This window comes from Rhizobium leguminosarum, assembly GCF_001679785.1.
Lineage (GTDB): Bacteria > Pseudomonadota > Alphaproteobacteria > Rhizobiales > Rhizobiaceae > Rhizobium > Rhizobium leguminosarum_R.
In genome coordinates this window covers 1,063,737-1,290,771 of sequence record NZ_CP016286.1, presented here as the reverse complement: position 1 = coordinate 1,290,771, position 227,035 = coordinate 1,063,737, and the positions used below count along the sequence as shown (strand labels likewise).

At 60.7% G+C, this 227,035-nt stretch carries 218 protein-coding genes, 8 tRNA genes and 10 pseudogenes (1 of these 236 running past the window's edge); 86 read left to right on the top strand and 150 right to left on the bottom strand.

The annotated features are described in order from the left end of the window. The 10 genes and pseudogenes from BA011_RS06590 to BA011_RS06545 all read left to right on the top strand — a co-directional run. On the top strand, window positions 1-840 hold the 3' portion of the coding sequence (locus BA011_RS06590; protein ID WP_065279839.1) for a CHAD domain-containing protein. The gene continues 621 nt to the left of window position 1, outside the view; only the last 840 of its 1,461 coding nucleotides appear in the window; its start codon lies beyond the left edge, outside the window; it ends in the stop codon at window positions 838-840. A gap of 83 nt (window positions 841-923) precedes the next feature. Continuing rightward, window positions 924-1,379 carry an NUDIX hydrolase gene (locus tag BA011_RS06585; RefSeq protein ID WP_065279838.1) on the top strand — a complete coding sequence of 152 codons (456 nt, stop codon included), beginning with the start codon at window positions 924-926 and terminating at the stop codon, window positions 1,377-1,379. Window positions 1,380-1,553: 174 nt separating this feature from the next. Further along, window positions 1,554-1,823 (top strand): annotated as a pseudogene (locus BA011_RS06580) (YqaA family protein); the annotation flags it as partial. 112 nt (window positions 1,824-1,935) lie between these two features. Then, on the top strand, window positions 1,936-2,628 hold the full coding sequence (locus BA011_RS46305; RefSeq protein WP_335727673.1) for an ABC transporter permease: 693 nt from the start codon (window positions 1,936-1,938) through the stop codon (window positions 2,626-2,628). Window positions 2,629-2,876: 248 nt separating this feature from the next. Then, complete coding sequence (locus BA011_RS06570; RefSeq protein WP_065282433.1) at window positions 2,877-3,647, top strand: SDR family NAD(P)-dependent oxidoreductase; 771 nt, start codon at window positions 2,877-2,879, stop codon at window positions 3,645-3,647. A 63-nt stretch (window positions 3,648-3,710) separates the two neighbouring features. Next, window positions 3,711-4,505 (top strand): ion channel, encoded by a 795-nt coding sequence (locus tag BA011_RS06565; protein WP_065279837.1) that lies wholly within the window; start codon window positions 3,711-3,713, stop codon window positions 4,503-4,505. A gap of 150 nt (window positions 4,506-4,655) precedes the next feature. Further along, window positions 4,656-5,447, top strand: coding sequence for an SDR family NAD(P)-dependent oxidoreductase (locus BA011_RS06560; protein ID WP_065279836.1), 792 nt, complete (start codon window positions 4,656-4,658; stop codon window positions 5,445-5,447). 358 nt (window positions 5,448-5,805) lie between these two features. Beyond that, window positions 5,806-6,294 carry a cupin gene (locus BA011_RS41190; protein WP_151343395.1) on the top strand — a complete coding sequence of 163 codons (489 nt, stop codon included), beginning with the start codon at window positions 5,806-5,808 and terminating at the stop codon, window positions 6,292-6,294. 209 nt (window positions 6,295-6,503) lie between these two features. Further along, entirely contained in the window at window positions 6,504-7,439 is a 936-nt protein-coding gene (locus tag BA011_RS06550) for an MBL fold metallo-hydrolase (protein ID WP_065279835.1), read from the top strand. 225 nt (window positions 7,440-7,664) lie between these two features. Beyond that, on the top strand, window positions 7,665-8,627 hold the full coding sequence (locus BA011_RS06545) for an AEC family transporter (protein WP_065279834.1): 963 nt from the start codon (window positions 7,665-7,667) through the stop codon (window positions 8,625-8,627). On the opposite strand, the gene BA011_RS06540 is transcribed toward BA011_RS06545, so the two are convergent. From BA011_RS06540 to cysG, 5 genes are read right to left on the bottom strand one after another with little or no spacing between them, the layout of a single operon-like run. After that, window positions 8,595-9,806, bottom strand: a complete 1,212-nt coding sequence (locus BA011_RS06540) for a UbiH/UbiF family hydroxylase (RefSeq protein WP_065279833.1) — start codon at window positions 9,804-9,806, stop codon at window positions 8,595-8,597. The two genes, BA011_RS06545 and BA011_RS06540, sit on opposite strands and share 33 nt — an antisense overlap. Before the next feature lie 38 nt (window positions 9,807-9,844). Beyond that, on the bottom strand, window positions 9,845-10,357 hold the full coding sequence (locus BA011_RS06535; protein WP_065282432.1) for a DUF934 domain-containing protein: 513 nt from the start codon (window positions 10,355-10,357) through the stop codon (window positions 9,845-9,847). Between the two features lie 10 nt (window positions 10,358-10,367). Then, on the bottom strand, window positions 10,368-12,038 hold the full coding sequence (locus tag BA011_RS06530; RefSeq protein WP_065279832.1) for a nitrite/sulfite reductase: 1,671 nt from the start codon (window positions 12,036-12,038) through the stop codon (window positions 10,368-10,370). A gap of 8 nt (window positions 12,039-12,046) precedes the next feature. Beyond that, a complete protein-coding gene (locus BA011_RS06525; protein WP_011651871.1) occupies window positions 12,047-12,361 on the bottom strand; it encodes a DUF2849 domain-containing protein in 315 nt (104 codons plus the stop codon). Window positions 12,362-12,363: 2 nt separating this feature from the next. Next, window positions 12,364-13,800 carry a siroheme synthase CysG gene (gene cysG, locus BA011_RS06520; RefSeq protein WP_065282431.1) on the bottom strand — a complete coding sequence of 479 codons (1,437 nt, stop codon included), beginning with the start codon at window positions 13,798-13,800 and terminating at the stop codon, window positions 12,364-12,366. Window positions 13,801-14,069: 269 nt separating this feature from the next. On the opposite strand from cysG, the gene BA011_RS06515 reads away from it, so the two are divergent. Then, window positions 14,070-14,657 (top strand): deaminase, encoded by a 588-nt coding sequence (locus BA011_RS06515; protein ID WP_065279831.1) that lies wholly within the window; start codon window positions 14,070-14,072, stop codon window positions 14,655-14,657. A gap of 64 nt (window positions 14,658-14,721) precedes the next feature. Continuing rightward, window positions 14,722-15,567 carry a nucleoside triphosphate pyrophosphohydrolase gene (gene mazG, locus BA011_RS06510; protein ID WP_017960318.1) on the top strand — a complete coding sequence of 282 codons (846 nt, stop codon included), beginning with the start codon at window positions 14,722-14,724 and terminating at the stop codon, window positions 15,565-15,567. 47 nt (window positions 15,568-15,614) lie between these two features. Here the strand turns inward: mazG and hflX are convergent, their stop codons facing one another. From hflX to dusB, 9 genes are all read right to left on the bottom strand, one after another. Next, complete coding sequence (gene hflX / locus BA011_RS06505; protein WP_017960317.1) at window positions 15,615-16,940, bottom strand: GTPase HflX; 1,326 nt, start codon at window positions 16,938-16,940, stop codon at window positions 15,615-15,617. Window positions 16,941-17,017: 77 nt separating this feature from the next. Next, complete coding sequence (gene hfq, locus BA011_RS06500) at window positions 17,018-17,260, bottom strand: RNA chaperone Hfq (protein WP_003539403.1); 243 nt, start codon at window positions 17,258-17,260, stop codon at window positions 17,018-17,020. A 112-nt stretch (window positions 17,261-17,372) separates the two neighbouring features. Then, the gene (locus BA011_RS06495) at window positions 17,373-18,236 is read right to left on the bottom strand and encodes a D-amino-acid transaminase (RefSeq protein ID WP_065279830.1); all 864 of its coding nucleotides are present in this window, start codon (window positions 18,234-18,236) and stop codon (window positions 17,373-17,375) included. Window positions 18,237-18,301: 65 nt separating this feature from the next. Further along, a complete protein-coding gene (locus tag BA011_RS06490; RefSeq protein ID WP_017960314.1) occupies window positions 18,302-19,666 on the bottom strand; it encodes a sigma-54-dependent transcriptional regulator in 1,365 nt (454 codons plus the stop codon). After that, window positions 19,656-21,926, bottom strand: a complete 2,271-nt coding sequence (locus BA011_RS06485; protein ID WP_065279829.1) for a sensor histidine kinase NtrY-like — start codon at window positions 21,924-21,926, stop codon at window positions 19,656-19,658. Before BA011_RS06485 ends, BA011_RS06490 begins: the two co-directional genes overlap by 11 nt. Window positions 21,927-22,156: 230 nt before the next feature. Further along, window positions 22,157-23,146: a potassium channel beta subunit family protein gene (locus BA011_RS06480; RefSeq protein WP_065279828.1), complete on the bottom strand. Its 990-nt coding sequence runs from the start codon at window positions 23,144-23,146 to the stop codon at window positions 22,157-22,159. A 609-nt stretch (window positions 23,147-23,755) separates the two neighbouring features. Next, window positions 23,756-25,207 (bottom strand): nitrogen regulation protein NR(I), encoded by a 1,452-nt coding sequence (gene ntrC, locus BA011_RS06475; protein WP_017960308.1) that lies wholly within the window; start codon window positions 25,205-25,207, stop codon window positions 23,756-23,758. Next, on the bottom strand, window positions 25,204-26,358 hold the full coding sequence (locus BA011_RS06470; RefSeq protein WP_027665947.1) for a two-component system sensor histidine kinase NtrB: 1,155 nt from the start codon (window positions 26,356-26,358) through the stop codon (window positions 25,204-25,206). Before BA011_RS06470 ends, ntrC begins: the two co-directional genes overlap by 4 nt. Further along, entirely contained in the window at window positions 26,355-27,371 is a 1,017-nt protein-coding gene (dusB, locus tag BA011_RS06465; RefSeq protein WP_186806512.1) for a tRNA dihydrouridine synthase DusB, read from the bottom strand. The genes BA011_RS06470 and dusB overlap by 4 nt, the downstream gene beginning before the upstream one ends. Window positions 27,372-27,516: 145 nt before the next feature. Between dusB and BA011_RS06460 the strand changes: the two genes are divergently transcribed. After that, the gene (locus tag BA011_RS06460) at window positions 27,517-28,734 is read left to right on the top strand and encodes a bifunctional 2-C-methyl-D-erythritol 4-phosphate cytidylyltransferase/2-C-methyl-D-erythritol 2,4-cyclodiphosphate synthase (protein WP_065279826.1); all 1,218 of its coding nucleotides are present in this window, start codon (window positions 27,517-27,519) and stop codon (window positions 28,732-28,734) included. After that, window positions 28,731-29,234 carry a CinA family protein gene (locus BA011_RS06455; RefSeq protein ID WP_186806511.1) on the top strand — a complete coding sequence of 168 codons (504 nt, stop codon included), beginning with the start codon at window positions 28,731-28,733 and terminating at the stop codon, window positions 29,232-29,234. Before BA011_RS06460 ends, BA011_RS06455 begins: the two co-directional genes overlap by 4 nt. An 11-nt stretch (window positions 29,235-29,245) precedes the next feature. On the opposite strand, the gene BA011_RS06450 is transcribed toward BA011_RS06455, so the two are convergent. Next, window positions 29,246-29,701: a type II toxin-antitoxin system RatA family toxin gene (locus BA011_RS06450; protein WP_017993995.1), complete on the bottom strand. Its 456-nt coding sequence runs from the start codon at window positions 29,699-29,701 to the stop codon at window positions 29,246-29,248. A 9-nt stretch (window positions 29,702-29,710) separates the two neighbouring features. Further along, window positions 29,711-29,811, bottom strand: a pseudogene (locus BA011_RS44970) (AAA family ATPase); the annotation flags it as partial. A 240-nt stretch (window positions 29,812-30,051) separates the two neighbouring features. Here BA011_RS44970 and BA011_RS06445 point away from each other — a divergent pair. Continuing rightward, a complete protein-coding gene (locus BA011_RS06445; protein ID WP_237352591.1) occupies window positions 30,052-30,726 on the top strand; it encodes a class I SAM-dependent methyltransferase in 675 nt (224 codons plus the stop codon). A 361-nt stretch (window positions 30,727-31,087) separates the two neighbouring features. Here BA011_RS06445 and lipA read toward each other — a convergent pair whose 3' ends face one another. From lipA to BA011_RS06380, 13 genes are all read right to left on the bottom strand, one after another. Beyond that, on the bottom strand, window positions 31,088-32,059 hold the full coding sequence (gene lipA, locus BA011_RS06440; protein ID WP_003559117.1) for a lipoyl synthase: 972 nt from the start codon (window positions 32,057-32,059) through the stop codon (window positions 31,088-31,090). A 48-nt stretch (window positions 32,060-32,107) separates the two neighbouring features. Then, window positions 32,108-32,356, bottom strand: a complete 249-nt coding sequence (locus tag BA011_RS06435) for a GlsB/YeaQ/YmgE family stress response membrane protein (protein ID WP_065279824.1) — start codon at window positions 32,354-32,356, stop codon at window positions 32,108-32,110. A gap of 37 nt (window positions 32,357-32,393) precedes the next feature. Beyond that, complete coding sequence (locus BA011_RS06430) at window positions 32,394-32,648, bottom strand: GlsB/YeaQ/YmgE family stress response membrane protein (protein ID WP_017960300.1); 255 nt, start codon at window positions 32,646-32,648, stop codon at window positions 32,394-32,396. A 78-nt stretch (window positions 32,649-32,726) separates the two neighbouring features. Next, window positions 32,727-34,175 (bottom strand): dihydrolipoyl dehydrogenase, encoded by a 1,449-nt coding sequence (lpdA, locus tag BA011_RS06425; RefSeq protein ID WP_065279823.1) that lies wholly within the window; start codon window positions 34,173-34,175, stop codon window positions 32,727-32,729. 16 nt (window positions 34,176-34,191) lie between these two features. Next, window positions 34,192-34,773 (bottom strand): GNAT family N-acetyltransferase, encoded by a 582-nt coding sequence (locus BA011_RS06420; protein ID WP_065279822.1) that lies wholly within the window; start codon window positions 34,771-34,773, stop codon window positions 34,192-34,194. A gap of 2 nt (window positions 34,774-34,775) precedes the next feature. Then, complete coding sequence (locus BA011_RS06415) at window positions 34,776-35,417, bottom strand: SGNH/GDSL hydrolase family protein (RefSeq protein ID WP_065279821.1); 642 nt, start codon at window positions 35,415-35,417, stop codon at window positions 34,776-34,778. A gap of 18 nt (window positions 35,418-35,435) precedes the next feature. Next, on the bottom strand, window positions 35,436-36,800 hold the full coding sequence (locus BA011_RS06410) for a pyruvate dehydrogenase complex dihydrolipoamide acetyltransferase (RefSeq protein ID WP_065279820.1): 1,365 nt from the start codon (window positions 36,798-36,800) through the stop codon (window positions 35,436-35,438). 15 nt (window positions 36,801-36,815) lie between these two features. Next, a complete protein-coding gene (locus tag BA011_RS06405; RefSeq protein WP_065279819.1) occupies window positions 36,816-38,201 on the bottom strand; it encodes a pyruvate dehydrogenase complex E1 component subunit beta in 1,386 nt (461 codons plus the stop codon). 15 nt (window positions 38,202-38,216) lie between these two features. Further along, a complete protein-coding gene (gene pdhA / locus BA011_RS06400) occupies window positions 38,217-39,263 on the bottom strand; it encodes a pyruvate dehydrogenase (acetyl-transferring) E1 component subunit alpha (RefSeq protein WP_065279818.1) in 1,047 nt (348 codons plus the stop codon). A 145-nt stretch (window positions 39,264-39,408) separates the two neighbouring features. Next, a complete protein-coding gene (locus tag BA011_RS06395) occupies window positions 39,409-39,729 on the bottom strand; it encodes an FtsB family cell division protein (RefSeq protein WP_017960293.1) in 321 nt (106 codons plus the stop codon). A gap of 137 nt (window positions 39,730-39,866) precedes the next feature. Next, on the bottom strand, window positions 39,867-41,141 hold the full coding sequence (gene eno / locus BA011_RS06390) for a phosphopyruvate hydratase (protein ID WP_065279817.1): 1,275 nt from the start codon (window positions 41,139-41,141) through the stop codon (window positions 39,867-39,869). A 137-nt stretch (window positions 41,142-41,278) separates the two neighbouring features. Beyond that, the gene (gene kdsA, locus BA011_RS06385; RefSeq protein WP_065279816.1) at window positions 41,279-42,124 is read right to left on the bottom strand and encodes a 3-deoxy-8-phosphooctulonate synthase; all 846 of its coding nucleotides are present in this window, start codon (window positions 42,122-42,124) and stop codon (window positions 41,279-41,281) included. Next, a complete protein-coding gene (locus tag BA011_RS06380; protein ID WP_065279815.1) occupies window positions 42,121-43,017 on the bottom strand; it encodes a VOC family protein in 897 nt (298 codons plus the stop codon). Before BA011_RS06380 ends, kdsA begins: the two co-directional genes overlap by 4 nt. A 195-nt stretch (window positions 43,018-43,212) precedes the next feature. On the opposite strand from BA011_RS06380, the gene lexA reads away from it, so the two are divergent. Beyond that, window positions 43,213-43,932 (top strand): transcriptional repressor LexA, encoded by a 720-nt coding sequence (gene lexA, locus BA011_RS06375; protein WP_003539306.1) that lies wholly within the window; start codon window positions 43,213-43,215, stop codon window positions 43,930-43,932. Here the strand turns inward: lexA and BA011_RS06370 are convergent. Then, complete coding sequence (locus BA011_RS06370; RefSeq protein WP_065279814.1) at window positions 43,913-46,345, bottom strand: ComEC/Rec2 family competence protein; 2,433 nt, start codon at window positions 46,343-46,345, stop codon at window positions 43,913-43,915. The genes lexA and BA011_RS06370 overlap by 20 nt on opposite strands. 290 nt (window positions 46,346-46,635) lie before the next feature. Between BA011_RS06370 and gltA the strand changes: the two genes are divergently transcribed. Beyond that, a complete protein-coding gene (gltA, locus tag BA011_RS06365) occupies window positions 46,636-47,925 on the top strand; it encodes a citrate synthase (RefSeq protein ID WP_003539304.1) in 1,290 nt (429 codons plus the stop codon). Window positions 47,926-47,957: 32 nt separating this feature from the next. Here the strand turns inward: gltA and lpxB are convergent, their stop codons facing one another. From lpxB to BA011_RS06270, 19 genes are all read right to left on the bottom strand, one after another. Then, on the bottom strand, window positions 47,958-49,136 hold the full coding sequence (gene lpxB, locus BA011_RS06360; RefSeq protein WP_065279813.1) for a lipid-A-disaccharide synthase: 1,179 nt from the start codon (window positions 49,134-49,136) through the stop codon (window positions 47,958-47,960). Next, a complete protein-coding gene (locus BA011_RS06355) occupies window positions 49,133-50,014 on the bottom strand; it encodes an LpxI family protein (RefSeq protein WP_065279812.1) in 882 nt (293 codons plus the stop codon). Before BA011_RS06355 ends, lpxB begins: the two co-directional genes overlap by 4 nt. Before the next feature lie 3 nt (window positions 50,015-50,017). After that, window positions 50,018-50,836: an acyl-ACP--UDP-N-acetylglucosamine O-acyltransferase gene (gene lpxA / locus BA011_RS06350; RefSeq protein ID WP_065279811.1), complete on the bottom strand. Its 819-nt coding sequence runs from the start codon at window positions 50,834-50,836 to the stop codon at window positions 50,018-50,020. After that, on the bottom strand, window positions 50,833-51,300 hold the full coding sequence (fabZ, locus tag BA011_RS06345) for a 3-hydroxyacyl-ACP dehydratase FabZ (protein WP_003539296.1): 468 nt from the start codon (window positions 51,298-51,300) through the stop codon (window positions 50,833-50,835). The genes lpxA and fabZ overlap by 4 nt, the downstream gene beginning before the upstream one ends. Then, entirely contained in the window at window positions 51,293-52,357 is a 1,065-nt protein-coding gene (gene lpxD, locus BA011_RS06340; protein WP_065279810.1) for a UDP-3-O-(3-hydroxymyristoyl)glucosamine N-acyltransferase, read from the bottom strand. Before lpxD ends, fabZ begins: the two co-directional genes overlap by 8 nt. A 50-nt stretch (window positions 52,358-52,407) precedes the next feature. Next, the gene (gene bamA / locus BA011_RS06335) at window positions 52,408-54,741 is read right to left on the bottom strand and encodes an outer membrane protein assembly factor BamA (RefSeq protein ID WP_065282429.1); all 2,334 of its coding nucleotides are present in this window, start codon (window positions 54,739-54,741) and stop codon (window positions 52,408-52,410) included. 199 nt (window positions 54,742-54,940) lie between these two features. Next, window positions 54,941-56,074 carry an RIP metalloprotease RseP gene (gene rseP, locus BA011_RS06330; protein WP_003539293.1) on the bottom strand — a complete coding sequence of 378 codons (1,134 nt, stop codon included), beginning with the start codon at window positions 56,072-56,074 and terminating at the stop codon, window positions 54,941-54,943. 28 nt (window positions 56,075-56,102) lie between these two features. Continuing rightward, complete coding sequence (locus tag BA011_RS06325) at window positions 56,103-56,933, bottom strand: phosphatidate cytidylyltransferase (protein WP_065279809.1); 831 nt, start codon at window positions 56,931-56,933, stop codon at window positions 56,103-56,105. Then, window positions 56,933-57,676 carry an isoprenyl transferase gene (locus BA011_RS06320; RefSeq protein ID WP_017960280.1) on the bottom strand — a complete coding sequence of 248 codons (744 nt, stop codon included), beginning with the start codon at window positions 57,674-57,676 and terminating at the stop codon, window positions 56,933-56,935. Before BA011_RS06320 ends, BA011_RS06325 begins: the two co-directional genes overlap by 1 nt. A 37-nt stretch (window positions 57,677-57,713) precedes the next feature. Then, on the bottom strand, window positions 57,714-58,274 hold the full coding sequence (frr, locus tag BA011_RS06315; RefSeq protein ID WP_018241888.1) for a ribosome recycling factor: 561 nt from the start codon (window positions 58,272-58,274) through the stop codon (window positions 57,714-57,716). A 166-nt stretch (window positions 58,275-58,440) separates the two neighbouring features. After that, on the bottom strand, window positions 58,441-59,163 hold the full coding sequence (gene pyrH, locus BA011_RS06310) for a UMP kinase (RefSeq protein WP_003539289.1): 723 nt from the start codon (window positions 59,161-59,163) through the stop codon (window positions 58,441-58,443). 96 nt (window positions 59,164-59,259) lie between these two features. Then, on the bottom strand, window positions 59,260-60,186 hold the full coding sequence (tsf, locus tag BA011_RS06305) for a translation elongation factor Ts (RefSeq protein WP_065279808.1): 927 nt from the start codon (window positions 60,184-60,186) through the stop codon (window positions 59,260-59,262). A 240-nt stretch (window positions 60,187-60,426) separates the two neighbouring features. Next, entirely contained in the window at window positions 60,427-61,194 is a 768-nt protein-coding gene (gene rpsB / locus BA011_RS06300) for a 30S ribosomal protein S2 (RefSeq protein ID WP_003539287.1), read from the bottom strand. 181 nt (window positions 61,195-61,375) lie between these two features. Then, window positions 61,376-62,482: a substrate-binding domain-containing protein gene (locus BA011_RS06295; RefSeq protein WP_065279807.1), complete on the bottom strand. Its 1,107-nt coding sequence runs from the start codon at window positions 62,480-62,482 to the stop codon at window positions 61,376-61,378. Continuing rightward, on the bottom strand, window positions 62,482-63,099 hold the full coding sequence (locus BA011_RS06290; protein WP_065279806.1) for a 5-bromo-4-chloroindolyl phosphate hydrolysis family protein: 618 nt from the start codon (window positions 63,097-63,099) through the stop codon (window positions 62,482-62,484). The genes BA011_RS06295 and BA011_RS06290 overlap by 1 nt, the downstream gene beginning before the upstream one ends. Before the next feature lie 7 nt (window positions 63,100-63,106). Beyond that, the gene (locus BA011_RS06285) at window positions 63,107-64,675 is read right to left on the bottom strand and encodes a substrate-binding domain-containing protein (protein ID WP_065282428.1); all 1,569 of its coding nucleotides are present in this window, start codon (window positions 64,673-64,675) and stop codon (window positions 63,107-63,109) included. A 14-nt stretch (window positions 64,676-64,689) separates the two neighbouring features. Next, the gene (locus tag BA011_RS06280) at window positions 64,690-65,766 is read right to left on the bottom strand and encodes a toxic anion resistance protein (protein ID WP_065279805.1); all 1,077 of its coding nucleotides are present in this window, start codon (window positions 65,764-65,766) and stop codon (window positions 64,690-64,692) included. Window positions 65,767-65,957: 191 nt separating this feature from the next. Continuing rightward, a complete protein-coding gene (locus tag BA011_RS06275) occupies window positions 65,958-66,794 on the bottom strand; it encodes a cell envelope integrity EipB family protein (protein WP_065279804.1) in 837 nt (278 codons plus the stop codon). A 97-nt stretch (window positions 66,795-66,891) separates the two neighbouring features. After that, window positions 66,892-67,728: a cell envelope integrity EipB family protein gene (locus BA011_RS06270; RefSeq protein WP_065279804.1), complete on the bottom strand. Its 837-nt coding sequence runs from the start codon at window positions 67,726-67,728 to the stop codon at window positions 66,892-66,894. Between the two features lie 134 nt (window positions 67,729-67,862). Between BA011_RS06270 and BA011_RS06265 the strand changes: the two genes are divergently transcribed. The 7 genes and pseudogenes from BA011_RS06265 (at window position 67,863) to BA011_RS06235 (ending at window position 72,220) form a co-directional block, all read left to right on the top strand. Further along, a complete protein-coding gene (locus tag BA011_RS06265; RefSeq protein WP_065279803.1) occupies window positions 67,863-68,333 on the top strand; it encodes a RidA family protein in 471 nt (156 codons plus the stop codon). Further along, window positions 68,330-69,049 (top strand): glycerophosphodiester phosphodiesterase, encoded by a 720-nt coding sequence (locus BA011_RS06260; RefSeq protein ID WP_065279802.1) that lies wholly within the window; start codon window positions 68,330-68,332, stop codon window positions 69,047-69,049. The genes BA011_RS06265 and BA011_RS06260 overlap by 4 nt, the downstream gene beginning before the upstream one ends. Before the next feature lie 180 nt (window positions 69,050-69,229). Beyond that, window positions 69,230-70,420, top strand: coding sequence for a GNAT family N-acetyltransferase (locus BA011_RS06255; protein WP_065279801.1), 1,191 nt, complete (start codon window positions 69,230-69,232; stop codon window positions 70,418-70,420). Window positions 70,421-70,577: 157 nt separating this feature from the next. Further along, entirely contained in the window at window positions 70,578-71,009 is a 432-nt protein-coding gene (locus BA011_RS06250) for an HIT family protein (protein WP_065279800.1), read from the top strand. A 168-nt stretch (window positions 71,010-71,177) separates the two neighbouring features. Next, complete coding sequence (locus BA011_RS06245) at window positions 71,178-71,417, top strand: hypothetical protein (RefSeq protein WP_205931710.1); 240 nt, start codon at window positions 71,178-71,180, stop codon at window positions 71,415-71,417. Next, window positions 71,417-71,852: pseudogene (locus BA011_RS06240) on the top strand (PIN domain-containing protein). Before BA011_RS06245 ends, BA011_RS06240 begins: the two are co-directional and overlap by 1 nt. Before the next feature lie 77 nt (window positions 71,853-71,929). Then, window positions 71,930-72,220 (top strand): Dabb family protein, encoded by a 291-nt coding sequence (locus BA011_RS06235; RefSeq protein ID WP_065279799.1) that lies wholly within the window; start codon window positions 71,930-71,932, stop codon window positions 72,218-72,220. A 71-nt stretch (window positions 72,221-72,291) separates the two neighbouring features. On the opposite strand, the gene clpA is transcribed toward BA011_RS06235, so the two are convergent. From clpA to BA011_RS06205, 6 genes are all read right to left on the bottom strand, one after another. Beyond that, window positions 72,292-74,784, bottom strand: coding sequence for an ATP-dependent Clp protease ATP-binding subunit ClpA (clpA, locus tag BA011_RS06230; protein ID WP_065279798.1), 2,493 nt, complete (start codon window positions 74,782-74,784; stop codon window positions 72,292-72,294). Window positions 74,785-74,794: 10 nt separating this feature from the next. After that, window positions 74,795-75,145 carry an ATP-dependent Clp protease adapter ClpS gene (gene clpS / locus BA011_RS06225; protein ID WP_017988219.1) on the bottom strand — a complete coding sequence of 117 codons (351 nt, stop codon included), beginning with the start codon at window positions 75,143-75,145 and terminating at the stop codon, window positions 74,795-74,797. Between the two features lie 276 nt (window positions 75,146-75,421). Beyond that, window positions 75,422-75,793, bottom strand: coding sequence for a phasin family protein (locus BA011_RS06220; protein WP_065279797.1), 372 nt, complete (start codon window positions 75,791-75,793; stop codon window positions 75,422-75,424). A 273-nt stretch (window positions 75,794-76,066) separates the two neighbouring features. Beyond that, a complete protein-coding gene (locus BA011_RS06215; protein ID WP_003539277.1) occupies window positions 76,067-76,270 on the bottom strand; it encodes a DUF3126 family protein in 204 nt (67 codons plus the stop codon). A gap of 140 nt (window positions 76,271-76,410) precedes the next feature. Next, window positions 76,411-77,244 (bottom strand): serine O-acetyltransferase, encoded by an 834-nt coding sequence (gene cysE, locus BA011_RS06210; RefSeq protein ID WP_003539276.1) that lies wholly within the window; start codon window positions 77,242-77,244, stop codon window positions 76,411-76,413. A 128-nt stretch (window positions 77,245-77,372) separates the two neighbouring features. Then, on the bottom strand, window positions 77,373-78,158 hold the full coding sequence (locus BA011_RS06205) for an alpha/beta fold hydrolase (protein ID WP_027665982.1): 786 nt from the start codon (window positions 78,156-78,158) through the stop codon (window positions 77,373-77,375). A 158-nt stretch (window positions 78,159-78,316) separates the two neighbouring features. Between BA011_RS06205 and BA011_RS06200 the strand changes: the two genes are divergently transcribed. Both BA011_RS06200 and BA011_RS06195 read left to right on the top strand, forming a co-directional pair. Beyond that, a complete protein-coding gene (locus tag BA011_RS06200) occupies window positions 78,317-78,562 on the top strand; it encodes a zinc-finger domain-containing protein (protein WP_018241878.1) in 246 nt (81 codons plus the stop codon). Window positions 78,563-78,589: 27 nt separating this feature from the next. Beyond that, window positions 78,590-79,744 (top strand): FAD-dependent monooxygenase, encoded by a 1,155-nt coding sequence (locus BA011_RS06195; RefSeq protein ID WP_065279796.1) that lies wholly within the window; start codon window positions 78,590-78,592, stop codon window positions 79,742-79,744. Window positions 79,745-79,775: 31 nt separating this feature from the next. Here BA011_RS06195 and BA011_RS06190 read toward each other — a convergent pair whose 3' ends face one another. Then, complete coding sequence (locus BA011_RS06190; RefSeq protein ID WP_065279795.1) at window positions 79,776-80,966, bottom strand: cystathionine beta-lyase; 1,191 nt, start codon at window positions 80,964-80,966, stop codon at window positions 79,776-79,778. Between the two features lie 361 nt (window positions 80,967-81,327). Here BA011_RS06190 and BA011_RS06185 point away from each other — a divergent pair, with 361 nt between their 5' ends. From BA011_RS06185 to BA011_RS06170, 4 genes are all read left to right on the top strand, one after another. Then, window positions 81,328-82,353, top strand: a complete 1,026-nt coding sequence (locus BA011_RS06185) for an amino acid ABC transporter substrate-binding protein (RefSeq protein ID WP_017960259.1) — start codon at window positions 81,328-81,330, stop codon at window positions 82,351-82,353. A 103-nt stretch (window positions 82,354-82,456) separates the two neighbouring features. Next, window positions 82,457-83,659: an amino acid ABC transporter permease gene (locus BA011_RS06180; protein WP_027665985.1), complete on the top strand. Its 1,203-nt coding sequence runs from the start codon at window positions 82,457-82,459 to the stop codon at window positions 83,657-83,659. A 1-nt stretch (window position 83,660) separates the two neighbouring features. Continuing rightward, window positions 83,661-84,815, top strand: coding sequence for an amino acid ABC transporter permease (locus tag BA011_RS06175; RefSeq protein WP_065279794.1), 1,155 nt, complete (start codon window positions 83,661-83,663; stop codon window positions 84,813-84,815). 35 nt (window positions 84,816-84,850) lie between these two features. After that, window positions 84,851-85,624 (top strand): amino acid ABC transporter ATP-binding protein, encoded by a 774-nt coding sequence (locus tag BA011_RS06170; protein WP_012757299.1) that lies wholly within the window; start codon window positions 84,851-84,853, stop codon window positions 85,622-85,624. 58 nt (window positions 85,625-85,682) lie between these two features. Here BA011_RS06170 and BA011_RS06165 read toward each other — a convergent pair whose 3' ends face one another. Next, window positions 85,683-86,321 (bottom strand): hypothetical protein, encoded by a 639-nt coding sequence (locus BA011_RS06165; protein WP_065282427.1) that lies wholly within the window; start codon window positions 86,319-86,321, stop codon window positions 85,683-85,685. A gap of 469 nt (window positions 86,322-86,790) precedes the next feature. On the opposite strand from BA011_RS06165, the gene BA011_RS06160 reads away from it, so the two are divergent. Together BA011_RS06160 and BA011_RS41170 are read left to right on the top strand one after the other, a co-directional pair. Beyond that, window positions 86,791-87,240, top strand: coding sequence for a DUF3597 domain-containing protein (locus BA011_RS06160; protein WP_065279793.1), 450 nt, complete (start codon window positions 86,791-86,793; stop codon window positions 87,238-87,240). A gap of 160 nt (window positions 87,241-87,400) precedes the next feature. After that, complete coding sequence (locus tag BA011_RS41170) at window positions 87,401-87,712, top strand: hypothetical protein (RefSeq protein ID WP_027665990.1); 312 nt, start codon at window positions 87,401-87,403, stop codon at window positions 87,710-87,712. A 124-nt stretch (window positions 87,713-87,836) separates the two neighbouring features. On the opposite strand, the gene BA011_RS06155 is transcribed toward BA011_RS41170, so the two are convergent. Together BA011_RS06155 and BA011_RS44165 are read right to left on the bottom strand one after the other, a co-directional pair. Then, the gene (locus tag BA011_RS06155; RefSeq protein WP_065279792.1) at window positions 87,837-88,016 is read right to left on the bottom strand and encodes a hypothetical protein; all 180 of its coding nucleotides are present in this window, start codon (window positions 88,014-88,016) and stop codon (window positions 87,837-87,839) included. Window positions 88,017-88,180: 164 nt separating this feature from the next. Next, window positions 88,181-88,384 carry a hypothetical protein gene (locus BA011_RS44165; RefSeq protein ID WP_186806510.1) on the bottom strand — a complete coding sequence of 68 codons (204 nt, stop codon included), beginning with the start codon at window positions 88,382-88,384 and terminating at the stop codon, window positions 88,181-88,183. 41 nt (window positions 88,385-88,425) lie between these two features. Between BA011_RS44165 and BA011_RS06150 the strand changes: the two genes are divergently transcribed. Continuing rightward, window positions 88,426-88,716, top strand: coding sequence for a DUF982 domain-containing protein (locus BA011_RS06150; protein ID WP_011651794.1), 291 nt, complete (start codon window positions 88,426-88,428; stop codon window positions 88,714-88,716). A gap of 285 nt (window positions 88,717-89,001) precedes the next feature. Here BA011_RS06150 and BA011_RS06140 read toward each other — a convergent pair whose 3' ends face one another. The 4 genes from BA011_RS06140 to BA011_RS06120 all read right to left on the bottom strand — a co-directional run bounded on the left by BA011_RS06140 (window position 89,002) and on the right by BA011_RS06120 (window position 91,956). Further along, on the bottom strand, window positions 89,002-89,841 hold the full coding sequence (locus BA011_RS06140; RefSeq protein WP_065279790.1) for an isocitrate lyase/PEP mutase family protein: 840 nt from the start codon (window positions 89,839-89,841) through the stop codon (window positions 89,002-89,004). A 531-nt stretch (window positions 89,842-90,372) separates the two neighbouring features. Beyond that, window positions 90,373-90,741, bottom strand: coding sequence for a hypothetical protein (locus BA011_RS06135; RefSeq protein ID WP_065279789.1), 369 nt, complete (start codon window positions 90,739-90,741; stop codon window positions 90,373-90,375). Window positions 90,742-91,516: 775 nt separating this feature from the next. Further along, a tRNA-Arg gene (locus BA011_RS06125) sits at window positions 91,517-91,593 on the bottom strand. A 57-nt stretch (window positions 91,594-91,650) separates the two neighbouring features. Continuing rightward, on the bottom strand, window positions 91,651-91,956 hold the full coding sequence (locus BA011_RS06120; protein WP_065279787.1) for an ETC complex I subunit: 306 nt from the start codon (window positions 91,954-91,956) through the stop codon (window positions 91,651-91,653). 641 nt (window positions 91,957-92,597) lie between these two features. Here BA011_RS06120 and BA011_RS06115 point away from each other — a divergent pair. Continuing rightward, a tRNA-Pro gene (locus BA011_RS06115) sits at window positions 92,598-92,674 on the top strand. A 62-nt stretch (window positions 92,675-92,736) separates the two neighbouring features. Here BA011_RS06115 and BA011_RS06110 read toward each other — a convergent pair. Beyond that, window positions 92,737-93,225 (bottom strand): DUF192 domain-containing protein, encoded by a 489-nt coding sequence (locus tag BA011_RS06110; RefSeq protein ID WP_065279786.1) that lies wholly within the window; start codon window positions 93,223-93,225, stop codon window positions 92,737-92,739. A 2-nt stretch (window positions 93,226-93,227) separates the two neighbouring features. Beyond that, window positions 93,228-93,806, bottom strand: coding sequence for a cold-shock protein (locus BA011_RS06105; RefSeq protein WP_012757289.1), 579 nt, complete (start codon window positions 93,804-93,806; stop codon window positions 93,228-93,230). Window positions 93,807-94,001: 195 nt separating this feature from the next. On the opposite strand from BA011_RS06105, the gene gloA reads away from it, so the two are divergent. From gloA to BA011_RS06080, 5 genes are all read left to right on the top strand, one after another. Next, complete coding sequence (gene gloA / locus BA011_RS06100) at window positions 94,002-94,442, top strand: lactoylglutathione lyase (protein WP_065279785.1); 441 nt, start codon at window positions 94,002-94,004, stop codon at window positions 94,440-94,442. A 173-nt stretch (window positions 94,443-94,615) separates the two neighbouring features. Continuing rightward, on the top strand, window positions 94,616-95,674 hold the full coding sequence (locus tag BA011_RS06095) for a YcbK family protein (protein WP_420493428.1): 1,059 nt from the start codon (window positions 94,616-94,618) through the stop codon (window positions 95,672-95,674). Window positions 95,675-95,871: 197 nt separating this feature from the next. Continuing rightward, window positions 95,872-95,946, top strand: a tRNA-Glu gene (locus BA011_RS06090). 74 nt (window positions 95,947-96,020) lie between these two features. Further along, window positions 96,021-96,095, top strand: a tRNA-Glu gene (locus tag BA011_RS06085). A gap of 245 nt (window positions 96,096-96,340) precedes the next feature. Further along, window positions 96,341-96,415, top strand: a tRNA-Glu gene (locus tag BA011_RS06080). Window positions 96,416-96,463: 48 nt separating this feature from the next. On the opposite strand, the gene recJ is transcribed toward BA011_RS06080, so the two are convergent. The 5 genes from recJ to BA011_RS06055 all read right to left on the bottom strand — a co-directional run bounded on the left by recJ (window position 96,464) and on the right by BA011_RS06055 (window position 102,006). Beyond that, on the bottom strand, window positions 96,464-98,266 hold the full coding sequence (gene recJ, locus BA011_RS06075) for a single-stranded-DNA-specific exonuclease RecJ (protein ID WP_065279783.1): 1,803 nt from the start codon (window positions 98,264-98,266) through the stop codon (window positions 96,464-96,466). An 80-nt stretch (window positions 98,267-98,346) separates the two neighbouring features. After that, a complete protein-coding gene (locus tag BA011_RS06070) occupies window positions 98,347-98,616 on the bottom strand; it encodes a hypothetical protein (protein ID WP_420493423.1) in 270 nt (89 codons plus the stop codon). A gap of 150 nt (window positions 98,617-98,766) precedes the next feature. Next, window positions 98,767-100,092 (bottom strand): homoserine dehydrogenase, encoded by a 1,326-nt coding sequence (locus BA011_RS06065; RefSeq protein ID WP_065279782.1) that lies wholly within the window; start codon window positions 100,090-100,092, stop codon window positions 98,767-98,769. 61 nt (window positions 100,093-100,153) lie between these two features. Beyond that, a complete protein-coding gene (locus BA011_RS06060) occupies window positions 100,154-101,371 on the bottom strand; it encodes an LL-diaminopimelate aminotransferase (protein ID WP_018445590.1) in 1,218 nt (405 codons plus the stop codon). A 221-nt stretch (window positions 101,372-101,592) separates the two neighbouring features. After that, window positions 101,593-102,006 (bottom strand): SHOCT domain-containing protein, encoded by a 414-nt coding sequence (locus BA011_RS06055; RefSeq protein ID WP_065279781.1) that lies wholly within the window; start codon window positions 102,004-102,006, stop codon window positions 101,593-101,595. Between the two features lie 150 nt (window positions 102,007-102,156). Between BA011_RS06055 and BA011_RS06050 the strand changes: the two genes are divergently transcribed. Further along, a complete protein-coding gene (locus BA011_RS06050) occupies window positions 102,157-104,010 on the top strand; it encodes a PHA/PHB synthase family protein (protein WP_237352661.1) in 1,854 nt (617 codons plus the stop codon). Between the two features lie 207 nt (window positions 104,011-104,217). Then, on the top strand, window positions 104,218-105,558 hold the full coding sequence (locus BA011_RS06045; RefSeq protein ID WP_065279779.1) for a DUF2778 domain-containing protein: 1,341 nt from the start codon (window positions 104,218-104,220) through the stop codon (window positions 105,556-105,558). A gap of 37 nt (window positions 105,559-105,595) precedes the next feature. Here the strand turns inward: BA011_RS06045 and BA011_RS06040 are convergent, their stop codons facing one another. After that, on the bottom strand, window positions 105,596-106,753 hold the full coding sequence (locus tag BA011_RS06040) for a pyridoxal phosphate-dependent aminotransferase (protein ID WP_065279778.1): 1,158 nt from the start codon (window positions 106,751-106,753) through the stop codon (window positions 105,596-105,598). Between the two features lie 211 nt (window positions 106,754-106,964). Between BA011_RS06040 and BA011_RS06035 the strand changes: the two genes are divergently transcribed. From BA011_RS06035 to aat, 5 genes are all read left to right on the top strand, one after another. Beyond that, entirely contained in the window at window positions 106,965-107,723 is a 759-nt protein-coding gene (locus BA011_RS06035) for a DsbA family protein (protein WP_065279777.1), read from the top strand. 160 nt (window positions 107,724-107,883) lie between these two features. Continuing rightward, window positions 107,884-108,321, top strand: coding sequence for a type II 3-dehydroquinate dehydratase (gene aroQ / locus BA011_RS06030; protein WP_065279776.1), 438 nt, complete (start codon window positions 107,884-107,886; stop codon window positions 108,319-108,321). A 20-nt stretch (window positions 108,322-108,341) separates the two neighbouring features. Beyond that, window positions 108,342-108,812, top strand: a complete 471-nt coding sequence (gene accB, locus BA011_RS06025) for an acetyl-CoA carboxylase biotin carboxyl carrier protein (protein ID WP_065279775.1) — start codon at window positions 108,342-108,344, stop codon at window positions 108,810-108,812. A gap of 4 nt (window positions 108,813-108,816) precedes the next feature. Continuing rightward, a complete protein-coding gene (gene accC / locus BA011_RS06020) occupies window positions 108,817-110,172 on the top strand; it encodes an acetyl-CoA carboxylase biotin carboxylase subunit (protein ID WP_017960235.1) in 1,356 nt (451 codons plus the stop codon). A 7-nt stretch (window positions 110,173-110,179) separates the two neighbouring features. Continuing rightward, window positions 110,180-110,794, top strand: a complete 615-nt coding sequence (gene aat / locus BA011_RS06015; RefSeq protein WP_065279774.1) for a leucyl/phenylalanyl-tRNA--protein transferase — start codon at window positions 110,180-110,182, stop codon at window positions 110,792-110,794. 112 nt (window positions 110,795-110,906) lie between these two features. Here the strand turns inward: aat and BA011_RS06010 are convergent, their stop codons facing one another. The 3 genes from BA011_RS06010 to BA011_RS06000 form a co-directional block, all read right to left on the bottom strand. Continuing rightward, on the bottom strand, window positions 110,907-111,341 hold the full coding sequence (locus BA011_RS06010; RefSeq protein WP_065279773.1) for a DUF2155 domain-containing protein: 435 nt from the start codon (window positions 111,339-111,341) through the stop codon (window positions 110,907-110,909). A gap of 115 nt (window positions 111,342-111,456) precedes the next feature. Then, window positions 111,457-111,855: an NADH:ubiquinone oxidoreductase subunit NDUFA12 gene (locus tag BA011_RS06005; protein WP_065279772.1), complete on the bottom strand. Its 399-nt coding sequence runs from the start codon at window positions 111,853-111,855 to the stop codon at window positions 111,457-111,459. 103 nt (window positions 111,856-111,958) lie between these two features. After that, the gene (locus BA011_RS06000) at window positions 111,959-112,423 is read right to left on the bottom strand and encodes a GNAT family N-acetyltransferase (RefSeq protein WP_065279771.1); all 465 of its coding nucleotides are present in this window, start codon (window positions 112,421-112,423) and stop codon (window positions 111,959-111,961) included. Between the two features lie 58 nt (window positions 112,424-112,481). On the opposite strand from BA011_RS06000, the gene BA011_RS05995 reads away from it, so the two are divergent. After that, a complete protein-coding gene (locus tag BA011_RS05995; protein ID WP_065279770.1) occupies window positions 112,482-113,081 on the top strand; it encodes a hypothetical protein in 600 nt (199 codons plus the stop codon). Here the strand turns inward: BA011_RS05995 and BA011_RS05990 are convergent. Next, window positions 113,078-113,578 (bottom strand): GNAT family N-acetyltransferase, encoded by a 501-nt coding sequence (locus BA011_RS05990; RefSeq protein ID WP_065279769.1) that lies wholly within the window; start codon window positions 113,576-113,578, stop codon window positions 113,078-113,080. The two genes, BA011_RS05995 and BA011_RS05990, sit on opposite strands and share 4 nt — an antisense overlap. A 2-nt stretch (window positions 113,579-113,580) precedes the next feature. After that, window positions 113,581-115,083 (bottom strand): Asp-tRNA(Asn)/Glu-tRNA(Gln) amidotransferase subunit GatB, encoded by a 1,503-nt coding sequence (gene gatB, locus BA011_RS05985; protein WP_065279768.1) that lies wholly within the window; start codon window positions 115,081-115,083, stop codon window positions 113,581-113,583. Window positions 115,084-115,211: 128 nt separating this feature from the next. Here gatB and BA011_RS05980 point away from each other — a divergent pair. Beyond that, window positions 115,212-115,334: pseudogene (locus BA011_RS05980) on the top strand (DUF1294 domain-containing protein); the annotation flags it as partial. Here BA011_RS05980 and BA011_RS46500 read toward each other — a convergent pair. From BA011_RS46500 to BA011_RS05955, 6 genes are all read right to left on the bottom strand, one after another. Then, complete coding sequence (locus tag BA011_RS46500) at window positions 115,280-115,480, bottom strand: transcriptional repressor TraM (protein ID WP_420493427.1); 201 nt, start codon at window positions 115,478-115,480, stop codon at window positions 115,280-115,282. The pseudogene BA011_RS05980 and the gene BA011_RS46500 sit on opposite strands and share 55 nt — an antisense overlap. A 190-nt stretch (window positions 115,481-115,670) precedes the next feature. Continuing rightward, window positions 115,671-117,305, bottom strand: a complete 1,635-nt coding sequence (locus BA011_RS05975; protein WP_065279766.1) for an FGGY-family carbohydrate kinase — start codon at window positions 117,303-117,305, stop codon at window positions 115,671-115,673. A gap of 52 nt (window positions 117,306-117,357) precedes the next feature. Continuing rightward, on the bottom strand, window positions 117,358-118,086 hold the full coding sequence (locus BA011_RS05970) for an SDR family oxidoreductase (RefSeq protein ID WP_065279765.1): 729 nt from the start codon (window positions 118,084-118,086) through the stop codon (window positions 117,358-117,360). A gap of 21 nt (window positions 118,087-118,107) precedes the next feature. Further along, window positions 118,108-119,358 (bottom strand): sugar ABC transporter permease, encoded by a 1,251-nt coding sequence (locus tag BA011_RS05965; RefSeq protein ID WP_065279764.1) that lies wholly within the window; start codon window positions 119,356-119,358, stop codon window positions 118,108-118,110. Beyond that, on the bottom strand, window positions 119,355-120,173 hold the full coding sequence (locus BA011_RS05960) for an ATP-binding cassette domain-containing protein (RefSeq protein ID WP_151343394.1): 819 nt from the start codon (window positions 120,171-120,173) through the stop codon (window positions 119,355-119,357). The genes BA011_RS05965 and BA011_RS05960 overlap by 4 nt, the downstream gene beginning before the upstream one ends. 75 nt (window positions 120,174-120,248) lie before the next feature. Next, window positions 120,249-121,295 carry a sugar ABC transporter substrate-binding protein gene (locus BA011_RS05955; RefSeq protein ID WP_065279763.1) on the bottom strand — a complete coding sequence of 349 codons (1,047 nt, stop codon included), beginning with the start codon at window positions 121,293-121,295 and terminating at the stop codon, window positions 120,249-120,251. Between the two features lie 283 nt (window positions 121,296-121,578). Here BA011_RS05955 and BA011_RS05950 point away from each other — a divergent pair, with 283 nt between their 5' ends. Next, window positions 121,579-122,625: a LacI family DNA-binding transcriptional regulator gene (locus tag BA011_RS05950; protein ID WP_065279762.1), complete on the top strand. Its 1,047-nt coding sequence runs from the start codon at window positions 121,579-121,581 to the stop codon at window positions 122,623-122,625. Between the two features lie 371 nt (window positions 122,626-122,996). Here BA011_RS05950 and BA011_RS05945 read toward each other — a convergent pair whose 3' ends face one another. The 10 genes from BA011_RS05945 to BA011_RS05900 form a co-directional block, all read right to left on the bottom strand. Beyond that, entirely contained in the window at window positions 122,997-124,037 is a 1,041-nt protein-coding gene (locus BA011_RS05945; RefSeq protein WP_065279761.1) for a glycerol-3-phosphate dehydrogenase, read from the bottom strand. 45 nt (window positions 124,038-124,082) lie between these two features. Then, the gene (locus tag BA011_RS05940; RefSeq protein WP_065279760.1) at window positions 124,083-126,131 is read right to left on the bottom strand and encodes a bifunctional aldolase/short-chain dehydrogenase; all 2,049 of its coding nucleotides are present in this window, start codon (window positions 126,129-126,131) and stop codon (window positions 124,083-124,085) included. A 68-nt stretch (window positions 126,132-126,199) separates the two neighbouring features. Further along, entirely contained in the window at window positions 126,200-127,264 is a 1,065-nt protein-coding gene (locus BA011_RS05935) for an ABC transporter ATP-binding protein (protein WP_065279759.1), read from the bottom strand. Between the two features lie 58 nt (window positions 127,265-127,322). After that, window positions 127,323-128,048, bottom strand: coding sequence for an SDR family oxidoreductase (locus BA011_RS05930; protein ID WP_065279758.1), 726 nt, complete (start codon window positions 128,046-128,048; stop codon window positions 127,323-127,325). Window positions 128,049-128,131: 83 nt separating this feature from the next. After that, window positions 128,132-129,631, bottom strand: coding sequence for an ABC transporter substrate-binding protein (locus tag BA011_RS05925; protein ID WP_065279757.1), 1,500 nt, complete (start codon window positions 129,629-129,631; stop codon window positions 128,132-128,134). 72 nt (window positions 129,632-129,703) lie between these two features. Continuing rightward, window positions 129,704-130,567: a carbohydrate ABC transporter permease gene (locus BA011_RS05920; RefSeq protein ID WP_237352589.1), complete on the bottom strand. Its 864-nt coding sequence runs from the start codon at window positions 130,565-130,567 to the stop codon at window positions 129,704-129,706. Between the two features lie 19 nt (window positions 130,568-130,586). Then, complete coding sequence (locus BA011_RS05915) at window positions 130,587-131,474, bottom strand: carbohydrate ABC transporter permease (protein WP_065279756.1); 888 nt, start codon at window positions 131,472-131,474, stop codon at window positions 130,587-130,589. A 165-nt stretch (window positions 131,475-131,639) separates the two neighbouring features. Continuing rightward, the gene (gene glpD, locus BA011_RS05910; protein ID WP_065279755.1) at window positions 131,640-133,187 is read right to left on the bottom strand and encodes a glycerol-3-phosphate dehydrogenase; all 1,548 of its coding nucleotides are present in this window, start codon (window positions 133,185-133,187) and stop codon (window positions 131,640-131,642) included. Further along, window positions 133,184-133,996, bottom strand: coding sequence for an HAD-IIB family hydrolase (locus tag BA011_RS05905; RefSeq protein ID WP_065279754.1), 813 nt, complete (start codon window positions 133,994-133,996; stop codon window positions 133,184-133,186). Before BA011_RS05905 ends, glpD begins: the two co-directional genes overlap by 4 nt. Window positions 133,997-134,000: 4 nt before the next feature. Beyond that, the gene (locus BA011_RS05900; protein ID WP_065279753.1) at window positions 134,001-135,356 is read right to left on the bottom strand and encodes a sn-glycerol-1-phosphate dehydrogenase; all 1,356 of its coding nucleotides are present in this window, start codon (window positions 135,354-135,356) and stop codon (window positions 134,001-134,003) included. A gap of 135 nt (window positions 135,357-135,491) precedes the next feature. Here BA011_RS05900 and BA011_RS05895 point away from each other — a divergent pair, with 135 nt between their 5' ends. The 3 genes and pseudogenes from BA011_RS05895 to BA011_RS05885 all read left to right on the top strand — a co-directional run bounded on the left by BA011_RS05895 (window position 135,492) and on the right by BA011_RS05885 (window position 138,651). Continuing rightward, complete coding sequence (locus BA011_RS05895; protein ID WP_065279752.1) at window positions 135,492-136,448, top strand: sugar-binding transcriptional regulator; 957 nt, start codon at window positions 135,492-135,494, stop codon at window positions 136,446-136,448. A gap of 104 nt (window positions 136,449-136,552) precedes the next feature. After that, window positions 136,553-138,040, top strand: coding sequence for a xylulokinase (locus BA011_RS05890; RefSeq protein ID WP_065279751.1), 1,488 nt, complete (start codon window positions 136,553-136,555; stop codon window positions 138,038-138,040). 150 nt (window positions 138,041-138,190) lie between these two features. Further along, a pseudogene (locus BA011_RS05885) lies at window positions 138,191-138,651 on the top strand (RpiB/LacA/LacB family sugar-phosphate isomerase). Between the two features lie 48 nt (window positions 138,652-138,699). Here BA011_RS05885 and BA011_RS05880 read toward each other — a convergent pair. Next, a complete protein-coding gene (locus BA011_RS05880; protein ID WP_065279750.1) occupies window positions 138,700-139,149 on the bottom strand; it encodes a winged helix-turn-helix transcriptional regulator in 450 nt (149 codons plus the stop codon). Between the two features lie 421 nt (window positions 139,150-139,570). After that, window positions 139,571-141,094, bottom strand: a complete 1,524-nt coding sequence (locus BA011_RS05875) for an ISNCY family transposase (RefSeq protein ID WP_065279116.1) — start codon at window positions 141,092-141,094, stop codon at window positions 139,571-139,573. Window positions 141,095-141,207: 113 nt separating this feature from the next. On the opposite strand from BA011_RS05875, the pseudogene BA011_RS05870 reads away from it, so the two are divergent. Continuing rightward, window positions 141,208-141,948, top strand: a pseudogene (locus tag BA011_RS05870) (oxidoreductase); the annotation flags it as partial. 191 nt (window positions 141,949-142,139) lie between these two features. On the opposite strand, the gene BA011_RS05865 reads toward BA011_RS05870, so the two are convergent. Beyond that, window positions 142,140-143,474 (bottom strand): ISNCY family transposase, encoded by a 1,335-nt coding sequence (locus BA011_RS05865; protein ID WP_065279157.1) that lies wholly within the window; start codon window positions 143,472-143,474, stop codon window positions 142,140-142,142. 113 nt (window positions 143,475-143,587) lie between these two features. Between BA011_RS05865 and BA011_RS05860 the strand changes: the two genes are divergently transcribed. Further along, window positions 143,588-143,860 (top strand): DUF1294 domain-containing protein, encoded by a 273-nt coding sequence (locus BA011_RS05860; RefSeq protein WP_237352587.1) that lies wholly within the window; start codon window positions 143,588-143,590, stop codon window positions 143,858-143,860. 4 nt (window positions 143,861-143,864) lie between these two features. Here BA011_RS05860 and BA011_RS05855 read toward each other — a convergent pair whose 3' ends face one another. Next, window positions 143,865-144,374 (bottom strand): GNAT family N-acetyltransferase, encoded by a 510-nt coding sequence (locus BA011_RS05855; protein WP_065279748.1) that lies wholly within the window; start codon window positions 144,372-144,374, stop codon window positions 143,865-143,867. A 311-nt stretch (window positions 144,375-144,685) separates the two neighbouring features. Here BA011_RS05855 and BA011_RS05850 point away from each other — a divergent pair, with 311 nt between their 5' ends. Beyond that, window positions 144,686-144,943, top strand: coding sequence for a YjhX family toxin (locus tag BA011_RS05850; RefSeq protein WP_065279747.1), 258 nt, complete (start codon window positions 144,686-144,688; stop codon window positions 144,941-144,943). Window positions 144,944-144,984: 41 nt separating this feature from the next. On the opposite strand, the gene BA011_RS05845 is transcribed toward BA011_RS05850, so the two are convergent. The 4 genes from BA011_RS05845 to BA011_RS05830 all read right to left on the bottom strand — a co-directional run bounded on the left by BA011_RS05845 (window position 144,985) and on the right by BA011_RS05830 (window position 147,967). Next, on the bottom strand, window positions 144,985-145,260 hold the full coding sequence (locus BA011_RS05845; protein WP_065279746.1) for a hypothetical protein: 276 nt from the start codon (window positions 145,258-145,260) through the stop codon (window positions 144,985-144,987). A gap of 107 nt (window positions 145,261-145,367) precedes the next feature. Continuing rightward, window positions 145,368-146,849, bottom strand: coding sequence for an Asp-tRNA(Asn)/Glu-tRNA(Gln) amidotransferase subunit GatA (gene gatA / locus BA011_RS05840; protein WP_065279745.1), 1,482 nt, complete (start codon window positions 146,847-146,849; stop codon window positions 145,368-145,370). Between the two features lie 56 nt (window positions 146,850-146,905). Then, on the bottom strand, window positions 146,906-147,193 hold the full coding sequence (gatC, locus tag BA011_RS05835) for an Asp-tRNA(Asn)/Glu-tRNA(Gln) amidotransferase subunit GatC (protein ID WP_003539052.1): 288 nt from the start codon (window positions 147,191-147,193) through the stop codon (window positions 146,906-146,908). Window positions 147,194-147,262: 69 nt separating this feature from the next. After that, window positions 147,263-147,967, bottom strand: coding sequence for a metal-dependent hydrolase (locus BA011_RS05830; RefSeq protein WP_065279744.1), 705 nt, complete (start codon window positions 147,965-147,967; stop codon window positions 147,263-147,265). Window positions 147,968-148,146: 179 nt separating this feature from the next. On the opposite strand from BA011_RS05830, the gene ruvX reads away from it, so the two are divergent. Beyond that, window positions 148,147-148,641 (top strand): Holliday junction resolvase RuvX, encoded by a 495-nt coding sequence (ruvX, locus tag BA011_RS05825; protein ID WP_065279743.1) that lies wholly within the window; start codon window positions 148,147-148,149, stop codon window positions 148,639-148,641. Here the strand turns inward: ruvX and BA011_RS05820 are convergent. From BA011_RS05820 to BA011_RS05810, 3 genes are all read right to left on the bottom strand, one after another. Beyond that, entirely contained in the window at window positions 148,578-148,910 is a 333-nt protein-coding gene (locus tag BA011_RS05820) for a DUF6105 family protein (protein WP_017991219.1), read from the bottom strand. The two genes, ruvX and BA011_RS05820, sit on opposite strands and share 64 nt — an antisense overlap. Further along, window positions 148,907-149,089, bottom strand: a complete 183-nt coding sequence (locus BA011_RS05815; RefSeq protein ID WP_131709012.1) for a hypothetical protein — start codon at window positions 149,087-149,089, stop codon at window positions 148,907-148,909. Before BA011_RS05815 ends, BA011_RS05820 begins: the two co-directional genes overlap by 4 nt. Before the next feature lie 120 nt (window positions 149,090-149,209). Next, a complete protein-coding gene (locus BA011_RS05810; protein WP_065279742.1) occupies window positions 149,210-149,869 on the bottom strand; it encodes a TetR/AcrR family transcriptional regulator in 660 nt (219 codons plus the stop codon). Window positions 149,870-150,117: 248 nt separating this feature from the next. Here BA011_RS05810 and map point away from each other — a divergent pair, with 248 nt between their 5' ends. From map to BA011_RS05780, 6 genes are all read left to right on the top strand, one after another. Beyond that, the gene (map, locus tag BA011_RS05805; protein WP_017960220.1) at window positions 150,118-150,954 is read left to right on the top strand and encodes a type I methionyl aminopeptidase; all 837 of its coding nucleotides are present in this window, start codon (window positions 150,118-150,120) and stop codon (window positions 150,952-150,954) included. 7 nt (window positions 150,955-150,961) lie between these two features. Next, complete coding sequence (gene radC / locus BA011_RS05800) at window positions 150,962-151,789, top strand: RadC family protein (protein ID WP_065279741.1); 828 nt, start codon at window positions 150,962-150,964, stop codon at window positions 151,787-151,789. A gap of 175 nt (window positions 151,790-151,964) precedes the next feature. After that, on the top strand, window positions 151,965-153,152 hold the full coding sequence (locus BA011_RS05795) for an alpha-hydroxy acid oxidase (protein ID WP_065279740.1): 1,188 nt from the start codon (window positions 151,965-151,967) through the stop codon (window positions 153,150-153,152). Window positions 153,153-153,370: 218 nt separating this feature from the next. Beyond that, a complete protein-coding gene (sthA, locus tag BA011_RS05790) occupies window positions 153,371-154,777 on the top strand; it encodes a Si-specific NAD(P)(+) transhydrogenase (protein ID WP_026157329.1) in 1,407 nt (468 codons plus the stop codon). 64 nt (window positions 154,778-154,841) lie between these two features. Beyond that, window positions 154,842-155,645 carry an endonuclease/exonuclease/phosphatase family protein gene (locus tag BA011_RS05785; RefSeq protein WP_065279739.1) on the top strand — a complete coding sequence of 268 codons (804 nt, stop codon included), beginning with the start codon at window positions 154,842-154,844 and terminating at the stop codon, window positions 155,643-155,645. Between the two features lie 158 nt (window positions 155,646-155,803). After that, a complete protein-coding gene (locus BA011_RS05780) occupies window positions 155,804-157,573 on the top strand; it encodes a B12-binding domain-containing radical SAM protein (protein WP_065279738.1) in 1,770 nt (589 codons plus the stop codon). Window positions 157,574-157,708: 135 nt separating this feature from the next. Here the strand turns inward: BA011_RS05780 and BA011_RS05775 are convergent, their stop codons facing one another. The 5 genes and pseudogenes from BA011_RS05775 to BA011_RS05755 form a co-directional block, all read right to left on the bottom strand. Continuing rightward, the gene (locus BA011_RS05775) at window positions 157,709-158,131 is read right to left on the bottom strand and encodes a nuclear transport factor 2 family protein (protein ID WP_065279737.1); all 423 of its coding nucleotides are present in this window, start codon (window positions 158,129-158,131) and stop codon (window positions 157,709-157,711) included. A gap of 175 nt (window positions 158,132-158,306) precedes the next feature. Continuing rightward, window positions 158,307-159,791: a trigger factor gene (gene tig / locus BA011_RS05770; protein WP_065279736.1), complete on the bottom strand. Its 1,485-nt coding sequence runs from the start codon at window positions 159,789-159,791 to the stop codon at window positions 158,307-158,309. 200 nt (window positions 159,792-159,991) lie between these two features. After that, window positions 159,992-160,076 (bottom strand) — tRNA-Leu (locus BA011_RS05765). Between the two features lie 153 nt (window positions 160,077-160,229). Then, entirely contained in the window at window positions 160,230-160,820 is a 591-nt protein-coding gene (locus BA011_RS05760) for a GDYXXLXY domain-containing protein (protein ID WP_065279735.1), read from the bottom strand. Continuing rightward, window positions 160,817-161,919, bottom strand: a pseudogene (locus tag BA011_RS05755) (DUF2157 domain-containing protein). The gene BA011_RS05760 and the pseudogene BA011_RS05755 overlap by 4 nt, the downstream one beginning before the upstream one ends. 872 nt (window positions 161,920-162,791) lie before the next feature. Between BA011_RS05755 and BA011_RS05750 the strand changes: the two are divergent. The 4 genes from BA011_RS05750 to trmFO all read left to right on the top strand — a co-directional run bounded on the left by BA011_RS05750 (window position 162,792) and on the right by trmFO (window position 164,903). Further along, window positions 162,792-162,938 carry a DUF1127 domain-containing protein gene (locus BA011_RS05750; RefSeq protein WP_003539019.1) on the top strand — a complete coding sequence of 49 codons (147 nt, stop codon included), beginning with the start codon at window positions 162,792-162,794 and terminating at the stop codon, window positions 162,936-162,938. Between the two features lie 41 nt (window positions 162,939-162,979). Next, complete coding sequence (locus BA011_RS41130) at window positions 162,980-163,222, top strand: hypothetical protein (RefSeq protein WP_151343391.1); 243 nt, start codon at window positions 162,980-162,982, stop codon at window positions 163,220-163,222. Window positions 163,223-163,232: 10 nt separating this feature from the next. Then, window positions 163,233-163,376 (top strand): DUF1127 domain-containing protein, encoded by a 144-nt coding sequence (locus BA011_RS05745; protein WP_003539017.1) that lies wholly within the window; start codon window positions 163,233-163,235, stop codon window positions 163,374-163,376. A 93-nt stretch (window positions 163,377-163,469) separates the two neighbouring features. Next, a complete protein-coding gene (gene trmFO / locus BA011_RS05740; protein ID WP_065279734.1) occupies window positions 163,470-164,903 on the top strand; it encodes a methylenetetrahydrofolate--tRNA-(uracil(54)-C(5))-methyltransferase (FADH(2)-oxidizing) TrmFO in 1,434 nt (477 codons plus the stop codon). An 88-nt stretch (window positions 164,904-164,991) separates the two neighbouring features. On the opposite strand, the gene BA011_RS05735 is transcribed toward trmFO, so the two are convergent. From BA011_RS05735 to yajC, 5 genes are all read right to left on the bottom strand, one after another. Continuing rightward, on the bottom strand, window positions 164,992-165,459 hold the full coding sequence (locus BA011_RS05735; protein ID WP_065279733.1) for a hypothetical protein: 468 nt from the start codon (window positions 165,457-165,459) through the stop codon (window positions 164,992-164,994). A gap of 71 nt (window positions 165,460-165,530) precedes the next feature. Beyond that, the gene (locus tag BA011_RS05730; RefSeq protein WP_065279732.1) at window positions 165,531-166,388 is read right to left on the bottom strand and encodes a phytoene/squalene synthase family protein; all 858 of its coding nucleotides are present in this window, start codon (window positions 166,386-166,388) and stop codon (window positions 165,531-165,533) included. Window positions 166,389-166,390: 2 nt separating this feature from the next. Then, the gene (locus tag BA011_RS05725) at window positions 166,391-166,777 is read right to left on the bottom strand and encodes an Mth938-like domain-containing protein (protein WP_065279731.1); all 387 of its coding nucleotides are present in this window, start codon (window positions 166,775-166,777) and stop codon (window positions 166,391-166,393) included. A gap of 4 nt (window positions 166,778-166,781) precedes the next feature. Then, window positions 166,782-169,322 carry a protein translocase subunit SecDF gene (gene secDF / locus BA011_RS05720; protein ID WP_065279730.1) on the bottom strand — a complete coding sequence of 847 codons (2,541 nt, stop codon included), beginning with the start codon at window positions 169,320-169,322 and terminating at the stop codon, window positions 166,782-166,784. Window positions 169,323-169,368: 46 nt separating this feature from the next. Next, a complete protein-coding gene (gene yajC, locus BA011_RS05715; RefSeq protein WP_003539006.1) occupies window positions 169,369-169,716 on the bottom strand; it encodes a preprotein translocase subunit YajC in 348 nt (115 codons plus the stop codon). A 310-nt stretch (window positions 169,717-170,026) separates the two neighbouring features. On the opposite strand from yajC, the gene BA011_RS05710 reads away from it, so the two are divergent. After that, the gene (locus tag BA011_RS05710; RefSeq protein ID WP_065279729.1) at window positions 170,027-170,899 is read left to right on the top strand and encodes an ATP-binding protein; all 873 of its coding nucleotides are present in this window, start codon (window positions 170,027-170,029) and stop codon (window positions 170,897-170,899) included. A gap of 142 nt (window positions 170,900-171,041) precedes the next feature. Here the strand turns inward: BA011_RS05710 and BA011_RS05705 are convergent, their stop codons facing one another. The 13 genes from BA011_RS05705 to BA011_RS05645 all read right to left on the bottom strand — a co-directional run bounded on the left by BA011_RS05705 (window position 171,042) and on the right by BA011_RS05645 (window position 186,589). After that, window positions 171,042-172,643: a peptidoglycan DD-metalloendopeptidase family protein gene (locus tag BA011_RS05705; protein WP_065279728.1), complete on the bottom strand. Its 1,602-nt coding sequence runs from the start codon at window positions 172,641-172,643 to the stop codon at window positions 171,042-171,044. 138 nt (window positions 172,644-172,781) lie between these two features. Continuing rightward, window positions 172,782-173,435, bottom strand: a complete 654-nt coding sequence (locus tag BA011_RS05700; RefSeq protein ID WP_065279727.1) for a protein-L-isoaspartate(D-aspartate) O-methyltransferase — start codon at window positions 173,433-173,435, stop codon at window positions 172,782-172,784. Beyond that, on the bottom strand, window positions 173,432-174,205 hold the full coding sequence (gene surE, locus BA011_RS05695; protein ID WP_017991200.1) for a 5'/3'-nucleotidase SurE: 774 nt from the start codon (window positions 174,203-174,205) through the stop codon (window positions 173,432-173,434). Before surE ends, BA011_RS05700 begins: the two co-directional genes overlap by 4 nt. Window positions 174,206-174,209: 4 nt before the next feature. Next, window positions 174,210-175,493 carry a serine--tRNA ligase gene (serS, locus tag BA011_RS05690; protein ID WP_065279726.1) on the bottom strand — a complete coding sequence of 428 codons (1,284 nt, stop codon included), beginning with the start codon at window positions 175,491-175,493 and terminating at the stop codon, window positions 174,210-174,212. A 201-nt stretch (window positions 175,494-175,694) separates the two neighbouring features. Continuing rightward, window positions 175,695-176,522 (bottom strand): twin-arginine translocase subunit TatC, encoded by an 828-nt coding sequence (gene tatC, locus BA011_RS05685; RefSeq protein WP_027666038.1) that lies wholly within the window; start codon window positions 176,520-176,522, stop codon window positions 175,695-175,697. Continuing rightward, the gene (gene tatB / locus BA011_RS05680) at window positions 176,519-177,130 is read right to left on the bottom strand and encodes a Sec-independent protein translocase protein TatB (protein WP_065279725.1); all 612 of its coding nucleotides are present in this window, start codon (window positions 177,128-177,130) and stop codon (window positions 176,519-176,521) included. The genes tatC and tatB overlap by 4 nt, the downstream gene beginning before the upstream one ends. A gap of 51 nt (window positions 177,131-177,181) precedes the next feature. Beyond that, the gene (locus BA011_RS05675) at window positions 177,182-177,373 is read right to left on the bottom strand and encodes a twin-arginine translocase TatA/TatE family subunit (RefSeq protein ID WP_003538990.1); all 192 of its coding nucleotides are present in this window, start codon (window positions 177,371-177,373) and stop codon (window positions 177,182-177,184) included. A 183-nt stretch (window positions 177,374-177,556) separates the two neighbouring features. Next, window positions 177,557-178,273, bottom strand: coding sequence for an SMC-Scp complex subunit ScpB (gene scpB, locus BA011_RS05670; protein WP_065279724.1), 717 nt, complete (start codon window positions 178,271-178,273; stop codon window positions 177,557-177,559). Further along, window positions 178,270-179,127, bottom strand: coding sequence for a segregation and condensation protein A (locus BA011_RS05665; RefSeq protein ID WP_065279723.1), 858 nt, complete (start codon window positions 179,125-179,127; stop codon window positions 178,270-178,272). The genes scpB and BA011_RS05665 overlap by 4 nt, the downstream gene beginning before the upstream one ends. An 18-nt stretch (window positions 179,128-179,145) precedes the next feature. After that, a complete protein-coding gene (gene nagZ / locus BA011_RS05660) occupies window positions 179,146-180,159 on the bottom strand; it encodes a beta-N-acetylhexosaminidase (protein ID WP_065279722.1) in 1,014 nt (337 codons plus the stop codon). Window positions 180,160-180,270: 111 nt separating this feature from the next. Next, window positions 180,271-183,486 carry an SPOR domain-containing protein gene (locus BA011_RS05655; protein WP_237352586.1) on the bottom strand — a complete coding sequence of 1,072 codons (3,216 nt, stop codon included), beginning with the start codon at window positions 183,484-183,486 and terminating at the stop codon, window positions 180,271-180,273. Between the two features lie 62 nt (window positions 183,487-183,548). Then, window positions 183,549-185,306 (bottom strand): arginine--tRNA ligase, encoded by a 1,758-nt coding sequence (argS, locus tag BA011_RS05650; RefSeq protein ID WP_065279720.1) that lies wholly within the window; start codon window positions 185,304-185,306, stop codon window positions 183,549-183,551. A 65-nt stretch (window positions 185,307-185,371) separates the two neighbouring features. Next, window positions 185,372-186,589 (bottom strand): deoxyguanosinetriphosphate triphosphohydrolase, encoded by a 1,218-nt coding sequence (locus BA011_RS05645; protein WP_065279719.1) that lies wholly within the window; start codon window positions 186,587-186,589, stop codon window positions 185,372-185,374. Between the two features lie 222 nt (window positions 186,590-186,811). Here BA011_RS05645 and erpA point away from each other — a divergent pair, with 222 nt between their 5' ends. Both erpA and xth read left to right on the top strand, forming a co-directional pair. Beyond that, on the top strand, window positions 186,812-187,144 hold the full coding sequence (gene erpA / locus BA011_RS05640; RefSeq protein WP_017960192.1) for an iron-sulfur cluster insertion protein ErpA: 333 nt from the start codon (window positions 186,812-186,814) through the stop codon (window positions 187,142-187,144). 122 nt (window positions 187,145-187,266) lie between these two features. After that, window positions 187,267-188,058 (top strand): exodeoxyribonuclease III, encoded by a 792-nt coding sequence (xth, locus tag BA011_RS05635; RefSeq protein ID WP_065279718.1) that lies wholly within the window; start codon window positions 187,267-187,269, stop codon window positions 188,056-188,058. An 11-nt stretch (window positions 188,059-188,069) separates the two neighbouring features. Here xth and exoR read toward each other — a convergent pair whose 3' ends face one another. From exoR to BA011_RS05605, 6 genes are all read right to left on the bottom strand, one after another. Further along, complete coding sequence (gene exoR / locus BA011_RS05630) at window positions 188,070-188,867, bottom strand: exopolysaccharide production regulator ExoR (protein WP_065279717.1); 798 nt, start codon at window positions 188,865-188,867, stop codon at window positions 188,070-188,072. Between the two features lie 19 nt (window positions 188,868-188,886). Further along, window positions 188,887-189,357 carry a hypothetical protein gene (locus tag BA011_RS05625; protein ID WP_065279716.1) on the bottom strand — a complete coding sequence of 157 codons (471 nt, stop codon included), beginning with the start codon at window positions 189,355-189,357 and terminating at the stop codon, window positions 188,887-188,889. Between the two features lie 228 nt (window positions 189,358-189,585). Further along, a complete protein-coding gene (locus BA011_RS05620; RefSeq protein WP_065279715.1) occupies window positions 189,586-190,866 on the bottom strand; it encodes an OmpP1/FadL family transporter in 1,281 nt (426 codons plus the stop codon). A gap of 398 nt (window positions 190,867-191,264) precedes the next feature. Further along, the gene (locus tag BA011_RS05615; protein WP_065279714.1) at window positions 191,265-194,108 is read right to left on the bottom strand and encodes a valine--tRNA ligase; all 2,844 of its coding nucleotides are present in this window, start codon (window positions 194,106-194,108) and stop codon (window positions 191,265-191,267) included. A 115-nt stretch (window positions 194,109-194,223) separates the two neighbouring features. Continuing rightward, a complete protein-coding gene (locus tag BA011_RS05610) occupies window positions 194,224-195,093 on the bottom strand; it encodes a PopZ family protein (protein ID WP_065279713.1) in 870 nt (289 codons plus the stop codon). 333 nt (window positions 195,094-195,426) lie between these two features. After that, a complete protein-coding gene (locus BA011_RS05605) occupies window positions 195,427-196,092 on the bottom strand; it encodes a protein-L-isoaspartate O-methyltransferase family protein (RefSeq protein WP_186806509.1) in 666 nt (221 codons plus the stop codon). Between the two features lie 486 nt (window positions 196,093-196,578). Between BA011_RS05605 and BA011_RS46300 the strand changes: the two are divergent. Further along, window positions 196,579-196,880: pseudogene (locus BA011_RS46300) on the top strand (hypothetical protein). A 71-nt stretch (window positions 196,881-196,951) separates the two neighbouring features. On the opposite strand, the gene BA011_RS05595 reads toward BA011_RS46300, so the two are convergent. Beyond that, a tRNA-Cys gene (locus BA011_RS05595) sits at window positions 196,952-197,025 on the bottom strand. A 306-nt stretch (window positions 197,026-197,331) separates the two neighbouring features. Between BA011_RS05595 and BA011_RS05590 the strand changes: the two genes are divergently transcribed. Beyond that, window positions 197,332-197,652, top strand: coding sequence for a hypothetical protein (locus BA011_RS05590; RefSeq protein WP_027666051.1), 321 nt, complete (start codon window positions 197,332-197,334; stop codon window positions 197,650-197,652). Here the strand turns inward: BA011_RS05590 and BA011_RS05585 are convergent. Continuing rightward, a pseudogene (locus BA011_RS05585) lies at window positions 197,649-198,342 on the bottom strand (ATP-dependent DNA ligase); the annotation flags it as partial. The gene BA011_RS05590 and the pseudogene BA011_RS05585 sit on opposite strands and share 4 nt — an antisense overlap. Window positions 198,343-198,777: 435 nt before the next feature. On the opposite strand from BA011_RS05585, the gene BA011_RS05575 reads away from it, so the two are divergent. Next, the gene (locus BA011_RS05575; RefSeq protein ID WP_017960183.1) at window positions 198,778-199,116 is read left to right on the top strand and encodes a KTSC domain-containing protein; all 339 of its coding nucleotides are present in this window, start codon (window positions 198,778-198,780) and stop codon (window positions 199,114-199,116) included. On the opposite strand, the gene BA011_RS05570 is transcribed toward BA011_RS05575, so the two are convergent. Together BA011_RS05570 and BA011_RS05565 are read right to left on the bottom strand one after the other, a co-directional pair. Then, window positions 199,113-199,454, bottom strand: a complete 342-nt coding sequence (locus tag BA011_RS05570; protein ID WP_017960182.1) for a hypothetical protein — start codon at window positions 199,452-199,454, stop codon at window positions 199,113-199,115. The genes BA011_RS05575 and BA011_RS05570 overlap by 4 nt on opposite strands. 102 nt (window positions 199,455-199,556) lie before the next feature. After that, complete coding sequence (locus tag BA011_RS05565) at window positions 199,557-199,874, bottom strand: hypothetical protein (RefSeq protein ID WP_065279711.1); 318 nt, start codon at window positions 199,872-199,874, stop codon at window positions 199,557-199,559. Between the two features lie 117 nt (window positions 199,875-199,991). On the opposite strand from BA011_RS05565, the gene BA011_RS05560 reads away from it, so the two are divergent. Next, window positions 199,992-200,066, top strand: a tRNA-Asn gene (locus BA011_RS05560). A gap of 455 nt (window positions 200,067-200,521) precedes the next feature. On the opposite strand, the gene BA011_RS41120 is transcribed toward BA011_RS05560, so the two are convergent. Both BA011_RS41120 and BA011_RS05555 read right to left on the bottom strand, forming a co-directional pair. Further along, window positions 200,522-200,836 carry a hypothetical protein gene (locus BA011_RS41120; protein ID WP_151343389.1) on the bottom strand — a complete coding sequence of 105 codons (315 nt, stop codon included), beginning with the start codon at window positions 200,834-200,836 and terminating at the stop codon, window positions 200,522-200,524. Window positions 200,837-200,967: 131 nt separating this feature from the next. Next, entirely contained in the window at window positions 200,968-201,918 is a 951-nt protein-coding gene (locus BA011_RS05555) for an IS481 family transposase (RefSeq protein ID WP_072637808.1), read from the bottom strand. Between the two features lie 105 nt (window positions 201,919-202,023). Here BA011_RS05555 and BA011_RS46295 point away from each other — a divergent pair, with 105 nt between their 5' ends. After that, window positions 202,024-202,224 (top strand): hypothetical protein, encoded by a 201-nt coding sequence (locus BA011_RS46295; protein WP_065279709.1) that lies wholly within the window; start codon window positions 202,024-202,026, stop codon window positions 202,222-202,224. Window positions 202,225-202,421: 197 nt separating this feature from the next. Continuing rightward, the gene (locus BA011_RS46075) at window positions 202,422-202,556 is read left to right on the top strand and encodes a hypothetical protein (RefSeq protein WP_257785307.1); all 135 of its coding nucleotides are present in this window, start codon (window positions 202,422-202,424) and stop codon (window positions 202,554-202,556) included. Between the two features lie 72 nt (window positions 202,557-202,628). On the opposite strand, the gene BA011_RS44960 is transcribed toward BA011_RS46075, so the two are convergent. Next, a complete protein-coding gene (locus BA011_RS44960) occupies window positions 202,629-202,808 on the bottom strand; it encodes a hypothetical protein (RefSeq protein WP_017993757.1) in 180 nt (59 codons plus the stop codon). Between the two features lie 74 nt (window positions 202,809-202,882). Continuing rightward, window positions 202,883-203,059: a hypothetical protein gene (locus tag BA011_RS44155; RefSeq protein ID WP_186806507.1), complete on the bottom strand. Its 177-nt coding sequence runs from the start codon at window positions 203,057-203,059 to the stop codon at window positions 202,883-202,885. A gap of 85 nt (window positions 203,060-203,144) precedes the next feature. Here BA011_RS44155 and BA011_RS05545 point away from each other — a divergent pair, with 85 nt between their 5' ends. The 3 genes from BA011_RS05545 (at window position 203,145) to BA011_RS05535 (ending at window position 206,929) form a co-directional block, all read left to right on the top strand. Next, a complete protein-coding gene (locus BA011_RS05545) occupies window positions 203,145-204,044 on the top strand; it encodes a hypothetical protein (protein ID WP_065279708.1) in 900 nt (299 codons plus the stop codon). 204 nt (window positions 204,045-204,248) lie between these two features. Continuing rightward, window positions 204,249-206,366 (top strand): catalase, encoded by a 2,118-nt coding sequence (locus BA011_RS05540; RefSeq protein ID WP_065279707.1) that lies wholly within the window; start codon window positions 204,249-204,251, stop codon window positions 206,364-206,366. Window positions 206,367-206,515: 149 nt separating this feature from the next. Further along, entirely contained in the window at window positions 206,516-206,929 is a 414-nt protein-coding gene (locus BA011_RS05535; protein WP_065279706.1) for a low affinity iron permease family protein, read from the top strand. On the opposite strand, the gene BA011_RS05530 is transcribed toward BA011_RS05535, so the two are convergent. Continuing rightward, window positions 206,926-207,333 carry a low affinity iron permease family protein gene (locus BA011_RS05530; RefSeq protein ID WP_065279705.1) on the bottom strand — a complete coding sequence of 136 codons (408 nt, stop codon included), beginning with the start codon at window positions 207,331-207,333 and terminating at the stop codon, window positions 206,926-206,928. The genes BA011_RS05535 and BA011_RS05530 overlap by 4 nt on opposite strands. A 221-nt stretch (window positions 207,334-207,554) precedes the next feature. Here BA011_RS05530 and BA011_RS05525 point away from each other — a divergent pair. Beyond that, window positions 207,555-208,645, top strand: a pseudogene (locus BA011_RS05525) (alpha/beta hydrolase family esterase). 44 nt (window positions 208,646-208,689) lie between these two features. Here the strand turns inward: BA011_RS05525 and BA011_RS41110 are convergent. Beyond that, window positions 208,690-208,989 (bottom strand): DUF6074 family protein, encoded by a 300-nt coding sequence (locus BA011_RS41110; protein ID WP_151343388.1) that lies wholly within the window; start codon window positions 208,987-208,989, stop codon window positions 208,690-208,692. 109 nt (window positions 208,990-209,098) lie between these two features. Beyond that, a complete protein-coding gene (locus BA011_RS05515; RefSeq protein ID WP_065279703.1) occupies window positions 209,099-210,976 on the bottom strand; it encodes an adenine deaminase in 1,878 nt (625 codons plus the stop codon). A 272-nt stretch (window positions 210,977-211,248) separates the two neighbouring features. Between BA011_RS05515 and BA011_RS05510 the strand changes: the two genes are divergently transcribed. The 6 genes from BA011_RS05510 to BA011_RS05485 all read left to right on the top strand — a co-directional run bounded on the left by BA011_RS05510 (window position 211,249) and on the right by BA011_RS05485 (window position 217,907). Beyond that, on the top strand, window positions 211,249-212,289 hold the full coding sequence (locus tag BA011_RS05510; protein ID WP_065282423.1) for an ABC transporter substrate-binding protein: 1,041 nt from the start codon (window positions 211,249-211,251) through the stop codon (window positions 212,287-212,289). 120 nt (window positions 212,290-212,409) lie between these two features. After that, window positions 212,410-213,234, top strand: a complete 825-nt coding sequence (locus tag BA011_RS05505) for an ABC transporter permease (protein ID WP_025394245.1) — start codon at window positions 212,410-212,412, stop codon at window positions 213,232-213,234. Continuing rightward, window positions 213,231-214,022: an ABC transporter permease gene (locus BA011_RS05500; RefSeq protein WP_065279702.1), complete on the top strand. Its 792-nt coding sequence runs from the start codon at window positions 213,231-213,233 to the stop codon at window positions 214,020-214,022. The genes BA011_RS05505 and BA011_RS05500 overlap by 4 nt, the downstream gene beginning before the upstream one ends. Window positions 214,023-214,029: 7 nt before the next feature. Continuing rightward, window positions 214,030-215,088 (top strand): ABC transporter ATP-binding protein, encoded by a 1,059-nt coding sequence (locus BA011_RS05495; protein ID WP_065279701.1) that lies wholly within the window; start codon window positions 214,030-214,032, stop codon window positions 215,086-215,088. Window positions 215,089-215,105: 17 nt separating this feature from the next. Next, window positions 215,106-216,503 carry a dipeptidase gene (locus BA011_RS05490; protein ID WP_065279700.1) on the top strand — a complete coding sequence of 466 codons (1,398 nt, stop codon included), beginning with the start codon at window positions 215,106-215,108 and terminating at the stop codon, window positions 216,501-216,503. 138 nt (window positions 216,504-216,641) lie between these two features. After that, complete coding sequence (locus BA011_RS05485) at window positions 216,642-217,907, top strand: glycerate kinase type-2 family protein (protein WP_065279699.1); 1,266 nt, start codon at window positions 216,642-216,644, stop codon at window positions 217,905-217,907. A gap of 20 nt (window positions 217,908-217,927) precedes the next feature. On the opposite strand, the gene BA011_RS05480 is transcribed toward BA011_RS05485, so the two are convergent. Next, window positions 217,928-218,884: an NAD-dependent epimerase/dehydratase family protein gene (locus BA011_RS05480; protein ID WP_186806506.1), complete on the bottom strand. Its 957-nt coding sequence runs from the start codon at window positions 218,882-218,884 to the stop codon at window positions 217,928-217,930. Between the two features lie 93 nt (window positions 218,885-218,977). Beyond that, on the bottom strand, window positions 218,978-219,937 hold the full coding sequence (locus BA011_RS05475) for a lytic transglycosylase domain-containing protein (protein WP_065279698.1): 960 nt from the start codon (window positions 219,935-219,937) through the stop codon (window positions 218,978-218,980). Between the two features lie 220 nt (window positions 219,938-220,157). Between BA011_RS05475 and BA011_RS05470 the strand changes: the two genes are divergently transcribed. Further along, window positions 220,158-220,880: a glutathione binding-like protein gene (locus BA011_RS05470; RefSeq protein ID WP_065279697.1), complete on the top strand. Its 723-nt coding sequence runs from the start codon at window positions 220,158-220,160 to the stop codon at window positions 220,878-220,880. Between the two features lie 154 nt (window positions 220,881-221,034). Here BA011_RS05470 and BA011_RS05465 read toward each other — a convergent pair whose 3' ends face one another. The 5 genes from BA011_RS05465 to BA011_RS05440 form a co-directional block, all read right to left on the bottom strand. Beyond that, window positions 221,035-221,694: a peroxiredoxin gene (locus BA011_RS05465; protein ID WP_017964008.1), complete on the bottom strand. Its 660-nt coding sequence runs from the start codon at window positions 221,692-221,694 to the stop codon at window positions 221,035-221,037. 288 nt (window positions 221,695-221,982) lie between these two features. Continuing rightward, entirely contained in the window at window positions 221,983-222,981 is a 999-nt protein-coding gene (locus BA011_RS05455; RefSeq protein WP_065279696.1) for a TRAP transporter substrate-binding protein, read from the bottom strand. A 13-nt stretch (window positions 222,982-222,994) separates the two neighbouring features. Beyond that, entirely contained in the window at window positions 222,995-224,827 is a 1,833-nt protein-coding gene (locus BA011_RS05450; protein WP_065279695.1) for a TRAP transporter large permease subunit, read from the bottom strand. Between the two features lie 24 nt (window positions 224,828-224,851). Then, window positions 224,852-225,982: an LLM class flavin-dependent oxidoreductase gene (locus BA011_RS05445; RefSeq protein WP_065279694.1), complete on the bottom strand. Its 1,131-nt coding sequence runs from the start codon at window positions 225,980-225,982 to the stop codon at window positions 224,852-224,854. 14 nt (window positions 225,983-225,996) lie between these two features. Next, entirely contained in the window at window positions 225,997-226,839 is an 843-nt protein-coding gene (locus BA011_RS05440; RefSeq protein ID WP_065279693.1) for an ABC transporter substrate-binding protein, read from the bottom strand. Window positions 226,840-227,035: the final 196 nt, after the last annotated feature.

Below are 227,035 nucleotides of genomic sequence, written 5' to 3'. Positions count from 1 at the left end.
GATCTCGACCGAAACATCAAGGCATCTGCCGCCTTTCAAGAGATCGCCGGGTCCTGCTTTCGGCAGTTCCGTCTCAACGAAGAGATCCTTCTCCAGCGACGAAATTCGGAAGGCCTTCATCAGGCGCGGGTAGCTCTGCGGCGTCTCCGCTCTGCGTTCTCTCTGTTCAGGCCGCTCCTGATGGGCGACGAGCCGAAAATGATCCAAGAGGAGCTTCGCTGGCTCGCTGGCGTCCTGGGCGAAGCGCGAAATCTCGATGTCCTGCTGATGAAGGCGAAGGACTCCGACCTTCGGGCCAAGCTCAAGGATGCCCGCAACAAGGCCTACGGCGACGCTGTCGAGGCTCTGGAATCGGCGAGAACGCGCGCGCTGATGCTCGATTTCAACGAGTGGCTTCAATGTGACCTCGATCGCCCTGTCGGCAGCGCAGCTTCCGAGGAGACATCGGCTTCGGAGTTTGCCGCGAAGGCCCTCGAGAAAATGCGTAAGAAGTTGAAAAAGCACGGCAGTGCGCTGGCTGGGACCGACGACGAGCATCGTCATCAGGTCCGCAAGGACGCTAAGAAGCTTCGCTACGCGGCTGAATTCTTCGGATCGTTGTTCGACGACAAGCGCGGCGCCCGTCGGCACCGGAAATTTATCGCAGCGATGGAGGAACTGCAGGACTATCTTGGAGCATTGAACGATCTGGCTACGGGACCGGACGTGCTTGAGCAGCATGGACTGGCCGACCACCCTGCTCGAGATTCTGTCGTTTCCCACGATGACAAGAATGCGTTGATCCGCATGGCGCAGTCCTCAGTAGATGAGGTCATCGACACGAAGCGCTTCTGGCGCTGACATGAGGTCGCCACGAACCTTAAGCGAAGGAACCTCGGTCTATCCGCCACGGTCGAGGACGTCGATGAACATGAGCAGACACGATGAATGAGATTGACGTCTATCCGAAGCCGATCCAGCAGTATGGTGCATTGTGTTTCCGAAACACAGCCAAGGGGCCACAGGTGCTTCTCATCACGACGCGGGAGACGAGACGTTGGATGATCCCGAAGGGCTGGCCGATATCAGGTCTGAAGCCGCGCAAAGTGGCAGAACGTGAGGCCTGGGAGGAAGCTGGCGTGATCGGCAGGGCGAAGAAGAAGCCCTTCGGCGAGTTCCTCTATGACAAGCTGATGCAGGACGGAAGTGGAGCGCGACCGGTCGTTGCCGTCTTCCTCCTGGAGGTCCGCCGTAGCCGAAAGCGCTTTCCAGAAATGGCGGAAAGAGATTCCGTGTGGCTGACGCCGATTGAGGCCGCCCGCCGCGTAGAGGAGCCGGATCTTGAGCGCCTGCTACTGAAGTTTGGACGAATGGTCGGTCGCGGGAGACGGCTTCCCTAGCTCGACGGTCGCGGATTATCGATCTCGGGAATTTCGGCTCCGCCTTTGGTCAACCAAGAGTTCCTGGAATGTGAACTCGTCTCTTGCCTGCCGCAAGGTCACGGGCCTGTCGCAATATAGGGACGCCCGTGTGGCTGCCGAAAACGCGCCCCGTGCGACCGGATGCCCACGGACGTCAACTGGTTTCTCGGCAGATGGATCGAACGCTTTCGAAGCTGCCGCTGGTTCCCTGTCAAACCCGGCGCGCTGGAACGCGGCCAGCGATGGTACCGCCGATATGGCAAGTGGTCGCTGCTGGCGAGCTGGCTGCCGATCGTCGGCGATCCGATCACCGTCGTCGCCGGCGTGTTGCGCGAGCCGCTCCCGAACTTCGTCCTCCTGGTGGCGATCGCCAAGGCCGGACGCTATATCGTGCTGGCAGCGGCAACCACGGGACTGGCCTGATGCCCTGGCAGCAGATCATCGAATTCCAGCGCGACATCTATTTGGCCTTCGCCGACCACATCAAGCGTTCGCGCAGGGCGGCGGCTGGCTCGCCTTTCTGGCATTCCTGCCGATGGGAATTGCCTTCGGTGCAGTCCACGCCCTGACGCCCGGTCACAGCAAGTCGGTCCTCGCCACCTATCTCATGGGCTCTTCGATGAAGGCGCACAAGGCGCTGCTGGTGTCGATGGCGCTGTCGTTCACGCATGTGTCCATGGCGGTCCTGATCGCGCTGCTCGCCCTGCCGCCGGTCTCGCATTCCTTCGTCGACGCGGGCTCGGCTCCCGCCCTCCAGGCGCTCAGCCGTGGACTGCTCGGCGTGATCGGCCTGTGGATGCTCGGCAGCGCGCTGTTCCGCCACGCCCACACCCATTCGAGCAGCGAAGGCGTCGTCGTAGGATTCCTTGCCGGTCTCATCCGCTGTCCTCTGACGCTCTTCGTGATGACCTTTGCGATAATCCACCAGGTCGTCGTCACGGGACTGCTCTTTGCGGTGTCGATGATGATCGGCGTCTGCCTGACGCTATCGGCGGTCGCACTTTTGGCGGTCGCCTTCAGGGAGCAACTCGGGCGACTGATGCGCAGCAGACCGCGGCTGCTTGCGGCGGCCTCCAAATCGATCGAGGCCGTCGCCAGAGCGATCCTTCTCGCGGTCGCTGGGTTCGAGCTTTCGAGGTGGGCCGGTCTCGCCTTCCTGTTCGGATGGGTCAGCAATGTGGCGATCTGGTTCCAGCAGACCTTTCCGATCCTGATGCAGATCGGCTAGGCCACCGGTTGCCGATTTTCCAGGCATGTGACAGGTGGTGCGTGGGGTCCTCCGTTTCCTCCCGCGCCGTCGCTCGTCGTGTGCAGGAACCGACGGGCAATCCGGCTTTTTGCGGGGGCCTTTCGAGAAAAGCGTCCCACGTTGCGGGATAGCCCAGTTGTCAAAGGGCACTCCTCAGCACTCGCAGAACATCTGGCATCCGCCCACCGACCCTGCCATAAATGAGCTTCATCGAGGGAGGCATCGTGATGCAGAAGAATGCGCCGGACTTCAGCCTTGAGGGCAAGGTGACTTTGGTGACAGGAGCGAGCCGTGGCATCGGTCGAGCTTGCGCACTTGCCTGTGCCGCGGCAGGCTCCGATATTGTTTTGGGGGTTCGCGATGTCGCAGCGTCGGCGGGGCTGGTTGCCGAGCTCAAGGGAGCGGGCCGAAAAGTTCTGCCCGTTGAACTGGATATCCCCAATAAGGCCCATATCGCGCAAGCCGTTGACGCGGCGCTTGCGACGTTCGGCCGGATCGACATCCTCGTCAACAATGTCGGCGTGGCTCCGGGCAATCTCGCGGAACTGGTCGAGGAGAAGGATCTTGACGAGATACTCGATGTCAATATCAAGGGCACCTTTCTGATGACGCAGGCTGTGGGCCGGCACATGATCAAGCGCAACGGCGGCAGGATCATCAACATCAGCTCACAGGCCGGTACCGTGGCACTGCGCGGCGAGGCAATCTATTGCATGAGCAAGGCGGCAATCAATCACCTCACACGCTGCCTTGCAGCCGAATGGGCACGCTATGATGTCACCGTAAACACTGTATCGCCGACGTTCATTCACACCGATGGCACAGCACCTTTTTTATCCGATGCCGACAATCGCAAAGCGACGCTCGGTCACATTCCGCTAGGCCGGATCGGAGAAACCGATGATGTGGTGGGTGCCGTAGTCTTCCTAGCATCGCCGGCTGCGAGCCTAATCACCGGCGCTAACCTGCTGGTGGACGGTGGATGGTCCGTCGCCTGAAATCACCGAGGAGTCGATTTCTTGGCGACTTGCAGACGCCAATGAGGGATCTAGATTCCCTGGATGAAAACCTTCGAATCCGACAACGGCTCTCGGCAGAATTCGCTTCGTCAGGTGCTGCGCAAGCTCGATAGGGCCGACGGCAGGCAGGCGGTCGCCTTTCGGCTGGTATTTGCTGCCATTGACGTCGCCATTCTCGTCTTCTTCCTGCTCGGCCCGTACCTGCGATCCGGTCCGTCCTATCTAATCATCGACTATGCGATAGCAGTGTGGATCGCCGCCGAGATGGTGGGCCGGGCGATCGCCGCATTCTCTCTGCGCGAGTGGATTCGGCGGCCGATGACCTGGATCGACTTTGTGGTGCTGGCCACGCTGTTGCTGCCGGACCTGCTCTACAATTTCGCTTTCCTGCGGATCATGCGGTTCTGGGCGATCGGCAGAAGTCCGTTGCTTAGGGACTTGCTGCGCAAGGCCGGCTATTCATACCTTCTCGACGTCGTCCGGGCGGTAATCAATTTCCTTGTGTTCCTCTTCATGGCAACCGGGTTCGTCTATACGTCCTTCTTCTACAACAGGGAGGGAGGCGAAGGATTCGTCGATGCGCTGTACTTCACGGTCGCGACGGTGACGACGACGGGATTCGGAGACATCACGCTTCCGGGAACGTTGGGCAAGCTCACTTCCGTTGTGACGATGATCGTCGGCATTTCCCTTTTCGTCAGGCTTGCTCAGGCAGTGGTCCGCCCTCACAAGGTGACCTATTCCTGCCACCGATGCGGCCTTCAGCGCCATGACGCGGACGCCGTTCATTGCAAGGCGTGCGGAGAGGTCTTGAACATACCGGACGAGGGATCGTGACTGTCGACCCTGGCTAGACGATACGCCAGAAATTCGCACGCCGCCGCCGCCGACATCATCCTGTCGCGAGAGGATTATCCTCATCGTGGGCTGTTGCGAGATCGGTCGCCAGTTCATACGTTCTGTCATCCAACCTCACAGGAGCAGAAGATGCAGATCGACCTCACAGGCAAGACCGCTCTGGTTACCGGATCCACTGAAGGCATTGGATACGCAATCGCCCGCCAGCTCGCGAGGGCGGGTGCGGACGTGGTGGTCAACGGCCGGTCCGAAGAAAAGACCGCGAAGGCCGCCGTCCGCCTGAAAGGCGAAGGCGCCAAGGGAAGCGTGACCGCGGCGGCCGCAGATCTCGCGACCGCTGGCGGATGTGACGCTCTTGTCGCCCAAGTTCCTCACGTGGACATCCTCATCAACAACGCGGGCATCTTCCAGCCGCTAGACTTCTTCGATGCGGGCGACGAGGTATGGGACCGCCACTGGCAGGTGAACGTCATGTCCGCCGTCAGGCTTTCGCGCGCATATCTTCCGGGCATGCAGAAGCTCGATTGGGGCCGCGTCATCTTCATCGCGTCTGAATCCGGCTTTAACATTCCGGTCGAGATGATCCACTATGGTGTCAGCAAGACCGCAGACATTGCGGTTGCCCGCGGCCTTGCCAAGCGCATGGCTGGCACGGGCGTCACCGTGAACTCCGTCCTTCCCGGCCCCACGCTTTCGGAAGGCGTCGAGGCGATGCTCGCCGAGGAACGTGCGAAGACGGGGAAACCGATCGAGGAGGTGGCGGCGGACTTCGTCAAGAAGCACCGCGCCGGTTCGATCATCCAACGCGCCGCGAGCGTCGAGGAAATTGCCAATCTCGTCACTTATTTGGCCTCCCCTTTGGCGTCCGCAACGACTGGAGCTTCGATGCGCGTGGACGGAGGCCTGATCGACACGCTCTGACGGACTCCACCGACCGGCCACTGCACCGTCTTCGTCGGAGGTTGTCTCCGCAATGCGCTGCAGTGGCGGGCTATTTGGCAGCCTCCCGAAGTCCTCCTATTCTTACCGTTTCGCAGACCAGTCGCTTGTCGAAAAGACGGAGCTCGAAGTAGCCTCGATCTTTCGCGCCCGCCATGGTCCGTTGGCCCGGCTAAACCACGGCACGTCAAGGAACCGCTGGCGACCGCCAAAGTTTAGCTTTGAGAACATCAGCGCAGATGAGTTCAATGGAAAACGCGGCGAAAGACTTGGCGAACAACGTCGACGGCTCGATGGCCGTCGCGTCGCGGCAATCGACGACTAGCTTTGGGAATTCGGCATGAACATCGAGACGATCCTTTTCGGGCCGAGCGACTGGGTCCCGAACAACCCGCATCTTCCTGTATTGCTTTACAGAGGGCTGTTTGCCGACGGCGGACCGCCCGATTTCGAACGTCGCTTCGCGGCAAACGGTTGGACGGGCATCTGGAGAAATGGTGTCTTCGGCTATCAGCACTACCATTCCGGTGCCCATGAAGTGCTGGGAATTGCACTTGGTAGCGCCACGCTGCTGATTGGTGGTCCCGGGGGTCAAGCAATAGCGGTGGCGGCCGGAGACTGTCTGGTGCTTCCTGCCGGGACAGGGCATCAGAATCTCGGCTGCACGTCGAACTTCCAGGTCATCGGCGCTTATCCTAAGGGACAGCATGCCGACATTCAGACTTCGGCTGCTTCAAGCGAGACGCTGACGAAAATATCCTCAGTACCCCTACCCCACACCGATCCCGTTCAAGGACCATCGGGATTTCTCATCGAGCAATGGCGGTAGCAGGCTTGCCGCGTTCGCCGATCTGATCGACGCCGCCCCCATCAGCACCACGCCGGCAGCAAAAAGCGAGGCCTGCACCTATGCCGTGGTATGGCTTGTCCTGTCCCTCGGCCCCACTCGTCCTTATCCCTCGACCAATCGATCGCAAACACGCCTCCATGTAGCGTCGTCGATGCCGTGTTTAAGGCGGCGGTCAGAAGGAGACGAACATGAACCTTGAGACAAAGATGAGCCTGGAAAACACCGCACACACCGGCAGACCTCGGCTCGACGAATTGGTTCCGTCGCGCTACGCGGTGCAGGTCGGCGAGATTGAGGTGCTGGTGGTCAGCGATGGAGTGCTACCGCTCCCAACCGCGATGCTGGGACACAACATCGATCCCGCCGTCCGAGCGGCCTGGCTGAAAGACATGTTCCTGCCAGCGGACGCTTTCGACTGGGCGCTGAACGTGGTCGTGGTGCGCAGCGGCGACCACACCATACTGCTCGACGCAGGGCTGGGGATCGACCCGGACCTGCATCTGCCGCGGGCCGGGCAGCTGATCAAGCGGTTGGAAGCTGCCGGCATCGATCTTGCGTCGGTGACCGACGTGGTGCTGACCCACATGCACATGGACCATATTGGCGGGCTGCTCGTCGACGGGGTGAAGGACCAGTTGCGTCCGGACCTGCGCATCCACGTGGCGGCGGCCGAGGTCAAATTCTGGGAGGCGCCCGATTTCTCCCGGGTCTCTATGCCACCGGGGTTCCCGGACGCGCTTCGGGCGACTGCCACGCGGTTCGCCGAAGAATATCGCAGCCATTTCAGGCTGTTCGATGACGAGTACGAGGTGGCGCCGGGCGTGGTCGTCCATCGCACCGGCGGCCACACCCCGGGGCACAGCGTGATCCGCCTGGCGTCCGGCGGCGACCGGCTGATGTTTGCCGGCGACGCCGTATTCGCGGTCGGCTTTGAGCACCCCGACTGGTTCAACGGCTTCGAGCACGACCCCGAGGAGGCGGCGCGCGTTCGGATCCGTCTTTTGCGGGAGCTGGCGGAGACCGGCGAGCAACTGGTGGCCACCCACCTGCCGTTCCCATCCGTCGGCCGGGTGGCGGTCGACGGCGACGCCTTTCGTTGGGTGGCGGCCTTCTGGGACTACTGATCGCTTGTCGGGTTGGGATCTTAGAGCGTGTACTCATCGCGTGAATGAGTCCACGCACTATCGATTTGTTTCTGCGCAATTCCGGACGCAAAACCGCTACACACTTTTGCTGGAATTGCTCTTGTTTCTGCGCAATTCCGGGCGCAAAAACCGCTACACAGTTTCGTTGGAATTGCTTAAGTCAGATCCTGACCCGCCGATCATCCCCGCGCCCTGGAAGACCTCTTGGCCGAAATCGTCAGCCTGCTATTGCCGTTCTTCGGCCTGATCCTGATCGGTTACATCGCCGCCAAGGCGACGAAGCAGCCGGCCGAAGCGCTCGGCTGGCTGAACACCTTCATCATCTATGCCGCCCTGCCCGCTCTGTTCTTCAAGCTGGTCTCGCGCACGCCGATCGAAGAACTGACGCGCGTCGATTTCATCGCCACCGATATCGCGGCGACCTATGCAGTCTTCATCCTGCTTTTCGCCATCGGCCGCCTGCTGCGCGGCAATTCGCTCGCCGACTGCACCATCCAGTCCTTTGCCGGCGCCTATGGCAATATCGGCTATATGGGGCCGGGCCTGGCACTCTTGGCGCTCGGCGAAGGCGCGGCCGTGCCGGTGGCGCTGATCATCTGCTTCGAAAACGCGCTGCATTTCATCGTGGCGCCAGCGCTGATGGCGGCGGCCGGCGACGACAAGCGTTCAACAAGCCAGCTTGTCGCCGATATCGTGCGGAAGGTCGCGCTGCATCCCTTCATCCTGTCGACGGCGGCAGGCTTTGCGGTGGCCGCTTTGCACATCGACCAGCCGCTGGCGTTTCAGCGCCTCGTCGATTATCTCGCCCAGGCGGCGGCTCCTTGCGCGCTCTTTGCCATGGGCGTGACGCTGGCGCTGCGGCCTCTGAAGCGGGTTCCGGCAGAAATCTCCTATATCGTGCCGGCGAAGCTGATCCTGCATCCGATCGCGGTTTTCATTGCGCTGACGGCGGTTGGTGGTTTCGAGCCGGTCTGGATCCAGGCCGCCGTGCTGCTCGCCTGCCTGCCGACGGCGACCAACGTCTTCGTCATCGGCCAGCAATATGGCGTCTGGCGGGAGCGCGCCTCGGCGACGATCCTGATCACGACGGTGTTTTCGGTGGTGAGCGTTTCGCTCTGGCTGATCGTGATCCGCTCAGGCCTTCTTCCGCTTCAGCTTTTCCCGTAGCGCATCCGGAATATCGCGAAAGCCGCGGCCGGGCTCGATGCCCTCGCGCATCACGATATTGCGCAGCGGCGGTATCGCCGAGAGGATATGCAGGCCGGCAGCCCGCAGCATCTGGACGGGCAGGAAATCCGAGAGCAGCGAGCGGTTGAGGAGATCGACACTGGCCGTGCGCGTCATGATATCGGCGCGGCGCTTGCGGTCGAAGCTTTCGCCGGCGTCGGCCGGGACCGGCAGTTCCGCACGGTCGCAAAGGATATCGGCAAGCGCCATGATATCGCGCAGGCTGAGGTTCAGCCCCTGCGCCCCGATCGGCGGGAAGACATGGGCGGCCTCGCCGATCAGCGCAATGCGTCCTTTGCCGAAACGATGCGCCATCATGCCGGAGAGCGGCCAGACCTGGACGCCCTCCTCGACGCTGACCTTGCCGAGCATGGATTGCATGCGCGCCTCGACAAGAGCGCCGAGCTCGGCAAGCGGCAATTCCATGTTGCTCGCCGCCTCAGCGGGATCCTGCACCCAGACGAGGCTGGAGCGGCTCCCCGGTAGCGGCACCTGCGTGAAGGGGCCGTGTTTGGTGTGGAATTCGGTCGAGATATTCTGGTGGGGCAGCGAATGGGCGAAATTCAGAACCATGGCCGATTGCGGATAGGACCAGTTGCGCACGGTAATGCCCGATGTCTCGCGCAGCTTCGAGCTGCGGCCATCGGCGCCGACGGCAAAATCGGCCGACAGCCTCTCCCCGCCGGCAAGCGTGATCGAGACCACTTCGGCTGATGTGTCGATCGATTCGGCCATACCGGTGAAGCGGGTGATATTGCCCTCGCCGGCGGCGGCCCCTTCGAGGATATCGATCAGCGCCTTGTTGGGGAAATTGTAGCCGAAGGCATCCAGGCCGACATCGGCCGCGCGGAAGGTGGTGGTCGGCGCGCGCAGCAGCCTGTCGGTGCCGTCGACGATGCGCATGCTGGTGAGAGGGGCGGCTGCGGGACGAAGCTTTTCCCAGAGCGCCAGGCGGTCGAGGAAGCGAATCGACTGATCCATCAGCGCCGTGGTGCGACGGTCCTCCTTCGGAGCAACGGGGGCCACCAGCGCCACGCTGCGGCCGCCGCGCGCCAGCGCGATTGCGGCGATCATGCCGGCCAGACCGCCACCGATGACCGCCACTTCGAATGTCTTCATGCTACTGTTCCGCCATCGTAAAAAGGCGGACCGGTCGCTTATGCGGCCGGCTTCGCCTGACGGCGCCAACTATAGCCCTTGCCGGCTTCGGCGTCACGCACTGCCGGCTGATAATGATGGGGAATGGCGGGAAGACGGTTTTCTGCAAGCCGCTTCAGCGCCGTGGCGTTGGTGACGGCAAAGCTGTCGATGCCGACGCGCAGCATCAGCGGCACCTGATCGATCAGAACGTCGCCGACAGCGCGCAGCTCGTTGGTGTAGCCGAGGCGCTGACGCAGCAGCGAGGCATGGCTGAAGGCGCGGCCGTCATTGAAAGCCGGAAAGGCCAGGGCAACGATTTCGAGACGATAGAGATAGGGCTCCAGCCGGCGCACGTCGTCGGCCGGCTTGATCAGCACGCCGAGGCCGACATCGTTGCTTTCGTCGGCCTTGGCGATCATCTCGTCGAGGCCGAGCAGCGGCTTCTGCTCCTCGGTCGCCTTCACCTCGTCGGTTTCGATCACCCAGGGATCGTTTTCGACAAAACCGGTTTCTCTCCAGATCTTCGTCATCATCCCCTCCTTATGCCGCTTCGGCGGCCGAGCCGTAGAGCGCGGTCTTGAAAGGCTGCGGTCCGACGCGGCGATAAGCGGCGAGGAAGTTCTCGGAATGATCGAGGCGCAGGCCGAGATAGGTGTCGACGATCGTCTCGATCGCGTCGGTCACCCGGTCCGGCTCGAAGCCGCGGCCGATGATCTCGCCGATCGAGGTGTGTTCGTCGCCGGAGCCGCCGAGCGTGATCTGGTAGAGTTCGGCACCCTTCTTTTCCACACCGAGCAGGCCGATATGGCCGACATGGTGATGGCCGCAGGCATTGATGCAGCCGGAGATCTTGATCTTCAGCTCGCCGATCTCTGCCTGGCGTTCGGCATTGCCGAAACGCCGGGAGATTTCCTGCGCCAGCGGAATGGAGCGCGCATTGGCCAGCGCGCAGTAGTCCAGCCCAGGACAGGCAATGATATCGGTGATCAGGCCGGCATTGGCTTCGGCGAGATTGATGGCGACGAGGCCGCGATAGACGGCTTCGAGATCGGCCAGCGCCACATGCGGCAGGATCAGGTTCTGCTCATGGCTGACGCGGATTTCGTCGAAGGCATATTCCTCGGCGAGATCGGCGATCGCGTCCATCTGCGCATCGGAGGCATCGCCCGGAATGCCGCCGATCGGCTTCAGCGAGATCGTCACCATGCCGTAGTCGGGGTTCTTGTGCGGCTGCACGTTCTGCTGGACCCAGCGGGAGAAACCGGAATCGGCCTTCTTCCAACGGGCAAGGTTTTCCCAGCCTTCGGCGCGCTGGGGCAGATCAGGCGGCGCGAAATAGGCAGAGATCGACTGGACGTCCTTTTCCGGCAGTTTGAGCTCGGTATCCTTCAGCGCTGCGAATTCGGCCTCCACCTGGCGTGTCAGCTCCTCGGTGCCGGTTTCATGCACGAGGATCTTGATGCGGGCCTTGTACTTGTTGTCGCGGCGGCCGTGCAGATTGTACACGCGCACGATGGCCGTGGTGTAGGAGAGCAGGTCTTCCTCAGGCAGGAAGTCACGGATCAGCTTGGCGATCATCGGCGTACGGCCCTGGCCGCCGCCGACATAGACGGCAAAACCGATCTCGCCCTTGTCGTTCTTTTTCACATGCAGGCCGATATCATGGACCTGGATTGCGGCGCGGTCGCGCTCGGCGCCGGTGACGGCGATCTTGAACTTGCGCGGCAGGAAGGAGAATTCCGGGTGGACCGACGACCACTGGCGCAGGATTTCGGCGTAAGGACGCGGATCTGCGACCTCGTCGGCGGCGGCACCCGCGAAGTGATCGGCCGTGACGTTTCTGATGCAGTTGCCCGAGGTCTGCAGCGCATGCATCTCGACGCTGGCAAGGTCGGCCAGCGCATCTGGAATGTCGGACAGTTTCGGCCAGTTGAACTGCAGGTTCTGGCGCGTGGTGAAATGGCCGTAGCCACGGTCATAGGTGCGGGCGATATGGGCGAGCATGCGAAGCTGGCGCGAGCTCAGCGTGCCATAGGGAATGGCGATGCGCAGCATGTAGGCGTGGAGCTGCAGGTAGACGCCGTTCATCAGGCGCAGCGGCTTGAACGCGTCCTCGGCGAGCTCGCCGGAAAGGCGGCGCTGGACCTGATCGCGAAACTGCTCGACGCGCTCGGTAACAAAGGCATGGTCAAATTCGTCGTAACGGTACATCGTCTTCCTCAGACTGCAATGAATTCGGGATCGGCAGGAGCGTAGCCCGGGGCATATTCCATGGTCGGGCCCTGTGCGCGGATGCGCTCGCGAAGGCGAAGCGGCCAGAGAATGCCGTTGGTTTCCTGAACGTCGACGACGGCGACGTCGACGACCTCGTTGTCGGCATAGGATTTCTTGCCGATCGCCTCCAGTGCCGCGACGGCTTCGGCATGACGGGCAACGAGCGCCTCCTGCAGCGAGGTGGACCACTTGCCGTTCGCATCCAGCCAGACGGCAATGCCGTCCGTCAGCCGGTTGGCGGTCAGAACCTTGTCACCCATATTCAGCTCCTTGCAAGTTCCTCGAGCCGGGTGTTTGCGCGCACCAGTGGCTCGGACAGTTCGAAATTGGCGCCGGCGACCGCATCGCCGATGATGACCATGACAGGTCCGGTCAATTCATCGCGGTGCTGCAGATCGGGCAAATCAGCGAGCGTGCCATGCAGCAGACGGCGATCGGCGCGGCTGGCATTTTCGATGACGGCGACGGTGGTTTCGGCGGGAATGCCCGCCTGCATCAGCCGCTCGGCGACGGAGGCAGCAACCGTGCGGCCCATATAGACGGCGATCGTCGCGCCGGAAACGGCAAGGCTTGCCCAATCGGGCAGTACATCGCCGGTGAGATCATGGCCTGTGGTGAAGACCAGCGAGGAGGCGACGCCGCGCAGCGTCAGCGGCAGCTCGAAATCGGCAGCGGCGGCGAAAGCCGAGGTGATACCGGGCACGACCTCATAGGTGACGCCGGCAGCGCGCAGTGCCGCCATCTCTTCGCCTGCCCGGCCATAGACCAGAGGATCGCCGGATTTCAGGCGCACGACCCGCTTGCCCTGGCGGCCGAGATCGACCAGCAGGTCGTTGATTTCTTCCTGGGACTTCGAGTGGCAGCCCTTGCGCTTGCCGACGGAGAGCCGCTCGGCATCACGGCGGCCCATATCGACGATCGCCTGCGGCACCAGCGCGTCATAGACGATGACGTCGGCTTCCATCATCACGCGCTGGGCGCGCAGCGTCAGCAGATCTTCGGCACCCGGACCGGCGCCGACCAGCCAGACGTGGCCAGCGACCTTGTCCATCGCGTGCAGCAGCCGGTCGGCGGCATGGCGGGCCTGCGGCAGGTTGCCGTTGGCGACCGCATCGGCAACGGCACCGGAAAAGAAACGGCGCCAGAAGACCCGGCGGGAGACGCCTTTCGGAATCAGTTGTTCGACGGCCTTGCGGTAGCTCGTCGCCAGCCCGGCAAGGCGGCCGAGCGAGGGCGAAAGAAGCTGGTCGATCTGCGCGCGGATCATCTGCGCCAGAACCGGCCCTGCCCCTTCAGTGCCGATCGCAACGGCGACGGGCGCGCGGTTGACCAGTGCCGGCGTGAAGAAATCGCAGCAATCCGGCTGATCGACGGCATTGGCCGGAATTCTGGCAGCGCGGGCGGCATCGACGATGCTGCGGTCGTCGGCCTCATTGCCGGTTGCGGCGAAGACGAGTGCTGAACCCTCGACCTGTTCGGCCGAGAAGGCAGCGCGCACGGTCTCGATCCGGTTGGCAATCAGGAAGGCATGGTAATCGGCTTCCGGCCGGTCGGCATAGGCGACAATCCGCGCCCGCGTGTTGAGCAACAGCCGCACCTTGGCGAAAGCTTCGTCGCCATTGCCGAAGACAGCCGTCTTCTGGCCTTCCACGCGAAAGAAGGCGGGAAATACCGAAAGCTGTTCAGTCTTGGGAGGCATCATCAATCCACTTCGAGGTTGCCGGAATATGCCCTTGATCGACAAGGGATTGAAGGAACAGAAATTCGAAAGCCCAAGCAAGCGGGTATTCTTTTGCTCGTGCCGTCAATGATTTGAGAAAAGTCACCCGTGCGGCCCAAAAGCCGCATATTTCTCAGCCCGCTTGCTGCAGCGCAGTATAAAGCCTGTGGCAAAAAACGTCCACCGGCGCTTGACGCATTTCACTCGCACCGCCAAGGCGATAGACTGAGGAAAACTGGAGTGCCCTCATGCCTGATAAGACCATTGCCTCCCGCCTGCTTTCGGTCATGGAAGACGATATCCTGCCGCTGACGGAGCGTGGCGTTTCGCTTGGCAACAAGGTGTTCGGTGCGGCGATCTTAAGGAAATCCGATCTTTCGCTCGTCGTCGCCGAGACCAATAACGAGCTGGAAAATCCGCTCTGGCACGGCGAAGTCCATACGCTGAAGCGCTTCTACGAGCTTGGCGACAAACCGCCGGCCAGGGATCTGATCTTCCTGTCGACGCACGAGCCCTGCACCATGTGCATGTCGGCGATCACCTGGGCGGGCTTCGACAATTTCTACTATTTTTTCAGCCATGAGGATTCGCGCGACGCCTTCGCCATTCCGCACGACCTGAAGATCCTGAAGGAAGTCTTCGGGCTTGAACCCGGCGGCTACCGCAGGCAAAACGCCTTCTGGAACAGCTTTGCCATTGCCGATCTCGTCGAGACCGAAGAGGCTCAGTTGAAAACCGCGCTGAAGGCGCAGACCGCCCGCATCAAGGCGCGCTACGACGCGCTATCGACCAGCTACCAGTCATCGAAGAGCGCCAACGACATTCCCCTGAACTGAGGGCCCCTGAACTGAGGCCCCTGAACTGAGCCCACCGAACTGAAGCCCGCTGAACCGAGGCAACATGCAACCTTCCAAAGACATTTCGCGGCTGATCGAGATCATGGCGGCGCTGCGCCATCCCGAAACCGGCTGCCCCTGGGACATCGTGCAGAGTTTCGAGACGATCAAGCCCTATACGATCGAGGAGGCCTATGAGGTTTCCGACGCGATCGAGCGTGGCGACATGGACGATCTCTGCGACGAGTTGGGCGATCTGCTGCTGCAGGTGGTCTTTCACGCACGCATGGCCGAGGAGGCCGGCGAATTTTCCTTCGGCGACGTGGTCAACGCCATCACCGCCAAGATGATCCGTCGCCACCCGCACGTCTTTGCCCGCTCGGCGGCGGATACGCCGGACGCGGTGAAGAGACAATGGGACGAGATCAAGCAGGCGGAGAAACGCGAGCGCGCCGAGCGACGGTCACGGCGTGGCATCACCGAGGACTTCAATAGCGGCTTCCTCGGCTCGGTGCAGCGCAGCTTCCCGGCTTTGACGGAAGCGCTGAAGCTGCAGGAACGCGCCGCCAAGGTCGGCTTCGACTGGTCAGCGCCCGAGCCGATCCTCGACAAGATCGAGGAGGAGATCGGCGAATTGCGGGTAGCCCTTCGCGAAGGCGATCAGGCAAAAGTCAGCGACGAACTCGGCGACCTGATCTTCGCAGTCGTCAATATCGGCCGGCATGTGAAGGCCGATCCGGAACAGGCGCTGCGTGGCACGAATACGAAATTCCGGCGTCGCTTCAGCCATATAGAACAGGTTCTTGAAGCAGAGGGCGAGACGCTGGAGGCAGCCACTCTCGAACGCATGGAAGAAATCTGGCAGGCGGCGAAGGCGATTGAAAGAGCTGTGACGTCGGGGGTTGAGTAAGCGGAACGTTGCCACATCTCCCTTCCCACCGGGGGGAAGGGAATGCCTTACCGCTCCCAATCTTCCTTTGAAGACTTCTGTCCGTTGCCGATGCGGCGTTCGAGTTCGGTTGCCTCGGTTTCGGAGAGGCGCAGATCGAGCGTGATCGTGCCGTCCTCATTATCCTCGCGGCTGTCGACGATCGCGTGATCGTAAAGCCAGGGCAGCAGCGCCAGCTTGTCGACCGGAAGGCGGATCGTTGCCACGGTCATCACGCCTGACAGTCTCCGGCTGATCTCTTCCATCAGCGTGTCGACGCCCTCGCCGCTGACGGCGGAAACCGCGACCACGTTGCTGGCGCCGGCCGATTTCTGCACCATGGTGTCGTGCACCTCGGGCTCCAGCCGATCGATCTTGTTCCAGACCTCGATAAGCCGTTTTTCGGCTTCGGCCTCGTCGATGCCAAGATCGTTCAGGATGCGCATCACGTCGGAGCTCTGCGCCTGGTTGTCGGCATCGGACATGTCGCGGACATGCAGGATGAGATCGGCTTCCAGCACCTCTTCCAGCGTCGCCCGGAAGGCGGCGACCAGATGGGTCGGCAGGTCGGAGATGAAACCGACGGTGTCGGAGAGGATGACGGTGCGGCCGTGCGGCAGCTTCATGCGCCGAAGGGTCGGGTCGAGGGTTGCAAAGAGCATGTCTTCGGCCAGCACGCCGGCGCCGGTGATGCGGTTGAAGAGCGTCGACTTGCCGGCATTGGTATAGCCGACCAACGCCACGATCGGGTGCGGCACCTTGCGGCGCTTGGCGCGGTGGAGCTGGCGGGTGCGCACAACTTGCTCCAGCTCGCGTTCGAGCTTGATGATGCGGTCCTGCAGCATCCGCCGGTCGGCTTCGATCTGGGTTTCGCCCGGGCCGCCCATGAAGCCGCCACCGCCGCGCTGGCGTTCAAGGTGGGTCCAGCTTCGGACCAGGCGGCCCTTCTGATAATTCAGATGGGCGAGGTCGACCTGCAGCGTGCCTTCCTTGGTGGAGGCGCGGCGGCCGAAGATTTCGAGGATGAGACCCGTCCGGTCGATGACCTTGGCGTTCCATTCCTTTTCGAGGTTGCGCTGCTGCACCGGCGTCAACGGATGATCGACGATGACGAGACCGGAATCGCGCTCGTCGAGCAGCGCCTTGATCTCCTCGATCTTGCCGGTGCCGAGCAGTGTGGCCGGTCTCGGATCGTTGACCGGGACGATCGAGCCGTTGACGACATCGAGGTCGATCGCCTGGGCAAGGCCCGTCGCCTCTTCGAGCCGGCTTTCTGGCGTGCGGGTCGATGCCGATTCGCTCTGGCCGCCGCGACTGCGCGATTTCAGAACCGGCACGACGACGGTCGCGCGCATGTCGTCCCTGTGCTTGGCGGCCTCAGGGATGATCGAATCGTTCTTGGTATCGCGTGTCGAAATGACGGCTGATCCTGTTAGGACGCGGCTTCTTCGCTCTCGAACATCTGCATGGGCTGGCCCGGCATGATCGTCGATATCGCATGCTTATACACGAGCTGCGAGTGGCCGTCACGGCGAAGAAGAACACAGAAATTGTCAAAAGACGTAACAACGCCCGTGAGTTTCACGCCGTTGATCAGAAAGATTGTCAGGGAAATCTTTTGCTTGCGAACAGTATTGAGAAATAAGTCCTGAAGATTCTGAGAACGTTCCGCCATCGCGCCGCTTCTTTCTTTATTGCCGACCTGATCTGGCCGGTAGAATATCAATCAACCTCACCATGCGAAGACCGGTGGCATCCTCATTCCACCTGTCCAGCAAATCTTGGTATCAAATCGCAATCTTTTCCGCAACGTCGAAAAAGGCCTCGCGGACTTTCTGCGAAACGCTGCCCGGATGACCGTTGGCAATGGCCTGACCATCGACGGAAACGACCGGAAAACAAATGCTTGTGGCTGCAGTGAGGAAGACCTCGCGGGCCGCGAGCATCTCCGAAACGGAGAAATTCCGCTCCGCGATCGTCAACCCCAGCTTGGCCCCGACATCCATCAGAGTGGTGCGGGTAATGCCGCGCAGAATGCCGTATTCGGCCGGTCGCGTCACCAGCGTTCCGTCCGGATCGACGATCCAGACATTGGTCGCCGCCCCTTCCTTCACCATGCCGTCGCCGTCGACATAGATCGCTTCCTGGGCGCCGGCCTCCTTGGCCTGCTGGCGGGCCATGGCATTCGGCAGCAGGCCGATGGACTTGATGTCGACGCGGTCCCAGCGATTGTCGACAAGGGTGATAGCCCTGATGCCGTTGGCGTTCTTGGCGGCAATGATCCTGGCATCGGTGCTCTTGGCGGTGATGACAAGCGAGGGCGGCGTTCCCTCGGCCGGGAAGACATGATCGCGGCGGGCGACGCCGCGCGTCACCTGCATGTAGAAAAGCCCGTTGCGGACATGGTTGCGGCGCAGCGTCTCGCGAATGACCTGCGTCAGCGCCGCCCTGCCCATCGGCCAGGCGATGCGCAACTCACCAAGCGATCGGTCGAGACGGTTCAGATGGCGCGTGAGGTCGACGATATAGCCGTGGCGCACCTCGCAGACCTCATAGACGCCATCGGCGAACTGGTAGCCGCGATCCTCGATATGCACGCTGGCATCGGAATGCTTGACGTAACGGCCATTCACATAGGCAATTCTCGGCATGGGAAACCTGGTCTTCCGGGAAGCAATATAGGGACGCGGCGCGGCCTCGGCCGTGCCGGAAACGATCAGACGCCGAGCGACTTCAGCTTGCGGTGCAGCGCCGAACGCTCCATGCCGACGAACTCCGCGGTGCGCGAGATATTGCCGCCGAAGCGGTTGATCTGGGCGATCAGATAATCCTTCTCGAACATCTCGCGGGCTTCGCGCAGCGGCAGCGTCATGATGTGATAGTCGTTCTTGGCGGACACCTTCGGCAGCATGTCGCCGAGATCGGTCGGCAGCATGTCGGCGGTGATCGGCGCATCGGGGCCGTCGGTGCGGGCAAGGATCATCAGCCGCTCGATATTGTTGCGCAGCTGGCGGATGTTGCCGGGCCAGTCATGCGCCTGCAGCACGGCCATGGCGTCGTCGCCGATACGGCGCGGACGGATGCCGGCCTGCTCGGATATCTGGCGCATCAGTTGGTCGACGAGGAAGGGAATGTCCTCGCGCCGTTCGGCAAGTGCCGGCACACGCACCGGCACGACAGCGAGGCGGTGATAGAGATCTTCGCGGAACCATCCCTCGGCGATGCGGCTCTCGAGATTGTAGGCGGTCGAGGAGATGATGCGGACATCGACCTTGACGCGCTTGGAACCGCCGACCCGCTCGAACTGCTGATCGACCAGCACGCGCAGGATCTTGTTCTGCGTCTCGCGCGGCATTTCGCCGACTTCGTCGAGATAGAGGATGCCGCGATGGGCTTCCTCGAGCGCGCCGATCTTGCGTGCCTGGCCGGGCGTGCCCTCGGTGCCGAACAGCGCCACTTCCATGCGGTCGGGCGTGATGTTGGCGGCGTTGATCGCAACGAAGGGGCCGTTGGCGCGAGCCGACTTCTTATGGATCATCCGCGCCACCAGCTCCTTGCCGGAACCCGACGCGCCGAGGATCATGATGCGGCTGTTGGTCGGTGCAACCTTCTCGATCGTCTGGCGCAGCTGCGAAACGGCAACCGAGGTGCCGATCAGCTCCAGCGCGTCGCCGGTGCGGCGCTTCAGATCGGAGACCTCGCGCTTCAGCTTGGAATTCTCCAGCGCGCGTTCGGCGATCAGGATCAGCCGGTCGGCCTTGAAGGGCTTTTCGATAAAATCGAAGGCGCCGCGCTTGATCGCCGAGACGGCGGTCTCGATGTTGCCATGGCCTGATATCATCACCACGGGCAGTTCCGGATGGCGGGTCTTGATCTCGTCGAGCAGCGACAGACCGTCGAGCTTGCTGCCCTGCATCCAGATATCGAGGAAGATCAGCCGCGGTACGCGATCGGAAATTGCCGCCAATGCGCTGTCGCTATCATGGGCCGTGCGCGTCTCGTGCCCTTCGTCCGAGAGAATGCCGGAAACGATCTCGCGAATATCGTGCTCATCGTCGACGACGAGAATATCAGAGGCCATAAACGCTTTCCTTGTCATTGGCTGCGGGAGCGGCAGGCGTCGGATCCAGGCGTGGCAGGTGCACGCGGATCATGGCCCCTCTTCCCCGGTCAAAATCGGCGGGCGCATCATGCAGCTCGAGCTGCCCGCCATGTTCCTCGATGATCTTCTTGACGATGGCGAGGCCGAGGCCGGTGCCCTTCTCGCGCATAGTCATATAGGGCTCCAGAATGCTGTGGCGGTTCTCCACCGGCAGGCCGCGGCCATTGTCGATCACGTCGACGGTGAAGCGGTCGCGGCCGGTATCGAGTGCGGCGCGGACGAGAACCTTGCGTTCGTCCCGCTCGTCGCTCGGAACGGCCTCGATCGATTCGACGGCATTCTTGATGAGATTTCCGAAAGCCTGGCCGAGCATGCGGCTGTCAAACAGGCCCTCCAGCGGCTGGTCGCCGAAATCCTGCTCGAAGGTGACGTGATGGTTGCCCATCTCGCGCAGGAAGATCGCGTCGCGCAGAATATTACGCAGATCGCTCGGCTCCTTGGTCGGCTTGGGCATGCGGGCAAAGGCGGAGAACTCGTCGACCATGCGGCCGATATCGCCGACCTGGCGGATGATCGTATCCGTGCACTGGTCGAAGACGGTCCGGTCACCCGGGTCGATCTGCTTGCCGTAGCGGCGCTGAATGCGCTCGGCGGACAGCTGGATCGGCGTCAGCGGGTTCTTGATCTCATGAGCGATGCGCCTTGCCACGTCGCCCCAGGCGGTCGAGCGCTGGGCGATGACGAGATCGGTGATGTCGTCGAGCGTGATCACGTAGGATTCGCTCATGTCGCGCACTTCCTCGCGGGTGACCTGCACGCTCAGCGTCCTCACCGTGCCGCCGCGCACCAGCGCGATCTGCTTGCGGAAATCGCCGCGATGACGCACCGCCGCCTCGGTCAGCACGTGATCGACCTCCGGCGCGATGTCGACCAGCTGCTTTCCGAGCATTTCGTCGGCCGACAGCGACATCAGCGTCTCGGCCGAGCTGTTGACGATGGCGATGCGGCGGTCCTGCTCGACGCCGATGACGGCGGCAGTGACGCCCGACAACACCGCCTCGATGAACCGGCGGCGGTCGTCGACCTCGTCCTTGGCCTCGAGGATCTCGTCGCGCTGGGTGCGGATTTCCGAGATCATCTTGTTGAAGGTGCGCGACAGATTGGCGACGTCGCCGTCGACGGCATGCACCGGCACGACGATATCCATATTGCCCGATGCAACGCTGTCGGCCGCCGTGATCAGCAGGCGGATCGGCCGGACGATGCGGTCGGCGACGGCGATCGCGGTCCAGATCGCCGCCAGCAATACGATTAGCGCGAAGCCGATATAGAGCACGGCAAAGGCGACCTGCAGCGAGAAGCGATTGGCCTCCATCGATCGGTATTCGGTGGCGTTCTCCTCCATCATGCGCATGGCGCCCATGACCTTGGGATCGACGGCGCGTACCGTGTAAAGGAAGGTGCCCTGGATGGCATCGAGCTTGATAATGGCGCCGACGAGGTTAGTGACGCCCGGCGGGATCAGTGTCGGCTGGCCGGCAGCCGCCTTTTCCAGCGCGTCCTGCGGGATGGCCGGCAGCGGCTTTTCGGTGGCGATATCGGCCTGGACGATCACCGAGCCGTCGCGCTCGACGAGGAAGGCGCCAAGCAGGCCGCGGCCCCTCGCCTGGCGGGTCATCAGATCGGCAAAGCCGGTTCTGTCGAGGCTATAGAGCGCGCGGTTGCGCTCCAGGTCGTTGGCCATGGAGACCGTCTGCCCCTGCAGATAGCTGGCATTCTCCATCATGTACGCCTGGCCGATATTGCGCGACGAGCTGACGATCGACTGGGTGCGCAAGGCAAACCAGCGGTCAAGACCGGCATTCAGCGTGATACTGGCGAAGATGGCGACGAGGATCGCCGGCGTGATCGCGACGATCGAGAAGAGCACGACGATGCGGATGTGCAGGCGGGCCGCCGCACGGCCGCGGGTGCGGGCTTTCAGCAGTCTTGCCACCTCGCGGCCGATCAAGGCGAGCAGCGTCAGGACAAAGAAGGAATTAACGATCACCGAGGTGATGACGACATGCGAGGTCGGGGCGATCGGCGTCAGGCCGAGCAGCACGAACAACGTGGCCGTGGCGCAGAGAAGCGCGCCGCCAGCGAGCACAAGGCCGGGTACGGCAAAAAGGGCGCGGCGGTCGGTCACCGTCGTCACCGTCTCGCCCGCCGCCGCCGGCGATACCCCATCCTGCGTCATTCGGCCTCTCTTCAGACGGCACCCGCCGCCCTCGCCATCCGATCGAAAACCAAGCAACGCCGGCTTAAAAAGCCAGCGCTGCAACGACTCGATCGGGAGCGAATGTCCAAAACCCTTGCGTGACCTTTAAGCAACGCATTGTGGCGAAAATGCAACGCGTCTGGTCACATTGTCAAGCCATGCCTCCCTCGACGAGCCTTAATTTGACCCGCTGAGGAAGTTTGTTTTCTCTAGAAGCGACGTGGTCCTTCGGGCTTGTTGCCGACGATCGTGTCGATCCGGTCCAGCACGTCAGACGTCATCTTCTGTCTGTGGGAGAGGGCCGCGAGATTGTCCTGCAGCTGGCTGGCGCGCGAGGCTCCAAGAATGACGGTCGAGACATTCCGGTTGGCGAGGCACCACAAAAGGGCGAGATGGGTGATCGATAGGCCGATCTCCTCGGCGAGCTTTGCCAGCTCGCCAACTTGTTTGAGCTGGGCCCGGCCGGCATCACTGGACCACTTTTCCTTCAGCCATTCATAGCCCGGCAGGTTCATACGGCTGTCGGCCGGCACACCGTTATTGTACTTGCCGGTCAGGACGCCCGAGGCGAGCGGTGACCAGATCGTGGTGCCAAGGCCGATCAGGTCGTAGAGCGGCAGATAGTCGGATTCGACCTTCTGACGTTCGAAGATGTTGTACTGCGGCTGTTCCATGGTCGGCGGCGTGATGCGCAAATCCCGGGCGACGGCATAGGCCTCCGTCAATTGCTGCGCGGACCATTCCGACGTGCCCCAATAGAGCACCTTGCCCTGGGTGACGAGATCGTGCATCGCCCGGACCGTTTCCTCGATCGGCGTGTCGATATCCGGGCGGTGGCAGAAATAAAGGTCGAGGTAGTCGACCTGAAGCCGCTTGAGCGCTGCGTGGCAGGCATCCGTCACATGTTTGCGCGACAGGCCGCGCTGCGTCGGCCTCTCACCTCCCCAGAAGACCTTGCTGGAGACGACGAAGCTGTCGCGGCTCCAGCCAAGCTTGCTGAGCGCCTCGCCCATAACGATTTCGGACTTGCCGCTCTCATATCCCTCGGCATTGTCGAAGAAGTTCACCCCGTTGTCATAGGCAAGCTTCATGAGGTCGACGGCGTCGCCTCCATTGACCTGCTTGCCGAACGTGACCCAGGAACCGAAGGAGAACTCGCTCACTTGCAGGCCCGACTTTCCCAAACGTCGATATTCCATCATGCAACTCCCACAAATTATGAATATGTGCCGGTTTGTCACCGGGATCGGCGTCGCCCGATCGATCGACGACCGATTGGCGTAATCTATGGCATGCGCAACGATATGCGAGGCTCAGCCAGCCAAGTTGACCAAAACACGATGTCGCAGTTTCCGTCAGCCCCCGACCGTAAAGAAAAGGGCGCTCCACGACATCAGTCGGAGCGCCCCGTGGCATGCGATCGACGACGTTTGCGGCGGAGGTCGACAGCTGCAACGGCAGAATGATGAGATTCGGAACGGATAGGCAACATGCGATTGGCATCTGCGACATTATCGCCCGCTGATTGATCGTGTCATCCACCGGATATCCACAGCCTATCCACAGGCACCGCGACAATGATCGCAGCAACTTCAATGACATTCGCCTGTCGGTAAACCACTCCTCACAAATGCTTATGTGACTGTGAAATGACACCGCATCTTTGTTTGTCTGCTTGGATACAAACCGTGGCCCGGCTCAGATAGGCTCACCGTTCCTCCCGACCGTGGCGGCGGACGCCGGGAGGGGTGGGCGGTGGGCAAACATGAGGGCCCGCCGCCTTCTTTTCATCGCGCCGCCGAGCGACCTCAGGCGGTTCGGGAACTCCTGTAGACCGAGACGCCGAGCTCCCTGATCTTCTTGCGCAAGGTGTTGCGGTTGAGACCGAGAAGATCGGCCGCCTTGATCTGGTTGCCGCGTGTCGCCGTCAGGGCGGCGAGGATCAGCGGATACTCCATTTCTGTCAGCACGCGATCATAGAGGCCGGGCGGCGGCAGATTGTCGCCGAAGCCGGCGAAGTAGCTGCGCATGTTCTCCTCGACGGCCTGGGCGATCGTCATCGAGCCGCTGCGCATCGGCCCCTTGTCGATCGGGCTGTCGGGCACGTCGGAACGCAGTTCCGCGTCGATGATCTCGCGGGTGATGACTTCCTGCGGATAGAGCGCCATCAGGCGGCGGATGAGGTTTTCCAGCTCGCGGACGTTGCCCGGCCAGGCATAGGCCTTCATCAGTTCGAGCGCTTCCTGATCGAAACGCTTGGAGCCAAGACCTTCCTTTTCGGCCTGCTGGATGAAATGGCGCACCAGATCGGGAATGTCCTCGGCGCGGTCGCGCAGCGGCGGCAGGCGCAGTGGCACGACATTGAGGCGGTAATAGAGATCTTCGCGGAAGAGGCCCTGGTTGATCGCCTGCTTCAGGTCCTTGTTGGTGGCGGCAACGATGCGCACGTCGGTGCGGATCGGCGTGCGGCCGCCGACGGTAGTGTATTCGCCCTGCTGCAGGACGCGTAAGAGCCGCGTCTGGGCGTCCATCGGCATGTCGCCGATCTCGTCGAGGAAGAGCGTGCCGCCTTCGGCCTGCTCGAAGCGGCCGGTCGAGCGGGTCTGCGCGCCGGTGAAGGCACCCTTCTCATGGCCAAAGAGTTCGGATTCGATCAGGTCGCGCGGGATCGCCGCCATGTTGATTGCGACGAACGGGCCGTTGCGGCGCTTGCCGTAATCATGCAGCGCGCGGGCGACGAGTTCCTTGCCGGTGCCGGATTCGCCGGTGATCATCAGTGTCAGGTCCGTCTGCATCAGCCGGGCGAGCACGCGGTAGATTTCCTGCATCGCCGCCGACCGGCCGACGAGCGGCATGCCGTCCTGCATGTCGTCTTCGAGCTTGGCGGGCTTGCGCTTCGGCTCGGCCAGCGCTCGGCCGATGATGCCGATCAGCTCGGTGAGGTCGAAGGGCTTCGGCAGATAATCGTAAGCGCCTTTCTCCGAGGCCTTGATGGCGGTCATGAAGGTGTTCTGGGCGCTCATGACGAGGACCGGCAGGTCGGGCCGCGCCTTCTTGATGCGCGGCAGCAGATCGAAGGCGTTCTCGTCGGGCATCACCACATCGGTGACGACCAGATCGCCCTCGCCTGCCGAAATCCAGCGCCAGAGGGTAGCGGCGTTGGAGGTGATGCGGACGTCATAACCGGCGCGGCTCAAAGCCTGGTTGAGCACGGTCCGGATGGCCGCATCATCATCTGCAACGAGGATCGTGGCTGTCATCGAGAAGGTCCTGTCGAGCTTGCTATAGAGGCGTCTTCAAGCGAGGCGTCCTTCGACGCCGGCATGAGAACGCGGAATGTCGTGCGGCTGTTCTGGCTGTCGCATTCGATGATGCCGCCGTGATCGCCGATGATCTTGGCGACGAGCGCCAGGCCGAGGCCGCTGCCGTTCGGCTTGGTGGTGATGAAGGGATCGAAGAGATGCGGCAACAGATCGAGGGGAACGCCAGGGCCGTTGTCGTGGACGCAGAATTCCAGCGGCAACGAGATCTTTTCGCGCGTGCCGGCGACCGAAAGACGGATGCCCGGGCGATAGGCCGTGGTCAGCATGATTTCGCCGTCCGGCCGATCGCCGACCGCTTCGGCGGCGTTCTTAACCAGATTGAGGAAGACCTGGACGAGCTGGTCGCGATTGGCATAGACGGCCGGCAGCGACGGATCGTAACTCTCGGTGACGCGGATGTTGCGGGCAAAACCCGCCTTGGCGACGGCCTTCACATGATCGAGCACCGAATGGATATTGACCGGCATGCGGTCGACAGGGCGTTCGTCGGAAAAGACTTCCATCCGATCGACCAGCGAGACGATGCGATCGGTCTCGTCGCAGATCAGCCGGGTCAGCGCACGGTCCTCATCGACCGCGGACTGTTCGAGCAGCTGGGCAGCACCCCGTATGCCGGAGAGCGGATTCTTGATCTCATGCGCCAGCATCGAGGCAAGGCCGGTCACCGAGCGGGCGGCGGCGCGATGCGTCAGCTGCCGGTCGATCTTGTCGGCCATCGAGCGTTCCTGAAAAACGATGACGACGGCGCCGGGCTCGCTAAGCACCGGGGCGACATAGAGATCGACGAGCTTGTCCTGGCCGAGGCGGGGCGAACTCAGGTCGACGCGATATTCGTTGACCGGCGCCTTGCGCTCGCGCACCTGGTCGATCAGGGCAAGCAGCGGGCTGCCGAAAGGAATGAAGGTCGAGATGCGGTAACGAGCCAGATGCGAGGCGCTGGCGCCGAAAAAGGCCTCGGCTTCCCAATTGGCGAAAACGACGAAGCCGGATTCGTCGACCATGACGACGGGATTCTGGATAGCGTTCAGCACGGCCATGGCGACGGTCCCGCCGGCGTGATCGGACGGAGATGTCATATCCTTCATCATGCCGCCTCCCGGCTGTCGACAATATTCACAGCCAACGCATCGTAAAGGCGCGTCGCCACCTCGCGCGGGTCGCGCGAGGTCATGATCTCGGCCTTTTCAGCGCCTGACAGAGCCGGGGCGAAACGCTGGAGATACCAGCCAAGGTGCTTGCGAGCGTGGCGGATTGCCACCGCTTCGCCGTAGAAATCCAGCATCATCCGGTAATGCTCGACGGCGATCTCGGCGATCTCCGGGGATTGCGGTGCGGGCGCACCTGATATGACGCCGGCATGCCACGGCCTGCCCTGGCAGCCCCTGCCGATCATCACGGCATCGGCGCCGGAGCGGCGCAATATTTCCTGCGCGTCAGCTGTGGTTTCGACATCGCCGTTGGCGACCAACGGAATGGCGACCACTTCGCGGACGGCGCGGATCGCATCCCAATCGGCGCGGCCTTCATAGAATTGCATGCGGGTGCGCCCATGAATGGTCACAAGCTGGATGCCGGCCGCCTCGGCGCGGCGGGCGATATCAGGCGCGTTGATCGAATTCTCATCCCAGCCAAGGCGCATCTTCAGCGTCACCGGAATGTCGACGGCTTTGACCGTCGCCTCGATGAGGCCGAGCGCGTGGTCGGGGTCGCGCATCAGCGCCGAGCCGGAATAACCGCCGATCACTTTCTTTGCCGGACAGCCCATGTTGATGTCGATGATATCGGCGCCGTGATCGGCGGCGATCTTGGCCGCCTCCGCCATCCAGTGCGCCTCGCGCCCGGCAAGCTGCACCATATGCGGCCGGAAGCCCGCAGCGCTGAGCCGCGACCAGGATTCAGCCGTGTCGTTGACCAGTTCGCGGCTCGCCACCATCTCGGTGACGACGAGGCCGGCGCCGAAGCGCCACGCAAGCTCGCGGAAGGGCATATCCGTGACGCCGGACATCGGCGCCAGTACAACGCGGTTCCGCACGGACACGGGTCCGATTCGAAAAGGCGCTGCGAGGTCCTGGGAAATCAAATGATTATCTTTCGGGCACACAATAGAACTGCATTATTTTTAGCCATTATTCCCTGACTTGCCAAGGGGGCTGGGAGGGGAATTGATATTTTTCGGGCAGATGCTGGAAAAGGCCAAAGCAAGACGTTAGAGCACTCGGGTCAATTCCGCATATTTTAGGGGATTTATGCTGCAAATGCCTTCTAAGCAACCGATATCGGCTGGAATTGTCATCGTGGCGGCTGGCCGCGGCGAGCGCGCAGGATCCTCCAAGGAAGGCCCCAAGCAGTATCGCATGATCGGCGGCAAGCCGGTTATCGTGCATACGCTTGAAAACTTCATGACATGGGAAGCAGCAACTGAGATCGTCGTCGTCATTCACCCCGATGACGAGGCGCTGTATGCGAGAGCCTTCCGCCACATCATCTCGGCAACGCCGATCGAAACGGTGCATGGGGGTGCGACCCGGCAGCAATCCGTGCTCGCCGGCCTCAGATACCTCAAGGACAAGCACATCAGCCATGTACTGATCCATGATGCCGTGCGGCCGTTCTTCGATCATGCGCTTCTCGATCGCATCGCCGAGAGCCTTGACGCCGGGGCGCCGGCGGTGCTGCCGGCGATCCCGGTCATCGATACGCTGAAACGCGCCGACAATACCGGCACCGTGCTGACAACGGTTTCACGCGAGCATCTCTACGCGGCCCAGACGCCGCAATCCTTCGCCTTCGACAAGATCCTCGAGGCGCATGAGAAGGCAGCCGCGAGCGGACGAAGCGATTTCACCGACGACGCCTCGATCGCCGAATGGATGGGCATTCCGGTGACGATCGTCGAGGGCACGAACGACAACGTCAAGCTGACGGTCAAGAACGATATCGCCATGGCCGACGACAAGCTCTCGTCTTCGCTGCTTCCGGACGTGCGCACAGGCAACGGCTACGACGTGCACCAGCTCGTAGCGGGCGATGGCGTGACACTCTGCGGCGTGTTCATTCCGCATGACCAGAAACTGAAAGGTCACTCGGATGCCGACGTTGCGCTGCATGCGCTGACGGACGCGCTGCTCGCCACCTGCGGCGCCGGCGATATCGGCGATCATTTCCCGCCGTCCGACCCGCAATGGAAGGGGGCGGCCTCGCGGATCTTCATCGAGCATGCCGCCCGGATCGTGCGCGAGCGCGGCGGCACGATCATGAATGCCGACGTCTCGCTGATCGCCGAGGCGCCCAAGGTCGGCCCGCATCGCGACGCCATGCGGGCGAAACTATCGGACTATCTCGGCATCGATATCGAGCGTTGCTCGGTCAAGGCGACGACCAACGAGACGATCGGCTTCGTCGGCCGGCGCGAAGGCATCGCGGCGATCGCCACGGCGACCGTCGTCTATCGCGGAAAGAAATGATGAGCCTTTTTCCTCAGGATATTATTTCGACGGCGGAGGCGATCGTCCGCGACTTCACGGCTGCAGGGCTGATGGTCTCGACCGCCGAATCCTGCACCGGCGGGCTGATCGCCGGGGCGCTGACGGAGATTTCGGGTTCGTCCGCCGTCGTCGACCGCGGCTTCGTCACCTATACGAATAGCGCAAAGATCGAGATGCTCGGCGTGCAGACGGAAACGCTTTCGCGTTTCGGGGCGGTCTCCGAGGAAACGGCGCGGCAGATGGTGCATGGCGCCCTCTTCCGCTCACGCGCCGAGATCGCCGTCGCCGTCACCGGCATTGCCGGCCCCGGCGGCGGATCGCCGGAAAAACCGGTCGGCCTCGTGCATCTCGCCGCCAAATCGCGCGCCGGCTCGCTCATCCATCGGAAAATGCTCTATGGCGATATCGGCCGCAGCGAGGTTCGATTGGCAACGATCAGGACGGCGCTGGAGATGGTGCGCTCGCTCCTTGCTGCCTGACGCCGGTTCGCTCATCGGGCCGGCGTGTAGATCCTGTTTGCGCGCGTCTCGAAGGCTTCGGTGAACATGCGGAAGGCGCGGTCGAACATCGAGCCCATCAACGCGCCTAGGATGCGGCTCTTGAACTCGTAGTCGATGAAGAAATCGACGGTGCAGCCGCCAGATGGCGTCTCGGCAAAGTGCCAGCGATTGTCGAGATATTTGAAGGGGCCATCGATATATTTGACCTCGATGACGTGTTCGGCCCGGTTCAGCAGCACCTGCGTCGTGAAGGTCTCGCGGATCGCCTTGTAGCCGACCGTCATGTCGGCGACGAGCAGGATCTTGCCGTCGCGCTCCTTGCGGCTCCTGATGGCGAGTGCTTCGCAGAGCGGCAGGAATTCCGGATAACGCTCGACATCGGCGACGAGATCGAACATCTGCTCGGGCGTGTGCGGGACGGGACGGTGCGTTTCGAATTGCGGCATAAGCCGCAATTAATCGGGCGGGCCGAGAAGATCAAGAAGCTCGCGCATCTGGGCCCGGGATTTTAGCTGAAGAACCGGCACTTCGGGCCGTGCTCGGCGATGCCCGCGATGGCCTAAATATTCTCATCGTCGGCACCGCGGATCCCTAACAATCACTGACAAGAGAAGGCTGTTGCTTCTCGCTCGTCATGGCGCCAATAGAAATAAACAAATATCCATAAAATACTCCGCACATCCTATCGGAACTCAATATTTCTGATGGATCATAGATATCTATACAATCTACTCTCGCCAATAATATCTCTTGTTTGATACCACCACATAACCTACAGATTGCCGACAATTTATGGATGATCGCGCGAATGAGCTTCTTGACAGAACACTTTATCAGAAATGCACAAGATATACTTTCAGTTGGCAACATACCATTCGACTCGAAATTTCTACGGGCTGAGTTTTTGTCCGATCACCGATTGAAGAGCAGACAATTCCTCTGCGATTTGTTCCCCAAGGGTGGTGTCGGCGCCGAGTTTGGCGTGTTCACCGGATTGTTCTCGACCATTCTGCTTGATCGGGCCAAACCGAAATCCGCCTATTTCGTCGACCCTTGGTGGCTGATTTTCGGAAATCACTATCCAGACTGGGGCGTCTATACCGCCAATGGCCGGTTATCGACGAGCCGCGCCCACGATGTGGCCTCGCGACGTATCAAAAGATCTGCGCAAGGCGCAAGCGTATCGGTTCATGTCGACTATTCGGTGTCTTTCCTGGAGCAGCTTCCCGACAACCATCTCGACTGGGTCTATCTGGATTCTTCGCACTCCTATGATGGCACGGCCGAGGAGCTCAAAGTGTTGCGGTGTAAGGTAAAATCGGGCGGTATCGTCGCCGGCGACGATTGGCACGACGCTCTCGATCACGCCCATAGCGGCGTCGCGGTCGCCGTTCGCGAAGCAGTCGGCGCCGGCGCGTTCGAGATGATCGGCAGCTATCCCGCGTTGCAATGGGCTATCCGCCGGCCCTGAGCTGACATTGCAGTTGCATTTTTGATTTGATGGAGACGCAGCGAAGGTCGAGCGCTCGTGAGAGCTGCTGCCGGACACCGATCCAGAACACGGCCCGGGAGATTGCCGATGCCGGCCCCTCATCCGCCTGCCGGCACCTTCTCCCCGTAAACGGGGCGAAGGGACATGCCGCACCGGCTTCCCCCAACCTCAACGTTGCGTTTGCCACGTCCCCTCGCCCCGTTTTTACGGGGAGAGGGTTAGGGTGAGGGGCAGCCATCCGCGCGAACCAGACAGCAAAAGGACAAAGCCCGAGCATGATGAAGGAAGAGTTGTTCGGCAGTCTCAGCAGTCTGACCGCGACGAAAATCGCCGCCGGATCTTACTCGGCTGCCATCAGCAGCTTCTTCTCGCGCGCAGCTCTCAGCCGGGCAAAGTCGTCGCCGGCATGGTGGGAGGAGCGGGTCAGCGGGCTGGAGGCGACCATTAGGAAGCCCTTGCTGTAGGCGACGGTCTCGTAGGACTTGAACTCGTCGGGCGTGACGAAGCTTTCTACCTTATGGTGCTTGCGGGTCGGCTGCAGGTACTGGCCGATCGTCAGGAAGTCGACATCGGCGGTGCGCAGATCGTCCATCAGCTGGAGGACTTCATTCCGCTCTTCGCCGAGACCGACCATGATGCCCGATTTGGTGAACATGGTGGGATCGAGTTCCTTCACCCGCTGCAGCAGGCGGACGGAATGGAAGTAGCGGGCGCCGGGGCGAACCGTCAGATAATTGCCGGGCACCGTTTCCATATTGTGGTTGAAGACGTCGGGTTTGGCGGCGACGACGCGTTCCAGCGCACCCGGCTTCTTCAGGAAGTCGGGAGTCAGGATCTCGATCGTCGTCATCGGTGAGGCCGCGCGGATTGCCCAGATCACCTTTTCGAAGTGTTCGGCGCCGCCGTCCTCCAGGTCGTCACGGTCGACCGAGGTGATGACGACGTGGCTGAGGCCCATCTCCTTGACCGCCTTGGCGACATTCTCCGGCTCGGCCATGTCGAGCGCGTTCGGCTTGCCGGTGGCGACATTGCAGAAGGCGCAGGCGCGGGTACAGATCTCGCCCATGATCATGAAGGTCGCGTGCTTCTTGTCCCAGCACTCGCCGATATTCGGGCAGCCGGCCTCCTCGCAGACGGTGACGAGCTTGTGCTCCTTCACGATCGCGCGCGTCTCGGCATAACCCTTGGAGGTCGGCGCCTTGACGCGAATCCAGTCCGGCTTGCGCATGACTTCCGTATCCGGCCGATGCGCCTTCTCCGGATGCCGCACGCGCTTGGCGTCGGGATTGATCGTATCGAGGATCGTCACCATTGCAGTTTCAGCCTTCTACCGCCCCTATGCGGCAAATCTCATTCGGATCTAGCGCCGCACCAGCCGCGCAAGGAATATCAACAAGCAGGCGCCGAGGAAACCCGTCACGAAATAACCGAGCCGCCCGCCGACCACCTCGAGATGAAACTGCGCGAGGATGGCACTTGCGACGACCGAGCCGACAATGCCGAGCACGATATTCAGGAAAATCCCGAAGCGCGCTTCCATCAGCTTGCCGGCGAGCCAGCCTGCAAGCCCGCCGATGATGATTGCCGAAATCCAGCCGACGCTTTCCATGCCTTCCCCTACCCTCAAGTTGGCCCTCAGTTGCTCTTCAAGCGACCGCTCTGGCGATCAGAACCACGATGATGGCACCGACGGTGGCGTGGATGATCTGCACCACAAGCGCATTTTCAATGCCCAGCGAAATGCCGAGCGTGCTGAACAGATAGCCGCCGACGAAGGCGCCGATGATGCCGCTCAGCAGGCATCTTATCAGCCCGCCGCCACCGACGACCAGGCTTGCAAGGAAGCCTGCAACCAGGCCGATCAACAAAAACACCAGCAACGCCTGCGTCTCCATAGACATGATGATTTCCTTTCGTTTTTTTCCACCCTGGTGGAGGTGGCTTTGCCACCCCGACATAAAGGGCGGCATTGGAAAGTATCAAGCGTTCAGAACGCGGCCGTACGCATCGAGCACCGCTTCCTTCATCGTTTCGGACACAGTCGGATGCGGGAAGATCGTGTGCATCAGCTCTTCCTCGGTCGTCTCGAGATTCATCGCGACGACGAAGCCCTGGATGAGTTCGGTGACTTCGGCGCCGACCATATGGGCGCCGAGCAGTTCACCGGTCTTCTTGTCGAAGATTACTTTCACCATGCCCTGGTCTTCACCGAGCGCGATCGCCTTGCCGTTCGCTGCGAAGGAGAAGCGGCCAACGCGGATGTCGCGGCCCAGTTCCTTGGCCTTGGCTTCGGTGATGCCGACGGAAGCGACCTGCGGATTGCAATAGGTGCAGCCCGGGACCTTGCCCTTGTCTGTGGGATGAACGTTCGGCAGGCCGGCGATCTTTTCGACGCAGACGACGCCTTCATGCTCTGCCTTGTGCGCCAGCATCGGTGGGCCGGCGACATCGCCGATCGCATAGATGCCCGCGACATTGGTCTTGCCGTAGCCATCGATGACGACGCAGCCGCGGTCGGTCTTGACGCCGAGCGCCTCGAGACCGAGATTTTCGATATTGCCCTGAACGCCGACGGCCGAAATCAACCGGTCGGCGGTGATCTGCTGTACCTTGCCATCGGCCGTCTCGACATGGGCGGTGACGCTGTCGCCGGCCTTCTCGACCTTGGTGACCTTGGCGCTGGTGAAGATCTTGAGGCCGCGCTTTTCAAGCTGCTTGCGGGCGATCGCGGTGATCTCGGCATCCTCGACCGGCATGATGGTCGGCATGACTTCGACGACCGTCACGTCGACGCCCATCGAGCGATAGAAGCTGGCGAATTCGATGCCGATCGCGCCCGAGCCCATGACGATCAGCGACTTCGGCAGAACATCCGGCTTCAGCGCCTCGAAATAGGTCCAGATCAGCTTGCCATCCGGCTCGATGCCGGGCAGCGCGCGCGGGCGGGCGCCGGTGGCGATGATGATGTGCTTGGCGGTATAGGTGCCCTCGCCGCTCTTGACGTTCTTCGGCAGCGGATGCTGCGGTTCGACGACGGGCTTCGACGACTTGCCGACGACGATCTCACCGGGCTTGGTGATCTTCGCTTCGCCCCAGATGATGTCGATCTTGTTCTTCTTCATCAGGAAGCCGACGCCGGCATTCAGACGGGCGGAGACGGCGCGCGAACGGCCAACGACGGCCTTGGCATCCGGCTTGACCGTGCCTTCGAGAACGAGGCCGTAATCCTTGAAGTGATTGGCGTGGTCGAGCACCTCGGCCGAGCGCAGCAGCGCCTTGGTCGGGATGCAGCCCCAGTTCAGGCAGATGCCGCCCATATGCTCGCGCTCGACGATCGCGGTCTTGAGGCCGAGCTGGCTGGCGCGGATGGCAGCGACATAGCCGCCGGGGCCCGAACCGATGATGATGACGTCGTAGGATTCAGCCATGTGTTTCCTGCCTTTGTTACGCTGCGCTGCGGGTCATGAGCACCCAAGCATGTCTCTTGCTGTTTTCGAAGAGCGGCACGGCATCGGCGCGCGCAGCCTCCAGGAATCCGTTTCTTCCATAAAGCGACAAAGCCGCTTCGTTGTCGCTTGCGGTGATCAGGCTGACGGGCCGGCGATCGGCCCTGTCGATCTGATCGTCCAGCAGCCTCCGTCCGATGCCGATGCCGCGCAGATGGCGATAGACGCCGAGACTGCCGATGAACCAGCTTCCGACCACCGTCTTCTGCAAGGCGAGCATCGGTGCGGTCGCCGGAATCGTCGCCTCGATATCGCCTATCCCCTCATTCAGCGCATGGCCGATCGCCACACCCGCGACCTCCCCATAGGCCTCGGCAATGACGGCATCCCGCCAGCCGCCGACAGCTTCCTCCTCGCCCATCTTCAGCCGGCCCAGCTCCAGCGGCGTGTCGCTCACGCCGTTTTCCACACCGGCAAACCAAAGCCAGGAGGCAAAACCGCGAGATGCGATATCCGCCAGAATCGCCAGCTCCGAGGCATCCCGCCGTGAGGCCTGCCGGAGGGCGATGAAGGAGGTCATGCTCAGATCCCCAGCATCATCCGCACGATCGATTCCAACCCGCGTCCAAGCGCACGCGTATTCTCCGCATCGAGGTGAATGCCATCGATCGGTGTGGTCTTGGCGACGGAATTGCCGTCGAAGAAGCCGCAACCGAGTTCGTCGGCAAGATCACGATAAAGCGTCGCAAGTTTTGCCGATTCCTCGATGCCGCCGGGAAACGATGCGGCGAAGGGCACATTGCCCGTCGCGCGGATCGCCGGCGGCGCCACGATCAGAATCTCCGGCCCATCGAATTCGAAGGGCCAGGCATGATTGCGGATCAGCCGCACGAGCCGGCTGATGCCCTGGCATGCGGCAAAGGCCGAGCCTGCCACGACCGGCTTCATGTCATTGGTGCCGAGCAGAAGGATGACGAGGTCGAGCGGCGCATGCGTCTGCAGGATCGTCGGCAGGATGCGCGCACCGTTGCGGTCGCAATCGGCGAGATGGTCGTCGAAAGCGGTGGTGCGACCGTTCAAGCCTTCGGCGATGATACGCGCGTCACCGCCGAGCGCTGCCTGAAGCACGCTCGTCCAGCGATTCTTGTAATCATGACGGCCGATCGTCTCGGCGTCATAACCCCAGGTCAGCGAGTCGCCATAGCAAAGAACGGTCTTGGTCATTTCCGCCTCGTGCCGCTATCAGACAAGCATGCCCATCGGGTTCTCGATGTAGCCCTTGAAGGCCTGGAGCAGCTCGGCGCCGAGCGCGCCATCGACACAGCGATGGTCGGTCGAGAGCGTGACCGACATTACGGTGGCAATCGCCATTTCGCCCTTCTTGACGACGACCCGCTGTTCGCCGGCGCCGACCGCGAGGATCGTCGCATGCGGCGGGTTGATGACGGCTGAAAACACCTTGACGCCCATCATGCCCATGTTCGAGACCGAGCTGGTGCCGCCCTGATATTCCTCGGGCTTCAGCTTGCGGTCCTTGGCACGCTTGCCGAGATCGCGCATCTCGTTGGAGATCACCGACAGCGTCTTTTGCTCGGCCTTGCGGATGATCGGCGTGATCAGGCCGCCGGGGATCGAGACCGCGACGCCGACATCGGCATGCTTGTGCTTGACCATGTTGTTGTCGGTCCAGGAGACGTTGGCATCCGGAACGTCGCGCAGCGACAGCGCCATGGCCTTGATGACCATATCGTTGACGGAGAGCTTGTAGGCCGGAGCGCCGCCATCCTTTCGCGGGGCCGCATCGTTGAGCTGGGCGCGCAGCGCCAGCAGCGCATCGAGCTCGCAATCGACGCTGACGTAGAAATGCGGGATCGTCTGCTTGGATTCGACCAGGCGCTTGGCAATCGTCTTGCGCATGCCGTCATGCGGCACGAGCTCGTAGGAGCCCGGTTCGAAGAGCTTGAGCACGGCCTCCTCGGAAGCGCCCTTCGGTGCAGCAGCGGCCGGCGCCGGCGCGGCAGCCTGCGGGGTGGCAGCGGGTGCAGGCGCAGCGGCAGCCTTGGCGCCACCGCCGGCAACGGCGGCCTCGATGTCGCTCTTGACGACGCGGCCGTGCGGGCCGGAGCCTGCGACTGCAGAAAGGTCGATACCGGCTTCCTTGGCCAGCCTGCGGGCAAGCGGCGAAGAGAAGGTGCGGTTGCCATCAACCGAAACTGAGGCGGGTGCGGCGATGTTGGCAGGCGCCGCAGCCGGAGTAGACGGGGCCGGAGCCGGTGCAGCTTCGGCCTTCGGCGCGGCTGCACCGTCTGCCTTCGGTGCCGGGGCGGAGGAACCCGCACCACTGGCGGCAGCGGAGACATCTTCGCCATCGGCGGCGAGAACCGCGATCAGCGCATTGACTTTGACGCCTTCGGTGCCGGCGGCAACGACGAGCTTGGCGACCGTGCCTTCATCGACGGCTTCGACTTCCATCGTCGCCTTGTCGGTCTCGATCTCGGCGATCACATCGCCGGACTTGACCTTGTCGCCTTCCTTGACCAGCCATTTGGAAAGATTGCCTTCCTCCATGGTCGGAGAGAGGGCGGGCATCGTGATATTGATCGGCATCGAAACACCCTCCCCTTATTTGTAGCAAACAGCCTTCACCGCATCGACCACTTCGCCGACGTTCGGAAGGGCGAGCTTTTCGAGATTGGCGGCGTAAGGCATCGGAACGTCCTTGCCTGCGATCGTCAGGATCGGCGCATCGAGATAGTCGAAGGCCTGCTGCATGACGCGGGTGGCGATTTCGGTGCCGACGGAGGACTGCGGATAACCTTCCTCGACGGTGACCAGACGGCCGGTCTTCTTCACCGATTCGATCACGGTCGGCAGGTCCATCGGGCGGATGGTGCGAAGGTCGATCAGTTCGACGTCGATGCCGAGCTTCTCGAGTTCGGCGACAGCCTTGGTTGCATAACTCATGCCGATTCCGAAGGAGACGACCGTGACGTCCTTGCCCGGACGATGGATACGCGCCTTGCCGATCGGAAGGACGAAATTGTCGAGCTTCGGCACATCAAAATGCTGGCCGTAGAGAATTTCGTTTTCCAGGAAGATGACCGGGTTCGGGTCTCGAATTGCCGCCTTCAGCAAGCCCTTGGCGTCGGATGCCGTATAGGGCATGACGACCTTCAGGCCGGGGATTGCGCTGTACCAGGCCGCATAGTCCTGGCTGTGCTGGGCGCCGACGCGAGCCGCTGCACCATTCGGGCCGCGGAAGACGATCGGAGCGCCCATCTGGCCGCCGGACATATAAAGCGTCTTGGCAGCGGAGTTGATGATCTGGTCGATCGCCTGCATGGCGAAGTTGAAGGTCATGAACTCGACGATCGGCCGAAGGCCGGCCATGGCTGCACCGACGCCGACGCCGGCAAAGCCGTGCTCGGTAATCGGCGTATCGACGACGCGGCGCGGACCAAATTCCTGCAGCAGCCCCTGCGTGACCTTGTAGGCGCCCTGATATTCGGCGACTTCCTCGCCCATGACAAAGACGTTTTCGTCGGCGCGCATTTCCTCGGCCATGGCGTCGCGGAGCGCTTCGCGCACGGTCGTCGACACCATTTCGGTGCCGGCCGGGATTTCAGGATCGTTCGGAACGACAGCCTTCGGCTCGGCCGGAAGGGGTGCTGCGGCAGAACCCGTGTTGGTCGGCTTCTCTTCCTGGGCAACTTCCGGCGCTGGCGCGGCCGCCGGCTTGGCGGCGGAAATGTCCGAAGCGGATTCGCCGTCCTGCAGCAGCACGGCGATCTTGGTGTTGACCTTGACGCCTTCGGTGCCGGCATCGACGAGCAGCTTGCCGATGACGCCTTCGTCGACGGCTTCGACTTCCATCGTCGCCTTGTCGGTTTCGATTTCGGCGATCACGTCGCCAGAGGTGACCTTGTCACCTTCCTGCTTCAGCCATTTGGACAGCGTGCCTTCTTCCATCGTCGGAGAGAGGGCGGGCATGAGGATATCGATAGGCATGGGTTCCCTCCCCGATTACAGCAGAATGTCGGTGTAGAGCTCGGATGCATCCGGCTCCGGATCGGCCTGGGCGAAGTCGGCGCTGTCGGCGACGATGTCGCGAACATCCTTGTCGATCGCCTTCAGGTCGTCTTCGGAAGCCCAGCCCTTTTCGACGAGGCGAGCCTTGACCTGTTCGATCGGGTCATGCTCGGAGCGCATCTTTTGCACTTCGTCCTTGGAGCGATACTTCGCCGGGTCGGACATCGAGTGACCGCGATAACGATAGGTCAGCATTTCGAGAATGATCGGGCCCTTGCCGGAACGGCAATGTTCGAGCGCCTCGTCGGCTGCGGCCTTGACGGCACGCACGTCCATGCCATCGACCTGAATGCCGGGAATGCCGAAGCCGGATCCGCGCAGCGAGTAATTCGACTGCGCGGTGGCGCGTGCGGTCGACGTGCCCATGGCGTAACGGTTGTTCTCGACGATATAGACGATCGGCAGCTTCCAGAGAGCCGCCATGTTGAAGCTCTCGTAGACCTGGCCCTGGTTGGCGGCGCCGTCGCCGAAATAGGCGATGGAGACATTGTCATTGCCACGGTAGCGGTTTGCAAAGGCAAGACCCGTTCCGAGCGAGACCTGGGCGCCGACGATGCCGTGGCCGCCGTAGAAATGCTTCTCTTTCGAGAACATGTGCATCGAGCCGCCCTTCCCGTGGGAATAGCCGCTACGACGCCCGGTCAGTTCCGCCATGACGCCGCGCGCTTCCATGCCGGTTGCGAGCATGTGGCCGTGGTCGCGATAGGCGGTGATGACCTGGTCGCCTTCCTTTTGCGCCATCTGCATGCCGACGACGACAGCTTCCTGACCGATGTAGAGGTGGCAAAAGCCGCCAATGAAGCCCATGCCGTATAGCTGACCGGCCTTCTCCTCGAAGCGGCGGATCAGCAGCATCTCGCGATAGGCCTTGAGCTCCTCATCGCGATCGAAGTCGGCTACCGGGCCTCCATTCGATGCTTTGGCTGCCGGTTTTGCTGCAGTTTTGCGGCTGGAAACGGTCGCGGTCTTTCGCGGCGCCATTCAACCCTCCCTATGGGTTTGTCGGTTCTTGGTGGCGCGTACCATAGGGAAGAAATATGACCACAGCAATGCCATAATTGCATGGCTCGTATTCGGTGGTAATTTGTTGAAATAGCTATGAAAATTTCAATTAACCAGTTTCTAGTTAATTGGAATAGTGGTTGAAAACGACGATCTCGTCGGCGCGCGACATGTTGAGCTGATAGCGCGCTTTTTCGTCCAGCATATCCTTGTCGAGCGAGCCATCACTCAAGAGCGCGACCTGATTTTCCAGATGTTCGCGCTTTGCTTTCAAGACGGCAAGCTCTTTTTCACGCGCGACACGCTGACGCTCGAATGTCTCCGTCGCGCGCAGGCCGTAATCGCCATGGATGCAATGATAACCGAAGTAGGAAAGGAAGGCGACCGTCATGGCAGGAATGACGAAGCGACCGATTCTTCTCTTCTTATGATGCTTTGTCCACATACACGCATGCTCTTGAACGCATTACCAATTCATTCAATCTAGCGCGCAGAGATTAACCGTTCGTTGACTCTAAAAAACGGGCAAGAAAAAACCCGCGCCGGGAAGGCGCGGGTTAAACGATCAAAAGTCAGATCCGATCAGCCGCGGATGATCGAGCGGCCGGCATACTGGGCCTGAGGGCCGAGGCCTTCTTCGATGCGGATCAACTGGTTGTACTTGGCAAGACGATCGGAACGCGACAGCGACCCGGTCTTGATCTGGCCGCAGTTGGTGGCGACCGCGAGATCGGCAATGGTCGAATCTTCCGTCTCGCCGGAGCGGTGCGACATGACGGCGGTATAGGCCGCCTTGTGCGCCGTGTTGACGGCATCGAGCGTCTCCGTCAGCGTGCCGATCTGGTTGACCTTGACGAGGATCGAGTTGGCAACACCCATGCGGATACCGTCGCGAAGACGGGCGGAGTTGGTGACGAAGAGATCGTCGCCGACGAGCTGGGTCTTCTTGCCGGTCAGGTCGGTCAGCGTCTTCCAGCCGTCCCAGTCGTCTTCGGCCATGCCGTCCTCGATCGAGATGATCGGATAGTTGGCGGCGAGCTCGGCCAAATACTCCGCCATGGCGCCCGATTCCAGCGTGCGGCCTTCCCCTTCGAGAACGTATTTGCCGTCCTTGAAGAATTCGGTCGAGGCGCAGTCGAGGCCGAGGCACATGTCGTCGCCCGGCTTGTAGCCGGCTTTCTCGATCGACTTCATGATGAAGTCGAGGGCCTCAGGCGCGCTCTTCAGTCCCGGTGCGAAACCGCCTTCATCGCCGACATTGGTGTTGTGGCCCTGGCTAGCAAGTTCCTTGCGCAGCGTATGGAAGACTTCCGAACCCATGCGGACGGCTTCGGCGATCGAATCGGCGCCGACCGGCAGGATCATAAATTCCTGGAAATCGATCGGGTTGTCGGCATGGGCACCACCATTGATGATGTTCATCATCGGCACCGGCAGAAGGCTGGCGGAAGCGCCGCCGACATAACGGTAGAGCGGCAAGCCGGACGCCTGGGCAGCAGCCTTGGCGACGGCGAGCGACACGCCGAGGATGGCATTGGCGCCGAGACGAGACTTGTTCGGCGTGCCGTCCAGCTCGATCATGATGTTGTCGATCTGGATCTGGTTTTCGGCGTCGATGCCGCCGATCGCGTCGAAGATCTCGGTGTTGGCGGCTTCGACCGCCTTTTCGACGCCCTTGCCCAGATAGCGCTTGCCGCCGTCACGCAGTTCGACCGCCTCATGCGCGCCCGTCGAGGCGCCCGAGGGAACGGCCGCGCGGCCCATGCTGCCATCTTCGAGATAGACATCGACTTCGACGGTGGGGTTGCCACGGCTATCGAGAATCTCGCGGGCGATGATATCGGTGATTGCAGTCATGGGTTCTTCCTGCTCGGTGGGTGATAAATGATTCGAAACCTGTCTTAGTCGAAGGCGTGCAAATTACAATGCTGCAATAGCCTTCGGACCAGCCTTCCGATGTGGCCTATAGCACGATCATGTCAGACTGTTGAACGTCAAGCCTTGGCGACCGCATCGAAGGCAAGCAGCTTTTCGAGAAGCCGCGGCATGTCCTTGAGATAGACCATGTTCGGGCCGTCGGAAGGGGCATTGTCGGGGTCCTGATGAGTTTCGACGAAGACGCCGGCAATACCGGTAGCCACCGCTGCGCGCGCCAGCGTTTCTACGAATTCCCGCTGACCGCCGGAGGAATCGCCCTGCCCGCCCGGCTGCGCCACGGAATGGGTGGCATCGAAGATAACGGGCGCGCCCATCGCCGCCATGATCGGCAGCGAACGCATGTCGGAGACCAGCGTATTGTAACCAAAGGAGGCGCCGCGCTCGCACAGCAGCACGTTCGGATTGCCGCTGGCGTTGAGCTTCTTCAGAACGTTCTTCATATCCCAGGGAGCGAGGAACTGGCCCTTCTTGACATTGACGACGCGGCCGGTCTTGGCGGCGGCGATGAGAAGGTCGGTCTGGCGGCAGAGGAAGGCCGGGATCTGCAGGACGTCGACGATCTTTGCCACCTCTGCGCATTGCTCGGCGGTATGAACGTCGGTCAGGACGGGAAAGCCGAATTCCTTCTTGAGGTCGGCAAAGACCTCCATGCCCTTTTCGATCCCGATACCGCGTTCGGCCGACAGCGAGGTTCGGTTCGCCTTGTCGAAGGAGCTCTTGTAGACGAGGCCGATGCCGAGCTTTGCGCAAAGCTCCTTCAGCGTCCCGGCCACCATGAAGGCGTGGCCGCGGCTCTCCATCTGGCAGGGACCGGCAATCAGCGACAGACGGCCGGTATTGGAAAAGGTGACCTGGCCTTGGCCTTCGCCGATCCTGACTTCGGAATTCGTATCAGTGCTCATCGTGTTTCCTCGAAGGCGAAGAGCGTGCCCTGCCCGGGCGCGGGCTTCACCAGAATGCGATTGTTCTTGCGCGTGTATGTCACCCCGTTAGCAGCCAAATGCGCTTCTGTCACGGCAAGATCGGCGACAGCAAAGAGGATTGCCCGGCCGCGCAGGCCGCGATCTGCGCATGAGCCGGCGATGTCGAAATAGGCCTCCAGCCCTTCCGGCGTCATCAGGCTGATTTTCGCATTCGACGCCGCGATATCGACGCCGAAACCGGTTTTCTCGACTGCCGATTGCGCCACCGCAAGGCTGACGAAGGCAGCGAAGGCGGCCGGCTCCGGCGTGCAAAGCGCGATCTCGACTATGCCGGTGACGCCATTGACATGCGCCTCCAGCGCGGCGCGGTCGGCCGGCAGCGGATTGACGCGCTCGACGGTGAAAAGCAGGAGATCAGGCGCGCGCAGGTCGCCGGCAAAAGCCAGCTTGAAGCCGGCAATCGTCTCAGAACCGTCCGGCATCGTCATCGGCCGGGTGAACTGCAGCATCTCGCCGGCGCTCGATCCGTTGCCGACGAAATCCTGATGATCGATGCCGGCATCCTTGCTGCCGAAAGCCAGCCCCGAAAGCCCCTCCGCGCCGCAGCGGAAACGGAAGGCCTGGTTGCGGGCCGTGAAGACATTGCCTTGGCGCGCCGACGCCTCGCTCTCCTTGACGCTCGCAATCCCGAGCGGCTCCAGATAGGTCTTGTCGGCAAAAAAGACGCAGGCATTCTCCGTTCCGAAGGGATGGCGCGCATCGGCGGCAACGGTGAAGCCGAGCTTGCCGAGCCTCTCGCGCGCCAGATCGATGTTGACGACCGGCAGCACGACATGATCCAGCGGGTGCGGTTTGGCGGAATGCGCGTTCATGATCTCCCTCCTGGAAAGATCAAGAGATGTGCAGCGCCACCCTCAATACAAGACTTGTGTCCCAATCCGGCGAATGAAAATAAAAATCTCAACGAGTTGGCACCAAGTTTTACGGAAATTTAGCTACTTGCGGAACACATATGGAACATATAGTGTCTGTTCTGGATTTGTTTCAATCACGAGGTCACAACGTCGATGCTCACGCGCAAACAACAGGAGCTTCTCCTTTTCATTCATGAGCGCATGAAGGAATCCGGCGTTCCGCCATCTTTCGACGAAATGAAGGATGCCCTGGACCTCGCCTCCAAGTCCGGGATTCATCGCTTGATTACAGCGCTTGAGGAGCGAGGCTTCATTCGCCGCCTACCGAATCGCGCCCGCGCGCTCGAGGTCATCAAGCTTCCGGAGGCCTACAGCCCGAGCATTCAGCCCCGGCGCGGCTTTTCGCCGAGCGTCATCGAGGGCAGCCTCGGCAAGCCGCAGCCGGTCGCCACTCCTGCTCCCGCAAAACCCGTCGCCGACAACGGCAACTCGGTCTCCGTGCCGGTCATGGGCCGAATCGCTGCCGGTGTGCCGATCTCGGCGATCCAGAACAATACCCACGACATCGTCGTTCCGGCCGACATGCTCGGCTCCGGTGAACATTATGCGCTCGAGGTCAAGGGCGATTCGATGATCGACGCCGGCATCTTCGACGGCGACACCGTGATCATCCGCAACGGCAGTACCGCAAGTCCGGGCGACATCGTCGTTGCTCTCGTCGACGACGAAGAAGCGACACTCAAGCGCTTCCGCCGCAAGGGCGCCTCGATCGCGCTGGAAGCGGCCAACCCGGCTTACGAGACCCGGATTTTCGGGCCGGACCGTGTCAAGGTTCAGGGTAAACTCGTCGGTCTCATTCGCCGCTATCACTGACATTGGCCAGGCCGGATTCGGTAAAACTGTTGCTGCGCCAGTCATAGGCACGATGGCGCATCCATGGCCGCGACAATGCATCGAATGCGGTTGCGACCTCCAGGCCGGTGTCCGTGAAGCGCAACTCGATGGAACCGGTCCTGCGCAGCGTCTCACCGGTGAAGAGCGTCGCACCTGAGCGGCAATTGTTGAAGCGAAGGCGGACCGACGTCACGACGATATCGGCAGCGTCGCATGCCGGGCCGAGATAGGCAGCGTTGTCGATGACGGTTACCACCTGACCATTGCCGAGCCTTGATATGCACCAGGCCTTCTTGACGCAGGAAAAGCGGTTTGCGTCACCGCCCGCTGCGGCCGTCCGCATCGCGGTCCTTGCTTCGTTCTGCTGATCGCGGGAAAGCCTGACGCGGCGGTCTTCTCCCTCAGGCGGGATAGCAGGACCATCCAGCATCTTCGGCGGATCATGCCTCGGCAGGACCAGCGCTCTCTGCCACTGGTCGAAGATGAAGTCCGACGGTCTTTCACGGTTGGACGCCATTGCCGCCGCCTCGACGACCGCGACGAGACTGCCATCCTCCGAAATCACCAGATCCGGCGGCCGGGGAACCGGCAGAAGCAGCAGGATGAGTGTTGCGACCGCGATGATCGATGTGCCGACATGGCGCAACCGGGTGCGGAGCAGCGTCAGCAGCAGAAAGCCTGCCACGGCGACGGCGAAATACCAGGCGGGCAAGCGGCCGACGTCGATATTGCCACCCCAGCCGGACACCGTCTTTGCGACCGCGATCACCAAATCAAGGCCGAATCCGACGACCTTCCAGGCCCAAACATCCAGACCGAAAGGCATGAGCAGCATCGCCAGCAGACCTGCCGGCATGATGATGAAGGAGATGATCGGCATCGTCGCGAGGTTTGCCGGCAGGCCGTAGGCGGTCAGGCGATGAAAATGCTCGATCGAAAACAGCGCGGTTGAAAAACCGCCGATCAGCGAGGTCAGGAAGACGCCGCCGAAGAAACCGGCAACTGTAACGACCGGCCGGATGATCGGCAGCTTCAGAAAGGCGTTTTCGCGGACGCGCCGGTCCTTCCACAGCTGATAGCCCGAGACCAGCGCCAATGTCGCGGCAAAGGACATTTGGAAGCTCGGTCCCAAGACCTCGGACGGCGAAATGGCAATGATGACGAGAGCGGAGAGCGCGACATTGCGCAGGCTGATCGACGGCCGGTCGAAGAAGACCGCAATCAACATGATGGCCATCATGATGAAGGCGCGTTCGGCAGAGACCGCAAAGCCGGAGATCAGGAAATAGGCGGTGACGGCGATGAGCGCGCCGGCGGCAGCGATCTTCTTCGTCGGGTAGGCCTCAGCGATGCCGGGAAAGAGGCTGAGCAGCATCCGGAAGCCGACGAAGAAGATGCCGGCCGACAGCGCCATGTTGAGACCGGAGATGGCGATGATATGAGCCAGACCGGATTGGCGCAGCGCCTCCGTCGTCGCATCCGAAATGGCGCGCCGCTCATCCGTCACCAGAGCAGCGGCAAAAGCACCGGTGTCGCCGGGCAGGATCGACCTTATGCGGTCGCCAATCCCGCTGCGCAGCCGGTAGAGCCCTTCGAGCAGCGCTTCCGCTGTCGATCTTGCAGCCTGGGGACCTGCCTGCGCATCGACTTTCGTCGGTTTACCGTAGAAGAAGCCATTCGCGCCGATGCCGTCGAAATAGGCACTGAAGGAGAAGTCGTTGAGCTCGGGAAGCGCTGGGCCTGCGGGCGGCGTCAGCCGCGCCCTGCCGGTTATGATATCGCCGATCTCGAAGGCCGCGTCGGCGCCGCGGGCGATCACGGTGATACGTTCCGGCGGCCGCTTCACCTCTGGCGTCTCGGTGCCGGTGACGGCAAGAATGTAGCGCCACCGCCCGCGACCGTCGCCTTCGCGCCGCTCGACGCGGCCGGTCACCGTCGTCGTCACGGCGGAATCGAGGATCATGGTCGAAGCCCGCCGGCTCTCGAACTGCGCCGTCACCATGCCGCAGGCCATGAGCGCAAGCGCCAGCAGCGTTGCCCGCACCGCCGCCCGGCTGCGGCTGGCGATGAGAACCGCCACGGTCAGCGCCAACAGGCAGAGCAGCGATGCAACGAGAGGAAAATCCGATGCCGCGAGAAACCAGACGGCGGACCCGGCGCCGAGGAAGACCGGCGAGAACAGCAGCAGGCGGCCGTGGTCCGCCTCCTCGCCCAGCATGCGCATGCCGGCACGCAGCAATTGCGAAGCTGCGGCCGGCAGCCGGTGGCGCAATGGTGTCGCCGACTGCGTCCGTGTCGGTCGCGTTACCACGACAGGTGGTGAAAAATTGGAAGTGTCGGCAGCGCCTTCGCCTGCTTCCGGCCGCAATTCGACTGTCGTCAACTCCTGCATGAACCGCCCAAGCCCGGCTGCGAAGGCGGCCAGAATGCAACCTCCAATCAAATCCGGCAAGCATAATCGATTGAAATATGAGGGAAAATCGCGAGCGTCAAAAGACCAGTCGAATCATCGGCTTCCGATATGCATGCGGCTCATCGCTGCAGTGCCTAAAAGATGATACCGCAATGCACAAAATGCCGTCACGGTAACTTGGCATTAGCCTCGCGATCATATAGCTATCGGTGAGGACGCTTAACCCCTATGGCGCTTTTATGGCGCCACCGCCATTTCGGAGGATCAGCATGACGGATCAAAGCGCTACAATAAAAATCGGTGACAAGTCTGTCGACCTTGCTGTCAAAAGCGGCACGATCGGCCCGAGCGTCATCGATATCGGTGCCCTGTATAAGAACACCGCTTCCTTCACCTACGATCCGGGCTTTACCTCGACCGCATCCTGTGAATCGAAAATCACGTACATCGACGGCGACGAAGGCGTCCTGCTGCATCGCGGCTATCCGATCGAGCAGCTCGCCGAGCACGGCGACTTCCTCGAAGTCTGCTACCTCCTGCTCTACGGCGAACTGCCGACCACCGTACAGAAGAAGGATTTCGATTACCGCGTCACGCACCACACCATGGTGCACGAGCAGATGAGCCGCTTCTTCACCGGCTTCCGCCGCGATGCGCATCCGATGGCCGTCATGTGCGGCTGCGTCGGCGCACTGTCGGCCTTCTATCACGACTCCACCGACATCACCGATCCGCACCAGCGCATGGTCGCCAGCCTGCGCATGATCGCCAAGATGCCGACGCTTGCCGCCATGGCCTACAAGTACCATATCGGCCAGCCCTTCGTTTATCCGAAGAACGACCTCGACTATGCCTCGAACTTCCTGCGCATGTGCTTTGCCGTGCCTTGCGAGGAATATGTGGTCAATCCGGTGCTTGCCCGCGCCATGGACCGCATCTTCATCCTTCATGCCGATCATGAGCAGAACGCCTCGACCTCGACCGTCCGTCTCGCCGGTTCGTCGGGGGCCAACCCGTTCGCCTGCATCGCCGCCGGCATCGCCTGCCTCTGGGGGCCCGCGCATGGCGGCGCCAACGAAGCAGCCCTCAACATGCTGAACGAAATCGGCACGGTCGACCGCATTCCGGAATATGTCGCCCGCGCCAAGGACAAGAACGATCCGTTCCGCTTGATGGGCTTCGGTCACCGCGTCTACAAGAACTACGATCCGCGCGCCAAGATCATGCAGAAGACGACGCATGAAGTGCTCGGCGAACTCGGCATCAAGGACGATCCGTTGCTCGAAGTGGCGATGGAGCTGGAGCGCATCGCGCTCACCGACGAATATTTCATCGAGAAGAAGCTCTATCCGAACATCGACTTCTATTCCGGCATCACGCTGAAGGCGCTGGGCTTCCCCACGACCATGTTCACCGTGCTCTTCGCGCTCGCCCGCACCGTCGGCTGGATCGCGCAGTGGAACGAGATGATCGAGGATCCGGAACAGCGCATCGGCCGTCCGCGCCAGCTCTATGTCGGCGAACCGAAGCGCGACTACATTCCGGTTTCGAAGCGCTGATCGCTTCATAAAGAACCCAAAAGAAAACCCGGTCAGAAACGACCGGGTTTTTTCTTTTTCAGCACGTCGAGAAGGATCTCGGCGGCGTGCTCGCCGGGCGGCTTTTCGGTCTGCATGCGTTGCCAGACGAGATCGTAACCCTCGTTCATTGCCTTTAGCTGGAACGTATCGGCCGACAGCCGCTCCATCCAGCGCGCCAAGCTGGCGCCGCGGACCACCTCGTTCAGATATTCAGGCACGACCGCATAATCGGCGATGATATTGGGCAATGCGCCCGTCCACACCTTGATGCGCAGGCTTAGCAGGCGGATGATCCAATCCGTCTTGTAAACGGACACCGTCGGCACGCCGGCGAGGGCGAGTTCGAGGATCACCGTGCCGGAGGCTGCCATCGCCGCATCCGCTTCGGCAAAGGCCTTCCATTTCTGCGCCGACCCGACCACCACTTCAGGCGGCGTGGCCCAGCCTGCGACGAGACCCTTCACCAGCGCTTCGTTGTGCGGCACGGTCGGCAGCAGGAAGCGCATCGGGCCGTTGCGGGCGACGAGTTCTTTGGCGGCATCCTCGAAGAACGGCAGGAGCTTGGCGACTTCGGAGGATCTTGACCCCGGAAGCATCAGGATCGTCTTGCCCGCCTCCTCGACCGGCGCTGGCCCGGCGCGCAGCCGCCGCGCTTCGAGCAGCGCCGGATCGACAACCAGGCGATGGCCGACATAGGTGGTCTCGGGCCCGCCGAGCGTGTGCATGACTGCCGGCTCAAAAGGCAGGACGGCGAGCACATGATCGACATAGGCGAGCATGCGCGTGGCGCGATATTCCTTCCAGGCCCAGACGCTCGGACAGACGTAGTTGACAACCGGCAGATCGGGCAGCGCGGTGCGGACACGCTTGGCGACGCGATGGGTGAAGTCCGGGCTGTCGATGATGAGAAGAATATCCGGCCTTGCGGCGATGATGGCAGCCGTCGTCTGGCGGATCAGCGTATAGAGCTTTGGCAACCGGCTCAGCACCTGGGTGATGCCCATGATCGACAGCTCGGAGAAATCGAACAGGGATCTCAAGCCTTCGGCCTGCAGCCCCTCGCCGCCGACGCCGACGAGTTCCACCGGCCCGCTATGAATCCGCTTCAGGGCGGCGATGAGATCGGCACCGAGCAGATCCCCCGACACCTCGCCGGCAATGACGGCGATCTTCAGTGGCGCCCCGTTCATTCAAGCCCCCATCCCGGCAGGCCGCGATCGATGCCGCAGACGAAGAGCCCAGCCTCATCGGCGGCTTTGATGACGGCGGCGCGATCGAGCACCAGCGAGCGGCCGGCCTCGACGGCGACGCCGGCAAGGCCGGCTTTCCTCGCGTTCAGAACCGTGGAAACACCGATCGCCGGCAAGTCGGCGCGGATATCCTGTTGCGGCTTGCAGAGTTTGACGAGTGCGCCACGGCGGCGCGGCGAGATGCGCCCGGCGGCTCTGAGACCCGCGACACGCTCCAGCATCTCGTCCGTGCCCTCAAGACCCTCCAGCGCGACGATACGCCCGCCGATGGCGACGGCGCCCTGGCCGACATCGAGCCGGCCCAGCATCTCAGCGGCATCGGCTGCGCGCCTGATATCGCGCCGGTCTTCCTCGCCAGGCGCTGCAGCGCCAAGCGGACCGACGTAGGCAAGAAGGTCGGGAGCGATCTCATGAGCGCCGACGACGCGGCGACCGTTTCCCTCGATCAGCCGGATCACCATCTGCAGCACCGTATCGTCGCCGCCGGACAACAAGGTGCGGATCGTGGCCGGCATCTTCATCAGCGTGCGCAGCGTCGGGCGCACCTCGCGCCATTCCGGCCGGCGCCGCACGCTGCCGGACATGACGACACGGCCGATGCCGTAGCGGTTCAAGAGTCCCTCTAGAGCTGCAAAATCGCCGATGCCGATGACGGCATGGTCATACCCTTCCCAGCGCCGGTCGCTTTCGTCCTTCAGCGCGACGATGACGGGATTTTCGCCCGCCGCGCGCGCGGCTTCCGCGACATAGGAAGGCAGAAAGCCGCCGCCGGCGATGATCGCCAGCCGGCCCGCAGCGGTATCGCCGGAAAGAGTCACGGACTAGCCCTTCTGCCCCCGGGTTGGCGAGGACAAGGCGCGGTCGCTGTCGGCGGCGATGAAGTCGAGGATGTGGACCGCCTGCTCGCAATCAGCATATTCTTCGCGGATGGCGGCGGCGTTTTCGCGGACGGAGCCCGGTCCTTCGAAGATCGACTTGTAGGCGCGCCGCACCCTGTGAATGACGGCGCGGTCGACGCCGGCGCGCGTCATGCCGACGACGTTGAGGCCGCTCAGCAGCCCGGGATTGCCGTTCAGCATGCCGTAGGGAATGACGTCGTAACTCACCGCCGAGAGCCCGCCGACGAAGGCCTGACGACCGACGCGGGTGAACTGGTGAACGGCCGAGCCGCCGCCCAGGATGACGCGATCCTCGACGACGACATGGCCGGCGAGCATGACGTTGTTCGACATGATCACGTGGTTGCCCACCCGGCAGTCATGCGCGACGTGCGAATTGGCAAGGAAGAGGTTGTTGTCGCCCACGATCGTCTGGCCGCCGAAATCGGCCGTGCCGGTGTTCATCGTCACGCCTTCGCGGATCGTGCAGTTGGCGCCGACCGTCAGTGTCGTCTCCTCGCCGCCGTGATGCACACTCTGCGGATCACCGCCGACGACCGCCATCGGGAAGATGCGCGTGCCCTTGCCGATCACGGTGCGGCCGGTCACGACCGCATGCGACAAAAGCTCGACATTCGCATTGAGGACGACGTGCGGCCCGACATGGCAGAAGGGACCGATCTTGACGCCCTCACCGATGCTCGCGCCGTCTTCGACGACAGCCATCGGATGAATGCGGGCGCTTTCGGCGATAGTGCTCATGCCTGATCCTTACGAACGATCATCGCGCCGATATCGGCTTCGGCGACAAGAGCGCCGTCGACCTTGGCGTCGCAATGGAATTTCCAGATATTGCCGCGCTGCTTGTGCTTCCTGACATGGAATTCAACACGATCGCCGGGTACGACGGGCTTGCGGAAGCGCGCATTCTCGATGGTCATGAAATAGACGAGGTTGCCTGGCTGGCCATCCTTCTTGGCACAGATCGCACCCGCGGTCTGGGCCATGCCCTCGATCAAGAGAACGCCGGGCATGATCGGAGATTCCGGAAAATGACCGGTGAAATGCGGCTCGTTCACCGTGACGTTCTTGATGCCAATCGCCGTATTGTCGCCGTCGATCTCGATGATCTTGTCGACCATCAGAAACGGGTAGCGATGCGGCAGCAGTTTCATGATCTCGATGATGTCAGCCGAAGAAAGCGTTGTCGTGGCTTCCTCAGTCATTTTGCTCGCCTCCAGGTTTCTTCCCGCGCAGCTTCGTCTTTGACATCTGTTGCGCGACATCTCTCAGATAGTCATTCAGCGGACGCCCAGGTGTACCACCATATTGTCCGCCGGCGGCAAGATCGGTCATGATACCGCTTTGGGCGGCGATCTGCACGCCGTCGCCGATCGTCACATGCCCCTTGATACCGACCTGGCCGCCGATCTGAACGCCATTGCCGATCTTCGCGCTGCCGGCGATGCCGACCTGCGCAACGATGGCGCAATGGCGGCCGATCTGAACGTTGTGGCCGATCTGTACCTGGTTGTCGATCTTGGTGCCTTCGCCAATGACCGTATCGTCCATGGTGCCACGGTCGATCGAGGTGTTGGCGCCGATCTCGACATTATCCTGGATGATCACTCGGCCGATCTGGACGATCTTGATCATGCCGCGCGGGCCCGGCGCATAACCGAAACCATCCTGGCCGATGCGCGCGCCGTTGTGGATGATGACGCCATTGCCGAGCAGCGCGCAGAGAATGCTGGCGCCGGCCGCAATCGAACAATCCCGGCCAATCTTGACATTCGGACCGATGATGCTGTGGGCGCCGATGCGCGTCCCTTCGCCGATCTCGGCATGCGCTCCGATGACGGCCAGCGGCTCGACGATCACGCCCTTTTCAAGCTTGGCGCTCGGATCGATCACCGCGCTTGGCGCGATCTCGCTTTCACCGGAAAAGACGACCGGGCGCAATGCCGCGGGATAGAACAGGCCGCCCGCCATCGCGAAAGCCGCATGTGGATTGGACGACAGGATGACCGGGATATGGGGGGGTACGAGATCGGCGAGCGCCTTGTCGCAGATCACTGCCGAGGCTTCGCATGTCGCCAGCTCATCGCGGCTGCGGCGCGACAGGATATAACAGACATCGCCTGCCCGGGCCCGGCTGATGGGAGCAACGGACCTGACGACAACATCGGCATAGTCGGAATTGGCAAGTTCCGCCCCAAGAAACTCTGCCAGCTCAGCGAGCTTCAGACCTTCATGGGGCAGAAAAAAAACGTTTTGCTCCATCGGCAATGCTCCAGAACGGAATTGAGTCTTACAGTTCCGGACTGCCGATATCAGAATTGGTTGTTGATGCCAAACTTGAAGTTCTGCGTCTTGTCGAAGTCTTCCTTGAGGACCGGGATCGCGTAATCCAGACGCAATGCACCGAAGGGAGACTGCCAGACGACACCGACACCGACGGAAGCGCGCAGCGAAGCGCTGGTGCCCTCGGCCTGATCGGACCCGAGAAGCTCGACATCATTGCCAAACAGCGTGCCGGCATCGGCAAAGACTGCGCCTCGCAGATTGAAGTCACGCGGGAAGCCCGGCATTGGGAAAGTCGCTTCAGCAGACGCCGTGAAATAGGTCGTGCCACCGAGCGGGTCATCGTGGTCCCCGGTGATGCGCGGGCCGATACCCTTGTTCTCGAAACCGCGAATATCGCCGTTGGTCAGCGTGAACTGGTCGAAGACGTTCAGATGGTCACCCAAGGGGACGACATAACCAGCCGAAGCCGAGACGGAGCCGATGATATCGGCATCGTCGGCAAGCAGATGATAATAACGGGCCTTGCCGTAGATCTTGTAGAACTGCGAGTCGCCGCCGAGGCCGGCAAGTTCCTGCGTCGCCGTTGCATAGATGCCTTCACGCGGCAGGACAGTGTCGTCAAGCGTGTTGTAGGTCAGCGTCTGCGAGACGGAAGAGCGCGTCCACGGGCTCTCATCGACCAGATTGGCGTAGGTCGCCGACAGGTCAGAGGTATCCCCGTCGTAATTCATCTGCTTGTAGTTATAACGGAAGGTCGTCGCCAGATCTTCGGTGATCGGCGCAGTCACACGCAGGACGACGCTGGTTTCCTCGTAGTCGTAGTCGTCGTTGCTCGACGTTTCGCTGCGGTTGACGTCGAAGCCTGCCGCCAGACGGTAACCGAGGAAATAGGGTTCGGTGAAGCTGACACCGTAGGCGCGCGAGCCTTCCTGGCCGCCACCGGCCGAGATGCGGATGTACTGGCCACGACCGAGGAAGTTCTTTTCCTCGATCGAGGCTTCGAGCAACAGACCGTCGCCACCGGCGGCATAACCCGCGCCGACACCGAACGAACCGGTCGACTGATCCTGCACGTCGACGATCACCACGACGCGGTCCGGCGAACTGCCCGGCTGGGTGGAGATGTTGACCGAGGAGAAATAACCGAGCGCTTCGAGGCGACGCTTGGCCTTGGTGATCATCTGCTGATTGAAGGCATCGCCTTCGCTCATGTCGAATTCGCGGCGAATGACATAGTCGCGCGTGCGGCTGTTGCCGCGGATCTCGATGCGCTCGACATAGGCGCGCTCGCCCTGGTCGACCAGATATTCGACACCGATCGTGTTGTTGTTGAGGTCGCGGTTACCGCGCGGCGTGACGCGCGCAAAGGGATAACCGGCTGACGCCACCTGATCGGAGATCGCCTCGATCGACTTCTGGACTTCCTTGGCGTTGTAGACCTGGCCTTCGCGGGTGCGCACCAGCGGCTGCAGCTGCTCTGAGCCGACGCCTTCGACGGTCGACTGGACGGTCACCGGTCCGAAGTCGTAGCGCTGGCCTTCCTCGATGTTGAAGGTGAGCGTGTATTTGTTGGTCGCGTCGTCGAAGGTGGCATCGGAAGAGACGATGCGCATGTCGGCGTAGCCGCGATTGTAATAGAACTGACGCAGCGCTTCTTCGTCGGCGTGGAGCTTGTCTTCGTTGTAGACGTCCTTGCGGGTCAGGAACGAAAGAAAGTTCGAACGCTTGGTGGCGATCACGGCAGCCAGGCGGCCGGCGCTGTAGGCATTGTTGCCGACAAAATTGATCGAATCGATCTTGGTGCGGTCACCCTCGTTGATGACGAAGGCAAGGTTGACGCGGCCTTCGCCGAGCGGCACCACCTGCGTCGTGACTTCGACCTCGCTGCGGCCGGTGGCAGCGTAAGCTTCCTTGATCGACTGGATGTCGGCCTGAATCTGGGTGTCGCTGTAGGGACCGGCAGCGTGGGTCTGGACGATCGTCGCGAGCTTGTCGTCCTTGATCTTGCGGTTGCCGTTGAAGACGACCTGATTGACGAGCTGGGCTTCCTGAACGTTGACGACCAGCGTGCTTCCGGAAACCGAGATCTTGACGTCGGAGAAATAACCCGTCCCGTAGAGCTGCTTGACCGAGGCATCGATATCGCTGTTCGAAAAACTCTTTCCAGGAGCGATGGTGAGGTTCGACCGGACGGCTTCCGCGCCGACACGGCTTGCGCCGCGCACATCGATGCGCTGGATGACCGCGGCCTCAGCGGCCGTAGCGGAAACGAACGTCACAGCACCTGCGCCCGAAGCAACAACACCAGCAGACAGCGCAACCGCCGATACTGCGTTCAAAAACTTTGAACCAGCCTTCATTTCACCCATTACCTTTTGTTTCCCTCGTCCCCGGCCCCAGGAAAACCCGATTCCGGTCACGTGTGTCGTTTTACCCGCTTTTGACATACAAGCAAGGCAGGTCGTTAATTTCTGTTTACTTCATTTGCAAGCGTGGCCCATTCGCCACTACAGCCTTGAAACATCGTAAATAAATAGTAATTAGCCTCGCCTTGCTCGTTTACCCTCTCAACGAGCCAATGTCGTTCCAGGTCGTGAAAACCATCAATGTCAGTATCATCGCCAGGCCGATGCGAAATGCAATTTCCTGGGCCGAAGAGCCGAGCGGTTTCCCCCTCACCGCTTCCACCGCATAGAACATCAGGTGGCCGCCATCAAGTACCGGAACCGGCATCAGGTTAAGCAATCCTATCGAAACAGAAAGCACCGCAGCAAGCTGCAACACTGCGCCTATTCCAAGCGACGCCATCTGGCCCGAAGCTTGCGCCACGCGGATCGGCCCGCCTAATTGATCGGCGCGCATCGTTCCGCTGAAGATGTTGCCGATATATTTGAAGGTGCCGGTGACAATGTCGCGGGTCTCGATCACAGCCTCGCGCAACGACTGCAGCGGCGTATAGGTCTTCAGGCGGAAGTTCCCGGCCTCTCGGCTGGTGACGATGCCTATCTGGCCGAGCTCGACCTTGTTGCCGAACTGGTCCGTCTGGTCTACGCGCTGCGGCACCATCGGCACATCGAGTTTCTGGCCGGCGCGCTCGATCGTCACGACAATCTTCTGGCTCGGGCGGATGCCGACATAGCGGCGCACGTCGTCGAAGGTCTCGACCTTGCCACCGTCAATGGCGACCAGCAGATCGCCTGGAAGGATGCCGGCGGCAGCGGCTGCGCCGTCGGGCTTGACCTCGGCAACGACAGGATCGGCGATCGTGCGGCCATAGACCGAGAAAAGAATGGTGAAGATGGCGATCGCCAGCAGAAAATTGGCGATCGGGCCAGCCGCGACGGTTGCAGCGCGTTTCCACAGCTTGGCGCCGGCAAAGGAGCGCGCCCTGTCCTCCTCGGACATGGCGGCGATCTTGTCGGTGTCGGGTTTGCTCGAGGCATCTTCGTCGCCGAAGAACCGGACATAGCCGCCAAGGGGGATTACCGAAATCTTCCAGCGCGTTCCGTGGCGGTCGGTGAAGCCGAAGATCTCCGGACCGAAGCCGACGGAAAAGGCAAGGATGCGAATGCCGCTCCAGCGCCCGACGAGGTAATGGCCCATCTCATGCACAAAGACGAGCAGTGACAGCACGAGGATGAAGGTAACGATGTTCCCCATCAGAAATGCGTATATGCCGCTCATCGTTTCCATGAGTCCTTTCCGTCAGACTGCCGTGTTGTCAGAGCCCGAACAATGCCGCGCCAAGCGACGTCATTCCGGCCCCCTTTATCAGGGAAAAAACCCCAGCAAGCAAGAACGCCGAAAAACAGGCGAAAATCAGTCCGTCGACACGGTCCATGACGCCGCCATGGCCCGGAATGAGACGGCTCGAATCCTTGACGCCGAATTTTCGCTTGATGAATGATTCGAAAAGATCGCCCAACTGGCTGCAAACCGAGAGAACGAACGCCACGCCGGCGGCGATGATTTCAGCGCCCGGAAGGAGAAAATGGATGAGAACAACGCCGGCTATGATCGCCGAAATGGCGCCGCCGATTGCACCCGACCAGGTCTTTCCGGGCGAGATCGAAGGGGCAAGCTTAGGCCCGCCAAGCGCCCTGCCGACGAAATAGGCAAGGATATCCGTTGCCCAGACGACCGCAAAGACGAAGAGCATGGCGTAAAGGCCAGGCCGGTCATCGCTTCTGATCGCGGCAAGCACCAGGCCGGTGGCGCCGGCATAAAACAGGCCCACTGGCAACCAGCGGCTCGTGCCCTGCAGGATGATCAGGGCGATGCCGACGGCGGTGACGCCGGCCAGCATACCGGCGGCGAATTCGAAATTGCCGACAAGCACAAGGAAGGCAATCGCCGCCTCGCCGATCCAGCCGACGGCATTGGCGACCCAATCCCGCGAGATGCCTGTCATTTTCGACCATTCATAGTAGATCAGCAGGCCGATCACGACCGCCAACACACGAAAGGCAAGGCCGCCATACCAGGTAGCGGCAAGAACGATGGCCGCAAGAATCAGTCCTGAAACGATGCGGAGCTTCAGTTCCTGCTGCATCAGGTGCCGACCGCGGCCGCCTGCGACGACAGGCCGCCGAAGCGCCGGTCACGAGAGGCGAATGTCTCGAGCGCCGAGCGGAAGATCTCGGAGCTGAAATCCGGCCAATATTCCGGAAGGAAGATGAATTCCGAATAGGCGGCCTGCCAGAGAAGGAAGTTGGAAAGCCGCTCTTCGCCGCTGGTGCGGATAATGAGATCCGGATCGGGAATGCCGGCCGTGTCAAGACGGGCGTTGATCAGCGCCGGTGTAATATCCTGCGCTCTCAGCCGGCCGGCCTCGACGTCGCGGGCGAGACTGACGACGGCGCGGGCGATCTCGTCGCGCGAACCATAGTTGAAGGCGATGACCAGCGTCAGTGACGTGTTGTCTTTGGTCGTCTCCTCCGCCTCCAGCAACAGGCCCAGAATATCGCTGCGCAGGCTGTGGCGGTCGCCGATCACCTTGATGCGCACGTTCTGGCGATGCAACTCGGCGAGGTCGCGCCGGATGAAAGCCTTGAGCAGGCCGAGCAGATCGGAAACCTCGGCTTCGGGCCGGCGCCAGTTCTCCGAGGAGAAGGCAAAGAGGGTCAGATATTTTATGCCGGCCGCACCGGCGGCGCGGACTGTCTCGCGCACCGCCTCAACGCCCTTGCGATGGCCCATCGTGCGCGGCAGGCCACGCTGCTTGGCCCAACGGCCATTGCCATCCATGATGATGGCAACATGCTCTGGCACAGTCACAAATACAGATTCCGACATTTCCCGTCCGGTCTTTCCAGGCAAAGGCACAGATCCACTAGACCTGCATGATTTCCTTTTCCTTCTCGCCAAGCAAGCGGTCGATTTCGGAAATCGTCTCGTCCGTCATCTTCTGTACACGTTCCGACTGCGCCCGGCTCTCGTCCTGGCCGATTACGCCGTCTTTTTCGGCTTTCTTAAGGCCGTCCATGCCGTCGCGGCGGACATGGCGAATCGCCACCTTGCTCTTTTCGGCATAGTCGTGGGCCACCTTGACGAGCGACTTGCGGCGCTCCTCGTTCAGCTCCGGCAGCGGAATGCGCAGGTTCTGGCCATCGACGATCGGGTTGAGGCCGAGATTGGATTCGCGAATGCCGCGCTCGACGGCGCTGACCATCGACTTGTCCCAGACGGAAACCGACAGCATGCGCGGCTCGGGCACGGTGATGTTGGCGACCTGGTTCAGCGGCATGCGCGAACCATAGGCCTCGATCGTCACCGGGTCGAGGATGTTGGCCGAAGCACGGCCGGTGCGCAGCGATGCGATGTCGCTCTTGAATGCGGAAATTGCACCGTCCATGCGGCGCTTCAGTTCCTTGATGTCGATACCTTCACTCATATGGATGCTCCCGTCTAGAGCATGATGCCGAAAAGTGTCAGCGGTTTTCGGGCGACATCATGCTCTAACTATTTAATGTAGAACATGATTCAGATTTTAGGCCCCACCGGGCCTAAAATCATCATGTTCTAGCGAGGGCTGCGCCGAAACCGCGGCGCAGCTTATATCAGTTGTCGGAGACGATGGTCTTGAGACCACCGCCCGTCAAGATTTCAGCAAAACCACCCTTCTCGTGGATCGAGAAGACGATGATCGGAATGGAATTCTCCCTGGCGAGCGCTACGGCGGCAACGTCCATCACCGCAAGCCCCCTGTCCAGCACTTCCTGGTGCGTCAGCCGGTCGAGGCGGGTCGCATCGGGATATTTCTTCGGGTCGGCGGTATAGATGCCGTCCACCTGGGTGCCCTTGAAGATCGCTTCCGCACCCATTTCGGCCGCGCGGAGTGCTGCGGCGGAATCGGTGGTGAAAAAGGGGTTGCCCGTGCCGCCGGCAAAGATCACCACGCGGCCCATCGACAGATGATAAAGGGTTGCGCGCTGCGAAAAGCTCTCGCAGATCTCGGGCATGGAGATGGCCGAAAGCACCACCGTATCGATGTTCAGCTTGCGCAGCGAGGTTGCCAGCGCCAGCGCATTGATGATGGTGCCGAGCATGCCCATATGGTCGCCGGTCACCCGGTCGCCGCCCTTGGACGCTACCGCGACACCGCGGAAGATATTGCCGCCACCGACGACGACGCCGACTTCCACGCCCATATGCCGTGCCTCGGCGATGTCGGATGCAATGCGGTCCGCCACCGTCACATCGATCCCGAAACCCTGGCCACCCATGAGCGCTTCGCCGGAAGCCTTGAGTAGAACACGTTTATAGACAGGCTCTAAAGACATCTTGGCTCCTCGTAAATTGCCGTGAATGCCCGATACACGAAGGGCACCGCGTTGTCACGCGATGCCCCTCGTGTTTTCCCAATTATGGCTGGAAGATCAACCCTTGACGGCAGCAGCGACTTCGGCCGCGAAGTCGGTTTCTTCCTTCTCGACGCCTTCGCCGAGCAGCAGACGGGCCATGCCGGCAACCTCGATCGGCGCGCCGACGGCCTTTTCAGCTTCCTTGATGGCGGCTGCGACCGTCAGATCCGGATTGATGACGAAAGCCTGCGAGAGAAGGGCGACTTCCTCGAAGAACTTGCGCATGCGGCCGTCGACCATCTTCTCGATGATATTGTCCGGCTTGCCGGAAGCGCGCGACTGCTCGATGAAGACGTTGCGCTCGCGCTCGGCGACGGCGGCATCGACTTCTTCCGGGCGGATCGCCAGCGGCGCAGTGGCGGCGATGTGCATGGCAACCTGACGGCCGATGGCGTTCAGGGCTTCCTTGTCGCCGGTCGATTTCAGCGCAACGAGAACGCCGAGCTTGCCGAGGCCGTCGGAAACAGCATTGTGGATATAGGTGGCGACGACGCCGTCCTCGACCGAGAGAGCAACCGAACGGCGCAGGTTCATGTTCTCGCCGATCGTTGCGATCGCATCCTTGATCGTGTCGGACACGGACTTGCCGGATGCCGGGTAGATCGCAGCGGCAACGGCATCGACGGTGCCGTCGGTGGATACGGCGACCTTGGCGATGCCGCGGACGAGCTCCTGGAAGGCATCGTTACGGGCGACGAAGTCGGTTTCGGAATTGACTTCGACGACAACGGCCTTGGTGCCCTGGCTCGAAACGCCGATGAGGCCTTCGGCAGCGGTGCGGCCGGACTTCTTGTCGGCCTTGGCGATGCCCTTGGCACGCAACCAGTCGATCGCCGCTTCCATGTCGCCAGCGGTTTCAGCAAGAGCCTTCTTGCAGTCCATCATGCCTGCGCCGGTCTTTTCGCGCAGTTCCTTCACCATTGCAGCCGTAATCTCGCTCATTAGCTTCCTCTTGTCGGTTCATACGGTGGGCCGCAAAGCGCGGCTCGGCACCGGATTGAGGCACGAAATGTACCTGTATGTATGACAGCGTGATGAAGACGCGCCATAACGAAACTTATCGGGCGGAGAGCCTGACGCCCTCCCCTTGAAACAGGCAAGGCCGCCGAACTTCGATGAGTCGCGAGCGGCCTTTCCCAGTCTCTGCAAGCATTGGCGGACCTTTCGATCCGCCCGCCTTCATCAGCCTTCGGCTGCTTCCTCGAGAGCCGGCTCGACCGGAACTTCGGAGGATGCGCCGAGATCGCGGCCGGAAGAGCCCTGCTGACGCGCGATGCCGTCGATGGCGGCGCGGGAGATCAGCTCGCAGTAAAGAGCGATCGCGCGCGATGCGTCGTCGTTACCCGGGATCGGATAGTCGATCAGGTCCGGATCGCAGTTCGAATCGATGATGGCGACAACTGGGATGCCGAGGCGCTTGGCTTCGTCGATCGCGATCTTTTCCTTGTTGGTGTCGATGATGAACATCAGGTCGGGCGTGCCGCCCATATCGCGGATACCGCCAAGAGCCTTGTCCAGCTTTTCGCGTTCGCGCTCGAGGTTCAGGCGTTCCTTCTTGGTGAAGCCCTGGGCTTCGCCGTTCAGGATCTCGTCGAGCTTGCGCAGGCGCTGGATCGAGTTGGAGATCGTCTTCCAGTTCGTCATCATGCCGCCGAGCCAGCGCGAGTTGACGTAGTACTGGGCCGAGCGCTTGGCGCTGTCGGCAATGATCTCAGACGCCTGGCGCTTGGTGCCGACGAAGAGAACGCGGCCGCCGCGGGCAACGGTGTCGCTGACGACCTGAAGGGCGCGCGACAGCATCGGAACGGTCTGGGCCAGATCGATGATGTGAATGTTGTTGCGATCGCCGAAAATGTACGGCTTCATCTTCGGGTTCCAGCGATGCGTCTGGTGGCCGAAGTGGACGCCTGCTTCAAGCAGCTGGCGCATAGAAAAATCAGGCAATGCCATGCCTTGTTACTCCTTTTCCGGTTGAACCTCCGCAAGGCGAACAGCACCCTCTTCGAGGATGCCACCGGGCGGAACAGCCCGGATTTCTCCCGGACGATCCCATGCCTTACGTGTGGAATGCCGGTGCCCATACATTCGATTTCGCGCAAAAGCAAGGCTTATGCCGAAAAAACCTGGCGGCTCAGCTTGCCAGCGTCGGCAGCAGCGACAGCATGACGCCTGCGTCGGGCATCGGCAGGATGGCATCGACCTCGGCTGGCAGCAGGGTGCCGATCGCGCTGTCGGCGTTGCCGGTGGCGGTCCCCAGCGGGCCGCGGAAGCCGTGTCTCGTCCAGGCAAGCTCCTGGAGCTTCGGGCTCACCAGCGCTTCGATCAGTCGGTTGGCGTTCTCGTCGACGACGATCAGCGGATGCGCTGAATAGACGGTCGGGCGCGGATAGAGCACCACCGGCTTTGCGCCGGCACTCGCCTTGATTCGCTCCCAGCGTGCGGGATCGGCGAGGATCCATTCGACCAGCTGGTTCTCATAGCCGACGATCATCGGCTCGCCGCCGAGGCCGCCTGCGAGATACTGGTCGAAAAGTTTGCCTGAGGACGGCGACTTGAAGCCCATATTGCGGAAGATCGCCTGCACCTTGCCGCCGAAGATGGCAAGATCGCCTGAAGTCGCGACATTGCCGCTGAACAGGCTGAGCACCAGACCTGCGAACATGAAGCCGGAATTGGAGCGGTTGGGATCGGTCGATACAATGCGGGCGCGGCCATAGAGAGAATTGACGCCGAGCTTCGACCAGTCGGATCCGGCAAGGATCGCATCAAGCAGCGCCTTGAGATCGAGCTGATGATGGCCTTCGTTCGTCACCGTCACCAATCCCGCTTTCATCAGTCCGTCGACGACGGGCTGCCAGGAATAGACGACGATCGGCGTGTTCAGCACGACGCGGTCGTTACGGATAGAAATGCCGTTCTGCCGGGCGATATCGACCATGATCGAGGAGGACGGCCAGAGGAATTGCGGATGCTGCGACAGCAGCGCCTGTTCGCGGACCATCTCGACGGAGCCGGCGACACGGCTGCCCACCGTCAATCCGTATCCGCCGAGCGCCCTGATGACGTCGGGATCGGCCAGGAAGGCCTCCTTCTCGCCGCCGACGAAGCCGAACAGCGTCGTGCGGCTGCCGAGCAGGCCCTGCAATTCCGGCCGATCCCGGACGGCGAAATAACCGCCGGTGCCGACGACGCCGGCTCCGAGCAGTCCCACTCCAAAGGCGCGACGAGAAAGGGCCATCAGCGTCCGATATCCTCTTTGAGCGATGCCTGGATGAGGCGCAGATCGGTGTCGAGCGTGCCGAGTTCCTCATCGACCAGGCTGTCGGCATAATGGACGAAGGCTTCTTCGAGCTTGACCAGCACGCCGCGCACCTCCTCCAACTGCTTGGGGTCTGGAACGCGCTTGGCCTCGATCACGGCAAAACCTTCCGCCACCTCGGCAGCACGCGGCAGATAATAGGAGAGGAACCGCCGCACGGCATTGGCGCTTTCGGGCTTGGCCTCGACCTTGTGAAAGACATCGGCGGCGATTTCGGCGAGATGCCGGACTGCGGCTGCCATCTGACGATCGCTTATCGTGTCGGCGGCAGTCTCCAGCCTCTGTGCAAAGGGAACGGCGGCCTCCAGCAGGTCGCGGGCAAAGGCGACGCGCCCGCTGCCGATGCTCTTGATATCGAGGCCTTCGAACAGCCGGCGCGGCGCAAGCAGAATGACGAGGCCGGCAAAGACCAGAAGGGCGATGATGGCGGCGATCCAGAAGGGCATGCCGGCGGCAAAGCTCAAGAGCGGTACGGTGATTGCCGCCGCCAGTCCCGCCACGATCCAGTTGCCGTCATTGCCGAGCCAGTTGCGCATGCCTGTCCTAATTGTAGCCTCGCGCGGTGCGGAAGGCGGTGGCGAGATCCGAGCCGCCGTCGAACACGCGCGCCGAGGTCAGCTTGGCGAGGCTGTCGAGCTGGGTCTTGTCGGCATCGCCGAATGTGATGCCAAAGATCGGCACATGCGGCTCCATCGCGTTCCATTCTCTGGTGAAGGCCTGGCTTTTATCATCGGACTTGCCATCGGTCATGATGACGATGGCAGGCAGATAAGTCGAGAGCCCGTCGGTTCGGGCAATCTGCTGCAGAGCCCGTGCGGCGCAGGCATACATGTTCGTGCCGCCATTGGCCTTCTGCCGAGAAATCTCGTTCAGCAGCCCCTCCTGCTCCAGCGGATTTCCACTCGCCATGAAGGCGTTGCGCACGGTGCCGTCGAAGGGAATGACGATGATCTGATCGGCGGGCGACCATTGCACCAGCACCTTGCTCGCCTCGTCAGGCGTCAACAGGAAACGCATCGCCTTCTGCAGCTGATCCTCGCCGTCACCCTGCATCGAGCCGGAAAAATCGAGGCAGAGCGCGGTCAGGGACGGTTTGCGCAGCGCGGCCTGATAAAGGTTGAGCGCCTGGCGGATGACGCCCGCCTCCGGCATGCGGATTGCCGTCACCAGCCGGGCGGGATCGAAATTCCAGCTCGGCTCCGGCTTTGCGGCAACGCCGGTCAAGGGAATACGCCGGCCGGTATCGGCGATGCGCTGCTGCACGGGGGCCGAGCTGAGATAGGCGAGCAGGTCGTTGAAGAAGGTCTGGACTTCAGGCCCGCGGCCATGATCGACGAAACCGATCGGCGAATCCGCCATGGCCACACCATCGGCCGGATAGATCGCGTAAAGCGGTTCCTGCGACAGGGCGGCGAGCTTGTCGTTGGTTTCCTTCAGCACCGCCTCATAATTCCACATCGCATCATAGACCGTGCCCTTGCCGGCGGATTCGACATAAAGATCGGCAAGCCAGCCGGAAGAGCCGGAAGAGCGCACGACACCTGACAGCAGCGACCGGACGCTCTCCTGGACGTGTTTGTCGTCGAGATCGCCGGGTTCGATCACCGGCTTGTTGCCGAGCGCGCTCGACAGCATGGCAAGATAGGCGCTGGCGCCCGAATTGGATTGCGTCGCCGAGGTCATCAGAAACTTCAGCGATCCGCTCTCGACGGCAGCGAGAATGTCCTTCATGAAGACGTCCTTGCCGATCCAGCCGAGCTGCTGCGCCTTCGACCTGCGCACGCCCAAGACCACCGGCGTCTGGGCGATCGAGGTCAGGCTCTTGACGCGGCGCTTGGTGTCGAACATGTCGACCCAGACGCTGGAGGCCGGCCAGACCACATCCTGCGTGACGCCCTGGTCGCTCTGCAGCGCCAGACCGATATCGAGCGTGCCTTCATACTTGAAGGTGCAGGTGGCGTTCTTCTGTTTGCAGAATTCTTCGAGGATCGGCTGCAGAACGGTGTTCTCCGATCCCGATACGATTGAGAAATCCGGCCCCTGGCCAAAAGGGTTGCAGCCGGCAAGGGGCAGAGCGGCAAGAAGGGCCAGGCCTGAAAGCAGTGCTCGCATCGTCATCTTGCCGATCACGCCTGGGTCATCGCCTTCTTGAGTTCGATCGTCATCTGCTCCATCTGCTGTTCGGCGAGCGCCCGCTTGCGGCGCCCCTCCTCCTGAACCTGCAGCACGCCTGATATCGTATCGATCAGATCCCTGTTCGCCTTGGCGAGCGTGTCGATATCGACGATGCCGCGCTGCGACTGCTGCTCAATGGCGATCGCCTGGTCCTTCATCATTTCGGATGCCTGGCGGATCATGTCGTTGGTGGCGTCAGTCACCGTCTTCTGCAGGTCGAGCGCCGATTTCTGCCGCGTCAGGCCGAGCAGGATCACCATCTTCTGCTTCCAGGCCGGCACCGTCAGCGCCGAAGTCGCCTGCAGATTCTCGATCAGCGTTTCGTCGCCCGCCTGAACGATGCGGATCTGCGGCAATTGCTGGATGCCGAGCTGGCGGGCCTGCTGCAGGTAGAAGACCCGCTTTTCCAGCCGGTCGAGCGCCTGCAGGCTGTCCTGATAGGTCTGCGCCTCCAGCATGCCGCCGCCGGGGCCGGTCGCCGCCGCCTCGGCTTGCGCCTTCAACCTCGGCAGATCGACGCTGCGGAAACGCTCGGCAAAAGACTTGCCGGCCTGAACATAGGCCTCGAGCCGCATGATCGAATGCCTGGTTTCCTCATGCAGGTCGTCGAGCAGCGCAATGTCGCGCCTCAGCGTATCCTTATGGCGGTCGAGCTCCAGGCCGATCCGGTCGATCTGGCCGGCCACGTCTTCGAACTCCGCCTTGAAGCGTTCGAGCTGGGCCTTGGCCGAGAGAAACATGCGACTGAGGAAACCCTTATCCTTCAGCGATGCCGGATCGAGGCTTTTCGATTTGAGGATGATGTCGGTCAGCAGGCGGCCGACATCGCCGAGGTCCTTGTTGCGGACTTCGCGCAGGATCCTGTCGGCATAATCGCTGACCGCCTGCTGGGCGCGGTCGCCATAGACCGAAATGCCGGCACGGTCGGTGATATTGATGCTATCGGAAATGCGGGCAATTTCCGCCGGATCGGCGACAACAACCGGCAGGGCAGCATTCTGAACAGTCGCGAGATCGGTGTCGGCCATGGTTCGGGCTTTCAAGCTTGCGATGCGTAATGGTCTACGCAGTCTAGCAGATAGACGTCGTCGCAATGGCTTGGCCACCAGGATCGCACCGACCCGAAAAGCAGGACGACAGACGGCGACTCAGTCATCGCTGATCGCCGAACCATAGTGAATTTTATGATACAGTTTTATGACAGGCGAGAGCCCGTCGCCTACTTGCAAACCTCGGCCTTGCGGTCGAGCAGCTCCAGCTTGGCGAGCTTGCCGGTCAGGACGAAATCACCGTAATCCATCGTCAGATCGCGGGTAATGCCGTTCTCATAGAGCTTGAAGGACATGCGGTAGACCGGCAACGCATCCGATTTCGCACTTTCGTTGAAATAGGCGATCGTCACCGGCCAGAAAGCCGTCTTGGAGAAGGCGCCGGCGTTGCCGGCATCGGCTTCCTCGGCGATCGGCGTCTCCTGCTTGCCGACGATCGTCGTCGTCGCCAGCGACTTGTCGCCGTCGTCCGAACCGTCGAAAACGCGCGCCTCGAAGAAGCGCTTGCCGTCCTTGGCGTGCTGGATCACATCGAGCATATGTTCTGTGGGAAAACGGCTTTCTAAAAGCTGCAGCTCGCGGCTCGCCGGCTGCTTGAGATCGACCTTGACACCATCAGGCTGGTCCTGCGCCGCACCGTTGACCTCTTTATCGAGCTGCTCGTCGGTGAAGGATTTGGTGTCGAAAGTGAACTTGCCGTCCTTCAGGTTTTCGAACGTCTTCGTCTGCTGATCGCTGACACGCACGCTGTCGCCGGTGTCGATCTGCGTCACGAAGCGGAAATTGGTGGTGAAGCCCTGGCAATAGCTGCCGTCGAACTCATAGACCATGCGACCGTACATGGCGGCGATGCCGGAGCGGTCCGAGGCATCCTTCAATTCCAGATCGTAGACCGCGCGATGTGCGACGAGGCCGGTCGCGATCGCAGCGCTAACCGCGGGCGCAGCCGCCCATGCATTGGCGGAAACGCTGGCGAGAAGCAGAGCGACAAGACTCGATCGGAACATTCATTAACTCCTTGGACTCGGTCGCCATGTTAATCGCTGATCGCCGAACCATAGTGAATTTTATGATACAGTTTTATGACAGGCGAGAGCCCGTCGCCTACTTGCAAACCTCGGCCTTGCGGTCGAGCAGCTCCAGCTTGGCGAGCTTGCCGGTCAGGACGAAATCACCGTAATCCATCGTCAGATCGCGGGTAATGCCGTTCTCATAGAGCTTGAAGGACATGCGGTAGACCGGCAACGCATCCGATTTCGCACTTTCGTTGAAATAGGCGATCGTCACCGGCCAGAAAGCCGTCTTGGAGAAGGCGCCGGCGTTGCCGGCATCGGCTTCCTCGGCGATCGGCGTCTCCTGCTTGCCGACGATCGTCGTCGTCGCCAGCGACTTGTCGCCGTCGTCCGAACCGTCGAAAACGCGCGCCTCGAAGAAGCGCTTGCCGTCCTTGGCGTGCTGGATCACATCGAGCATATGTTCTGTGGGAAAACGGCTTTCTAAAAGCTGCAGCTCGCGGCTCGCCGGCTGCTTGAGATCGACCTTGACACCATCAGGCTGGTCCTGCGCCGCACCGTTGACCTCTTTATCGAGCTGCTCGTCGGTGAAGGATTTGGTGTCGAAAGTGAACTTGCCGTCCTTCAGGTTTTCGAACGTCTTCGTCTGCTGATCGCTGACACGCACGCTGTCGCCGGTGTCGATCTGCGTCACGAAGCGGAAATTGGTGGTGAAGCCCTGGCAATAGCTGCCGTCGAACTCATAGACCATGCGACCGTACATGGCGGCGATGCCGGAGCGGTCCGAGGCATCCTTCAATTCCAGATCGTAGACCGCGCGATGTGCGACGAGGCCGGTCGCGATCGCAGCGCTAACCGCGGGCGCAGCCGCCCATGCATTGGCGGAAACGCTGGCGAGAAGCAGAGCGACAAGACTCGATCGGAACATTCATTAACTCCTTGGACTCGGTCGCCATGTTATAAGAACGCTTTCGGCCAAATCGAGGCTCGAAACTGTCATATTGAAGAATCTAGTCTTGATGCATAATTTTTGAAGAATTGACAACAAAAGCGGAGACGAAAATGCCCGATGAAATTGCGGCTCGCCTGATTGAGATGGGGATAACCCTTCCCGAGGCCGCCGCACCTGCTGCAAATTACGTTCCCTATGTCATCAGCGGCAATCTTCTCTACATCTCCGGCCAGCTGCCGCTCGAAGGCGGCAAGGTCACTGTCTCGGGCCATCTCGGCAAGACCGTCGACGTTGCAACGGGCCAGCGCGGCGCCGAACTCTGCGCCATCAACATCCTTGCCCAGGCGAAGGCCGCACTTGGCGGCGATCTCGGCCGCATCCGGCGCGTCATCAAGCTGAACGGCTTCGTAGCCTCGGCGCCCGACTTCGTCGAGCAGCATCTCGTCATCAACGGCGCTTCGAACCTGATTGCCGGCGTGCTTGGCGAAGCCGGAAAACATGCGCGCGCTGCCGTCGGCATGGCCGCCCTGCCGTTGAATGCGACCGTCGAGATAGACGCTATCATGGAAATCGCAGAATGACCAATGTTGCCTGGATCAGGGAACTGCCGGTCGCCCATCGCGGCTATCACGACCTCAACACGCATGTCTGGGAAAACACGCTTTCGGCCTTCTCGCGCGCCGTCGAAGCGGGCTTTGCGATCGAATGCGACCTGCACTACGCCTCCGACGCCGTGCCGGTCATCTTTCACGACGAGGATATGCAGCGTCTGTGCAACCTCAACGGCGACATCCGCGAGCGCACCTCCAGGGAACTCGGACTGATCGCCATTGGCGGCACGAGCGACAAGGTGCCGACGCTGCGCCAGCTTCTCGATCTCGTCAAGGGCAAGGTGCCATTGGTGCTGGAGCTCAAGGGCCGCGAGGCCGATGACGAAGGTTTCGCCGAAGCGGTGCTCGAGGTCCTCGAAGGCTATGAAGGCAAGGTGGCGCTGATGAGCTTCGACCACTGGCTGCTGCGCGATCTGAAGGCGCTTGGCTCACCCTACCCGCTCGGGCTGACCGCCAACGGCAACACGCCGGAAGAGTTAAAGGCGCATGAAAAGGCGATGGAAATCGGTCTCGATTTCATCTCCTATTATTATGACGACCTGCCGAATGCCTTCATCACCGGCGAACGCGAAAAGGGCATTCCCGTCATCACCTGGACGGTGCGTGACGAAGAGGCGCGCCGACGCACATTCGCCAATGCAGACCAGATGACCTTCGAAGGCTTCGATCCGCGTGTGGCTGTTTGACGCTCGCTTTTTGGCCAAGATCATGCGCAAACTGCTGCATAATTCCTTAAACCGGATCGATTTGAGGACAAAATTATGCCGCAACTCAAAGTGTTACAGCGTCCTTTGCGCGTCTGAAAAGATGCGCGGCGCTGTAAGGCAGAGCCGAGACTATCCTCCCACAGGCTTCGCATTTGTTCCATGACTGATGAACTATCCATTCGCGTAGAACGCTCCTTCACCGCGATTTCCCCGGAGAGCTGGTCCAGGCTTTCCGGGGCCTCGAAGACCTGCGCTACGATTGCCTACAACCCTTTCGTTTCGCACGCCTTTTTATCGTCGCTGGAAGAATCCGGCTCGGCCGACGCAGAGACGGGATGGCTGGGCCACCATCTGCTGCTCGAGACCGGGCGCGGCGAACTGATCGGCGCCCTGCCCGGCTATCTCAAGAACCACAGCCAGGGCGAATATGTCTTCGACCATGGCTGGGCCGACGCCTTCGAGCGGGCCGGCGGGCGTTATTATCCCAAACTTCAGTGCTCGATCCCGTTCACCCCGGCGACGGGCCCGCGGCTTCTTGTCGCCGAGGGTCTGCAGCGGCTGCCGATCCAGAGCGCGATCGCCGAAAGCCTGAAGGAGGTGGTGCGCCGGCTCGGCATCTCCTCGGCCCACATCACCTTCGTGCCGGACGAAGAGATCGGCGTCTTCGAGATGGACGGCTATCTGCACCGCACCGACCAGCAGTTCCATTTCATCAATGACGGCTATGCCAATCACGAGGAATTTCTCGAAACGCTTGCCTCGCGTAAACGCAAGGCATTGCGCAAGGAGCGCCGCGCCGCCCTCGAAAACGGTATCAGCATCGACTGGCTGACCGGCCGCGACCTGACGGAACGCATCTGGGATCAATTCTTCAAGTTCTACATGGACACCGGCGGGCGCAAGTGGGGCCGGCCCTACCTCACCCGTAGGTTCTACTCGCTGATCGGCGAACGCATGGCCGACGATATCCTGCTCGTCATGGCCAAGCGCGACGGGCGCTATATCGCCGGCGCGATCAACTTCATCGGCGGCGATACGCTCTACGGCCGTCACTGGGGCTGCATCGAGGATCATCCCTTCCTGCATTTCGAGGTCTGTTATCACCAGGCGATCGACTTCGCGCTTTCGAAAGGGCTGAAACGGGTCGAGGCCGGAGCGCAGGGCGAACACAAGCTCGCCCGCGGTTACCTGCCGGTGACGACGCATTCCGCCCATTATGTCGCGCATGCCGGCCTTCGCCGGGCGATCGGCGATTACCTCGCCCGCGAGCGCGCCGATGTCGAACAGATGAGCGAGTTGCTGAGCGAGCACAGCCCTTTCCGCAAGGGCGAACGTCAGCAGGAGGATTGACGCCGCCGCACCGGCCGCGCTACCCGAGCAACGACGCATTTTCCTTCAATCGGAATCGATTTAGGGATGAAATTATGCAGTAATTTCATAAAGTGCCACAGCATCTTTGCGCGTCTGAAAAGCCGCGCAGCGCTGTAGAAAACGAGGAGATTTCGTGATGACCAGCCCGGCCGCTTATGACGACAACAACATCTTCGCCAAGATCCTCCGCGGCGAAATCCCCTCGCACCGCGTCTACGAGGACGAGCATACCGTGGCCATCATGGATGTGATGCCGCAGGCGCCGGGCCATGTGCTCGTCGTTCCGAAGGCGGCGTCGCGCAATATTCTCGATGCCGATCCAGCCACCCTCACCCACGCAATTACCGTTGTCCAGAAGATCGCCAATGCGGTGAAGGACGTCTTCGACGCCGACGGCGTGTTCGTCGCCCAGTTCAACGAGCCGGCGGCCGGGCAAACGGTATTCCATCTGCATTTCCACGTCATCCCGCGGCATGAAGGCATGGCCCTCAAGCCGCATTCCGGCAAGATGGAGGACGGCGCCGTGCTTGCCGGCAATGCCGAAAAGATCAGGGCAGCACTGACTTAAGGTCGACCCAGCCAATATCACGCGAGGGCGGCCTCACCAGTGACACTCCCGTCCTTGTTGAACGGCGATTTTCTGGATATATTACCGGAAATAAGCTGAAGGTGCATCGTGACCAGTTCGCAAAAGCGTGCCATTCAAAATTATCGATCCCGCCTCGGCGAGCGTGGTATGGCGCGCTTTGAGGTGATTGCGCTTGACAGCGACCGAGATCTTATCCGCTCCCTTGCTCGGCGCCTTGCGGAAGAAGGTCCGGATGCCTCGCGTTTGCGTGCGGTCGTCAGTCAATCGATTGCCGGCGAGCCTGCTCCGAAAGGCGGCATTCTGGCCGCGCTTCGCCGCTCTCCCATGGTCGGCGCTGACCTCGACCTCACGCGCCCTCGCGAGGAAGGTCGCAAAGTCGACCCTTGATGCGTTATCTGCTCGACACGAACATTCTCAGCAATGTCACCAAGCCGGCGCCATCGGAGCCCCTTCTGGCCTGGATGGCCGTTCAGACCGACGCAGACCTCTTCATTTCCTCCCTTACCGTCGCCGAGATCCGACGCGGCGTTCTTGAGAAGCCTGCCGGCAAGAAGCGCGATCAGTTGGAGGCATGGTTTTCAGGGCCGGAAGGTCCGCAGGCCCTATTTGCCGGTCGTATTCTCGCATTCGACGAGAAGGCCGGCCTGATCTGGGCACGGCTGATGGCTGATGGCTGATGGAAGGGCCAAAGGCCGACCACGCAGCGGCCTCGACATGATCATCGCGGCTGTCGCCGAGGCCAACGGATGCATTGTCGTCACGGATAACGAGAAAGATTTCGACGGGTTGGATAACGTCAATCCGCTGCGATATCCTTCATGACCGGCATACCCATCCCATCGTTCCCGTTGACGCTCTTCTCTACTGAATTTCGTACGCACCTCTGAAGGAACAAGATCATGATCCGCCATACTGTCGCGTTCCGCCTGAAGCATGAAGCCGACTCGGCTGCAGAAACATCGTTCCTCGCCGACGCGCTGGTGCTTGCCAAGATCCCGAGCGTGCGGAATTTCGAACAGCTTCGGCAGACGAGTCAAAAGAATGATTTTACCTTTGGCTTTTCGATGGAATTCGACGATCAGGCTGGCTACGACACGTACAACCGCCATCCCCTGCATGTCGCCTTCGTGCGCGACCGCTGGGTGCCCGATGTCGCCGATTTTCTCGAGATCGACTACACCAGGCTCTGAAAAGGGCATGCAGACCCGGAAACGAAAAAGGCCGCGGGTGACGCGGCCTTTCCCAATTCGGTGACATTATCTTACTTCTTGCGTGGAACCTTCGGAACCGCGCTTCCCTTCTTCGGGGCATCGCGGACCTCGGGCTCGGCCTGCGGCACCGCTTTGGCGCGGGTCTTGCGGGCCGCCTTCGTCTTCAGCTCGCCGTCATTCCCATCATCGCCTTCGGGATGCACCACCTCGGCTTCGGGCTTCGGCTTGATCGGCGCCGTTTCCGAAATGGCTTCGAGCACGATGCCGGGCTTGCCGTCTTCCTTCGGGCCTACGGTGACGTTCACGACGCCGCCCTTCTTCAGCTTGCCGAAGAGGATTTCGTTGGCGAGCGGCTTCTTGATCGTATCCTGAATGACACGGGCAAGCGGGCGGGCGCCCATCTTCTCGTCGTAACCCTTTTCCGCCAGCCAGGCGATCGCATCCTCGTGCAGGTCGAAGGTGACGTTCCTTTCGGAAAGCTGGGCCTCCAGCTGCATGATGAACTTCTGCACGACCTTGTGGATGACGGCCGTCGGCAACGCCGCGAAAGGAATGATCGCGTCGAGACGGTTGCGGAATTCAGGCGTGAACAGGCGGGTGAGCGCCTCCTCGTCCTCGCCGGTGCGCTTGGACGAGCCGAAGCCGATCGCCGCCTTGGCCATTTCCGACGCACCCGCATTCGTCGTCATGATCAGGATGACGTTGCGGAAGTCGATCTTCTTGCCGTTATGGTCGGTCAGCGTGCCGTGGTCCATGACCTGCAGCAGGATGTTGTAGATGTCGGGATGGGCCTTCTCGATTTCGTCGAGCAGGACCACGCAATGCGGGTGCTGGTCGACGCCATCAGTCAGAAGACCGCCCTGGTCGAAGCCGACATAGCCTGGAGGTGCACCGAGCAGACGGGAAACCGTGTGCCGTTCCATATATTCCGACATGTCGAAGCGCAGCAGTTCGACGCCGAGCGACGATGCCAGCTGCTTTGCCACCTCGGTCTTGCCGACGCCGGTCGGACCGGAGAAAACATAGGCGCCGATCGGCTTGTTCGGCTCGCGAAGACCGGCACGCGCCAGCTTGATCGAGGTCGAAAGGGCTTCGATCGCGATATCCTGGCCGTAGACCACCGAACGCAGTTCCTGCTCGAGATTGGCGAGCACGGCTTCGTCGTCCTTGGAGACGGTCTTCGGCGGAATGCGCGCCATCGTGGCGACCGTTGCCTCGATCTCCTTTTCGGTAATCAGCTTGCGGCGCTTGGACGGCGGCAGCAGCATCTGGGCCGCACCGGTTTCGTCGATCACGTCGATCGCTTTGTCGGGCAGCTTGCGGTCGGAGATGTAGCGGGCCGACAATTCGACGGCCGACTTGATGGCATCGTTCGAATAACGCAGGTGGTGATACTCTTCGAAATAGGGCTTCAGGCCCTTCATGATCTCGATCGCATCATCGATCGACGGTTCACTGACGTCGATCTTCTGGAAACGACGGACCAGCGCACGATCCTTCTCGAAGAACTGGCGGTATTCCTTGTAGGTGGTCGAACCGATGCAGCGAATCGCGCCCGATGATAGGGCCGGCTTCAGCAGGTTCGATGCATCCATCGCGCCGCCCGAGGTGGCGCCGGCGCCGATCACCGTGTGGATCTCGTCGATGAAGAGCACGGCGCCCGGATATTCTTCCAGTTCCTTGACGACCTGCTTCAGGCGCTCCTCGAAATCGCCGCGGTAGCGCGTGCCGGCGAGCAGCGTGCCCATATCGAGCGAGAAGATCGTCGCATCGGCGAGGGCTTCGGGAACCTTGCCTTCGACGATGCGCTTGGCAAGGCCTTCGGCGATCGCCGTCTTGCCGACGCCGGGATCACCGACGTAGAGCGGATTGTTCTTCGAACGGCGGCACAGGATCTGGATGGTACGGCTGACCTCGGCGTGACGGCCGATCAGCGGATCGATCTTGCCGCCCTTGGCCTTCTCGTTGAGATTAACGCAATAGGCCTTGAGTGCATCCTGCTGCTTCTTCGGGCCGCCCTCTTCCTCTCCGCCGCGCGCCGTCGGCTTGCTGCTTTCGGCTTCGTCTTCGGCGCCGCGCGGGGGACGCACATCCGACGCGCCCGGCCGCTTGCCAATGCCGTGGGAAATATAGTTGACGGCATCGTAGCGGGTCATCTCCTGCTCCTGCAGGAAATAAGCGGCGTGGCTTTCGCGCTCGGCGAAGATGGCGACGAGCACATTGGCGCCGGTCACCTCTTCGCGGCCAGACGATTGCACGTGGATGACGGCACGCTGGATGACGCGCTGGAAGCCGGAGGTCGGCTTCGAATCCTCGTCATAACCGGTGATCAGGTTGGAAAGTTCGTTGTCGACATATTCGACGAGCGTCTTGCGCAAGGTGTCGAGATCGACATTGCAGGCACCCATGACCGCAGCCGCATCGGCATCGTCGATCAGGGCGAGCAGCAGATGCTCGAGCGTCGCATATTCGTGGTGCCGCTCGTTGGCAAAGGTCAGTGCCTGATGGAGCGCCTTCTCTAAACTAGGCGAAAATGTTGGCACGTTCAGATCCTCACTTCTTTTCCATGACGCATTGCAGCGGATGCTGGTGCTGCCGGGCGAAGTCCATCACCTGGCTGACCTTCGTTTCCGCTACCTCGTATGTGAATATTCCGCATTCGCCGACGCCGTGGTTGTGGACATGGAGCATGATGCGGGTGGCACTTTCACGATCCTTCTGAAAAAAACGCTCCAGAATATGGATGACGAATTCCATGGGAGTGTAGTCGTCATTCAAAAGCAGTACACGATAAAGATTGGGCTTCTTGGTCTTCGGCTTGGTGCGCGTGATGACCGAGGTTCGATTTGCGTTGTCCCCGTTCCTTTCGCTGTCGTTCTGCATCCGGATCGGCTTTGCGATCATTGTCATTCATTCCTCAAGCAATCCAGCGGAGCATGGGAGGGTGCTTTTCCCGCCGAATATCTGAAACACTAACTTAGTTCATAATAGGCTGATTTTAAGCCCCCTGTCAGACACTGCAATCAAGAAATGGCCGGCATGCACGGGAAAGACTAAAAAAGTCCCCGGCCGATCCCATGCGGGCGCTGCAGCGAAAGTGGAAACAAAAAGACCGGCTACAGATGCGTAGCCGGTCCTCGTTTTTCAATATGTAGCGCAGGTTGCGCCGTCAAAATCGATTCATGCAGCAGCAGGCGTCGCCGAGGGCGCCGACTTGGCGGTCTTGACGACGGCAGCGGCGACCGGCGCTTCATAGGGTTTGTAGGCTGATTTGGCGAGATCGGCATACATCTCACCGAGCTTCGTCGTCTCGGAGACAAAGCCTTCAAAATACGCCTTGACGTAGTTCGTCTGCAGCTCGAAAGCGGCCTCGAAGCTCTTGACGCCGGCCAGGGTTTCGAAATGCGTCACCGCGTCCTGAAAGGATTTCTTCGAATATTCAGTGGCTTCAGCGGCGATCGCCTGAAAACCCTTGGTCGTGTCGGAATAGGTTTTCACGGCCGTGTCGACGGCTTCCTTGCTCTTCTTGTTAGCATCGTCAAAGTTGAACATAAGCCATCCTCCGTTGGGCTGTTGGTGGCAGCAGGGTAGCTGCAACGCAAAAATAGTCAAGTAGTCTTGTGCGCCGCACAACATCCACTGGTTGCATTACAATAATATAACAAAGCCCGCGCGCCGGGGCACGTACGTCTTTAACTGATTTTGCTAAAATATATCAGAATGCCGCAATCAGAAGTTTTGAATAAATTCTCGTTTCGAATCGAAAAAACGAAAAAGGACCGAACGGATCGCGCCGTTCGGTCCTTTTGAAGCTTTCGAACGCGATCAGAGATCGACGTCGAGGATCGCCATCGAAAAGTTGTAGGATCGGTCGCCGTCCTCGTCATCGATATAGACGACACCCAGAAATTCTTCGCCGAGATAGACTTCCGCAGAATCATCCTTGCGCGGACGCGCCTTGACGATCATCTGCGGATTGAACATGCGCTTGAAATAGGCGTCGAGCTTCTTGATTTCTTCTGGCTTCACTCTGTCATCTCCGTAAGCGGTCTTGATTGGCCGCTTCTTGCACAGGAAATGCAGCGGTGTAAAGGCAAGGTTGCCGTTTGCTCATGGCCCTCCCCGCTCGGATCCCGCCGACTTTTCCTATCCTTGTTTCCAACGGGCGCTCAGATATCGGCGCCGATCACCTGGTCCATGTTGCGCGACGGCTCGGAACAACCGGCCTCGCCGACGACCTTGGCCGGCACACCCGCCACCGTCTTCTTGGGCGGCACCGCCTTCAGGACGACGGAGCCGGCGGCGACACGTGAGCAGTAGCCGATCTCGATATTGCCGAGGATCTTCGCACCGGCCCCGATCATGACGCCGGAGCCGATCTTCGGATGGCGGTCAGCGCCCTCCTTGCCGGTGCCGCCGAGTGTGACGCCGTGCAGGATCGAGACGTTGTCGCCGATGACGGCCGTCTCGCCGACGACGAGGCCGGTGGCGTGATCGAGGAAGATGCCCTTGCCGATACGGGCGGCCGGATTGATGTCGGTCTGGAAGACGCTGGAGGAGCGGCTCTGCAGATAAAGCGCAAAATCACGCCGGCCGCGGTTCAGCAGCCAATGGGCGAGACGATGCGTCTGCAGCGCGTGGAAGCCCTTGAAATAAAGCACCGCCTCCATGAAGCGCAGGCATGCGGGATCGCGGTCGTAGATCGCCTGGATATCGACACGCAGGATGGAGCTCCAGTCCGGCCAGTCGAGGAGCATTTCCTCGAAGGTCTGGCGAAGCAGGTTCGCCTGCATGTCGGGGTGATCGAGACGTTCGCAGATGCGGTGGATGACGCATTCCTCGAGCGAATGGTAGTTGATTACCGTCGAATAGAGGAAGGCGGCGAGAACCGGGTCCCGTTCGGCGGCGAGCCGGGCTTCCTCGCGCAGGCTGTCCCAGATGGGATCCATCACCTTCAGCGGATGGCCTGTGTCAAAAGCACGAATGTCAGTCTTTGCGACCATCGCCGCTCTCCTCGTTGCCGGAAGGAATGCCGTTTTCGGAATGCCAATATATAGAGGAAAACGCCAATAACATAAATGGGTGCCGTCGCCATGGTTTTTTAGCATGGTTTTTCGGCATCACGATGTTGTCAGCGATGGGCGCCCCTTGCATAGAAGGCCAGAACTGCCTGCTTGAAAACCCTGTCGCCGACGGCGAGCATATGATCGCGCCCTGGAATATCGAGCGCTTCGGCATTTTGCATCAGCGCCGCCAATTCCTGCGGCGAGCCGGCGATATCATCCTTGGTGCCGACCCCGATCAGCGTCGGCATATCGAGCTTGGCCATGTCGGAGCGGGCGACGAGATCGCGCGAGCCGCGGATACAATCGGCAAGGGCGACGCGGTCGCTCTTCGTCTGCTCGGCGAAGGCGCGGAACATGCGGCCGCGGACATGAGTCACCGCGTCCAGCGATGGAGCCAGAAGTGCATCGGCAATCGGGTCCCAGTCACCGACGCCGTCGGTCATGCCGATGCCGAGGCCGCCGAGCACCATCGAACGGACGCGATGCGGATTGGCAAGCGCGGCAAAGACGGAGATGCGGGCGCCCATCGAATAGCCCATGACGTTGGCTTCGGGGATGCCGAGATGATCCAGCAAGGCAATAGCATCGCCGGCCATGACCCAGGGACGATAGGCTTCGGCATCGTGCGGCTTGTCGCTTGCGCCGTGGCCGCGATTGTCGATGGCGATCACCCGGTAGCCGGCATCACCAAGCGTCTTCAGCCAGCCCGGATGCACCCAGTTGACGTTTGCGGTCGAGGCAAAGCCGTGGATCAACAACACGGGGACGCCGGCCGGATCGCCCTCATCGAAGAAGGCGAGCTGCAATCCATCATGGGTGAAGCTTGAAAATGTGGGCGTATTCAGGTTCATCGGGCCTTCCTTTTTGGCGCGACCATAGTCGAGCGGCCTTTCATCGTGAAGCCAAAAACTGTGGCTAAAAACTGTGCCTGGCGCGGCGCTTTGGCTCTACACATTTGCGGCGAAGGCTTATAAGGTTCGCGCACATTTCAAAGCATTCGGAGAGCGACATGGCCGGCCACAACATTCCTCACTTCCAGAACGACGGCGGTCACCGCGTTATCGAAGTCGGCGTCAAGGAATTCATGTGCACCGGCGCTTCGGCTCCCTTCGATCATCCGCACATCTTCATCGACATGGGCGACGACAACGAGAAGGTCTGTTCCTACTGCTCGACGCTCTATCGCTTCAATTCCACGCTCAAGCCGAGCCAGACCAATCCGGCCGGTTGCGTTTTCCACGTGAAGGCGGCGTAACGCGTCCAGATCCGGATCGGACGGACAATGCCGGTCGAACATGCCGCCATCATCGGCGCCGGGATATCAGGGCTGACAGCTGCCCTTGCGCTTTCGCGCCGGGGCATCAGTTCGGAGATCTTCGAGCAAGCGGGCGAACTCACCGATATCGGCGCCGGATTGCAGGTTTCGCCGAACGCTTCCCGGATCCTTGCCGAACTCGGTATCCTTGAAGGACTGTCAAAGGTCTGGCTCGAGCCCGACGCGATCCGGCTGATATCGGGCAGTTCGCTGCGCCAGCTCGCGGCGGTGCCGGCCGGCAAATTCGCGCGGGAACGCTGGGGCGCTCCCTATGGCGTTCTGCACCGCACCACATTGCAGAAAGCCCTTTTGGCTGCGGTTGCGGCCGATCCGCTCTGCCGGCTTCACCTCGGCGTGCGGATGGACTTGACCTTACCGCCTTTCGAGCGGGCGGCCGATGTCGTGATCGGCGCCGACGGCGTCTGGTCGAAGCTGCGGCAATTCGTTCCGGGCAGCCCCTCGCCGCGCTTTTCCGACAATATCGCCTACCGCTTTACGATTGCCGAAACGGAGGCGCCCGGTTTCCTCGACCGGGCAAGCGTTTCGGCTTTTCTCGGCGGCTCGGCGCATCTCGTCTGCTATCCGCTGAGGGAAAGCGGCAGCTTTAACATGGTGGCGATCACCGCCGGCAATATCGCGCCGCAGGCCTGGCAAAGCGAAGCGACGGCCGAGCAGCGGGCGCAGCTGCGGGCGCGCCTTTCCGGCTGGAACACCGCGATCGTCTCGCTGCTCGACAGAAATAGGAAGCTGACGTTCTGGCCGCTGTTCGAAACCACCGCGGGTTCCTGGCAGGACGGCCGAAAGACGGTTCTGATCGGCGACGCCGCGCATGCGATGATGCCTTTTGCCGCCCAGGGAGCGGCGATGGCGATCGAAGACGCCTACGAACTGGCGGCGTTTCTTTCGAACCGTCCCGTGGCGGAAGCGCTGGCGCGGTTCGAAAGACATCGGGCGCCGCGCATTGCGAAGCTTCGCCAGCGTGGCGCCTTCAACCGGTTCGCCTATCATGCGAAAGGGCCGATCCGGATCGGCCGCGATCTCGTGCTCGGCCTCAAGCCGTCGCTGAGCCTCGCGGCAGATCTCGACTGGATCTACGGCTATCGGGCTGCCGATCTGCCTTGAGGCGCGACCAGCGACGACAAAGCGTGTCTGGTCAGACGACGCTTGCCGCCGCAAAACCCCGTTCGATATCGGCCTTCAGGTCGGCCACGTCCTCGATGCCGATCTGCAGGCGGATGACCGGACCGTCCGTCGGCGCCTTGGCGACCTTGCGATCGTTGAGATAGGCATGCAAGGCGAGGCTTTCAAAGCCACCCCAGGAATAGCCGAGACCGAAAATCCTGAGCGCGTCGAGGAAGGCATGCGCCTTTGCTCTGGACTTCTCTGGGCCGTCGGCGGCCAGCACGAAGGAAAAGATGCCGCTGGCGCCTTTGAAATCGCGCTTCCAGAGATGGTGAGAGGGGAAACTCGGCAGGGCCGGATGCAGCACGCGGGCGACGTCGTCCCTGCCCTCCAGCCATTGCGCGATATCAAGCGCGCTTTCATAGTGCCGCTCGAGGCGCAGGCCCATGGTGCGCAATCCGCGCAGGATCTGGTAGGCATCATCGGGTGCGCCGCAGATGCCGAGCACACCGTTTGCTTCCTTCAGCCGCTCCCAGTGCTCGGCATTGGCCGAAACCGTTCCGAGCAGGATGTCGGAATGGCCGGACGGATATTTCGTCGATGCGTGGATCGAGATGTCGACGCCGTAATCGAGCGGCCTGAAATAGACCGGCGTCGCCCAGGTATTGTCCATCATGACGACGGCGCCATGGCGATGCGCAACCGCCGAGATGGCCGGAATATCCTGCATTTCGAAGGTATTGGAGCCCGGAGCCTCGGTGTGGACGAGCTTCGTGTTCGGCCGGAACAGCGTCTCGATGCCGGCGCCGATCTCCGGATCGTAATATTCCACCTCGACGCCGAGGCGCTTCATCATCGTGTCGCAGAAATGACGCGTCGGGCCATAAACCGAATCGACCACCAGCGCATGATCGCCGGCAGCAACGAAACCCAGGAACGGTATGGTGACGGCGGCAAGGCCCGAGGGTACGAGGATCGTGCCGGCCGAGCCTTCGAGTGCGTCGATCGCCTCGCAGAGCGCATCCGTCGTCGGTGTGCCGCGCGTTCCGTAGGTGTATTTCTGCGTGCGCGTCTCCATCGCCCGGGCGTTCGGGAACAACACCGTCGAGGCGTGCACGACCGGCGGATTAATGAAGCCGTGATAGTCGAAGGGGTCGTTGCCGATATGGGTCAGGCGGGTATTGATGCCGGCATTCTGCAGCAAGCTGTCTTTGTCTTTCATGTCGGGGATAGCCTTTGCGAAAGGTCGCGAAACCAGACTTTTGGACGCCCGACCGTTTCGGGTCAACCCCTTGAGGATCGGTTGGAGGGCGACGATCCGAAATGATGGAAATTTCGATTTTCGCGTTATTTTTCCGCAACCGGACGCCTATTTCCTAGTCAACCGCCCATGAATGCAGCGCTATCTGCCAAAATGTTGCATTTCGCCGCAATTATTGGGCGCGACACTTGACCGTAGTGACATTTGCGACTGTGATAGGGTCACTCGCGCCGGGAGGGTGTCGAGACAATGGGGAGGCGGCACGGATTGTCGGCACGCACTCTCCACAAGAAAAGATAAGACAACGGAAAAGGTTGGGAAAATGAAAAATAAGCTCCTGTCGGCCGCCATCGGCGCAGCAGTTTTGGCAGTTGGCGCCTCGGCCGCCTCCGCCACCACTCTCTCAGACGTCAAGGCAAAGGGTTTCGTTCAGTGCGGCGTCAATACCGGCCTTACCGGCTTTGCCGCACCTGACGCTTCCGGCAATTGGGCCGGCTTCGACGTCGACTTCTGCAAGGCCGTCGCTTCGGCCGTGTTCGGCGACCCCACCAAGGTCAAGTACACGCCGACGAATGCGAAGGAACGTTTCACCGCTCTGCAGTCCGGTGAAATCGACGTCCTCTCTCGCAATACGACCTGGACGATCAACCGCGACACCGCACTCGGCTTCAACTTCCGTCCCGTCACCTATTATGACGGCCAGGGCTTCATGGTGCGCAAGGGCCTGAACGTGAAGTCGGCTCTCGAACTCTCCGGCGCCGCAGTCTGCGTGCAGTCGGGCACGACCACGGAACTGAACCTCGCCGATTATTTCAAGACGAACAATCTGCAGTACAATCCGGTCGTCTTCGAAAATCTTCCTGAGGTCAACGCGGCCTACGACGCCGGTCGTTGCGACGTTTACACGACCGACCAATCCGGTCTCTATTCGTTGCGTCTGACGCTGAAGAATCCCGACGAACACGTCATCCTTCCTGAGATCATCTCCAAGGAGCCGCTTGGCCCGGCCGTCCGTCAGGGTGATGATCAGTGGTTCGATATCGTTTCCTGGACGGCTTATGCGCTGATCAATGCCGAAGAGTTCGGCATCACCCAGGCAAATGTCGACGAGATGAAGAACTCGCCGAACCCGGATATCAAGCGCTTCCTCGGCAGCGAGACCGACACCAAGATCGGTACCGATCTCGGCCTGACCAATGATTGGGCCGCCAACGTCATCAAGGGCGTCGGCAATTATGGCGAAATCTTCGAGCGCAACATCGGTCAGGGCAGCCCGCTCAAGATCGAACGCGGCTTGAATGCTCTGTGGAACAAGGGCGGCATCCAGTACGCACCGCCGGTTCGCTGATCGAGCACTGGCATGAAATCCCGGGAAGGCGGCCGAGCCGCCCTCCCATCTTCCAAAAAGTAAAAAGAAAGCCCGAAAACGGGCACAAGGGGATTGGCGCGGCATGACGCATGGGGCTGTGGATAGGACACCTTTGCATGACACCGGCTGGAGTTTCCGGTCGGCAATGTACGACCCGAAATACCGGAGCATATTTTACCAGCTTCTAACAATCGTTGTTCTCGTGGGCTTTGTATGGTGGGTGGCCCACAACACGGCCGTGAACCTTGCCCGCAGCAATACGGCATCGGGTTTCGGCTTTCTTCGCGGCCGCGCCGGTTTCGAAATCGGCCAGTCGCTGATCACCTTTTCGAGTGACTCGACTTATGCGCGCGCACTTCTCGTCGGTATTCTGAATACCTTGCTGGTGGCGGTGACCGGTATCTTCACGGCGACCATCATCGGCTTCCTGATCGGGATCGGCCGGCTGTCGCGCAATTGGCTGATTGCCAAGCTCTGCACGGTCTATGTCGAGGTTTTCCGCAACATTCCGCCGCTGCTCGTCATCTTTTTCTGGTATCTCGGCGTTCTCTCCGTCTTGCCGCAGCCGCGCGAGTCGGTGGGTCTGCCGTTCAGCATGTACCTCAACAACAGAGGACTAGCCTTCCCGAAGCCAATCTTCGAGACGGGCATGATAGCGGTCGGCATCGCCCTCGTGATTGCGATTGTCGCCACCATCATCATCGCGCGCTGGGCCCACAAACGCCAAGCCGCAACCGGCCAGCCGTTCCACACCGTATGGACGGCGATCGCGCTGATCGTCGGCTTGCCATTGCTGGTCTTCGTTGTCTCCGGCTTTCCGCTCACCTTCGACGTTCCGGTTGCCGGAAAATTCAACCTCACGGGCGGCTCCGTCGTCGGCCCCGAATTCATGTCGCTGTTTCTCGCTCTGTCCTTCTATACCGCCTCGTTCATCGCCGAGATCGTTCGCGGCGGCATTCGCGGCGTTCCAAAGGGACAATCCGAAGCAGCCGGCGCGCTGGGGCTGCATCCGTCGAGCGTGACGAGACTTGTCGTGGTGCCGCAGGCGCTGCGCATCATCATCCCGCCGCTGACGAGCCAGTACCTCAACCTGACCAAGAACTCCTCACTCGCCATCGCGATCGGTTTCTCGGATCTCGTTGCCGTCGGTGGCACGATCCTCAATCAGAGCGGTCAAGCGATCGAGATCGTCTGCATCTGGGGTATCGTCTATCTCAGTTTGAGCATTCTCACGTCGCTGTTCATGAATTGGTTCAATGCCAAGATGGCACTGGTGGAGAGATAAGATGTCGGTTGCCGATAAACCCTTCGTCAGAACGTCCATCCTTGCCGCCGAACCGCCGCCGCCCGGCGAGAGGGGAGCCGTCGCCTGGATACGTCGCAATCTCCTGGCAACTCCGAAGGACGTGATGCTGACAATTCTGGCTCTTGCGCTCATCGCATGGGCCGTGCCGCAGCTCGTCAACTGGTTGTTCATCCAGGCCGTGTGGTCCGGTCCGGACCGCACATTCTGCGCGACGACGCTCCAGGGCGGCATCCAGCCTGACGGCTGGAGCGGTGCATGCTGGGCCTTCATCAGCGCCAAGTACGATCAGTTTATCTTCGGCCGCTACCCGCTCGGTGAGCGTTGGCGGCCGGCGATCGTCGGGATCCTGTTCATTGTGCTGCTGGTTCCAATGCTGATTCCGTCGGCGCCGCGCAAGGGCCTGAACGCCATTCTTCTGTTCGCCGTCCTGCCGATCATCGCCTTCTGGCTTCTTCACGGCGGCTTCGGCCTCGAAGTGGTGGAAACTCCACTCTGGGGCGGGTTGATGGTGACGCTCGTCCTGTCCTTTGTCGGTATTGCCGTCTCCCTACCCGTCGGCATTCTGCTTGCGCTGGGACGCCGCTCGAAGATGCCCGTCATCCGGATGCTTTGCGTTACCTTCATCGAGGTCATTCGAGGCGTTCCGCTGATCACCGTTCTGTTCATGGCAAGTGTCATGCTGCCGCTTTTCCTTCCGACAGGCTGGAACGTGGACAAATTGCTCCGGGCGCTGATCGGTGTGTCGATCTTCACCTCGGCCTATATGGCGGAAGTGATCCGCGGCGGCCTTCAGGCGATCCCGAAGGGACAGTTCGAAGGCGCCGATTCGCTTGGCCTCGGCTATTGGCAGAAGACCCGGCTGATCATCATGCCGCAGGCCATCAAGCTGGTCATCCCGAGCATCGTGAACACCTTCATCGGAACGTTCAAGGACACGTCGCTGGTCACCATTATCGGGATGTTCGATCTGCTTGGCATCGTCAAGCTGAACTTCTCCGATTCCAACTGGGCAAGCGCCGTCACGCCGATCACGGGTCTGATCTTCGCGGGCTTCATCTTCTGGCTGTTCTGCTTCGGCATGTCGCGCTATTCAGGCTTCATGGAACGCCATCTCGATACCGGCCACAAACGATAAGAACGCTACAACGATAAGAATGAGGGAAAATAGTCATGGCTGAAGCTCCAGCGAAAAAGCTCACCGTTTCCGCAACGGAAGTGGCGGTCGAGATCGTCAACATGAACAAGTGGTACGGCGATTTCCACGTGCTGCGCGACATCAACCTGAAGGTGATGCGCGGCGAGCGCATCGTCATTGCCGGCCCGTCGGGCTCGGGCAAGTCGACGATGATCCGCTGCATCAACCGCCTGGAAGAGCATCAGAAAGGCAAAATCGTCGTCGACGGCACCGAGCTCACCAATGATCTGAAGAAGATCGACGAGGTGCGGCGCGAAGTCGGCATGGTGTTCCAGCACTTCAACCTCTTCCCGCATCTGACGATCCTGGAAAACTGCACGCTGGCGCCAATTTGGGTCCGCAAGATGCCGAAGAAACAGGCCGAAGAAGTGGCCATGCACTTCCTGAAGCGGGTCAAGATCCCGGAACAGGCCAACAAATATCCGGGCCAGCTCTCCGGCGGCCAGCAGCAGCGCGTGGCGATCGCCCGGTCGCTGTGCATGAACCCGAAGATCATGCTGTTCGACGAGCCGACCTCGGCGCTCGATCCCGAAATGATCAAGGAAGTGCTGGACACCATGGTGGGTCTTGCCGAGGAAGGCATGACCATGCTCTGCGTCACCCATGAAATGGGCTTTGCCCGCCAGGTCGCCAACCGCGTCATCTTCATGGACCAGGGCCAGATCGTCGAGCAGAACTCGCCGGCCGAATTCTTCGACAATCCGCAGCACGAACGTACCAAGCTGTTCCTCAGCCAGATCTTGCACTAAATCGAAGCGTCCTTTGAAAAGACCCGCCGCGCCTTCCGGGTCGGCGGGTCTTTCACGTTCAGCGGGAGGCTGTCGCCCGCAGCAGGCTGCAGAGACCGGCAAGACCCGAATCACCGCCGGAGGCGGAGATGTCGGCGCAACGGACGAGCATCTTGCGCTGCTCATTGACAGGCCTCGCCTGGAAGGCCTCCAGGGTGCGGATCTGGGACGCGCTGAGGCTGCGCTCAGCCGCGGGTCTATCGCTGCTGCCTGCCCCGTCTACCCTGCTGATGACGGGATTGGCGTCGATACCATTACCGCTGCCGACCGAGGCCGTGGCGTTGGCATCGAGCCCATCAGAACCGCCGGTGCGTGCATTGAGATCGGCATTGACGCCGCGCCCGCCCCCGATCCTGGCGTTGGCGTCTGCATCGAGACCGTTGCCGCCACCGACACTGGCATTGACATCGGCATCGATGCCACCGCCGGCATTGGCGGTCGCATCGGCATTGACCCCGTTCGAGTCGCCAACGGAAGCATTGGCATCGGCGCTGATGCCGCTCCCGCCGCCAATCGAAGCCCCGACATCGGCGCTGACGGCATTGCCTGCATTCACCGACACACCGACATCGATCGCACGCGCACTGCCTGCCGGCATGGCAAGGAGGGCGCAGGCAGATGCGAAGACTGCAAAGGAGAGCCTATAGTTATGGGTCATGTTTTCTTCCGTTTCCATTCCGTCGAACGATCTGCCCGGCGGTCGAAAATCGAGGAACGCGCGTGCCTTCGATCAATAGGACGCCTGCAACTACAGGACGTCCATGGCAAGGCAACGTGAAGAGATGACGAATGTTTCACGACAGTGCGCGGCAAGTCGGTTCGGCGGCGTATAATGATGTTTCGCGGTTATTGAATTCCGAATTGCCCGACCGACTGTGCCAAAAGCGGGCATGTCTGATGACAGTTGGAGGGCTGCTGAAGTATTCCCTCCGTTGGCGCAGCAACCTTCAGCCGGCGGCGAATAATCCGATCGCAGCTTTTCCTTATGATCGACCACAGCTGTCGCGGGTATTGGCTTTTCCACCAGCGATTGAACATGCTAAAAATAACTGCCTTTCCGCCTGGATATATCAAGCGGGAAGTCCATGTTTCAGCATGTTCTCATCTGAGGGAACTGGAGGTTTAAAATGGGTATTTTCGACAAGATCAAACATGCAATCTTCGGAGAGGCGAAAGCAGCCGAACCCGTTGCTGCCGGCGCGCCGAAGACAGAGCCGGCGCCAGCGCCTGCCTCACCGTCGGCAGCCCCCAGTCCGGCGCCCGCGGCCCCTTCCCCGCAGAGCAAGCCGGTCCCCACTGCCACCGCACCAGGCACAGCTACAGTCGATATCGTCCCGATCCTCGACGCGGCGGTAAAGAAGAGCGGTCAGAAACTCGATTGGCGCCGCTCTATTGTAGACCTGATGAAAGCCGTCGGGATGGATGCGAGCCTGACCGAGCGCAAGGAACTTGCCGCTGAACTCGGCTATACCGGCGACACCAACGATTCCGCAAAAATGAACATGTGGCTCCACAAGGCACTGATGAAGCGGCTTTCGGAAAATGGCGGCAAAGTCCCGGCCGATCTCCTGGATTGATCGATGACGCATCGCTGCCGCTATTCTGTGGCGGCAGCGATGCGAGCAACGTCTCGGGCAGATGCGGACGCCGGAACAAGGCGTCCCTTGCCCGTAGGCGCTGGAACCAATAATGTTTGGCTCGATACTTCGATAATCGATCAGGGGAGAATTAAATCCGATGAGATTGATGGCAGTCGTTGGTGTTGCACTGAGCCTGGGCTGTATATCGGCCGCAGAATCTCCGTCAAACTATCAATCCTATAGCGGCATTCGGGTCGATACGGACCCGGTCCTCCTGGCTCGATACGACAAGGCACTCCAACGCTGCGTGCCGGAGGCAAGCTCATGGCGACGAGGCTCGCCGGACCCGCGAAGCCTGCATTACAACGCGGCTCTCAGAAATTGCCTCTATAGGCGCAGCTTCGTCGACAGAGGCGTCCACGCCTACCCCATCCCCCAGGTCTACTTCGATCATTTCCTGGATCGCTGAGAAGAGCCGCGCCCTTCTGAGGCCTGTCAAACAGAAACCCCGCCATTTTGGCGGGGCTGTCTTCAATCGCGATGCTGCAACCTCTGCATAGTTCCTTAAATCGGAAAGACGCGCGGCTTTATAGTCAGCGTTTGCTGCCAGCTGGCGGCCGACCCTTGCCCGCCGGGCGATTGCCGCTTCCGGACGAGGTCTTGGCATCATTGCCCTGACCGAAGTTGGTGCCGCCGAGATGGCCACCGCCGCTGGTATTGGCAACCTGGCGCTGCGCTTTGCGCAACAGTGCCTCTGCATTGGTCTTGCTCATGAAATCTCCTCAATGGCTGGAAAACCCAGCCGGAATGCCGCCACTGACATCCGCGGTCAAAGACCGAAGGCATATCAGGCAGCGACGATGGGTGTGGGCGGAGGCTTGTGTCGATCAAAGAATTGCCTGCGTTCATGACGATCCCCCCTCAACCGGCATGACGATCACCTTCCGGCGGCTGCCGGACGGCGCAGAAATCGATTTTGAAAGGAAAGATCAGCTGGGACGCCAGGGCGCAAACCAAGCTCGACAAGCAATTTCGATAGATGAATCAATATGACGGCAATGTGTTTAAAACAAGTTCCCGGCTTCCTGACTGGAGAGGCGTTGTTGCCGACTGCTTTTGCCGATTCATAGGGGATAGTCATCCTGCAGCGCCGGTTGGAACACTTCTTGCAGAGTTACTAATATGTTTATGATGCAAGGACCAAATGTCATGAATCGGTACACATCGCATCAGTTTCCCGCACTGAGGATCCTCATGAGCGGCCAGGAAAAATACAGCGTCGTCAGGACCCTCGGCGACGCAGCCACCATGCTCATTTCCGAATGGCCCGGCGATGACGGCGAGGAATATGTCGTGGCGGTGAGGACATGCCTCGACGCCATCCGCGGAACCACGCCCCCGGGCGCCGCGCGGGAAGCACTGATGAGAGCGGCTGATGAAGCCGGCATCCGCTACCTCTCGGTCGTTCACTGAGATCGCTCGAGCAGATTCCAGGGAAGAATTTGCGGAAACGCTCGAGCAGTAATGGTCTCGTCCTCCGCTACGCAACTGATCGCGGTCGAGCCGCTTACTATGCCCTGCCAAAAGGACCGGAAGACATCGAAATCGAGCTCCGACCCTGTTACGGGCTGGATGGTTTCATCCGCGCGAAGAAAGTCACCGTGACGTTCCATCCAGGTCGTCGTGCTGACGACAAACTAACTGCCGCAGCGATCCCTTGAGGCAATCTTTGCTTCTCGACTTTGTTTTCTGCCCAACTCATAGCCTGTCCTTGCGCTTCTCCTGTGACATCAGTTGGCTGGCGAATGCAGAGGAGAGCGCGTCGTCGGCATATCCAAACGTACCGGCTGTTTTCACCTCCATAGCGGCGCGCATCAACGCACCCAGCGCGGCCCGCGCGAAAGAGCCGCCGACACTCACGCGGCGCACGCCGACGCTCGACAGTTCGGCAACAGAGTATTTTCGCCCTTTCAAACCCATGACCACGTTGACTGGCTTGTCCACGGCTGCACAAACGGTTCTGATTGCCTCGATGTCAGGCAAGCCGGGTGCGTAAAGCACGTCTGCCCCAGCGGCCGAAAACGCTTGCAGCCGTTCTATGGTGTCGTCTAGATCTGGTCTCTCCCAAAGATAGTTCTCCGCCCGCGCCGTGAGAAGGAAAGGCAGACCGCGTGCAGCCTCTGCTGCAGCATGGATGCGCTCGACGGCTTGCGACAGATCATAGATCGGGGCAGCAGAATTGCCTGTTGCGTCTTCGATCGACCCGCCGACAAGTCCAATTTCGCAGGCCAAGCGGATGGTTTCCCCACAGGTTTCTGGCGACGCACCGAAGCCATCTTCAAGATCAGCAGAGACAGGAAGATCAGCAGCGCCAACGATCTCGGCAGCGTTCTCAAGAACCTCATCCCGTCCAAGGCTCGCGAATGAATCCAACTTGCCTTTGGAAAAGGCGTAACCCGCGCTGGTGGTCGCGAGTGCCTCGAAGCCAAGGCTCGCGAGAAGGCGAGCCGAACCGGCGTCCCACGGGTTCGGGATGACAAAGGCACTGTCCCCTTGGTGAAGCGCCTTCAGTCGCTCAAACTTGCCCCTTTGATCCATAAAGGCCTCCCCTTGCCCGTCACTGAGGCTGAGATTAACACCACGAGAACGAAATGTGAACGCATTGCGCGAACTTGCTTCAGAGAGAATAGCGACGATGCGTTATTGGTGCGCATTTCCGTCACTCTCACGCGCTGGACTAGACATGAGTCCGCAGCAGAGGCCGAAACTGATTACGCGGTCTTGGTTTGTCCTTTTTGGAAATACAGCCATTGAAATCATTGCGTAATTTGCCAGCCCTTCCAACACGCCTGGGCATCTCGCGGCATTTGAATTGGGCATATTCACTGAGAACGCACAAAAAAACCCGCCGAAGCGGGCTTTTTTCGAACAGGTTGACGTCAGACCGACAAGCCGGCTTGCGCCAGTTCTGACCGTCTGTAGAAACGGGCGATGAACCCTTCCGGCGCCAGTTCCGACCGCCCTTTGGATACCTGAGAGTTCCGTGGTTCTGCCGGGACGTCGGCTTCCAATAGATGTGTGGTATTTGCGCCGCGAAGCGGGGTTTACTCCCGCCGAGGAAAACACCGGTTACGAGACGGGCGGCGTGCAGACCGCCCTCCACAGATCGTCCTTCCAGTCATCGCCTCCCGCGCCCGATGTTTGCACGAGATAGTCAATACCTCGGACGGACACCTTGGCTGGATCGCCACATTTAACGAATGCTCGGTGCTTTCCCGGATCGCTGTAACCAGCACCCGCAGCATTGTCTTGCGAGAGTGAGATCAGGACATCGAAATCGTATCCAGCTTGCTCTGCGGTGTGGTTGCTTAAAAGGCCAAGGCTAACAACGGTGTCATCGTCGAAATGAGCCGTGTGAAAAATCAATGGTTCCGCTGCCTTCGCATTGGAAACCAATGACAGCCCGACGACAAAAAACATGGTCAGAAACCAACGCATTCACCCCTCCCGTGGTGCATGCGGACGATAGATTATACCACTTCGACGGCCGGGCTGCTATCCATTCTGCTGTAGGAGCAGGCCATGGAAGTACAGTTACGCAAATGCGCTCGACGTGATCGCGTTTGGCTACGCGAAGCACACCATCCAGTTCGATCACTATGTGGAAAGAAACCGGCGTCCCACTCCCACATTGTCCTCTCTCCCTAATCAGTGATCGCCATACCATGGGCAAGCAACGAAAGTTTCTCTATGGAGAGTACATTGGAGGTTCCCACGACCAGGAAGTCTGTACGTGAATTTCACCGGCATTGGCCCGATGAGGTCAAGGCGCAGATCGTGTCGGAGAGCCTTTGGACCGATCGACATTCAGGATTCCCAAATCCGTTGATCACTGGTTCATAGGGTACCGTGTGAAGCGCGGAGGCCTTTGATGGGAGTGAAGGCCAGTTGAACGAGGCGCAATGGTCGAGAATTACGCCTTTGTTGCCAGGCAAGGCCAGCGATCCACGGAGGCGGTTGAGGAAATTGCGAAAAGGCCTCTGACGAAGGGCCAACTCACCGGCGACGAGGTCTTCCCTGATCAGCTTGACGTTCGCCAACGAGACAGCAGGGTGCGAAGTCCGTGCACGATCGCTTCACGCTGAGCGAGCTCAAAAATCGGAAATGCCCAAATCAAATGCCGCGAAGTGTCCAGATCAGACCGCGCAGGGACAAACCTTTTCGGCAAAATCACGAAACCAGCTATTACCATGTGTATGGACACTTGAAATGATGGCGACCCCTGCAGGAATCGAACCTGCGACAACCTGCTTAGAAGGCAGGTGCTCTATCCAGCTGAGCTAAGGGGCCGTCCGGCGGCCGCGTCTCACGAGCGCGACCGGAAGCGGCATATCTGGACCAGAAATCTCAATGCGTCCAGGGCTGCGTGCGCGTATAGCGGAAATTGTCCGGATAGGCGACGACCTGGCGAACCGGATCCTTCGGTGCGATGACGCGGTATTCGATGCCGCTGCGCTGGGCGTAGGCTTCGGCGAGTTCCTGCGTTTCGAAGGTGAGCTTCACCTGCTGGCGCATATCGCCCGAGGAAGTGTAGCCCATGATCGGATCGATCTTGCGCGCCGACTCCTGATCGTATTCAAGCACCCAGAGATGGGTCTTGGCCTTGCCGGACTGCATGGCGGTCTTGGCTGGACGATAGATCTTGGCAGACATGACTGCAGCGTCTCCGACTATGCGGGCAGCGCCCGCCTTTCATGGTCTCAATCCCGTTGCCGGCCCGTTCTCGGGCCTTGGCATCATCGCTGAGGATAATGCCAAGAGATGAATTTTGCTTAGCCGCGAATCCCCGCATTTTCAAGAAAAAAGGCGGTGTGCGACACGGCTGCCGACTCCGTTCGCATGACGGCCGACACCGCCTCCCTTTCAAATCCGGGGATTGCCGGCCGGATTTCGCAATATTTCCGCTTGTCTCACCTTGTGATCACAACCTGATTGCCGCTGCCTTCCCTCGGCACTAGTTTACGGCTCAATCGATTTCAGTGGATTTGCAGCTCATGATGAGACGTTCGGCGGAGTTCAATGCCATTGTCATAGGCGCTAGCATCACGGCGTTCTTCTACGTTGTCATCAGCTACGCCCAATATATCGGCCTGATCGCCCACGGCTAAGGTAGCCTTGTGCTGACGTACAATTGCGCCAGGCAGACCGAACTGGTGCGCCTGGCAAGCAGGCTGGCGGCCTATCAAGATTTTTCTGTCTGCATCCACAGGTCCGGCGAGGAATCTTCGGCCAGAGCTGGATTTATGGGTTGCGACGGCGAAGTGAACCGTGTATCTCCCCTGCCATTCACGGCACGGAGTGTAGCGCAGCCTGGTAGCGCATCTGGTTTGGGACCAGAGGGTCGGGAGTTCGAATCTCTCCACTCCGACCATTCAAATATCCCGATATTGTTCAATTCCTTGACAGGCGCACCCTGCTCGTGGTCGCGCACCCTCACTTCGCCTTCTTCGTTGTCGTGGCGCTGACGATCCTGTCGCCGGGCTTGATTCCGAGTTTGGCAACGATGCCGGCGTTGAGTTCGACGACGTATTTCACCGCAACCATCGAATCGATGATGTCGCGCGAATAGGGCACTGCCTTTTCCTTGATGTGGCGGATCGTGCCGGTGTCGTCGGCAAAAAGCATGTCGAGCGGCAGGATGGTGTTTTCCATCCACATGGTGACGCGCCGCGGCTGGTCGAAATCGAAGATCATGCCGGCATCATCGGCCATCACCTTGCGAAACATCAGGCCGTGGGCGCGCTGATCCGGGGTCGAGGCGATTTCGACGGTGAAATGCAGCACCTTGCCCGCAGCGGTCTGGATCAGCAGCGGCTCCTTGTCGAACCGCATCCCCTCGTCAGCCAAGGCCGGCAGCGCGACCATGAAAAAAAGCGCCAGGATGGCGCTTCTGAAAGCATCAAATATGATTAGGCCGCGCATGTTCAGTGCGACCGGCTTGCCGGGCTCGGAACGTCGGGATGGATCTCTGCGGCCATCAGGCCCTTTTCGCCGTCGCCGAAGCGGACGAGAACCACCTGGCCGGGGCGGAGCTCCGTCAGGCCGAAGCGGCGCAGCGTCTCCATGTGCACGAAGATATCTTCGGTGCCCTCGCCGCGCGTCAGGAAGCCGAAGCCCTTGGTGCGGTTGAACCACTTGACCAGCGCACGCTCGAGGCCGCTCGTCGCGGTGACCTGCACATGGGTGCGCACCGGCGGCAGCTGCGAGGGATGAACCGCGGTCGACTGGTCCATTGAGAGGATCTTGAAAGCCTGGTAGCCGCGCTCGCGGCGCTGGATGAGGGCGACGATGCGCGTTCCCTCGAGGATCGTCTGGTAACCGTCGCGGCGCAGGCAGGTTACGTGCAGGAGAACATCCTGCATGCCATTGTCGGGCACGATGAAGCCGAAACCCTTGGCAACGTCGAACCACTTGACGACGCCGGTGATTTCAACAAGATCGACCGCCTCTCCTGATAGCTCGTCGAGATCGGAGTATTCGTTCGATGAAATCCTGTCAGCCATTGTCGCCAGCCCCTCGAATACGCGTCACACTGTTACGGTTAACTGATTCTTGTAATCAAGATTAACATCTTGGTAACGGATAAGCGCAAGTCCTAGTTTTCGGTTATTCCCAGGTGCACATTTTATAAAGATGACTTGCCCGAAGCTGACCTCGGCTCGCCGAAAAAAGCTAGCCCCAATAAAGGAGTAAATAGAATGCGTTATCTTCATACAATGGTGCGCGTCAAAGACCTCGACGCCTCACTCACCTTTTACACCACGCTTTTCGGCCTGGAGGAGATTCGCCGCCACGAAAACGAGAAGGGCCGCTTTACCCTGGTTTTCCTGGCTGCTCGCGACGATCTCGACCGTGCGCGCAGCGAAAAAGCCCCCTGCCTCGAGCTTACCTACAATTGGGACACGGAAGATTATAGCGGAGGACGCAATTTCGGCCACCTCGCTTATGAGGTCGACGACATTTACGCCACCTGCCAGAATCTGATGGACAACGGCATCACCATCAACCGGCCGCCGCGCGACGGCAACATGGCCTTCGTGCGCTCGCCCGACGGCATCTCGATCGAAATCCTGCAGAAGGGCAACCCACTTCCGGCCGCCGAACCCTGGTCTTCGATGGGCAATACCGGCGCCTGGTAAGGGTTTTCGCCGCAAGGCTTTTGCGAGGCTTGCGGCTTTTTCGATTTCGGGTCCGGCCGGCGCCTCGGCGCTTGCCGCGATCCCACGCCGCAGGCAATCTCCGACGACTCGAAGCGGACGAGAAGCGTTTTCGCCAATTTTCCGCATCAACTGGAGACTGTCGCTTGCGTAAGATGCTGATGCGGATGCCCGTGACGGGCGCTTTGCTGATCGCCACCTCGGTGCTGGCGCTGTCCGGATGCGCGTCGGACAAGAAGGCACTCGATTCGGCGGCGGTGGTTCCGGCTGTGCCGGCCGCAGCACCGCAGCTGGCCACGGCAGCGCCTGCAAGCCCTGCCCCACGTTCGGTCTATACCGATCCCCGGCTCGTCAACGTCTCCGGCGTCCAGGGCGCGCCCCAGGTCGTGGCACAAGATCCGAATGCAGCCGGCCCGCCCGCTGGCTCGGCAACGGCGGCGCCTGCCAATATTGGCGGGCTCGTCCTGCAGTCGACCCGGATCAACGCGCAGGCGATGAGCATCTTTTCCGATCACCAGCCGGCGCCGCAGAACAACAGCACGTCCACCGTCATTCAGCCGCAGGTCTATGTGCCGGTGGAAGGTGCAGCACCTGCGCGAAGCAGCGTCTACAGCCAGCCGCCCGTGTCCCAACAGCCGGCGGAGCCGGTGCTGCCGCAGCAATCCTCGCAGAATAGCAGCACGCAGCTTGCGCCCGTGCAGACAGCGTCGTTGGCGACGGGCAGCATTCCGACCTCGACGATGAACGCGCTCTACAGCGCGCCGAAGCAGAACCTGCTCGGCAGCCTCTCGGGCCTGCTGCACAAGGCGGCCCTGCCCGGCATGACGCGTATCGCGCCGAACGGGCTGCATCTCCAGAACGACAAGGTCGAGGTTGGCTGCTTCAAGCCCGACCTCTTGAAAGTGATCAAGACGGTCGAAAGTCATTTCGGCCGGCCTGTTATCGTCACCTCCGGCTATCGCGACGAAGAGCACAACCGCCTCGTCGGCGGCGCTGACGAATCGATGCACAAGAGCTGCGAGGCCGCCGATATCCAGATCGACGGCGTGACGAAATGGGATATCGCCGCCTATATCCGCTCCTTGCCGGACCGCGGCGGCGTCGGCACCTACTGCCACACGGATTCGGTTCACCTCGATACCGGCAAAACCCGTGACTGGAACTGGGGCTGCGGCGGCAAGCGCACACCGATAGCGACGGCAAGAGCGATCTGACGGCCGCGCGGTTTTCGCATTACGTTACGGCAGCGCCGCCTCGTCTCGTTAAAGAAACAACCGGCAGCCTATTGATTCAGCTTCAATAATCAGCTTCTCAAACGCACTCGGATTTCCTGTCATTTTTTTGAAAGAAAACCGCAATTCCGCTTGCGGGATTCAAAACGCCTGACTATAAGGGCGCCACCACGAAGGAAGCGCCCTTCGTCTATCGGTTAGGACACCAGATTTTCATTCTGGGAAGAGGGGTTCGACTCCCCTAGGGCGTACCACTTTCTCTCCATATAGAAGCCAACACTTCCGCTTGCAGAAGCCGGCGCGCACTCCTATTTTAACGAGGCTGCCTGCGCCCTTCGTCTATCGGTTAGGACGACAGATTCTCATTCTGTAAAGAGGGGTTCGACTCCCCTAGGGCGTACCATCCTGATGATAGGCCGTCGTCATTCGATCGACGTCGGCCGGCCCTGTCGGTCCCCTCGAGGAGAACCCTTCGGTTCGCGCGACGCTGCCCATCCTAGCCCGCCGGTTTGATTTGTCTCCGCTCCGCCGTAGCCTGCGCCGTGATTTTCCACAGCCGAAATAAATCGGCGAAAACGATGATTTTTTCGCGCCTTGGCGCTTGCGGCCTTCGAAGGCGCTGACTATAAGGGCGCCACCACGAAGGAAGCGCCCTTCGTCTATCGGTTAGGACACCAGATTTTCATTCTGGGAAGAGGGGTTCGACTCCCCTAGGGCGTACCACTTTCTCTCCCTTGACACTTTCCATCGCCAGCCTCTTGCGCGGCCACTCTATTTCGTCGGCGCTGCATCGCAGACGCGCAGCTGGATGCGGCGTGCGCCCTGGTAATGGTCGGCACCGAGCGAACCGGCGACATGCAGGCTGGCACCACGTGAATTGATGAGAAGATTGCCGAGCGGCGTATCGGCGGCGCGGAAGGCGATGCCGTCGAGCCGCGATCCGTCCATCGCCTCCAGCGTCACCTTCACATGTTTCTCACCGACTAAGCGGGCGTCTCGCACCCTATGCGCCGGCACGGCAAAGAGCGGCTGTGCATGGCCCGAACCATAGGGGCCGGCCGCCTCCAGGCGGTCGATGAGTTCGAGGGTGGCCCCGCTTGCTCCGATCGCGCCGTCGATCTTCAGCGTTTCGTTGGCGACGAGGCTCGCCACCGTCCTCTCGGCCTTCTCCGTGAAGAAGGTCCTCAGCCTGCCGAGATCGGCGCGCTCGACCGTCAGACCCGCGGCCATGGCGTGGCCGCCGCCCTTGACGAGCAGACCCTCGTCGACCGCAGCCCGGACCATCCTGCCCATGTCGAAGCCGTTGATCGAGCGGCCCGAGCCGGTGCCGCGGCCGGAGGGATCGAAGGCGATCGCGAAAGCCGGGCGCTTGAATTTCTCTTTCAGCCGCGCCGCGATCAGCCCGACGATGCCGGGATGCCATTTCTCATGGGCGGTGACGATGACGGAGGCGCCCTCGCCGTCGCCATATTCGGCGAGCGCTTCGGCTTCGGCCTCCTGCAGCATGATCACCTCCATCGCCTGTCGCTCGCGGTTGAGCTCGTCCAGGCGCTGCGCGATCACCTCCGCCTCGCCAGCGTCGTCGAGCGTCAGCAGCCGGCTTCCGAGTGCCGCATCGCCAATCCGCCCGCCGGCATTGATGCGCGGGCCGATCAGGAAGCCGAAATGATAGGGTGTCACCGGGCCGGCGAGCCCCGCCTTGCGGAACAGTGCTGCCAGTCCGGCATTGCTCTGGTGGCGGGCAGCGACCAGCCCCTTCACGACATAGGCGCGGTTGAGACCCTTCAGCGGCACGACATCGCAGACCGTCGCAAGTGCCACGATATCCAGCCACTGCAGCAGGTCGATCGCCAGGATGCGCTTGTTACCGGCCGCGCGCAGCAGCCGGAGCGTCGCGACCAGCACCATGAAGACAACGCCGGCGGCGCAAAGATGCCCCTGCCCCGAGAGATCGTCCTCGCGGTTCGGGTTGACGAGCGCATGGCAGGGTGGCAGCTCATGTGTCACCTGGTGGTGATCGATGACGACGACATCGATATTGCGCGCGGCTGCGGCGGTAAGCGCCTCGTGGCTGGTGGAGCCGCAATCAACGGTGACGATCAGCTGAGCGCCGTTATCGATCAACTGATTGATCGCCGCCGGATTGGGGCCGTAACCTTCGAAGACGCGGTCGGGAATATAGATGTTCGCCCTGACGCCGAAATGGCTGAGAAAGCGAAACATCAGTGCGGAGGAGGCTGCGCCGTCGACGTCGTAGTCGCCGAAGATCGCGACGCTCTCGCCGCGCTCGATCGCGCGCAGGAGGCGGGTCGCGGCCTTTTCGCAATCGGTCAGCTTATGGGGATCGGGCATCAGGCTGCGGATCGTCGGATCGAGGAATTCGATCGCCTCGTCGACCGTCACGCCGCGCCCGGCGAGCACCCGGGCGATCAGATCCGGCAATCCGTGGATCTGCGACATGGCTAGCGCGCGGTTCTGCCCTGCCTGGTCGAGCCGCGCCACCCAGCGATTGTCGAGCGCGGATTTCTCCACGCCGAGAAACGCGCGCTGTACGGGGTCGACGAGATCTGCCATGCCACACTCCGCTGACTTCATCTACTCTTTCTACAGGAGCAGCGGAGATAACATAGCGATGGATTTGCAGACACGGATTTTTACCAGAATACCGCCCAGACGATCAGGGCGATGCCGGTTATCTGCACGAGAATGACGGAAAACAGGGTAAGAAGAATGGCCCAGTTGCGGCCTTCAGGACTTTCGTCGTCATCAGGGGCCTCGCTGGAGGCCCCGGGGATTTGGTAACGAACCACATCACGGTCCGTTTCGGGAACTTCCTCAAACACACCAGGATGATCGGGAGGTTCTTCTTCCGAACGACCATACCCCTTCCCGGCATGGCTGTCCTTGTTCACGATATTCTCCAAAGCCGGCGACTCCCTCTCCCGGCTTATTTATATCAATGTTTCGGTATCTGTTAATATAAGTTTTCGTGAGAGCGGCTAAACAGGCATAAAAAAACCCGCCCTGCGTGCACAGAGCGGGTCAGCCATCCCGGATTGTCGCAAAAAAAGAGGTCAGCCTTCCTCTTTCGGCCGCTCGATGCGAATCACCTGCGGCTCACCGAAGAGATAACCTTCCGACTTGATCGAGACGACCGCCTTGCGCACCGAGTCTTCCGTCGTCGCATGGGTGACGAGAATGATCGTCTGGTGGTGCGATGGCGCCAGGTGCTGCTTGGAGCGCTGGACGATCGATTCCAGCGAGATGTTGTTTTCGGCCATGCGGGTTGCGACGCTGGCAAAGACGCCGGTGCGGTCGAGCACGGTCAGGCGGATGAAATAGCCGCCCTCGTGGCTCTGCATCTGCGCCTTGCGGTAGGGTTCCAGCGTCGCTGCGGGATGGCCGAGCACCGGCACGCGCTGGGCGCCTGGCTGGCTTTTGGCGATATCGGCGATATCGCCAAGCACCGACGAGGCCGTGGCATTGCCGCCGGCGCCAGGGCCGACCATCAGCAGTTCGCCGAGCACGTCGGATTCGATCGCCACCGCATTGGTGACGCCGTCGACCTGGGCGATGACCGAATCGACCGGCACCATTGTGGGATGGACGCGCTGCTCGATGCCTGTATCGGTGCGCTGGGCAACGCCCAAGAGCTTAATGCGATAACCGAGCTCGGCCGCGGCGTGGATATCCTCGATCGAGATGTTGGTGATGCCTTCGAGATAGATGTCGTCGGCCGCGATCTGATTGCCGAAGGCCAGCGTCGTCAGGATGGAAAGCTTGTGGGCCGTGTCGTTGCCCTCGATATCGAAGGCTGGATCGGCCTCGGCATAACCCAGCCGTTGCGCCTCCTTGAGGCATTCGGCGAAGGAAAGCCCCTCCTTCTCCATCTTGGTCAGGATGTAATTGCAGGTGCCGTTCATGATGCCATAGATGCGCGAGACGGAATTGCCCGTCAGCGATTCACGCAGCGCCTTGATGACCGGAATGCCGCCGGCGACTGCCGCCTCGAAGTTCAACAGCGACCCCTTCTCCTCGGCGATCGTCGCAAGCTCGACGCCGTGATAGGCAAGCAGCGCCTTGTTGGCTGTCACCACATGGAGACCACGCTGGAGTGCCGTACGCACCGAGATGTTGGCAGCCCCTTCGGCGCCGCCCATCAGCTCGACGAAGACGTCGATATCGCCTTTTGCGGCAAGCTCTTCCGGCCGGTCGAACCAGGTAACAGTGGAAAGATCGATGCCGCGGTCCCTCGCCTTGTCACGTGCCGAGACGGCCGTGATGGTGATCGGACGCCCGCAGGTGACGGCAAGCTCGTTGCTCTTCTGCTGAATGATGCGGACAAGCGAGGCGCCAACGGTGCCCAAGCCCGCAATGCCGATTTTGAGGGCATCTGCCATGGATCGATCCTGAAATGTCTGTGTGGCGGCAGCCGCATGACGCGGCTGCCCAACGGTTGGATTAGCGGTGTGCGTTCAGCGAGATGACGTTGTGCATCGTCTCGTCTGCCGTCGACATGAACTTCTTGATGTTGCGCGCAGCCTGGCGGATGCGGTGTTCGTTCTCGACAAGTGCCAGGCGGACGTAGTCGTCGCCCATTTCGCCGAAGCCGATGCCCGGGGCAACAGCGACGTCGGCCTTCTCGACCAGCAGCTTGGAGAATTCCAGCGAACCGAGATGACGGAACTTTTCGGGGATCTTCGCCCAGGCAAACATCGTCGCAGCCGGCGGCGGCACGTCGAACCCGGCTTTGCCGAAGCTCTCGACCATGACGTCGCGGCGACGTTTATAGACGTTGCGAACTTCCGCAATGTCGGAACCATCGCCATTCAGCGCATGCGTCGCCGCCACCTGGATCGGCGTGAAGGCGCCGTAGTCGAGATAGGACTTGACGCGGGTAAGCGCCGCGATCAGCCGCTCGTTGCCCACGGCAAAGCCCATGCGCCAGCCGGGCATGGAGAAGGTCTTCGACATCGAGGTGAACTCGACCGTCACGTCCATTGCGCCCGGCACTTCGAGAACCGACGGCGGCGGGGCGCCGTCGAAGTAGATTTCCGAATAGGCGAGGTCGGAAAGCACGATGATGTCGTGCTTTTTCGCAAAGGCGATGACGTCCTTGTAGAAATCGAGCGTCGCGACAAAAGCCGTCGGGTTCGAGGGATAGTTGAGGATCAGCGCCAAGGGCTTCGGGATCGAATGCCGGACGGCACGTTCGAGCGGTTCGAAGAAGCTCGCATCCGGCTCCACCGACATGGAACGGATCACGCCGCCGGCCATCAGGAAGCCGAAGGCGTGGATCGGATAGGTGGGGTTCGGGCAGAGGATCACGTCGCCAGGCGCCGTGATTGCCTGCGCCATGTTGGCGAAGCCTTCCTTGGAGCCCAAGGTGGCGACCACCTGGGTATCCGGGTTGAGCTTGACGCCGAAACGGCGGGCATAATAGGCGGCCTGGGCGCGGCGCAGGCCCGGAATTCCTTTGGAAGAGGAATAACGGTGCGTGCGCGGATCCTGCACGACCTCGCACAGCTTGTCGACGATCGACTGGGGAGTGGGAAGGTCGGGGTTTCCCATGCCGAGATCGATGATATCGGCGCCGCCCGCTCGCGCGCTTGCCTTCAAACGGTTGACCTGTTCGAAAACATAAGGCGGCAAACGCCGGACTTTGTGAAACTCTTCCATCTCATTCCCCATGGAAAGGCGGCATTTCGGGCCGCAGTCGAAGTTCGTTCCGTCTCCCGGCGGCTGCGACACGAACTTCAGAATCGCAACGCCGTATTCATCAGACCCAAGCGACGCGGCGAATCTTTGACGGAAAGGCCGCGAAACGCGCTTTATCGGGAAAATTGTATCTTCCGATCCTTGTCGAAGGCTTTGCGTCCAAATCGCCTGAAAGGCAAGGTCTATTTGGAGATTTCAGACAGCGTATCGGTGCCGTGCTCGGCGGCGAGACGCCGCATTTCGGCGACCTTGGCCTGATATTCGGCTTCCGAGATCGCGCCTGCCTTGCGCCGGGCGGCAAGTGCCGTCAGCTGATGCTGCAGTTCGGCCGCCTGCTCGTCGCTCATCTGCACATTGGCGGCGGTCAGCGGCGCGCCGAAATTCGGATAGCCGTCCGGGTATTTTGCCAGGCCGCCCTCGGCCGCCTCGCCCTTGGTGGCCGGCATGACGACGGCGGTCGGTGCCGCTCGCTTCGCGGCGGCTGCGGCTTTTTGTTCCGCCGTCAGATTGCATCCGGCAAGAACCATCGCCGCCGCGGCGCAGATCAGTGCGGTGCGGTTGAAGGTTGCGATGCGCCGAATGCCGTTCTTCGTCATGCCTCAAAAATCCAGTTTTGACTGCTTCGACTGTTAAATTTGTCGCAGCCACAAAGCAATAGCATGAGCCGACGCGGGTGGAACTTGTTTTCTCGTTCGATCACGATGTACAACGAATGGATAAAAAGAGTGGTGCTGCCGCCGGAGGAAATGGTGACCGACAGCAAGCAGGAGAATGGCGGCAAGGCCGGCTTCGACGCGACCGATCTCGATCCCTATCTGTTGAAGGATCCTGAGGCCATGGCGATGAATTTCGCTCGGGCGCTCGAAAATCTCGGACAAGCAGCGTCTGCCTGGCTTGCGCCGCGCGAACGCGGCGAGATCAGCGAAAGCGCCGCCGATCCGATGACCGACATGGTCAAGACGCTTTCCAAGGTCACCGAATACTGGATTTCCGATCCGCGCCGCACCTTCGAGGCACAGACGCAGCTGATGTCCTCGTTCTTCGGCATCTGGATGCGCTCGATGCAGCGCATGCAAGGCATGCGCGGCATGCAGGGCGATCCCACGCCTCCCGAGCCGGACACCCGCAAGGACAAGCGTTTCTCGGACGAGGACTGGGAGAAGAATCCATTCTTCGATTTTCTCCGCCAGGTCTATTTCGTCACAACCGACTGGGTGGAAAAGATGGTGTCGGAGACCGATGGTCTCGACGAGCACACCAAGCACAAGGCCGGTTTCTACGTGAAGCAGATCACGGCAGCGCTTTCGCCGACCAATTTCATCGCCACCAATCCGCAGCTCTACCGCGAGACGATCGCGACCAGCGGCGCCAATCTGGTGCGCGGGATGAAGATGCTGGCCGAGGATATTGCTGCCGGACATGGCGACCTTCGTCTTCGCCAGACCGACATGACGAAATTTGCCGTTGGCCGCGACATGGCGCTGACGCCAGGCAAGGTGATCGCCCAGAACGACATCTGCCAGATCATCCAGTACGAGGCTTCGACCGAAACGGTGCTGAAGCGGCCGCTTCTGATTTGCCCGCCCTGGATCAACAAGTTCTATATTCTCGACCTCAACCCGCAAAAATCCTTCATCAAATGGTGCGTCGACCAGGGGCAGACGGTCTTTGTCATTTCCTGGGTCAACCCGGATGCGCGCCACGCCGACAAGGACTGGGCGGCCTATGCCCGCGAGGGCATCGATTTCGCGCTGGCAACGGTCGAGAAGGCGACCGGCGAAAAGGACGTCAACGCCGTCGGTTACTGCGTCGGCGGCACGCTGCTGGCGGCAACACTGGCACTGCATGCCAAGGAGAAGAACAAGCGCATCAAGACCGCCACACTCTTCACCACCCAGGTCGACTTCACCCATGCCGGCGACCTCAAGGTCTTCGTCGACGAGGAGCAGCTTGAATCGCTCGAAGAGCATATGCAGGCGGCCGGCTATCTCGACGGTACGAAGATGTCGATGGCCTTCAACATGTTGCGCGCCTCCGAGCTGATATGGCCTTATTTCGTCAACAACTACCTCAAGGGCCAGGATCCCCTGCCCTTCGACCTGTTGTTCTGGAACGCCGATTCGACCCGCATGGCAGCGGCAAACCATGCCTTCTACCTGCGCAATTGCTATCTCAAGAATGCGCTGACGCAGAACGAGATGATCCTCGACGGCAAGTCCGTGTCGCTGAAGGACGTCAAGATCCCGATCTATAATCTCGCCACCCGCGAGGATCACATCGCCCCTGCCAAGTCCGTCTTCCTCGGCAGCCGGTTCTTCGGCGGCAAAGTGGAATTCGTCGTGACCGGCTCCGGACACATCGCCGGCGTCGTTAATCCGCCCGACAGGAAGAAGTATCAATTCTGGACGGGCGGCCCCGCCAAGGGAGACTACGAGACCTGGCTCGAGCACGCGACGGAGACTCCGGGATCATGGTGGCCGCATTGGCAGGCCTGGATCGAGACGCATGACGGCAGACGCGTGCCGGCCCGCAAACCTGGCGGCGATGCGTTGAACGCGATCGAGGAAGCGCCGGGAAGTTATGTGATGGAGCGCGCCTGAGAAGGCCCAACACATCTCTTTTTGAGACGTCGAGAGACAGAGCGACACCGCGTAAACAAATTAGAAACCATAATTCGTCATCCTTGCGAGACAGTCGGACGTCGTGGGTGGTCTAAATTCGGCCCATTTGCGCCTGTACCGGCCCCGGCGAAGTGTAGTCAGTCAGTGCCGCCGGCCTGCGTAGCGAGTTTGAAAGACGAGTGTAGTATGGCGTGTGCGGTTGGGACGTTCGATGACGTCACCCCTCTTGGCGGATCTGCTTTCCGTTGGCGCAGATCTCGCAGTTTCCTTTACGGTGTTGTCGGCGCCGGATTTCTGACCTCCACATGGCTGATCGCGACCTTCGCGACGATGCACTCGATAGCCGCTCCCTATTCTCCGTCCGATCGCCTGGCACAGCTCGGCGCTGCGCCGAAGGTGGCTCCGTCAACGCGCCATGAGAGGCTGATCCATGTCGGCAAGGCCGACCGGCTGGCCGCCTTCGATGCGAAGCCGAAGGTCCCGCTGACGGCGAGCCTCATTCAATCCCATGCCGAAAAGACCGCCGCCGCGGCAACGGCGCTTGCGGTTCTCGCCAAAAACAACCGGCTCGCCATGGCTGCCGAACAGCCGGTCGTGGCGGCGATCTCCGACAGCGCCAAATTCCGCAAGGACGATCTGATCGCGGCGGCGCCGGTCGAACTCGCCTCGGCAGAGACGGAAGAAGACGACGGCGACCGGATCATCGTTCCCTCGAAGGAGGCGGTCGCCGCAGCCGAACTCCCGACCCTGCTTGCTCTTGCCGATGCCGGATCCCGGCAAATCGCGCCGGCTCCGGTCGAGCCAACCGCATCTCCCCTCAAAACGGCCTCCATTCCCGCATCGGAACCAGCTCCGGTGGTTGTCGCCGCCGCGGAAGACGCGCCACCCTTCGATCTCGTGTTGGCGCCGAACGAGCATTCGGTGCCGCTGCCGATGGCGCGTCCTGACGGACTCGTCGGCAAACCGACACCGCTCTCCAAGGGGTCTGAGCGCTCTGGCGAGCCTGTGCTTGCCTACGCCCAGCCGAACGCGCCGATCGAGGATGACGAGGACGATGCTGTGCCGCGCTACGACAAGCCGGTCTTCTCGCCGAAGCTGCGCGCGGGCGTGGCGATCTACGATATCGAAAACAGCACCGTCTATCTGCCGAACGGCGAGCGGCTCGAGGCCCATTCCGGGCTCGGCAAGATGCGCGATAAGCCGCGTTTCGCCAACAAGAAGATGCGCGGACCGACGCCGCCGCACACCTATGTTCTTACCATGCGCGAGAGCCTTTTCCACGGCGTCGAGGCGTTGCGGCTGACACCGATCGAGGGTTCGGACGCCATCTATGACCGTGTCGGCCTGCTCGCCCACACCTACATGCTCGGCAAGAACGGCGATTCCAACGGCTGCGTCTCCTTCAAGGATTACCGCCGCTTCCTCGCCGCCTACAAGCGCGGCGACATCAAGCAGCTCGTCGTGGTGCCGCGGCTGAACAACAAACCGTCTTCGACGCTCGCCTCGCTGTTTTCGTCGCGCAGCTGAGGATTGGAGAGCACTGCCGTTTGCCCGGCAGTGGACGCTATTTTAGCCAGGCTGCGATTCGCTCCACCGCCTCGGCGATCTCTGCCTGCGAGCCCGCATAGGACAGACGCAGCGTTCGATTTCCCTCCAGCGGATCGAAATCGAGACCGGGCGTGGCGGCGACGTCGATTTCCGCGAGCATGCGTTTGGCAAAGCCCATGCTGTCATTGGTGAAGCGGGTGACGTCGAGATAGGCGTAGAAGGCCCCGTCCATCGGCGAGGCGATCGAAAACCCGATCTGCGGCAGTCGCCGCATCAGCAAATCGCGGTTGCCGGCGTAACTGGCCTTGTAACGATCGAGCTCGGCACCGGCGCTCAGAGCGGCCGTGGCGGCGATCTGGGAAAGCTCGGGCGGGGAAATATAGAGGCTCTGCGCCACCCGCTCGATCGGCCGAACCAGGCGCTCGGGAAGCACCATCCAGCCGATTCGCCAGCCGGTCATGCAATAATATTTGGAGAAGGAGTTGATGACGATCGCCTCGTCGGTCAGCTCCAGCGCGCTCGCCTCCTCGCCGGCGAAGGTCAGCCCGTGGTAGATTTCATCGGAGATGAAGGCGATGGAATGGGCCGCGCAGTAATCCGAAAGCGCCTTCAGCCCCTCGCGGCCGGTCACCGTGCCAGTCGGATTGGCGGGGCTTGCGAGCAGCACGCCTTTCAGCGTGATGCCGCTTTCCTTCTGCGCCGCTTCGAGGCTTTGCGGCGTCAGGGTGAAGTGGGTCTCGGCCGTTACCGGCACTTCGAGAACCTTCAGGCCCAGCGCACCGAGGATATTGCGATAGGCGGGATAACCGGGTCTTGCGATCGCCACCGCATCGCCGGCATCGAAGAGCGACAGGAAGGCGAGATTGAAGCCGGCCGAGGAACCGGTGGTGATGGCGATGCGCTTGGGATCGATCTCCAGGCCGTGGCGATCCTTGTAGTGCCAGGCGAGCGCCGATTTCAGCCGTGCCGTCCCCAGCGCATCGGTATAACCGATCCGGCCTTCGGCAAGGGCTGCGCGCGCTGCTTCGAGGGCCGCTTGAGGGGCCGGATGCGAGGGCTGACCGACTGCCATCGAGATGACGGGATGGCCGGCAGCGCGCCGCTTCGTCGCCTCGGCCAAGACGTCCATGGCGTGAAAAGGCTCGACTTCGCTGCGTTTCGATATGGAAAACAAGATCGTTTCTCGCTCAGCTTCTTCAATCACGGCCCGACAATTGCCGCATTAATCGGCTCATCACAATCCCGCGAGGGCCGCGCGGGGATGAAAAATTCTGGTTTGAGCAGAACCGAACGCACCGTACCTTGACGCGACGCATTCAAGTCCATTAACCCGGCGACGGTCTTCTTAACGAAGAGACGACCATATCGCCGATGACGAGGATATCATGGCATTCTTCCCGAAGACCTTCACCGCACTGGCGCTTGCCGCATCGATCGCCCTTCCGCTTCCGGCGGCAGCGCTCGACGACCAGCAGAAGAAGGAGTTCGGCGAATTCATCAAGCAATACCTGCTCGAGAACCCCGAGATCATGCTTGAAGTCCAGGATGCGCTGCAGAAGAAGCAAGAGGCCCAGCGGTCGGTGAAGGCCAATATGGCGATCGAAGAGAACAGCACCGACATCTTCGAATCGAAGAACGACGTCACGCTCGGCAATCCCAAGGGCGATGTCACTGTCGTCGAATTCTTCGATTATAATTGCAGCTACTGCCGCCATGCGCTTCCCGACATGCAGGCGATGCTGAAGAAGGACAAGAACGTCCGTTTCGTCCTCAAGGAATTCCCGATCCTCGGGCCGGATTCTGTCGCCGCCCACAAGGTGGCCGACGCCTTCCGCAAGCTCGCACCGGAGAAATATGCCGATTTCCACGTCGCGCTTCTCGGCACCGAAGGCCGCGCCTCCGACGAAACAGCAGTCGCGGTCGCAGCTTCGCTCGGCGTCAGCGAGGACAAGATACGCGCCGAGATGGCAAAGAGCCCGAATGACAGTATAGTCCAGGCGACCTACCAGCTCGCCTCCAGTCTCGGCATCAGCGGCACGCCGTCCTATGTGATCGGCAACGAACTGGTGCCGGGCGCCGTCGGGCTCGACGATCTTGAAGCGAAGGTCAAGAACATGCGCAGTTGCGGCAAGACCGCCTGCTGAGCAATCAACCGCCGAACGACAGCCCATCAAATCGCCAAAATCGAAGCGTTTCAACCATGTGGACAAATGTGGCACGATTGCCGCTGGCCAATCCGTAAGGGCTTTCATTCAGCCTTCGCGGAGTCTATAGGTTGCCGTCGTACATTTTACGGAACATTCGATGACGCAAACGATTTTTGTCCTGAACGGCCCCAACCTGAACATGCTGGGCAAACGAGAGCCCGGCATTTATGGCGGCAAGACGCTCAAGGACATCGAGCTGGACTGCAAGGCCGCAGGCCGCGAACTCGGTATTGATATCGATTTCCGCCAGAGCAACCACGAAGGCATGCTCGTCGACTGGTTCCATGAGGCCGACGAAAAGTCCGTCGGCGTTGCCATCAATGCAGGCGCCTATACGCATACATCGGTCGCGCTGCATGATGCGATCCGCGCTATTTCCATTCCCGTCGTCGAGCTCCACATATCCAACGTGCATGCACGGGAAGAATTCCGCCACAAGTCGATGATCGCGCCGGCATGCAAAGGCGTGATCTGCGGCTTCGGGCCTCACAGCTACATCCTGGCGCTCCACGCGCTGAAGAACATCACGGCATAAGAAGAAGACAGGGCAACACCATGGCTGAAAAGAAATCGGGTATCGACCAGGCACTGATCCGCGATCTCGCCAATATTCTCAACGAAACGGACCTGACCGAGATCGAGGTCGAGCAGGACGACCTGCGCATCCGCGTTTCGCGCGCCGGCACGCCGCAATATGTCCAGGCGCCGATCGCAGCACCTGGTTATGCCGCGCCCGCAGCCGCCGCTGCGGCAGCCGTTGCTGCGCCTGCCGCAGCTCCCAGCCGCAACCCGGCCAATGTCGTCAATGCACCGATGGTGGGTACCGTCTACATGGCGCCGGCTCCGGGCGCGCGTCCGTTCATCGAAGTCGGCGCAACCGTCAAGGAAGGCCAGACGCTGATCATCATCGAAGCGATGAAGACGATGAACCAGATCCCCTCGCCGAAGGCAGGCAAGGTGACCGAGATCCTCGTCGATGACGGACATCCCGTCGAATACGGCCAAGCCCTCGTCGTCATCGAATAGGCCGATGCCCATGATCTCGAAAATCCTCATCGCCAATCGCGGGGAAATCGCCCTTCGCGTGCTCCGGGCCTGCAAGGAGCTCGGCATCGCCTGCGTCGTGGTTCATTCCACCGCCGACGCCGATGCCATGCATGTGCGCCTTGCAGACGAAAGTGTCTGCATCGGCCCGCCCTCCTCGCGCGAGAGCTATCTCAACATCCACCAGATCGTCGCCGCCTGCGAGATCACCGGCGCCGACGCCGTGCATCCGGGCTACGGCTTTCTGTCGGAGAATGCCAAGTTCGCCGATATCCTCGAAGCCCACGGCATTACTTTCATTGGGCCGACGGCGGACCATATCCGCATCATGGGCGACAAGATCACCGCCAAGACGACGGCGCTGGAACTCGGCATTCCCGTCGTTCCGGGCTCGGACGGCGAAGTGAAGACCGAAGAGGATGCGCTGAAGACGGCCGCCGAAATCGGCTATCCCGTGTTGATCAAGGCCACTGCCGGCGGCGGCGGGCGTGGCATGAAGGTCGCCAAGAGCGAAGCCGATTTGATCGAGGCCTGGTCGACGGCGCGCACGGAGGCGGCAGCCGCCTTCGGCAACGATGCCGTCTACATGGAAAAATATCTCGGCAAGCCGCGCCACATCGAAATTCAGGTGTTCGGTGACGGGGAAGGCAATGCCATCCATCTCGGCGAGCGAGACTGCTCGCTGCAGCGGCGCCATCAGAAAGTCTGGGAAGAGGCGAATTCGCCGGCACTCAACGTCGAGCAGCGCATGAAGATCGGCCAGGTCTGCGCCGACGCCATGAAGAAGCTGAAATATCGCGGCGCCGGCACGATCGAATTCCTCTACGAAAACGGCGAGTTCTATTTTATCGAAATGAACACCCGCCTGCAGGTGGAGCATCCGATCACCGAAGCGATCACCGGCATCGACCTCGTGCACGAGCAGATCCGCGTCGCTTCCGGCGGCGGTCTCTCGGTGACGCAGGACGAAGTGCATTTTTCCGGTCACGCCATCGAGTGCCGTATCAATGCCGAGCACCCGCGCACCTTCGTGCCTTCGCCGGGCACGATCACGCATTTCCACGCGCCGGGCGGCCTCGGCGTGCGCATCGATTCCGGTGCCTATCAGGGCTACAAGATCCCGCCCTATTACGACAGCCTCATCGGCAAGCTGATCGTGCACGGCCGTACCCGCGTCGAATGCATGATGCGCCTGCGCCGGGCGCTCGACGAATTCGTCGTCGACGGCATCAATACGACGCTGCCGCTGTTCCAGGATCTCGTCTCCAACCAGGATATCGCCAACGGCGATTACGACATCCACTGGCTGGAAGACTACCTCGCCAACACACCGGCGGCATAGGACAGGAATGGCAGGATCGCGCAGGAAGTCACCAGGCATAACCCCTGACATTCTCCTGCGCGCCTATTCCATCGGCCTGTTCCCGATGGCCGAATCCGCCGACGACCCGGAGATCTTCTGGGTCGAACCGGAACTGCGCGGCGTGCTGCCGCTCGACCATTTCCATGTGTCGAAAAGCCTGGCCAAGGCGGTGCGCAAGAAGCCCTTCGAGATCCGTTTCGATTACGCGTTCGATCAGGTCATCGCCGCCTGTGCGGAGGAGACGTCCGGGCGCCCGAGCACCTGGATCAACAGGACGATCAGATCGCTTTACGCGACGCTCTTCGACATGGGCCATGCCCATACCGTCGAAGCCTGGGAGGGCGATGAACTGGTCGGCGGCCTCTACGGCGTCTCGCTCGGCTCGGCCTTCTTCGGTGAAAGCATGTTTTCGCGCCGGACAGATGCTTCGAAGATCTGCCTCGTGCATCTGGTCGACCGGCTGCGGGAAAGAGGCTTCACCCTGCTTGACACGCAGTTCACCACCGAACACCTGAAGACGTTCGGAGCGATCGACGTTCCGAAGGCCGACTATGCCGCGATGCTTGCTGCGGCGATGGAATCGCCGCACCTGGCTTTCTGACGATCATTATCCGATGGAGGTTTTGATCGAGCGGGACGATCCTCCGAGGTGACCTACGGATAGCACATGAGGATCAGGCGCATATGGAGATGCCAGCCTAACGAAGATGCAGCTATTTCGCCTTGGCGCCGTCGGGAGACGGGACATCCGAGTTTGCCTTGCAGTCCTTCAGCCAGACGTCGTAGATCGGGTGCTCGACCGCGTTGAGGCCCGGGCTGGCGGCGAACATCCAGCCAGTGAAGATGCGGCGGATCTTGCGGTCAAGGGTGATCTCGTCGACCTCGACGAAACCGTCGATCTTCTGTGCTTCCGACTGGTCGCGCGAATAACAGGCCTTCGGTGTCACCTGCAGCGCACCGAACTGTACCGTCTCATTGACATAGACGTCGAACGTCGTGATGCGGCCGGTGATCTTGTCGAGGCCGGAAAAGACGGCAACCGGATTTTCGATGCGTGCGGCATTTGCCGCAACTGGCGGAAGCAGGGCCGAGAGCGCCAGCAGCGATCCGGCGGCACGCAGGACCAGGTTCCGCGTGAAGAGCTTCATATGTACCCGTCTCCAGACATTTTCAGTTCACAGCCGCGGTCAAGCGCGGCCAACCTGCGGGTAAAGGTCAATTGTGGCCAAAAGCCGGGTCTTGGGATCGCCCGGTCGAGCCGTCTCAGTTGCCTGGCGTCCAGGCGTCGTAATCGCCGGTGACGCGCGGACGCTCGCCCGGAACGGCGATGGAACCCGGCGGACGATAGGCCTGCGGCGAACCGGTATGGTTGGGACGGTGGGGCTTCTGCCACTCCTTGGCGACGTAGGTCTCCTTGGACGGCGGCACGTCTGTGCGATGATGCATCCAGCCATGCCAGCCTGGCGGAATGGCGGAGGCTTCGGCATAACCCTTGTAGATCACCCAACGCCTCGGCAGACCGTAGGAGGACATGCCGCCTTCGTAGTAGACGTTGCCGAATTCATCCTCGCCGACGCGCTTGCCAAAACGCCAGGTCGCAAAACGCGTGCCCATCGTCTGACCGTTCCACCAGGTAAAGGTCTGAACCAGAAGATTCCACATGTCTTTTCCTTGTGCCCGCCAGACGCGAGCCAAACCAGAATTCGTTTCCTCGCTTATGCCGTCGCCAAGCCGAATTGTCCAGCGATTCCACGACGGCCATGGGTCATTTCAAAGCCATCTTGAAGCCCAGATGCGAGGGCTTGAAGCCCAGCCTTTCGTAGAAGCGATGGGCATCCTTGCGCACTGCATTCGAGGTCAACGCTACCCGCCCGATACCGCGGCCTTTTGCCTCGGCAATGGCAAATTCGATCATCAGCGCGCCGACCCCCTGCCCGCGCATATCGGCGCGCGTCTGCACCGCCTCGATGATCATCGCCGAGGAGCCGCGGCCGGCGAGCGAGGTCGTCACCATCGTCTGAAATGTGCCGACGACCTCGCCTCTGCGCTCTGCGACGTAAAGCGTCTGGTCAGGCGAAGCCTCGATGGCGACGAAGGCCCTGAGATAATCCGGGAAAGCTTCAGCTTCCGTGGTATCGCCGTGACCGCCGAGTGCGTCGGCGGCAAACATTGCCACGAGCGCCGGCAGGTCGTCCTTGCGAGCTTCACGGATATTCAAATCTTGTGGCATCACACTTTTCTACCTATGTAAAAATCGGACGATGATTGTTGCGGAAGGAAAAAGACGGATGTTCTTGAGCGATGTCCGTGAGGTCAGATACTCCGCTAGGGATATTCGGCTTAGAATTGCACTATCAACACTGGTGATAATTGTTTTCGGCTTCTGGATTTTCGATAGGACTTTGAATTCGTTTTTCCTGTCTCTGCTCTGTGGGCCGCCAATTGCGTACTACCTATTTTGCAATCTTTATGTCCTGATCTTTTTTTCCAATAAGACGATCATTGCGATAGGCCCAAATGGCTTCAAAGATCTTCGGCTAATGCAAGAATTAATTCCGTGGCCGGCAGTCGCACGCATCGAGGCGGCGGCACCCACGCTGGCGCAAAGGATTTTGCGAACAATTTTTCTCGTTCTGGGCAACCTGTTGTCCGCATCGCCGGGAACGGACGCAGAAGGCACTGGAGATACAATCGCTGTCTGGTGCCGACCAGACAGCATTCAGGGTCGCAAACCGGTATTCTCACTATTCCATACCGCACGTGCGACGAATGATCTTCGGCAACTGCGCATCGAAACGAGTGGTCTTACCGTCAGCAAGGATCGACTGATGCAACTGCTCCAGACCTACCACACCCACCACAAGGCACTCAACGATACAGGCGTTTAACCCGCCAAGCGCTTCTCCAACACCAATGCCGGAATGCCGGATTGTCCGGCCACGTCATTCTCGTTGCGGCCAACCTCGGTGAAGCCATGCGTGCGATAGAAGGCGATCGCCGCGGCATTCTGCGGTTCGACTTCGAGGCGCATGATCTCCGCATCGGGAAAGCAGGTTTCGAGTTCGGCGAAGATATCGCGGCCGATACCCTGGCGCTGCAGCGCCGGCCGGACATAGAGGAGATGCAGCATGACCGTCTTCGTCGATTGCTGCGACATTGCCGCATACCCCATGCCGCCAATATTGCGGCCGTCATCGGCAACGAGGAATTCGGCATCCTTTCGCACGAGGCGCGTCTTCAGCGCCGCGGGCGAAAAGAGATGGGCGATCAGATCCGCCACCTTGGCTCTGCCATGCAGGCCGTCATAGGTGGCATGAAAGCTCTCCACCAAGAGGGCGCGCACCTTCTCCAGGTCGCGCTCGCCGGCGGTGCGGACGAAATACACCGCTACTCCTCGATGCCGAGCTTCGCTTTGACGAGGGCCTGGACAGCCTGCGGATTGGCCTTGCCGCCGGTCGCCTTCATCACCTGGCCGACGAACCATGCTGCCATGGTCGGTTTCGCCTTGACCTTTTCGACCTGATCGGGATTGGCGGCGATGATCTCGTCCACGGCCTTTTCGATCGCGCCGGTATCGGTCACCTGCTTCATGCCGCGCGCCTCGACGATCTCGGCGGGATCGCCGCCCTCGGCGAGCACGATCTCGAAGAGATCCTTGGCGATCTTGCCGGATATGGTTCCCGCCTTGATGAGATCGATGATGGCGCCGAGCTGGGCCGGCGAAACCGGCGTCTGCTCGATGTCCTTGCCGGTGCGGTTCAGTGCGCCGAGCAGATCGTTGATCACCCAGTTGGCGGCCGTCTTGCCGTCACGGCCTGCGGCGACGGCTTCGAAATAATCAGCGATCGCTTTTTCGGAAACGAGCACCGAGGCGTCGTAGATCGACAGGCCGAGCTCGCGCACGAAGCGCTCCTTCTTGTCGTCAGGCAATTCCGGCAGATCGGCTTCGAGCGTCTTGATAAAGGCGTCGTCGAATTCGAGCGGCAGCAGATCAGGATCGGGGAAATAACGATAGTCGTGCGCATCCTCCTTGGAGCGCATCGAACGCGTCTCGCCCTTGTTCGGGTCGAAGAGGCGGGTCTCCTGATCGATCTTGCCACCGTCCTCCAGAATGCCGATCTGGCGACGGGCTTCATATTCGATCGCCTGGCCGATGAAACGGATGGAGTTGACGTTCTTGATCTCGCAACGCGTGCCGAAATCCTCGCCCGGACGGCGGACGGAGACGTTGACGTCGGCACGCATAGAGCCCTCGTCCATGTTGCCGTCGCAGGTGCCGAGATAACGCACGATCGAGCGCAGCTTGGTCATATAGGCCTTGGCCTCGTCGGACGAGCGCATGTCGGGCTTGGAGACGATCTCCATCAGCGCGACACCGGAACGGTTGAGGTCGACATAGGACATGGTCGCGTGCTGGTCATGCATCGACTTGCCGGCATCCTGCTCCAGATGCAGGCGCTCGATGCCGATCTCGATATCCTCGAACTGGCCCTGGCGGTCTGGCCCAAGTGAAATGACGATCTTGCCCTCGCCGACGATCGGATCCTTGAACTGCGAGATCTGATAGCCCTGCGGCAGGTCAGGATAGAAATAGTTTTTGCGATCAAACAGCGAGCGCTTGTTGATCTGTGCTTTCAGGCCGAGGCCGGTGCGCACCGCCTGCTTAACGCATTCCTCATTGATGACAGGCAGCATGCCGGGCATGGCAGCGTCGACCATCGAGACATTCGAATTCTGCGGCTTGCCGAATTCCGTCGAAGCGCCGGAGAAAAGCTTCGAATTGGACAGCACCTGGGCGTGGACTTCCATGCCAACGATGACTTCCCAGTCGCCGGTGGCGCCGGGGATGAAGCGTTTCGGATCAGGCGTGCGGACGTCGACAAGGGTCATGTGATGCTCTTTGCAGGCTGTTCTTTTCCACTGTGAGGTAAAGGAAATGGCGTGCCGGTGCAAGGCTTTCGCCATGGAGCGCATCGCGGTTTTGCCGTCCATTAACGGAGACGCGGTACGGCCCCCCCATGACGATGATCGATGTTATCAAATGGGCCTTCCTGTTTCTGGCGCTGAACCTTTTGGTGTTTTCGATCTATCTCAGGGACAAGCAGGCGGCCCGCCAAGGCAAGCGGCGCATCAGCAAGCGCAGATGCCCGGACCGGAGCCAATGCTTAGAAACGGCGCCGGAAACCGCCGGGTCTGACGCCGCGTGAGTCCATTCTTCGTGGACAGCGTTGTCGGCGGCGATCAGGCAACGGTGTTCGAGAATTGCGGACACCGCCAGCGCCTCCAGCTCCGACTGTTGTATCGAGCTGAAGCGCGATTCTCTTTCCTTTCCTTCGTCATTTGCTAGGGTGCAGACAAGGCGCTGATGCTAATTTTGACAGCTAAACCCATAGCTTACTCCGCGCTGACAGGCATTTACAGGAAAGACTTTTACACACTTTAGTTGATAATCTCAGCCGGACGGCTCTGAGCAAAACTCAACTATCTTTCAGCCCTCTCGCCAGCTTCTGTAATGCAGCAAAGGCCGAGTAGCGTTTGGCATGAATCTCCGCCAACGCGCCCCCCGCCGGCCTATAAACATGCGCAGGACTGCACAACCGTTTCATCGCCGAGACTACGTCCGGAAAAGCACCGCCTGCAACCGCTCCAAGGATAGCCGAACCAAGCAGAACCGGCTCTTCCGATACAGTCCCCACCACCGGCGCGCCACAGGCGTCGGCAAGTATCTGTCGGACCAGTTCATGCTGCCCCGCACCGCCACTGATGACGACGCTTTCGATATGCGCACCGGCTTGAGCTTGGGTCTCGATGATCTGTCGCAGACCATAACCGATGCCACAGAGCCCTGCCACGTACAGCGCCACGAGACTGTCGAAATCGCGCTCCATGCCAAGGCCTGCGATCACCGCTCGGGCATGCGGATCGGCAAAGGGTGCGCGATTGCCAAGAAATTCGGGAACGACATGCAGGCCCGCCGCTAAGCGTACGGCCTCCGACATTGCGCCGGCTTTTTCAGCGGCGGCATTTGCGATCAGGACCGGCAGCGGCACATGTCGTTGTTCTGCCATCTCATGCGCTTCGACTGCGGCAGGATGAAACGCCAGCAGTTGATCGATCGCGGCACCGGCAGCGCTTTGTCCCCCTTCATTGAGCCACATGCCAGGAACCATGGCTGAATAATACGGTCCCCAAACACCCGGCACGAAGACGGGCTCGATCGTCGAAGTCATGGTACACGACGATGTTCCGAAGACATAGGCGAGATTGGCACCCGGGCGGCCACCAATACCAACGGTGCCGATGCCGCCAGCATGAGCGTCGATCATACCAGCGGCGACTGGAGTTCCTGGCTGCAATCCCATGGCCTTCGCGGCCTCCGCCGTCAGTCCCTGCCCTAGCGGTGTTCCTGGCTCGACGATGCGCGTGCCGATCCGGGCGAAGCCTTCGTCGGCAAGTGACCCGAGACCGATCTCTTGGAAATAGGTCGGGTCCCATCTTTGCTCGTGGGCAAGATAGGTCCATTTGCAGGTCACGGTGCAGGTGGAGCGCGCAAGGTCGCCGGTTGCCTTCCAAGTAAGGAAATCGGCGAGGTCGAAAAATTGCCACGCCGCATCGAAGGTTTCCGGTCGATTCTGCTTTAGCCAAAGAATCTTCGGCGTCTCCATCTCGGGCGAAATCCGCCCGCCCACATATCGCAGGACATCGTGCCCCATATCGTTGATCCGTTCCGCCTGGACGACAGCACGGTGGTCCATCCAGACGATAATGTCGCGGTTGGGATCCTCCGATGCACCGACAGCGAGAGGGCGGCCGCCCTCGCCGAGCACGACCAGCGAGCACGTCGCATCAAAACCAAGACCAACAATCGCCGCCGTATCCACCCCGGCAGCCATGATCACCTCGCGGATAACATCACAGACGGCGTCCCAGATTTCTGTACTCGACTGCTCGACAATGGTGCCGGCCTCCCGATAGAGGGAAATATCCCGCTTGGCCACCGCCAGCAGCGGGCCCGCCAGATCAAAGAGGCCGGCACGCGCGCTTCCAGTGCCGACATCGACGCCGATGAGATAGCGTGAGGCGGGCGCTGTGGTGTTCGCTGCGTCGATCATGATATTGGCTCTTGCATATGTTGGGATGTTGGGAAGGTGCCGTCAGCTTCGATCAGAGATCGACGCTGTTGGGCAAGATGACCAGGTCGCGGATGGTGATGTTGCGAGGACGCGACAGCATGAAGAGCACGGCATCGGCCACTTCCTTCGGCTGCATCAGACTGCCATTGGCTAGCGCTTCCTCCATCTTGGCCTTCGGCCAGTCATCGAGCAGAGCGGTGACCACCGGACCAGGCAGAATTGCGCCCACGCGCACCCCATCCTTTGCGACCTGCCGGCGGGTCGAATGAACAAAAGCCTGAACCGCGAATTTCGACGCCGTGTAGATCGGCTCCCAGACAACCGGCACGACACCGGCAATCGAACTGGTGAACAGGATGTCGCCCGACTTTTGCGCGATCATATGTGGCAGCACGGCGTGAACCGAGCGGAAGGCGGCGTTGATATTGAGGTTGAGCATCCGGTCCCAGGCATCCGGATCGCCTTCCGCGACCGGACCGCCAATATAGCCACCGGCATTGGCATGGAAGATGTCGAGACTGCCGGCGACCTCGAGAATGCGCGGCAGAATGCCGGACAATTCCTTACCGTCGAGCAGATCGACCACGAGCGGCTTGGCGCGGTCTCCGAGTTCCGAGCAGAGCGCTTCGAGCTTGTCCTTGGCCCGGTCGATCAGCACCACGGTTGCTCCTTCCGCCAGCAGGGTACGGGCGCATTCGAGACCGATGCCCGATGCGGCGCCGGTGATTGCGGCAACTTTGCCCTTCATGAGTTCAGCCATAAGATTTCCTCCAGTTTATTGTTAGGCACGGCCATGGCTGACACGCGAACGGCGCGCAAGCGAGTCGACGATGACAGCAATCGCCAGCACCGCGCCGGTGATCATGTAGCGCAGGGACGAACTGAGATTGAGCAGGGTAAGGCCATTGGAGATCGCCTGGATGACAATGATGCCGAGCAGGGCCGAATAAGCGCTGCCACGGCCGCCAAACAGGCTTGTCCCGCCGATGACGGCTGCCGCGATCGCATTCAGATTGACATCGCCGGTGCCGGCCTGCTGGCTGGATGATGCCAGGCGAGATGCCGAGAGGATGCCACCGAGGGCGCCCAACGTCGAGCAGAGCATGAAAGCGCTCAGGTAGATGCGACGGACATTGATGCCCGAGCGGCGGGCCGCTTCACGGTTTCCGCCGACGGCGAACATCGACCGCCCCCACTGCGTCTTCGTCAGCGCATAGTTCAAGATGACGGCCAGAGCGACGAACAGGCCGAACATCCACGGCACGCCGCGGCCGAGGTTCAGATAATAAACAGCGAATTCCAGAGCGACCGTCAGCACGGCCACCTTGACCAGGAGATTGCTCAACGGTCGCGAGGAGAGATTGACCGATTGCCTGCGTTTGCGAATGGCGAGGCCGGCAATGACCATGACGAGACCCGGCACCAATGCCAGACTATGCGACATCCAATCCGGCATCACCAGGATCTGACCGAAGCGCACCAGGGATGAGGCATAGGGAAGATTGATGCTTCCGGTCGCGCCAAGGATATAGAGCTGCAAACCCAGGAGTGCGAGTAGACCTGCAAGCGTGGCAACGAAGCTCGGCATGCCCAGCCGGTTGTACATCACGGCGTAGAGCGCGCCGACAAATGCGCCGGTGGCGAGCGCCGCGAAGATCGCGACGATGACAGGCAGACCCGAGTTGACCCAGAGCACACCGATGATGGCAGATGACAGGCCGCTCATCGAACCGACAGACAGGTCGATCTCGCCCAATAGCAGGACGCAGACGATGCCGAGCGAGATGATGCCCACGGTCGCGCAATCGAACAGCAGATTCACGAGATTGTTCGGCGCCAGGAAGATCGGGTTGAGAATGCTGAAGACCGTTGAGATGACGATCAGCCCCACCGCCACCGGCAGCATGCCGAGATCGCCGGAGCGCACGCGATTAACGAAACTCCTGAGCATGCCGGCCAGGCCATCATCATGTTTGACCCTGATGTCGCCGCGGTCCAGGGCCTGATTCTTGTTTGACATATTCTCGCTCATGCGATGCTCCCGCTGCTTTCGTTTTGGCCCACCTTACGATCCAGGCGGCGCGACACGGAGTTTTCCGTGGCTCCGGTGATGGATGCGACGAGTTCCTGATTGGATGCATCGGGGCTGAAGATGCCGTTGTTGCGCCCGAGACGCAGGACAACGATGCGGTCAGCCACCGCACGCACATCTTCCATGTTGTGGCTGATGATGATGACGCCCAACCCGCGATCACGGACGCGTTCAATGAGATTCAGCACCTCGGCAGTCTGCGCCACGCCGAGAGCCGCGGTCGGTTCGTCGAGCATGATAATTTTCGGGTCGAGAAGCAGGGATCGCGCGATGGCAACTGTCTGGCGCTGACCACCCGACAGTGAAGCAATGGGCTCTCGTACCGACGGAATGCGCGCCGCCAGTTCTTTCAAGAGCGTCCAGGCGCGGACCTCCATGGCGATTTCATCGAGATTCCACGGCGACAGTTCATGACCCAGGAAGAGATTGGCGACGACGTCGAGATTCTCGCAGAGGGCCAGATCCTGAAACACTGTGGCGATGCCGAGTTCAAGGGCGCGGCTTGGACTGTCGAGCGACACCTCCTGGCCACAGAACTCGATTTTTCCGGACGACGGCTGGTGCACACCTGCCAGAACCTTGATTAGGGTCGACTTGCCCGCGCCATTGTCTCCGACGAGAGCAACGACTTCGCCGGCACGCACTTCCAGATCAATATCGGTCAGCGCCGACACCGCACCAAAATTCTTTGAGATATTGGTGAGCCGGAGAATGGGACTACCTTTCTCCGGGTTCGCCCTGTGTTCTTGCACCATGGTTTTGACGCTCTTTTTAGGTTCGGGGGTATCTCCGGCCACGCCTTGGCGCAGCCGGAGATCTTGGGAGAACTATTACTTCGTAATGCCGAGCTTCTTGCAGCCTTCGGCGTATTCACCGGTGCAGACCTCTTCAGGGGTCTGGATCTTCTTGTCGAAGATTTCTGCCTTGATGTTGTCTGCCGTCACGACGGCCGGCACGAAGAGTTCGGACGGCGTGTCGTAAAGCGAGGTCTTCGCCTTCGGCTTTTCGCCCTTCAGAAGCTGTACCGCCACCTTGGCGGCAGCAGCAGCCACGATTTCCGACGGTTTGGAAATCGTGTTGTACTGGTCGCCGGAGATGATCAACTGCAAGGCCGCAATAGTCGCGTCATTGCCGGTGATGGGCGGAACAGGGTTTACGCCTGCAGCCTTGAAGGCCGCGATTGCGCCGCCGCCCGTGCCGTCATTGGCAGCGACAACGCCCTTGATATCCGCGCCAAAGCGGGTGATCTGACCGGCGGCCCATTCCTGGGCCTTCGGCGGCGCCCATTCCGGCGTGTCGAATTCCGCAAGTGTCTTGTAGCCAGAATCCTTCAGGCCGCGATGGATACCGTCACGGATAAGGCCAGCCGCCGCGTCGGTCGGAGAGCCATTGATCTGCAGCAGGCCGGCGCCCTCTGCAACGCCGCTTGCCTTGAGATGCTGAACCAGCGACTCGGCGATGGCATGGCCGATGCCTTCATTGTCGAAGGATACATAGAAATCCGCCGGCTTGGCAGGGATCGGACGGTCATAGGCAATGACCTTGACGTCCTGGGACTGTGCGATCTCGACGAGCGCGGCCGCAGCGGCCGAGTCGACCGGGTCGATCACGACAACCTTGGCGCCCTGGGCGATGACCGAATTGAACTGCTGCTGTTGAAGCGCCGTATCGGCATTGGCATTTTGGTAGATGACCGTGCATTTCGCGCACAGTTTCTCCATCTCCGCCTTGAACCCAGGATAGTCATGGTTCTCGTAGCGCGTCGATGCCTGGTCCGGCATCAGGAATGCGACCGTCGCGGCCTCCTGCGCATAGGCCGAACTGGCAAACATGGCAGCGGCAGCAACCGACACCATCATCATTGAGCGGAATTTCATGTTTTCCTCCTTTTTGAATGCATAAATACGTGCCGAGAAGCGCGTTCCGGTTTCATGCCCAAGCCTCTCCTCAAGCCTTGCTGCAGAGGCAGCAAAGCGTGCATATCACCGCCCTTGCCAACCAGGTTGACGCGGATCATGATCGTGGATTTTCCCGGACACCTCCCGGTCGACTCTCCACAGTCAACCAACTTCATCGATTGAGCAACTTTGCTCAATCGATGAAGCAACAATTGCCACCTTCCTTCAATAATGTCAAGCTGCGATCGAAGTGGAGATATCAGTGAATCAGGACAGGCCGACAAAAAAGACCACGATCTATGATCTCGCCGAGCTTGCGGGAACGTCGGCCAGCGCTGTCAGCGCCGTGCTGAACGGGAATTGGAAGAAGCGCAGAATCAGCAGTCAATTGGCGGAGAAAATCACCCGGCTTGCGGAGGAGCAGGGGTATGCCATCAACATGCAGGCCAGCCTCCTTCGACGGGAGAAGTCGAAAATCATTGGCATGATCGTGCCCAAATATGACAACCGCTACTTCGGGTCGATCGTCGAGACCTTCGAGACCATGGCGCGCGCGCGAGGTCTTTTCCCGATCATCACCTGTACACGCCGCGACCCTGAACTGGAGGTCGAAGCGGCCCGGACCATGCTTTCCTATCAGGTCGAATGGCTGGTCTCGACCGGCGCCACGGATCCCGACCGCATCAGTGATATCTGCGGGGCCGCGGGCGTCGGAAGCCTCAATCTCGATCTGCCCGGCACCAAAGCGCCTTCCATCATTTCCGACAATTTTACCGGCGCTAGAGAATTGACGCGGCGCATTCTCGTCAACAGCGAGCGAAAGCTGGGCGCGGCTCGCCCGCTACTCTTCATCGGTGGCCGCGGCAGCGATCACAACACAGTGGAGCGCGTGCGCGGCTTTCGCGCGGCCCATGCCGATATCGGTGTAGCGATCGACGAGAGGCATATCCTGACCTGCGGATACGCACCGGAAAAAGCCGAGATGTCTCTTCAGGCGCTGGCCATGGCGGAGGATGAGCTACCGAGCGGCATGTTCGTGAATTCCACCATTTCGCTCGAAGGCGTCATGCATTGGATCAAGCGCTCGGGCCACTATGTCAATCAAACGCCTGTCATAGGCTGCTTCGACTGGGACCCCTTCGCGGCACTGCTCGGCGACGAGATCGAGATGGTGCGGCAGGACGTTCAAGGCATGCTGAGCGCCGTATTCGAGGTCATCGACCATGGAGCCAAAGGCGCTTCGCTGATCGAGATCCCGCCTATCTTCGTGGATAGCGACAATGCACTCATCAATGATCCAACGGCGTGAGAGTCACCGAACCAATCTGACCGGCGTCAGAGACGCACTTCCATCTTTCTTCGTATGGGGCCGACTAGCCATTTGAGCGAAGCGCGATTTTCGGCTCGAGCGCGCGCTAATAGCGGATCGATGCCGCAGCGAGTTCTCGTGTTAAAACTTTTTGCGACCCACAAATAATTTCGCCGGTCTTGATATTGATTTCCGTTGCGCGCCGAGTACCGCTGCCTCGACGACCACCTGCCTGCTCAGCTTTGGAGGGGTCGGTGTCCATCGTCCGCAACTGCGGTACGCCAACTTCTCCTAACCATGCTCAAAAAGGAGGTGGCTCGGTTGTCCGAAAAGCTCGAAGCGCTTCTTTGATAAGTGGATTTTGGCCCCGTTCACCGCACAATCAAATTCGCAAAGTCCAGCACAAATGATTTCTGCTCAAGAATCGAATCCAAAATGGCGAAAGTGAGCGGAAAATAGTCGTCACTTTCAATCTTAATGGCCGCATTGCCCAAAATCATCGTTGCCAAGGCGCGGGCCGTGTCCACGCCTTCCACCGTTTCGCCCGCCAGTTCGGTGGACATGAGGTCCATGATGGTTTGGTTGCGGCCCAGACCGTGGCCAAGCCGGCTGTTGCGCCCGCCGCCGACCGTGACATGCAGATCGCCCAGTCCGGCAAGGCCGAACGCGGTGGCGGGATGTCCCCCCAGCCTTTCGCACAATCTTGCCATCTCAAGTGTTGCCTGGGTAAAAGCGGCCGCCGTTGGATTTTTCGATTGTTCACCCCCGCGTTTTTTGTCGGGGTATCGTGTCTGCATGGCGCTGACGCCAATCGCAAAGAAGTTTTTAAGGGCGGCGCAGGCTTCGACACCGGTATCATCGGTGGTAACAGACAGCCGATAATAGTCGGTCCGCATCAAAGCAGCGAAACGTTCGGCAACCTGCAGGTCCTTGCAGGCATAGATGCTGGCCGTCGGCTGGCGGTTGGCGAGTTCGCGCGCAATGCAAGGACCGCCGATCCCGATGAAGGCATGCATTTGGCGCAATTGTGGAGGGAGCGTTTCGGCATAGGTCGCCAACCCCTCGCCCCGGACAGCGAGCCCCTTGGTCACGAACGCCACCGGCAGGCGATTGACCATCAGATTGTTCAGGACATCGACCGCCCATCCTATGCCCCGGCTGCTTACACCGACAATGACAATGTCCGCACCCTCCAGATGCTCCGATCCCAGATCATCAATCGATATCGCCGTGACAAGGCGTGAACAGGGCTCGTCAAGCTTCGGATGGCTACCACCGCGACGGTGCATTTCGGCGATAACTTTGCGGTCCAGCGGCGTGCCGACAAGCAGAACGTTATGGCCGTTATCCGTTGCCGGCACTGTCAGCGCTGTTCCCATCACACCGGCACCGAGAATTACTATTTTCGCCACGATCCTGATCCTTCGGCTGTCTTCAACACTGAGCGGAAGCCCAATTTACCGCATCATGGCAGCGACATTGCCGCCATCGACGGTGATCACCGCGCCAGTGCTGGTGCGTGCCTTGGCAAGATGAATGAAGGCCGCTGCGACGTCCGCACCGGTCACTTCGCGGCCGACAAGGTTGCCGCGCATATAGGCCTCCGGCGTCAGGCCACGCGCCCGGCTTCTCTCGACCACCATCTGATCCGTCATCAGGCCGGTGCGTATCCGGTCGGCGTTGACCGCGTTCGCCGTGATGCCGGATGGGCCATGCTCAATGGCATATTGCCGCATCAGTGCCATCAACGCGGCCTTCGATGTGCCGTAAGGTCCGAAATCGGCCCCGGGATTCACGGCCTGTTTGGACACGTTGAAAACGATGGCACCGCCGCTTCTCTGCTCTTCCATCACTCGGACAACCGCCCGCGCGACATAGTGGTGGCTCCAGAAATTGAGATCGAACGCCTTCCTGAAAACATCCTCCGATACCTCAAGCAGACGTCCTTGGAATGCAGCGCCTGCATTGGAAATCAGGATGTCCACACCCCCGAAATGCTGCACCACCCTGGCGATAGCCGCGTCCACCTGGGCGGGATCGGTGACGTCGCAGGCGACACCCAACCCGCCCAGCCTTTTTGCCTCGCGTGTCACACTGTCTTCGGCAATGTCGAACAACGCCACCTCCGCACCTTCGGCACGCAGGGCTTCGGCGATCGCCAGGCCGAGCCCGCCGGCAGCACCCGTGACGATCGCCACCTGGCGCGTCAGCGGCTTTTCCACCTGTTTGGTGAGTTTGACCTGTTCCAAGGACCAATATTCGATATCGAAGAGGTCCGCTTCCGGGAGCGCCTCGAACGACGAAATTCCTTCTGCACTGGTGATGACCGCGATCGTCGCTTCGGCCACATCAGCGCCGACAAGCGCATTCTTCCGTGTGGCCCCTGCTGCAAACAGTCCGACGCCCGCCACATAGAAGACGCGAGGCATCGGATCCAGCATGGTCTTGCCGCCGCCAGCGCGATCGTTGTTGCGCTGGAAATACGCCCTGTAATCCTCCTGATAAGCCTCTACGGCAGCCCGCACCTTGTCACCCCATTCGGCAAGACGTCCGGCCTCCGGCGCCGGCAGAGCGATGCCGAAGCGCTTGATGTGAATGACATGCTCCGGCGTGGCATTGCCGCGCTGCACTAGGCTTTCGACCATTTCTGCATTGCAGAAATCGAGGATTTTTTCACTGCTGCGGTGTTCGAGAATGAGGCGTTTTGGCGCGCCCTCTATCCCAGTATCGATGGCAATGGCACCCCTCAGGATTGGCGCGATGTCCTTCGCTGCCGCGATCTCCTGCGGAATGGCGACCGAGACGAAAGGCTTCACGCGGCCACGTGCCAGACGCTGTTCAGCCTGATCGATCTTGGCGATCATATCCTCATAGGCTTCACGAGGATCGTCCGACCAAGTGAAAATCCCATGTTTCAGCAGGATCATGCCGTCGCCCGTGGGATTGGCGCGAAACGCCGCGTCGCAGGCCTTCGCCAGGACGAACCCGGGCATCACATAGGGGACGATAATCGAATTGGGAAACAATTCCCGCACAAGGTCCTCACCATGCGGCTGGTTGGTCAGAGAGACGATTGCATTGGCATGCGTGTGATCGATGTGCCTGAAGGGCAGGAGCGCATGCAGTATCGCTTCGACCGATGGATTCGGCGCATTCGGGTCCATGAGCAGCCGTCGCTGCAGCATCACCATCTCGTCGTCGGTCAGTGCGTCGTAGCCGACCATCGCCTTCAGCGGGTCGAGCCGTACGGCCGGCAGCCCCTGAGGCTCGATTGTGCCCATGTCCCAGCCGCTGCCCTTGACACAGAGAACATCCACCGACGACCCATCGCGATCGATAAACGCGGTCTTGACAGAAGTATTGCCACCGCCGTGCAGAACCAGTTCCGGATCCTGGCCGAGAAGACGTGTCGTATATGTCCTAATCGCCAGATCGCGATTGATGCCCTTGGCCACGTAGGCATTGAGCAAGGAGGCAAGTTCGCCGTCGTTCCATCTTGATTTCATCGCTATCACCTTTCATTCCCGAATCCTTCTGGAGCGGGTCAAAGTATGTTGAATGAGCCGCAGTCGGGTCAGATGCGATCTTCCGTTGCCGCGTCGAAAACGTGGACTTTCTCTGAAGCGATCGAGAAACGGACTTCGGTCCCCTCGTCAAATCGTGCCGACTTGTCGACAATGGCCAGAAACTGGCCTTCCGGTCCCTGGCAGCAAAGCTGGGCTTCGTGTCCCATACGCTCAATCAGCAGGGATCGCGCCGCAACCGAGCCATTCGGGTCGACCAAGACATCGGTCGGGCGGATGCCGCAAATCACCTTTTGCCCCACAGATACCTTGAGCGCCGGGTCGAGACGAATGAGGCCGGCACTGGTTTGAGCCGCCGGTACGCCCTGATCGGCGACAACCGCGCCGCCGAGGAAATTGATCGCCGACGAGCCGATGAAGTCGGCGACATATTTGCTCGCCGGCCGGTCGTAGACATCGTCAGGCGTGCCGATCTGCTCGATCTTGCCCGCGCGCATGACGACTATCTTGTCGGCCATGGTCATCGCTTCGATCTGGTCATGGGTAACGTAAATCGTCGTCGTCTTCAGGCGATTGTGCAACTGGCGGATTTCGGTGCGCATATGGGCGCGCAACTTGGCATCGAGATTGGAAAGCGGTTCGTCGAAAAGAAACACCGCCGCTTCACGCACCATGGCCCGCCCCATCGCTACACGCTGGCGCTGGCCGCCGGAAAGCTCCTTCGGGTAGCGCTGCAGATAAGGCGTGAGATTGAGAATCTCTGCAGCGTGTTCCACCCGCCTCTTGATTTCGGCGGGCGGCAACTTGGCCACCTCCAGGCTGAAGGCGATATTTTCATAGACCTTCATTGTCGGGTAAAGTGCATAATTCTGGAACACCATGGCGATATCGCGGTCGCGCGGATGCACGTCGTTGACGCGGCGTCCCGAGATCATAAGGTCGCCGGCAGTTACGCTCTCGAGCCCGGCCGTCATGCGCAAAAGGGTCGTCTTGCCACAGCCTGACGGCCCCAACAGAACGACAAACTCATGGTCCTCGATCAGGAAGGAAATGTCGCGCATGATGGTGAAGGCGCCGAAGGCCTTGCCGATGTGCTTGTATTCAACGGTTGCCATTGCAGATTCCACTCTCTGTTTTATATCGGCCGCGCATGTGGGCTATGCACATCCGCGCTCAGTATTTCTGCCGGGTCGGCGTGATGACGATTTCCTGCACGATCGCCTCTTGCGGAAGCCGATAGGCGTTCAAGATCAGGTCGGCGACGATGTCAGCGGTAATCCCGCCGCCGATCGCGGCCTTGTTGGCCTTGTAGTTGGCGAGGGTCGCCGGATCCTTCACCTGATCCAACACCTCGGTTTCGACGATACCCGGCGACAAGACGATGACCCGCACATCATGCGGAGCAAGATATTCGCGCAGGCTCTCGGAAATCGCGTGGACGAAAAACTTGGTGCCGCAATAAACGGTGTGGTCCGGATAAGTTTTGCGACCGGCAATCGAGCTCATCATCATCAGGGTCCCCGATCGGCGCGCTATCATGCCGTTCAACACCGCATGGACGCTGTTCATCACGCCCTTGGTGTTGATGTCGATCATCTCGTCCCATTCCACCGGCGGCTGTGTCGCAATATCCCCCAGCCGGGCGATACCTGCATTGGCAAACATCATGTCGACCGGCCCGAACCGGGCCTCGGCCTCAGCAACGGCCTCAATGATCGCCGCGCGGTCGCGAACATCGACCTTTTTCAAGACGACTTCAGGGAGATCGAGCGCCTCCAGCCGGTCCAGCCGGCGCGCCATCAAAAGAAGCGGATGACCGGCTGCGGAAAAGGCGCGCGCGGTAGCTTCGCCGATACCGGAACTGGCGCCGGTGATCGCAATCAGGGATTTTCTGGTCATTCCTATAACTCCAAAATGCACAGGTCCGGCGGTCCTCGCGGCGACGATCGTGGCAGACGCCACGATCGTCGCCGCGCGGTCAATCAGCCCTTGAGTACCTCGCCCACCTGCTTGGCGATGTCATCGAGTGCTTCCTTGGGAGAACCATAGCTGCCCGCAAAATACTTGCCCAACGACACCGGTATCGTGTCGCTCGACAGCTGCGCCCATTCCGGAAGATCCGGCTCGGAGCCCATGTGTTTCGCGATGGTTTCGCGAACGACCGGCAGGTGCCGTGTGGTACCGGCCCCGACACGGGCCTGCGCCAGCACGCGCGGATCATCGTAGACGCTGGCGCGCGTCGGGCCTGTGCCGCCGCCGAGCGTTGTGATCAGGGCCTGGGTATCGGCGCAGGTCGCCCATTGCATGAAGATCCAGGCAGCATCCGGGCTCTTCGAGTAGCGGGAAACCGCAAGGGATGAACCGCCCTGGTGACCGACGCCGGGGATTTCGCCGTAACCGGTTTCCTTGACGGTGCGAAGGGATATGGCCCGCGGCGGGACGGCGACTTCGCAAAGGCCGGAGACCTTCGTCTGGGTCGGATCGTCGAAATACGGGAAGAACTCGCCCCAGGACAGCATAGATGCAGCAACACCTTGCGCCACCGACTGACCCTGGCCATCCCAGGTCCAGCCGTCGACACCCGGAGGCATCGTCGCCTTGAGTTTCGTCCAGTATTCCAGCGCTGCAGCGCCCTTCTCATCATTGCCCGTAAACGTGCCATCCGGTCCAAAGATGGAGCCGCCATGCCCCCACAGCCATGCCGTCCAGTCGCATTCCAGGCTGTAATGCCCGGACTTCATCTGGCCGGTCGTGCCGTAGACATTCGGCCCCATCTCATCAGTGATGATCTTGGAGTTGGTGTAGAGCTCCTCAATCGTTTCCGGTGCCTTGAGGCTGAGCTTGTCGTAGATGTCCTTGCGGTAGATCATGATGAAGATCGGGATATCGTAGGGCACGCCGACCCATCGATCCTCGTATTTGGCGATGCCGTCGACCAGGGCGGGCAGGAAGTCGTCGAGATTGTAGTTCGGCATGGCAAGGTCAGCCTTGGCCGAATATTGTTCGCGCGGATCGAAGACATCCTGGCTGAAGCTCGCCGCCCAGCTTTGATCGATGTAGTAGAGATCGTAGGTTCCCAGATTGGACGCCACGTCGAGCGTGAGCTTCTGCAGCACCTGCTCGAGCGGAAGCACCTCGATCTCGACCTTGATGCCGGTGGCCTCCTCGAAATACTTCTTCAGCTGGCCGTTGATGGCATTCGACGGCGGAGTTGATTCCGTCGCAAGTTTCAATGTCGTCCCGGCAAAGGGCTTGCCGACATCCGCGAGCCACTTGAGGATTTCAGGGTTGGGGGTCAGTTCCTCGGCTGCCCTGGCACTGGAAAACGCACCAAACGGACGATTGCCGAATCCCATCCCGAGCGCACCTGCCCCAAGGCCAAGCTTTCCAGCGGCTCGCAGGAACTCCCGGCGCCCCAATTGACCCCGGACGAACTTGTCCGTGATTGACGCGAGGTAATGTTTTTTCACACTGTCTTTCATCAACTTCTCCTCCTCTAAATCGGCCGACGGGATCGCCGTCCGGATGCTCCAGATGCGCCGCTGGCGCACCTCCTATTGCTTCAGCGATCCCATCGTCAGGCCACGAACCAGATGGCGCTGCACGAGCAGGACGACGATGAAGGCGGGAACGATGGCTGCCGCTCCCAAGGCCGCCATGTTGCCCCAGGCCGTGCCGATGGACGTGACGAATGTCGAGGACACGACGGGGACAGTCTTGATGCCGGTCTGCGTCAATGTCAGTGCGAACAGAAACTCCGTCCAACTGAAGATGAAGCAGAGCACGGCGGATGCGGCGATGCCCCCCTTGGCCATAGGTAAGACGATGCGCCGGAAAATCGTCCAGCGGGACGCGCCGTCGAGCAACGCGCTTTCATCGATCTCAGCAGGGATGTCGTCAAAGAAGCTCTTCAGCAGCAATACGGCCAACGGCAGGTTCATCAGTCCATGCACGAGGATCAGGCCCAGATAGGTATCGAGCAGGTTCAGCTGCTTGAAAATGAAGAACATGGGAATGGCCACGGCAACCGGCGGCATCATGCGAGTCGACAGTACCCAATTGACGAACTCGTGCCGCCCACGGAATTGCATGCGCGACAAGCAATAGGCGGCCAGCGTCGCAACCACGATCGCAAGTACGGTCGACATCGAGGCGACGACGATCGAGTCCCAAAGGCGAGGTGCCATATAGAAATTGCCGCCACCCGGATTGACCGTCTCCTGCGTGCCGAAACCGAACCCAAGCGAGATGCCGAAAACCTGCTCGAAATTTCTGACCGTCGGCTCGAACTCGAAGAACTTCGGCGGCCACGAGAAAATGTCCTTAGCGTTGCGGAAAGCGACCGACGTCCAAAAGAAGATCGGGAAGAAGAAGAAGGCAACGACGAGCCAGCCGGCGAGCGTTCTGAAAATCCGCATGGATTTGCTTTGCGGCATGTTACCACCTCACCTTGAAGGCCCGGATGAAGAGATTGGCGAGGATCATCACGATCGCCAGGCTGACCAGGCTCAGCGTTGCGCCATACCCCCATTTCAGGAAGCTGAAGGTCTGCTGCCAAGCGTATAGACTGAGGCTGTAGGTCGATGTGCCCGGCCCGCCCGAGGTCATGACGAAGACGTAGTCGAAGACGCGGAACAGATCGATGCCGCGCAACAGGGCCGCGACTGCGATGACGCGCGACATCATCGGAAGCGTCAGGCGCCGGAACATTTGCAGCGAGGAGGCACCGTCGATCATCGCCGCTTCGTAGGGCTCGGGCGGCAGCGACCGCAGCCCGGCCATGAAGATCAGCACCATGAAGGGCGTCCATTGCCAGATCTCGGCCACTAGCACGCCCGCGAGCGCCAGTGAGGATGTGGCAAGGATTGGCGTTGCCTTGTCCAGCAGGCCCAGCATGTTAAGAAGATAGGTGAGCACGCCGAATTGGGGATCTTCCATCAACAGGAACATCATGCCGGCGATGGCCGGCGGTATAACTAGCGTCATCGACAAGACGGCACGCAATGCGCCAAATCCGGGCAGTTCCGCATCCAGCAGCAGGGCGACCGCCATGCCCAGCACGATCTCGCAGGCAAGTGCGATGGTGAAATAGACGAAGGTCACGCCGAGCGCGCCCCAGAAGCGCGTATCGTGCCAAAGCTGGACCCAATTGGCGAAACCTACGAAGACAAGTGCACGCTTGCGCGGCATGAACTCGTGAAAACTCAGCCAGATATTGTAGATTAGCGGATAGATCGTAAAGACGACCAGCAGACTGACCAGCGGCAGAAGCCACGGCCACGGCGAATCCGAGATCGCTATACGCTTCACCTGTGTGACGGACATTCGTACTCCTCCCTGAGCGGGCGACGGCCTTGACGCCTCGCTCCGGCGCTTTGACCGTCTCCCGATCCGGCCCGGCATTCCTCTGCCTGTCCGGATCATTCTCCACTCTGTTTCTCTTCGTCTCCGGCGAACCCGGCTCATCGGTGCGTCTGGGCGCCGATGCAGCTATCCCACTCTGGCGATACCCTTCTCTTCATTTTCTTGGGCGGCGCGCTCCCGTGCCATCCACGTGTCCAGTTCGGATATCTCTTCCTTGCGCATGCGAATTCCGGCCTTCGTCCGCCGAAACACCACGTCTTCGGCGGCCCGTGCATATTCGTGCCGCATGAGGAAGCGAACTTCAGCTTCGCTGAGATCGGGGCCGAAGCTGTGCCCAAGATCGGACATGCTGCGCGCACCGGCCAGGATGGTGCGTGCATCGACGCCATAATGCCGGACAAGCCGCCGTGCGGCGCGTGCACTGAGGAACGGGTAATCCTTGCCCAGATCATGCGCGAGCCGATCGGCGGCGCCCGCTTCAAAATTACCGCCCGGCAGGGGTGTGCGTCCGGTCCATCCCGCATTGATCATCCACTGCGGAAAATGAGCCGACAGTTTACGCAGCGCGTCCTCCGCAAGGCAGCGATATGTGGTGATTTTTCCGCCGAAGACGCAAAGAAGGGGGGCCTCGCCGGTCGCTGCATCGATTGTCAGCACATAGTCGCGCGTGGTTTCCTGCGCGTTGGCGGCGCCATCATCGTAGAGAGGCCGAACGCCGGCATAGGTCCAGACAATATCGGCCGGTGTTACGGACCGCTTGAAATATGACGATGCCGCCTCGCAAAGATACGCAGTCTCGCTTGCCGAGATCGATGCTTTTTCCGGCTGGTCCTTGTAGTCGACGTCCGTCGTGCCGATCAGCGTGAAATCGTCCTCATAGGGTATGGCAAAGACAATGCGCCCATCGGAGTTCTGGAAAATATAGCATCGGTCGTGCTCGTAGAGGCGCGGCACAATGATATGCGATCCCTTGACCAGCCGGATTTGTCCCGCGGCTTTGCGACCGCTCACTGTTGCCAGCACCTGATCGACCCACGGACCGGCAGCATTGACCAATGCACGCGCACGGATGGCCTGACGTCTTCCTGTTTCCACCTCTTCGATGGTGACGTGCCAGAGACCGTTTTCACGCACGGCGCCGGTGCATCGCACATGGGTGCGGATGTGTGCACCATGGGCTTCGGCATCCCGGGCGTTCAACACCACGAGGCGATTGTCCTGCACCCAGCAGTCGGAATATTCGAACCCGACCGTGGACACGTCGCGAAGCGGTTCGCCGGCAGGATCGCGTAACAATCTCAGCGTCTTCGTGCCCGGCAGTGTCTGCCGCCCCCCAAGGTGGTCGTAGATGAAGAGACCGAGCCGAAGCACCCACGCCGGACGCAGTCCCTTGCGATGCGGCAAAACGAACCGCAACGGCCAGATGATATGCGGCGCGATCCGCCAGAGAATTTCCCTTTCGCGCAGTGCATGGCGCACGAGCTTGAATTGGTAATGCTCCAGATAACGCAAACCACCATGGATCAGTTTGGTCGACGCCGACGACGTGCCGGAACCGAGATCCGATTTTTCGCAGAGAAACACGCTCAACCCGCGCCCTGCCGCATCGCGGGCAATACCCGCTCCGTTGATGCCGCCGCCGATAATGGCTAGATCGTATACCCGGCCGGTCATGCGACAGCTCTTTCTCTGCGCGCAGCGAGAATGCGATTGGCGACCTCGACGAAGCCATGTCCACCTTCAGCGCGTGTCACATAGGTCGGCTCAGCCTCGATGCGCCCCCGGAACTGCACGACGTTTGCCACACCGCAGGCATTCGGAAAGAAACGGAACATCGGCGCGTCGTTGGGGCTGTCGCCAACGAAGACGATCTTCTCTTTCTCCACATCGATATCCAACCCGAGTACATCGGACGCAAACCGCCGCGTCATCGTCAGTTTGTCGTAGGTGCCATACCAGCCGTTGACGTGAATGGAGGACACCTTGGCGACCGCGCCCTCCTCTTCGAAAATCCGCTTGATGCGCTCCACCTCGCCGGTCGGCAATGGCGGCACATCCTCGCAGAAGTCGATAGCGAGATCTGCCTCGCGATAGTGCTGGTCGGCCGAAATGGCGGCGCCAGGGACCTCAGTGAGAATGCGCGCGCGCACAATTTCCAGCTTTTTTCGGTCATCGGCGCGCTGGCCATCATTGATCGCAAACACACGGCGCATCCGCCGGCTGTCCTGATGATAGGAGAAATAGAATGCGCCGTTTTCGCCGACGACACCCGAGACCGGCCACATTCGCGCGATCATGTCGCACCAGCCTGCCGGACGGCCGGTGATGGGCGCCACCGCGATGCCCGCGACAAGCAGCCTCTCGAGTGCTTCATAGGCGCACGCGGGCAGGCGACCGTCATTGGTCAGCGTATCATCTATATCGGCAAACAGTGTGGTGATCCTGCTTGCAGCGTCTGCCGGCATATCGGAAATCGCGCGCATGGCCTCAGGTCTCCTCGCTCGCGAAATCCTCGAGGAGGCCGGCGTCTGCGGCAACATCGAGGAAGGAGTACCGATTGCGCATCTCGCGCGAGTGAACAACCGCCTCCCGGTAAAAGTCGACGGGTACGCCTAGCTCCCGTGCTGTCGTCGGACCGCCTGCTGCTTTCAGCAACCGGGTCATTTCGTCGACCGGAACGACGAAGCTTTTCAATTCTTTCCGCAGCACCGGCCAGAGATCGACGATTTTTTCATTCAGCGCGCCGATTGCCTTGTCATCGAAAATTTTCGGCTGGATCTCGTCGAAACACTGCCCGGCAATGCTTGGTCCCATGCGCCGGACCATGCCATCGAAGCTGATCTTCGTTGCGTTCATTCTTGGGGCTGTCGCGCTGTCCAGATAGTGGCGCTGCAATCGGCCCATTGTCAGCACGCCGACACCCACCTGCTGCCCATGCAGCGTCCCGGGGTGCCTGTTCCCCGCAAAGCAGTCGATGTAATGCGAAATCTGGTGCTCGCCCATCGAGCCATGGTTGGACATGCCGGTGAAGGAGACGCCAAGGCCGCATTCGGTCAGCACCCGGTAGAGATAGCCATGGGCGCCAATATCACCGCTGCCGATCCCCGCGGCATTCCGGTTGAGCGCGATCTCGTCCTCGGCCTGAATGATATAGGGCGCATCGGAGTAGACGGTTCCAAACAGCCGGTGCGACAGCCACCAGTCCACTTGGGCGACGGAGCGCACCAAGCAGTCGGCGAATCCGGCAGCCGAGAGGTAGGTCGGCGCGGCCGCCGACACCGAGAGATCGACGAAAAACCCCGCCGGCGCGTGGGATGGCAGCGAGACTTTTAACCCGCTATCGAGGGTGATCGAGGCTGTGGTGGATGTATACCCGTTCATCGATGCCGCGGTGGCGAAGACACAATACCGGCGGCCATCAAGTCCCGTCACATATTTGACAAGGTCGTTGATCGTACCGGAACCGACCGCCACGACGCCTTCAGCACCTTTCAACTTTTCGGTCAGGAGCGCGATGGTTGCCATGTCGGCATGCGGATGATCGAGAAGGATCGACTTGACTGGGCCGAGCTTTTCCAGCGCGCGGGCAACCCGCGCACCCATCGCATCCCAAGTCGCCTTATCGGCAACGACGGTAAAGGTCTCGCCCAGGCTCAGGCTTGAAACAAGCTCCGCTTCTCGCCCTTCAAGGCTCTCGGCGATAACGATGGATTCATACGGCACGACAGCGCATTTTCCAGTCGCCGGGTTCGTCCACCGGCCTGCCACGATGTCATCGATAAGCGCGGTCCAGCCGCCCTTGGGAGCGCTTGTAGCGCCACCCCGGTTCTTTGCCGTTTCCATTCTGCAATCCGTTTTCTATGCGATGGATACAAGTGACAGCATGCGGTGACATTTGTCAACACATAAGACAACGCACGTTGACATTTGTCATGGGATGTCGTCAGATATGCCAGAACAAAAAATTCGAGGAATCATATGCTGGATGCGGGCGCGCCCCTGCCCATGGAATTCGACGACGCGGTCACATGGGCTGCATGGCTCTACTACGCCGATGAGATGACCCAGAGCGAAATTGCCAAGACGCTACGCGTATCGCGTGCGACCATCGTCAACTATCTTCAAGAGGCGCGCGACCGGGGTATCGTCTCGATCCGCATCAACACGAATGCGAGTGGGCGTACTCGGGTCGCACGGGGCCTGGTAGAGAAATTCGGCTTGGGTGGCGCGCTGGTGATCCCGCACGCCGAGGATCGCGACCTGGTTTCTCGCCTGGGCGATGCCGGTGCGCGCGTCCTCGCCGAGCAGATCGTGGCGGGTGACGTGATCGGTGTTGCATGGGGACGCACCGTCTTGTCGGTCGCGGACAAGATTTCGCTGCCAGAAGCTGTGCACGATCTCACGGTTGTCCAGGTCTCGGGAAGTTCGACCGGCGAACCGGATTTTTCACCTGAACTCTGCACGTCGCTGCTGTCGAGCAGGATCGGCGCGCGTTGCGTCAACCTTCTTGCGCCGGCGGTTCTTTCGACCAAGGAACTGCGAACGATGCTGCTCGACGAACCCGTCCTGAAGAAGCAGTTCGATCTGATCCACTCCACCAACCGTATCCTTTTTGGTGTCGGCGACGTCGGTGCGAAAAGCACGGTTAGGGCGTCAGGCATCGCAAGCCAGGCGGAAATCGACAAATATGTCGAGGATGGCGCGGTAGCAGTCATTATCGGCCGCTTCATCGATGCGCACGGCCGGGCTGTCGGCGGAGATCACGACGAGCGCATGGTGGGCATTGCGCTCGAGGAATTGAAGCAGACACCAAACAGGATCTGCGTGGCCGGCGGATCTGGAAAGATCGAAGCGATCACCGCAACGCTCGAGGGCGGCTATGCCACACATTTCGTCACAGACTTGGCTACGGGAGAGGCCTTGCTGGCGGCTTGACACGCAAGACCGGCGGCCGATGAGGGCGCCGGTTGCGGACAATAGAACAGACCGGATGCGGCGTGCCGCTCGATAGTCGGTCAGCGGAAGGAGGAGCCGCTTTGATGCACCGGAACGAACGCTATGTCATCGGCATCGATTCATCGACGCAATCGGTCAAGGCTATTGCCTGGACGCGCGAGGGCGAACCTCGATTCGAGGGGCGTGCGCCTCATACACTCTCAAACCCGGATGCCTATAGGTCCGAACAGGACCCCGATGAATGGTGGAGTGCGGCGACGATAGCCCTCAAGGCTGTAACGGATGTGATCGATCCCGACCGCATTGATGGCGTGGCGATCTCAAACCAGCGAGAAACCATGGCCTTGCTGGGAGCCGATCGACGTCCGCTTGCGCCCGCAACGATCTGGCTCGACCGTCGCGCCCGTGACATGATCACCGTTCTCTCTGACGAAATAGGCGCGGAGACACTGCATTCGATTTCCGGCAAGCCGGTAGATGTCATCCCTTGCATCTATCGTCTGCGCTGGTTGCGCGCCCACCAACCGGATCTCCTCGACAAAGCCGCCTATATCCTCTCCGTACACGACTACCTAGTCATGCGGCTGAGCGGGCAACCCCAGGCAACATGGACCAGCGCCGATCCGTTCGGCATTTTCGACATCGTCACCAAGACTTGGTCGCGCAAGCTCCTCGATCACCTGAAAATCAGCGAGGACAAGCTTCCACCGCTGAACCCACCTGCGTCCCGGATAGGCGTGATTTCGCAGGAGGCCGCAATTGCGACGGGCCTCGGAGCGGGAACACCGATTTACGCCGCCGGTGGGGACGGCCATTGTGCGGGCCTGGGAGTTGGCGCAATCGACCCGGGAACTGTCTATCTCAATCTCGGAACGGCCGTGGTTGGGGGAGTCTGGTCTGCCACTCCCGAACTCAGTTCCTATTGGCGAACGCTGGTGTCCCCGACCGGTCAAGGCTACATGCTGGAAAGCGTGCAGCGCAGCGGCGCCTTTTTCGTCAACTGGCTGCTCGATAATTTTGCCGGCGGACGGGCCGACCCCACTGTGTTCCAACGGCTCGAATCTGAAGCAATGCGGCTGCCGGTCGGCTCCCACGGGCTGACGGTCTGCCCTTATCTGGTGGGCTGCATGGATCCGCATTGGGATGGAAACGCACACGCGACCTTTACGGGTCTTGGACCTGACCACGGCATGGGGCATCTCTATCGCGCATCACTAGAGGCCATCACCCTGGAATTCACCCGCGCCCTTGAACAGATGCAGGCGAAGGGCCTGGCCACTCATCGCATCTTCGTGATCGGGGGTGGTGCCTCAAGTACGCTTTGGCGCAGTATGGTGGCGGACGCGACCGGCCTCCCCGTTCACCGAAGCCTGTCCAACGAGGCCTCCGCCCTTGGCGCTGGCATGTCGGCCGCCGTCGGAACCGGTTGGTTCAGGACTTTCCAGGATGCGGCCCGCGCCATGTCCAAAACAACAGAGGCGACAGCCCCCGACCTTGCCGCCCATCGCGATTGGTCCGGCCTATCCAAACGGCAAGCCCGCGTCTATCTCAACAACCGTGGAGAATTCTAAAAACCTTATTGGCATTGCCATGCGCGATCGGCTGGCAGCACTTGGATGGTGACACATTGGTGGCCGAGTGCCAGGGGCACAAGCATATCAGCTGGGCCTGAACTCGACATCCTAGCGTGCTGCGCCGCAACGATTGGAAAGGACACGACAATGCAACTCGCTGTAGGCGGCGATAGCGCAGGCGAAGGCTTGGCAAAGATCCTCGCCGATTGCCTCAAGGACCGCCACGAGGTACATGAAGTATCCCGCACTGATGCCAGTCCTGACGCCTTTTACGCCCATCTCGCCGACCGCGTCGGCTCGGCCGTGCTCAGGGGCGACGATGACCGCGCGATCCTCGTCTGCGGCACTGGAATCGGCGTCTGCATCGCCGCCAACAAGGTGTCCCGCATTCGCGCCGCATTGACCCATGACACTAATCCGCTGAACGCGCGGCGCTCTCCAACAATGCGCAGATCATCACCATGGGCTCGCGCGTTATCGGTCCGGAACCTGCAAAGTCGATAGCAGACGCCTTTCTTGGCCAGGCCTTCGACGAGAACGGCCGTTCTGACGAAAACGTCAAGGCAATTAACGAGGTCGATGTAAAATATGGTGCATCGTTTCGCTAATCCACATCGGTGTCCGATTGGAGAAAGCTGCGTCCGTCCTAGGCGCCTTTATTGGTCGCGAGACTCATGTTCCTGACCCGAACTCAAGCGTATTGCCCGAGTTCCGAGCTTTGCACCCGTGACGGCGTCTACTCCGATCGGCTCAATCTCTGCGCCTGACTCAAGATCGACATAGCGGGCGAGATCGCCGCCGCAGTGACGGTGCGCCCACGCCCCGATCATCATGAGTACCGGCAGGAAATCCCGACCTGCATCCGTGAGGACATACTCCTCGCGGGGAGGCCGTTCGGAATAGAGGCGCTTTTCCAGCAACCCGTCTTCCGTCAGCGCCCTTAGACGCTTTGTGAGCATGGTTGGCACGATACCTAGACTCTTCCTGAACTGGTCGAACCGGGTGAGGCCAGCATGTGCATCCCGCAAAACCAGAATACTCCACGCATCGCCTACAGAGTTGAGGCCACGGGCGACCGGGCACTGTGGAACTGAATAATTTTTCATTTAGTTTCTTTTCGATAGTGCCACGATATCGAAAAGATAGTAACCCAGGTTTAGACGATGATCCACCCATAATGAAAGCTGACAACATGATCGACAGAAACAAAAAGATTGCCCTGGTCACGGGTGCTTCCTCCGGTATTGGCCTTGTCACAGCGCAATCCCTTGCGCGGCGACAAACAAGGTGAGACTCGTATTGCCTCACCCAAGAGTGTTCCCGGAGAATAATGCCGTTGCCTCACTCGGATGTTCTCGAATGCCTCACGGGTTGTTACGATCTTGTCCCCGCACCTGGTGCAAGGTGACGGAGGTAGCGAAGCCGCTCGCGAGCGCGCCCTCAATAGCGCTGTAGCGAGCGGGCGGCTTCGCGGGCGTTCATCATGTTTTCCGCGGGTTGTCGAAGGCCAACCTGGCGGTAAGAGCCTCACTGCACGACCTCTACGTTTTGCGTCTGCCGCGCGGCATCGGCGAATGGCCCGAACACCAGCGCATTGGCCTGTGTACTGCGCCAGATCTTCATTCGACGCTGCACGGTCCGAATGAGGCCGTCGGGATACACGCCGGGGTATTTGACCTGCAAGCGTTCAAGCAACTCTCGCGAAGTTCGCCAAGGCTCCGCCTCGAACCAATCCTCGAGTTCGGCAGTGACGGCGAGTAGAGGATCGGGCCTCCGCCGCTCTCGCTTGGCCGCTGGCTTGGAGCGGGCAGTCGGTTTCACTTCACCACCACGCCAAGCAATCCGTAAGCCAGACAGAAAGTCTTCGAGCGGTAATGCCTCGCCGTCGGTGGCAGGCGGACCATCAGGCTTGTCAGCAATTTCGACCAATCTCTCTTGTGCCAGCCGTATGTCGCGGAGCAGCCGAACCGGATCGAGCGTCAGGTACATCGCCTTGAGCCGAAGGCATGTATCCTCCGGCGTGCGTGCGTCGTCAAGCAGCCGCTGATAAGGCGTGGCGGGACGATGATAGCGCTTGATCACCTTGGCTCCGTCACGGTGCTTTTCTTTCAGCTTGAATGATGGCTGAAAGAAATTCACGAACAACCGCATTGAGGAATAAAGCTTGGCCAGCTCCCGGGTGGCTCGCAGCCCCTCGAAGCGTCGGTATCCAACGATCTTGCGCACGATCGCGCCATTCTTCTGCTCGACAAATGCCTGGTCGTTCTTTCGGTAGGGGCGGCAACGGGTGAGTTCGATATTATCTCGCAAGCAATACTCATGAACGCTCTCGTTCATGAACACACTGTCGTTGTCGGTGTCGAAGCCCAGCAGCGGGAACGGCAGCAACTTGCGCAGTTCGGTCAACGCAGTGATCAGTACCGTTTGCTCGCGAACCAGCAGCGGCGCGCATTCCGTCCAGCCCGTGGCTATATCGGTCAACACCAGCGTTTGCGAGAAGGCACCTCTCGCGTACGGGCCGGAATGAGAAACGAGATCAGCCTCGACAAAGCCGGGTGCGGGGTCATCCCAATCCGAGAACGTTCGAACGGGAACACTACGCCGAATCGCCGTTGATCCTTTCCGGCGCCGCGGACCCGTGGCGCTCGCTTTAATCTCCTTGAGGACTCGATCAATCGTCGCTGGGCTCATCGTCAAGAGTTGCCGGCGCGTCTCGCTATTCATATCGCCATGTCCATGACGTTCCATCGCTTCGATCAGTGTTGGCAACAGGGGGTGTAGTCGCTTGCCGCAAATTCGATCCGACGCCTCCCAAACAACGACGAGCGCCGCCCGCACGTCATCGCCGTAAACCCGGCGCCCTGGCCGAGGACCACCCTTCGCCGGTTCGCGTTCTCCTCGCAGCAGTCGCATCGCATGCTTGCGATGAAAGCCCGTGAGCGCCACGAACTCGTCCAACATCCTCGCCTTCTCGGCCCGCCCGCCTAACACATAGCGACAACTGATCGCCGCCACCAATTCCACACGTGTCGCCATGCTTACCTTCCTCATCAAAGCTCCCGAGGTTGATTCGTCGGGAGCAATTTAGATGAGGCAATAACCCATTCTCAGGGAGCAGTTCAGGCGAGGCAATGCGGCGTCTCATCCTGATCGTCGCGCTATAATCCCTGGCGAAAGCCGGCTACTACGTGTTTGGGACGAGCCGCAAACAGGTTGCCAGCAAGCCTGGCATCGCCATGCTGATCTGCGACGTGACCGATGAAGGCTCGGTGCAGGCGCTCATCGCCGAGATTCTCCAGCAGGCAGGACGGATCGACCTCGTGGTCAATAACGCCGGGATCGGCCTTCTCGGGGGCGCGGAAGAATCTTCCATCGCCCAGGCCCAGCGCCTGTTCGACGTCAACGTTTTCGGGGTGGCGCGGGTCGTCAATGCCGTCCTTCCGGTGATGCGCAAGCAGAAGAGCGGCCGGATCGTCAATATGAGCTCAATCCTCGGGCTCATCCCATCTCCGTACAATGCGTTCTATGCTTCGACGAAGCACGCCATCGAAGGCTACTCGGAATCGCTCGATCATGAAGTGCGCAACTTCGGCATCCGTGTCGTGCTGGTGCAGCCCGGCGTAACTCGAACATCCTTCGAAGAGAACCTGACGCGAGCCGATCAACCTCTTCCGGTCTACGACGCGGAGCGCGCCCGAAGCGAAGCTCTCATGCGCAAATGGGTAGAAGCCGGCGATGCGCCGCAAGTCGTCGCAGACGTGGTTGTTACGGCCGCAACCGCGAAGAAGCCGAAGCTGCGCTATTCCGCAGGCAAGCAGTCGCGCCAGGTTCGCTCCCTCCGTCGTTTCATGCCGGAGTGGCTGGTCGACAGAATTCTGCACAAGATCAACGAGATACCTGCCTAAACTAGTTTCCGTCCATAAACGCTGGTTTTCTTGAGCTTGCAGCGCACTTGGGTTCCGCTTGGTGGCCGCTTTGAAGCCATGCGGTGTGGCTCATGGGTGCTAATTGCGGCGGCCAGGATTTCTGGTGGACATGCGCGCATTGGCAACTGCCGGCGTCACGCCGGTCCGGTTTTGGCTGGCGACATGGGATGTCAGGTCGGCCTGAGGCGGGCGAAGAGGGCGAGATTGTATGCGACCACCGAGGACCAGACATAAGCCTTGAAGTGGTCGAGCCCACGCCAGGTGCAGCGCCCCAAGCCGTAGGCGCGTTTGAGGCAGGAGATGCCGGCCTCGATGCCGGCGCGGAAGTTGCGCAGCTTGCGATAGACCCAGCGGCTCTTGACCATGTCTTCGATCCTGAGGCCGCACTTCTTGTGGAAGGCCATGTCGCAGATGCCCCAGGCTTTGGCTCGGCTCAAATTATCGCGGCTGGCATAGCCGCCGTCGGCCGCCGCCTGACGCGGCGCCTCGCCCCAGATGCCGATGTGGCGTTCCAGCATCGGCAGCAAGCGCTCGCTGTCGGCCGGGTTGCCGGTTTCGACGACGAGGTCGAGGATCAGCCCGCTTGTGCCGGTGGTCAAATTGATCTTATGGCCATACTCGACGTCGCGGCTGCCTTTGACGATGATGTCGGCATGCGGCTCGAACAAACTGACCAGCTTGTCGCCAGCCGGCACCGCCTCGCCGGCCAGGACCCGCCGCTCGGTCTGGGCGATGATCCGTTCGATCAGCGGCTTATAGTGGCGGAGTTGGGCCTGCCAGAGTTCGACCGCCGGGCCCGCCGCCAAGGGCAGTTGCGCCGCCGCCTGTTCGAGATAGCTCAAGGTGGTGCGCGTGATCCTGAGCAGCGCGCGATAGTGCTGAACTCGTTTCGGACGACCGCGGGTAAATTGGATCGCCCGGGATCGCTTCTTCGCCGCGCGGCAGTGATCGTGCCATGAGATGGCGCTGCCCAAGGAAGCCGCCTGCTGCAACAGCCGCACCATCACCCGCACGCAGTCCCACAAAAGACTACTGTCGCTCGGTTCGTGCATCAGCGCCGAAGTGACGGTGCTGTCGATGCGCACGACCTTGCCGCGTTCCACCTTGTCCTGCCGGGCGCTCGTCAACAGCACGCGATTGATCGCTTCAAAGGTCCCGGCCCGGATCGCGCTGATCGTCTTGTGCAAGACCGACTTCTTCGGGTTCCACCCCCACGGCAGCCGGGCAAAGGCCCGGAACGAGGCGGAATCTTCCAGATGAAAGGCCAACTCCTCATAACTCAACTGACGGTGTTGTTTGAGCAGGGCGCAACGCAGCACGGCCTCCGCCGGCAGGCCCTCGCGGCCGGTCTCCTTGACGCCGTGGCGGCGCAGGTCCTGCGCTACCAGCCCGAGCAGATCACGATGCTCATCCAGCCATTGCGACATGGCTTTCAGCTCGCGGCCGATCTCGTGTTCGGCGAAAAGATCGAATATATTGGCTTGGACGGTGCGTTCTTGGCGCATTGTCGGCTCCGGCGGTTGCGGGTTTGTCTTTAGAATCAATGGCTTGATCTAAAGTATACCTGAAACCGCCGGGCTTTGCCCGTCGCAATATCGCTATTCCTCCAATAATTTCAGTGGTTTACCGTTTGTGGACGGGCACTAAACTAAGCACCGCCAAGCGCATCGCTGTCCAAAAAAAAACACGTCAAGCAATCCGGTCGCTTCTCTTCCTTGCGCTGATCGGCGGCAGCCTTGGCGCGGTGGCGGCCCAGCAGTTGTTGCGGCACAAGACGAGAAAGGAACCGTTCCGGTCAATCCTGGCGGCGATCCTGATCCTGCATGGCGCATTGATTGCTGTGCTGGCCTTCGTGCCGCAATGGAGCTTTCTGCTTCCTGAAGACTTTTGAAGCATCAGAATTCCTGCCCATATCCACCTTGGCCATCCGAAACGAGCTGTTTCGTCAGCCCGACGGAGGGTACGTCGCGATCGAGCTTCGGATTGTAGGCGACCGAGAGCCAATGGATGCTGTAGCCGTGCTTCCGGAAGAAGCCGATCGCCTCACTGTTGCTGGAATGGGTCTGCATCGCCGCCTTCTCGAAGCCCTGATCGGCGATTTCCTTTTCGATGCGGACGAGAAGGGCCGAACCGAGGCCCTGGCGGGTGAATGCGGGATCGATCCAGAAATCCGAGATGGTTTCGTCCAATCCCTCGCGCGCCGCCCAGCCTGCGACCTGGCCGTTCTGCTCGACGACGGTGACGGTCAGCCAGTCGTTTTCCACGAAGTTCCGGAAGGCGTTGCGCGCTGCATCGATCATCACGTCCGATTCGCCGATCGACGCCATCGCCTTTTGCCAGGCCCTCAGCCCGATCTCGCTTAATAGCTCCGCTTCACCGTCGCGGGCATTGCGAATGTGGATCAACGACACCTCCGCGTTATCCCTCAACTAGACCATTGAGTCGCGGATTTTACCAGTAGCTCCAACGGGATGATCGACAGAAACCGCGGTTTTCGACTGGTTTTTGAGAGGCAAGTACGCTCTTGACCGAATTTTCCGGGCTGAATAATAGGTCTTATCGAGGTGTTTTATGTTGAGCCTGCCTGAGACCCGGTAAAGGCCCTGCCCGCAAGTTTTCTTGCGCGCATGGGCACGAAAAAACGAAACCCTGACGTTCGAATGAGCGCCAGATCGTTTTTGTGCGCCCTGACGGGCGCGATACTGGATCTCAACACATGGACATTTCTCGCACGGAGCAGCGCATCCTGCATCTCATGGCCCAAGGCGGCCGCATTGAAATTACCCGCGACGACGACAGGAAGATCGAAGCGGTCAGTTGCTTCACTCGCGACGGCTGGCTCTATCCCGGCATCGACCTCGATCTCTTCCGCAGGCTGAAGCGACTGAAGGCAATCATGTCCTCAGGCGGCCACCCCTACCGGATCACCGAAAGAGGGCTGAGATTGGTCAGGTCGCAGCTGAACAACAGGTAATAGTGGCACCCCCGATCGCGGGCGCGATCGGGGGTATCGCCTCATGCCTTTGCAGAGAGTTCCGTCCGCATCACCGACCACTCGACGGCCATCGTGCCTGTGCCGCGCCTCTTGCCGGCGCGGCGATACCAGTAGTCGGCGTTCCAGTCATCGCCCTCGATGCGATGGCAAAACGCGTGCCCCCAGTCGAACGGCTGTTCGCCTTCGTGGCGCTGGCAGATGTCGTGGACCGCCTGCCAATCCGCGCCCATGGTGAAACCGCCGGCAGAGAGGCGATCGAATGCCTCGATCAATCGCACAAGATCATTGCCGGCCATAAAACCTTCTCCTGGTCCCGGCTATCAATCAGTCAACCAAGCGGCAAAGCCGACGGCGCCGACCGTTTCGTGGTCGGCAGCTGCCATCTTTCGGATCGTTGGATCCGTTACCACCACTTGGCCGGCGTAAACCGGCCGGCTGCCTGCTCGATGACGTGAGCAGTCTTGAAGAGGGTTTCCTCGTCGAAGGGCTTGCCGATCAGCTGCAGGCCGAGGGGCAGTCCCTTATGGTCGAGGCCGGCCGGCACGGCGATGCCGGGCAGGCCCGCCATGTTGACCGTCACCGTGAAGATGTCGTTGAGATACATCTTCACCGGATCGGCGGCGAGGTTCTCGTCGGCAACGCCAAAGGCGGACGACGGCGTTGCCGGCGTCAGGATGGCATCGACGCCGGCGTCGAAGGCGAGTTCGAAATCGCGCTTGATCAGCGTGCGCACCTTCTGGGCGCGGATATAATAGGCATCGTAATAACCGGCCGACAGCACATAGGTGCCGATCATGATGCGGCGCTTGACTTCCTTGCCGAAGCCTGCGGCACGCGTCTTCTCGTACATGTCGACGATATCCTTGCCGTCGACGCGCAGGCCGTAGCGCACGCCGTCGTAACGCGCGAGGTTCGAGGATGCCTCGGCGGGAGCGACGATGTAATAGGCCGGAAGGGCGTATTTGGTGTGCGGCAGCGAGATGTCGACGATTTCGGCGCCGGCATCCTTCAACCAGGCGATGCCCTGGCGCCAGAGGGTCTCGATCTCATCCGGCATGCCGTCGACACGGTATTCGTTCGGAATGCCGATCTTCATGCCTTTCAGCGATTGGCCGAGAGCTGCTTCGTAATCCGGCACCGGCAGATCCACCGATGTCGTGTCCTTTGCGTCGACGCTTGCCATCGACTTCAAAAGGATCGCGGCATCGCGTACGTCGCGGGCGATCGGACCTGCCTGGTCGAGCGAAGAGGCGAAGGCGACGGTGCCCCAGCGCGAGCAGCGGCCATAGGTCGGCTTGATGCCGACGGTGCCGGTGAAGGCAGCCGGCTGGCGGATCGAGCCGCCGGTATCGGTCGCGGTCGCGCCGGCGCAAAGATGCGCGGCGACGGCTGCGGCCGAACCGCCCGACGAACCGCCGGGCACGAGCTGCTGGTTGGAGCCCGCGGCACGCCAGGGATTGATCACCGCGCCGTAATGCGAGGTCTCGTTGGACGAGCCCATGGCGAACTCGTCCATGTTCAGCTTGCCGAGCATGACGGCGCCGTCATCCCAGAGGTTCTGCGTCACCGTCGATTCATAACGCGGCTCGAAACCATCGAGAATGTGGCTGCAAGCCTGGGTGTGAACGCCGACCGTGGCGAAGAGATCCTTGATGCCGAGCGGAATGCCTTCGAGTTCGCCTGCCTTGCCGGCGGCGATGCGCGCGTCGGAGTTCTTCGCCATGACACGGGCGAGATCCGGCGTGATCTTGATGTAGGCGTTAAGCCGGCCGTTGGCCGCATCGATCGCCGAGATATAGGCTTCGGTCAGTTCGATCGCAGTGATTTCCTTGGCGCGCAGCTTCTGGCGGGCTTCGGCAATGGTCAGGCTGGTGAGTTCGCTCATCGTGTTTTCGCTTCAGATCTGGAATGGCAACAGGGTCGGAAAGAGGCTTCGAAGCCTTATTCGACGACTTTCGGCACCAGGAAAAAATTGTGGTCGGTGACGGGCGCATTGGCGACGATATCGGCTGCCTTGCTGCCGTCGGTCACCTCATCGGTCCGCTTCTTCATCGCCGTCGGGGTCACCGACGTCATCGCCTCGACGCCGTCGACATTCACTTCGGAGAGTTGCTCGACGAAGCCAAGGATGCCGTTCAGCTCGCCGACCATGCGATTTGCCTCGTCCTCGGAGACGGCAATACGGGCAAGGCGGGCGACGCGCTTCACGGTGGCAAGATCGACGGACATGGCATTCTCCGGATAGGATTTTTCCTACCCGCTATAAAGGCCATGTCCGCCGTGTGCAACGGGGTTTCGTCAGATCGACAGGCTCTCGGAAGGCCTGATCGCCTTCACATCCGTCTTCGATCCCTCCATGCCGGTAACGAATTTTTCCGCCGTCTGGTCGATGATCGGGAAGGTGCCGTAATGGCAGGGGATAGCGGTCTTGAAGTTGAAATAGCGCCGGCAGGCAAGTGCTGCCACAGCGCCGCCCATGGTGAAGCGGTCGCCGACCGGCACGAAGCCGATATCAGGCTGGTGCAATTCGTTGATCAGCGCCATGTCGGAGAAGATGTCGGTATCGCCCATGGCAAGGATCGAGGCTTCGTCGTCGAAATGCAGCATCAAGCCATTGGCGTTGCCGAGTGCATGCGAGACGCCATCCTCGGTAATCTGCGCGGAGGAGTGCAGCGCATTGGTGAAGGTTGCCGAGAAACTGCCGAGGGCGATCGTGCCGCCAGTATTGCCCATCTCGATCTTGTCGACGCCCTTAGAGCCGAGCCAGGCGGCGAGATCGGCATTGGCGAGAACGACGGCGCCGGTTTCCTTGGCGAGTGCCACGGTATCGCCGACATGATCGCCATGGCCATGCGTCAGCAGGATATGGGTGATGCCGGCAGACACATCCTTGATATCCTGGCCGGAAAAGGAGGCGTTATAGCTGAGGAATGGATCGAGCAGGATCTTCGCCTTTGATGTCTCGATGCGGAAGGCGGAGTGGCCGAGCCAGGTGATCTTCATGAAATGTCTCCTTTATTACGTGATGCAAAGCCGGTTTCGATGCCACATCAAAGAATGAGAGCATGATATCGTCGGAAAACCGCTCACACTTTTCGGCGTCATGCCCTAAGGACATATCTTATGCGGCCGCAAAGAAAAGCGGCGGCGACTTCAATTTGTTTTGACGGGATGAAACGGCGATGACGGTGCTGACGATCGAGGAAATGGCCGAGACGCTTGCCCCGCGACAGGCGATTGCCGGCCTCGATCTCGGCACGAAGACGATCGGGCTTTCGATGTCCGATCTCGGCCGGCGTTTCGCCACGCCGCGCACCGTGATCCGCCGCGTCAAGTTCACCATCGATGCCCAGGCGCTGCTGGATTTCGCACAATCGGAAAAGGTCGCAGGCTTCATCATCGGCCTGCCGATGAACATGGATGGATCGGCGGGTCCGCGCGTGCAGGCGACGCGCGCCTTCGTGCGCAACATGGAGCAGAAGACGCCACTGCCCTTCGTCTATTGGGACGAGCGGCTTTCGACGGTTGCCGCCGAACGGACACTGCTCGAAATGGACGTCTCCCGCGCCAAGCGGGCCGAACGGATCGATTCGGCCGCGGCGAGCTTCATCCTTCAGGGCGCGCTTGACAGGCTTTCCTTGCTGGCAAGGTCTGATGGAGACGAATTCAGCGCCTGACGCGCCTTCCACCAGGCGATGATCGACTTGCGCTTCCGGAAGGCCAGGATGGCGAAGACGACGAGGCTGTCGACCGCGATCGCGCGGGCAACCAGCGGCGGGATGGTCTCCGGCGGAATGCCGAGCGCCTTGCCGTAAAGCTCGAAGGTCAGGTCATGGACCTGCCGGCTCAGCATGAAGATGCCGAAACTCATGTCGTAATAGGAGAGCCAGTACCATCCGCCCAGAAAGACGATGGGGCCGGCCCAGAAGATCAGAAACCACTTCATGCGGCCTCTCCTCCATGCTTACGCGCGACAGGCAGATCAAGAGAGACCAACCAGGTCGACAAAGCCATGATACAAAGCACCAGCGTCGGAGTTGCTATATCCAGCGCCAGGACTGCGAAAAACATCATCGCCGCCACCAAAAACACTGCCTTGGCGATCTTAGTTCCCATGGTCGTCAACTCGGGTCTTCTACTCATACAATCTCTGCTGAGACCACACTGTCGGGTTAACCAGCCCCACGCAACGTAAACCATTTGTTAAGGTTAATGCTACGCCCGCCCCCTGTGGATGAGCAGAAATCAGCCGTAGACGCCGCGCACGATGCGCTTCAGCGCCGTCGCGGCCTTCTCCCAGTCCTTGGGCGTTTTCAGCGACAGGCCGGCGCACTGCCCGCCGGCTGCGGCGGCGAGCACAAGGTGCTGGATCGCGGCGATGACGACGGCGTTGACGGCTGCCGCATCCACGCCCTTCGGCGGCGCCAACGAGCCGCGCATGCGCTCGAGCCAGAGCGCGAGCGCTTTCGAACGCGCCTCGGACAAGCGCCTCACCTGCTCGGTGTTTTCCGATATCTCCCAGGCAAGGATGCGGCGCATGAGCGGATCGTTTCTCAAGGCGTCGAGGAGGAGAAGCGACAGCCGCTCCATCAGGTCGCCATAGGTGAGCAGGAACATGCCGCCGGCGTCTTCCGGAATGCGATCCTTCACCCATGTGCCGAGATCGGCGCCGATCGCCTCGACCAGGCCGTCGAGGCCGCCATAGTAACGATAGATCAGTTGCTTGTCGCAACCGGCGCGGCGCGCGACCGCGTTGATGCCGAAATTCTGGAATCCTTCCTCGGCGAGCAGCCCCTTGGCGGCGGCAAGGATGGCGCGCTCGGTGGCGCCGCGATCACGCACGCGCCGTTCCGGCCCCTCGCCGGTCCCGGGTGAATTTTCCAGATTTACGGCTTCATTCAGCATGATCGACCCTTCCCCACTGTCACCAATCGGTGAGTAGCGGGGAGGCTGCATGCAATCAATCCTATCCCTTTGGGAAGATTGTGGATATTTCAGCTGGACCGTTGATTGTCCGCCGAACGGATATGGAAGGCTGCACGTTGGACGGATCGGATCCGCTCAGAAATCTCGTCCTGGCGGTTGATCGTGATGGACGAACCCGGCATAGCTACATTATGAACAAATCTAACAATCTCCGCTAAGGCCCTGCAATGGTGAACTATATCGAAGCCTCTACTGCGCCCCCGAAGAATACAGGCGCCATCCGGCTTTATGACGCGCAAGCATTCGAGGGCATGCGCAGGGCATGCCAGCTGACCGCACGCTGCCTCGATGCGCTTGCCGACATCGTCAAGCCCGGCCTGCTGACCGATGAGATCGACAGGTTCGTCTTCGATTTCGGCATGGATCACGGCGCCTATCCGGCGACGCTGAACTATCGCGGTTATACCAAATCGACCTGCACCTCGATCAACCACGTCGTCTGCCATGGCATTCCGAACGACAAGCCGCTGCGCGACGGCGATATCGTCAATATCGACGTCACCTTCGTGCTCGACGGCTGGCACGGCGATTCGAGCCGGATGTATCCCGTCGGCACCATCAAGCGCTCCGCCGAGCGGCTGCTCGAAGTCACCTATGAATCGCTGATGCGCGGCATTGCCGCCGTCAGGCCCGGCGCCCGCACCGGCGCGATCGGCGAGGCGATCCAGACCTATGCCGAAGCCGAGCGCTGTTCGGTGGTGCGCGATTTCTGCGGCCATGGCGTTGGCCGGCTGTTCCACGATTCGCCGAATATCCTGCATTACGGCCGCGCCAACGAGGGGCCGGAGCTGCGCGAAGGCATGATCTTCACCATCGAGCCGATGATCAACCTCGGCCGGCCGCATGTGAAGGTGCTGGCCGACGGCTGGACGGCGGTCACCCGCGACCGCTCGCTGTCGGCGCAGTACGAACATACCGTCGGCGTCACCTCCGATGGCTGCGAGATTTTCACGCTGTCGCCGGGCGGGCTCGACCGCCCCGGTCTGCCGTCACACAACGGGTGACGATCCGATGGCGAAGGAGCCCGTTTCGACATCTACCGACGACGAGGTGCCTTTCGAGACGCAAGAGCCCGTTGCCGCCGACGAACGTTCGTTCTTTGCAGGACAGCCGCAAAAGCCGTCCGCGCCGAATGCCAGGACCGCCCTGCCCGCCTCGCTCGCCGGCCAAGAGCATTATCACGGCCATCGCGAGCGATTGCGTGACCGCTTCCGGGAGCTCGGCGACACAGCACTTGCCGACTACGAAATCCTTGAGCTGCTGCTTTTCCGCCTGATCCCGCGGCGTGACACCAAGCCGATCGCCAAGGCGCTAATCGAACGGTTCGGCTCACTCTCCGGCGTTTTCGGTGCGCCTCAGGCGCTGCTGATGGAAGTCAAAGGTGTCGGCGAGGCCGTGGCGCTCGACCTGAAGCTGATCTCGACTGTCGCCCACCGGACGTTGAAGAGCGAGCTCAGGAGCAAACAGGTCCTGTCCTCGTGGTCTTCGGTCATCCAGTATTGCCATGCCGCCATGGCGCACGAGACCCGCGAACAGTTCCGCATCCTCTTCCTCGACAAGCGCAATGTGCTGATCGCCGATGAGGTGCAGGGCCGCGGCACGGTCGACCATACGCCGGTCTATCCGCGCGAGGTGGTGAAACGCGCGCTCGAGCTTTCGGCAACGGCGATGATCCTCGTCCACAACCACCCCTCCGGCGATCCCACGCCATCGCGCGCCGACATCGACATGACGAAGGTGATCATCGATGCGGCCAAAGCGCTCGATATCACCGTCCACGACCACGTCATCATCGGCAAGGATGGCCATGTCAGCCTGAAGGGGCTGAAGCTGATCTGAACAAAACACTGCGGCTGATCGCCGGCGAGATGCGGAGCCGCGGCGCATCGACCATGCCCCGAGAAGACTGCGGAATGCCGGAGTTGACAGCAGTCGGTGGTGCGCGATTGTATGCAGTCTTGCACCACCACAGCCTGGACAATGCCCACCCGAAATACCGAGAAGATGAAGCTCCATGACGATCCGCAGCGGTAACACCGATCGATCGACCCGGCTCTGCCGCGAGGTGCTCTGCCTCGATGACTTTGAAATAAAGGCGCGGCGACATCTGCCAAAGCCCCTGTTCGGTTATATCGCGGGCGCAACCGAGACCAATGCGTCACTGCGGCATAATGCAGAAGCTTTCCAAACCTATGCCTTCCGGCCTCGTGTCCTTCGGGACGTCTCGAAACGCAGCACCGAGACGAGCCTCTTCGGCAAGACCCATGCCGCGCCATTCGGCATCGCGCCGATGGGTATCAGCGCGCTGATGGCCTATCGAGGTGACATCGTGCTTGCGCAAGGAGCGGATCAATCGGGAATCCCGATGATCATAAGCGGTTCATCGCTTATCCCTTTGGAAGAGATCGCTGCAGTTTCGCCGCAAGCATGGTTTCAGGCCTATCTCCCCGGCGAACCCGACCGTATCGACGCTCTCATCGATCGCGTCGGCGCGGCCGGCTTGCGCACGCTTCTGCTGACCGTGGACACAGCCACGCTGCCAAATCGTGAAAACAATGTAAGGGCCGGATTTTCGACGCCTTTGCGTCCCGGTCTCCGCCTGGCATGGCAGGGCATCTCGCACCCGCGCTGGACCACCGGCACATTCCTGCGCACGATCGTCCGGCACGGCATTCCGCATTTTGAGAATTCCTATGCCACCAGAGGCGCGCCGATCATCTCCTCAAATGTCACGCGCGATTTCGGCAGGCGCGACCATCTCAACTGGAACCATCTGGAGCGGATACGCAACAGGTGGTCCGGCAAACTTGTGGTCAAGGGGATCATGCATCCTGACGACGCGGCGCGGGCTGTCGATACGGGGGCGGATGGCGTGATCGTCTCCAACCATGGCGGCCGCCAGCTCGACGGTACCGCATCTCCCCTTCAGGTCCTTCCGGAGATTGCGTCCCGTGTTGGAGACAGCGTTGCCGTCATGGTCGATGGCGGTTTCAGGCGTGGAACGGACATCATGAAGGCCCTCGCACTCGGGGCCTGTTTCGTGTTCGTGGGCAGGCCGTTCCTTTATGCCGCAGCCGTCGCGGGCCTACCAGGCGTGCTTAAGGCGACCGATATCCTGAAGACGGAACTGCATAGCAATATGGCGTTGCTCGGCGTCACCAAGGTGGGCGATATTTCCGCCGACTACATCACCCGCGCATGAAAAGCCGTCGAGCCACCGAGCATGGCAAGCGCCCCGCCGGTCTTCGTCGGCTAGGACCCATGGCGTGAAGCTGTTTCTCGCAGGGCTCACTTGCCCGAAAAAGCACCCGTCAGGACCAATCAGGTGGCCGTAAAACAATCTGTAACATTGACCGGCTAACGATGGACGGGCGACATTTTGCGTCGCAATATGATTCCTTTCCAATCCGGGGCTTGATGATGCTTCAGTACGATCTCGTTGTGGTGGGCAGCGGTCCCGCAGGGCGCCGCGGCGCGATCCAGGCGTCAAAACTCGGCAAGAAAGTGCTTGTCATCGAGCAGGGCAAACGCGTCGGCGGAGTGTCCGTGCATACCGGCACCATCCCTTCCAAAACGCTGCGCGAGACTGCGCTTAATCTTTCCGGCTGGCGCGAACGCGGCTTCTACGGCCGGTCTTATCGCGTCAAGGAAGAGATCAGTGCAGATGACCTGCGCCGCCGCCTGCTGATTACGCTGAACCACGAGGTCGAGGTGCTGGAACACCAGTTCGCCCGTAACCGCGTGCAGCATATTCGCGGCAAGGCGAGCTTCATCGATGCGTCGACGCTGCAGGTGATCAAGGATGACGGCGAGACTACGCAGGTCACCGCCGCCAGCGTGCTGCTCGCCGTCGGCACAAAACCGTTCCGCCCCGATTACATGCCCTTCGACGGCAAGACCGTTCTCGACAGCGACGAACTGCTGGACATCCAGGACCTGCCGCGATCGATGGTGGTCATCGGCGCCGGCGTCATCGGCATCGAATATGCGACGATCTTCAGCGCGCTCGACACCGCCGTCACCGTCATCGACCCGAAGGCGACAATGCTCGACTTCATCGACAAGGAAATCATCGAGGATTTTACCTACCAGCTGCGCGACCGCAACATGAAGCTGCTGCTCGGCCAGAAGGCGGACAAGGTGGAGAGGCTCGAAAACGGCAAGGTCGAGCTGACGCTCGACAGCGGCCGACGCCTGACGACCGACATGGTGCTTTTCGCCGCCGGCCGCATGGGGGCGACTGATGCGCTGAACCTTCAGGCCATCGGCCTCGAAGCCGACAGCCGCGGCCGTCTCAAGGTCAATCCGGAGACCTTCCAGACATCAGTTGCCAACATCTACGCCGCCGGCGACGTCGTCGGCTTTCCGAGCCTTGCTTCGACCTCGATGGAACAGGGCCGCATCGCCGCCCGCGTCGCGGTCGGCGCGGTCGCCAAGGAGCCGCCGAAATATTTCCCCTACGGCATCTATGCCGTGCCTGAGATTTCGACCTGCGGCCTGACCGAAGAAGAGATGAAGGAGCGCGGTATTCCCTATGAATGCGGCATCGCCCGCTTCCGCGAGACGTCGCGCGGTCATATCATGGGCCTCGACACCGGTCTTTTGAAGCTGATCTTCTCGCTGAAGACCCGCCGCCTGCTCGGCGTGCATATTGTCGGCGAAGGCGCCACCGAGCTGGTGCATATCGGCCAGGCGGTGCTTAATCTCAAAGGGACCGTCGAATATTTCGTCGAGAACACCTTCAACTATCCGACGCTCGCCGAAGCCTACAAGATCGCCGGCCTCGATGCCTGGAACCGAATGGGCGACATCAAGTCGGAACTCTAAAGTCCGTCGCGTCGTCGAGGGAACGGCCGTCTAAGTCCGGCCGCCAAAACGGAGCCGTATCATATTGCGCATCATTTCATTGAACGCATGGGGCGGCAGGCTTCATGAGGCGCTGATTGAATATGTGACGGCGGCCAATCCCGACGTGCTGTGCCTGCAGGAAGTTTTGCGCGCACCCGGCACCCGCTCAGGCTGGTCGGTCTATCGGGACGGCGATGTCGAGTTGCCACAGCGCTTCAATCTCTTTACCGAGATCAGCACCGCCCTGCCCGCTCACGACGGCTTTTTCTGCCCGACCTCGAGAGGCGAGCTTTTCGATGGCGATAGCGCAATTGTCGCCGAATTCGGGCTGGCGACCTTCGTGCGCAAGTCGCATTCTGTCATCGCTCAAGGGCTGGACTTCGTGCATGGCCGTTTTTCCGCTGATGGCTGGGGCGAACATCCTCGGCCGCGAAACGCCCATTGCATCCGTCTGTTCAGCCATGAGCGCGCTTCTACCGTGACCATCGCCCACATGCATGGCCTGCGCGATCCCGCAGGCAAGGGCGATACCCCAGCGCGCGACGAACAGGCTGCAGCGCTGGTCAAGCTCATCAATGGCGTCTGGCCCGGCGACGAAGGGCTCGTCGTCTGCGGCGATTTCAACGTGCTGCCTGATAGCGCGACCTTTGCGATTCTCGGCAGGCTCGGGCTTTCCGACCTCGTCACCGGAAGCGGCCTTGTAGACACGCGAACCTCCTACTATCTGAAGCAGGGCCGCTTTGCCGACTACATGCTGGTGACGCCGGGGTTGAAGGTTGCCAAATTCGAGGTGGTCGAGGCGCCTGACGTCTCCGACCATCGCGCATTGCTGCTCGATATCGGGTAGTATATTGAGGAATAATACACTTCGCGAAGCGTTTGCGCGCCGTGCCGTTTTTTTATGCCTTAGTTCGACCTCCTAAATCGCATTGATAGGTCGTGCTTGTATGTGTCTTCAACGCCAGTTTGCCTTCGGGCAAAGCTTCTAAAGAAAGATAGATACTCTTGTCCCATGTCTTGGAAGCTGCGCGCAGACGTTTTCAGCTGATCCTGATCAAGCCGTCGCATTATGACGACGACGGCTACGTCATCCGCTGGTGGCGGGCGATGATCCCCTCCAATTCACTGGCGGCGCTCTACGGCATTGCCGCCGAATGCGCCGAGCGCAAGGTGCTCGGAGACGATACGGCGATCGATATCACTGTAATCGACGAGACCAATACACGGATCGATGTCGCCGGACTGCTGGCGCAGTTCAAGCGTCACGACAATTTCGGTATGATCGCGCTGGTTGGCGTCCAGACCAACCAGTATCCGCGCGCCCTCGATATCGCCCGTCCCTTCCGCGATGCCGGCCTGCCGGTTTCGATCGGCGGCTTCCATGTTTCCGGCTGCCTGTCGATGCTGGATGGCAAGGCCGTGGGGCTTGACGCCTGTCGTGACATGGGCATCTCGATGTTTGCCGGCGAAGCCGAGGGCCGGCTCGACATGGTGCTGCGCGACGCCGCCGCCGGCGAGCTGAAGCCGCTCTATAATTTCATGAACGACCTTCCCGGCATCGGCGGCACGCCGGTTCCCTTCCTGCCGAAGGACAATATCCAGCGCACGCTCGGGCTCAGCACCAGCTTCGATGCCGGGCGTGGCTGTCCCTATCAATGCTCGTTCTGCACCATCATCAACGTACAGGGACGCAAGTCGCGCTTCCGCTCGGCCGACGACGTCGAAAAGCTCGTGCGGATGAACTGGGCGCAGGGCATCCACAAATTCTTCATCACCGACGACAATTTCGCCCGCAACAAGGATTGGGAAGCGATCTTCGACCGGTTGATCGAACTCAAGGAACGGGACGGCATTCCGCTCGGCCTGATGATCCAGGTCGACACGCTCTGCCACAAGATCCCCAATTTCATCGAGAAATCCAGGCGCGCCGGTGTCACCCGCGTCTTCATCGGCCTCGAAAACGTCAATCCTGATAATCTGACCGCCGCCAAGAAGAACCAGAACAAGATCACCGAATACCGCAAGATGCTGCTCGCCTGGAAGGCGCAGGGCATCATGACGCTCGCCGGTTATATCCTGGGCTTCCCCGCAGATACGCCGGAATCGATCCGCCGCGACATCGCGATCATCCAGGAAGAGCTGCCGCTCGACGTCATCGAATTCTTCATCCTGACGCCGCTGCCCGGCTCCGAGGACCATCAGGTCCTGTGGAAGAAGGGCATCGAAATGGATGCCGATCTCAATATCTACGATGTCGAGCACGTCTGCACCGCGCATCCCAAAATGAGCAAGCAGGAATGGGAAGACATCTACCACGAGGCCTGGTCGCTCTATTATTCGCCTGATCATATGAAGACGCTACTGCGCCGCGCCGTGGCGACCGGCGTACCGCTCGCAAGGCTCGTCAAGGTTCTGGTCTCCTTCGCGACCACCGTGCCGCTGGAAAACGTGCACCCGCTGCAAAGCGGCCTGCTGCGCCTGAAGACGCCGTCGGAACGGCGCCCGGACCTGCCGCGCGAGAATCCGCTCGTCTTCTGGCCGCGCTTTGCCTGGGAAACCTTCCGCAAACATGCTTCGCTCGCCGGCACGATCATTGGCCTGACGATTTCGGCGTTCTTGATTTCAAGGGACGCGAAGTCGAAGACCTACATGGACCAGGCTCTGACGCCGGTCGCCGACGACGAAGAGGAAACGCTCCACCTCTTCACACAGACCGCCGGCGGCGCCGCAGCCGTGAGCCATGTCAGGAAAGTCGCGCAACTGACAGCGCATTGAGCGGTAATTCTTGAACGGCTGCTGACGCCCGAACACATGGGCGGCATCAAACTCCAAGCCAATGCATGGCGTTAAAGCGCGTCGCATGAATCAAGTTTGACAACGCGCTTTGAAGGCTCCGACCTTGGTGGCCGTTTAAGCGACTTGGATCATCTTGGTTGTCTCGGCCACTTGCAGCGTGTCGACGAATTCGACGATCTTGACCGGTTTCCCATCGCGGAAACGGATCTTGTCGACGAATTCCGTATGGAAGCTCACGCCCGATGGGATGTGCCTGACCTCGCCTTCGCGGTGGGCAAAGACCATCTGCTCATCTTCGTCCACATAGATGCCGGCTGTCCTGATATTTGATAGATCCCATACAGTGATAAGCTGGGTTATCGCCTGGCGAAAAGAATCCCCGCTTACTTCAGTCGAAAAAGGCGCCAGTCGGGTATTGCCGACCATGCGAAAGGTGCAATTCTCGCCGATCAGCGCCAGCGTAGCTTCGACATTGCCACGGTCACGCACAGCATAAATTTCCTCTACTAGCTTCTTCATATCATGCTTTGCAGTCATTTTCAGGTCCCTCCCACCATCAGCGAAATCTGCATCTAATTATACTTTAATGCAACTCTTTGTTGTTCCGGATGACTAAACACAATGGAGTAGACGGCGAGAATGAACTGCCCTGGATAATAGAAAAGGCCCCGCACGATGGCGAGGCCCTCCAAACTTCTGAACTGAAAAGCGATTATTCGGCGCTTTCGTCAGCCGCCTTCTTCTTCGGAGCAGCCTTCTTCTTCGGTGCGGCTTCTTCGCCCTCACCGGTGTCAGCTGCTTCGGCCTTGGCGGCAGCCTTCTTCTTCGGCGCGGCCTTCTTGGTTTCGGCCTTTGCTTCGCCTTCTTCCTCGGCGAGCAGCTCTTCCTTGGTCACCTTCTTGTCGGTGACGTCGATTTCGGTCAGCAGGTGATCGATGACCTTCTCTTCGAAGATCGGTGCGCGGATCGAAGCGGCGGCACCCGGCTGGCTGCGGAAGAATTCGAGGATCTGCTTTTCCTGGCCCGGATACTGGCGCAGCTGATCGTAGATGGCGCGCTGCATCTCGTCTTCGCTGACTTCGACGCCGGCCTTTTCGCCGATTTCGGAGAGAACGAGACCTAGGCGAACGCGGCGCTCGGCGAGCGTCTTGTATTCCTCGCGAGCCTTCTCTTCGGTCGTGTCTTCGTCCTCGAAGGTCTTGCCGGACTGGGCGAGGTCGTTGTTCACCTGGCTCCAGATGCCGTTATATTCGGCGTCGACGAGCGAGTTCGGGGTCTCGAACTTGTACATCTCGTCGAGCTGATCGAGGATCTGGCGCTTCAGCTTCTGGCGGGTCAGCGAGCCGTACTGCGATTCGATCTGGCCACGGACGATTTCCTTCAGGCGGTCGGCAGATTCGATGCCGAGCTTGGAGGCGAGTTCGTCGTTGATCTCGACATCGGCAGGTGCGGCGACTTCCTTGACTGACACGTCGAAGGTCGCTTCCTTGCCGGCGAGGTTCTTGGCCGGGTAGTCGGCCGGGAAGGTCACGGTGATGGTCTTCTCGGCGCCGGCCTTGACGCCGATGAGCTGGTCTTCGAAGCCCGGAATGAAGCGGCCGGAGCCAAGCACCAGTTCGGCGCCCTGGTCGGTGCCGCCCTCGAAGGCTTCGCCGTCGACCTTACCGACGTAATCCATGGTGATGCGGTCGCCGTTCGCGGCCTTGCCGGTCTTGGTCTCGTAGGCGCGGGCGCTTTCGGCGACCTTCAGGACCTGCTCGTTGACTTCGTCGTCCGAGATGTCGATGACTTCGCGCGTGACCTTGATGCCCTTGACCGACTTCAGCTCGATCGGCGGCAGAACTTCATAGGAGAGCGTGAATTCGAAATCCTGCTCGGCGGCGAGGATCTTGTCGGCTTCGTCCTTGTCTTCCGTCATGGCGATTTCCGGCTGCGTGGCCGACTTCTCGCCGCGGCTGGACAGGATGGCGGCCGGCTGCTCGCGGACGATCTCGTTGACGAGGTCGGCCATGATCGACTTACCGTAGACCTTCTTGAGGTGAGCGGCAGGGACCTTGCCCGGACGGAAGCCGTTGATGCGAACCTTGTCCTTCACATCGGCAAGACGCTCATTCATCTTGTCTTGCATGTCCTTGGCCGGGATAACGACCTTGATTTCGCGCTTCAGCCCTTCAGCGAGCGTTTCGATAACCTGCATGTCTTCCTACCTTCATTTCGTGGCGGCCGTGCCCAGACGCCGTTCGTTTCGATGAGCACGACGCCGGCGATCCTGCCGCGCGTGGCTTTTCCCAATTCCATATCATTCCGCCCAAAGCGGAATGGCACTCGCGGGCTATTCGGGACAACTCTCAATTGTTCTGGAACAACCGATTCTTAGTCTCCCGCCTGCAAACAGCTTGGTGCGGGTAGAGAGACTTGAACTCCCACGCCTTGCGGCACCAGAACCTAAATCTGGCGTGTCTACCAATTTCACCATACCCGCGTTCACAAAACCGCATGCCTATGCCTGCGCATGAGGCCTTCCGGAGCGCGGCGTCTCTATATCACCCGATTTGGTCGAGGCAAAGGAAAAATGAACGGTAAATGACAGGGGATTTGCGGCCCTGGAGCCGCCCTGCCCCGAAGTGTGACGCGATCAGTAAAGCGGCTCGTCGTAAACCGGCTTGCCGTCAACGAGAAGGCTGCGGATCTGTGCGCTTCCATCAGGCGAGACACGCACTGCAATGGCGACGTTGCCGTCATTGCGAGCCTCCTCGATCGGCTTGCCCTCGCCTTCGGGAACGTAGTAGCGCTCGATGCCGTATTCGACACGCATGCTGTCGCCGGCGGCAAGTCCGCCACTATAAAATGGCTGGCTGCGCAGGATCACGGTCTCCGGCTGCGGAGGCAGTTCGTGAAAGGACGATTCGGTCACCGTCCAGAAACCGTCCTCCTGCTTCTTCAGCCGGACCCATAACACCCGCTCGCCGGCCTCGGCCGGAATGCTGCCGGAAACCGTCTGCACCGGCACCGAGGAAATGTCGTAGTTCAAGACGACATAGTCGCCGCGCAGGAAATCGCGCGGATCGACGGGCGCCGTCTTCAGCAGCACTTCGGCGCCATCGCTGAGGATCGACGCCCGGCTCTGGATGATCGTGCCGAGGATAAGGGTCTGCAGACCGGCGACGATGATAGCCGAAAGCAGATAGCCCTTGCCGGATTGCAGCTTTGCGATGAACGAGTTCATGCCCGCTCTCCCTGTGCATTCGCCGAAAAACGCCGTTCGAGACGGATAACCATCCAGGCGACCAGCGCGACCACGAGACCGGAGAAGAGGAAGAGGCTCGACGTGCCGAGGATCGAGCCGACAGTGACGGAGGCGAGATAGAGCATCTCCGCGGCAAAGGTCGCGTAGGCGAGATATCGCACCGCGCCGTTATCCCTGCCACGCAGGACGATCGCCAGCACGGAAGCGGCAAGCGTCACCACTCCGAGCACCACCAGCCCCCAGCCATCCTCGATCTCGATATGCAGCAGCAGGAAGCCGATTACGGCGACGAGGAAGCTGTAGAAGGCAGGAGCCGCACCGGCGGTTCTGACCAAGGAGGCAATAGGCCTGGGGGCAATGCCGTCAGGACGAAGGCCGCCATGCCGCCGATTGCAAAGGCAAGCGCCACGGTGATCTCCTCATAAAGAGTATAGAGCCAGGCGAGCCAACCGATCAGCAGAAGATAGGCCAGGTGGCGGCCCCGCTCGGCGCCGGTATACCGCACCAGCCCGATGACGATCACCGCCATGACCGGCGCCATCCAGGGATCGAGACCGATCCAATGCGTGTCGTTATCCTGCAGATAAACCGCAAAGGATGCCCAGGAGAGGAAGCCTGCGACGACGGTCACCGCGGCTGAACGGAACAGGATCGCCGAGACCGTCGCAATCGCGAACCAGAGATACATCACCGTCTGCTGGTCGCCGGAGAGATGATACATCTGCCCGACCAGCGAGATGGCGCCGCCGAAACTCATCGCCCCGATGACCAGCAAGCCGCCTGCGGCGGCTGTCGCACCGCGAGCAAGCATCCCGGCGGCGGCGATATGCACGACCCAGATCAGGGCAAGGATGCCCCCCACGCGCACAAGGCGCGGGATGGCCTCCCAGTTGGAGGCGACGACCAGCAGGATGGCAGCTGCAAGCAGCACCGCTGCCAGCGCCATCAGCACCCTGCCGAGGCTGAAGCTTGCCGGGCGGCTGTCATATTCGGCGAGAAGCGCACCTGCCGTTTCCCGCCCGAGCAGGCCCTTGCCCACCCAGAGCGAAAGATCCCGCTCCAATCTGCCGCGATACATGCTCAACCCCTTGATTTCCGCAACGTCGACTGCGGCGCTGCAGCTCACGCCGTTATAGACGCAGCACGGGTGTTCGCAAACGCCCGTCCGCCAAATATACAAGTTCCTCATTGGTCTAAATAGTATCGAGTGTTAACCCGCCGCTAACGTCAGAAGGGCTAATATAAGCCTATGGACGGAGAGGTATGCGACACTTGCATATCCCCCATGAATTTATTGCACTGCACAATACTCATTAGTCATACTATTTATCAATGTATCGAAGCACGGGGATGGCGCCCCGGCCCGGCATCAGCTGGACGCCCGCGGATGCTTTGTCCGTGACGAGATTCGTAGCCGCGCACTCCTCCTCCCAGCGCGCTGCGATAGGCTGACAACACTCCTCCTCCCAGTTGTCAGTCACCATAACGCGCCCGCCGGATCCTCCCCCGGCGGGCGTTTTTGTTTAGCCAGAGCTTCATTAAAGCCTTGGCGGTGAGAGGATTTTCGTCGCATGGCGCCGTCGTGCCACATTGTCGTCACGCCGCCCCACCAACCCCGCGAAGGGGTGGGCGACTTCCAATCCGAAGCGGAACAGCTCCTTGAGCGGACGCACAGGCGGAATCACCGGGGACGCAGCGTTTTCCGCTATGGCACTCCATTCGCCCCCTCCAAATCGAACTGCTTTTTCAAAAGTCATTCTGCCTATTCGTTGACCAAAAAATGGTAAGTCTGCGTCAAATACCCTTTGAGCATTGCATGCCTCGCATAGGTGATCTGAAAACTTGTCTGTTTTAGTCTTTCGCGTCGCAACATATATTCCAAGTCATCAAATAGAGGTCAGCGCCGATCGGTGGCTGCTGGCGGATGAAACCCTCGGAAAGGGGCTTAACATGAACTTCTCCCGCTCTTTCAATAACTGGCGCAAGTATCGTCAGACCGTCACGGAACTCGGCCGCATGACCAACCGCGAATTGCACGATCTCGGCATCGACCGTTCGGACATCCATCGCGTTGCCCGTGAGGCTTCTCACCGCTAATTCAGGCGATCCGCGCTCCTCCCAAGCAGGATTGTTCTCGATTGAAACGCCCGCTGCACCCGCAGCGGGCGTTTTCTTTTGTCTTCATGGGGCATGTCGCGGCGGTTGCAGGTTTTTCCCACTCGTTAGCCCGCTCAAAAAATATCCTCTGCTTAATTGAAGAGCATCATAGTGCACAATTGCATGGCAGTCGCCTTTTATTTGCACTGCACAATTGGACGGTTCTCGCCTATATAAACATCAACCGCAGAGAGACAGGCGATCCCGCCGTCCCGCGGACATAGGAAGAAGACAATGAACCCGATCCGCATTGCAAGAAGCTGGCTCAGCTACCGTCGTACGCTCAATGAACTCGGCGGCCTTTCGAACCAGACGCTGTCCGATATCGGCGTTAGCCGCTACGACATCCGGAATATCGCATCCCGCTCGTTCCGCTAATAGCGAGTACGATGCTTCCAAGACGGCGCCCAAGGGCGCCGTTTTTGATTCCAGGGTGTTGGATCGCACCTGCCGACATGATATCAGCCCGGAATGAACACGATCTCCTCCTATTCCCCTATCCACGTTGTCGGCGGCGGGCTTGCCGGTTCAGAAGCCGCCTGGCAGATCGCCAGTTCCGGCGTTCCGGTTATCCTGCATGAAATGCGCGGGGTGCGCGGCACGGATGCGCACAAGACCGACGGTCTTGCCGAACTCGTCTGCTCCAACTCTTTCCGGTCCGACGATGCGACCAGCAATGCCGTCGGCGTCATCCATGCCGAGATGCGTATGGCGGGCTCGCTGATCATGGCCGCTGCCGACCGGTGCCAAGTACCGGCCGGTGGTGCGCTCGCCGTCGATCGCGATGGCTTCTCCGAGGCGGTGACCAAAGCGGTCCATGACCACCCGCTCATCACCGTCCTGCGTGAAGAGGTCACCGGCCTGCCGCCAAAGGATTGGGATCTTGCCATCGTCGCCACCGGACCGTTGACGGCGCCGTCGCTCGCGAGCGCAATCCAGGCGGAAACCGGCGAGGATTCGCTCGCCTTCTTCGACGCCATCGCGCCGATCGTCTACCGCGAGAGCATCGACATGGATATCTGCTGGTATCAGTCGCGCTACGACAAGGTCGGCCCCGGCGGCACCGGCAAGGATTACATCAACTGCCCGATGGACGAGGCGCAGTACAATGCCTTCGTCGATGCGCTGATATCAGGCGATACGGTCGGTTTCAAGGAATGGGAGGGCACGCCTTATTTCGACGGCTGCCTGCCGATCGAGGTGATGGCCGAACGCGGCCGCGAGACTTTGCGCCACGGACCGATGAAGCCGATGGGGCTGACGAACGCGCATAATCCGACGGTCAAGGCCTATGCCGTTGTGCAGCTGCGGCAGGACAATGCGCTCGGCACGCTCTACAATATGGTCGGCTTCCAGACGAAGCTGAAATATGGCGCGCAGGCAGACATCTTCCGGATGATCCCGGGCCTGGAAAATGCGGAATTTGCCCGTCTCGGCGGTCTCCACCGCAACACCTATATCAACTCCCCCACCCTGCTCGATCCGTCGCTGACGCTGAAATCGCGGCCCGGCCTGCGCTTTGCCGGCCAGATCACCGGCTGTGAGGGATATGTGGAAAGCGCCAGCGTCGGGCTGATGGCCGGGCGTTTCGCCGCCGCCGAACGCAAGGGTGAGGCGATTTCGCTACCGCCGGCGACGACGGCGCTCGGATCGCTGCTCGGCCATATCACCGGTGGGCACCTCGTCACCGACGAGGAGCCGGGCAAACGATCGTTCCAGCCGATGAACATCAATTTCGGGCTGTTTCCGGAGCTCCAGCCGGGTTCGATCGTCAAACCTGAAGGCGTCAAGCGCTTCCGCGGCAAGGACAAGACGATCATGAAGCGGCAGCTGATCGCACGGCGCGCGCTTGCCGACTGCGCGGCTTGGCTCGGTCAAGAATCGACGCTTGCCGAAAGCGCCTGATCGGCGCTTTCAAGCACGTCGCGCTTGAAGACTTTGCTTTTATGCATGTCGTCCTCCCAAACCGATGCACACTTTTGGGCGACATGGATTACTGCTTATTCGCCGCCGAAATATTGCCGGGCGGCAGGTCCTTATCCGGCTCGGCGATATAATTGCCGAGCAGCCAGAGCGAAACCTCCGAGGCTTCCTTGGCGGAAGCGAATTCGAAATCGCCGTTGTGATGGGGCGCATCGAGGAAGTCGATCACCAGTCCCCTGCCCGTTTCCGAGCCGACGACGCGCACCCGACCCGGCTCGATCACGTGGCAGGAGAAATGGCGCGACATGTTGCGCATGAAGCCGGCCTTGTTGTCGTGCAGGCGCACAAAAACGGCCTGGCCGTTTTCCGTCGCCTGCAACTGACGGATCGCCTCGTTCGGAAAGGCGCGGCCGAATTCGATGATGGCAAGGCCCGTGTCATGCAGGCCGTCTTCCTTGTTCTGCGCGGCCATGCGCGTTGCCACGAAAGCAAAGAAAATGACGATGGCGAAAAGGACGCACCAGACGATAATGCCCACGCCGAGTCTCCGTTCAAAGGGTAGCGGTGGAAGCCTTGTAACGCGCGAGACTTGCGCGAATTTGACCGATATCAGATTTTTCGGCGTGCGGCAGCCAGCCCCATCCGCAGCTGGCGGCGCCATTGCGGCGGCTGCAGCGGCCGGTCGAGCAGCAAGGCGCCGCGTTTCTGTGCCTTGACGAGCACCGGTTCGGCAAGCGTCGCCGGCAGGAAGGCTGGAAAGACGGCCGGCGCAATCGGCCCCGCCGCCCTCGCCTTTGCAAGATGTTCGCGACCGAGGCCGGCGAAGGCCTCGATGGCGGCAGAGATGCGCGGCCTGTCTTCGCCGGCGAGGAAGGCATCGCGGTCGAGACCGGTGGCGGAAAGGATCTGCAACGGAATATAGATCTGGCCGCGGCGGCGATGCAGCGGCATCAGCAGCAACAGCCCGGCGACCGCCTGGGCGACGCCGGCATGGCCGGCGGCGTCGGCCGAGCGTGCGGCTTCCTCCGGCGAAAGCACCAGGCTTGCGAGCTGAATCAGCGCCGATGCCGTTTCGCCGGCATAGCCTTCAAGCGAAAGACGTGTCTCCATCGGATCGTCATAGAGATCGAAGGTCCGGGCCTCGATCATGTCGATGAGCGTCTTGCGCGGCAGGCGGTGCGTTTCGATTGCGGTGAGAAGTGCTGCCGCGACGGGATTGGCCGCCGTCGAGCCGTGTGCGCTCCCTTCCAGGAGATCGTGCCAATATTGCAGCCGCACCTCACCGGGCAAGGGCTCGTGGACGAGATCGCGGATGCGGGCAAGCTCGGCATTGAAGGCGTAAAGCGCTGCGAGCGCGCCGCGCTTTTCCTCCGGCGACAGCAGACAGGCGAGATAGCGGTCGCGATCGCTGTCACGCAGCATCGCCAGGCAGATGTCCTGGTTGGTCGCAATATGCGCTTCAGTCATCGTCAGACCGCAATCAACGCCGCGGCGACGGCGCGCTGCTCGGCGAGCATGATATTGAAGGTGCGCACTGCAGCCCCGGTGCTCATCGGATCGGAGGAGATGCCGCGCGACTTCAGCGCCAGCCGCAATTCCTCGGGCAGACGGCGAAGCTGGGTTCCGGTACCGACGAGCAGAACCTCGATATCGGCGGCCTCATCCAGCACTCGGCGAAAATTTTCAGGCGACAGCGGTTTCGACATGTCCATGTCCCAGCCATGAATGCCGGAGGGCAGGCAAAGGATCGAGCCGCGATGCGACATGTCGGCAAAACGAAAGCCGCCATTGCCGTAAGCATCGATCGGAGCGCGCCCAGGGAAATGCGCGGCGCGGATTTCTATGCCTTTTGCCATGTTTTCAAACCACCGTGCCGGATTTTACACCAGCACCCGTCTTGTTGCTCTCTTCCCCGTCCGGAGCCTCCGGCCGCAGCCGGAAGACGATCAAGACAGGAGCGGCGATATAGATCGAAGAGAAGGTGCCGAGAGCGACGCCGAAGAGCATCGCAAAGGTGAAGGAACGGATGACTTCACCGCCGAAGAGAAAGAGCGCCAGCAAGGCGATCAATGTCGTCGCCGCGGTCAGAACGGTGCGCGACAGCGTCTGATTGATCGAAGCATCGATCAGGATCGGCAGCGGCATCTTCTTGTATCGCTTCAGATTCTCGCGCATACGGTCGTAGACCACGACCGTATCGTTCAGGGAATAACCGACGATGGTCAGCACGGCGGCGACGCTCGTCAGGTTGAACTCGATGCCGGTGAGGACGAAGAGACCCAGCATGATGATGACGTCGTGCAGCGTTGCGACGATGGCGCCGACCGCGAATTGCCATTCGAAGCGGATCCAGATGTAGATGAGGATCGCCGCAAGTGCCGCAAGCACGCCGAGCGTCGCCATCATCGTCAATTCGCCCGAGATGGCGGGACCGACGACCTCGACGCGGCGAAAGTCATAATCGTCTTGGAGCTCGCCGCGCACCAGCGTCGCCGCCGACTGCTCGGCATTCTCGCCGCCTCCCTGGGAAGCGATGCGGATCCGCGCGTTCGCCGGCCCGCCCGTGCGCTCGACACTGATCTCACCGAGATTGAGATCATTAAGGCGCGCGTTGAGATCGGCGATGTCGGCATTGCCCTGCTTTGCCGTCACCTCGATGAGCGAACCGCCGGTGAAATCAATGCCGAGATGCAGGCCGACGGTGGCAAAGGCGGCCATGGCGATTAGCGAGATGACCGCCGACGCCGTAAAGACATAACGGCGGATCCCCATGAAGCGGATATTGGCGTGTTCGAAAAGATGCGTCAGCACGCTCTTCGGCAGATGCCGGGGATGGCGCCTTCTCAACCAGACGGCAACGATCGAGCGTGTCAGCGTGAAAGCCGTGAAAACGGTCGTCAGGATGCCGATCGCCAGCGTCACGGCGAAACCGCGGATGGATTCGCTGCCGAGGAAGAAGAGGATGATGGCGGCAATGAAGATCGTGACGTTCGCGTCGACGATGGTTGCGAATGCGCGCGAGAAACCGCGGCCGACGGCCTCCGCAAAGGAATGGGCGGTTTTTTCCTCTTCGCGGATTCGCTCATAGATCAGAACGTTCGAATCGACCGCCATGCCGACGATCAGCACGATGCCGGCAATCCCCGGCAAGGTGAGCGTCGAACCGGCAAGGCTGAGCACCGCGACGATGAGGATCAGGTTGAGGAAGAGCGAGGCGACTGCGATGAGGCCGAGGATGCGATAGAGCGCGATCATCAGTGCCGCGACCAACACGACGGCGACGAGGCCGGCAACGAGGCCGTTGAAGATGGAATCGGCGCCGAATCTCGGACTGATGCTGCGTTCCTCAACGCTGGTCAGCGTCGCCGGCAAGGCGCCGGCGCGCAGCATGATCGCAAGGTCGCGGACGCCATCCTCGGAGAAGTTTGCCGAAATCCGGCCCTCGCCGCCGGTAATCGCCGCATCGATGACCGGTGACGCCATCACCTGGCCGTCGAAGATGATGGCAAGGTGTTTGCCGATATTCTGCCCCGTCGCCTGCGCCAGCCGCTCTTTGCCTTCGGCATCGAGACGGTAGGCGATCGAGGTGTCCTGCGTCTGTGGATCGACGACAGGCTCGATATCGACCATGTTGCTGCCGGTGATGAAAGCCGTGCGGTCGACGAGATACGGTACCGGCGGATCGTCAAGCGAATAGAGCACCTGCGATGTCGCCGGCCAGCGGCCGTTCAACGCCTCCTGCCCCGACATGCTTTCGTCGATCAGATGAAAGGAAAGCTTGGCCGGCTGGTTGAGGATGTTCTTCAGCCGCTCCGCATCGACCGATCCCAGCACCTGCACGACGATGCGGTCGGCGCCATCGGGGCGAACGAGGAAATTATCATTGCCCAATCCGGCGATGCGGCGGCCAACGATATCGAGCGAGCGGGTCCGGGCGGAAGCGACGTCAGCAGTAATGCCGGCGACGGAAATCTGCAGCGAGAGCTGCCCCTGGTCGCCCTGCTGCAGCGCGACCTCAGGTCCCGAATGTCCACCAGCCGTCGTCAAAGGCTTCAGGAGATCGACCGCCGCCTGTGTCTGGGCCGGATCGGTGATCCGCACGGTAACGGTCTGGTCATTGCCGGTGAGGCCGGTATAGCGGATGCCAGCGCCGCGCAGCGCGTTGCGCACATTGGCGACCACCTCTTCCAGGCGGTCCCTGACGATATCGGAACGCTCGACCTTCAAAACGATATGCGAGCCGCCCTGCAGGTCGAGACCAAGCACGACGCGGTCGTGCCGCAACCAGTCCGGCAGGGAGGAACGCTGCGCCTCAGTCAGCAGATTGGGCGCAGCGACGACGATGGCAGCAAACGCGACCAGCCAAATCAGAAGTGTTTTCCAGCGGGAAAAATGCAACATTCTCTCGACGATCTTCCGATCCGGCGGTCCCTGCCGTTATCGCTTGTTACGCTGCGTCGGCCTTGACGGGTTCACCCTTGACGCGAATCTCGGAGATGCCGCTGCGGACGATGCGCACGCGCACGCCGTCAGCGATCTCGACTTCGACTTCTTTTTCGTCGATCACCTTGGTGACCTTGCCGACGAGACCGCCGCCGGTGACGACCTGGTCGCCGCGACGGATCGCCTTCAGGGTTTCCTCACGCTTTTTTGCCTGTGCGCGCTGCGGACGGATCAGTAGGAAGTACCAGACGACCATCAGCGGCACGAACAGGATGATCATTTCGAAACCGGAACCGCCGAATCCCGTTGCGGTGTCGGTCGCGCTCTGGGCGAATGCCGGGGTGATGAACATGCTAAACTCCTCAGGCTTGGGCGGCGGAACTCCGCCTCTCTTTTCAGGTTGCCGGACTATAGTTACGGCTTCGATGAATGCAACAGAAACAGCCGGAAACAGTACCGATTCCGCTGCCTCATAACCTTTCCGCCGTCAAAACGCCATGCTAAAGCGCGTCGCATCGAACTTGATCGACGCGACGCGCTTTAGCTCTTTTGTTTTCAAGCATGTCGTTATCCCGGAACCGCTCCACACTTCCGGGCGACATGCATTAGCGGCATCGAAAGATCAAAGCGGATTGCCGCAGTGAGAAATCAGGAGGCCACCGATGACCGAGGAAATCAACACAGCCCTGCTTGCCGAGCTGAAACGGCTCGCAGACGCCGTCGAGCGTCTTGCCGGACCGGCACCCGCCCTCAACGACTGGGATGCTGCCGACTGTTTCGTCTGGGTGCCATTGCGCCAGCATCTGCAGCCGGTCAAGAGGCCGAACCGGGTGGCGCTGACGCTCATCCGCGGCGTCGATCACGTGCGCGACATCCTGCACGAGAATACGGTGCGTTTCGCCGAGGGGTATGCCGCCAACAATGTGCTGCTCTGGGGCGCGCGCGGCATGGGCAAATCCTCACTGGTCAAGGCCGTGCACGAGGATGTCAGGCGCGAAAGCAGCGCCTCGCTGAAACTGGTCGAAGTCCATCGTGAGGATATCGCCAGCCTTCCAAATCTGCTCGACCTCTTGAAGGACACGCCGTACCGCGTGATCGTCTTCTGCGACGATCTCTCTTTCGATCACGACGATACCGCCTACAAGTCGCTGAAGGCGGCACTCGACGGCGGCATCGAAGGACGGCCGGACAATGTGCTCTTCTACGCCACCTCCAACCGGCGCCATCTGCTGCCGCGCCACATGATGGAAAACGAGCAGTCGACGGCGATCAATCCGTCGGAGGCGGTCGAGGAGAAGGTTTCGCTTTCCGACCGCTTCGGCCTCTGGCTCGGCTTCCACAAATGCAGCCAGGAGGATTATCTCGGCATGATCGACGGCTATGCCGATCACTTCAAGCTCGGGCTCGAACGCGACAAGATGCATGCCGAAGCGCTGGAATGGGCAACGACGCGCGGCGCACGCTCCGGCCGCGTCGCGTGGCAGTATATTCAGGACCTGGCCGGACGCATGCGGGTTCACATCGACCGGGGCTGAAGCGCGTCGCGCCAATCGGAATTCATGCGACGCCCTTATGCACGTCGTTCTCCCAAAACCGCTGCCCACTTTTGGGCCGCATCCATCAAATGACAAAAGCCCGGCCGGCGGCCGGGCTTTTGCGTTTCCTGGTACGCTGTACCTATTCCAGGAAAGTCATCGGGTTGACCGGGGACGCATCCTTGCGCACCTCGAAATGGACCTGTGGCTGCTTGACGTCGCCGCTCATGCCGGAGACGGCGACGGTCTGGCCGCGCTGGATCTTCTGGCCGCGGGTGACGCTCAGCGTATCGGCGTTGCCGTAGACGGTGACGGTGCCGTCGTCGTGACGGACGAGAACCGTGTTGCCGAGTTCCTTCAGGCCGTTGCCGGCATAGATGACGACGCCGTTTTCGGCAGCCTTGATCGGCGTGCCCTGCGGGACCGAGATGTCGATGCCGTCATTGCGGTTGCCGTTGACGTTGGCGCCGTATGAGGCAATGACCTGGCCGCGCACCGGCCAGCGGTATTTGCCGATGCCGGTCGATTCCGGCGCGGCGGAACTGACATCAGACTTCTTCTCGGCATCGTCGACGGTCTGGGTGGCGGCCGGCGCCTTGTAGGGCGCGGGCTGCGCGGAAGCCGTCTGCTGGGCAGCCGCCGGCTGGGCCGAGTTCGGATCGACCTTCTCAGCCGGGATCGAGGCGGTCTTGATATTATCGGCGGTGCCGTTCGGGATCTTCAGAGCCTGACCGATGCGGAGCGAGCTGGCCGAAAGATTGTTGGCGGCCTTGAGGTCGTCGACATTGCTACCGGTTGCCTTGGCAATCTTTGCCAGGGAATCGCCTTGCTTGACGACATAGGTCCCGGCAGGCGCCTTCGGATCCTTGCCGGCGCCGGCGGGAAGTTTGCCGGTGACATCGCCACTCGCCAGCGTCTTGTCGCGGGCGGAATTGGCGCCTGGAATGACGGCGACGTTCTGCTCAGGTGCCTTCGGCGCCGGCATTTTGCCGGGCTTGGAAAGATCAGCCGCCTGCGATGCCGCCTTGGCGGCATTGCCGCCGTTGAAGGTCGGGATGAGGACCGCCTGGCCAGGCTGGGCGGCAGATGCCGTCTTCAGGTTGTTGACGCGCAGAATTTCTTTTTCGGGTACGCCAAAGCGCCTCGAGAGCGTGGCGATGCTTTCACCCGGACGCAGCGTCACCGACGGAGCGTTGGTCGCGGACCAGCCGGAAATCTTGGGCGTCGCGCCTGTGGTCAGCGTATCGGGCGTGACCTTCGGCGCGGCCGGCGCTACCAGTCGAGGCTTCTCAGCCTGCGGCGCAGCCGGGAAAGGCTGGGCGAGCGCGACTTCCTTTTCCCGTTGCCGGGAGGGTGCCGCGGCCGTCGGCGCGGTCAACTCTGAACGCTGCACCGAGACCGGCGCGGAAGCGAGACGTGCGCTCGAGCTCGACGTGCGGGTGGGATCGTAACCCGGGCTTGCCGGATAAGGCTGGTTCAGTGCGTCATTGCCGCCGCCATAGCCTGACTGGCCGGCAACGGCCGAACTGCTAAGATCGGCGCGCGGCACCGGATCGCCCTGAGAACCATTCATATTCCTGCGCGGAATGGAACTTGTGGTGATCTGGTCCTGCCCGGAGGAGGAAAACAAGCCGCCAAACCGTGTCACATCGGAACTGCAGCCCGTTGCGGCACTTGCCAGCAGGCTAACAACCAGAAGATTACCGGCCGACTTCCCGAACTTTGGCGAAAGACTGAAACGCATGACTCGACCCACTGAGAACGCAACCATTTGTGAGTCTATTAAAACGCGTTAGTATTACCACGCGGTTAAGATGCTGGAATCAGTGCGATTTTTTTGAGAAGTTGATAACCATAGCTTACAGGTGAAAAATCGCAGTGCCTAAAGCAGCGAGGCAAGGCGCGGAACGATCGGCAGATAAGGCGCCTCGAATAATTCCTCGCGTTCGAAGCGGCTGCCGGTTTTCGTCAGCCGCACCATGCGACACTCGTTCTCGGAAATCATCAGCGGCGCGATCATCGAGCCGCCGGAAACGAGCTGGTCTGTATAAAGGCGCGGCATTGCATTGAAGGCGGCCGTCACCAGGATGCGGTCGAAGGTGCCCTCACCCTGCATGCCGGCGCTGCCGTCGGCCTGACGGATGACGACGCTACGCAGACCAAGCGATTCCATGCGCCTCTGCGCGGCCGATGTCAGCGTCTTGTAGCGATCGATGGACAGAACCCGCTCGGCCAGGCGGCCCATCACGGCGGCGGTAAAGCCGCTTCCGGTGCCGATCTCCAGTACGCGCTGGCCCGGCTTGAGTTTCAGGTGATGCAGGACGCGGACGGCAAAATCGATGCCTTCAAGGAAAGAACCGCATTCGATCGGGATCGTCCGGCTCGAATAGGCGTCGTCGGCAAATTGCGGCGGCACGAAAAGCGAACGTTGCGTTTGCTCGACCGCCGTCAGCAGATCGAGGTCCGAGATGCCTTCGGCACGCAATCTGAGGACGAGCGCCGCAAAGCCCTCCTTCTCCGCCAGTCTTGCCGTCAAACTTGTGCTCCGTATCCCAGGGCCCGTGCCACGCGGTCCGTCACGGAATAATCGGTCAGATCCAGTTTCAAAGGCGTTACCGAAATCTTGTTATGCTTCAGGGCGTGAATATCGGTGCCTTCGACGAAGGCGCCGGCGCGCTCGCCAAACTTCAGCCAGTAGTATGGGAAGCCCCGGCCGTCGGAGCGGGCATCGACCTGCAGATTGAAGGCGAGCTTGCCCTGCATGGTCACCTCGGCGCCGTCGACTTCGTCGGGACGGCAGTTCGGGAAGTTGAGATTGAGGAACGTACCCTCCGGCAGGTCCAGGACCATCAGCTTTTCCAGGAGAGCCGGCGCATGCGTCTCGCAGACCTCCCAGGGCACGATGCGCGCACCGTCCTCATAGAGATAGGCCTGGCTCAGCGCGAAGGAGCGCACGCCCTGCATCGTGCCCTCGATGGCGCCGGCGATCGTCCCGGAATAGGTCACGTCGTCGGCAACGTTCGAGCCCGAATTGACGCCTGACAGGACGAGATCCGGCTTGATGTCCATCACCTGCCTTATGCCCATGATGACGCAATCGGTCGGTGTGCCGCGCAGGGCGAAATGCTTGTCGGAAATCTTGCGCAGCCGCAAAGGTTCGGAGAGGCTCAGCGAATGGGCCAAGCCGCTCTGGTCGGTCTCGGGCGCCACGATCCAGACATCGTCCGACAGCGTGCGCGCGATCCGCTCCAGCGCGGCAAGACCTTCGGCGTGAATGCCGTCGTCATTCGTAAGCAGGATGCGCATCGCCTCAGGCCGCCCGTTCGATTTTGGTCAATCCGCCCATATAAGGCAGCAAAACGTCCGGAATCGTGACCGAACCATCCTCGTTCAGATAATTTTCAAGGACGGCGATCAGGCAGCGGCCGACCGCCGTGCCGGAACCGTTCAGCGTGTGGACGAACCTGTTGCTCTTGTCCTCCTTGCCGCGGTAGCGCGCATTCATCCGCCGGCCCTGGAAATCGCCGCAGACCGAGCAGGAGGAGATTTCGCGAAAGGCATTCTGCCCCGGCAGCCAGACTTCGAGATCGTAGGTCTTGCGCGCGCCGAAACCCATGTCGCCGGTGCAAAGCGTCATCGTGCGGAAATGCAGGCCGAGGCGCTTCAGCACTTCCTCGGCGCAGGCGGTCATGCGCTCATGCTCGGCAACGGCGCTCTCGGCATCGGTGATCGAGACGAGCTCACATTTCCAGAACTGATGCTGGCGCAGCATGCCGCGCGTGTCGCGGCCGGCGGATCCTGCTTCCGAGCGGAAGGACGGCGTCAGCGCGGTAAAGCGCAACGGCAGCTTTTCCTGATCGAGGATTTCCTCGCGCACCAGATTGGTCAGCGTCACTTCGGCCGTCGGAATCAACCAGCGTCCATCAGTCGTCCTGAAGAGATCCTCGGCGAATTTCGGCAGCTGGGCGGTGCCATAAACGGCCTCGTCGCGCACCATCAGCGGCGAGCTGACTTCGGTATAGCCGTGCTCGCTGGTGTGGAGATCGATCATGAACTGGCCGAGCGCGCGCTCGAGCCTGGCGAGCGGCCCGGTCAGAACCGTGAAGCGCGAGCCGGAGAGTTTGGCGGCTCGCTCGAAATCCATATAGCCGAGCGCTTCGCCGATTTCGAAGTGCTCCTTCGGTGCGTGGTTCCAGCGTGGCTTTTCGCCGACGGTGCGGGTGACGACATTGTCATGCTCGTCCTTGCCGACCGGGACGTCATCGAAAGGGATGTTCGGGATGCGCGAGAGCGCGTCATTGAGTTCGGCCGTCAGTTGCCGATCCTCTTCCTCGATCGCCGGCAGCAGGGTCTTGAGTTCAGACACCTCCGCCTTGAGCTTCTCGGCCAGCTCGCCGTTCTTCTGGGCCATCGCCGCGCCAATCTCCTTGGAGGCGAGGTTGCGGCGGGACAGCAAGTCCTGCGCCTTCTGCACGGCAGAGCGGCGCTTTTCATCGAGAGCGACAAGGCTTTGGGCAAGAGGCTCCGCGCCGCGCTTGGCTAGGGCGGCATCGAGTGCTTCGGGATTCTCACGGATCCATTTGATATCGAGCATCGTCGTTCCAGGTCGTTGCAACAGAGGTGACCCGGCCAAAGCCTGATCTGGCCTCGACCGGATGTTACAGCGCCGCCCTGTCTTTTCAGACGCGCAAAGGACACCGCAACACTTTGAATTGCTGCCTAATTCCTTAAACCGATTCCGATTGAAGGATTACGCAGTCGACGGCGTTCATGAAGGGATTTCCGGGATAGCCGCTCAGACGCTGTCCGTCTTGGCAACGTCTGCGGATCCGGTTTCCTTTTCGACCGCCTGCCGGGCACGCTGGCGCTCCACGAGTCGCGCCGCATAGATGGAAATCTCGTAGAGAAGGATCGTCGGTATCGCAAGGCCGATCTGGGACATCGGGTCCGGCGGCGTCAGCACGGCGGCAACGACGAAGGCGAGGACGATGGCAAACTTGCGCTTTTCGGCGAGCCATTGCGACGTCAGAAGACCGACGCGGGCGAGCAGCGTAGTGATGACAGGCAGCTGGAAGACGAGGCCGAAGGAGAAGACCAGCGTCATGATCAGGCTCAGATATTCCGAGACCTTCGGCATCAGCGAGATTGCTATCTCGTCATGACCCGGCGCCTGCTGCATCGACAGGAAGAACCACATGACCATCGGCGTGAAGAAGAAATAGACGAGCGCGCCGCCCATCAGGAACAGGACCGGCGAGGCGATCAGAAACGGCAGGAAAGCCTGACGCTCGTTCTTGTAGAGGCCGGGCGCCACGAACTTGTAGACCTGGGCGGCAATGATCGGGAAAGCGACCACCAAGCCGCCGAACATCGCCACCTTGACCTGGGTGAAGAAGAATTCCTGCGGCGCGGTGTAGATGAGCTGGGCCTTCTCGACGTCGAGATTAGCCCACTGGACCGCTGTCTTGTATGGGATGACCAGATAATTGAAGAGATTCTTGGCAAAAAAGAAGCATGCGATGAAGGCGACGAAAAACGCGCCGATCGACCACATCAGCCGCGTGCGCAGCTCCATCAGGTGCTCGATCAACGGCTGCGGCTTGTCTTCGATATCACCGCTCATGCCTCGTCCTTCTTTGTCTGCGCAGGCTTCTTCGGCGTTGCAGGCTTCCTGACTGCCGTCGTGCGTTTCGGTTTTTCCACAGGCACGGCAACGGCGGCCGCAGCATCGACCTTGTCGGCAGGCTTGACGCGCGGCTTGCGCACAGTCTTCGGCTTGGCGGCAACCGTATCGGCTTGCACAATCGCCGCGGCAACCGGTTCCGACGGCGCAGGTGTCGCTACCAATGGCGGCGTTTCCGGCAGGCTCATCGACGGCGTCGGGGCTGCGACGGCATCGGGCGGCACCTCGGTCTTGTTTTCCGTGACCGTGGTCGCCTTCTGCAGGTCGGCCTTGATCTCGTTGCCCATCTGGCGGAGCGGGTTCATCGCCTCGCGCAGGCTGTTGACCGGGTTGAGCTTCTGGGCGTCGCTGATCGTCTGGCGGACATCGTCAAGCTCGGCTTCGCGTAACGCCTCATCGAACTGCGCACGGAAATCACCCGCCACCTTGCGGGCACGCTGCGTCATCTTGCCGAAAGCGCGCAGCATCGGCGGCAAATCCTTGGGACCGACGACCACGATCAGTACGACCGCGATGACCAAAAGCTCGGTCCAGCCAATATCGAACATGCAAGGCTCCTGGACGGGAAGCGCGGGGGCTGCGCTTTTTCCCGGACTTGGTTACTTCGTTTCGTCGGCCTTGTGATCGACGGTCTTTGCCGTATCCGGCGCGTCTTCGTCCGTCATGCCCTTCTTGAAGCTCTTGATGCCCTTGGCAACGTCGCCCATCAGTTCCGGGATCTTGCCGCGACCGAACAACAACAGCACGATGACCAGAACGATCAGCCAGTGCCACATGCTAAAAGAACCCATTACGCTAACTCCCTGTTTCTATGTTCCCACGATGTAAGGATTTCCCACACCGTTTCCAACATCAAGCCCTTTGGATTGAGCTTAATGTCACGGTATCGCCCTTTGTGACAAGCCGTTGACCCATCGAAAAGTGGTGGCCACCATTGTTTTCGCCATGCATGGCAAAAGCAAGACGCAGGCCCCTCAATCTTCAGGGGTGCCGCGCGGCGCCAGCAACCCCAATTCCTCGAGGTCCATCTGGGTGATCGGGTCTTCGTCCTCGGTCAGTTCGTCGTTCATCAACGGCGAGGGAATGTTGAAGTTCGCCGGAATGCGGCCCGACAGCAAGCCCGCTCCCTTCAACTCTTCGAGACCGGGCAGGTCACGCAGCTCTTCGAGCCCGAAATGGTCGAGGAAATCGCGCGTCGTGCCCAATGTCACCGGCCTGCCCGGTGTGCGCCGGCGGCCACGGAACCGCACCCAGCCAGCTTCCATCAGCACGTCAAGCGTGCCGCGCGAGGTCTGGACGCCGCGGATATCCTCGATTTCGGCACGCGTCACCGGCTGGTGGTAGGCGATGATCGCCAGCACTTCCAGTGCGGCGCGCGAAAGCTTCTTCACCTCATTGTCATCACGGCGGATGACGAAGGACAGGTCGGCGGCGGTGCGGAAGGCCCAGGCGCCTTCGACCTGCACGAGATTGACGCCGCGCGGCGCATATTGCTCCTTCAGGCGCAGCATGATCGCGTGCACGTCGGTCTTCTCAGGCAGGCGCTCGGCGAGGAAGCCTTCGGAGACCGGTTGCGAGGAGGCGAAAACCAGCGCCTCGGCAATGCGCTCGGCCTCGATCTCGGCCTGCAGGTCGCGGCCCCTGTCTTCGAAATCGCCTTCGAAATCCTCTTCGCCCTTCAGATCGATCAAGCCGGCCGCTCCTGTTCGACCACCTGCAGCGTGGCATGCTTCGGACCGCGGCGCATGTATATCGGCTGAAAGGCGCCGTCCTGGCGGATTTCGAGCTTGCCCTCGCGCACCAGCTCCAGCGAGGCGGCAAAGGCGCTGGCGATTGCCGTGACGCGCTCTTCGGGCGCTGCGAGATACCGCAGCAGATAATGTTCCATCGCCGTCCAGTCGGCGACCTCACCGATCATCTTGGTCAGCAGTTCGCGGGCATCGGTCAGCGACCAGACGGTACGCCGCTCGATCGTCACCTGGGTGACGGCATGGCGCTGGCGCAGCGCCGCATAGGCGGTCAGGAGATCATAAAGGCTCGCCGCATAAGCGGATTGCTGCCGGTCGGGAATATGCTCGGGCGCGCCGCGCACGAAGATATCGCGGCCAAGGCGGTTGCGGTTGACAAGGCCGTCTGCCGCCTGTCGCATGGCTTCGAGGCGTTTCAGGCGCAAGGCGAGCGTTGCCGCCAGCTCCTCGCCGGAAGGGCCGTCATCCTTGGCCTGCTGGGGAATGAGCAGTTTCGACTTAAGATAGGCAAGCCAGGCTGCCATGACGAGATAATCGGCGGCAAGCTCGATGCGGATACGCCGGGCGCTTTCGATGAACAGCAGATATTGCTCGGCGAGCGCCAGCACCGAAATGCGCGACAGGTCGACCTTCTGGTTGCGGGCGAGATAGAGCAACAGGTCGAGCGGGCCTTCGAAGCCGGCGACGTCGATCACCAGCGCCGGCTCGTGGCTGGCGCGCTCGGCACCGTTATCCTGCCACAGCTTGTCCATCGGCGTTGCCGCCTGCGGACGTTCCGTGCCCTTGACCGTGTTCACCTAGCTGCTCCCTTACGATCAGACCGTTGCAAACATTGCCTCGAATTCCGCCCTCAATTCCGCTTCATCGGCGGTATCCGGCGCCGCGAAGCCCGCTTCCACCGCTTTTGCGCGAGCAAGCGATATGCCGGCGAGCGGTGGTACATTTGCCACAACCTCCCGCATCTCGTCCATATTGCCATTGCAATGCAGCACGATATCGCATCCGCCTGCAATGATATTCGCCGCACGTTCACCGATCGTGCCGGAAAGAGCGTTCATCGAGCTGTCGTCGGAGAGCAGCAGACCGTTAAAACCGATGTGATCGCGGATGATGCCGTCGATCACCTTGCGCGAGGTCGTCGCCGGATTGTCCGGGTCGATGGCGGTAAAGACGACGTGGCAGGTCATTGCCATCAACTCGTCGTTCATCGCGACGAAAGGCAGAAAATCATGGAGCTCCAGTTCATCGCGCGAGACGGTGACGACGGGCAGCTCCAGATGTGAATCCGCAAAGCCGCGACCATGGCCTGGCATATGCTTCATGACAGGCAAGAGGCCGCCGGCCTTCAGCCCTTCGGCCGCTGCCCGCCCCATGGCGGTGACGGTTTGCGGATCGCCGCCATAGGCGCGGTCGCCGATGACGTTGCTGCTGCCCTCGACCGGCACGTCGAGCACCGGCAGGCAATCGACATCGATGCCGAGGCTCGAAAGGTCGAAGGCGTGCAGCCGCGACATCAGCCAGGCGGCGCGCAGGCCGAGTGCCGGTTCGCGGCGATAGAGATCGCCGAGCGCCTGACCGGAAGGATAACGCGCCAGAACGGGTGGACGGATGCGCTGGACACGGCCGCCCTCCTGGTCGATCAGCACCGGCGCATGCCAGCCGACGCTATCGCGCAGTTCGGCGACGAGATCGGCGATCTGCCGTGCTTCGGAGATGTTGCGCCCGAAGAGGATGAAGCCCCAGGGTCGTTCGCCCCGGTAAAAGGCTTTCTCTTCGGATGTGAGGGCAAGGCCGCTACAGCCAAGTATCATCGCTTTTGATTCGGTCATGTCAGAATCTTAGAGCGGAGCCCGGCCAGATGCGAGCAAGGCCGAGCCCGATGCACAAAAAAGAGCGGCGGACCGATCCGACCCGCCGCTCCGATATTCAAAGACGCGATCCTACCTGGAGATCAGGCAGCTTCCGCCCGCCGCGCGATACTGTTCGCAGAGTGCTGCGGCCTCATCCTTGGAACCGGCCGGTATGCGGACACGGTAGAAAGTACCCTTGCCGGCGATATCGGCCCTGCGGATCTCGTGGCTGCGGCCGCCAAGCACGTTGGCGAATTTCTTCGACAGGTTGGCATAGGATTTGGTCGCCTCGTCTTCCGAAGGCAGCGAGGCGATCTGGATGCCGTAGCCGCCGGGGGATGCGGCCTGCTGCGGCTTTGCAGCGACTGGTGCTGCGGCCGCGACCTCCGTCGTCTTCGGCTGCTGTGCGGTCGGGCGGACATTGCCCTTCTCGGTCACGGTGCCGACGACGTTGACGGGCTGGTCGATCGGACGGGCGGTCGGAATTGGAGCGGTATCGCCAATCGCCGAGGTCTTGACCGGGCGCACCGGCGGAGCGGGATTTGCGGCCTGCGCGTCGGCACTGCCGGCGAGCGGCGGCTGTACCGGCGCGGTTTCGACAGGGGCTGCAGAACGCGCATCGGCGGAAGCAACCTCGGCGCTTGCCGGGAAGCTTGCGGCCGATCCGCCGACGGGAGGTACAGGCGGGATCGATTGCGCGGACGGCGTCGGCTGAGCCGTCAACGGCGGCTGAGCCGGCGGCATTGGCTGGGCAGCGGGCGTTACCTGGGCAGACTGTGTCGCCTCATCGACGGGCGCCGGTTCCTCGCGGGCGACCAACGTACCGTCAGGCTTGACGATCATCGTGCGGACCTTGCGCGGCGAAACGGACGGTGTCTTGTCAGTGTTGGTTGCCGAAGCGTTGTCGGCATTGTCCTGGGTTGGCAGCAGACGCGGATCCTCCGTCTCACCGACCGCAGTCGGCGTGACCTGATCGTCGACGCTGGCGTTCTCGTCGTCCTCGGGCAGCGCTTCCGGTGTCAGCGTGCGCTGGACGACATCGACCGGCGCCTCGTCGGAGGAAACGAGCGCCTTCTGCTTCGGCTCTTCGGCAGAACCCGCAACCCGGTCGTAGACGGCCTTATCCTGGTTAGGCACGGTCTTGCCGCCCGGATTTTCCGGAACGACCTTGACCGGCTCCTTGTCGGCGGCGATTACGCGCGGCTCGCCGGACGCGACAATCCCGAGCCCCTCGCCGTTCCAGACGGAGGAATAGACCCCATAACCGACGCCGGCGAAGACCACGAGCACGACGGCTCCGGCAAGCAACCGGCGCATCGACCGAGCACGGCTGAAATCGGCGGCCTGGCTTGCCGATTCGATACGGACCTCGGAGGTCTCGCGGCGCTCGACCGGCTCACGCACGCTGCGGCGGAAATCTTCCTCCAGCGCCCGTTCGAAATCATCGAGGCCATCGGCGATGGTGGGCTTGACCGGCTTTGCAGCAGCGGCGGCCGTATCCCGGACCGGCGTCGGCGTTTGCCGCGGTTTGGCCGGTTCAAAGAAGCTGGCGATCTCGGCGTCGAGATCGAAATCGAAATCCGCAGATTTCGCGACCGGCGCGGGCTGCTCGACCGGCGGCAGCGCCGGCACGTGCATGTCGTCGACGGCCTCGGGACGATCCTCCGGATCGGAGATCATCGCCGGATCGAATGGCAGGTCTTCGGTCGATTCGGAGACAGGCGTCCAGTTGAAAGCCGGAGCCGCAGCTTGAGCCTGCGGCTCGGGAACGAAGGCCGGAGCGGACCGTGCAGGAGCGGCAGCAGCCTGCTCAAAAGCAGGAGCCGGCGGCTCAGGAGCAGAAACCGGAGCGGGGCGAGGAGCGACGGCAGCGGCCTGCTGGGGAGCAGGGGCTGGCGGCTCTGGCTGCGGTGCCGGCTCGGACGGCTCGGAGAAATCGAGATCGGTGAGTTCCAGCTCGATGCCGGCAAGATCCAGCTCGAAATCATGGCCGGCGAAGGGGTCGTCGGCTTCCGGTGACGGCTGCGGCGTCGGCGAATATGCCGCTGCGGCAGGCTGAGGCGTAACGACATCGGCAAGCTGCGGCGCGATCGGTCTCGCGGCTTCGGCCGCATAGACCGGAGCCGGCTCGACCGGGGCAGACCGGACGGGTGCTGCGGCGAGCGGTGCGGGCGCGATCACCTCGGACTGAACAGGTGCGGCGGCGACGGGAGCGGCCGGAACGGGCGCTGCCTCGATCGATGCGGGTTGCTGCGAGACGGGCGCCGGATTGGCACGTTGCGGCACCGGATAACGCGAGACGTCGGCGAGCAGATCGTCGAGATCGAATGTGCCGGCAGTGTGCGGAACATCCGGCACGACCTCGGTCAGCGCGGCATCGGCCTGGATCTCGCCTTCGACGGCGGCGGCGATGAGATCGAAACCGGCGTCGGACCCGAAATCCCCCAGCTCTTCCTCGACTTCGACGAATTCTTCGGCCTCGGCGGCCTCTTCCGGCGCGATCACCTCATCATGACGATCGAGTTCGGCGGGAAAGCCAAGTGACGGAGAAGCAGATTCGAATTCCTCGGAAGGCTCGACAGCGGCGACAAGCGCCGGCGGCTCGACGACAGGTTGAGCCTCGACCACAGGAAGATCGGCGGATGGCGCTTCAGCAACCGGTGCGGCGACCGTTTCGGCCACAGGCTCCGGCAAAACAACCGGTTCCTCGCGCCTCGGGGCATGGAAATTGGCAAGCGGCAGCCTGATGCTGGCAGCCGACCATTGCGGCGCCTTGGTGGGCTGCACCAGCGAAGAGACCGGTGCTGCGCCGATCGACAGTTCAAGCTCCTCGATCAGGTCGCGCGCACCGCCGAAGGCCGATTGCACCGACGCGTCGGGCTCGGGAGAAAGCTGCTCCGCCCAGTCGGCGACAGATGCGTCCCCATTTCCTGCGGCGGGCAAAGCTTCTTCAGCCTCAACGGCAGCGACGGAAACCGAAACCGGCTCAGGAGCCTGCGCATGTTCGGCAGCGGAAGAAGCATCGAGAACGGGCTCGACGTAATCTTCAGGCGTGAGGTCATCAGAGATCGGCTCGGCGGGCCGGTCGAGTTCGGCAAGCGGACGTGGCGAGTCGTAGCGGTCGAACTCGCGCCCAAGCTCATCCTCGAGATCGAGGGCGGGCTCGCGGCGTGCGGTCTCCGTCACGGTATTCGCCGCAACACGCGGCTCGAAGCCGACGATACGGGCCAGCTCTGCCAACGGATCATCGTCGGCAAACAGATCGTTTTTTCCGCGCGTATCATACGCAAGTTGTTTATCAGCCATGCCTATTCCCACTCGCAAACGCCAACGCTCAAATGCCAGCGCATTGTGGGGAAATGGTGACGTTATCGCATTTCGTCCGGTGCGGCAGTGCCTGTAATGGCAAGTCCCGACTTCAAAACCGACGCGACGGCGTACACCAGCCCAAGTCTGGCAATACTTGATTCTCGGTTTTTATCATTAACAAATCGTAATTCCGGCTGATCTTTACCTTTGTTCCAGTGCGCGTGGAAGGAACTGGCGAGGTCGTAGAGGTAAAAAGCGATACGATGCGGCTCCTGCGACTGGGCCGCCGCCTCGACGATACGCGGGAATTCAGCGAGCTTGGCGACAAGCTGCAATTCGGCCGGATCGCCAATGCCTGCAACGGTTTTCGCCAGTTTCTCGTGGGAGACATCGAGGTCGGGAAAAGCCTCCCTCGCCTGCCGGAAGACCGACATGCAGCGAGCGTGCGCATACTGCACATAAAAAACAGGATTATCTTTCGACTGTTCCGTCACTTTGGCGAAATCGAAGTCGAGCGGCTCGGAATTCTTGCGGTAAAGCATCATAAACCGGACCGAATCACGGCCGACTTCTTCGACGACGTCCCGAAGCGTGACGAAATCGCCCGAGCGTTTCGACATCTTCACCGGCTCACCGTTGCGATAGAGCTTGACGAGCTGGCAGAGCAGCACCGTCAGCTTCGCCTTACCATCCGAAACACCGCGTGCAACCGCTTCCAGGCGCTTGACGTAGCCGCCGTGGTCGGCGCCAAGCACGTAGATCATCTCGTCGAAACCGCGGTCGAACTTGTTCTTGAAGTAGGCTACGTCGGCGGCGAAATAGGTGTAGGAACCGTCCGACTTGATCAGCGGCCGGTCGATATCGTCGCCCACCTCGGTCGAACGGAACAATGTCTGTTCGCGATCTTCCCAGTCCTCAGGAAGCTGGCCCTTCGGCGGCGGCAGCGTGCCCTTGTAGACATAGCCCTTGAAGGTCAGGTCGTTGATCGCCGTGCGGATCGCAGCTGCAACATTGGCATGCAGGGTGCGTTCGGAGAAGAAGACGTCGTGATGGACGTTCAGAGCCGCCAGATCCTCACGGATCATCACCATCATCGCATCGATGGTGCGATCCTTGACGATCGGCATCCATTGGTCTTCCGGCATGTTGTGCAGCCGCACGCCGTAATCGGCGGCAAGCGACTGGCCGACGGGCACGAGATAGTCGCCGGGATAGAGACCCGAGGGGATTTCGCCGATCTTTTCGCCGAGCGCTTCGCGATAGCGTAGGAAGACGGAACGGGCGAGCACGTCAATCTGCGAGCCGGCATCGTTGATGTAATATTCCTTCTCGACGCCGTAACCGGCAAAAGCGAGCAGGTTGGCGAGCGCGTCGCCGACGACGGCGCCCCGGCAATGGCCGACATGCATAGGGCCGGTCGGATTGGCCGAGACATATTCGACGTTGACCTTCTTGCCCTCGCCGAGCGTCGAGCGGCCGTAATCGGTGCCGGCGCCGATCATCGAGGCGAGCAACCGCTGCCAGTAACCGACGGCGAGACGGATGTTGATGAAGCCGGGGCCCGCGACCGAGACATCGGCGACGTCGGCATCCTCCTTGAGCTTGGCGATGATGACGTCGGCCAGCGCGCGCGGATTGGTTCCGAGCGGTTTTGCCAGCACCATTGCGGCATTGGTCGCGACATCGCCATGGCTCGCGTCACGCGGCGGCTCGACGGTGATGCGGCCGAAATCGAGCTCGGATCGCTTTTCCCTGACCAGATCGATCTGTTCAAGGGCGGTTTTGATCCTGGCTTCGAAGTCGGTAAAAAGGTTCATCGCACTCTTCCATGCATAGGCTGTGCCAAAGGCTCAAATCGGCCCTCGGCGTGGGCGACCGCTGCCTATCGCAAATCCGGAGTGTGGTCAAACAACCGCCTGTGGGCGCTGATGGCATAGGTGTCGGTCATGCCGGCGAGATAATCGCCGACATGGCGGGCCTTCGGCGCATCGGACAGGCCGGCAATATGATCGACCCAGTAATGGCTTTGCATCTCCTTGGGATTGGCCATGTAGGCGGCAAAGAGATCGGTGACGATCTGGGCGGCACCGGCACGGATGCGCATGATGTCGGGATTGCGGTATATGCGCTTGAAGAGCATGGCCTTGATCTGCCTGTCGGTCTCGGCCATTCCCTCGGAAAAGGTGGCGATAACCCGGTCGGCAGCGCGGATGTCGGCCGCATTCTCAGGGCGGAGGAGCGACAGGCGCTGCTGTGCCACGCCGATCACGTCTTCGACCATGCGAGTAATCTGGCGGCGCATGATCTCATGGGTGAAGCGGCTCGGCTCCAGATGCGGATATCGCGCCCTCACCTCGGCCATCAGCCCGGCAAGAAACGGGATTTCCTCCAGCATGTCGAAAGTCAGGTAGCCGGAGCGCAGGCCATCGTCGATATCGTGAGTATTATAGGCGATGTCGTCGGCGATCGCCGCGACCTGGGCTTCAAGGCTGGCATAGGTTGCAAGCTCGAGATCGTGCAGCTCGCAATAATCGAGGATCGGCTGCGGAACGGGACCGCGGGTGCCGACTCCATCAGCCGTCAGAAGCGGACCATTGTGCTTGACGAGACCTTCGAGGCTTTCCCAGGTCAGGTTGATGCCGTCGAATTCGGCATAACGCCTCTCCAGTTTGGTCACGATGCGCAGCGATTGGGCATTGTGATCGAAGCCGCCATAGGGCAGCAGCACCTCGTGCAGCGCGTCCTCGCCGGTATGACCGAACGGCGTATGGCCGAAATCGTGCACGAGCGCCACGCCTTCGGCCAGATCCTCATCGAGCTTCAGGGCGCGGGCAAGCGCGCGGGCGATCTGCGCCACTTCGATCGTGTGCGTTAGCCGGGTGCGGTAATGATCGCCGTCCTGGGCGATGAAGACCTGGGTCTTGTGCTTCAGCCGGCGGAAGGCGGTGGTGTGGACGATGCGGTCGCGGTCGCGCTGGAAATCGGAGCGCGTCGGGCTTCCGTCCTCCTGATACAGCCGCCCGCGCGTCGTCCAGGGGTCGGCCGCATAAACCGCCCTCTCACTGCTGCCGAAACCCAAAGCACGCGTATCGATCGTCATTCTTCACCGTCATCCTGCATGTTGCCGCATCTGCCCATTGACGCCGCTTAACGCTCTTCATACCTATAGCCCGATGAAACGGCAAAGAGGCGCTTTCCTAATCGCTTCGGCGCATCATCGCCTTTTCGCGAATATCATGGTAAGTTTCTTTGATATCAGGCATTTGAACATTCAAGTGCCAAAACCCATTCTCTCCGGATCTTGACCCCGGCAGGAGGAAACATGACGGATACGAGTGTAACCCTTTCAGATGCCGCGGCAAAGCGTATCGCTGCGATCGTCGGCGCCGAAGCCGGCAAGAGCGCCTTGCGCGTTTCTGTCGAAGGTGGCGGCTGTTCGGGCTTTTCCTACAAGTTCGATCTTGCCGACAGCGCCGCCGACGACGACATCATCGTCGAAAAGAACGATGCCAAGGTGCTGATCGACAGCCTTTCGCTGGTTTATATGGCGGGCTCCGAGATCGACTTCGTCGACAATCTGCTTGGCCAATCCTTCCAGATCAAGAACCCGAACGCGGTGGCAAGCTGCGGCTGCGGCACCAGTTTCTCGATCTGAACGTCTAAACGCACATACTGCCCATCAAACCGGCCGAAGAATTCCTTCCGGCCGGTTTATCGTCTTGTCCGGCGGCGAAAGACCGCGATAAAAGAAGCGCACGAAGCGAACAGGGCGAAGAGATGAAGATCGCGACTTGGAACATCAACGGCGTCAAGGCGCGCATCGACAATCTCACGCAATGGCTCAAGAATTCCGATCCGGATATCGTCTGCCTGCAGGAGATCAAGACGGTCGACGAGGGTTTTCCGCGGCTGGAGATCGAGGCGCTCGGCTATCACGTCGAGACGCACGGCCAGAAGGGCTTCAACGGCGTGGCGATCCTCTCCAAGAGTTCACCTTTCGAAGTGAACCGCGGCCTGCCCGGCGATCCGCTGGACGAACAGGCGCGTTTCCTCGAAGCGGCGTTCACTCTGTCCGATACGCGAATCCTGCGCGTCTGCTGCATCTACCTGCCCAACGGCAATCCTGTCGAAACGGAGAAATATCCCTACAAGCTCGCCTGGATGGAGCGCCTGCGCACGTTCGCCGCCGAACGGCTGGCCTATGAGGAGATGCTGATCCTTGCCGGCGATTACAACGTCATCCCGGAACCGCACGACTGCTTCGATCCCAAGGTTTGGGAAAACGATGCACTATTTCTGCCACAGACGCGGGCGGCGTTTCGCAGGCTCGAAAATCTCGGCCTGACGGATGCGGTGCGCGCCACGACGGATGCGACGCAGTTCTATTCCTTCTGGGATTATCAGGCTGGCGCCTGGCCGAAGAACAACGGCATCCGCATCGACCATCTGCTGCTGTCGCCGGAAGCTGCCGACCGGATGACGTCGGCTGCGATCGAAAAACATGTGCGGGCCTGGGAAAAGCCGTCCGACCACGTGCCCGTCATCGCCTATTTCGATTTCGCAGCCTGAGGCCTTCTACCTCAATCGTCCGAACCGCTCGCGATCGTGTGCGACAGCGACACCGCAGTGCGGCGGTCGGACTCGTTTGCAACCGAGAAGGCCTGCTCCTGCAGTGCTTCCATCCAGCCGCAGTCCTTGGGCTTGCAGCGGTCGAGTGCCGCCGTCATCAGCGCCAGACCACGGGCCGTCTGGCCTTCGTCGAAAAGAATATTGCCGAAGACCGCCATGGCGCCGGGATGGCCACTCTTGCGGGCCTGGTTCAGCCATTTCTTCGCCTGCTGCGGGCTGGAATTGCCACCCTCGCCGGCCAGCATCATCTGCGCCAGCTGGAACTGCGCCTCGGGCACGCCAAAGGTGGAAGCCACCTGAAAATAAAGCTGGCGCGCCTGGCTGAGGTCGGTCCTGATCGGACTGCCGGCGATGCCGTGCTTGTAATAGTTGGCGAGCGAGAGCAGCGCGTTGACGAAGAAGCCGGTATCTTCCGAGCCGGGTTCGACGCCCTGCTGGGCGATCTCGCTGTAGATCTTGAAGGCTTCGAAATCATCCTGCGTGACACCGTCGCCATCGGCATACATGTTGGCGAGCGCCCAGCGCGAGCCGGTGTGCCCCTTTTCGGCGGCGTATTTATAGGCTTCGACCGCCTCTTCCTTCTGGCCGTTCTTATAGGCCTTGAAGCCGAACTTGAAGAGATCGAAGGGTCCGGATTCCTTGCTGACGCCACCTTTGATGTCGAATGCGCGGCACGGACCGGACAGCGCCAGCGCTATAGACATGCCCACCAGCATGAATTTGAACAGTTTGAACTCGGACGTCACCATTTCAACCGATTTCTTTCGCTCATCCCAGGCAGGCGGCAACGGCGCTCATGCCGTGCATCCCGCGGATGTATTTCTTCGAGGCGAGCGATCCCGCGGCGAGCTCCATGGCTCCTTTACCCGCGTCGCATTCAGCCCACTGGCCTTTTCTCAAAGGCGATATTCTCAGCCCATCCTTCAGAACCACCCGGCTCCCGGCATGGCTCGACTGCAAGCTCTGTGGCACTCTTTCGGCAGGTGCGGCATCCGCCTTCCCGCCTTTATCGCATTCGTAAACAGTAAATGTGACGAAAGCGGTATCGACATTTTCGGTAAGGCCGGGCTGCTCAGCTGAGTGGGTCGAAAATAACCACAATGCATGAATCGACGACCTCATCGCGAGGTCGGATCGGCGGCCGGAACAGCCTTGTTCGGAAAGCGAAACGGCCGCAATCAAACGATTGTCGCCAATCGCGCCGCACGACTTCATGTTACCGGAAAAAAATCGACCCATGCTACTATTTACACGCACCGTACGCCTGCCATTCCTCACCCGGAAATATCGCTGCGCCCTCTTTGTGGCGGGAAATGGACAAATTCGCCCCACCACCACCATACGCCAAACGTCGTAAAAATGTGTTGCTGAATCGTCACAAAACGGGACCGGAAATGGCATGATTAACGGACACGAATAAAGAAGAGCCCGGCACTGCCGGGCTCCTCAATTCTTCAGATCGGGGAATTAGAACTTGACCTTTAGGCTCGTCGACAGCGCAGCAACCAGATCGTTGCCAAAGGAATAGGAGACATCATCTCCAAACGTGACGCCGTTCTGGGTCACCACGCCGGACGAACCGCTCGTCAACACGCCCACGGCACCGGCGACGCGCCATTCGATATGTTCGGTCGGCGTGAAGGCTGCACCGAGCCCCAGCGTCCAGCTATCGGTCTGCGCGCCATAGCCCTGGCTGGTGCCGCGATCCCAGGTGAGGCTGACTGCACCTGCCCACTGTTCGTTGAACTTGTGGCCGACACCACCGGTGATCGTCCAACCGTCCTGGTAAAGAAGGTCGAGCGAGGTCAGCTCCGTCGCACCGCCGGAGGTGCAGGCGACCAAGCCCTTCGTCGACTTCGGGCAGAAAGGCACAGACTGCAAGACACTCCAGTTCGTCCATTTTACTGATCCGAAGGCGAGCCAATCCGGAGCGATACCGCTTTGCAGCTTAAGCTCAAGCGAATCCGGCGCTTCGGCAGAGCCAAAGACGTCCGTGATCCTTCCGTATGGAGCGCCATTCAGCGGTGCGAATGGCGCGGTCACCTGCGTCAGATCCACCGTACCAGTCAGATTGTCGTATTTTACACGGCTGTTATAGACGAGGCTTGCTCGCATTGCATATTCCGGAATCTCGTAGGCGAGACCGGCGCGCCAGCCCCAGCCACTATCTTCAAGATCGAGGCGGCCGACGCCGTTGCCGGTACCGACCAGAAGCGGAACGGTTGAAACCAGACGTTCCTTGAAGCCTTCGACTTCCTGATAGAAAGCGCCGCCGATGAAGCGAAGCTGCCCGGGGCCGACATCAAAACGATAGGAGCAGGTGCCGCCATAGTTGCGGGTTTTGATCTCTGTCTCGATGTTATTGTTGGCGCCGGCCCAGTTGAGACCGGGGTCGGTATGCCCGCCGAAGGGCTCCGAATAGTCGACCAGGCAGTCGATTGCATCGCCAAAACCAGCCTTAAAGCCGATATAAGGGATGGTGTAATTTGAGGTATCGTCAGCGGTGTTTGGACGGCTGTTCAGATTGCCACCGCCTGGAGATGTCGACGTGTCCGTGTCACGGACGTCCTTCAGCTTGCGCTTCGGTGTGACGTAGGTCACACCGGACTGAAACGAGAAAGGCGACGTGTCGAACAGCTGATCGATATTGTATCCGCCGCGCTCCAGACCGCCGGCGAAGGACGGCGATGCAAGCGACGAAAGAAGAACGACCGATGTTATGCCCTTGGAAAACCTACGAGATGCCATTGTGTCTCCCCCACTCCAGCAATTGATGTGACCCCACTGTAGTAAGTGTTCGCGTGACATGGCAACGCGCGCCACGGCAACGCTCCCAGCATTGCAGCGGCTAACTTACGTAAAGAGATTGACGGACACGTCAAAAAACCTGGTTAATAAAATTTTATTCCAGACTTATCGAATTTCAGCTGATCTTTTGGGTTTTCATTCCAAACATTGCAGAAGCTGTATCAATCCGACAACAGTGGCAGTTTTCGCCCGCTGGATGGCCGTTCAGCCACAATCCACAGGCTGCGCGCCTGAAATCAGCCGTTTTCAGGCGCGAATCGCATGCGCACAGAACGACGAAAGACGCGCCGCCAGAGGGCGCGTCTTTGAAATAACTTACCAAATGGGGCCGGTGAAACTTACCCGGCTTCGCTCACCCTGGAAAGAGCGACCCTCAGGCTCGCGATCTGCCCCTTCAGTTCCTCGAGGCGATCACGCTCGGCCTCGACCACTTCGGGATTGGCGTTGGCGACGAACTTCTCGTTGGAGAGCTTTCCGTCGATGCGGGAGATCTCGCCCTCCATCTTGGCAATCGCTTTTTCGAGACGAGTCTTTTCGGCGGAAAGGTCGATCAGATTGCCGAGCGGCAGGCAAATGGTGGCCTCGGCGATGACGATCTGCGCGGCACCCTTGGGCGCATCGTCAGCCAGCGATATCGCCTCGACGCGCGCAAGGCGCTTGATGGCGACGTCGTGGCGGAACAGCCGTTCCCGCGTCAGGTTGTTGGCCTTGACGACGACAAGCGGGGCTGTCGCCGATGGCGGCACATTCATTTCAGCGCGCACCGAGCGGATGCCGGAGACGAGGTCGATCAGCCAGTTGATTTCGTCGGCGGCCCCGTCATCGGCATAAGACGGCGCCGGCCATTCGGCGTGGCAGACCAATGTGTCGCGCTCTTTGCCCTCGCCTGCGGTATGGGCCCAAAGCTCTTCGGTCATGAAGGGCATGAAGGGATGCAGCAGCTTGTAGATCTCTTCGAGAATATAGCCGCTGCAGGCCTGGGCTTCCGCCTTGGCGCCCTCGTCCTCACCATTGAAGACCGGCTTCAACAGTTCAAGATACCAGTCGCAGACCTCGTTCCAGACGAAGCGGTAGAGCGCGCCGGCAGCATCGTTGAAGCGGAAGGCTTCGAGTGCTTCCGTAACGTCACGTTCCGTACGGGCAAGTTCCGTCAGGATCCAGCGATTGATGGTGAGCTCGGCGGCTTCGGGCACGAAATGCGGGTCGCTTCTTGCGCCGTTCATTTCGGCGAAGCGCGTGGCATTCCAGAGCTTGGTGCCGAAATTGCGGTAGCCGGCGATGCGGGCCGGATCGAGCTTCACGTCGCGGCCCTGCGCCGCCATGATCGCCAGGGTAAACCGCAGCGCGTCGGCGCCGTATTCGTCGATCAGTTCGAGGGGATCAATGACGTTGCCCTTCGATTTCGACATCTTCTGCCCATTCTTGTCGCGCACCAGCGCGTGGACATAGACGGTCTGGAAGGGCTCGACGGGTTCGCCGTCCTCATCCTTCATGAAGTGCAGGCCCATCATCATCATGCGGGCAACCCAGAAGAAGATGATATCGAAGCCGGTGACGAGAACGTTGGTCGGGTAATAACGCGCCAGTTCGGGCGTCTCGCCCGGCCAGCCGAGCGTCGAGAAAGGCCAGAGTGCTGAGGAGAACCACGTGTCGAGCACGTCCTCGTCACGCGTCAGTATTTCGCCCGGCTTGAAGTTTTCAAGCAGGTCCTCGACATAGGCTTTCATCGGCCCCTCGTGCGAAAGGTAATGCTGGATCGCCGCCTGCAGCGCCTCTTCCTCGGTCTTTTCGACGAAGACCTGGCCGTCCGGGCCGTACCAGGCGGGGATCTGGTGACCCCACCAGAGCTGACGGGAGACACACCAGGGCTGGATGTTTTCCATCCATTCGTAATAGGTCTTGTCCCAGCTCTTCGGCACCATCCTGGTGCGACCTTCGCGGACCGAGGCGATCGCCGGTTCGGCGAGCGTCTTTGCATCGACGTACCACTGTTCGGTCAGCCGCGGTTCGATCGGCACGCCGCCGCGGTCGCCGTGCGGGACCATGTGCTTGTGCGGCTCGATCTTGTCGACGAGGCCCGCCTCTTCGAAAATCTCGACGATGACCTTGCGCGCATAGAAGCGGTCCTGCCCTTCCAGGCGGTCCCAGGCGCCGTGCAACGCCGCCGGATTGTCGAGACCTTCAAGAAAGTCCTCATTGTCCTTGATGGTGATCGTGCCGTCGCCATTCATGATATTGATGACGCGAAGACCTGCGCGCTTGCCGACGTCGAAGTCGTTGAAATCGTGCGCGGGCGTTATCTTCACCGCGCCGGTGCCGGCAGCCGGATCGGCATAATCGTCAGCAACGATCGGAATTCTGCGGCCGACGATCGGCAGAATGACATGCTTGCCGACAATGCCCTGATAGCGTTCGTCCTTCGGATTGACGGCAACACCGGTATCGCCCAGCATGGTCTCCGGGCGTGTCGTTGCGACGACCACATAATCGCGCGTCTCGAATTCGGTCGGCTTGCCTTCCTCATCGAATGCAATCGGGTATTGGTAGGTTACGCCCTTTTCCAGCGGATAGCGCAGGTGCCAGAGATTGCCCTTGACCTCGTGCTGCTCGACTTCGATATCGGAAATCGCCGTCAGCAGCTTCGGATCCCAATTGACCAGGCGCTTGTCCTTGTAGATCAGACCTTCCTTGTAGAGGGCGACGAAAACCTCGATAACCGCCTTCGACAGGCCTTCGTCCATGGTGAAACGTTCGCGCGACCAGTCGCATGACGCACCAAGACGCTTCAGCTGGTTGAAGATCAGGCCACCCGATTCCGCCTTCCACTCCCAAATCTTGTCGATGAAGGCTTCGCGGCCCATGTCGCGGCGGCCCGGCAGCTGCTGTTCCATCAGCTTGCGCTCGACGACCATCTGCGTGGCGATGCCGGCGTGGTCCATGCCCGGCTGCCAGAGCACGTCCTTGCCGCGCATGCGCTCGAAGCGCACCAGGATGTCCTGCAGCGTATTGTTCAGCGCGTGGCCCATGTGTAGCGAACCGGTGACATTCGGCGGCGGGATCACAATGGTGAAGGTCTCGGCTCCGGGCCTGGCGTTCGCGCCAGCGCGGAAAGCGTCCGCCTCATCCCATATCGCGGCGATTTTCGGTTCGACGGCAGCGGAATCATAGGTCTTGTCGAGCATTTTCTGACCAATTTCGAGGTTCGAGGGTGGCGTTTGTAAATAGGATGGTCACGGCCAAGTCAATAAAAAAGCCGCCCCGGAGACCGGAGCGGCTTTTCAGGAAAAAGCAATCCGATCAGCGGCGCGGACCGCGCGCCACGCGCTCGATTTCCTCGCGCACTAACCGCTCGACCAGTGTCGGCAGATTATCATCGAGCCATTCGCGCAGCATCGGGCGAAGCATGTCCTCAGCAATCTCGTCCAGCGAGCGGCGCTCGGCACCGTCGATCGCAGCGGCAAGCTCCTCGAAGGAGCGGCTGATCTGCAGGCCAGCGCCCTCCGAAAGCAGCGTCGGCTGGACCTCGTCCATAACGCTCGGCAGGAAACGCTCGGTCGACGACTGAGCGGGTTCCATCGCCGGCAGCGCTGCTTCGACGGCAGGCGCAGGCTCGGCGACGGCAAGCCTTTGCGTTTCGGTAAACATCGGCTCGGCCGGCTGCTGGATCGCAACATGCTGAATGGACGCCGCGGCATCCGGGAAAACAGGCTGTGGCGGCTGCGGCTGCGGTGCCGCGGCGCGCGGCGGTTCCGGCATCACAGCCGACTGCGGTTCGGGCTGACGGAAGCCGCTCGGAATTTCACGCAGAGCCTGACCGGCCTGCACAGCGCTGCGCTCGGAGGCGGCGCGCACGCGGGCGGCGACATCGGCAAGCGACAGAGCGCGGGCCGGCACTTCTGCTTCGGGGGCGGTGCCGGCCGAATTGGCGGCGACGAAACGCGGATCGGAGGAGCGCATGACCGGCTCGGGAAATTCCACGCCGGCATAGGTATCGTCGACCGTCAGATGAATTTCGGAGCCATTGTCTTCCTCGTCGGCGCCGTAGACCGGCGGCAGGGATGCGGAAATCGCCTTGCCGGCGCCGGGCTCATTGCTTTCGATGATCTGGCGGATGGACGCCAGAATTTCTTCCATGGACGGTTCACGCGCTACACTTGGCTGAGCCATATCTATCCCCGTTATTCCAAAACAACGACCGGATGGTGTGGAGCGTTCATCCGAATCACCACGACCTTAGAATACCCCAGACGTGAAAAAAATCATCGCGAATCAAATGAATGCGGCCATGCACAGTTTTGTTACCTGATGTTTTCCACCCGCAAAGCCTGTCGCGATTTTGCGGCGGAACATCCCATAAAACCGAAGTTGAAGCGCATAACATCCGTCCGATCCGCCGTGGCGGCGTCAGGGTAGATGATGTTTGTGAAGGCTCTCCAGCGGCGTTGACAAAAAAAGGGCGCCGATGGCGCCCGTCGCTGAACGTCATAGATAAGAACGATGTCAGAAAACGAATTCGCGCGCCTTGGCGAAGCCCGGCAGCGGCTTGACTGAGGCGTTGAAGAAGACGTTTTCCGAAATGGCGCCGCGCTCGGCAACGAAGACCTTGGCACGGGCGGCATTGCCGTAACCTTCAACGGTGATCAGACGGCCACCATCGCGCAATTGACCGAGAAGGGCAGCCGGAACCTCTTCGACTGCGCCGTTGATGAAGATCAGATCATAGGGAGCGCCGGCAGCGTAGCCCTGTTCGAGCGGGCCGGTCACCACCTCGACCTTGGCGTAGCCGGCAAGCTGCGCCTTCGCTTCAGTGGCCAGCGTCTCGTCGCATTCGAGTGCGATGACGGAGCCGGCAATGATCGACAAGAGCGCCGAGGCATAACCCGTACCGCAGCCAACCTCGAGCACGAAGTCGTCTTTGGTGATCGCCGCCAGCTGCAGCAGCTTGGCGAGCGGCGATGCCTCCATCAGGAACCGGGCCGGCTTTCCCGGTGCGGCTGCGGAGATCTCGACGTCGTTGTCGATATAAGCCAGCAGCTTCGCCTTCTCCGGCACGAAAGCCTCACGCGGCACCGTGTGAAACGCCGTCAGTACCGAATGCGAGGTAACGTCCGTCGTGCGAACCTGGGTATCGACCATCTTTGCGCGCGCTGCTTCGAAATCCATCATGTCCTCTCGCTCTTGAAAAGCGGTTCCTGTCCCTCGTCTCTTAATCCCCGCCACGGATGCTTTCAAGGCTTGGCAGCCGTCGGCGAAAAGAATCCGGCCGGCGCCTCTTCCGCGCCACAGGAGCAGGAGGGACGCTGCAACTCCAGCGTGGAACCTTCCGCCCCTTCATGTTATGATCTGCAGCGGAGGAAATAGGAGGAGCAGGCCATGTCTGCGATTTTCGAATATTTCACGCTGTTCGATTTCTTCATCGTCGCAGCGCTCATCGGCATCTTCTGCTGCGGGCTGCTGGACGGCGAAACGACCTGGAAGCGATAGGGCGCCGAAGCGCACTCGGAGATGTCCCCGCATCGCGTCTGCGGCAATGCATGTCGGCGGGCGCTTGTTTGACATGCGTTCTATTCCTTTGAAATCCAGCCCTCGACGGCAGCATGCGCGTTAACGTTACGTCAACCATTTTGTTGCAGCGCGCCCTCGCCTTCCGCTATGGGTGTGCGCATGCAAACCTTCATGATCCAATCGCGCGGCATTGAAGCGCTTCACTACAACGCCGATGCCCGACTGCTGCTGATCAAATACAGCAGCGGCGAGATTCGCAGCTTCACCCGCATTTCGCCGCAAGGCATGCGGCGGCTGCTCGGCGCCAGCCCGAAATCGATGAGGGACCTGAATTGAGCGATCTGCAATATCAGGCGCAAATCCGGAAAGGCGGCCTGAAGGCGCTCTACCGCCTCACGGGAATCTATCCGTTACAGTTCGATTTTTCGCCCGGCCAGCGGGTCTGGTAGCATCGCAAACGCCAATGTCGTACCGCTGAGCCAGCAGCGTTTCACACAGATTATATCTTGTGGAAGATGTTTGGAGGCCTCGCCCGGAATTGAACCGGGGTACAAGGATTTGCAGTCCTCTGCGTCACCACTCCGCCACGAGGCCTCACCTGTGACCGACATCGAAAAATATCGTGTGGTGGCCGCGATTTAGACCAGCTCTAGAATGAGCGCAAGACTTTTCATTCTGAATGCGGTCCTTTTTTCATTCTGAATAGCCGTTTGCTGAACGTTCCGGAAACACCCCTACCCAATCTCGTAAACTGCCGCGTTGTCGGACGCGGAAGCGGGCCTTTGCCGGTCGACTGTTGAACAACCGAACGCTTGGTAACCAATGTCACAAAAGTCCAGAAATAGTGCTTGCGCAATTACTCGCGTGAGCTGTAGCTAATTACTTGGGGTGGGGAGATTCATGAATATAATTAATCACGCAGGCATGTCCTCTGTGGCTGCCATAGCGTCGCCGGACGAAGAAGTTATACAGCTTCTGTATATGACAGCGAAGGAAGTTGATCTCTGCTGTCTCATGACTGATGGGGAATGGGAAGATTACGACAAGACCGTTGTAAATCGCGCATGCGATCTCGGCTTGGTCACTATTCATAGTCCTGGTGGCGGGTGGAGTTACGTGACCGGCTGGCGGCTCACAAAGCTCGGCAAAGAAACAATAGGAATTCCGGCAAAGCTCGGCATCCTATCGCGTCTTCTGGCACTCACCCGCCTTGAACGCTAGTCGATCTCATAAACTGCCGCATTGTCCTGAACCTCGCGCAGCCCCTATATGACGCATGCCGGAGCTTGCCGTCATGCGTCCACGCCCGGTATTCAACCTCGGCCACCAACGCCGGCTTGATCCAGACGACATTTTTACGCCGGCCGGAATATTTCACCGCCGGCGCCGGCGCCTTGATCTTGCCCATCGCCTCGCGGAGCTGTGCCGCGCTGCGTTCATTGAAGCCGGTCCCAAACCGAGCCGACGTAGACCAGCTCGCCAGCCTTACGTGCCGCCAGCAATAGCGAGCCGATTTGCCCGAAAGCAGATCCTGACTTCTCGTAGCCGACGATCATGAAGCCGTCGCTCTGGACGTATTTAATTTTGAGCCAGTCGCCGCCCCGGCCGGAGCGATAGGGCGCTCGCCAGCAACTGATCACCATCCGCCTCGATCTCCTCCGAAAGCCGGATATCGCCCTGCTCTTCGGCCGGCACCAGATCCTCGAGCAGATGCCGGAGCATGTCGAGTTCGGAATTTCTGAGATCGTGGCCGTCAAAATAGAGCAGATCGAAAGCCATGAAGATGGCGTCGCTTGAGCTCTTCTTGCCGCCCCGGCCGCCGAGCGATTGTTGCAGGAGGCCGAAATCCGACTGGCCCTCCTCATCGAGAACCACCGCCTCGCCGTCGAGGATTGCCGTGCCAACAGGAAGCCACATAGGCCGCGGAGAAGGTTCTCGCTAAGACGCCGCGCTATGGCACCTCGATCGTCACGAAAAGGAACGGCCAGCTTTTTGGCGACGGAACGTTCCTTGCACACGAGGTTCGTGAGATGGCGGATAAACTGAGAGAGGAAGGCAAGCCGCTCCCGGCGGGCTTCAGCCTAGACAAGTGCCGCCGTGGCGGCATGACCGAGCTCGAGGAGATGGGGCTGACCGAGGGGCAAGGTCGGGTGCTATCGAAGCACAAGACGCTTCGGTCTATCTCGGCTACGCGAAGGAGACGGAAAAGCGCGTCTTGCGCTGGAATTTCCATGGCCGCAACGATGCCCCATTTCCCGGCAATGATGGCATTTGAAACAAATTCTTAACTTGACTTCGATCCTCGTCCGGGCCTCAATTATGCCCGGGAGGGTATAGGAGCTTGCGATGGATTGGGCTGCCCTCAAATCGAAGCGCGTGCGTGCCGCATATGATGCCGAAACCCGGGATCTTTATGTAAAATTTCCCGGTTCTGCGCCGGTGAAACATGCGGATGTTCCGCCGCACGTCTACCAGAACCTGCTGGAAACGGATGATCCGCATTTCTACTACAAATATTATATAGCGCCGTGTCGCGTATCACAGGCGCACAGACAACCGGTCTCCGTTGCGTCCTACGCAGTCAAGCTCGTGCTCCTCCTTGCCGCCTGCAGCCTGTTGATGGCGACCGGACTCGATCCGGACCATGGTGGCACTTTCGAGGAAAGCGAACTCAGGTCCAACTAGACGCGAATGTGGATGAGCTGCGCGCCCAGCTCAATCTCAGCGCCTGCGACAAGGCGGCTGGTTCCGGTGCCGAAATTGTCGCTCCTGTTCTGAGAACGGTAGCGACGATTGTCCCGCTCGCGGTCATTCCTGTCGTCGCGATCGTTACGACCGTTGAAATTGCGATAGTTGCGCGGCCCGTTGTAGCTGCCGCCTTGACCATGGTCGACCACACAGCCTTCCGGACGGCGGCAGACGCCGCGCGCGTCGAAACCGCGGCTGTCGATGGCTTGGGCCTCGGCGGAAATGCCTGAAAGAACCGTCGCTGCCGACAGAGCGACCACAAAAAATGCCTTCATTTCCTCACCTGAACCATCGTGGTGCGTTTGCGCATTTTACACCGCATAAACCACGAATGCGAAAAGCGATCCACAGTTCCACGAAGCCCCCCGGGGTGGCTATCAGTCAGCCGGTTTCCGCCGCCTGTGCCACCAGACCGCCAGCCGCCGCCGAAGCCGGCGCGCGAAGGGCAGATCGTGCGAGAGCACGAGGAAGCCGAGCGGCAGCATCCAGAAGCCGAGGATGGGCAGGAAACCCAACACGCCGCAGAAAATGAGGGCCATGCCGAGTGCCATCCGCGCGATGCGCGACCGGGGCATGCCGATGCTGAAAGAGCCGAGAACAAGCCTGCCGCTTGCATGATCGATGCCGAAGCGCACTGCCTGTGCCTTGCGCTTCTCGCCGCCTCTCGTCTCCTGACGATCATTCACGTTTGCCATTCCCCAGAGATGGGCGCAGGCGTCCCAAATACAAGTTCATTTCATTTTTTTGAAAAAACCGCTTGGCAAATCGGGAAAGCGTTTGTATTAGCCCACTCACACCGCGCCAAGCAGTGATCCCTGGTAGCTCAGCGGTAGAGCATTCGACTGTTAATCGACAGGTCGCCGGTTCGAATCCGGCCCGGGGAGCCATTTTTCAAGTTAAGCGCCTGTTTCGTTGATAACTCCGAATGCAGGCGCTTTCTTCCCCACTTTCCCTCCCGCTTTTTGAAAGCGATTTTGTCGAAACTGGGGGTCAATAAATTTTCTTGTTAATTTCTTCTGCATCTTGAATGCGCTGTGATACCCAGGTTTTGCGGTCGCCCCGATGATCGACTGGACGGATCAGCCAAGCAACTAGCGCCCTCAGAGCGCGTGTCGTACTTTCTCGTCGTACCGTGGTTATTGCGCCTCCCTCACCTAGCCCTAAATCAGCACCCCCCTAATCCTTGCGAAAATTCACGAGGCGCATAAATTCAATCTATCAGATGGCTTTTGCTGGTGACCACGGATGTACTGGCACCCTGCTGATGCAATCAAAGAAGGGCCGGCGCGAGCATTCGCCCGACCCTTCTTGTTATCCAAGACAGTTCTGTCGTTACTGTCGGTTAAAAATCGAAATACACGGTCACACCTGACCGACGACGATAGGGTTGATAGTCGCGATAGCCGTAATAGTCGCGACTGCCGTAATACCGCGGACGATAGCACGAGCCGTAATACCGACAGTCGCGGTAAGCGTACCGGTGTTTCTTCCGGTGGCCATACGCATGCCCATTACCGTGGCGACGGTGTTTGACCTGCTCGACGTCGGGGGTGTGCATATGTACTGCATTCGGCACGACGATCGGCGCGGCGTTCAGCGGCAGGGCGAAAGATGCAGACAAGATCATGGCTGCAAGTGAGGAAAAAAGCATCTTCATCGGCGCATCCTTTCAGGCTGCGATTCTGGGTTAATAAGCATTAACCTCCGATGAACGGCTGCGAGCATCTACGACGGGTAGGCATTCGCTGGCCAACCAACCGCCGGCGGTGTACAGCAAACGTCATGGCACTAGATGTTTAGTCCCGGCATTTGATGGATAGGATCGATGATGAATCGATCTGGCTCGGAAGTCCACCTTTTGCAGATGAACTCGTAGGGGGTGAGGCCCTTTAGTGTCTTGAGCCTGCGCCCAAAATTGTAGGCGTCGATGAAGTCGGCGAGATGCTTTTTCAGTTGTGCGTGATCGTCGTAGTGGAAGCGCTTGACAGTCGCTTCCTTGATCGTCCGGTTCATCCGCTCGACCTGCCCATTGGTCCATGGGTGCTTAACCTTTGTCAGGCGATGCTCGATCTCGTATTCCTCACAGACTCGGTCGAAGATGTGCTGGAAGGCATTTTGGTCACAGGCCCGGTTGGTGAACTGGATGCCATTATCGGTCAGGATAGTATGGATGGTGTAGGGCACCGCCGCGATCAGGTTGCGCAGGAACTGGGCGGCATTCATCTTGCCAGCTTTGGCATAGAGCTCAGCGAAGGCGAACTTGGACGTGCGATCAATCGCCACGAAGAGATAGAGCTTGCCCTCAGCCGTCTGCACCTCGGCAATATCGACGTGGAAGTAGCCGATCGGGTAGCTTTTGAACTTTTTCTTCGGTTCTTTGTCGCCTTTCACTTCCGGCAGGCGTGAAATGCCGTGGCGCTGCAGACACCTGTGCAGGGACGAACGTGTCAGATGCGGGATCGTCGGTTGAAGGGCATAGAGGCAGTCATCAAGAGGCAGCAATGTATGCCTGCGAAAGGCGACGATGACGGCTTCTTCTTCAAGGGAGAGGATTGTCGAATGCGGGTCCTTCGGGCCTGTCGGAAGATCGGCCAATGATGTCCGTCTCTTCCATTTGGCTATTGTCTTCTGATTGACCCCATACCGCTTTGAAAGCGCTCTCAGGCTCTCTTCACTATTTTGTATTGCTCGACGGATTGCCTCTGTCGTTGTGGCGCTCCCGTGTAGAACCTGGCCCATAGTGCCTCCCTCCATTCTAAGGAAAATAATGCACCATCAAATGCCGGGACTAAACAACTAGATCCCGAAAAAGCATTTTTAGATTACAGTGCGGCGGACTGCAGCGTGCAGTTCTGGACCGCCAAGGCACCGGCCGTGCAATTCACCTCTTTGGAAGCCGCCGTCAGGTTCGCAAAAGACCATGGCGGCAGGTGGGAAGAGATTGAGATAACAGTCCACCTGCCGCGCGAGGACATCGTATTCGCCACCGGAAAAGTGCATCAACTCATTGACGCTTTGCCAGGTGACCTCCGGAAAAAACGGTAATGATGGATTGGCAGTCAATAGAACCGGCTGGCGCGCTGCCGGGCGGTCTTGGCCAATTTTCAAAAAATATCTTGAATTTTCAATAGACGCTTTTCTGTTCAGCTCAACCATCAGCTGCCTCGCACGGACCACGCGCAGCTCGCGGTCGCGCAGCGAAACACATACTATCGCCACAGCACCTGGATAACGTCACGGCCATGGCTCTAAGTATGGCGATGGGAATCGGAATAGGCGCTGCAGTCGGCCCGATGCTGTTCGATGACACCGCGATCGGCATCACGTTCGGTGTCGCGATCGGCGCTGCCGTCGGGGCTGTCATCAAACGGAAATGACCGCTTATGGGGCACCCGCCTGACGCTCCTCACGATCCCGCTTTCTTGTACGGGCAAAGCGACGGCCCAACCTTAATAGCTGCACGAACGGCCGTCGCCGGGTCGGAATCCATCGGCGCAGGCCGGGTTCATTGAATCTCCCGGCTGATAGCCTGATGCCGAGCCATATGAATTCGGCGGTGTCGAGCAGGCCGAAGTCATGGCGGCAAGACTGATTGCTCCGGCTGCTACAAATGCCCGAAATCTCTTCATCGATGCTTCTCCCGTTTACGCTGCAACCGAGTGATGAGAGCCTCTGCTCTCTCCCGCCAAGATCACCTTGTCCCTCAAGATATGGCGCTCTCTTCGCCGGACGTCAGCGCCGAACGCACAAGATTCTTATCGATCTCGATCAGCTCCGCATGAAGATCGTCGATGACCAAGCCGGCCGGGAACAAAGACCGCGGTTCAAAGTTGAGTGGCACCAACCACGTAACGTCAGTTTCTGACAGGAGGTCTCTCATGGGTCGCGGTATTCTGCTTTGGCTGCTTGGTGTTCCACTGCCGATCATCATCCTTCTTGCTCTGTTTATGCGATAGGAAGAGATCATGTCGGTTTCAATGACAGGTTCCGGGGAGATTGCTACCCCGGTCGAATCCTCCAAATCCGCCATGACATGGGGGCCAATCTTCGGGGGCGCCGCTGCGGCCATCGGAGTGACCCTCATTCTCTTGCTGCTTGGATCCGGGGTCGGGTTGACGATGGTATCGCCCTGGTCGGGGCAAAGCAGTTCGCTCGGCACGGTCGGGGTGACGGCGGCGATCTGGCTGGTTGTCGTCCAATGGCTGTCCTCCGGGCTCGGAGGCTACATCACCGGCCGGCTGCGCACGAAGTGGGCGGCCGTCCACACCGATGAGGTGTTCTTCCGCGATACGGCGCATGGCTTCATCAGCTGGGCGCTGGCGACGATCTTCGTCGCCGGATTTCTGGCGTCGTCGCTGACTTCGCTTGCCGGTGCGGGCGCACAAGCCGTGGGTTCGGCGGCCAGCGCCGCAGGTACGGCAGCAGCGTCGTCGACGGCATCGGCCGCGGATCTGCCCACCGCCTATTTTACCGACGCTTTGCTGCGTCCGGAACAGGCCCGTGCAGGAGCAACATCCGATGATGCTGCTGCAACAGCAGAAGTCTCCCGCATCCTCCTTAACGGTGCCGCCGCCGGCCAAATCCCGGATGACGACAAGGCCTATCTTGCAACCATCGTCTCTGCGCGGACCGGTCTTTCCGAAGCCGATGCTCGCACCCGCGTCGACACTGTGCTGAAGCGCATCGACGACGCTAAGGTCGCCGCCCAGAAAGCCGCCGATGAGGCACGCAAGGCTGCCTCCACCACGGCATTGCTCGGCGCGTTGTCACTTCTGATCGGGGCTTTCATCGCTGCCGCCGCCGCAGCGTTCGGCGGGTCGCAACGCGACGAAGAGGAAGATCTCATCGTTACGCCCCGGATCTAAGGCCCGAGGCTCGGGATCAACGGAAATGGGGCGCGGGGCCGAAAGGCCCCGCGCGCCATTTATGCGGGGCCATCCCAGGCTCTGCTGCGGTTGGATGATCGTCCGCTGCAAGCGTTTTTCTCAATGGCGGTTTATTTCGCATCGGGCGGAACATGTCGCCGTTGGGGAGCTTCGGTTAGGTCAAACCTTTTCCGGAGAATGTAGATGGCCAAGAAGACCTCCCAAACCTCGCCCTCGGACAACGCAACGATCCATGATCAAAAACTGCACCGGGGTGCAGGCGGCGAGCTTCATCAGTTTGCCGAAGACGGCAAGCCGGTGCTGACCACAGCTCAGGGCGGACCCGTCTCAGACGATCAGAATACGCTTCGTCTCGGTGCCCGCGGCCCCGCCCTCATCGATGACTTCCATTTTCGCGAGAAGATCTTTCATTTTGACCACGAGCGCATTCCCGAGCGGGTCGTCCATGCGCGCGGTTACGGCGCTCATGGCTATTTCGAAACATATGAATCGCTGGCCGCCTATACCCGGGCCGATCTTTTCCAGCGGCCCGGCGAAAAGACGCCGGCCTTCGTGCGGTTTTCGACCGTGGCCGGTAGCAAGGGTTCCTTCGATCTGGCGCGCGACGTGCGGGGTTTCGCCGTCAAGATCTACACCCAACAGGGGAATTGGGACCTGGTCGGCAATAATATCCCGGTCTTCTTCATTCAGGATGCGATCAAATTTCCCGACGTCATCCATTCCGTAAAGCCGGAACCCGACAAGGAATTCCCGCAGGCGCAGTCGGCGCATGACAATTTCTGGGATTTCATCAGCCTCACGCCCGAAAGCATGCACATGATCATGTGGGTGATGTCGGACCGCGCCATTCCGCGGTCGTTCCGTTTCATGGAGGGTTTCGGCGTTCACACCTTCCGCTTCGTCAACGCAGCTGACGAATCGACCTTCGTCAAATTTCACTGGAAACCGAAACTCGGCCTGCAATCCGTCGCCTGGAACGAGGCGGTCAAGATCAATGGTGCGGATCCGGATTTCCATCGCCGCGACCTCTGGCAGGCGATACAGTCGGGAAACTTTCCGGAATGGGAACTCTGCGTGCAGCTTTTCGACCAGGACTTCGCCGACACATTCGACTTCGACATCCTCGATCCGACGAAGATCATTCCCGAGGAGATCCTTCCGGTCAAACCGATCGGCCGTCTCGTGCTCGACCGAATGCCCGATAATTTTTTCGCTGAGACCGAGCAGGTCGCCTTCATGACGCAGAACGTGCCCCCCGGCATCGACTTCAGCAACGATCCGCTGCTGCAGGGGCGAAACTTCTCCTATCTCGACACGCAGCTGAAACGTCTGGGCGGTCCAAATTTCACCCATCTGCCGATCAACGCGCCGAAGTGTCCCTTCCACAATTTCCAGCAGGATGGCCACATGGCGATGCGCAATCCCGTCGGGCGCGTCAATTACCAGCCGAACTCGTGGAATCAGGGGCCGCGGGAATCGCCGGTTCAGGGCTACCGGCACTTCCCGGCCGAAGAACAGGGTGCCAAGGTTCGGCTGCGCCCGGAAAGCTTTGCCGATCATTACAGCCAGGCTCGGCAGTTCTACATCAGCCAGACTCCGCCGGAGCAACGCCATATCGCCGCGGCGCTGATCTTCGAACTGAGCAAAGTCGAAACACCGGTCATTCGTGAGCGCATGGTCTCGCATCTCTTTAACATCGACGAGACGCTCGCCAGCAAGGTCGGCCACGCCCTCGGCTTCAAATCGATGCCGAAGCCTGCCGATGCGGCCATGCCGACGCGGCAGGATCTCGAGCCGTCGCCAGCACTCAGCATCGTCGAGCGCGGTCCCAAGCGGTTCGAAGGACGCAAGCTCGGCATTCTTGTCAGCGATGGCACCGACGCCGCGATCTTCAAGTCGTTGCTTGCCGAAATCACCGAGCAGAAGGCAGCGTTCGAGGTGATCGCGCCAAAGATCGGCGGCGTGACACTCTCGGACGGCAATTGGATCGAGGCGCATCAGATGATCGACGGCGGACCTTCAGTACTTTACGACGCCATCGCCCTCCTCCCCTCGGCCGAGGGAACCGGCGACCTGCTGAAGGAGGCAACGGCCCGCGATTTCGTGGCGGACGCCTTCGTGCACTGCAAGTTCATCGGCTATGTGGAAACAGCGCTGCCGCTGATGCAGAAGGCCGGAATTGCCGATTCCCTGGATGAGGGCGTGATTGCGCTCGGAGCGGCGAACAATGTTACGGCCTTTATCAAGGCGCTTGGCAAACTGCGTGTCTGGGGTCGAGAGCCGTCCGTCAAATTGAATTGACCGGCTCGTCGTCATGTCTGCAGAGAATGGCATGTCGTAAGAATAAAACCCGCGAAAACGCGGGTTTTATCTCGTTCGCGGCGCCCTATTTATTGAGCTGACGTGATGAACTCTCACCTATTCCGTTTTGCGGACTGTGGAGAGCCGTAATGTGCTGGCGCTTTCGACAGATCTCTGACTTGGCCGTGCTGTGGGCGGGGCATCGTGTGGTACTTATCACCCTGATTGTGTTCGCAGCCATATGGGCGGCAGTCGGTCTCAGCTTTTCCTTTCCACGGCAGTGGTTTCTGCTGACCAACATGGTTGGTACTCTCATTACATTTTTTATCTTGCTGTTGGTGCAACACTCTCAAAATCGGGACATGACGGCACTCCATGCCAAGCTCGACGAACTGATCCGATCGAGCGAAGCGGGAAACCACTGGATTGCGGCTGAGAAGAAAGAGCCCGAAGCCATCGAGGGAATGCGCCAGGAACACCATGACCAAGTGTCGGAAACCGTTAGGACAATTCAAGGTCCCAGCGGTTTTGCGTCCGGAATGCGCCGAAACAAAATGCCTTAAGCGGACGCCGCCTCTGCCGCAGATTTCTCATCCGCTTTGTCCTCGACGCATTCGGCTTTCTCGGCAAGCGTCTTGCTCATTTCCCTGAGTTCGGCCTCGTCCAGCTTTTCGATGCCGACAAACTTGTTGGCCGCCTGGCTTGTCAGGATGAGTTCGTCAAGCTTGGCCTGCAGAGCCTTTCCGTCACGATTCTGGCTGTTCTGCAACACGAATACCATCAGGAAGGTGATGATGGTCGTGGTTGTATTGATCACAAGCTGCCAGGTTTCTGAATAGCCGAAAAAAGGGCCGGAAACCGCCCAGACAAGCACCAGCGCCAGTGCCGCAACAAAGGTGAATGGCTTTCCCGAGAGATCGGCGACGGCGGTTGCAAACGAAGAGAAGAAGTTGGATTTGTTCGACATCTGAAAAGCCTCATTGGGTCGCAGCGTCAACGCTGTCAATCGACAACATCAACTCCAAATCCGGGCCGAAGTTCCTCGTGCCGCCGAGGTCAATCCCAGAAGTCGGACACCCACCCGTTTGCACCATCGAAAAACATTGTGCAGCGCAGCAACTTTTTCGTAGACTGACGCGTTTAGTTCAGCATCACCGCCATCCCGGCTGCTGATTGGCGGAGACTTTCATGAGATCTATGTCAGACACTCTCGCACGCCTTGCTGCGCTGCGAGGAACCCTTCGCGCCCAACACACGCAGAGCAACCCTGATCTTGTTGCCTTGGATGCGTTTGGCTCAAACCCGGGCGCCTTGGGGGCTATATCTATTTGCCGTCAAGGCGTGGGAAAGACATGGCCCTTGTCGTCGTCCTGCACGGCTGCACCCAGACTGCCGCCGGGTATGATATCGGGTCCGGGTGGTCGCGATTGGCCGAGGACTATGGCTTCGCGGTGCTGTTTCCCGAGCAACGGCAGGCAAACAATCCAAACCTCTGCTTCAATTGGTTTAACCCGGAGGACATCCGCCGGGATCACGGCGAGGTCTTTTCCATTCGCCAGATGATCGCAAAGGTGGTTGCGGAACACGGTATCGACGGCAGGCGCGTGTTCGTGACCGGGCTTTCGGCCGGCGGCGCCATGGCCGCTGCCATGCTCGCCACCTATCCGGATATTTTTGCGGGGGGCGCGATTATTGCAGGCCTGCCATATGCAAGTGCCGCGACCATTCCCGAGGCGTTCGACCGAATGCGCGGTCACGGCGGTCCGACTGGCAAGGAGCTTGAACTGCGATTGAGAAACGCTTCAGGTCACAAAGGCCCGTGGCCGACATTATCACTCTGGCAGGGAACCGCAGACAGAACCGTCGTGCCATCCAATGCGAATGCGATCGTGGAGCAATGGAGAAATATCCATGGCGTCGACATCTCGCCGGGGCGCGTCGAAGATATCGGACGACACCAGCGAAAGGTCTGGACCGATGCTCACGGTGTCGACGTGATCGAGCTCTATACGATTGCCGGGATGGGTCACGGCACGCCGCTCGATGTCGGCACCGGCTACGGGGCAACCGGACCCTTCATGCTTGACGTCGGAATTTCATCGACCGTCGAAATTGCCAGGTCCTGGGGTCTGGTCCCCTCATTTGAAAAACGGCGCGATGCAAAACCCTCTGCTGCGCAACCGGAAAACGCCGCAGGCCCATTCGGCGCAGGCAGCGACCGAGGCGGCATTCAGAAGGTTATTGAAGATGCCCTCCGGTCCGCCGGGCTGATGCGGTAATCGCAAAGACAATACGCCGACCCGCTGGAGCCGCGAGATCGGCGCTATCGGTTTTGAGACTTGGGCAGTGGTCCGTTTTGGTGGCTGAAGACGAGTTCGCTCTGGACATCTTGCTGAAACTGCAACACCCGCTGAGTGACATCGCTTTCCGGCATCCCTGCCGCCAGAAGCTGATCGGCAAGCCTGCGGCATTCGGCCTTCCAGAATTCTATCGCATCTGCGCCGTGCCGCCGGCCGAGTTCGCGAGCGCAGCGCTCGACATTGGCAGTTCCGGTTCCAGCGGGAAAGGCAATAATCTTACCTTCATTGGCGCCGGCGGGCCGGCGGGTCATTTCAGTAGCCATCGAACACAGGTTCCTTTGATCCTGTTCGTTGTCTACGGGACTATGGTTAATGCTTTCTATTTGCTGCAGTAAGAAGATCAATCAGGTGGAAATTTAGCGGGCCGCAATGTCACCAGACAATCGGATGGGTTTTGCCGGTGAGCACGTTCACGAACCCCTCCGGCGCCAACTCCGACGGCGCGACCAGGACCCAGCGCCAGGGCGAGCAGGTCAGCGTCGCAAACGACAGGCGTTCGGGAAAGCCCGGCCACCATCGAGGCGAAAAGGTCGGCTCGTACATCCAGTCGATCCCGGCACCGGCGGCATAAAGAGCCTGCATCTCCGCATCGAGCGCTTTGGCCGAACGCGCCGTCATCAGGCCGCCGACCTCGTAGCGGACGCGGGCGAGAATCTTGCCACCGGATACCAGCACCCAGCCGCCCTGCTGCTCGTTCAGGGCATTGACTGATATCGCCATCGCCTCGTCGGATGAGCCGACCGTCCAGATATTGTGCTTGTCGTGCCCGAGCGTCGAGGCGAGCGCCGTCTCCGGCGTGCGCGGTCCGGTGCCCAGCCAGAACATCCTGGAGACCTTGGCCTCCCCGGAAAACCGGTCGACAATCGAGAATTTGGTGACATTGCGCTCGGGATCCCGCTGCACGGCGCCCTCTTCCACCGGCAATTCCATGGTGATGAAATCGTCGTGCCAGTGAAACGGCCGCAAAAGTGCTGCGTTGACCGTGGTCCGGTTCGGCGGCGCCTCGATGCGGAAATCGTCTGACGTCACCGCCCTGTCTATTTTCACGGTCCGCGTCGCCCATTGCGGCCAATCGATTTCAGGGCGCACGCCAATGAATGTCGCGCCTTCCGACACAGGACGCCCATCGGCCCACACTTTTTCGATCGACAGGCTGGCGACGTCGCTGAGAAGAACGATATCGGCGAAGCGGCCCGGCGCGATCGATCCGACCCATGGCGTCAGCCGCATATGGCGTGCCGGATTGAGGGTGACGCACTGGATGGCGATCTCCGGCGCAAGGCCGTTTTCAATGGCGAGGCGGACATTGTGGTCGGTCGCACCGATTTTCAGTGTGTCCGAGGCGCTGCGGTCGTCGGTCACCAGGGCGATCTGCGACCAGTCCGTCAGTCCCTTGTCGATCAGACCGCGGATGACCTCCGGCAGGGAATGCGGCCTGAGCTCGATGAAAAGGCCATGGAGGAGTTTCTGCCAGATTTCATCGAGAAACCAGCCTTCGTGATCGGAGGCGAGACCCGCTGCGGCGAACGCATTGATCGAGGCCATGTCGCGGAGTCCGGCGCCGTGACCTTCGACCACGCCGCGCTGCTCGAAGGTCGCGCCGATCATGCCCCACAGCCGATCGTAGGAAGGATTGCCGGGATCGGATATGGACGGCCAGTCCATGACCTCGTCGAGCCCGGCGACCATCAGGCTTTCGGAAAGGAAGGCCTTCTGCTCATCGTAGCCGAACCAGCCGCCACCCCATTCATAGGCGGTCGGCGGGACGGCGGAGCCAGGCAGGGGAAAGATTTTCATCGGCGATCCGCGCCGACGCGCTTCCAGCCAGAATTCCAGATTGCGGGCGCCGTTGACGTTGGAAAATTCGTGGCTCGCCTCGCATGTCCAGGTCACGCCATGCGGCATCACCAAAGCCGCCTCCCATTCCGGCGTCAGATGGGAGCTTTCGATATGTTTGTGCGCCTCGCCGAAGCCCGGCACAGCCGCAAGATCGGGCTCGGCGAACCGCTCGCTCACCTCGCCTTCGTAGCTGCCGGCGGGGCCGACATAGGCGATACGGCGGCCCTTGATGACGATCTCCTGATCGTCAAGCCATGTCCTCGTATGGACATCGAGCAACCTGCCCACGCGCAACAGCCTGTCGGCGGGCCGGCGTCCGAGCGCCGTCAGCACGAGATCCTGGCGCGTCAGAACCTCGTCGGACGCGTTGATCAGCAGATCGTCGGGAAGAGCAGTGCGCGAAGTGGCCATGAATTAAATGCCCGTGAGAAGCTGGAACCGCCGGACCGTAGAGACCATGCCGGGATGTGTAAAGCGCTGATGAACCACACGTTTTGTGAGCGATGACCAGACCTCATCAACCGAGAGTTAACTGATCGGCCGGCCCCGGAAAAATCCCGACACAAGAGCGTGTTTGCCCAATTATTGAGCTTGCGGCCTGACAGATCAAAAAATAGTATCCCTCAAATCCTGGGGGTATGATCCCGATTGCCAACGCCGCTTTTCACAGAAGGACATTGCTTATGAAGGCCAGACGTTTTGCCCGAATCCTGTCTCTTGGGCTGCTTGCCGCCGTCGGCGGCACCACTGCGGCCCATGCGCAATCGAGGACGCTGACCATCTCCTGGTGGGGCTATAACGGCGAGAAGATGAATGCGAACATCATCACGCCGTTCAAGAAGATCTGCGGCTGCGAGATCGTGTTCGAGACCGGCAACAATGCCGACCGGCTCAACAAGCTGAAACTGCGCGATGGAAAGGGCGTCGATGTCATCTATCTCACCGACAGCTTCTCGCAGCTCGGCATCGAGCAGGGACTGTTCCAGGAGATCGATCCGTCGAAGATCCCCAACCTCGCGGATATCTACGAGCTGGGCAAGGCGCCTCAAGGCAAATACGGCCCCGCCTACACGATCGGTCGCGTCGGCATCGTCTATGATTCCGCCAAGGTCAATCCGCCGATCACTGCCTGGGGCGACTTGTGGCGCGACGATCTGAAAAGCTCCGTCTCCCTGCCCGGCATCACCACCACGGCCGGCCCGCTGGTCGTTCTGGAAGCCGGCAAGCATGGCGGCGCAGATGCCTATGAAGACACCGACAAGGCCTTCTCGGAAGTCGAGGCGCTGAAGCCCAATGTCGTCAAGAACTACAACACCGGCTCGGAGCTGGTGAACCTGATATCGACAGGCGAAGTGCGCGTTGCACTGGCCCAGGACTTTACCCTGGCATCGATGCAGGCGGCCGTTCCGACGATGACATGGGCCAAGCTCAAGGATGGCGACATCGCCACGCTGAATACCGTGAACATCCCGAAGGGTTCGGAAAATGTCGAACTCGCGCATCAATTCATCAACTTCATCCTGTCAAAGGACGTCCAGCAGGCTGAAGCCGAACAAGGCGTCGATGCGCCGATCTCGACAAAGGTCAGCCTGACGCCGGACCAGGCGAAGATCTGGACCTATGGCCCGGATATGGTGGCAGGCCTCACCCGCATCGACTATGCCAAGATGAACGCCGCCAAGGCCGACTGGATCGATCGCTGGAATGAAGTCTTCGGTCAGTAAGCTGCGCGATATCCGGCCTGAGGCCGGTTCATCGCCGGACCTGGGCCAGACCTGGAAGCGCCGCACATCCGAATCCGAGATGCGGCGCTCCTGATATCCGGACATGCCACGAGTTTTGAGATGAAGCATTTTGCCAGATGGGGATTGACGATGCCGGCGACGATTGCCGTCGTTGTGCTTCTCATCGTTCCCGTCGCCATCACCATCGCTGCGACGTTTGCGGAACCGAAGGGCGTTTTTGCGCCCTATGTGACATTCTTCAGCAGCGGCTTTCGCCGGGCGGTTCTTTATCGGACGCTGGAGATCGCCCTGATCACGACGGCGATTTCGCTCACTGTGGGCTTCATCACCGCCTATGTGATCGCGCAGATGCCCGGTCGCGCAAAGAGCATCATGATCGTCGCAGCGGTCTTTCCGCTGCTGACGGGTGTCGTCGTCCGATCCTTCGCATGGCTGATCATTCTCGGGAAGAACGGCATCCTGAACGCCATGCTGATCTCGACCGGCATCCTCAGCGAGCCGCTTTCGATGCTCTATACCGAAGGCGCGGTGATCGTCGCCATGGTTTATCTCTTCGTTCCCCTGATGATCCTGACACTCGTCGGCGTGCTTGAAGGCATCCCGCGCGATCTGATCGATGCCTCAGCCTCGCTCGGCGCGAGACCGCTGATGACATTCCTTCAGGTGATCCTGCCGCTTGCGACACCCGGCCTCATCGTTGGCGCTGTCCTGGTCTTCACCGGCAGCTTCACCTCCTATGCAACACCGCAACTGCTCGGCGGAGAAAAGCAGATGATGATGGGGACCTTCCTCTACCAGCGCGCCATGGTGACCTTCGATTGGGTCGGCGCATCGACGATCGCCGCCATCATGGTGGTGCTGACGCTCGGCGTCGTCCTCATCATGAGCCGCATCGCACGCCGGCTCAATCCGATGGCGGTGTGATGGACAGGCGCGTTCACCCGATCCTCGCCGCCTTTGCGGCCTGCGTTTTCTTCTTCCTGCTCGCACCGCTCGTCATCATCATCGGTGCGGCCGTCAGCGACACGACCTATCTGACCTTCCCGCCGCAGGGCCTGACATTGCGCTGGTTCGTCAATATCTTCCAGATCGAGGCCTTCCGCACGACCGCGATCACCAGCCTGCAGGTCGCCTTTCTCGGCACGGCGCTCTCCTTGCTGATCGGCGTCCCGGCGGCCTATGCGATCAACCGCTACCGGGTGGAATTGCCGCGCTGGCTTTCCACCATCTTCGTGCTGCCGATCCTGGTGCCGGAGATCGTCTTCGGATTTTCGCTGATGAAATCCGTCACGATCGGCCTCGGGCTGCCGATCTTCATCAGCCTGCTGGTCGGCCATGCCCTGTTGATCCTGCCCTATTCGGTGCGTGTCGTCGGCGCCAGCCTGGCGGCCTTCGATTTTTCCGTCGAAGAGGCGGCGATCAGCCTCGGCTGCCCGCCATTGAAAACCTTCCTGACGGTGGTCCTGCCGAATATCCGCGCCGGGGTCATTGCCGCCTTCATCCTCGCCTTCATCACTTCGATCAACGACGTGTCGGTTTCGGTTTTCCTGACCGGGCCGGGTATCTCGACGCTGCCGATCCAGATCCTTGCGCATATGGAACAGTTCTTCGATCCGACGATCGCATCGGTCTCGGTGCTGCTGATGTTCGTGACAGTCGGCGTCATGGCCGTCGTCGAGGCCACGCTCGGCCTCACCTTCCTGACAAAGTAGAACGCTCTTGACCGTATCCCTCACCATCGATTCCATCTCTGCCCATTACGGCAGCACCCAGGTGCTCAAAGACCTGTCGATCTCAATCATGGCCGGAGAGCTGGTGTCCCTGCTCGGCTCCAGCGGCTGCGGCAAGACCACGACATTGCGCCTCGTGGCCGGTTTTCTGCAACCGAGCAGCGGCAGCATCAAGCTCGGCGAGCGCGACCTGACCGGCCTCCCCGCGCATGCGCGCGACATCGGCCTGGTCTTTCAGAACTACGCGCTTTTTCCTCATCTGAGCGTCCAGAACAATGTTGCCTTCGGCCTGAGGCAGCGTCGCGTTCCCCAGCAGGAACGGGCGAAAAGAACGATGGCCATGCTGGACCGCGTCGGCCTTTCGGCCTTCGCCGACCGCCTGCCATCGGCTCTGTCAGGCGGCCAGAAACAGCGCGTGGCGCTCGCCCGGGCACTGGTCATCGAGCCGCCGCTTCTGATGTTCGACGAGCCGCTTTCCAACCTGGATGCAAAGCTCAGGATCGACATGCGCGTCGAAATTAGACAGCTCCAGCGCGCCAATGGCACGACATCGCTTTACGTCACCCATGACCAGGAGGAGGCATTCTCGATCTCCGACAGGGTGGCGATCATGAATGCCGGGCGCATCATGCAGCTCGACGCGCCGGAGGTGCTGTATCGCCAGCCGGCCAACGCCTTCGTCGCCCGTTTTGTGGGCTTTGAGAACCTGATCCGGATGAAGGTCACGGCGCGCAGCGGCGCACTGGTGACCGCGGAAACGACCGGCGGAGCGCGACTGCATCTGTCACAGGAAACATTCGGGCCGATCAAGGACGACTTCATACTGGCCTGCCGCGCCGACGGTCTTGCCGTCAGCCGTGACGGTGATGGTATCGCGGCCGTGCTCGGCACGCGCACCTATCTCGGCCGGGCCTATCAATACAAATGCATGACATCAGCGGGAGAGATCACCGCCAATGGGGCGTTGTCCGACCCGCTGGAAACAGGGGCATCCGCCGTGCTGACGCCTGTAGCAGAGCAATGCTGCATTCTCGATCCGGAAGATTGAAACGCTGAGGAGAGACGATGACTAGCGCGATGGATCAAGATATCGATGCCGTTCTTGCCCATGTGGACCAAAGCCTCGATGGTAGCCTGGCGCGGCTTTTCGAGCTGATCCGCATTCCGAGCGTCTCGACCGACCCGGCCTATCGTGATCACTGCCGGGCTGCTGCCGAATGGCTGAGCCGGGATCTGGCTGCCATCGGCTTCGAAGCATCGGTACGCAAAACGACCGGCCATCCGATGGTGGTTGCCCATGAAAAGGCGGCGTCCGGACCGCATCTGCTGTTTTACGGCCATTACGATGTCCAGCCGGTCGATCCGCTGGCGCTGTGGACGAGCGATCCGTTCGAGCCGCGCATGGAAGCCTTGCCGAACGGCGATATCGCGATCGTCGCGCGCGGCGCGTCCGACGACAAGGGACAGTTGATGACCTTCGTCGAAGCCTGCCGCGCCTGGAAGAGTGTCACGGGTAAACTGCCGGTGCAGGTGAGCGTGCTGTTCGAGGGCGAGGAAGAGGCCGGCAGCCCGAGCCTCGCACCCTTTCTGGATGCCACGGCGGATGAGTTGAAGACCGATGCGGTTTTCGTCTGCGACACCGATATGTGGGATCGCGAAACGCCTGCCGTCACGACGATGCTGCGCGGTATCTTCAGTACGGAAATCGAGGTCACCTGCGCCGATCAAGACCTGCATTCCGGCATGTTCGGAAATGCCGCGCGCAATCCGCTGCAGGTGCTGTCAGACGTTGTTTCAAGCTTGAGGCGCGCCGATGGCGGCGTCGCGGTCGAGGGTTTTTATGATGGCGTGAAAGAGCTGCCGGACGCCATCAAGGCGCTGTGGAAAAGGCTGCCCTTCGATGAGGAGGCCTTTCTCGGCGATATAGGCCTCAGAGATCCGGCCGGCGAGGCAGGCCGTTCCGTCCTCGAACAGATCTGGGCGCGGCCGAGCTGCGAGATCAACGGCATGAGCGGCGGTTATACAGGCGAAGGCTTCAAGACGGTCATTCCGGCGAAAGCAAGCGCCAAGATTTCGTTTCGTCTGGTTGAAGGACAGGATCCCCAGGCGATCCGTGATGCCTTCCAGGGGCACGTGCGCGCACGTATCCCCAGGGATTGTTCGGTCAGCTTCAGGGATTACGGGCTTTCGCCGGCAACCGTGATGCCGATCGACAGTCCGTTTCTCACCAGGACGCTTCAGGCGCTTTCGACGGAGTGGCAATGCGAAGCAGCCCTTGCCGGCACCGGAGGCTCGATCCCCATCATCGGCGAATTCAAACGCCGGCTCGGATGCGATGCCCTCCTGGTCGGCTTCGCCCGCTTCGACAACCGCGTCCACAGCCCGAACGAAAAATACGATCTCTCCAGCTTTCATAAAGGCATACGATCCTGGGTCCGGATCCTGGCGGCGCTCGCCGACTGACGCGAGTGTACCGCGCCGCGCGGCTTTTCGAGAACCGCAAAAGACGCTGTAACACTTTGAATTGCTGCATTATGCAGTAGGCTATGGTGCAGCAAGCGCCCCACATCACCATCGACACCGAGGCAGCAGAGACCACAGATGACGATAACCGCTCCCCGCGATTTCCTGAAAGGCCTGTTCGACGCGGCGGTTCGCGCCGCCGATCCGCTGACCGGCATCAAGGCGCATCTGCCTGAAAGGCCGAAGGGAAGGACCGTGGTGATCGGCGCCGGCAAGGGCGCGGCGCAGATGGCGCGGGCGCTCGAAAGCGTCTGGGACGGACCTCTCGAAGGTGTGGTGGTCACCCGCTGCGGCTATGGCTGCGAGACACGCGGCATCGAGATCCTTGAGGCAGCGCATCCGGTGCCGGATACGGCTGGCCTTGCCGCCGCAAAACGCCTGACGGAGACGGTGAACGGGCTGACGGAAGACGATCTGGTGATCGCGCTGATCTGCGGCGGCGGCTCGGCGCTGCTGCCCGCCCCACCGGACGGGCTGACCTTGGAAGACGAGATCGCGCTCAACGAAATGCTGCTTGCCTCGGGCGCGCCGATCTCGGCGATGAATGTCGTGCGCAAGCATCTCTCCACCATCAAGGGCGGCAGACTTGCGGCAGCGACCAAAGCGAGCGTCATCAGCCTGATCGTCTCCGACATTCCCGGCGACAACCCGGCTCATGTCGCCTCCGGGCCGACGGTGCCTGATGGTTCGACACGGCACGATGCGCTCGACATCATCAGGCAACACGGATTGCAGCTGCCGCAGGCAGCACTCGACCATCTGAACTCGCCGAAAGCAGATGCACCGCGGCCGGACGATCCGGTGTTTTTGCGGCACGCGCATCACATCATCGCCTCCGCCGGCGTTTCGCTGGAGGCAGCTGCCGCCCTGGCAAAATCGCAGGGGATCGAGCCGGCTGTCCTTTCAGATGCGATCGAGGGGGAATCGCGTGACGTGGCGCTGGTGCATGCGGCGATCGCCCGCGAGGTGTTGGGCCGGAACAGGCCGTTTTCCAAGCCGGTCGTCATCCTTTCCGGCGGCGAGACGACGGTGACGCTGAGAGCCAGGGGTGGCAAGGGCGGACGCAATGGCGAATTCGCGCTCGCCATGGCGCTTGCGATCGACGGACAGGAGGGCATTCATATCCTCGCCGCCGACACCGACGGGATCGACGGCTCGCAGGATAATGCCGGCGCCTTTGCCGATGGCGGCACGGCAAGGCGCCTTCGCGCCGCAGGGCTCGATCCGCGCCGGCTGCTCGACGGCAATGACAGCTATTCTGGCTTTGCGGCCACCGGTGATCTCTTCGAAACCGGCCCGACCGGAACCAATGTCAATGATTTCAGGGCCATCCTGATCCGTTAGGAAGCGGCGGCGCTGGCGGATCAGGTCTCGATCCGCCCCTGCTCGACCAGCCAGCCGACTGATTCCTGCACCGCCTGCAGGGAGGTGTATCTTGGGACGTAACCCAGCAGGCGTCCCGCTTTTGCGATCGAACAATTCGGGCTGCGGGCAATATGTTCCCAGGTCGCCTTCGCATCCTCAGCCGTCTGACTTTCGGCCCAGGCATCGAATGGGGCGAAGCTGAGCTTCGGCTCCTGCCCGAACCATCGCGACATGAATTCGGCATAACCGCGAAGGGTCAATGCCTGCTCCGAAACCGCGTGGAAACTTTCGCCGGTCGACGCATTCCAGTTGGCGATCGCATCCATGAACATCGCCGCCACGTCATCGGCATGGACGTGATGAACGGTCTCCAAGCCGAAATGGGGCAGCGCCAGGGTCTCTCCGCGGGCAAGGGCTGAAAAGACCTGCAGGTTGAAATTGCCGGCCGGATTGAGCGGCGTCCAGCCGGGACCGACAATGTGCCCGGGATGGATGATGGTTGCCGGAAATCCGCGAAGCTTTGCCTGCTGCAGCAGATAGGTTTCGATTGCCGCCTTCTGCGTCCCATAGTCGCCGAAGGGAAATTTCGGCGTCTCCTCCAGCGTGGGTACGACCGTCGAATGGCCATGCGTCCAGATCGTGCCGGTATGCAGGAAGTGACCGACATGCCCCGACAGCGCCGTCACCAGATGCTCGGCACTTTCCAGCGAGAAGCAGATCATGTCGATGACGATGTCGGCTTTCAATGCACGTACGGCCGGGCCGAAATCACCCGTCCGCTCCATCGCGGCCCGATCCATTTGACGCTGATCGACGGCAGCCCAGGCGTGGTTTGCCCTATAAGGCTTTGCCGTGCCGCGGCTGATCGTGACGACGTCGTGACCGGCTTCCACCAGACGGGGAACGAGATAGGTTCCGACATGGCCCGTTGCCCCGATTACCAAAACCCGCATCATCGTTCCTCCCTTGGTATTTCCGTGTCGGATATGCTGCGCCCTCAGGTGATCCTGCAAGCAGACTTTTCGTGATCAAAGGGCTGGACCGCGCCCCTATCGATTCTTGAACACTAGGCAGGTGCCGCCGTGTTTGCGGATCTGGCTGCAGAGGTTGTTGGCTTCTATGCGTGTCTGCCGGCCGATGCGGGCGGCATAACGCGGGCGAAAACCGAAGCTGCGATCGCGCTGGCGCAGGATCAGCGGCTGCTCCGCATTCAGGGGCGCGGGCAGACCCTGCACGGCATCGAGAAACATGCGCCGGGCGACCGCGACATTCGCATTCGCCGCAAGCTGGACGCCCCAGGGCGCCCACTCACCCTCCTGACGCCAGGGCGGCGTCTCCTTCAACGTCCGTCTCTCCGCAAGCGCCACGCAAGCATCGAGGAAGGAGTTGTCCTTGTCGAGCGGGGCAGCCGCGTCTTCCGGCGGGTTATCCTTCCATTCGTCGACTGAATGCGCGGTGATTGCCAGGACGTAGCCGCGCGTCTCGTAAGGTAATCTTCCTGACGCAAGGTAAGTGGAAAGGCCGTTTTCACCGGCATTATAGGCGGCGGCAGCAAGGCCGAGATTGCCGAAACGATTGCGCAATTCGTCGAGATACTGCGCCGATTTCCGCAGGGCTTCCAACACCTGGTAGCTGTCTTCGAGACCGCGCAGTTTCGCCGTTCCGGGCATGAACTGCGCAATCCCCTGGGCTCCCTTGAAGCTGACGGCATCGGGGCGAAAGGTGCTTTCCCGCCAGATGAGACGGGCGAAATAATCCGCTGGCAATTGATTGGCACTGGCGAAATGCTCGATCGCGACGCAAAGGTCGTAGTTGAAACTGTCTTTCCGGATGCAGAGCGTCTCACCCGATCCCGCCGCCGAAGGTCCCGAATACAAGCAGGCCGGCGGCCCGGCGCTCCCCTCAGGCTGGGCCTTTACTGTGTCCACGGCGGGAAACAGAAGACCGAGCGAAAGCATGGCCTTCACCGATCTCCTCCCCATGTCGGACTGACGCTTCCGGCCTATCATCGGATCTCAGCAGGTTCGAACTTCCATCTCGACGCTCGATTCTAGATACCATCGATCAAAGCGCGACGCTTCCCCATTTCCATATCTGCACCCGAATTGGCGCCAGGAACGCTCACAGGTTTTTAATTTCGCCATCGATTTTGGAACAAACATATTCGGCCTGCCATGGTCGCAACGCTATTCTGCTCATCAGGAATGCCTAAGCGAACGAGGTAAGCAGATGATTGATCTCCACTACTGGCCGACGCCGAACGGCAAGAAAGTTTCGATCTTCCTGGAAGAAACCGGCACGCCATATCGGCTGGTGCCGGTCAATATCGGCCGGGGCGACCAGTTCAAGCCTGATTACCTCAGACTCAACCCCAATCACCGCATGCCTGCCATCGTCGACCACGAACCTGCCGATGGCGGCGGTCCGTTGAGCGTCTTCGAGTCCGGCGCGATCCTCTTCTATCTCGCCGAGAAGACCGGCAAATTCTGGCCGCAGGATCTGCGCGGCAAATACGAGGTCATGCAATGGGTGATCTGGCAGATGGCGAACCAGGGGCCGAAACTCGGCGAAGCCGGTCATTTCCGTCGCCTTGGCGATCGCGAAGGCGACCAGTCCTATGCGGTGCGGCGCTTCACCGACGAAGCCAACCGCCTTTACGGCGTTCTCAGCATGCGGCTACGCGACCGGCGCTATCTTGCCGGCGACGAATTCACCATCGCCGACATCGTCAGCTATCCCTGGACCGTCAACTGGCAGGCACAGGGTCAGGACATCAACGAGTTCAAACATTTCAAGCGATGGTTCGAGGAGGTCGGCGCAAGGCCCGGCGTTCAGCGCGGCCTTGCGGTCGGCGCCGATCTTAGCACCGACAATAGCAAGCTCTCCGAAGAGGAACAGGCGCGCATCCGCAAGATCCTCTACAACCAGCGCGCCCTTCCCGTTCCGGATTGAGCCTAAGCAATTCCAGCAAAAGTGCGCGGCGGTTTGCGTCCGGAATTGCGAAAAAACAAGGCGCAGCAGAGCGACATTCTTCCAGAATGCCTGCACGAAAAAGCCGCCGGGCCATATGGCCGCGGCGGCTTGGGAATGGCTTTGAAAGCAGCAATCAAGCCGTCGGCTGCTTGGTCTTCCTGAGATAGGGCAGAACCGTATCGAAGGAGCCGAAACGCGTGATCGCGTCTTCGTTGGAAACCGCGGCGGTGATGATGACGTCCTCGCCCTGATTCCAGTTCGCCGGTGTGGCCACCTGGTGCTTGGCCGTCAGCTGGATGGAATCGATGGCGCGCAGGATCTCATTGAAATTGCGGCCCGTCGTCATCGGATAGGTCAGGATCAGCTTGATCTTCTTATCGGGACCGATGATGAAGACCGAACGCACCGTCGCATTGTCGGCAGGCGTGCGGCCTTCCGAGCTCTCGCCGGCGCCGGCCGGCAGCATGTCGTAGAGCTTGGCGACCTTGAGGTCCTTGTCACCGATCAGCGGATATTCGACGTCGAAGCCGGTGGCGGTCTTGATGTCGTTCTTCCACTTGGCATGGCTTTCCACCGGATCGACGGAGATGCCGATGATCTTGGCGCCACGCTTGGAAAATTCCCCGGCCAGGCCGGCCATGGCGCCGAGCTCGGTCGTGCAAACCGGCGTGAAATTCTTCGGATGCGAGAACAGGACGGCCCAGCCGTTGCCGATCCAATCGTGAAAGCTGATCGGTCCCTGTGTGGTGTCGGCGGTAAAATCGGGGGCAATGTCGTTGATACGTAAGCTCATGGTCGGCCCTCCAAAGCCTTGTGTTAAATGTTGTTCATCCCAAATCGAGGCCATGGGATCCGTCTGCCGGAAGCGGTCGCAAGATTGCGGTCATCAGGATCGCGCCGGCTGAAGGTAAAAAACTTCCCATCCCAGGATTTTCAGTAAGTCATATACCACGATCACCGAAGGCATGCTCTTTCGATTTCCGGCCTGCTTCGGCATTATTTTTCCGGCAAGTCCGCGGGATGACAAGACCGAGGGTTTTTCCATCGGTCCTATTCAAGCTGCAGGAGAACCGCCCCTTGCTCAGGCGGCCTGGACCGATTTGATCCTGTCGATGCCGCCGACGATCGGAGCGAAGTCGGCCCATACGCCCTGGGCGCCTTTCTGCCATTCGTCGAAGGCTTCCGGCTTCAAGAGCTTTCCGCCGTTGGCAAGTGCGGTCTCGACGGATTTGGATTCGTCTTCGACGATCAGCTGGTTGAAATAGGCAGCCCCTTCGCTGGAAGCCTGCTGGAACACCGCCTTCTGCTCGTCGTCGAGGCCACCCCAGAAGGTCGAGGCATAATAGATGACGCCGGATGCCCAGATGTGGCCGGTCTCGGTCATATCGGGCACGACCTCATAGAGCTTGAAGCCGGCATAGGCCGATTTGGTCAGATCCATCGCGTCGGCGACGCCGGTTGCGAGCGCATTGTAGGTCTCGGTGATCGGAATGCCGATCGGCGTCGTGCCGAATGCGCTCCAGAGCTTCGTGTGCAGCGGGCTCTGGATGACACGGATGCGCTTGCCCTTGAGCTGCTCCGGCCGCGTCACCGGTTCCTTGGTCAGGAGATGGCGGGCGCCGTAATTGATGAAATCGCCGACCACGAAATTCTGCGCCTGCAGTTTCTGCTTGAGATCGGCGCCGACATCGCCGGCGACGGTCCTCAGAACATGGTCGGCATCGCGGAAAAGGAAGGGCAGATCGAGGATCTGCAGTTCCGGCGCCCAGCCGGAGAGCGATGAGACCGTCGAGAGGCTGGCCTGGATGGAGCCGAGGCGCACGCCTTCGGCCACTTCCTTCTCGCCGCCGAGCGCGCCGTTCCTGACGATATTGAACTTGAACTGGCCGGGGAGTTTCGCTTCAACCAGTTCGCTAATCTTCACCCAGATCTTCGTTTCCGGCTTGTCGTCGCCGAGCAGCGAGGCGATCGTGATCGTCGTCGTGCGGGCGGCGGCGGTGCGGACGAAGGCGGGCGCTGCAAGCGCCGTTCCAGCGAGAGCTGCGGTCTTCAGGAAATTGCGTCGGTTGAGATTGTCCATCGGTTTGTCCTGTTTACGAGAAGATGATGGCCCAGGCGCAGAGGATTGCGAGCGAGACCAGGAGAGCGAGCAGATAGGGAACCACCGCCCGAAAGAGCTCTGAGGCGGGAATGCGCGTGACGCCGCTGACGACGAAGATCAGCATGCCGAGCGGCGGTGTCAGTCCATGGATCATCAGGTTGACGACGATGATCACGCCGAATTGGATGGGATCGATGCCGGCGGCGACCGCTGCCGGCAGCAGGATCGGGCCGAAGAGCAGGATCGCGGCGCCGATGTCGAGAACGAGGCCGACCACCAGCAGGATGACGTTCGACAGCAGGATGACCGCAAGCGCGCTGCCGCCGAGCGCCGTCGTCAGGTGCGAGATCAGTCCGGACACGTCGTCGACCGCCAGCAAAAAGGCAAAGGGGCCGGCCGTGCCGATGAGGAGACCGATTGCCGCCGCTTCGACTGCCGCCTGACGGAAGGCGGCATAGAGCGAGAGAATGCCGAGGCGCGCGCCGATGCCGAGCAGCAGCGTGTAGAAAGCAGCAAGTGCTGCGGCCTCCGTGGTGGTGACGATACCGATGCGGATGCCGACGACGACGATGATGCCGAGCCCGAAAGCCGGGATCGCCTGGACCGCCGATTGCCAACGCTGTTTCGCATTTGCGAGCGGCAAAGGCACCTGCTCACGCACGGTCAGATGGATAGCGACCGCCAGGCATATGGCCATCAAGCCGCCGGCGAAGAAGCCGCCGACAAGCAGCGAGCCGACGGAAAGATTGGTCGCGGTCGCAAGGATCAGGAAGGCGATCGACGGCGGGATGACATTGTCGAGAACCGATGTGGAGGCGATGATCGCCGCCGCCTGCGCCGGAGGGTAGCCGTGTTTGACCAGCTCGGGCTGGAAGGTCGATGCGCCGAAGGCGGCATTTGCGACCGACGAGCCGGAGGCGCCGGAAAAGAGGACGCTGGTCAACAGCGTTGTCTGCGCCAGCCCGGCCCGGCGATGGCCGACCATGGCGGCGGCGAAGCGCACAAGCTGGTTGGCGACACCGGAGGCCGTCAGCAGACCGCCGGCGAGCAGGAAGAAAGGAATGGCGAGCAGCAGGAATTTCGAGATGCCGGTGACGGTGGCGGAGACGATCGCCGGCTCCGGCAGGCTGCTGCCGAAGGCGACGACGACATAGGCTGCGGCGAGAAAAGCGTGCGGCAGCGGCGCAGCAAGCAGGAGGCCGACCGCGGCGATCAGTCCGAGGAAGATGCTCGGCGGCCAGTCGAGATCGAGCGAGACATGTGGGATGCCAGCATAGAGCGCGACACCGACGGCAAGCGAGATCACAACCGGCAGGATCTTGCCTTCCGCGATGCGCTGCAGAAGCAGCACGACGAGGATCAGCGCGCCACTGGTGCCGAGGAAGCCGAAGCGGATCCATTCCGGCACGCCGAGCGTCGGCGAGACGCCGCCAAGCATCGTCATGATCTCGCTGCCGCCGAAGCTCAGGACCAGCGCCGAAAGCACGGTGAACACATCGGCGCCGATCGGCGTGACCCTCTGCAGGCTCTCCGGCAGCATCTTGACGAAGACGTCGAGGCGCATGGCAAGCGCGCTGTTGAGGCTGAGCGGCGCGCCGAGCGCGATCAGGCCCACATGCAGCCAGATGCCGAGATCCTCGGCGCCGATGAAGCCGGCGCTGAAGAAATAACGCAGGCAGACTGTGACCAGCACCATCAAGAGCAGCACGGCGAGAACGAGTGCTGCGGCAATGCCGAGAACCGCTTCGATCGCCCGCAGCAGGCGCGCTGCCACCCCGCTGTCCGGAGCGGCCTGTTCGATCGGATGAAATTCACTGGTGGCCACAAAACTTACCTTCTGGCGAGAGGATCAGGCGCTCTTGACGGTCGTAAGATCGCGATCGAAGAGCGTCGACCAGGTGTAGTTGCGCGCCTTCGACACTTCCCTGCTGACATCGAGCCGCGGCAGCACCTTTTCGCCGAAACGATAGGCTTCCTCAAGCAGCGGCATGCCAGAAAGAATAAAAGTATCGACGCCCGCCTTCTGATAGGCTTCGAGCGTGCGCAGAACCGTATCCGGAGAACCGACGATCGCCGTGCCGGGGCCGGGCCTAACCAGGCCAATGCCGGCCCAGAGGTTCGGTGCGACTTCGAGATCGCGCAGGTTTTCCGGCTTGAGGCCGCCGTGCAGTGCGGTCATGCGCTGCTGGCCGACGGAATCGCTTCTTGAGACGAAGCGCTGGTTGGCGGTGATCGCCGCATCATCCATACGATCATAGAGATCGGCCGCCGCCTCCCAGGCCTTTTCTTCGGTGTCGCGAACGATGACATAGAGGCGGATGCCATATTCCAGTTCACGGCCGTAGTGGGCGGCCCGCGCCTTTACGGCTTCGACCTTCTCGCCGATCTGGGCGGGCGTCTCGCCCCAGGAGAGATAGGTGTCCACATGTTTTGCCGCGACTTCAAGCGCCTTGTCGGAGGAGCCGCCGAACCACAGCGCCGGCGGTGCGATGCTCTCGCCGACCGGCAAGGCCAACTTGGCACCGTCCGTCGAGAAATACTTGCCCTGATGGGTGACGCTCTCGCCGGCAAAGAGCCGGTGCCAGAGCTGAAGATATTCGTCCGCCATGTCATAGCGCTCGTCATGCGGCAGCATCATGCCATATGCGCCGAGCATCTTGGCGTCGCCGGAAACGACATTGATCAGCAGCCGGCCGCGGGCGAATTCCTGAAAGGTCGCAGCCATCTTGGCAAGCAATGTCGGCGCGACGAGGCCGGGATGGATGGCGACGAGAAACCGCAGCCGCTCGGTGTGCGCAAGCAGCGCACTCGCCAGCACCCAGACATCATGGGCGCCGGTCGCAAACAGGGCGCCCGTATAACCCAGATGGTCATAGGCCTGGGCAAGTTGCTTGTAGTAACCGTAGTCGACCTGGCGAGAGCCTTCCGGCTGCCAGGGATAAGCGCCGTCGGGCGCGCACATGTACCAGAAAACGTTCATCTCCCGATTCCTTGTTATTTTGTCATTTCCGGGCGTTTCAGCACGATGGGCTTGTCGAAATGGCCGTGGCGCAGCAGCGTGTCGGCCTCCTCCTGTTGTTCGGCAATGATCTCGTCGTCGATCGGAAACACCGTGAAGTCGCGCGAGCGCACCACCTTTTCCCAGGCGTCGATATCCGTTCCCCCGCGGTCGCCAGATGCAAGACGCTTGGCGGCGGTGCGTGGGTCGGCAGCGATCTCGACGCCGATCCGGCTGAGTTCGGAGACGATCGCCCGGATCTCCGCCGCCGACAGGCCGTTCCGCTCCAATGTCCAGAACAGCGAACGGTTGGGAATGGAAGCGCCGCGGCGGACGATCGGCCTGACTTCATCGCGCTCCAGCGTCTTTTCGAGACGCGGCGACATGGCGACCCAGGCATCGACGCGACCTTCGAGCAGATCGGCGAGTGCATCGCGCGCGCCGCTTTCGACCCGCTCGACATCAGGCAGGCTTAATCCCTCGCCTTCGAGGCTGCGGGCCAGGAGATAGGTGTGAAACGAACCGTCGATCAGCGAGATCCGGCGGCCCTTCAACTCAGCGACGGAGCCGATCGAACTGTCGCGCCTGACGAAGATGGCGCCGTTCGCCGGGCGCGGCGCGGAGGCAGCAATATATTCGACGCCGAGGCCGCGCATGTCAGCCTCGATCGGCGGCGTCGAGCCGGTGCCGCCGAGATCGATCTCACCGCTTTCCAGCAGGGCCGCGGTATCGCGACCTTCGGCATAGGATACGAAAATCGGCTGCAGATCTGCGAAGGCGCCAGGCCAGAGCCGCGCGAGGCGAAGATGCAGGTTGTTGGGATGAACGCCAATTCTCATGTTGCTTCGACCGTCGTCATGGTTGCCGCAATCAATTTACTTTTTTATAAATTGATTGCGAGGAAGCGATTGTCATCAGCAGGAGAAAATCGGCTTTGAAATCCCATAAAATCGATAGGCAATGAAATCTTTTACCAGATTGAGCGAAGTGAGCGAGCCGGAGTTGAAAAATCGGCGCAGTCACTTTACTTTTTTA

Bases quoted from the DNA above. Each gene is read 5' to 3' on its own strand.
- BA011_RS06325 (WP_065279809.1), bottom strand. From the start codon at position 56,933: ATGCAGCAGGAACTGAAGCTCCGCATCGTTTCAGGACTGATTCTTGCG.
- BA011_RS05810 (WP_065279742.1), bottom strand. From the start codon at position 149,869: ATGCTGAATGAAGCCGTAAATCTGGAAAATTCACCCGGGACCGGCGAG.
- BA011_RS05530 (WP_065279705.1), bottom strand. From the start codon at position 207,333: ATGTCGAACAAATCCAACTTCTTCTCTTCGTTTGCAACCGCCGTCGCC.
- clpS (WP_017988219.1), bottom strand. From the start codon at position 75,145: ATGATCGCAAAGCCGATCCGGATGCAGAACGACAGCGAAAGGAACGGG.
- BA011_RS06565 (WP_065279837.1), top strand. From the start codon at position 3,711: ATGAAAACCTTCGAATCCGACAACGGCTCTCGGCAGAATTCGCTTCGT.
- BA011_RS06570 (WP_065282433.1), top strand. From the start codon at position 2,877: ATGCAGAAGAATGCGCCGGACTTCAGCCTTGAGGGCAAGGTGACTTTG.
- BA011_RS05465 (WP_017964008.1), bottom strand. From the start codon at position 221,694: ATGAGCTTACGTATCAACGACATTGCCCCCGATTTTACCGCCGACACC.
- BA011_RS05540 (WP_065279707.1), top strand. From the start codon at position 204,249: ATGGCCAAGAAGACCTCCCAAACCTCGCCCTCGGACAACGCAACGATC.
- BA011_RS05830 (WP_065279744.1), bottom strand. From the start codon at position 147,967: ATGAAGATCACCTGGCTCGGCCACTCCGCCTTCCGCATCGAGACATCA.
- sthA (WP_026157329.1), top strand. From the start codon at position 153,371: ATGCTTCAGTACGATCTCGTTGTGGTGGGCAGCGGTCCCGCAGGGCGC.
- BA011_RS06000 (WP_065279771.1), bottom strand. From the start codon at position 112,423: ATGCCACAAGATTTGAATATCCGTGAAGCTCGCAAGGACGACCTGCCG.
- ruvX (WP_065279743.1), top strand. From the start codon at position 148,147: ATGACGGTGCTGACGATCGAGGAAATGGCCGAGACGCTTGCCCCGCGA.
- BA011_RS41190 (WP_151343395.1), top strand. From the start codon at position 5,806: ATGAACATCGAGACGATCCTTTTCGGGCCGAGCGACTGGGTCCCGAAC.
- BA011_RS44960 (WP_017993757.1), bottom strand. From the start codon at position 202,808: ATGAAGAGATTTCGGGCATTTGTAGCAGCCGGAGCAATCAGTCTTGCC.
- BA011_RS06165 (WP_065282427.1), bottom strand. From the start codon at position 86,321: ATGACCCATAACTATAGGCTCTCCTTTGCAGTCTTCGCATCTGCCTGC.
- BA011_RS06550 (WP_065279835.1), top strand. From the start codon at position 6,504: ATGAACCTTGAGACAAAGATGAGCCTGGAAAACACCGCACACACCGGC.
- BA011_RS05935 (WP_065279759.1), bottom strand. From the start codon at position 127,264: ATGGCAACCGTTGAATACAAGCACATCGGCAAGGCCTTCGGCGCCTTC.
- secDF (WP_065279730.1), bottom strand. From the start codon at position 169,322: ATGTTGCATTTTTCCCGCTGGAAAACACTTCTGATTTGGCTGGTCGCG.
- BA011_RS05620 (WP_065279715.1), bottom strand. From the start codon at position 190,866: ATGGCATCTCGTAGGTTTTCCAAGGGCATAACATCGGTCGTTCTTCTT.
- BA011_RS06135 (WP_065279789.1), bottom strand. From the start codon at position 90,741: ATGCGTTGGTTTCTGACCATGTTTTTTGTCGTCGGGCTGTCATTGGTT.
- BA011_RS06430 (WP_017960300.1), bottom strand. From the start codon at position 32,648: ATGTCTATGGAGACGCAGGCGTTGCTGGTGTTTTTGTTGATCGGCCTG.
- BA011_RS06200 (WP_018241878.1), top strand. From the start codon at position 78,317: ATGGCCGGCCACAACATTCCTCACTTCCAGAACGACGGCGGTCACCGC.
- BA011_RS06480 (WP_065279828.1), bottom strand. From the start codon at position 23,146: ATGGAATATCGACGTTTGGGAAAGTCGGGCCTGCAAGTGAGCGAGTTC.
- BA011_RS06140 (WP_065279790.1), bottom strand. From the start codon at position 89,841: ATGGATCAAAGGGGCAAGTTTGAGCGACTGAAGGCGCTTCACCAAGGG.
- xth (WP_065279718.1), top strand. From the start codon at position 187,267: ATGAAGATCGCGACTTGGAACATCAACGGCGTCAAGGCGCGCATCGAC.
- gatB (WP_065279768.1), bottom strand. From the start codon at position 115,083: ATGACCCTTGTCGACGTCCGCACGCCTGATCCGAAACGCTTCATCCCC.
- BA011_RS05880 (WP_065279750.1), bottom strand. From the start codon at position 139,149: ATGAAAAATTATTCAGTTCCACAGTGCCCGGTCGCCCGTGGCCTCAAC.
- BA011_RS05725 (WP_065279731.1), bottom strand. From the start codon at position 166,777: ATGGCAAAAGGCATAGAAATCCGCGCCGCGCATTTCCCTGGGCGCGCT.
- gatA (WP_065279745.1), bottom strand. From the start codon at position 146,849: ATGAGCGAACTCACCAGCCTGACCATTGCCGAAGCCCGCCAGAAGCTG.
- BA011_RS06245 (WP_205931710.1), top strand. From the start codon at position 71,178: ATGGCGCGCTTTGAGGTGATTGCGCTTGACAGCGACCGAGATCTTATC.
- tatB (WP_065279725.1), bottom strand. From the start codon at position 177,130: ATGTTCGATATTGGCTGGACCGAGCTTTTGGTCATCGCGGTCGTACTG.
- BA011_RS06395 (WP_017960293.1), bottom strand. From the start codon at position 39,729: ATGTGGACAAAGCATCATAAGAAGAGAAGAATCGGTCGCTTCGTCATT.
- BA011_RS05905 (WP_065279754.1), bottom strand. From the start codon at position 133,996: ATGCGCGCGATTTCCGATATGCCGGCAGACGCTGCAAGCAGGATCACC.
- BA011_RS05710 (WP_065279729.1), top strand. From the start codon at position 170,027: ATGACCGAGGAAATCAACACAGCCCTGCTTGCCGAGCTGAAACGGCTC.
- BA011_RS05455 (WP_065279696.1), bottom strand. From the start codon at position 222,981: ATGGACAATCTCAACCGACGCAATTTCCTGAAGACCGCAGCTCTCGCT.
- BA011_RS06530 (WP_065279832.1), bottom strand. From the start codon at position 12,038: ATGTACCGTTACGACGAATTTGACCATGCCTTTGTTACCGAGCGCGTC.
- gloA (WP_065279785.1), top strand. From the start codon at position 94,002: ATGCGTTATCTTCATACAATGGTGCGCGTCAAAGACCTCGACGCCTCA.
- BA011_RS06155 (WP_065279792.1), bottom strand. From the start codon at position 88,016: ATGAGCAAGACCAATGCAGAGGCACTGTTGCGCAAAGCGCAGCGCCAG.
- BA011_RS05920 (WP_237352589.1), bottom strand. From the start codon at position 130,567: ATGCGGATTTTCAGAACGCTCGCCGGCTGGCTCGTCGTTGCCTTCTTC.
- BA011_RS06490 (WP_017960314.1), bottom strand. From the start codon at position 19,666: ATGGCCTCTGATATTCTCGTCGTCGACGATGAGCACGATATTCGCGAG.
- BA011_RS06005 (WP_065279772.1), bottom strand. From the start codon at position 111,855: ATGTGGAATCTTCTGGTTCAGACCTTTACCTGGTGGAACGGTCAGACG.
- BA011_RS06010 (WP_065279773.1), bottom strand. From the start codon at position 111,341: ATGAAGCTCTTCACGCGGAACCTGGTCCTGCGTGCCGCCGGATCGCTG.
- cysE (WP_003539276.1), bottom strand. From the start codon at position 77,244: ATGGTCGCAAAGACTGACATTCGTGCTTTTGACACAGGCCATCCGCTG.
- aat (WP_065279774.1), top strand. From the start codon at position 110,180: ATGGCAGGATCGCGCAGGAAGTCACCAGGCATAACCCCTGACATTCTC.
- BA011_RS06515 (WP_065279831.1), top strand. From the start codon at position 14,070: ATGCCTGATAAGACCATTGCCTCCCGCCTGCTTTCGGTCATGGAAGAC.
- glpD (WP_065279755.1), bottom strand. From the start codon at position 133,187: ATGACCGGCCGGGTATACGATCTAGCCATTATCGGCGGCGGCATCAAC.
- accB (WP_065279775.1), top strand. From the start codon at position 108,342: ATGGCTGAAAAGAAATCGGGTATCGACCAGGCACTGATCCGCGATCTC.
- BA011_RS41170 (WP_027665990.1), top strand. From the start codon at position 87,401: ATGAGATTGATGGCAGTCGTTGGTGTTGCACTGAGCCTGGGCTGTATA.
- BA011_RS05615 (WP_065279714.1), bottom strand. From the start codon at position 194,108: ATGCTCGACAAGACCTATGATTCCGCTGCCGTCGAACCGAAAATCGCC.
- BA011_RS05470 (WP_065279697.1), top strand. From the start codon at position 220,158: ATGATTGATCTCCACTACTGGCCGACGCCGAACGGCAAGAAAGTTTCG.
- serS (WP_065279726.1), bottom strand. From the start codon at position 175,493: ATGCTCGATATCAAATGGATCCGTGAGAATCCCGAAGCACTCGATGCC.
- BA011_RS06045 (WP_065279779.1), top strand. From the start codon at position 104,218: ATGGCGTGTGCGGTTGGGACGTTCGATGACGTCACCCCTCTTGGCGGA.
- BA011_RS06185 (WP_017960259.1), top strand. From the start codon at position 81,328: ATGAAAAATAAGCTCCTGTCGGCCGCCATCGGCGCAGCAGTTTTGGCA.
- eno (WP_065279817.1), bottom strand. From the start codon at position 41,141: ATGACTGCAATCACCGATATCATCGCCCGCGAGATTCTCGATAGCCGT.
- BA011_RS05915 (WP_065279756.1), bottom strand. From the start codon at position 131,474: ATGTCCGTCACACAGGTGAAGCGTATAGCGATCTCGGATTCGCCGTGG.
- BA011_RS06060 (WP_018445590.1), bottom strand. From the start codon at position 101,371: ATGGAAGAGTTTCACAAAGTCCGGCGTTTGCCGCCTTATGTTTTCGAA.
- BA011_RS05485 (WP_065279699.1), top strand. From the start codon at position 216,642: ATGACGATAACCGCTCCCCGCGATTTCCTGAAAGGCCTGTTCGACGCG.
- BA011_RS06180 (WP_027665985.1), top strand. From the start codon at position 82,457: ATGACGCATGGGGCTGTGGATAGGACACCTTTGCATGACACCGGCTGG.
- lpdA (WP_065279823.1), bottom strand. From the start codon at position 34,175: ATGGCTGAATCCTACGACGTCATCATCATCGGTTCGGGCCCCGGCGGC.
- BA011_RS06445 (WP_237352591.1), top strand. From the start codon at position 30,052: ATGATCGCGCGAATGAGCTTCTTGACAGAACACTTTATCAGAAATGCA.
- BA011_RS05895 (WP_065279752.1), top strand. From the start codon at position 135,492: ATGCTGGATGCGGGCGCGCCCCTGCCCATGGAATTCGACGACGCGGTC.
- BA011_RS06265 (WP_065279803.1), top strand. From the start codon at position 67,863: ATGCCCGATGAAATTGCGGCTCGCCTGATTGAGATGGGGATAACCCTT.
- BA011_RS06560 (WP_065279836.1), top strand. From the start codon at position 4,656: ATGCAGATCGACCTCACAGGCAAGACCGCTCTGGTTACCGGATCCACT.
- map (WP_017960220.1), top strand. From the start codon at position 150,118: ATGGTGAACTATATCGAAGCCTCTACTGCGCCCCCGAAGAATACAGGC.
- BA011_RS05535 (WP_065279706.1), top strand. From the start codon at position 206,516: ATGTGCTGGCGCTTTCGACAGATCTCTGACTTGGCCGTGCTGTGGGCG.
- BA011_RS05890 (WP_065279751.1), top strand. From the start codon at position 136,553: ATGCACCGGAACGAACGCTATGTCATCGGCATCGATTCATCGACGCAA.
- BA011_RS06320 (WP_017960280.1), bottom strand. From the start codon at position 57,676: ATGTCGGAATCTGTATTTGTGACTGTGCCAGAGCATGTTGCCATCATC.
- BA011_RS06220 (WP_065279797.1), bottom strand. From the start codon at position 75,793: ATGTTCAACTTTGACGATGCTAACAAGAAGAGCAAGGAAGCCGTCGAC.
- BA011_RS05675 (WP_003538990.1), bottom strand. From the start codon at position 177,373: ATGGGTTCTTTTAGCATGTGGCACTGGCTGATCGTTCTGGTCATCGTG.
- BA011_RS05490 (WP_065279700.1), top strand. From the start codon at position 215,106: ATGACTAGCGCGATGGATCAAGATATCGATGCCGTTCTTGCCCATGTG.
- BA011_RS05955 (WP_065279763.1), bottom strand. From the start codon at position 121,295: ATGAAATTCCGCTCAATGATGATGGTGTCGGTTGCTGCCGCTGCCATG.
- BA011_RS05590 (WP_027666051.1), top strand. From the start codon at position 197,332: ATGAATATAATTAATCACGCAGGCATGTCCTCTGTGGCTGCCATAGCG.
- BA011_RS05610 (WP_065279713.1), bottom strand. From the start codon at position 195,093: ATGGCTCAGCCAAGTGTAGCGCGTGAACCGTCCATGGAAGAAATTCTG.
- rpsB (WP_003539287.1), bottom strand. From the start codon at position 61,194: ATGGCATTGCCTGATTTTTCTATGCGCCAGCTGCTTGAAGCAGGCGTC.
- BA011_RS06470 (WP_027665947.1), bottom strand. From the start codon at position 26,358: ATGATGAAGGATATGACATCTCCGTCCGATCACGCCGGCGGGACCGTC.
- BA011_RS41110 (WP_151343388.1), bottom strand. From the start codon at position 208,989: ATGGCTACTGAAATGACCCGCCGGCCCGCCGGCGCCAATGAAGGTAAG.
- ntrC (WP_017960308.1), bottom strand. From the start codon at position 25,207: ATGACAGCCACGATCCTCGTTGCAGATGATGATGCGGCCATCCGGACC.
- BA011_RS05505 (WP_025394245.1), top strand. From the start codon at position 212,410: ATGAAGCATTTTGCCAGATGGGGATTGACGATGCCGGCGACGATTGCC.
- radC (WP_065279741.1), top strand. From the start codon at position 150,962: ATGGCGAAGGAGCCCGTTTCGACATCTACCGACGACGAGGTGCCTTTC.
- lpxD (WP_065279810.1), bottom strand. From the start codon at position 52,357: ATGGAGCAAAACGTTTTTTTTCTGCCCCATGAAGGTCTGAAGCTCGCT.
- BA011_RS06290 (WP_065279806.1), bottom strand. From the start codon at position 63,099: ATGCGCAACTGGCTCGGCAATGACGGCAACTGGATCGTGGCGGGACTG.
- BA011_RS46305 (WP_335727673.1), top strand. From the start codon at position 1,936: ATGGGAATTGCCTTCGGTGCAGTCCACGCCCTGACGCCCGGTCACAGC.
- BA011_RS05440 (WP_065279693.1), bottom strand. From the start codon at position 226,839: ATGAGAATTGGCGTTCATCCCAACAACCTGCATCTTCGCCTCGCGCGG.
- BA011_RS05960 (WP_151343394.1), bottom strand. From the start codon at position 120,173: ATGGTGCAAGAACACAGGGCGAACCCGGAGAAAGGTAGTCCCATTCTC.
- yajC (WP_003539006.1), bottom strand. From the start codon at position 169,716: ATGTTCATCACCCCGGCATTCGCCCAGAGCGCGACCGACACCGCAACG.
- BA011_RS05575 (WP_017960183.1), top strand. From the start codon at position 198,778: ATGGATTGGGCTGCCCTCAAATCGAAGCGCGTGCGTGCCGCATATGAT.
- fabZ (WP_003539296.1), bottom strand. From the start codon at position 51,300: ATGACTGAGGAAGCCACGACAACGCTTTCTTCGGCTGACATCATCGAG.
- BA011_RS05900 (WP_065279753.1), bottom strand. From the start codon at position 135,356: ATGGAAACGGCAAAGAACCGGGGTGGCGCTACAAGCGCTCCCAAGGGC.
- BA011_RS05760 (WP_065279735.1), bottom strand. From the start codon at position 160,820: ATGAACTCGTTCATCGCAAAGCTGCAATCCGGCAAGGGCTATCTGCTT.
- BA011_RS05480 (WP_186806506.1), bottom strand. From the start codon at position 218,884: ATGATGCGGGTTTTGGTAATCGGGGCAACGGGCCATGTCGGAACCTAT.
- BA011_RS44165 (WP_186806510.1), bottom strand. From the start codon at position 88,384: ATGACTATCCCCTATGAATCGGCAAAAGCAGTCGGCAACAACGCCTCT.
- lexA (WP_003539306.1), top strand. From the start codon at position 43,213: ATGCTCACGCGCAAACAACAGGAGCTTCTCCTTTTCATTCATGAGCGC.
- BA011_RS05625 (WP_065279716.1), bottom strand. From the start codon at position 189,357: ATGGGTCGATTTTTTTCCGGTAACATGAAGTCGTGCGGCGCGATTGGC.
- BA011_RS06525 (WP_011651871.1), bottom strand. From the start codon at position 12,361: ATGGGTGACAAGGTTCTGACCGCCAACCGGCTGACGGACGGCATTGCC.
- BA011_RS05865 (WP_065279157.1), bottom strand. From the start codon at position 143,474: ATGCGCCAAGAACGCACCGTCCAAGCCAATATATTCGATCTTTTCGCC.
- BA011_RS05445 (WP_065279694.1), bottom strand. From the start codon at position 225,982: ATGAACGTTTTCTGGTACATGTGCGCGCCCGACGGCGCTTATCCCTGG.
- BA011_RS06190 (WP_065279795.1), bottom strand. From the start codon at position 80,966: ATGAAAGACAAAGACAGCTTGCTGCAGAATGCCGGCATCAATACCCGC.
- BA011_RS06120 (WP_065279787.1), bottom strand. From the start codon at position 91,956: ATGTCTGCCAAGATCTATCGTCCAGCCAAGACCGCCATGCAGTCCGGC.
- BA011_RS06055 (WP_065279781.1), bottom strand. From the start codon at position 102,006: ATGACGAAGAACGGCATTCGGCGCATCGCAACCTTCAACCGCACCGCA.
- BA011_RS06455 (WP_186806511.1), top strand. From the start codon at position 28,731: ATGATGAGCCTTTTTCCTCAGGATATTATTTCGACGGCGGAGGCGATC.
- gltA (WP_003539304.1), top strand. From the start codon at position 46,636: ATGACGGATCAAAGCGCTACAATAAAAATCGGTGACAAGTCTGTCGAC.
- BA011_RS05925 (WP_065279757.1), bottom strand. From the start codon at position 129,631: ATGAAAGACAGTGTGAAAAAACATTACCTCGCGTCAATCACGGACAAG.
- BA011_RS06280 (WP_065279805.1), bottom strand. From the start codon at position 65,766: ATGGCCGACACCGATCTCGCGACTGTTCAGAATGCTGCCCTGCCGGTT.
- tsf (WP_065279808.1), bottom strand. From the start codon at position 60,186: ATGAGCGAGATTACGGCTGCAATGGTGAAGGAACTGCGCGAAAAGACC.
- BA011_RS05655 (WP_237352586.1), bottom strand. From the start codon at position 183,486: ATGGCTGATAAACAACTTGCGTATGATACGCGCGGAAAAAACGATCTG.
- BA011_RS06110 (WP_065279786.1), bottom strand. From the start codon at position 93,225: ATGCGCGGCCTAATCATATTTGATGCTTTCAGAAGCGCCATCCTGGCG.
- BA011_RS05795 (WP_065279740.1), top strand. From the start codon at position 151,965: ATGACGATCCGCAGCGGTAACACCGATCGATCGACCCGGCTCTGCCGC.
- BA011_RS06105 (WP_012757289.1), bottom strand. From the start codon at position 93,806: ATGGCTGACAGGATTTCATCGAACGAATACTCCGATCTCGACGAGCTA.
- BA011_RS05930 (WP_065279758.1), bottom strand. From the start codon at position 128,048: ATGACCAGAAAATCCCTGATTGCGATCACCGGCGCCAGTTCCGGTATC.
- BA011_RS06175 (WP_065279794.1), top strand. From the start codon at position 83,661: ATGTCGGTTGCCGATAAACCCTTCGTCAGAACGTCCATCCTTGCCGCC.
- BA011_RS05515 (WP_065279703.1), bottom strand. From the start codon at position 210,976: ATGGCCACTTCGCGCACTGCTCTTCCCGACGATCTGCTGATCAACGCG.
- BA011_RS05965 (WP_065279764.1), bottom strand. From the start codon at position 119,358: ATGAGCGAGAATATGTCAAACAAGAATCAGGCCCTGGACCGCGGCGAC.
- BA011_RS06260 (WP_065279802.1), top strand. From the start codon at position 68,330: ATGACCAATGTTGCCTGGATCAGGGAACTGCCGGTCGCCCATCGCGGC.
- exoR (WP_065279717.1), bottom strand. From the start codon at position 188,867: ATGGTGACGTCCGAGTTCAAACTGTTCAAATTCATGCTGGTGGGCATG.
- pdhA (WP_065279818.1), bottom strand. From the start codon at position 39,263: ATGGCGCCGCGAAAGACCGCGACCGTTTCCAGCCGCAAAACTGCAGCA.
- hflX (WP_017960317.1), bottom strand. From the start codon at position 16,940: ATGCGCGCGACCGTCGTCGTGCCGGTTCTGAAATCGCGCAGTCGCGGC.
- recJ (WP_065279783.1), bottom strand. From the start codon at position 98,266: ATGGCAGATCTCGTCGACCCCGTACAGCGCGCGTTTCTCGGCGTGGAG.
- BA011_RS05605 (WP_186806509.1), bottom strand. From the start codon at position 196,092: ATGATGGATTTCGAAGCAGCGCGCGCAAAGATGGTCGATACCCAGGTT.
- aroQ (WP_065279776.1), top strand. From the start codon at position 107,884: ATGACGCAAACGATTTTTGTCCTGAACGGCCCCAACCTGAACATGCTG.
- BA011_RS05995 (WP_065279770.1), top strand. From the start codon at position 112,482: ATGTTCTTGAGCGATGTCCGTGAGGTCAGATACTCCGCTAGGGATATT.
- bamA (WP_065282429.1), bottom strand. From the start codon at position 54,741: ATGAAGGCTGGTTCAAAGTTTTTGAACGCAGTATCGGCGGTTGCGCTG.
- BA011_RS05745 (WP_003539017.1), top strand. From the start codon at position 163,233: ATGAACCCGATCCGCATTGCAAGAAGCTGGCTCAGCTACCGTCGTACG.
- BA011_RS05565 (WP_065279711.1), bottom strand. From the start codon at position 199,874: ATGGCAAACGTGAATGATCGTCAGGAGACGAGAGGCGGCGAGAAGCGC.
- BA011_RS06460 (WP_065279826.1), top strand. From the start codon at position 27,517: ATGCTGCAAATGCCTTCTAAGCAACCGATATCGGCTGGAATTGTCATC.
- BA011_RS06295 (WP_065279807.1), bottom strand. From the start codon at position 62,482: ATGGCCCTTTCTCGTCGCGCCTTTGGAGTGGGACTGCTCGGAGCCGGC.
- BA011_RS06380 (WP_065279815.1), bottom strand. From the start codon at position 43,017: ATGAACGCGCATTCCGCCAAACCGCACCCGCTGGATCATGTCGTGCTG.
- pyrH (WP_003539289.1), bottom strand. From the start codon at position 59,163: ATGTCTTTAGAGCCTGTCTATAAACGTGTTCTACTCAAGGCTTCCGGC.
- BA011_RS44155 (WP_186806507.1), bottom strand. From the start codon at position 203,059: ATGAGAGACCTCCTGTCAGAAACTGACGTTACGTGGTTGGTGCCACTC.
- erpA (WP_017960192.1), top strand. From the start codon at position 186,812: ATGACGGATACGAGTGTAACCCTTTCAGATGCCGCGGCAAAGCGTATC.
- BA011_RS06235 (WP_065279799.1), top strand. From the start codon at position 71,930: ATGATCCGCCATACTGTCGCGTTCCGCCTGAAGCATGAAGCCGACTCG.
- BA011_RS06035 (WP_065279777.1), top strand. From the start codon at position 106,965: ATGGCATTCTTCCCGAAGACCTTCACCGCACTGGCGCTTGCCGCATCG.
- BA011_RS06250 (WP_065279800.1), top strand. From the start codon at position 70,578: ATGACCAGCCCGGCCGCTTATGACGACAACAACATCTTCGCCAAGATC.
- tatC (WP_027666038.1), bottom strand. From the start codon at position 176,522: ATGAGCGGTGATATCGAAGACAAGCCGCAGCCGTTGATCGAGCACCTG.
- hfq (WP_003539403.1), bottom strand. From the start codon at position 17,260: ATGGCGGAACGTTCTCAGAATCTTCAGGACTTATTTCTCAATACTGTT.
- BA011_RS06270 (WP_065279804.1), bottom strand. From the start codon at position 67,728: ATGTTCCGATCGAGTCTTGTCGCTCTGCTTCTCGCCAGCGTTTCCGCC.
- BA011_RS06535 (WP_065282432.1), bottom strand. From the start codon at position 10,357: ATGACGAAGATCTGGAGAGAAACCGGTTTTGTCGAAAACGATCCCTGG.
- surE (WP_017991200.1), bottom strand. From the start codon at position 174,205: ATGCGCATCCTGCTTACGAATGACGACGGCATTCACGCCGAAGGTCTT.
- BA011_RS06285 (WP_065282428.1), bottom strand. From the start codon at position 64,675: ATGCGAGCACTGCTTTCAGGCCTGGCCCTTCTTGCCGCTCTGCCCCTT.
- rseP (WP_003539293.1), bottom strand. From the start codon at position 56,074: ATGGAAACGATGAGCGGCATATACGCATTTCTGATGGGGAACATCGTT.
- BA011_RS05545 (WP_065279708.1), top strand. From the start codon at position 203,145: ATGTCGGTTTCAATGACAGGTTCCGGGGAGATTGCTACCCCGGTCGAA.
- BA011_RS06195 (WP_065279796.1), top strand. From the start codon at position 78,590: ATGCCGGTCGAACATGCCGCCATCATCGGCGCCGGGATATCAGGGCTG.
- lipA (WP_003559117.1), bottom strand. From the start codon at position 32,059: ATGGTGACGATCCTCGATACGATCAATCCCGACGCCAAGCGCGTGCGG.
- BA011_RS41120 (WP_151343389.1), bottom strand. From the start codon at position 200,836: ATGAAGATGCTTTTTTCCTCACTTGCAGCCATGATCTTGTCTGCATCT.
- BA011_RS05555 (WP_072637808.1), bottom strand. From the start codon at position 201,918: ATGGGCCAGGTTCTACACGGGAGCGCCACAACGACAGAGGCAATCCGT.
- frr (WP_018241888.1), bottom strand. From the start codon at position 58,274: ATGAGTGAAGGTATCGACATCAAGGAACTGAAGCGCCGCATGGACGGT.
- BA011_RS06170 (WP_012757299.1), top strand. From the start codon at position 84,851: ATGGCTGAAGCTCCAGCGAAAAAGCTCACCGTTTCCGCAACGGAAGTG.
- BA011_RS05940 (WP_065279760.1), bottom strand. From the start codon at position 126,131: ATGAAATCAAGATGGAACGACGGCGAACTTGCCTCCTTGCTCAATGCC.
- BA011_RS06405 (WP_065279819.1), bottom strand. From the start codon at position 38,201: ATGCCTATCGATATCCTCATGCCCGCCCTCTCTCCGACGATGGAAGAA.
- kdsA (WP_065279816.1), bottom strand. From the start codon at position 42,124: ATGAGCACTGATACGAATTCCGAAGTCAGGATCGGCGAAGGCCAAGGC.
- BA011_RS05850 (WP_065279747.1), top strand. From the start codon at position 144,686: ATGGACATTTCTCGCACGGAGCAGCGCATCCTGCATCTCATGGCCCAA.
- BA011_RS05510 (WP_065282423.1), top strand. From the start codon at position 211,249: ATGAAGGCCAGACGTTTTGCCCGAATCCTGTCTCTTGGGCTGCTTGCC.
- BA011_RS05975 (WP_065279766.1), bottom strand. From the start codon at position 117,305: ATGATCGACGCAGCGAACACCACAGCGCCCGCCTCACGCTATCTCATC.
- mazG (WP_017960318.1), top strand. From the start codon at position 14,722: ATGCAACCTTCCAAAGACATTTCGCGGCTGATCGAGATCATGGCGGCG.
- accC (WP_017960235.1), top strand. From the start codon at position 108,817: ATGCCCATGATCTCGAAAATCCTCATCGCCAATCGCGGGGAAATCGCC.
- BA011_RS06485 (WP_065279829.1), bottom strand. From the start codon at position 21,926: ATGACGCAGGATGGGGTATCGCCGGCGGCGGCGGGCGAGACGGTGACG.
- BA011_RS06205 (WP_027665982.1), bottom strand. From the start codon at position 78,158: ATGAACCTGAATACGCCCACATTTTCAAGCTTCACCCATGATGGATTG.
- BA011_RS06420 (WP_065279822.1), bottom strand. From the start codon at position 34,773: ATGACCTCCTTCATCGCCCTCCGGCAGGCCTCACGGCGGGATGCCTCG.
- BA011_RS05475 (WP_065279698.1), bottom strand. From the start codon at position 219,937: ATGATAGGCCGGAAGCGTCAGTCCGACATGGGGAGGAGATCGGTGAAG.
- BA011_RS06150 (WP_011651794.1), top strand. From the start codon at position 88,426: ATGTTTATGATGCAAGGACCAAATGTCATGAATCGGTACACATCGCAT.
- BA011_RS05845 (WP_065279746.1), bottom strand. From the start codon at position 145,260: ATGGCCGGCAATGATCTTGTGCGATTGATCGAGGCATTCGATCGCCTC.
- BA011_RS06050 (WP_237352661.1), top strand. From the start codon at position 102,157: ATGGTGACCGACAGCAAGCAGGAGAATGGCGGCAAGGCCGGCTTCGAC.
- gatC (WP_003539052.1), bottom strand. From the start codon at position 147,193: ATGTCCGTCGATCTTGCCACCGTGAAGCGCGTCGCCCGCCTTGCCCGT.
- BA011_RS05775 (WP_065279737.1), bottom strand. From the start codon at position 158,131: ATGACTGCAAAGCATGATATGAAGAAGCTAGTAGAGGAAATTTATGCT.
- BA011_RS05750 (WP_003539019.1), top strand. From the start codon at position 162,792: ATGAACTTCTCCCGCTCTTTCAATAACTGGCGCAAGTATCGTCAGACC.
- argS (WP_065279720.1), bottom strand. From the start codon at position 185,306: ATGAACCTTTTTACCGACTTCGAAGCCAGGATCAAAACCGCCCTTGAA.
- cysG (WP_065282431.1), bottom strand. From the start codon at position 13,800: ATGCCTCCCAAGACTGAACAGCTTTCGGTATTTCCCGCCTTCTTTCGC.
- BA011_RS05705 (WP_065279728.1), bottom strand. From the start codon at position 172,643: ATGCGTTTCAGTCTTTCGCCAAAGTTCGGGAAGTCGGCCGGTAATCTT.
- BA011_RS06160 (WP_065279793.1), top strand. From the start codon at position 86,791: ATGGGTATTTTCGACAAGATCAAACATGCAATCTTCGGAGAGGCGAAA.
- lpxB (WP_065279813.1), bottom strand. From the start codon at position 49,136: ATGAACGGGGCGCCACTGAAGATCGCCGTCATTGCCGGCGAGGTGTCG.
- BA011_RS06450 (WP_017993995.1), bottom strand. From the start codon at position 29,701: ATGCCGCAATTCGAAACGCACCGTCCCGTCCCGCACACGCCCGAGCAG.
- BA011_RS06255 (WP_065279801.1), top strand. From the start codon at position 69,230: ATGACTGATGAACTATCCATTCGCGTAGAACGCTCCTTCACCGCGATT.
- BA011_RS05970 (WP_065279765.1), bottom strand. From the start codon at position 118,086: ATGGCTGAACTCATGAAGGGCAAAGTTGCCGCAATCACCGGCGCCGCA.
- trmFO (WP_065279734.1), top strand. From the start codon at position 163,470: ATGAACACGATCTCCTCCTATTCCCCTATCCACGTTGTCGGCGGCGGG.
- BA011_RS46075 (WP_257785307.1), top strand. From the start codon at position 202,422: ATGGCTCTAAGTATGGCGATGGGAATCGGAATAGGCGCTGCAGTCGGC.
- BA011_RS05730 (WP_065279732.1), bottom strand. From the start codon at position 166,388: ATGACTGAAGCGCATATTGCGACCAACCAGGACATCTGCCTGGCGATG.
- BA011_RS06435 (WP_065279824.1), bottom strand. From the start codon at position 32,356: ATGGAAAGCGTCGGCTGGATTTCGGCAATCATCATCGGCGGGCTTGCA.
- lpxA (WP_065279811.1), bottom strand. From the start codon at position 50,836: ATGAGCACTATCGCCGAAAGCGCCCGCATTCATCCGATGGCTGTCGTC.
- BA011_RS06370 (WP_065279814.1), bottom strand. From the start codon at position 46,345: ATGCAGGAGTTGACGACAGTCGAATTGCGGCCGGAAGCAGGCGAAGGC.
- nagZ (WP_065279722.1), bottom strand. From the start codon at position 180,159: ATGACCGAATCAAAAGCGATGATACTTGGCTGTAGCGGCCTTGCCCTC.
- BA011_RS05875 (WP_065279116.1), bottom strand. From the start codon at position 141,094: ATGAGGAAGGTAAGCATGGCGACACGTGTGGAATTGGTGGCGGCGATC.
- BA011_RS06415 (WP_065279821.1), bottom strand. From the start codon at position 35,417: ATGACCAAGACCGTTCTTTGCTATGGCGACTCGCTGACCTGGGGTTAT.
- tig (WP_065279736.1), bottom strand. From the start codon at position 159,791: ATGCAGGTTATCGAAACGCTCGCTGAAGGGCTGAAGCGCGAAATCAAG.
- BA011_RS06585 (WP_065279838.1), top strand. From the start codon at position 924: ATGAATGAGATTGACGTCTATCCGAAGCCGATCCAGCAGTATGGTGCA.
- BA011_RS05820 (WP_017991219.1), bottom strand. From the start codon at position 148,910: ATGAAGTGGTTTCTGATCTTCTGGGCCGGCCCCATCGTCTTTCTGGGC.
- BA011_RS06065 (WP_065279782.1), bottom strand. From the start codon at position 100,092: ATGGCAGATGCCCTCAAAATCGGCATTGCGGGCTTGGGCACCGTTGGC.
- BA011_RS06275 (WP_065279804.1), bottom strand. From the start codon at position 66,794: ATGTTCCGATCGAGTCTTGTCGCTCTGCTTCTCGCCAGCGTTTCCGCC.
- BA011_RS06495 (WP_065279830.1), bottom strand. From the start codon at position 18,236: ATGCCGAGAATTGCCTATGTGAATGGCCGTTACGTCAAGCATTCCGAT.
- BA011_RS05645 (WP_065279719.1), bottom strand. From the start codon at position 186,589: ATGACGATCGATACGCGTGCTTTGGGTTTCGGCAGCAGTGAGAGGGCG.
- BA011_RS05570 (WP_017960182.1), bottom strand. From the start codon at position 199,454: ATGAAGGCATTTTTTGTGGTCGCTCTGTCGGCAGCGACGGTTCTTTCA.
- BA011_RS06095 (WP_420493428.1), top strand. From the start codon at position 94,616: ATGCTGATGCGGATGCCCGTGACGGGCGCTTTGCTGATCGCCACCTCG.
- BA011_RS06540 (WP_065279833.1), bottom strand. From the start codon at position 9,806: ATGAAGACATTCGAAGTGGCGGTCATCGGTGGCGGTCTGGCCGGCATG.
- BA011_RS06410 (WP_065279820.1), bottom strand. From the start codon at position 36,800: ATGCCGATCAATATCACGATGCCCGCCCTCTCTCCGACCATGGAGGAA.